We start from the raw sequence: 226,073 nt of genomic DNA on the forward strand, positions 1-226,073 counted from the left end.
CAGTTCGACATCTTTGCTGTCAGGACTGTCGGTTGTCGATGGCGGCTTAGGCATGTTACTAACTTACCGCCCCAAGGGATTGTTTGGCAAGCTGACCTGAACAGTTACAAACTGATTTCGCGCAATTTAGAATTCACTGAGATCCGGGAGGCCAGTCTACCGGCCCTCGCTTTGCTCTTCTTGGCAGGTAGAGATGGATTGGGAAACAGGTATAGACAGCACTTGTTCTATGAGGCTCAGTTGAACGATGGCCCGCCTTCCCCAAGCGACTCTCTCGTTATTGTTACAAAGCTCGGGTAGCTGAGACCTTGCTCCAGCCCCATTATGCTTTGCTCAATACATACCTTAGTAACGATTCACTAACAAGTAACGCATTTTATCTCAGGCGTTTTCTATAAAAAGAGCGTTACCGACTTGAAAAGGAGCCGACCTGCTGCGAGCATCGCTCCCGACGATCCGAACGGGAGTGGTCGCTCTATGAACGAATTTCCGGGCTACGGCGCAGCGCACGAGGAGACGATGCGGATGTTCTCGCGCACCTTGGACGAGGACCATCGCCGCCGCTATGCGGCGATCGAGGCGCTGAAGATCGGTTTCGGCGGCATCGCCTACGTGGCGCGCGTGCTGGGGATGAGTCGACGCACGCTCTACACCGGGATTCGCGAGTTGGAACAGTTGCGCGAGGACGACCCGGACCATCCGCAGCGCCCGAGCGGCGATGCCAAGCGGGTACGCCGCCGCGGCGGCGGCCGTCCGCCGATCACCGAACGCAACCCGCAGCTGGAATCGACGCTGCATGAGGTGCTCGATGCCCACAGTGCCGGCAGTCCAACCGACGAGCGGGTGCGTTGGACCGATCTCAAACCGCTGCAGTTGGCGCATCGCCTGGTCGAGCGCGGGTTCGAGATCAGTCGCAACACGGCCGCCGCGTTGCTGGATCGGGCCGGTTTTCGCCGCCGTGCGCTGCGCAAGGAGTTGATCACCGGCGTGGTCGACCCGACGGCGCGCGAGGAGCAGTTCCGCCACATCGCCGCGCTGCGCCGCCTGGCGCGGCGGCGCGGCATTCCGGTGTTCAGTATCGACACCAAGAAGAAGGAGCTGCTCGGCACCCTGTCGCGGCCCGGCCAGTGTTACACCACCGCACCGCAAACGGTCTTCGATCACGACTTCCGCCACCTCGCCGACGGCATCCTGGTGCCGCACGGGGTCTACGACGTGCGCGCCAACGTCGGCTTCATCACGCTCGGGACCTCGCGCGAAACCAGCGCCTTCGTCTGCGACGCGATCGCCTTGGCCTGGACGGTGCTGTTCCGGGCGATGTATCCCAACGCGACCGAGGTGGTGTTGCTGTGCGACTGCGGCGGTGCCAATGCCGCACGCTCGCTGCGCTTCAAGGAAGACCTGATCGAGCTGGCCACGCGCTTGGGGGTGCGTCTGCGCATCGCGCACTATCCCCCTTACACCTCCAAGTGGAACCCCATCGAACACCGCCTGTTCAGCCAGGTCGAGCGCGCCTGGAGCGGCGTCATGCTGGACAGTCCCGAGACGGCGCTGCGCACCGTCGAGCAGACACGCACCCAGACGGGACTGAGCGTGACCGCGCGTATTCTCGATGCGACCTACGAGATCGGCCGCACGTGCTCCGATACCTTCCGCGACGTCAAGGATCGCTTCATTCGCCATGATCGCGTGAACGGACAATGGAACTACCTCGTCGATCCGAATGGGTTCGCTTATTAAAATGTTTAACTTGTTTTTGAACCGTTACTTATCCCCTTCTTCGCCTCTACCACAGTAGAACGTGAGTGGTATGTCGGAGGCCCAAGTCGACCTTCGCTCGCGATGTAACTGTTGGACATTTACTTGGTCTACCATCATCTGTGCTGCATCGTCCAGATCGTGTTCACAAATACCTATTACCCAGCACGAAATTCTGATCTCTTCTGCGGTTTTACCATCGTCCGAAAACGCTACTTCTACAGTGCCTCCTTTAACTTTCTCACAGCTCATCGATGTTCCGCCGGCGCTGCACTTAAACCCGCGATTCTCCAGTTCTGCTTGGATCTCTTCCCGGGACATGGTGATGTCTATACCGATAACTGAGATCGGAGAACCATATACACAAAAACTGACAGCAATACTGGCAACAATCCACATTGCGATAATTGGCGCCTTGAGGCTGCTCTTCGGATTCATTTGGCCTACCTCTGTTGCGTAGAGTGAGTTGATCGATCCACTAATACAGGACCCTGATAGGGCAGATGAGCGAATCTTGGAAATCTGTAACGCGATAACGTCGGAGAGAACACCGCGCCGTCGGCGAGACCGCCGTGCTCGATGACCGGCAAGGGAACCTCGACCTCGCGTCAAATGGCAGCGAAAAGAAACCAACACCCGGCAACAGCCGCGACGACCGCAACCAGGTCAGCCGTCAGCGCTGCCGCCAGGGTGTGGCGAATCCGCCGGATCCGTACGGCGCCGAAATAGACCGCGAGCACGTAGAAGGTGGTCTCGGTCGAGCCCTGTAGGGTCGAGACGAGATAGCCGACATAGCTGTCCGGGCCGATGGCGGGGTCGTTGATGATGGAGGCCATGACGCCATAGGCGCCGGAGCCCGATAGCGGGCGGAGCAGGGCCATCGGCAGGGCCTCGGCAGGCAGGCCGACCCTTGAGGTTAGGCCTCCGATCAGGTTGACCAGGACGTCCATTGCACCGCTCGCGCGGAACATGGCGACCGCGACCAGGATCGCGACCAGATAGGGAATGATCCGCAGCGCGACCTGAAAGCCCTCTTGCGCCCCTTCCACGAAGACCTCGTAGACACGCACGCCGCGCAGCACGCCGAACAGTAGGAATCCCAGCATCAGCGAGGGCACGATCCAGGGCGAGACGCGGTCGCCCCAGAGGATCGCCGCCGGGATGAGCGCAACTACGCCGCCTAAGGCCAGGATCGAGACCCAGACGGGATAGGCGCCGGAGTCCGCGGGTAGATCGGCGGGCGGATCGGTGTCGGCCGGGGTGTTCTCGACCCTTGTGCTTGCCAAGCTCGGTGCGCTCGCCTCGGGCGGTCCGAGCGGGGCGAAGCGCTGATAGAAGCGGGCCGCGATAATGGCGGCGATGGTCGCGCACAGGGTTGCGAAGAGTGTCGTCGGCAGGATCCCGGCCGGATCGCTCGACCCCGCGGCGGCACGTAGCGCGATCACGCCGGTCGGCAGCAGGGTGACGCTCGAGGTGTTGATGGCGAGGAAGAGCGCCATCGAGTTGGTTGCCGTGCCGGGTCGCGTATTGAGTTTGTCGAGCTCCTGCATCGCGCGGATGCCGAAGGGCGTCGCGGCGTTGCCGAGCCCGAGCGCGTTGGCCGACATGTTCAGGATCATGGCGCCCATCGCCGGATGGTCGGGCGGGACCTCCGGAAAGAGCCGCGTCATCAGCGGGCGGATCAGGCGCGCAATGACGACGAGCATCCCGCCGGCCTCCGCGACCTTCATCAGCCCGAGAAAGAGCGTCATCACCCCGACCAGGCCGATGGCCAACTCCACTGCGCCGCTCGCCGCCGCCAGCATCTCGCTCGACAGCACCGCCATCGGCGTCTGTGCGCCCTCCACCACGGGCAGGGTCAGCTCGCGCCAGGCGGTGGCGAGAAAGCCGATCAGGACGATGCCGAAGAAGATTCCGTTCATGTGAACCGCGTCATGTGCGACATGTGTTGGTTTGGGGTTGGGATTGATGTCGCCGCATCCTGCAACCTCGCTCGGTGACGCGGTTTAGAGATTTCGGGTTCTTTAGGCGATTTCCGGGAATCAACATCCCACTGCGAAGGCGATTCGGCCGGAAGTGCCGCCAACGGTCGTCACGAAGCGGCGACACCCCCCGGGATAGACGACTTGCAGTCGTCCTCTTCGGCCGGCCCGACAGCCCTAGAGCGTCGGGTAGAGTTCGACCCGCCGGCATTCACGACGCCTGGAAAAGGACGACTGCAAGTCGTCTATCCCAGGGAGCGCTGCTTCTACGAAACGCGTTTCGGATGGTACCTCGCAGGCGGCGACGGGGCGTGCAGGAATTGCCGAAATCAGCGGGCGGTTCGGAATCGAAGGGAGGGGCGAGTCGTCGAAATCCCAATATTTTGCATTGTGAAAACAAATATCGACGACTATTCGCCGAGCGATCCTATCTCAATTTACTGTTTTTATTATCATATTTCTCGCGCGCGAGAAACATTCCGTATTGTGAAATCGATTACCTATTGCGGAATCTCCCCCTCGTTTCTAGTTTGCACCCAGCGCCGCGGCGCATGTCATCCCGGCCGACGCGACAACCGACCAGAAACGACGAGAAACGAGGAGAGACACCATGACCGCATCTGCGACGACGACACCCGACTTCTGCAACGGCGTGCTGCACTTTTCCAACCTGCCGCCCGACTTCGAGCGCCTCGGCGCGCGCCCGGCGATCGCCGAAGGCGCCCACCGGATCGAGGAGGTCGACGCGGCGGCGGTCTATCAGACCCGGTTGATGGCCGATGCCCTGCGCTACACCACGCTTCAGCTCTGTGCCTCGAAAGAGTCCGGGCATCCGGGCGGCTTCGCCAGCTCGGCCGATGCCTACGCCGCACTGGTGATGCTCGGGCACACCAACATCCTCACCGAGGTCGGTCACCACGCGCCGGGCTTCTACAGCGCCATGTTCCTGGACGGCTCGCTGGAGGCGATGGGCATCAGCGACATGCATCAGCTCCAGACGCGCTTCCGCGAGCGCGACGGGCTGCTCGGTCACCTTTCGGGTGCCATCCCCGGTCTGCTCGCCCCGGCCGGTCCGCTGGGCCAAGGTCAGCACTTCGCGATGGCCGCGGCCTATCTGCATCGCGAGACGCTATTCCCCGTGACGATCGGCGACGGTGGCCTGGGCGAGCCCTACATCCTCTCGGCCTTCAAGCACTTCCATACCGCTTATCCGGAGGTCACGAACTTCCTGCCGGTGCTGGTGTGGAACGGGTTCAGTCAGGAGCATCACTCGATGGTCTCGTTGATGGACAACGAGAGGATGCTCGCTTACTGGCGTGCGCACGACTTCGGACGGGTGATCCTGATCGATGCGAAGGACTACGACGATGCCGGGCAGGAGGGCGATTACGTGGACAGCACGCTCTTCGGCGATCCCGCCCGTTCGGCCTTTACCCGCGCCGTGCTCGACGGCATGCGCGAGGCCGAGGCGTCCGCGCTCGGCGGCACCATGACCTGCTTCATCGTCAAGCAGCTCAAGGGCGCGGGCGTCCATGCCACGGGTGCGAAGTCGCACAATCTCTATCCGGGCGACAACGCGACCAAGCCGAACATCGCCGCAGCACTGGAGCGCGGCGCGCTGGCCCCCGAGGCCTGGGCCTTGGTGCGGACCAACATGCAGCGCGCCGGCGGCGGGCCGGCCGGCGAGACCGCGGTGACCGAGTCGGAGCGCGTGCCGAGCGACATCGGGACCTTGCCGACCCGCGCATTCGCGGTCGGTGAAAAGGCGGTGCCGGCCAGCGCCATGGCCGAGATGGTGGCCGAGCTGGGTCGGCGCGATCCGCTCTTCGTGGTGACCAACGCCGACGGCAACGAGGCGTCCAACATGAAGGCGATCAACGAAGCGCTGAAGATCCGCCATCCCACCGAGGACGGTCTCTACAACCAGTCCCCGACCGGTCAGGTTTACGAGCCGTTGAGCGAGGACGCCTGCGCCGGCTTCGCTGCGGGGCTGGCGCTGTTCGGCGGGCGCTCGCTCTGGTTGTCCTACGAGAGCTTCGCGATCAACGGCTGGCCGATCGTGCAGACGGTGGGCCAGGCGATGGCAGAGTTGCGTCGCAAGACGCCGGCCCTCGTGACCATGTTCACGGCCGGTGCGCTGGAGCAGGGTCGCAACGGTTGGACCCATCAGCGCCCGGAGATCGAGAACTACATCGGCGGTCAGATGCGCAACGGCAACGTCTATCTGCTCTATCCGGCGGACGCCAACCAGATGCAGGCGGCCTATGGCTGGGCGACCGAGCAGTTCAACAAGTGCATCAGCATCGTCGCATCCAAGTCGGCACTGCCGGTCTACTCGACCCCGGACCAGGCGCGCGAGGCGATCGAGCAGGGTGCCGTCTGTCTCGCCGATTCAGGGCAAGGCGCGTCCGGCACGGTGGTCTTCGCGCTGACCGGCGACATGGTCGCGCTGCCGGTCTTTGCCGCAAAGGAGACCTTGGAGGCTGCGGGCTATCGGGTGCGCGTTGTCGCCGTGGTCAACCCGCGTCGGCTCTACCGTCCGGGTGATGTGGCCTGGCGCCATTCGGCCGAGCCGGACGATCGATTCATGTCCGATGCCGATTTCCAGACGCTCTTCGATGGCGACGCCCTGATCGGCGTGAGCGGCGGCGGGACGGTGGCCCTGGAGCCGGTGCTCCTGCGCAGTCGAGCCGCCGCGCGCGATCTGTTCGGTTGGCAGCGCGGCGAAACCACGGCAAGCCCGGCCGAGATCATGGCCTTCAACGGCATCACCGCCGAGTCGCTCGACCGTCGTGCCCGCGACCTGATCGCCGGCGCGGCCTGAGCGAACCGCGACGAGTCGAACCGCAAAGGCGCGAAGGGCGCAAAGAGACAGTTCGTGAGGGCGCGTCGACACTGAACCGGCTGTCGGCATCCTCCCGAAAGGGCGATTCCAATCACCCAAACCCTTCGCGCCCTTTGCGCCTCCGCGGTTCAAAATATTTCTTTTAATCTCTTAAACCGCGCCAATAGCGACAGTCATCGGTACCGCCGAAGTCGATCCAATCCTAAAGACATCACATACCGCGCCGGGCGCGGTTTAATTCGAGTGCCCCCGTGTCATGCGCCACCAACCCAACACCAAGATCATCGTCATCGACGACGACCCGACCGGGTCCCAAACCGTCCACGGCTGTCTGCTGCTCACGCGCTGGGATCCGGACACCCTGATCGAGGCGTTCAACGATGCCTCGCCACTCTTTTTCGTCCTGAGCAACACCCGCGGCATGGACGCCGCGGAGGCGGCGCGGGTGACGCGCGAGATCTGTGTGAACCTGCGCTCGGCGATGGATCGGCTCGCCGGGGACGGCCGGGCGATCCAGCCGCTGATCGTCAGCCGCTCCGACTCCACGCTGCGGGGTCATTATCCGGTGGAGACCGATGTGATCGCCGAGGAGCTTGGCCCCTTCGATGCCCACTTCCTGGTGCCTGCCTTTTTCGAGGGCGGGCGGATCACCCGCGACGGGGTCCACTATCTGATGGTCGACGGGGTGCCGGTGCCGGTCAACGAGACCGAGTTCGCGCGTGACTCGGTGTTCGGGTTCAGCCACGCCTTTCTGCCCGATTATGTGGAGGAGAAGACCGGCGGGCGCATCGCGGCGCAGGCCGTCGAGCGTTTCGGTCTGGAGGATGTCCGTGGCGACTTGGGCCCGCGGCTGCGTGACTTGACCGGGAACGTCTGCGGCGTGGTGGACGCCGAGCGCCAGTCGGATCTCGACAGCTTCGCCCGTCAAGTCTTGACCGCGGCGGGCGAGGGCAAGCGCTTTCTGTTTCGCAGCGCGGCGAGCGTGCTCACCGCGCTGGCCGAGCTCCCGCCCCAGCCGGTTGCCCCGTCGGCCATGTCGACCTATGTCCGAGACGGGCGACCGGGCGTGGTCCTGATGGGATCTCATGTCGAGAAGTCGACCCGACAGCTTCGGCATCTCATCGATCACACGGATGTCATCCCAATCGAGATTGATCTGGACCGTTTGTTCGCCGACGAGGATGCACTGCTGAGGGATCTCCTCGGTCGGCTCGAGACCGCGCAGCAGGAGGGGCGCGGCGTCGTCCTCTTTACCAGCAGGGGCGAGAGACAATTCCCGAGCACGGCCGAGCGGCTCGCCTTCGGAGAGCGGGTCTCCGGCTTTCTGGTCAAGATCGTGTGGAATCTGCCGCCGGGGATCGGCTTCCTCATCAGCAAGGGCGGCATCACCTCCAACGACACCCTGAGCCGGGGGCTGGCACTGCGCACCGCACGCGTCCTCGGACAGATCCGTCCCGGCTGCTCGGTGGTGCGCTGTCCGGAGGATCATCCGCGCTATCCGGATCTGCCGGTGGTGATCTTTCCGGGCAATGTGGGCGGGGACGAGGCGCTGGCGGAGGCGTACCGGATCCTCGCCCACTCTAAACCGCGTCCGGCGTGACCCGCGATGGGTTCGCAGGATTGCGTTCTCGCAGCGGTTTCCGGACCCCGGCGCCGACGCGGTTTAGAGGATTAAGACGGCATTTGTGTTGGTTTGACGGGCTGTTTCGGTGCCGACCATACTCATTGGTGTCATCAAGATGATCCGGGGTCAACCGATGTCGAGACCGCAACCCTCTGTGCCGGACGATGATCGCGCGTCCTATCCTGCCTACGACGACGACCTGGTCGGGTGGGCTGCGGCGAATGCCGCCTTACTTCGGGCAGGTCGTCTTGCGCAGGTGGATGCCCTGCACCTTGCCGAGGAGCTGGAGGATTTGGGAAAGAGCGAGCGTCGGTCCCTGACGAGCCATCTGGGCGATCTGATGCTGCATCTTCTGAAATGGCAGTTTCAGCCCGGGTTACGTGGCCCAAGTTGGCGGCTCTCGGTCAACACTGCCCGAGCGGCGGCTGCCGAGATCCTCGACGATAGCCCGAGTCTACGCCCGGCCTTGCAGGCTCTCGTCGACAAGGCTTACCCGCTCGCACGTCGCAACGCGATCGCCGAAACGGGGCTTCCCGAGGCGACATTTCCGAACGACTGTCCCTACGCGATCGACAACTTGCTTGACGATGGCTTTTGGCCGGAGACCTAAATCTCCGGGTTCAATAGCACGGTCACCTCAATCCGGCGTCCGCGAGGCCTCGACAAGCTTGATGTGCCAGAGGCTCGGCCAATTCTTTCCGGTCACCAAAAGCGTGCCCGGCTCGCCGGTGTAGGCCACGCCGTTGAGAACGTGCGGGTAGACGAGTCGCGTCGGGTTTGGATTCAGCCCGGAGAGATCGACCCAGCCGTTGACGGCACCCGTCTCGGCTGAAAAGCGCACCAGGTAGTCGGTTTGCCAGACATTGGCAACGATATCGCCGTCGATGTATTCGAGCTCATTGAGAAAGCCGACCTCGCCATAGCCATCTCGCACCACGATGCGGCGTTCGGCCTCGAATGTCTCCGGATCAAGGAATTCCACGCCTGCCGAGCCGTCGCTGACGATCAGATGCTCGCCGTCCGTGGTCATGCCCCATCCCTGGCGCGGATAATGGAAACGTTCGATCGGCGAAAGGTCGTGGGGACGGTAGACGAAGCCCGTGTTTGAGATGTAGGTGAGTTGATAGAGCCGGTCCTTCAGGGCTACGGCGCCCTCGCCGAAGTAACGTGCTTCGAGCTCGCGGACGCTCTTCACTTCGCCGGTGGCCAGGTCCCATTTCTTGAGCCGAGAGCGACCGTACTTGCCGGTGCCCTCGTACAAGAAGCCGTTATGCACGAACAAGGCCTCGGTGTAGTCGGCGGTGTCGTGCGAATAGGTCTGTTGGATCTCGTAGCGATAGACGGGAATCCCGGATTGCCCATAGATCCGCGCATGGCCGACCTGGGGTGCCTCGCCATCGTGCAAGATGGGCAACGGATCAGCGGCGCCCACGGACATCCACAGCAACGTCGCCGTGGCAAGCAGCAGGACGGGGTGACTCGACTTCATCGGTCTTGACTCCTGATGGATGTTACATTCGTTCGCGATAGCCCTGGTCATTACCGGCATGGCGATCGGCCGTTCGACAAGAACCGGCGCGAGCGATACCGGGGGAGCCCGCACTATAACCGCACCGTCGAATTCACAGCGAAGTACGATGAGGTCTCTTTCAACCCCGACTATCCATGCGAGCGGTTGTCCACCTTCGAGCCGATGGTGCGACGTCTCTTGATGAAACAATGGTCTCCTCCGGCGGCGGCGCTCAAGTCGCCGAGCGTCTGAGGGCCGGCCGCGGACACCTGGAGATGGTCTCGGCCCGTGCCGTGTCTCCCGAGTTGGCGGGGGTCCGTCCAGCGTGCCCGCGGCGGCTGCCGAGATCCTCGAAGATCGTCCGAGCCCGCGCCTGCCTGTCCGCCCTCGTCGGCAACGCTTACCGTCATAGAATCCCTTGCAGAATCCCCCGCATTCGTTATATTGCTGCGCAGCAGCATAGACGCGAGCCGATCTCGCCCCGTTTCCTTGGCCGCTTCGCCGGCCGCTCCAGAGGCAAACCGATGCTTCGAAAGATCCTGATCGCCAATCGCGGCGAGATCGCGGTGCGTGTGATTCGTGCCTGTGCCGAGATGGGCATCCGCTCGGCGGCTATCTACTCGGACGCCGACCGCCATTCGCTCCATGTAAAGAAGGCCGACGAGGCCTACTGCCTGGGCAGCGATCCGCTGGCCGGCTATCTCAACGTCCACAATATCGTGAACCTCGCGGTCGCGACCGGTTGCGACGCCGTCCATCCGGGCTACGGATTTTTGTCTGAAAACCCGGAGCTGGCGCGTGCCTGCGTGCGACGTGGTCTGACCTTCATCGGTCCGACCGCAGAGGTCATCGCCCGCATGGGCGACAAGACCGAGGCGCGGATGGCGATGCAGAAGGCCGGCGTCCCGGTGACGCCAGGCAGCCCCGGCAATCTCGAAAACCTGGACGCCGCGCTGCGCTGTGCCGAGGAGATCGGCTATCCGGTGATGCTCAAGGCAACCTCGGGCGGCGGCGGGCGCGGCATCCGTCGTTGCGACGATGCCCGGGCGCTCCGCCAGAACTACGAACGCGTCATCTCGGAGGCCACCAAGGCATTCGGACGTGCCGAGGTCTTTCTCGAGCGCTGCGTGGTCAACCCGCGCCACATCGAGGTGCAGATCCTGGGGGATCACCACGGCAACTGCGTGCACTTGTTCGAGCGCGACTGCTCCATCCAGCGGCGCAACCAGAAGCTGATCGAGATCGCACCCTCGCCGCAGCTCGACGAGGCGCAGCGCCAATACGTGAACGGGCTGGCCGTACTCGCGGCGCGGGCCGTGGGCTACACCAATGCGGGCACCGTCGAATTCTTGCTGGACGACGACGGGCGTTTCTATTTCATGGAGATGAACACCCGCATCCAGGTCGAGCACACCATCACCGAAACCATCACGGGCGTGGACTTGGTCGAGGAGCAGATCCGCGTCGCGGCAGGCTTTCCGTTGCGCTTCAAGCAGCATGAGATCGGTCGTCGCGGTTACGCGATTCAGTTTCGCGTCAACGCGGAAGACCCGAAAAACAACTTCCTGCCCAGCTTCGGGCGCATCTCGCGCTATTACGCCCCGGGCGGTCCGGGCGTGCGCACCGACGGCGCCATCTATACCGGCTACACCGTCCCGCCGCATTATGATTCGATGTTGGCCAAGGTCATCGTCTGGGCGCTGAATTGGGACGACGTGGTGAACCGCAGTCACCGGGCGCTGCGCGACATGGGGCTCTATGGCGTGAAGACAACGATCCCGTTCTATCAAGAGATCCTGCGGCATCCGGATTTTCGCTCCGGACATTTCAATACCGGATTCTTGGAGGCGCATCCGGAGCTTCTGAACTACTCGACCAAGCGCCGCCGCGAAGACATCGCCGCCGCCCTCGCCGCCGCCGTCGCGGCGCATGCGGGTCTCTAGCCCGGGCCGGTCCCGAACAGCATCCAAACCCGAGAGCACCGACATCATGCAATGGTCAGAGATCGTCGCGGATCCCACGCTCAAGGATTTGCCGTACAAGATCGAGACGAACGAATACGGGCAGATCGTCATGTCGCCGCACAAACGCATCCATGCCATTTGGCAAGGCGAGATCGAATGGAGATTGCGCCACTGTCTACCGAACGGGCGCGCCGCGCCGGAGTTTGCGATCGACACCCCTTCGGGGACCAAGGCACCGGATGTCGTCTGGTATTCGAAGGACCGTGAAGCGGACTTGTTGGCGGATCAGCGCCTGGCGCCGGAGATCTGTGTCGAGGTGCTCTCGGGCAGCAATACCGATGGGGAGCTGGCGATCAAGCGTGCGCTCTACTTCGAGGCAGGCGCCCTGGAGGTCTGGCTGTGCAACGACACAGGCGCACTGCGCTTCTATACACCTGGTGGAGAGCAGGCGCATTCCGGACTGGCGCCGGATTTTCCGCGACAGTTGGCCTGACGGGTCTCCATTGCCCGCTTCAATGATTGCCTCGATTGACGAGACCTAAAACCATGCCAAAGATCAACATCACGGATGTCATTCTGCGCGATGCCCATCAGTCCCTCATCGCGACGCGTATGCGCACCGAGGACATGCTGCCGATCTGTCCGAAGCTGGACGCGATCGGCTACTGGTCGCTGGAATGCTGGGGCGGCGCGACCTTCGATGCCTGCGTGCGCTTCCTCAAGGAAGATCCCTGGGAGCGTCTGCGCAAGCTCCGCGAGGCGCTGCCGAAGACCCGCTTGCAGATGCTGCTGCGGGGTCAGAATCTGCTCGGTTACCGGCATTACTCGGACGACGTGGTGCGCGCCTTCGTCAAGCGCTCGGCCGAGAACGGCATGGATGTCTTTCGCATCTTCGACGCCTTGAACGATCTGCGTAATCTCAAGACGGCAATCGAGGCGACCAAGGCCGCCGGCAAGCATGCGCAGGGCACGATCTGCTATACGGTCAGTCCGGTTCACGACGTCCCCGGTTTCGTCCGGATGGGCAAGGAGCTGGCTGCAATGGGGTGCGACTCCATCGCCGTCAAGGATATGGCCGGATTGCTCACGCCTTTTGTCACCGCCGACCTGGTCAAGGCCCTGAAGGACAGCGTCGATCTGCCGCTGCACCTTCACTCGCACGCGACCTCGGGCCTGGCCGACATGTGCCATCTGAAGGCAATCGAGAACGGCTGCGACACCATCGATACCGCCATCTCGTCGATGGCCGGCGGGACCTCCCATCCGCCGACCGAGAGCATGGTCGCCGCGCTGCGAGGCACCCCGTACGACACCGGCCTGGATCTCGAAGCGATCCAGGAGGTCGGCATGTATTTCTATCAGGTGCGCAAGAAGTACCACCAGTTCGAGAGCGACTACACGGGTGTGGACACCCGGGTCCAGGTCAATCAGGTGCCGGGCGGCATGATCTCCAACCTGGCCAACCAGTTGAAGGAGCAGAACGCACTGGACCGGATGAGTGCGGTGCTCGAGGAGATCCCGTGCGTGCGCGAGGACCTGGGCTATCCTCCGCTGGTCACTCCGACCTCTCAGATCGTCGGGACGCAAGCGGTGCTCAACGTCCTGACCGAGAAGCGCTACCAGACCATCACCAACGAGGTGAAACTGTATCTTCAGGGTCGCTACGGTCGTGCCCCGGCGGCTGTCAATCCGACGCTGCAACAGCAGGCGATCGGCGGAGAGGAGTTGGTCGAGTGTCGACCCGCCGACCTGCTGAAACCCGAGCTCAAACGTCTCGTCGATGAGATCGGCGCGGTGGCGACATCCGAGGAAGATACTCTTACCTACGCCATGTTCCCGGAGATCGGTCGCGCCTTCCTCGAGCACCGTGCCGCCGGGACACTGCATCCGGAGCCGCTGGAGCCGCCGCCGAGCGCCGCCGGTGCTCAGGCCGCACCGACCGAGTTCAATATCGCCGTGCATGGCGAGACCTATCACGTCAAGGTGACGGGCGCGGGTCACAAGGGTCTCGCCGAGCGCCACTTCTATCTCGACATCGACGGAATCCCCGAAGAGGTGCTTGTCGAGACGCTCGACGAGGTCGTCCTGACCGGCGGTGCGGAAGGTGCCGTGAAGAAGGCGATCGCGGGTAAACGGCCGAAGCCGACCCAGCCCGGTCATGTGACCACCTCGATGCCGGGCAACATCGTCGATGTGCTGGTCAAGGAGGGCGAGACGGTGACGGCCGGTCAGTCGGTTTTGGTCACCGAGGCGATGAAGATGGAGACCGAGATCCAGGCGCCGATCGGCGGAATCGTGACGGGGATCTTCGTCAGCAAGGGCGATGCGGTGAATCCCGACGAGGTCTTGCTCGAGATCAGCGGGGCTTAAACCGCGTCCGTCAGGGTATGCCGCGTCGGGAGGAATCGGTCGGGTTGGCTGATTCCATGTTTGTCGGAGTCGACGCGGTTTAAGGTGATCTTGAAAATGATTCACCCGGGAAATGATTTACCGGCGTGTGGAGCCGAATCTATTCGCCCTGACTGTCTCTACAGGTGTTGCGGGCATGCGCAGTCGGGATGCCGACTCATTGAAAGCGCCTAAGTGCTTTTGGTCGTGGGTCTACCAGACCAACTCGCCGGCGTCGTGGGCCGAAGCAACCGCACGTCCGCGAGGCTCGTCGATGCCCAATGCGACAACCAGAGCGATAGCGAACAACACCACACAAAACAGGATCGCAGTCTGCAGGCCCACAAGGACCTGCAGGAGTCCGATCGCAAGCAGGCCGAACATCCCGGCCAGTTTCATGGACAGGCCCCAGAAGCCGAAAAGCTCGCCCGCGCGCGATAGCGGCGAAAAGAGTCCGACCAAGGTTCGGGTGGCGGACTGACAGGCGCCTAGGCTTAGCCCCGCGACACAACCGACCACCAGAAAGATGTATTGCGCCGGCCAATCGCGCCCCAGGACGTCGTGCGCCAATTCGCTCAGGAGCGGCGTGAGATAGATGAGTGCGATCGCCAGCATCCACATCACCAAGGTGATCACATAGGTCCGCAGTGCCCCGAGCCGGTCTTGGATGAATCCGAATCCGAGCGCGCCCACGGCCGCGGTGATCTGCACCAGGACGAACATCAGCGTGCGGACCGACTCGTCCCAGCCGATCACCTGAGCCCCGTAGATAAAGGCGTAGGCGATGATGATGTAGATGCCGCTCATCGAGAAGAAGACCGACACGAAGAGCACGCCCAGGTCGCGATGGGTGCGCAGACGGGTCAGCGTCTGGCGGACCCTTGCGATGCCCATTCGCATGAGGCCGGTTCCGGGCGGCAGGGCGCGCGCCCGACCGCGTTCCTGAACCCAGAGAAAGGTCGGAATGGCCGCGATCAGGAAGAAGGCGGCGGCCCAAGGACCGACCCAACGAATACGCTCGAAATTCTCGGCGCTGACATCGCCGAGGACGAGGAGCACGAAGACCGCCGAGACCATGCCGCCGACATAGCCCAACGCCCAGCCGAATCCGGAGATCTTGCCTAGATCCTCGGGCGGACCCAATCCGGGCAGAAAACTCGCGATGAAGGCCTCGCCGATCGAGTAGGCGAAGTTGGAGACGATCAGAAGCGCCACGCCGAGCAGGGCATAGCCGGGCGCGACGAAATACAGCGCAGCCGTCGCGACCACGGTCAGCAGATAGCTTGCAAAGAGAAAGCGCTTCTTGCTCGCCGTGTAATCCATGATGGCGCCGGCCACCGGGGAGCAGACCACCACCAACAGATAGCTCGTGGAGAGCGCCAGGCTCCAAAGCAGATTGCCGAGGCGATAATCCGGCGCATCGCCGACGATGATCCGCGTGAAGAGGTCGCCGAAGACGACCGTGATGATGAGCAAGGTATAGGCCTGGTTGGCGAAGTCGAACATCGCCCAACCGAAGATCTCGCGTTTGGGTGCGCGGATGCGTGTCGTCATGTCGGCCCTTGATGGATTGGTGTTCTCGGGGGCGCATGCGGTGCGAGCCGGGTCATGAGTTGTAGACAAACGAGCCCTACCACCATCAACCCGGCCACGACCAGCAGTGATCCGTCGAAGGTCCCGCTGATCTCGGCGACCTCGCCGGCGAGCACGGGACCGAGAATCTGGGCGATCCCGTAACCGAGGGTCAAGCGCGCCATGATCTGTGCCGGATGCGCGGGATAGCGTACCCCGACCATGGTCAGGACCAAGGAGACGATCCCGATGAAGGTGAAGCCGAACAGGACGGCGCTGATGATCGCGGCGAGGAGTGATCCGCTCGCGACCGGCAGGACGATCCCGACGATCTGCAAACCGTAGGCGATCTGGAGCGTGCGCAAATATCCCAAACGACGGGCGATACGGTCCCAGAGGATCGGCGCCGGGATCGCGGCCACGCCGACCATGAGCCACATCCAATCGCCCATGCCCTGCAGGAGCGGCTGCTGCTCGGTGATCAACACGGTGAAGGTTGCGTTGATGACATAGCCGAAACCCGCGCAGACATAGGCGCCCTGGAGCAGCCACAACCAGGATGCGCGGGGTTCGGGCGAGGCGTCGAGGTGTCGGGGCGTGAGCTGTTGCCCGCGATCGGGCGTCGGCAAACCCATCCAAGCCGGTATCAAGAGCGCGGCTCCGACCAGGGTTAGGGCGAGCCACTGACCTTGCCAGGACCAGACGAGACCCGCGCCCGCAACCACCAGCACCCCGACCACGATACCCAAACCGATCCCGCTGAAATGCACCCCGAGCTCGCTGCGATGATCATGTCGGATCAGCCAGTTGAGGATCAGGCCGGACCCCAGCATCAACCCCGCTGCGCTGCTCAGCCCGGCCAGATAGCGGCTGACGCCCCAGAGGATCGGCGACTCCCCCATTGCCATCATCAGGGTCGTGATCACGGCCAAGAGCAGGCCGGCGCGATAGAGCCTGTCCTTGATCCGAAGATCCTTGAGTCGACTCACGATCAAGACCCCCGACAGATAGCCGAGATAGTTCCAGCCGGCCAACCAGCCGGCGAGTGCCTCGCCCATCCCCGTCTCGGTTTGCAGAACCGCGATCATCGGCGTGTAGGCGAAGCGTGCGACCCCCAAGGTCAGGATCAGGGCGCAGACCCCGGATGCCAGAACGCTCCAGTGGCTTGGTTGATGATCGGGACGGTTCACGCGTCGTGGCGCCCCGGACAGTCCCGAACGACATCCGCGACGAGGCGCGAGCGCCAGAGGTAAACCGCGACCGTCAGACTCAGCATCAGCGAGACCAAAAGCGGCTCGTCGATCGCATCGCGCAGCGGCAGGCTCGCGTCCGTCAGACGCAGGAGCAGAATGCCGACATACATGAGGATCGACAGAGTGAGGATTTCGCGTGCACGCCGCCAGATTCGGCGCACCCAGTCCGGACAGGGCCGGCGCCGTCGGAACCCCGCGACCATGACGAGCGCTGCGGGGACATCGGCCAAGGTGAACTCAGGCTTCACGAGAGTGCGCAGCACTTCGATCTCCTCCCCGGTCGTCGGCAAGAAGGTGATCCCGAGGAGTAGCAGATGTCGCACCAGGAAGACCAGCGTCAGCCACAGCAGGACCGGGGTCTTCAGGAGCAGGTCGTCGTCGTAGCGAAAGCTGGCGTAGCCCGGTCGACCCCGGAGAGGCGACACGCTCATCGCGCCTCCGCGGAGACGACGGATCGCGCTCCCCCGGGAACGCCATAGGACGCGGGCCGGCAGGGGGATGCGCTCAAGGCGACGGCGCCTGGTCGAGCTGTGCGTAGATACAGTTCAATGCGGGCGTATTCTTGTCGGTCGGGAAGAATCCGTTGATGTCGGTTGCATAGGTCGTTCGGTCGATCCGGCCGTAATACAGCTTGCTGGTCTCGTCGAGGAAATAGTCGTTGTCGTCGCCATTGCTGACGTTGATGACGTAGTTCAGGGGCTGATTGCCGAGTGACAGATGTCCGCAGGCACTGGCGATCTGATTGTAGAACCCCTCGACACCCGGCTTCTCGATCAGGCTATCCGGTGCAACCAGGTCACCGCCGCAGCCCGATAGCGCCAGCATGACGACGCCGGTCACGGCCAGTGTGGTCGGCATGCGTTTGTGCTCGAGTGTTTGCATCATTCGTTCTCCTCGGGTTGACACGGATTCATTTATCGACTCCAGCGTGGGTCGAACACATCGGGCTGAAACGCGCGATATTGCGCGACACCGTACGCCAAGTGATGCACGGATTGAAGAAAATTCAGCTCGGCCCAGGCGTCGAGGGGCCAGCCGGTACGGTCTCCGCGTTTGTCGAGCATGAGATCGGAGAATGTCTCGTCAAACGCGTCGGGGTCTCCCCAAACGAGATGTAGGCGTTTGATGACATGTGGGAACCTCTCCTCCAAAACGCAGAGCATGGCGGTCGCTCCTCAATGATGCGGATCGCTCGCGGGGAGCGACTTCCGTAGCTTCGATCCAAGACCCGGGCGCCGCCCCGAGCTCCGGCCATCCGAGTTGAAGATCCGGTGTCCGAATCTTCTGCCTATGCCGCCGGTCGTCGTGTTCGTACGAGCGGTGGTCTCGACTCCGATGAAGCATTCTGCGAGCCAAACCAAAACTCGCGTCTAACTGGCCGAACCCGCAAAGAATACCCCCTCGCTGTCGAGTCGCGAGACAAGCTCGCCGGACAAGGACCGTGCCAATGTGACCCGAATGGTCAAGCGCGTGCGCCGCGCCCGAGATCCGGCTCGGGCGCCCCGACGGTGTCCCGGATGTCTCACTCGTCGGCGATCGAGACGTTCTTACCGGCCGCCGTGAGCTCGGCGGTTTTCACGTCGATATAGTCGAACGGGCTGTCGGGGTAACGCTCGTAGTGGCGGCCGGCGACATACTCCAAGACGCCGCCGAAATGGTAGCGGTAGAGCATGCTTTCGATGCGGGCGATCTCGCGTCCCCGGTCGAAGAGCACGATGCTCGGCGTGTATTGGATACCCAAAGACTCCGCGAGTGCCTTGGGTGTGGTCGCATTGCCCATGGGGTCGATGATGGCTGTCTCCGATCGCGTGTCGAGACGCACGAGGGTCAGACCCTTCAGGATTTCGCGGATCTCGGGATCGGCCAAATGGCCGTCGTGCAGCGCATCGCAGGCCACGCAGGCAACATCCTCGAACAAGAGCGCGAGGGGGCGGTCTGCGACCGCGGCGAGATCGTCGATCGACTGAATCTGCGGATGCTCTCGGAAGCTGTAGACCTCGGTCGGGCGTTTGGCGGCGGCATAATCGTTCAGGGTCTGCTCGAGGTAGGCGCGCTCGTGCACATAGTCGAGGACGACCTTGAAATCATCGAGGTTGCGATAGCCGCTGACGCGCGCGACCGGTCGGTTGGATGCGTCCAGAAAGACGACGGTCGGGGTGAAGCGCACCTGATAGAGCTCCGCGAGCTCCTTTTCCGACATCGACATCTCCTCGGTCACCGCGACTTCGCGATCGCCCTTCGTGTTCAGGGCGATGACGTCGAAATGCTCCTGGATGAAGTCGCGATAGGGCGCCGTGGCGAAGTTCTCCTGAATCATCTTGTAGCAGTAGGGGCAGCCGTTCATCTCCATGACGAGGATGACGTGCTTGCCGGATTCGGCGGCCTCGCCGACGTCCTCGGGAAGGTCGAGAAAACTCTCTTTGAACCAGCTCGGATGGCCGAGCATCTTGGCGCCCGTGACCTGGCCGGGCGGGGTCTGGTCCTGCGCGATTGCGGGGATTGCGCAGAGGGCCGCAAGCAGCGCGCAAAGAGGCAGAAGCCTTGTCGGGGATTGCGGTGTCGTGCCGAACATCGAAAGCGTCTCCTGTAGGGTGCGGTCGGTTGTGGATCCTAACCGGGAGGGTGTTGCCGGGAAAGGCTCGTTCAAGGCGTGTGCTCGGGATATTTCCCGCGACGGTGTCGGTGCGCAAGCGCCGTTGACAGCGCTGCGGCAGCTCGCTAAATTCGCGGCCTCTTGAGGGGAGTAGTCGCCCTTGCCTCGTGACCTTCGTCATGGGCAAGGGGCGCGTGTCAACACACTTGGCGGTGACGCCATGGCACGCGCGGCCGGTCGGCTTGACGAGACCTTGGGTGCGGTGTCATGTCCGGCGAGGGGTCGGGCGTGTGGTGCCGTGTCCTCGGTTTTCTCGCCCGACCCCTAGAGACACGACCTCATGCGTCACATTCCCACGCCGTTTTCCCGCCCGAGCCGTCTCGTCGCCGCGTTCCGAACCCTTTGCGCCGCAGCCATGCCTTTGGCCGCGCATCGACCGGTGTGCGGCGAGAGTCGCTGCATGCGAGGGGCATCGCGATGAGCGATCTTGCCCTGTCCGGGCTCGCCGGGTGGCTTTGGGCCGCGGTCACGACCTTCGGCGTGATCTTTCTGGCCGAGTTGGGCGACAAATCCCAGTTGGTCTGTATGACCTTGGCGGCCCGTCATCGTCGATGGCCCGTCTTGATCGGGGCGGTGGCGGCCTTCGTCGTTTTGAACAGCCTCGCCGTCGTTTTCGGCGTGGGGCTCGCACAGTGGATCCCCGAGCGCGCACTGGCGGGCGTCGTCGCTATCTTGTTCGCCGTCTTCGGGGTGCTCGCGTTGCGCGCCGAAGAGGCCGACGAGGACGCGCCGGAGCGCAGCTGGAGCCACAACGGCATTGTCATGGCGACCTTCTCGATGATCTTTCTTGCCGAGATGGGCGACAAGACCCAACTGGCGGTCGCCGGCTTGGCGGTCACCTTGCCGCCCGTTGCGGTTTGGACCGGCGCCACGCTGGCTTTGGCATTGACCTCCGCTCTGGGTGTTTGGGTCGGATGCCGCCTGTTGCAGGTCATGCCGCTGCATCGACTCCATCAGCTGAGCGGTGTGGTGTTTTTGATTCTCGCAGGGATCGCGCTGACACGGGTGTTCTGATTTAGCCTCCAGCCGCCGTCCAGCGGCGCGAAGCGGCGCTCCCCCGGGATCGACGACTTGCAGTCGTCTTCTTCAGACGACCCGACGACCCGGGCGCGTCGGGTGGAGCGCGATCCCGCCGGCACCCGGGGCGCTTGGAAGAAGACGACTAAAAGTCGTCTATCCTGGGGCGTGTCGGGAGATCCTTTCCGGAAATCACCACAAAAGAGGACCGATCGAGGTTCCGAGCAGCAATACGGACGATGCCGCGACCGTGATCAGAATGTTGTCGTCGATCGGGCCGATCTCGTAGCGCTCGATCCAGGTCGCCACGATCGCCGAGATCAGGCCCCAGACCGGGATGGCGGGCTCGGCGAGTCCTCCGATGATCCAGCCCATGGGCGCGCAGACGATCAGCATGAAGAGATTGCCGATCGGACTCTTGGAGCGACGGCGTACCAGCAGATTGCGCGCGATCCCCGTGACCCCGTCGCCGAAGGCCATATAGAGCGCGGGGAGGATGGCGAGCCAGGGATTGTCGAGCAGCCACCACAGCAGCGCGACCGACAGGGCCCACATCAGGGCAAACTTCACGTCGTTGCGGTTCTCGTCGGTTTGGAACCAGTAGAACCGAAGACCGGTGGCATGGGCCCCAAGCGTCAGCAGTGTCAGCAGGAGTCCGCAGATCAACGGATACCAGGGGCTGTCGAAGACCAAGGGGACCATCAAGGACCCGACGCCCCCGGCCAGCATATGTACGATCTTGCGGTTGTAATAGACGGCCCGTATCGGCTCCATGCCCCTGGCGACCATGGCCCGGTAAGGGATGCGGGTCGCGAAAAGGACCGCGAGGACGTAGAGGCTGAGGCCGGCGGCCCAAAGTAATTGGTCAAGCTCGACAACAGGGCTCATGGCAGGCGTCTTTCCGTCGACCGATCATACCGAGAGTGTATCCGAGGTCGGTCCGTAGGCGTGAGGCGCCGAGTCGCCGTATCGAGTCTCTGCGCCGATCCTCTGGCAAGGCGGTACGAGACGTTATATTGTATCCAACGGCTTGACGATGGCCGATCCAACGAGGGCAATTCGCCGATGCTGCGCCGCCTCCTTTTCGTTCTGCTCATGTTTCCCTTCTTCTCCCTCGCCCGCGCGGCCGACGGCCTGCCGGTCTTCGTCACCGTGGCCCCGCTGGAGACCTTCGTGTCGCGCATCGGCGGCGAGCATGTCCGCGTCGATGCCCTGGTGCGGCCCGGCCAAGACCCGCATGCCTACGAACCGACCGCGCGCCAGATCGCGGCCCTGGCTGATGCCGAGCTCTACGTGCGTGTCGGTCTCGGTTTCGAGGATGCCTGGGTGCCGCGCCTGCTGGCGGCAAATCCCGGCATGCGGGTGCTCGATGCCCGAGACGGCCTCGAGGTGCGTCCCGCGGACAAGGCGCACGACCACGGCGATCGGGGTCACGACCATGATCACGGCGACGTCGACCCTCACGTCTGGACGAGCCCCGCGCGCGTGAAGATCATGGGCGCGCGGATCCGCGATGCGCTGGCCGATCTGGCCCCGGAATACGCCGCGGACTTCGCCGCCAACTACGATCGATTCGCCGCCGACCTGGATACGCTCGACGCCGAGATTCGCGCCCGACTTGCCGGGATGGAGAACCGCCGATTCATGGTCTATCACCCGGCCTGGGGCTACTTCGCCGAGGACTACGCTCTGGAGCAGGTCGCGATCGAGCACGAAGGTAAGGAGCCCGGCGCACGTGCCTTGACCGCCATGATCGAGCAGGCTCGGCGGGAGGGTATTCGGGTCATCTTCGTGCAGCCTCAACTCAACCCGGCGTCCGCCGAGCAGGTTGCGCGGTCGATCGACGGGCAGGTCGCGGCGATCGACCCCTTGTCGGGCGACTATTTCGAAAACCTGCGACAGGTTGCCGCTCTCATTGCCGGGGACGGCGCGCCATGAGCGCAGGCTGCGCCGAGACGCGTGTGGATTCGCGGAAACAACCCGTCATCGCGATCCGCGATCTCGGCTTCTCCTACGGCGAGTCGCCTGTCCTCGAGGATGTGGATCTGGAGATCCTCGACGGCGAGTTCGTCGGTCTGGTCGGCCCGAATGCCGGCGGCAAGAGCACGCTCCTTCGGCTGGTGCTCGGACTCCTGGAGCCGCAGCGGGGGAGCATTCAGGTTCTCGGGCAGGCGCCGCGCCAGGCGGTACGACGCGTCGGCTACGTGCCGCAATTTCCCACCTTTCCACGGGACTTTCCGATCTCGGTGGAGCAGGTGGTCCTGACCGGACGGCTCGGATTCGGACCGATGCTCGGTTGGTACCGCGCGAGCGACCGCGCCGCGGCGCGTCACGCGCTTGCCGAGGTCGAGGCGTTGGATCTGGCGAATCGGCGCATCGGTACCCTCTCGGGCGGTCAGCTGCAACGCGTTCTGCTGGCCCGCGCATTGGTCGCCGAACCGCTGATCTTGATCCTCGACGAGCCCACGGCGAACATCGACCAACGGATGGAGGGCGATATCTTCGACTTGCTCGCACGGCTCAACGCGCGGCTGACCATCCTGGTCGTCTCGCACGATATCGCCTTCATCTCGGGCTACGTGGGTCGGGTCGCCTGTCTCAACCGCACCCTGGTCTGCCATACGACGAAACGCGTGGACGGGAACCTGATCCATCAGCTCTACGGCGACAACGTCCGACAGGTCGCACACGCGGGATCCGGGCATGGACACGCCCACCACCTTGGTCACCAGGGGCACTGATCCGATGCAGGAGTTCTTTCAGGCGCTCGGCCAATACACCTTCCTGCAGACCGCCCTGCTGGCCGGGCTGTTTGCAAGCCTCGGATGCGGCGTGATCGGCACCTTCGTGGTGGTCAAGCGCATCGCCTTCATGGCCGGCGGGATCGCCCACTCGGTCCTGGGCGGCATGGGCGCGGCGCTCTATTTCGGTGTCGATCCGCTGCTCGGCGCGCTCGCCGCCGCCGTGCTCTCGGCCTTGCTGATCGGTTTGGTGCGGCTTGCCTGGAACGCGCAAGAGGACACCCTGATCGGCGCGCTCTGGGCGATCGGCATGGCCATCGGGATCCTCTTTATCGCGAAGACAACGGGTTACACGACCGATCTCATGAGCTTTCTGTTCGGCAACATCCTGCTGGTGCCCCGCCGCGAGCTTTGGTTCATGGCCGGCCTCGATCTGGTTCTTCTGGTCACGGTCATGCTCTTCTACCGACAGTTGCTTGCCGTGACCTTCGACGAAGAGTTCGCCCGATTGCGCGGCGTGCCGGTCGCCTTCTTTTATCTTCTGCTGCTCTGCTTGGTGGCGGTGACCGTGGTCTTGCTGATCCAGGTCGTCGGCCTGATCCTGGTGATCGCGTTGCTGACACTTCCTGCGGCCATCGCCGGGCATTACGTCCATTCGCTCGGCGGTATGATGCTGATCGCGACGCTGCTCGGAGGGTTCTTCACCTCTGCGGGCTTGGCGCTCTCCTATGGGCCGGACCTGCCCGCGGGGGCGACGATGATCCTGCTGGCCGGGAGCGTCTATGTGGTTTCCGCCGTTCTCAGCCGCGTCCTTGCGCGGCGCCGAGTGCGGCGACGTGCACTGGTGGCGAGGGAGGCGGGAGGATAAGCGGATGACGTCGATTGCCGAGAAAACAGTGCTCGATCGCGCCGATTCCCTCTGTCGGGCCCGCGGTGTGAGGCTCACCGCCCAGCGCCGCCGAGTCCTCGCGATCCTGTGCGCGTCGGCCCGTCCCTTGGGTGCTTACGAGATCCTCGACGCCATGCGCGAAGGTTCCCGTGCGCTGGCGCCGCCGACGGTCTATCGCGCGCTCGACTTTCTGCTCGAGCAGGGTTTGGTGCACAAGCTCGAAAGCCTGCATGCCTTCGTCGGATGCAATCACCCGGAGCACCCGCATTCGAGTCAGTTTCTCATCTGCAACAGCTGCGGCGAGGTCACCGAGCTCGAGGACGAGGCGATCGCACGCAGCCTCGGCTCCGCGGCCAGCATGAGCGGTTTTCAACCGCAGCGGCGGGTTGTGGAAGTGATCGGGACCTGTGCGGGGTGCGCCCAAAAAGGGCGTTGAGTGAGGAGTCGTAAACCCATCGAACGACGACAACGACGACAGCGCTAAACGTGTTGGCCTCGCTCGTAAGGCGGCCATCCAAACCATTCGTCGCTCGTGACATCCGCTCTGCGGTGTCACGCACGCCCCTGGCGCTCTGCGGCACGTGCCACGATGGCCGGAGTTTCGGGAAAGCCAACGTGTCGATGGACGCGTTTAACGCTTTGGTGAACTGTTCCTAGCCATAGAGCAGACAATATGAATCGAAACCACACCACCTATGTCGCCTCCTTGGCCGCAGTCATGATGTGTCTCGCCGTCGCGAGTGCCCCGGCCGAAGACACCGGACAGCGTCGTCAGGGCGCCCATGTCCACGGGATGGCCCACATGACGCTTGCCGCCGAGGGCGACGAGGTCCTCGTCGAGCTGACCAGTCCAGCGGCCAGCCTGATCGGTTTCGAACGTGCACCGCGAACCGACGACGAACGTGCCATCATCGCGATGGCCAAGAAAAACCTAGAGGCCGGCGATGCCATGATCCGCCTCAACATCGAGGCCGGTTGCCGGCTGGAGAGTGCCGAGATCGATGCCGCGTTCGCCGATCCCGGCTACAGCGCCGGGGCGGAGCACGATCACGACTCCGATCACGGGAAGGACGGGCACGCGGACTTCCATGTCGTCTACAGCTTCGCCTGCGACAGACCCGAAGCGCTTGGCTCGGCCGCGCTCGGACTCTTCTCCGGCTTTCCGGCCCTGGAGCGCGTCCTGTTTCAGTACGTGACCGCGGAGGGGCAGGGTGGGGCGGAGCTGACCCCGCGTAACCCCGTCGTGACCTTCGTGCCGCTCTAAACCGCGCCCGGTGTTGCGCCGGACGGTTTCAGGTGCGGCGAGACGCTGCGCGACAAACGCTGCTGGAGTCGGCGCGGTTTAGGTGAGAGAGATTCTTAATCATCGAGCGAAGCGTTTTGTGCTGCGTCGGCTCCGGGATTTCGGCGTTGGTTCGTCTGTCCTTTCGGGCAAAAGGAAAGCTCCGACCCCGCGTGCCGCGTATCCTCTCCAACGGCTCCAGATAGCTGGTCACAGCCTTGCGCGTACGCTCGGCGAGGCGTTTGCCGGAAAGCGCCTTCAAGTCGCGCTCCCCATGACGGACATTCCATCGCACGGCGGTGTCCTGGCCCTGGACCCCCTTTTTTCGAGCTAGATCAATGAGCCGCTCCCGAAAACGATCGACTGCGCTCGCGGTTGTTGTGTGCGCGTCTCCCATCTGCTAGCGTCTTCCCGCCGGGTGCCGTGTATGAGGAGGGTGTATACGAATCGCGATGCTGTGCGAGTCGGCCGGGCATCGGCTAGGCAGAATCTGTCCCGACTGAGATAGACAGATTCTGCCTAATCAACTCTTGACCTACAAACTACTGCATGAAGCTAGAACCACAAGTCACCGGCAACATAGGAATGTACTACGCATGCTACATGCTGTCCCGGATGGGTTGGAACGTGATGCCCACCGCGAGAAATGCTAGAGGCATCGATATCATCGCTTACAACAAAACAGGAACCGAATTTATTGGTGTCCAGGTTAAGACCCTTACCAAAAGAAATCCGGTACCGCTCGGGACTAGCCTCGAAAAGGTCATGGGAGATTACTGGCTGATAATCAATAACGTATCCGCCGAGCCTGTTTCGTTTGTTCTCGTGCCAGAAGAAGTCAAGAGTCTTGCCCATCGAGGCGAGAAGGATGGTCGCGTATCATTTTGGCTTCAGCCGTCCGCTTACGACACCCCGGATTTCAAGGAGGCTTGGCATAGGATCGGTTTCGGCCATGGGGCATCTTAATAAACAACCATTTGCTCGGCGAGCGAGCCTCATCTACCCATGGCAAGATTTCAATGGAGCGCCCTGAACAAGCAACAAGTCGGCGCATTTGCTGAGTATTTTGTGAAAATGGAATTCACGATGTACGGATTCCAGGTCTACGGTACGGAAGTTGACGACCGCGGAATCGATTTCGTCGCAAGGTACGATTCAGGGCCGTTCATCGAAATACAAGTCAAGTCTTTGCGTCAATCCGGTTACGTGTTCATGCGCAAGGACAAGTTTCTATTGAGGGAAGAGCTTCATCTCGCACTCGCGCTTCTTAACGACGGACTTGAGCCAGCACTGTACCTTATACCCTCAGAGACGTGGAATCAGGAAAATGGGATTTTCGTCAATCGAGTGTACGAGAACAAAAAGTCCAAACCAGAATGGGGAATCAATGTGTCCGCGAAGAATCTCTCATCACTGGAAGCGTACAGGTTTGAACATGCAATTCAGCGTCTCGTCCAGCAAACGGCTAACTAGCGCGCCAGCCCGACGCCTCGGAGCAGCCTTCGCTTCGCTCAGGCTGCTCCGAGGCGCGGGCTGCGCTCAACGTTAGACGCCTTCCACTGATGCGCGAATCGGTTTGTTCGGAGGAAAAATGAAAATCGTTCATATTCTATTTCTGTCTTGGGTCACGTTTTTATTTTCAACTTTCCCGCAATTATCTTTAGCCTCCCCTTCCGGGCAGAAGATTGTTACGGCAGCTCAAGTCAACGGAACTTGGCGAGATAGGAGCAGCACCTTCAAAGTCTGGGCACTAGGAAAGCAGCGGCTTCAGGTAGAATTTTTTGGAATATATGAATACAGGACAGCGGCAGGACCAGACGCCAACACGGGATACGGTAGCGGAATAGCATTCATAGAGGAGGATACAGCCGTCTTTAAGCCGGAGGAAGGCGAAGAGGATTGCACGATTATAATGACATTTGGAGAGGAGAAACTGGTAGTGAGGCAAGAGGGAACTTGTCCATTTGGGCACAACGTAACAGCGACTGGTAAATACAAAAAGGTAAGTAGCCAGAGGCCGAAGTTCGGGGAAGGATGAAGCGGAGCAAATGGGAGATAGAAGATGGTCGAGTTTCGGGGACAAAGTTCGCAGAGTTCCAGAGTTCAGAGTTCCGTGGACAGTGTATCTAACTCCGGAAGCTCGCACGGATAAATGAAGAGGAAGAAATCGCCTAACACGCCCATCAAGCCGAGGCCATACTGCGCATCGAACTCAGAGCAATCCTGTAGTGTTGTCAGAGCGCAGTATGGCCCGTCTTATGGGTGACGTTCGGCAACAAGATCCATGGCATCTCCCGAAAAGAAACATCTTGAAGGCATTCTCAAGCCTGTCCTGAAGAATCATGGTTTCAGGAAGTCTGGGGCCACATGGCATCGTGATGTGGGGAATTGCATTCAAGCGCGTAGGGTGCGGTGAGGGACGAACCGCACCTTCCATCGGAGGAGCCGTGACGCCATCGATCGGTGGCGCGAGGGGATGCCTTTCGGAGCAGGATCACGACGGCGGTGGCGACCGCGATCTGCTGCGCGAGCATTGACGTTGGGTCTGACTGGGATGCGGGCGATCGGATCGCGATCGCCGGGTCTCGGTCGGGTCCAAAAGCGGCCTGTCCAAAAGGAGAAAAACAAGGATGGATCTGTACCTCGACCACCGGGCCGTGGAGCGTCTCGGTCAGCGATACTGGCTTTGACCGCCGGCCTGAGCCGGCTTCTCAGGTACGTGATCTCGGCGAGACCCGCGTCCTTGGCTCGGAGAGGAACGACCTTCGAGAAGGTGTCCTCTGCGATGACGCTAAAACGTCTAAACGTCTTAGTGGCATCTATGAACAGTCCGTCCGTTCGCTCGACACTTTATCGGGAGCCTGCGCGACATCAGGTACTCCGGCTCAAGGCCGCGAGCGCCCGTCGCAGTCTGTCGGAGATCGTCAACGACGCCATTCGTAAGGCTTTGCGCGAGGAGCAGGAGAACCCGGCGGCCTTTGCCGAACGCGTCGGCGCGGGGTTCGGCGGAGGAGCGGTGCGGACCATCCCGTTATCTTTGTATCAACAGCCGGAATATGAACAACGCCCTGAGCGCTCGACACGGCGCCGTGAACGCTCCGCCGTTGCGAGCGACTTTTCAGAGTAATTTCACGAGCGCGGCGATGGCCGCGACCTGGGCGAGCATCAGCGGGACGATCCACTTGAGCAGATCGAGTTTGGTGCGGGTGATTTCGCCACGGACCTGCTCGATCTCCTTGAGCAGACGCAACTCGGTTGTTTGTAGATCGGCACGGATTTGCTCGATGTCCGCCTTGAGCTCGGCGCGTAATTGCTCGATGTCCGCCTTAAGCTCGGCGCGTAATTGTTCGATGTCTTTCTTTAATCGGAGCTCGGTCTCGCGCAGCCCAGCCCGGACTTGCTCGATTTCCTTTTGCAGCCGCAACTCAGACTCGCGCACATGTCCCTGCGTGGCGAGGTCCGGGAGATGGGGATAACGCTCTTCGAGACGTTCGAACGCCTCGGCGATGACGCGCGCGCGGGCGCGATCGTCGGGTGCGCTGGTCAGTGCGTCATAGAGGGCGACACTTGAGCTCATGGGATGATTCTGTTGATCCGCTTGCCATGACTATGCCACCCGGTGTACGTGCCGGCAAGGCGGCGGTTTAACGGATTCGACACTTGTTTGGCCGTTCGCGCTCAGATGGCGCCGGCGCGCCACAGAACACGGCCGATGACCCGTACTTGCCTCTGCCGAGGAGATCATCCGCGGGCTTCGGGTCGGGGTTCAGGGTCTGGTCTTGCCTCTTGCCAAGACCAGACCCTGTTCCCTCCTAATGGGTATTTCTGAGCGGTAGCAGTCGTGCCATTCGAGCCTGGTCCGTTTTTTCACGTTTCTCGCTTCGACGCCGTCTTCCTTTCTCGTCCTTAGTTTCCAAGCGGAGCTTGGTCACTCGGTTCGAGAAGCTCTGCTTTCCTGGTCCCTCTTTAGCCAGAAGTCAGGCTCGGTCCTTCGCGGGCTGTGGCTCCCGAACAGGATCGATTGGAGGCGGTTCAGCGGAGATCCCGACCGCGTTTGCCATCAAGGCCGCCCGCATCCGCCGATCAAGCGATGGATGGCGCTTTTTGAGGAAATAGCTCGAGATGTCCGTATCGATGAGGTAACGGATCATGTCGACCAGTCTTCCAGCGGGTTGCGTGGCACCTCGACCGGATTCCACCGTTCCGACAGAAAATCTGCGGGCAGGGGCGCCTCGTCCAGCAGGCTGAACAGCGATTGCAGCCCGTCGGAATTGGGGCCAGCCGCCTTGGGGGTCAGGATGATCTCGCCGGTTGTCTCATCCTTGCGGATCCATACCTCGGCCGCGGCGAGCTCGAACCCCGGAGGAAGCTGCACTGTCTGTCGGTGTTTTGTGGAGCGGATCTTGGCGGTTGCAATCATTGAGCCTTGAAGCCGTGATCGAGCACTGCCGCGTGATTCCGGTGAAGGCGTCAACTGAAACATCCCCACTCCGAGTATCCTTGACCCAGACATCCAAGGACCGCTCTGTAAAATTCGTCTGGGGAGTTGGCACATGACCCTCTCGGTTGGGACGTTGGGATCCCGGGGGAACCTTGGGGAACCCGGGGGGAACCCGTCTCCGGTCATCGCGATCCGTGATCTGGCCTTCCGATGGCGACGCGGGGCGCCGGTCGTTCTTGGTATCGAGCGCCTCGAGATCGCGCGGGGCGAGCGTGTCTTCATCGAGGGACCGAGCGGCAGCGGCAAGACCACGCTGTTGAGTCTTCTGGCCGGCGTGGTCAAGGCCGAGCAGGGGAGCCTGCGCATCCTCGGGCAGCCGCTGGAGCGCATGGGTGCCGTTAAGCGCGATCATTTCCGGGCCGACCATGTCGGCTATGTCTTTCAGATGTTCAATCTGATCCCTTATCTGTCGCTGGTCGAGAACGTGACCTTGCCGTGTCGCTTTTCGCGGCTACGTCGCGCGCGTGTGCTCGAGCGCATCGACTGCGGCGGGCGTCCTACGCGGTGTCTGGAGGAGGAGGCGTTGCGCCTGCTCGACCATCTCGACATGGCCGAGCCCGCGCGCTCGAAGCGGTCCGTGACCGAGCTCTCGGTCGGGCAGCAGCAGCGTGTCGCCGCGGCGCGTGCGCTCATGGGCTCCCCCGAGATCCTGATCGCCGACGAGCCGACCTCCGCGCTCGATTCGGACCGCCGCGAAGCCTTTATCCGATTGTTGTTTCGGGAATGTGCCGAGACCCGGATGACCTTGATCTTCGTGAGTCACGATGCGGCGCTCGAGCCCTTGTTCGATCGCACCGTGCGTCTCGCCGAGATCAATCGCGCCCTTGGCTCGAAGCCGTTCGGCGACTGAGCGATCCGAGCCTCGGGTTGGGCTTGGGGCCCGTCGCCAAGCCTGTCCGCTCACGGGTAGGGTGCGGTGACGAAGGAACCGCACCGTGCGACGACGGGACCGCACATCGGTGCGGGTCCTTCGTCACCACACCCTACATCGCTAAAGCTTGAGGCCCATCACCAAGCCTGCCGTGAAGGATGCCGCACTCGTCAGGTTGCCGCCGATGAAGTCGAAGAAGGCGCCTGCATTGACCCCGAGCCAGTCGACCCAGCCGTCGTAGTGGACCTCGAGGCCGGACCAGTTCACGTCCAGGATGCCGACATACTGCAAGGCAAAGACCCCGAGCAGGAGCAGCCCGACGACAAACAGCACGAGCTTGAAGGCCATCTTCAGCGCGAATCCGAGCGCCAGCCCGACCATGAAGGAGAACCCGAGCTTCAGGAAGAAGGTCTCGTTGAAGAGTCCGGCGGAGTCCGCCGGTGCGGTGTCTACTGCGAGATGATCCATCGGGTCTGTCGGCAACGAGGCGGAAGAAGGTCGGGTCGGCGCGCGTCGGCAAGCCGCTATTGCAGCACGGCAGACGAGTCGAGACCCCTCGTTGTCGCCATCGAGTATCGATACGACAACGACGACAACGTGCTCGGAATCTCTGCACCGCTCCGCTAGTGTATACCGAGCGCCCGCGGATGTTTCGGCGCATTGCACGCCCCGCGCCCGCGGGGCCGCGGTGGGCCTGACCTGCCCCGATGCGGGCGGCGGGTGCGCTTCGGCCGTCCTTCGCGCACAATGAGCGCCGTTCACACTAGGTTCACCGTTGCATGGAGCTCGACGTGACCACAAGCGCCCTCACACCCGGCCTGATGCTTGTCCACGGCAACCGCCCCGAAGATCTGCGCGATCTTCTGGTGGAATGGATGGCGCGGTATCCGTTGGCCCCGCTCGAGAACGAGATCGTTCTGGTGCAGAGCAACGGCATTGCGCAGTGGCTGAAGCTTGCGCTCGCTGCCGATGCCGATCCGGGCTCGGGGGCGTGTGCCGCGGGCGAGCGGGGCCTCGGGATCGCCGCGGCACTCGAGATCTCGCTGCCGGCGCGTTTCCTCTGGCGTGTCTACCGGGCGGTGCTCGGCGCCGACGCGGTCCCGGAGATCTCGCCCTTCGATAAGTCCCGTCTGGTCTGGCGCCTGATGCGGCTCCTGCCCGAGCTGTTGGCGCAGCCGGAGTACCTGCCGCTGCGGCGCTTTCTGCAGACAGATGCCGACCTGCGCAAACGCTTTCAGCTTGCCGAACGTCTGGCGGATCTCTACGACCAGTATCAGGTCTACCGCGCCGACTGGCTTGCCGCCTGGGGCAACGGCGAGGACGTGCTGATCGAGGCACGCGGAGCCCGCGTCCCTCTGCCCGAAGAGCAGCGCTGGCAGTCGGGACTCTGGCGTGCCTTGCGGGCGGATGTGACGGCCGAGGCCGTGAAGGCGGGCGGCGAGGGCAGGGCGCAGTGGGCCGGGATCGGTCGCGCGGGCGTCCACGAGGCATTCCTGCGCCGAGTATCCGACTTCCCGGAAGATGTGCACCCGCTCGGCCTGCCGCGTCGGGTCATGGTCTTCGGGATCTCCAGTCTGCCGCGTCAATCCCTGGAGGTTCTGGCCGGGATGGCGCGCTGGAGCCAGGTCCTCATGTGCGTCCACAACCCCTGCGAGCACCACTGGGCCGACATCGTCGCCGACAAGGATCTGCTGCGCGCCGAGCGCAGCCGTCAGCGCCGCCGCGGCGGCATGCCGAGGGATCTCTCCGAGGAGGACATGCATCTGCACGCACAGCCGCTGCTTGCGGCCTGGGGCAAGCAAGGCCGCGACTTCATCGGCTTGCTCGACGAGCACGACGACGAGGCGGCTCGGGAGGGCTATTTCGCGCGATTCAAGGCCATCGGCCAGCGGATCGACCTGTTCGATTCATCGGGAGAGGCCGGCTCGCTGCTCGCACAGCTCCAGGACGACATCCGCGATCTGCGTCCGCTCAAGGAGACACGTACGCATTGGCCTGAGGTGCCTTCGTCGGGCGATAACTCGATCCGCTTTCACATCGCCCACAGTCCCCAGCGTGAGGTCGAGATCCTGCACGACGTCCTGCTCGCGGCCTTCAATACCGATGCGACCCTGACCCCGCGCGACATCATCGTCATGGTGCCGGACATCGACACCTACGCGCCGCACATCCAGGCCGTGTTCGGTCTGATCGATCGCGACGACCCGCGCTACATCCCCTACAGCGTCGCGGATCAGGGACAGCGTGCGACCGAGCCCTTGATCGCTGCTCTGGAGAAGCTGCTGGAGCTGCCTCGATCGCGTCTTGCGGTCAGCGACGTGCTCGATCTGCTCGAAGCCCCGGCCCTGCGCCGGCGTTTCGGCGTCGCGGAGGCCGACCTTCCGAGGCTCCACCGCTGGATCCGTGGCGCCAACATCCGCTGGGGCCTGCACGCCGAGCAACGCGCGAGCCTGGATCTGCCGACCCGGCCCGACGCGCAGGCCCAACACACCTGGCTGTTCGGTCTGCGCCGGATGCTGCTCGGCTATGCGGTCGGCACCGCCGACGACGACGGCGCATGGCAGGGGATCGAGCCGTTCGAGGAGATCGGCGGTCTCGATGCGGTCCTTCTCGGTCCGCTCGTGCAACTGGTCGATCGTCTGGATGCGACCTGGCGGACCCTCTGCGAGCCCGCGACCGTCGCCGACTGGTGCACGCGTCTGCGCACGCTGATGGCGGATTTCTTCGACGCCGCCGACAACGGCGAGGCCTTCACCCTCATGCAGCTCGACACCGCCCTGCAAGGCTGGCAGGAGGCGTGCGACGAGGCCGCGCTTGCCGAGGAGCTGCCCCTCTCGGTCGTCGGCGACTATTGGCTCTCGCAGCTCGACGACGGCGGTCTGTCGCAACGCTTCTTCGCCGGCGCGGTCACCTTCGCGACACTGATGCCGATGCGGGCCATTCCCTTCCGCCACGTCTGCCTGCTCGGCATGAACGACGGTGACTACCCGCGCACCCGAATCCCGATGGACTTCGACCTCATGGGGCGCGACTACAGACCCGGCGATCGCTCGCGGCGCGAGGACGACCGCTATCTCTTTCTCGAAGCGTTGCTCTCGGCGCGGGACCATCTGCATATCTCCTGGGTCGGGCGCAGCATTACCGACAACGGCGTGCGGCCGCCCTCGGTGCTGGTCGCCCAGCTGCGCGATCACCTTGCCGCGGGTTGGCGGCTGGCGCGCGACACCGCGGAGCCCGAGGATGCCTCGTCGATCGATCCGGGTCAGGCCCTCTTGAACGCGCTCACGCTCGAGCATCCGCTTCAGCCGTTCAGCCCGGACTATTTCCCGCAGAACCCGGAGCGCGCACCCTTCTTCACCTATGCCCGCGAGTGGCGCCCCCTCGATGCCGCGCAACCGCGTCGCCCGGATGCCGCGACGCAAGTGCCGGCGACCGCATTGCCGCCGCTGACACGCGACGAGCCGCTCGCGCTTCGCGATCTCGTCGACCTCCTCAAATCCCCGGTGAAGGCATTCTTCCGTCAGCGGCTCGGCGTCCTCTTCGAATCCGACGATCCGACGAGCGAGGATCAGGAGCCCTTCACGCTCGAGCCGCTCGCCCGCTGGCAGCTGCAAGACGAGCTGATCCGGATCCAAGCGCAGGCACTGGCGCGCGGCGAGCCGATCGTCGCGGCGCGCGAGACCCGGCTCGAGCGGGTCCGCCGACGTGGGGATCTCGCGCCCGGTGGCTTCGGCGAGGCCGTCGCAGCGGATCTGGTCGCACCGATGGACGATCTCTTCGTGCGCTACCAAACCGCCCTTGACCGATGGCCAAACCCGAGCGAGGACGAAGAAGAGATCCGGGTTCAAGCCGATCTCTCGGAGCCCGTGCCCGAGCTGGCGGACTGGATCGGCGGCATTCGCACCGACGCCGAGGGCCTTCGAGGACGTGTGCTCATCGAGGCGAGCGACCTGGTCAAGAACGGCCACTACCGCGGCGAGAAGCTCATCCGTCACTGGGTCGCGCATCTGGCCCTGCATCTGGCCGGAGGACCCCTCACCACGCTGGTTCTGAGCAAGGTTCGCGACGTCGAGCTCAAGCCACTGCCGGTCGAGCATGCGAAGGCGCATCTGACCGCACTCCTGGCGGCCTGGCAGGAGGGCATGTGCCGCCCGCTCCCGCTGGCGGCGAAGACCGCGCTCGAGTGGCTCAAGGCCGGCGACGCGTCGAAGGCCCGTACGACCTACGAGGGTGGCTACATGAATACGGGTGAGGTCGCGACCGATCCCTATCTCGCGCGCGCCTACCCGGACTTCGACGCACTCTGCGCGAGCGGTGAATTCACCCGGCTGGCCGAGCGCCTGCTGCGCCCGCTCTATACCGCGATGCATGCCGACGACAAGAAGAAGCCGGACCGGCCCGCCGTACCGCAAGCGACCGGAGCCGCCGCATGAGTCACGCAAACGGCCGAACAACAACGACGGTGATGTCCGATCAGGCGAAGATCGAACCGATCTCTCGTCGGGCCGAGGCTCGACCCACATGGTCAGATTCGCTGGATCCGCTGCGCTTTCCGCTCTGCGGCAGCCGCCTGATCGAGGCCAGTGCCGGCACCGGCAAGACCTTCACCATCGCGACACTCTATGTCCGCTTGGTGCTCGGCCACGGGGTGCCGCACGACACATCGGATGGCGCGCCCCGAGCCGCACCGGAGACAGAACCCCGAGCCTTTACCCCGCCCGAGATCCTGGTCGTCACCTTTACCGATGCCGCTACGCGCGAGCTGCGCGACCGCATCCGCGCGCGCCTGGCCGAGGCCGCGACGGTCTTCCGTGCCGAGCCGGAGGGCATCGCCGCGCGCCCCGCGGGGGAGGATCCGCTGCACGACCTGCGCGCCGACTATCGGCCCGAACAGTGGCCGGCCTGCGCACGCAAGCTCCAGCTGGCCGCCGAATGGATGGACGAGGCCGCCGTCTCGACGATCCACGGCTGGTGCAATCGGATGCTGCGCGAGCACGCCTTCGACAGCGACAGCCACTTCACCCAGACCTTGGAGACCGATCAGAGCGATCTGCTCGCCGAGGTGGTGCGCGACTATTGGCGGACCTTCATGATCCCGCTCGATGCCGAGTCGGTCGCCGAGATGCGTCAGTGGTGGTCGGGTCCGGAGGCGCTGCAAGGGTCCATCCGACCGCTCGTGGAGCATGCCGATCGACTCGACCCCGCGGCGGAGCCGGCCGTCGCACTCGAGACCGTCCGCAAGGAAAAGGCGGATCGTCTCGCCGAGCTCAAGGCACCTTGGGCGAGCTGGGCGGACGAGCTTGAGGCGCTTCTGGATGACGCGGTCGACAACAAGCGCGCCAAGCTGCAAAAACGTTTCTACAGCAGCTGGTTGAATGCGCTACGGGACTGGGCTGCCGACCCCGCCGCCGAGTCGCTCGATCTCAAGGCCGGCTGGGAGCGTCTCACGCCCGCGGGTCTTGCCGATGCCTGGGCGAAGGGCGAACAGCCTCCCGCTCATCCCGGACTTCAGGCGATCGCCGACCTCAAACCCGCACTGGCCGATCTGCCCATCCCACGCTCGGCCCTCCTGCGCCACGCGGCACGCTGGGTCGCCGAACGCTTTGCCGCCGAGCAAACCCGCCGCGCCCAAATGGGCTTCAACGACCTGCTGACGCGCCTCGATGCCGCCCTGCAAGGCCCCAACGGCGAGCGCCTTGCCGAGATCATCCGGCGCCAGTTCCCCGTCGCCTTGATCGACGAGTTCCAAGACACCGACCCGGTGCAGTACCGCATCTTCGATGCCGTTTACCGGGTCGCGGCGAACGACCCCGCGACCGCGCTCGTCCTCATCGGCGACCCCAAGCAGGCGATCTATGCCTTTCGCGGGGCGGACATCTACACCTATCTCGCCGCCCGCCGGGACTGCGCGGGCCGCCTTTACACCCTGAAGCGCAACTACCGCTCCACCCCGGAGATGGTCGCCGCGACCAACCGCTGCTTCGAGGTGGCGGAGAACCGCGAGACCGGGGCCGGCGCATTCCTCTTCCGAAGCGACAACGACAACGACAACGACAACGATACGATTGCAGGGACCCGGGCGGACAATCCGGTGCCCTTTATCACGGCGGACGCGAAAGGGCGCAAGGACACGCTGCAGATCGACGGCGAACCGCTGCCGGCGCTCACCGCCTGCTGGCTGCCGCCGAATGTCCCCGGCAAGGCGCTGAGCAAGGACGCCTATCGCACTCGGATCGCCGAGGTGTGTGCCGCCGAAATGGTGCGGCTGCTCAACCTCGGGCAGACCGGGCACGCGGCCTTCGTCGGCGACGGTGCACCCAAGCCGCTGCGCCCGGCGCATCTGGCCGTGTTGGTCAACACCGGCAACGAAGCGACGATCATCCGCCGCGCCCTGGCCCGACGCGGCGTGCGCAGCGTCTATCTCTCCGATCGGGACTCGGTCTACCAAAGCCCGCAGGCCGGCGAGCTGCAACAGTGGCTGGCCGCCTGTGCCGAGCCCGACGACGCGGGCCTGCTGCGCGCCGCGCTGGCGACCGCCACGCTCGGCCTGAGCTGGTCGGAGCTCGATCGTCTCAATCACGACGAGATCGCCTGGGAGTCGCGCGTGCTCCAGTTCCGCGCCTATCGCGACACCTGGCGCCGGCAAGGCGTCCTGCCGATGCTGCGTCGCCTGCTCAACGATTTCGAGGTCCCGGCGCGGCTGCTTGCATCCGAGTCGAGGCCGGGGTCGGACTCGGGGTTCGACGGCGAGCGCATCCTCACCGATCTGCTCCATCTGGCCGAGCTGCTGCAACAGGCCAGTGTCCTGCTCGACGGCGAGCATGCGCTGATCCGCCATCTCGCCGAGCAGTGCCGGGATGCGGGCCGCGGCGCGGGTGGCGATGCCCGCCAGATCCGTCTCGAGAGCGATGCCGATTTGGTGCAGGTGGTGACGGTGCACAAATCCAAGGGGCTTGAGTACCCGTTGGTCTTCCTGCCGTTCGCGGCCGATCATCGGCAGGCCAGCAAAGACGACCTCCCGCTCAAATGGCACGACGCGCAGGGCCGGCTGCAGCTCGGCCTCTGTGCAGATGAGGAGATCCTGAAACGGGCCGACCACGAGCGTCTGGGCGAGGATCTGCGCAAGCTCTATGTCGCCCTGACCCGTGCCCGCCATGCCACTTGGGTGGGCCTTGCGCCGCTGGCGGATCTCGAGCGCGGTGCCTTCGGGTATCTGCTGGGCGGCGACGCCGTCCTTGCGCCCGATGGCCTGGCGCAGGCACTCGAGGACCTGCGCGGCGACTGTGCGTCGATTGCCGTGGTCGAGGCGTTCGAGCCTTCTCCCGATGCCCCGGCCGATGCATCACGGGACCGCTTCGTCCCGGCCGGTCCGCCGCGCGGTCTCGGGCCGGCGCGCACATCGGCCCGGGTCGTGCGCGAGCCCTGGTGGATCGCCAGCTATTCGGCCCTGCGCACCGCCGCCGACGATGCCCCGGAGCGGCCCGTGATCCCTGCCGATGGGCCTCCCCATACGCCCGCCGATACCCCGACAGAGGATCGATTTCGGGAGATGCAGGCCACGCAGACGGCCGCCACGGGCGCCGAGCTGTCCGCTTCGATATCGAGCAAGGACACAAGCGATCGACTGCCCGCCGCCGGAACCATCCACGCCTTCCCCCGCGGGCCGGAGGCCGGCACCTTCCTCCACGATCTCCTGGAATGGGCCGCCGCCCCGAGCTTCGCCGAGACCGCCGCCGATCCGGTGCGACTGCGCGACACCGTCGCTCGCCGGTGCCAGGTGCGCGGCTGGTCCCGATGGATCGATCCGCTCACGCACTGGCTGGAGTCCTTCCTGAAAACGCCGTTGCCGGTGCCCGCGATGGGCGCGCTTCCGGCCACCGCCTTGCGTCTCGTCGACCTGACCGGCGCCGTGCCCGAGATGGAGTTCTGGCTCGCCGCACACCGCGCCGACACGCGCGAGATCGACCGGCTGGTCTGCATCTACACCCTCGATGGCGCGCCCCGTCCGACGCTCCAAGCCAATATCCTCAACGGCATGCTCAAGGGTTTCATGGACCTGGTCTTCGAGCACGAGGGCCGTTACTACATGGCCGATTACAAATCCAACTGGCTCGGCCCGGACGCCGCCGCCTACACCCCGGAGGCCATGCGCGCCGAGATCCTGCATGCGCGCTACGAGCTCCAATACGTTCTCTATCTCTTCGCGCTGCATCGGCTGCTGAAGGCCCGCTTGCCGGACTATGACTACGACCGCCATGTCGGCGGTGCCGTCTATCTCTTCCTGCGCGGCATCGAGTCGCCGAGCAGGGGGCTGCACACCGAGCGTCCGCCGCGCGAGCTGATCGAGGCATTGGATCGTTGCTTTGCGCGCAAGGCGGAGGAGGGAAGCGCATGAGCAAGGATCCGAGCATGCGAGCCGCAAAGGCTGAAGTGCAGCAAATGGACACACTCCTCGCACGCTGGGCAGAGCACGACTGGCTGCGTGCGCTCGATGTCGCCTTCGCCGATTTTCTCCGCCGCGAGGTGCCGGATGCGCCCTCGTTGCTGATCCTTGCCGCGGCGCTGGCCAGCCATCAGCTCGGTCGCGGCCACGCCTGTCTCGATCTGGAGGCGACGCTGAAGGATCCGACCTTCGCACTGTCCTTGCCCCCCGAGGGTGCCGACACCGCGGAGACGGACACCCCGCCGCACCCCGCAGAAGTGCTGGGCGGACTGACACTGCACGACTGGCAGGCAGCGCTCGACCATCTCGATCTGGTCGGTCGAGGCGTCGGCGACACACCGCTGGTCCTGAACGGCCCGCGCCTCTATCTGCGCCGCTATTGGCGCTACGAGCAGGCCGTGCGGGCCGGTATAGACGACCGCTCGGCGCGTTCGCAAGCGCTTCAGAGTGCCCTGCCGATTGCGGTGATGCGCCCGGTGCTCGAGCGTCTCTTCCCGCCCGCCCGGACATCGGACCAAACGGCGGACTGGCAGAAGCTCGCCTGCGCGCTCGCCGCCCGCAGCGCCTTCAGTATCATCACCGGTGGTCCCGGTACCGGAAAGACCACGACGGTGGTCCGACTCCTGGCACTGCTGCAGGCCCTTGCGCTCGTCGAGCCGCCACCGGACCAGGCCGGTGTTCGACGGCCGCAGCGCGCACTGCGTATCCGCCTGGCGGCACCCACCGGCAAGGCCGCGGCCCGCCTGAACGAGTCCATCGCAGCCGCGGTCGCAAACCTGCCGCTCGCCGACCTGACGAACGGCGAGGCCGTGCGCGCCGCTATCCCCGTCACCGTGAGCACGCTCCACCGCCTGCTCGGCAGTCGCCCCGACACCCGCCGCCTGCGCCACCATGCCGGCAACCCGCTGGCGCTCGATGTGCTGGTCATCGACGAGGCATCCATGGTCGATCTGGAGATGATGGCCGCCGTCCTCGACGCCCTGCCGGCGAATGCACGTCTCATCCTGCTCGGCGACAAGGACCAGCTCGCCTCGGTCGAGGCCGGTGCCGTACTGGGGGAGTTGTGCGGTCGTGCACGCGAAGGCCACTACACCCCGAGCACCCGGGACTGGCTGGAGCGCGCGACCGGCGAGCATATCCCCTCGGGCCTCGTCGATCCCGAAGGCACTGCGCTTGATCAGTCGGTCGTCATGCTTCGACATAGCCACCGGTTCTCGGCCGACAGCGGTATCGGTCAACTCGCCGAAGCGGTCAATGCAGGCGATCCGGACAAGGTCCGCGCCATCTGGACGCGCGGCTATGCCGACCTCGCCATGGTCGCGCTTAACGGCACCGAGGATGCGGCCTTCCGGTCCCTGGTGATCGAGGGTGCCGCGGCCTCGTCGGTCGATCCGCAGGGCCGCGATGCAGGGCAGTGCTCGCAGGCCGACGCCCGAACCCCCCGACAGGGTTACCGCCACTACCTCGAGACCGTGCGGGCAGGCCAACCCGCATGCGACGCCGACCCATCCGCCTACGATGCCTGGGCCCGCGCCGTCCTGAAGGCTCACGGCGCCTTCCAATGTCTCTGCGCAGTGCGGCGCGGACCTTGGGGTGTCGAGGGGCTCAATCAGCGCATTGCCGATCTGCTGCACGACGCGGGGCTCATCCCGGCCAGCAGCGGCTGGTATCTCGGCCGCCCCGTCTTGATCACCCGCAACGACTACGGCCTAGGGCTCATGAACGGCGACATCGGTATCACCTTGACCCGCCCCGCACCCGGCGAGCGAGACCGGACGCTCCGCGTCGCCTTCCCCGCCGGCGACGGCCAGGACGGCATCAAATGGATCCTCCCCAGTCGCCTCCAGGCGGTCGAGACCGTCTACGCGCTCACCGTCCACAAATCCCAGGGATCCGAATTCAGCCATGCCGCGCTTGTTCTGCCCGAGACACTCAGCCCCATCCTCACGCGCGAGCTGCTCTACACCGGCATCACCCGCGCACGTGCCCACCTGACCTTGGTGCAGCCAGGCGGGGATCAGGCGCTGGAACAGGCCGTGCTGAGGCGGGTGCTGCGGGCGAGCGGGTTGATGGGGCAGGGATGATCACAGTCCCGATGTGACATATTCACCCTAAAAGTCCCAGAAACGGACTAGGCTTATACGCAACGGGCACTGAACAGGACCGTCGATTCGGGTCATTGAAGCACCCGGATCGGCGCTGGACGCAACGGCTTCACCCTGGAAGGCGCCCGGATTCGGAGCGAGCGCCCACTCGGCACCACAACGACAACGACAACGCTGCATGCGCCCGCATTGGCCAAGGGCCACGACCACGGACTCGTTCCGTGTCGAGGCCGATCCAACCAATCGGAGCCGATGACCATGAAGCGAACCCACCTCATCAGCGCCGGCGCGCTGATGCATTCACTGCTCGGAGTCTGTTGCCTCGCGCCCGTGACGGGTGCAGCGGTCGACGTGTCCGAGATCGAGCTACGACGCCTCTTTGATCCGACCGAGACCGAGCTTGCGGCCGAGTCCAGCGGACGGATCTATATCTACGAAGGATTACGTGACATCGACGTGCGGCGCGCAATGGACGAAGAGTTCGATCGTGTCGAGCACATGATGTTCATCCGGACCCGGAAGACGGAAGACACCGGCGCGCTTGTAAAAGACCCGGAGACCGGCGTGGTTGCAACGGAAGACGACGGCTGCTGAGCAGGGCCGAATCACCGATCTCTTGCCAGCTCGAGGCGCTGCGATGCAACGACGAAACCTGATCAAAGGCGGTCTGGCGACCGCCCCCTGGGTCGCCATGACCGCCATCGGTTTGCAACCCGAAGCGGTCATGGCGGCTTGGCCGAAGGCCGCCTTTTACCTCGAGGACCTCTCCGAGGCCGAGCGGCTGCTTTTTGCCGATACCCCCGTCGAGGATTCGGATCGGATCGCCGTGACCGCGCCGGACATCGCCGAGAACGGCCGCGTGGTTCCGGTTCAGGTCGTGATCGATCTCCCCGATCCGAAGACCCTGACATTGCTTTCCGACGGCAATCCGTTCCCCTTGTTGGCGCGCGCTCGATTCACGCCTGATGTCGAGCCCACCCTATCGGTTCGAGTCAAGATGGGCCAGAGCGCCACTCTCATCGCGCTGGTCGAGTCCGATGGCAGGCTCTATCGAGCCACGCGGGCCGTCAAAGTCACCGCGGGCGGATGTGGCGGGTAGGGCAAACGCCAAACTCGGCGAATGCGATACAGAGCGATGGAGGTAGGCAGTCATGCGTGCTGATCTCGGTAGGATTCGAGCAAAACTCAAGGACGGCGCGATCCTGGTCAAGGTGATCTTGAATCACCCCATGGAGACCGGAAGCCGCAAGGATCCCGCCACCGGCGAGCTCATCCCGCGCCATTTCATCCGTGAGGTGGTCTGCGAGCACAACGGCAAGCCGGTGCTGACCCTCGACTGGGGCTGGGGCATCTCGACGAATCCCTTCCTGTCATTCGTCGTCAAACAGGGGGAGACGGGCGATACCTTGACCGTTCGCTGGACGGACAACCAGCAGATCACGGGCGCGCTCGAGACCGTCGTCAATTGATCTCGATCGACCTGCCCGGAAGCTGTCATCTCATGGCAACCCGGGCGAGGACGCCGGAGGATAGTATCTACGCTCAAGGTTTCATCCATTCTCGGAGGTCTCCATGCGTAGCCCGTTCCTCGTCTTTACACTCGCGTCGATCGTCGCTGCACCGGTGTCGGGCGCCTGCCCCGACGGATCCTCGGTCCCGACAAGGGTCGACTTCATCGGGATGCCGCCGCCGGTCACCGCCGCGGAGAAGGCCGACGTCTACACGCGTGCGACCATGCGGATGACCTGCTCCGATGGCGTCAGCAGCGAGCACCCGCTGGTCTATCGCTCGATCTTCGCCACCACCGACCGGGTCGGCGACTCGGTGGTGGGCGGCCTCTGGAACGCGGCCGGCGAGCCGATCACCGACCGGGACGGACCCTTGGCCTCCGACAGCCCGGACGGAACCTCTCTGATGCAGATCGAGGGGTTAGTTGTTCCCGGCTCCAGCGGCAATCCGCTGGCGATGGTGACCCAGTTCGAGTATCGCGGGCTCCCGCCGAACGACGGCATCAGCAGCGGATCCTTTTGGTCCAAATTACCCGCCGCCATGGGCCTCACTCTGCTCGATCAGGACAAGGAGACGGGACTGCTGGCGGCGAAAGCGTATCGAACGATCGATTTCTCCGACGTGAAAGGGGGATGGATCCACTGCGGTTCCACGCTCTCCGCTTGGAACACCCATGTCGGATCGGAAGAGTACGAGCCGGACGCCAAGGTCCGCGGCGGAGGGAACAAGGCCGAGGGCTCGGACGACAAGACCGACATTGCGAGCTTCAGCCGCGAGTACTTCGGCGACCCGGATACGGCCAACCCGTATCATTACGGGCTGGTTCCCGAGGTGAGCGTGGCGCCGGACGGGTCCGCCGCCGTCGTCAAGCACTATGCCCCGGGGCGCTACGCCCGGGAAATGCTGATGCTGGCCGAAGACGATCGAACCGCGATCGGCGGCGACGACGGCAAGAACACAGGGCTCTTCATGTTCGTGGCCGACCGGGCGGGTGATCTGTCCGCGGGGACCCTCTATGCCGCCAAGGTCACCGCGGCCGGCGATGCCGACGGCGACCGCTTCAACCTGGACTGGGTCCGGCTCGGCCATGCCGCCGATGCCGAGATCAAGGCGCTGGTGGATGCCGGCATCCGGTTCACCGACATCTTCGATGTCGCCGAGTCCGACCCGGGCGACCCGAGTTATACCAAGGTCGTCACCTACACGGGCAACGAATGGCTCAAGCTCAAGCAAAGCGGCAAATTCGATACCGAGAAGGCTGCTGCCTTCCTGGAGACCCGTCGCTATGCCGCCCTGATGGGCGCCACGACTGAATTCTCCAAGATGGAATACATCGCCTACAACAAGGCGGACAAGACCTTCTACATCGTCATCTCCCGTGTCGAGGCGGGTATGGCCGACGATCTGGGGGATCTTCGGATGGCCCGGAACGACGGCGGCATGATCCTCGAGATGCCCACGGCCCGTGCTCGCCGAGATGTCGGCGGAAGCCCGGTCGAGAGTGATTTCGTCGGCGTCGGTCTGGCCCCGATCCCCGAGCTTGTGGGCGGCTGGCTCGGCAAGGACGTCACGGACGCCGAGGGCAACGCCTGCAGCCAAGACAAGATCTGCGGTCCGGACAACATCGTCTATGTCGATTCCATCCGCACCCTCTTGATCGGTGAGGACACGGGTCGGCGCAACAACAACTACCTCTGGGCCTTTAACCTCGACACGCGTGCGCTCTCGCGCATCCTCTCGGTGCCGATGGCCGCCGAGGTGACCGGCCTGACCGTGCCCGACTACAACGGCCATGCCTATATCATGGCCAACTTCCAGCACCCGGGCGATGACGACATCAAGGACTATACCGGGGCCGACAAGGCCGAGGTCCTCCGCCAGATCGACGACAAGTGGGGCCAACGCAAGAAGGCGGCGATCGGCTATATCGGCACGGCCGACGGCGCTCTACCCCGTCTTCCGTCTGGCGACTGACGAGGCAAGCGCTCGACGCATTTCACTCTGGACGCGGTTTAATCGACGATCGCGACCCGACGTTCGACCGGCCGATCCGGGAGTCGACTCCACTCGGCCATCGATCCGTCGTAGAGCCGCACGTGCGGATTCCCCAGAATCTCGCTGAGGACGAACCAGCCGAGGCTCGAGTTGTGGCCGGTGTTGCAGAAGGCGATCTGCGGGGCATCCGGGTCGACCTCGGCCAAGGCCATCAGCTCGCGCAACGCCTCGGGCGAGCGCAAGTTGCCGCCGTTGTCGACGGTCAGCCACTCCAAGGGCAGATTGCGGGCCCCCGTCAGCGTACCCGGCTGCGTCGTTTTGCCGTTCCTGGTGATGCCGAGAAACTCGTCGGTTCGGCGATAGTCGACCAGGGAAATACCATCGGCCGCGGCCTTTGCGACGTCGGCGTGGTCCGGAAGCATTTCGGGGCGCAGCCGGGCGTCGAAGTCCTTCGCCACGGGCGTTACGGCGCCCGTTTGCAGGGCGCGGGAGTCTTCCTTCGCGTAGCCGAGGGTGCCGCCATCCAGGATCGAGACCCGATCCTGGCCCAAGAGTTTGAAGGTCCAATAGATCCGGGTGGCGGCCGCCATGCTTTTTGCATCCTCGCCCAAGGGAGCGATGACCACATGGGTGGCCCGGTCGATCCCGAGCCCGCCGACGAGCCGCTCGAGCTGCTCGATGCTCGGCAGCATCCCGGGCACGCCGGCCTTCTTGATCCGCCAGCCAGCCTCGACATAGTCGGTATGGACCGCGCAGGGGATGTGACCCTGCGAATACTCCGACCGTGACTCGCCGTCGATCTTCAGACTGCGGATGTCCAGAACGCGCACATCCTCCCGACAGGCGTTCTCGGCCGTCCAGGCCGCATCGACCAGAGCCCCGGGGGTTGTTGCCGAGGCCGACCCCAGCCAAGACGCCAGGAAAACCAGAGTGAAGACATGTTTCATCATCCTATCCTCCGCGACTGTTTGAACAAGCCGTCCGAGCGGGATGCTCGGGCTTACATGTTCAATAGCAGCCTGGCGGACACGACGGGCGACCATGAGGCGACGATTCGACGATGAATTGACGACGCCGGATCAATTCGAGCAGGTCGAGTCTATACTGCTTTGAAACCAATGACTTCGGACAGAGACGATGATCGACATCATGCCCCGCCACGCGCTTTCCGTCATGATCCTCTGGCTCGCCACCGTCACGGCGGGCTCGGCCGGCGACTTCGAGGACGCGGCCCTGAGGCACATCGACTATCCGGATTGGTTCAAGGAGAGTTTCCTGGATCTGCGCGACGATCTCGGCGAGGCCCGCACTGACGGGAAACTCGGACTGATGGTGCTGTTCACGACCGAAGGCTGTTCGTACTGCGCGGAATTCATCCGCAGGAGTTTGGGAGACGATGCGATTGCCGAAACCCTGAGATCCGGCTTCGACGCCGTCGGTCTGGAAATCTTCAGCGACGCGGAGATGATCGCCCCGGACGGCATCGAGATGCGGGTCAAGGCGTTCGCCGAGCGCGAGGGTGCAGGCTTTGCACCGACCTTGCTCTTCTATGGAGAGGGCGGCGAGCGCTTGTACCGAGCGGTGGGCTATCAGGACCCCGAGCGATTCCGGATGCTGCTGGACTATCTGATCGGCGGCCGATATCGGCAAGAGTCCTTTCGCGACTATCTCGCGGTTAGAGCGACGTCGTCCGAGGCGGCGCCATCGTCCTACCGACTCAAGCCCGATCCGCTTTTCGCCTCGCCCCCTTACGCACTGGATCGCAGCCGTATCCCGGCCCAGCACCCCTTGTTGGTGATCTTCGAAAGCGACGATTGTGCCGGTTGCGCCTCCTTTCATCGCGAGGTCTTGGCGCTGCCCGAGGTTCGCGCGCCGATGGCGGATTTCGAGGTGGTGCGGCTCGATGCCGGGGACGATACAACACCGGTCCTCAGGCCCGACGGCATACGGACGACGCCGATGGATTGGTATGCCGAAACCGGGATGTCGGACCTACCGGCCCTGCTTTTTTTCGACGAGAACGGTCGGGAGGTCCTGCGCACCGATGCCCTGGTCCTGCGCCAGCGCATGATGAACTCGCTCATGTATACCTTGGAGCGCGCCTACGAGAAGCAGTGGAGCTATCAGCGGTTTGCACGCTCGAAGGCGCTCGAGCGGATGCAGCCGTGAGGCGGCCCTCTGGGAGGGGGATAGCTCGGAGGGCTCCTCTTCCGTCGCACCGAGCAAGAATCCGCACGCGGCTAAACCGCGCCCAGCGCGGTATGTGATGTTGTTGGATGGGATCGGTCTCGGCAGACGCGACGATCGTCGGAGCTGGCGCGGTTTAGGATGCCTGCAGGGCATCGCGACGTCGCGATGAGGTCGATCGGCGGACTTGCCGTCAGCGCCTCGTCCTTCTCATTCCCGGCCGGGGGTATCTCATTCCTGACAGGAATATCCGAGCGCGAGCAATCCTTCCTCGAGATCGTCCGAGACCATCGGGTGCGCGAGCAGATAGGCGGCGGCCCTCACGGAGTAGTCGCCGATCGCATCGTCCACGGCCGTCTCCCATTCCTCGACGTCGTAGTCTCCGCGACCGACCCACATGAGTGCGACCAGCTCGGCGCGCTGGCGCTGGCTCATCTCGCCGATGGCCTCGGTCATCGCCTGCACGCTGTAGTCATCGCTGTGGTCGGCCAGGACCTGCAAGGCCCAGTCCTCCGTCGGGCTGGACGGGGTATCCGGAAGGACCACCTCCTCCTTTGATTGGAACTCCCGCGCCATCTCGATGATGGCGCAGATCGCGTCCAAGGGGATGTGCAGCACGATTCGGTTTCTCCGCCTGAAGGCCACCCGTCGAATGGCCGAGAGGCTCAGCGCATGGCGAGACTCGGTTTCTCTCGGGCGGCGATCCAATGGTCCCGCATGATCCAGTAGTCCGGCGGGATATCCCGACACGAGAGTACACCCAGGACACGATTCTCGGCCAGCACGGGCAAATGGCGAAACCCGTTCTCGGACATAATGCCGAGACCCTCGACCAGCGACACCCCGGGCTCGACGGAGATCGGCCGTTCGGTCATTACGGCCGACAGAAGGACATCAACCGGCTGAAGTCGCTTGGCTACCACGCGGTTGAGTAGATCGCGCTCGGTGAAGAGCCCGACCAGTTTCCCCGCGTCCACGACGGGGATTGCGCCGACGCGATGTGCAGCCATCAGCTCGGCGGCTTCCTGGACCGAGGACTGCGGACCGAGACTGATCGTCTCCTGAGACCTCACGAGCTCTCCGACGTTCAGATAACGCATGATCGATCTCCTCGCTTCTTGGTGTCTTCTTGTTGGCCGAGGTCCGGTAGCGATGCGCTCCGGCAGAGCTTACGATTGGCGACGCGAGCGTTTGAGCCAGGCATCGCCCCCCGGGAGACGCGTCTTTAAACCGAGCGTCTTGCTAAAGTATAGATGGTCATCGAAAGGTAACAAGTTGTCGCGGGCGAAGCATGAGGCGACGGGTTTGTCGAGCGCGGCGGAGGAGTCCATCATGAAAACGATTCGAGAATCCGATTGGAAGGTCTTCAAGCAGGTTCGAGAAACCGCCCTGCAGCGGTTCTGTCAGCATGTTCTCGACGACGTCGACGCCATCAACCGCGACGCGGGACTGACCGCGCACGAGCGCTACCTCAAGGTCTACGAGCTGATCCATGCGCGTGACCGCAAGCTGGGCGCGGCCTTCGACGGACTTTCGCGATCGGACGCCGCTTTCCGGCTGATGCTCATACGCACCCTCGGGCTTGTCAGCGAGGAGGATCTGGCCCGGTTCAGTCCAGAGCTTCAACAAAGCAGCATCCCGATGGAATGATGAGGATCAGGTAGGTTCGGAAACGTCCGGTTGGGCGTCGAGTCTGAGTCGCCCATTCAGGGCTTGAAACGGTTGGGGATCCTTATCCCGGGGCGTTGCCCCGGGCTGGCGCCAATCGCACCGTCGGCGCTCCGGGCGAACCGCTGCGCGAGGGATTGCGGCCGTTGCGGACCGCCGGACTGATACTCCGCATGCGGCATCACTCCCGACGCGATGCGTTCACAATGTCCTGCGCGATGGCCTCCCCGCTGGACCACGCGGCCTCGACCCGCGGGCCGAGGCACCAGTCTCCGCCCGCGTAGAGGGTGCCGGATGTGTCGCGGGCGAAGGGGCGATCAAGCGGCACGCAGACGCGGGCATGGCGCCAGCGGTGGGCGACGGCGTATCGAACGGCGGCCGGATCCGTGCCGAGGCGGTCGCACAGCATAGGCAGCATGAGCGTGACGAGTGCGTCGGAGGTCAGCTCCAGATTTGCAGTGCTCCAGGCCGTGCTCGCCTGGGCGACCCAGCACGCCGGCGCGTGCCGCCCCGGTTTGCTGCTGTCCTGCGCGATCCAGGCCAGCGGGTGTTCGGGATCGGTGCGGGTGATGAAGGGTCGCGGGGCAGCGTGGTCGAAGGCGGCCATCAAGGTCAGGCACGGATCCAGGCGCACCGCGGCGACCTCGCGGGAGATCGGGTGATCGCTTCCGAGGAGGTCGGCCAATTGCGGCGCAGGAACGGTGACGACGACCCGGTCGAAGTCCGCCTCCTCCTCGGGAAGGCTCACCGTCCAGCCGCGACCTGCTCGGCGCAGTGCCGTCACTTGGATGCCCCGGCGGATATCCAAGCCCCGACCGAGATGTTTGGCCAGTCCGGTCATGCCCGGCGTCCCCACGACATGCGGCCGGTCCGTTCGTTGCGCACCGTCGTTCCAGAGTGCCGCGGCACCGTCGCCCCGAGCCTGTTTCAACACCGCCTGGAAATCCGTGGAGCTCGCGGTGACGTATTGCGCGCCGTGATCGAATTGCAGACCATCCGGGGTCCGCCGGGTCGCCAGTCGCCCGCCGATCCCTCGGCCCTTGTCGAAGACCACCGGCGCGCAGCCCGCATCGGCGAGGCGCCGCGCACAGGCCAGACCCGCCATGCCGGCACCGACGACTGCGATGCGCTCTGTCCGTGCCATCATCCTGGATCCCCGTTGTCCGCGCGACGCACAACGCCCCGCAATTTCCGAGGCCTTTCGAGCTTAAACCGCGCCGGCTCGGACAGTTGTCGGAGCCGGCGCGGCCAAGCCAATCCAACAAACAACGCATACCGCGCCGGGCGCGGTTTAAAAGAGTGCGGTGAGATCGAGCGTCCGCCGGACATCGGGAACAAGCGGCAAGGCGATCGCGGACAGGTCGTCTGCAGTGCGGATCTCCGAGTACCCGTCCGCGGTCGGCTGCCGATAGATCGCAAGCCGGCGGCCTGCGAGATCGACGAGCCAGACCTCCGGGATCCCGGCACGCGCATAGCGGGGGAGCTTGACCTCGCGATCATAGGCCAGGCTGCTGTCGGCGACCTCGACCAACAAGAGCACGTCGGCCGGTCCCGGGTGTCCGTTGCGATAATAGTCCGCGCGCGGGCGCAGCAAGGCGATGTCGGGCAGCGGCTCGCTGTGATCGTCGAGCCACACGGGATCCTGCACCGCGACGATCGCATCCCGACCGAGGTTTTCTTTCATGAGGTTAGCCAGGAGCTTCACGGTACCGGCGTGCGGATGTCCAATCGGCGGCATCTCGACAATCTCCCCGTCGATCAATTCGGTGCGCAGATCCGGTCCGAGGATGCCGGTTTCGCCCATGCGGTGGTAGTCCGTGACCGAGACGCGAAAGACGCGAGCAAGCGAGGATGCCCGGCGGGGTGCGGTTGCGCTCGTGATCATATCGGGACCTCGCGTCTTCGCATGTCAAGGGTCGTCATGTGGTCAACATAGCGGCCCGGAAAGACCGCTGCAAGGCGAGCTCGGATCTCCTCCGGGGGCGTTCCGACGCCTCAGGCGCTGCGCAGCCGCGTCACCTTGACCAGCGCCACCGCGGTCAGCGGAAGAACGAAGCCGATGATCAGGGCGGCGATCATCAAGTCTCCCAACTGGCTGTAATCCTCGGGCACGCTCACGACGCCGCTGATCGGATCCTTGACCTCGCGGGTGACGAGGAAGATCTCGTTGAGATACTTGGTGCCCAACTGGCTCGCCGACAGCGCCAGATTGCTGAAGGAGGCCATGACGGCGAAGAAGGTGGCCTTGAGGTTATCCGGGGCCGAGTTGGCGATCCAGGCGAGCATGGGCACCATGGCGACCTGGCCCAGGGGCGACTCCAGCGCCGTGTCCACGATGGCGATGAATCGGGCATCGACGATGCCGCCGGTGACGGCGGCCGTCCAGTGATGCAGCCCGAAGTACATGCCGACGATGGGCAGGTAGAAGACGCTGGTGAGCAGGGTCAGGAAGACCACGACATGGGCGATGGAGTGCTCGGCCATGAAGCGCCGGAAGATGAAGAGACCCGCCAGTGCCAGCGTGCTGCCGATCAGCGAGAGCACGGACAGGAACTGCTGGTCGAAGGCGAGCTCGTCGATCATCCACCAGGTCTGGCCGGCACCCGGTCCGGGCATGGCGCGGAAGACGAAGATGATGATGGCCGTACCCAAGAGATAGAGCCGCGCCTCGGCGTCCAGGACCCGCATCAATCGGGTCATCAGGAAGACGACAATCGCCATGGAGCCGACGAAGATGATCTCCTGGTTGAAGGGCACATCCGTGAGTCCCATGCCCAGCGTGAAGACCACGAAGGCCAGGCTACCCCCGAGGATCCACCAGTTCGGCTTGGTGATCTGGGCGGGTCGTTCCAGTCTTGCTCTGGCGTCGGTTTCGTCCAAGCCTTTGGCGACGAGCCGACGCAGGTCGCGGCGTTTGATGACGCTCGCCAGGGCGACGCCGAGTACCGAGATCACCGGAATCGCCAAGGCCATCTCGTAGATCAGGATATAGGTCGCGACCTTCTCGGCCTCCGACATGGCCTCGACCCCCGCAAAGAGGTAGATGTTGGCCAGCGACACGAGCACCCCGCCGCCGATGATGGCGATCCGTCCCAGCGTCTGCATCGTGGTATGCATCAGCTTGAGCCGCGCACGATCGATCGGGTGGCCGTCGGCGTCGACCCGCGGGACCGCCTCCACCGTCATGGCATCCGCAACCACGTCCTGAATGACGTAGCCCGTGGGCGCAAGCAGCGCGGCAAGCACATACCAGGCTTCGACCGGCATGACGGCGTCCATCGCCGCGCGTTCCGCCAGCAGGCCGATCATGATCAGCAAGCTCGCCGAAAGCATGGCGGCGCCGAGATAGACTAACCCGGCCTTATGGCGCCAGATCAGATCCACCAGATGCCCCAGGGGCATCTTGAGCACCCAGGGGATCCCCGCCCAGAAGGCCAGTGCCGCCAGGAAGGAGGCGGGTAGACCGAGATAGTCCTTGACGAAGAAGGTGCCGACGATCGCGGTCAGGCCCTGGATGCCGTAGGCCACGTAGATCATCAAGGGGGGCAGATACGAGAGCCGCATCTCGCGCCCGATCTCGAGAATGTTGCGGTCGAGCCAATGGCCGATTGCGGCGATGAATCCGCGTTGATCCCGGCCTCCGGTATGCCGGCTGCGAATGGCGGTCACGTGTGCGCTCTCATGGTCGACAAAGGCCCGAAGGGTACGCCATCGTCTGCGCCGAGGCGAGCGACCGGCCGCAATGTGCCGCCCTCGCGTATCGAGGGTACGGCGGCCTGTCGGGCCCTTGTCGCGGCACGTCCCCGGCCCTACTCGTTACTCGAGCGGTCGGGGCGCGGGGCGCAGTGCGCCGCGGCGTACGGGTGAGACTGCGGAGCGGTTGTCACGAGTCTCTCCGACCTCGGTGGCCGATGCGTTGAACGAGGCCGCCCGTCGAGGCGGATCGCTTCGTCCGGAACGGATGTTCGAGGCTACACTCGGATCGCGGCACAGGGGCCGCGCATCCGTCGACATGACGACGCTATTCGGGGATCGGTGCGAGCCGGATCTCTTCCGGCGGACCCTGATCGCCACGGGCAGAGCAAAGGAGCATGAACATGCTGATCGGGGTCACGCGCGAGATCAAAGCCCATGAGCATCGTGTCGGCATGACGCCCGAAGCCGTCGCCGAGGCGGTCCATCGGGGCCATCAGGTGCTTGTCGAGACCGCCGCGGGGGACGGGATGGGCGCGTCCGACGACGTCTACCGGGCCGCGGGTGCGCAGATCTGCGCGACGGCCGAGGAGGTCTTTGCCGGGGCCGAGTTGTTGGTCAAGGTGAAGGAGCCCCAACCGCAAGAGCGGGCCTGGCTGCGTCCGGGGCAGGTTTTGTTCTCGTATCTGCATCTCGCGCCGGATGCCGATCAGACGCGCGATCTGGTCGCCTCCGGTGCGGTCTGTATCGCCTACGAGACGGTCACCGATGCACTCGGTGGCCTGCCGCTCCTGCGGCCGATGAGCCAGGTCGCTGGAAGACTCGCGATCCAGGCCGGCGCGACGGCTCTGGAGGCCGTGCACGGCGGGCGCGGTGTGCTGCTCGGCGGCGTCCCCGGCGTAGCGCCCGGTCGGGTGCTGATCCTGGGTGGCGGGGTCGTCGGCTTCAACGCTGCTCAGATGGCCGTAGGCTTGCAGGCGGACGTGACTATCATGGATCGCAATCCGGCCGTGCTGGACCGCTTGGCGGCACACTTCGAGTCGCGCGCTCGGGTTGTTTACTCCAATCGGGCGACCCTTGGCAGTGCGCTCCGAGAGGCGGACTTGGTGGTCGGTGCGGTCTTGATTCCGGGTGCGACGGCGCCGCACCTCGTCACCCGGGCGATGCTCGGGGAGATGCGCCGCGGGGCCGTCATGGTCGATGTCTCGATCGATCAAGGGGGTTGCTTCGAGACCTCGCGTGCGACGACGCATGCTCAGCCGACCTATGTCGTCGACGGCATCCTTCACTACTGTGTCGCGAACATCCCGGGCGCGGTGCCGCACACCTCGACCTACGCCTTGAACAACGCCACGTTGCCCTACGTACTGGCGTTGGCCGACAAGGGTTGGCGTGCGGCCCTGAGGGACGATCCGCATCTTCTCGACGGACTCAATGTGTGCGAGGGGCAGGTCACCCACGCCGCGGTGGCCGAGGCACTCGGCTATCGCGTCGTGCCGGCTTCGCAGGTGCTGTGACCCCCAACGGCCGGCATCGGTCCGACGGGTACCGAGCAGACCGATGCCGGCGTCTTGCGGAGCTGTGGCGCCCTGAGTATTGTCTTGCAGCAGAGCGCTTTGCGAGACCCGTCGCGCAGATCTTTGCCCGGCGCGCGGCCCGATCGGCTAGCTGCCGGATCGGGCGACGGGCCGGAGCATCGAATCGGCACGCCGCGTCGGACGCCCGACGCGAACGTATGCTCAAGCGATCCCTTCAGGCCCTAGCCGTGCTCACGCGCTTGGACAGGATGGCGCCGCGCATTCCGATCAGGACCAGGGTGCTGGCCAGGAAGGCAGCCACGGCGGTGCCGATCATCATGGCCATCGGTTTGTCTTGCGCGTTGGCGATGCCGAAGGTCTCCCCGATCGGGGCGAGGATGGCGACATTCTCCGGCGCGGCCAGGATGTAGGTGCAGAAGGCCAGGAAGGCACCGAAGAAGATGAATTTCCAATCCATGTGCAGGCCGGCGAGCAGGGTCGCGAGGCCGAGCAGGTAGAGCAGCACCAGCAGGTACTTCTGATCGTCGAGTGCGGCGCGCACGCCGTTAGTGTGCAGCAACCACAGTAGGCCGATCACGATCCCCCAGTGCAGGACCTGCTTCAAGGTATAGAAGAGATAGGACTGATCGCGGACATAGGCCTGTCCGAAACCCGAGAGCAAGGAGATGAAGGCGACGACCGGGACGAAGGTCTCCCAGTAAGGTATGGTTCCGGCTGCATCGTCTCGGGTCAGTGCAATCAAAACGACCGCGGCGACATAGAGGATGACCGACGGCAAGAGTGCCATCATCAACGAGCCTTGGTCGGTGCTTTTGGTTTTTTTCGCTGTCTCCGTCGAGACAGCGTCTTTGGATTTGAACATGGCGAACCCTCCTTTCGGGTCAGTGTGCGAGTGATCGACGCATCCCCCGGTCAGGAGGTTCGTCGAATTTGTCAAGCAACCGGATATTAACCCTTACTTTCGATGAGTGTTAAGGGAATTTCAGCAGGATTTTTCGACGCCGCCGGACGATTTCGGCCTTCTCCGAGCGCGCCTGTCGGACGAATCGATCCCGGCGGGCCGGCTCCGCGCGGGTGTACGAGTCGGCGAGACAGGCGGCTTGGCCGAGCCGAGAGATTACGCCCGAATCCCGCCATCTCGCGGCTCGCGACGGCCGTCGTGGTTGTGTCTGACCTGGCGACGACCGCGGCTCGCGTCGCTGATTCGGCCGCGCCGCATCGGGCGCGATCGAGCATTCTCGGCCTCCTCGGTCTCGTGGTCCTGCTCGCCGGCGGCTGTGCTTCCGCGCCGTCCCCCCCGTCGAAGCCGCTCGATGCCTGCGCCATCTTCAAAGAGCGCCCGAGCTGGTACAAGGCGACGAAAAAGGCGGAGCGCAAGTGGGGGACACCGATTGCGGTCCAGTTGGCGATCATCCAGGCCGAGTCGAGCTTCCGGCACGACGCGCGGCCGCCGGGACGCGTCTCCAGCGCCTACGGCTACTCGCAGGCAATCGACGGGACCTGGGACTGGTACCGTGAGCAGACCGGTCATCGGCGTGCGAAGCGGACCAATTTCGATCATGCCGTGGACTTCGTCGGCTGGTATACGAACGTCAGCCATCGCACGTTGGGGATTCCCAAGTCGGACGGTTATCGTCAGTACCTCGCCTATCACGAGGGTCATCGCGGCTTCCAGCGCGGGACCTATCGAAAGAAGGACTGGCTGGTGCGCGTTGCGCGCCGTGTGGATCAGCAAGCAAAGACCTACGGGGCTCAGCTGCGCTCCTGTCGTCGGTGAGCCGTATCGCCCCGCATGTGGGTCGGACTTGAGTCCGAAACCGCCAAGTCCGACGGCTGCGCGACCCTGTCGGGCTGAAGCCTGCCACCCGTTCCCTCCCCCCGGGGTCCCCCGGTCCCCCAAACCCCCAGCCGCGAGAGCCGGGGCACTTTACCTCCGGCCGCCTGCGCACTAGAGTTGCCCGGACACGCCGTCGTCGTTGACCACAGGAGCGTTGTCATGCTCGGTTCTACCCCTCGCGTCTTTACGGGTCTCGTCGCGGGTCTGTTGGCCGCGTTCTTGTGGACGGGCTGGCCGACGCCGAACGAAGCGGCCGAAGGCGGCGAGCGCAGCATCCTCCTGACCCCGGGCATGGACTATTTCGGGGGGGATTACGAGACGCTGAAAGGGGTCGATCTCGAAGCCTGTCGCGACGCCTGTCTCGACGACACCCGCTGCCGTGCCTTCACCTTCAACAGCAAGGCGGGGTGGTGTTTCCTGAAGGAATCCGCCTCCGACGCGCGCCCCTTCCCGGACGCCGTTTCAGGTCGTGTGCGGATCGGCCAGGCGACCCTGCCGCCCGAGGATCTCGCCGCGACGCGCAGTGCGGAGCTGCGTTTCCTCCCGCGCGGCGAGCTGGATGCCGCCCGCAAGCTCGCGGCCCGCATCGCCGAGGCCCCGCCCCGCGATCAGGCGCCCGCGTCATTGGCCGCCGAGGCCGGGCGGGTTGCCGAGAACAATCCCCAGCGTGCGGCGGACCTCTACGCCGCGGCCCTTCGCCTCGCGCCCGACGAGCGAGCCCTCTGGCTCGATCTCGCGCGCGCGGCGAAGGCGGCCGAACCCTCCGACTGGCAGGCGCGGCAAGCCCTCGAGAGGGATGCCACCGCGGCGGCCGTCAACGCCTATTGGCGATCCGCAGCGGTTTCCGAGCGCGCCGATGCCTTGGTGGTCCTCTCGCGAGCCCTCGCAGAGCGCGACGATTGGCGGCCCGCGATCCGTTCCTTGCGCGCCTCGCTCGCGCTGGTCGAGGACGCCTCCGTGCGCGCCGAATACGACCGTCTGATCGGCGAGCACGGTTTCCGCGTCACCGGACACGAGGTTGACTCGGACGCCGCGAGTCCCCGCATCTGTCTGCAATTCAGCGATCCGCTGGCACGCGACCGCGGCCGGCTCGCCGACTTCGTGCGGGTGACCGACCGGACCGATCTTCCCATCGAGGTCGAGGCCCGCCAGATCTGTATCGACGGCGTCGAGCACGGCGCGCGCTACGGTATCCAGGTCCGCGCCGGACTCCCGGCGGCGGATGGGGAGACGCTCGCCAAGACTTCGGATCTGGAGATCTTCGTGCGCGACCGCGCGCCCATGGTCCGCTTCCTCGGGCGTGCCTACGTGCTGCCCGCGGGCGGCGATCCGGCGATCCCGGTCGTCTCGGTGAACACGGATCGAGTCGACGCGGCGGTCTATCGTATCGGTGACCGCGCCCTGGGCTCGGCGGTCGCGAGCGGGCGGTTCCGCCAGCAGCTCTCCACCTGGGACGCGAACCAGATCGCCGATCGCTCCGGGGAGGCGATCTGGAGCGGCTACATCGAGGTCAAACCCCCGGTTGAGAGCAGGCTCAATCGCGAGGTGACCACCTCGGTGCCGGTCGGCGATCTGGTCGAGGATCTGCGGCCCGGCGTCTATGCCATGACCGCCACGCCACACAATGCCATGCAGGAGCCCGAGGCGCTCGCGACCCAGTGGTTCCTGGTCTCGGATCTCGGGCTTGCGACCTTCTCGGGCAACGATGGCCTGCACGCCCTGGTCCGCTCGCTCTCGAGCGCCGATGCGGTCGCCGGCACGACGCTGCGCCTGGTCGCGCTCAACGACGACATCCTGGGCGAGACGACCACCGACGCCGACGGCCATGCCCGCTTCGAGCCCGGTCTGCTGCGCGGCACCGGCGGCAATGCGCCCGCGGTTCTCATCGCCGAGGGTCCGGACGGGGACTATGGCTTTCTCGACCTGACCCAGACACCTTTTGATCTCAGCGACCGCGGCGTGACGGGTCGACCAGCTCCGCAGCCGTTGGATGTCTATCTGGTCACCGAGCGCGGCGCCTACCGTCCCGGCGAGACCGTTCAGCTCACCGCCCTGGTGCGCGATGCCAAGGCCGACGCCGTCTCGGATCTGCCGATCACCTTCATCTTCAAGCGCCCGGACGGGGTCGAACACGGCCGTCTCCTGGCGCAGGATCAGGGCCTCGGCGGCTATCGGGCGACCCTGGACTTAAGCCGCGTCGCCATGCGCGGCACCTGGCGCGCGGCGACCTACAGCGATCCCAAGGCCCCGCCCTTGGCCGAGGTCACCTTCCTGGTCGAGGACTTCGAGCCCGAGCGCCTCGCCTTCGAGCTGGAGAGCCCGGTCAAGACGCTGGATCCGGAAGACCTGCCCGTGATTGCCCTGGACGCCCGCTTCCTCTTCGGCGCACCCGCCGCGGGTGTCGCCGTCGAGGGCGAGGTTCAGGTCAAGCCCGCGCAGGGCCTCGCCGCGTTTCCCGGGTTCCGATTCGGCCTGGCGAGCGAGCCGGTCGAGCCGGTCGGCCAACCGCTTCCAACCACCCGGACCGACGACCAAGGCAAGGCCGAGATCGCCCTGCAACTGCCCGATCTTCCGCCGACCAGTCGACCGCTCGAAGCCGATCTGCGCGTGCGTCTCATCGAGGGCAGCGGGCGCCCGGTCGAGCGCAGCCTGACCCTGCCGATCGCGACCCGCCAGCCCCGCATCGGCGTGAAGCCCCTGTTCGAGGACGCGGTGGAGGAGGGCGGCAACGCCGGTTTCGAGATCATCCTGATCGATGCCGCCGGCGATTCCGGCGGCCAACGCCGGCCGACCGAAGGGTTACGCTGGACGCTCTCGCGCCTGACCACCGACTTCCAATGGTACGAGTCCGACGGCAGCTGGAAATACGAGCCGATCGTCTCGACCCAACGCGTCGCCTCCGGCACCCTGGAGCCGAGCCAGGTCGACGCCGCGACCGGTGTCGCGCGCATCGAGGCGCGGGTGGAATGGGGCGGCTATCGTCTGCGTGTCGAAGGCCCGGACGGGACGGCCATGCCCGTGGATCTCGACTTCGAGGCCGGCTGGTACGTCGCCCCGCGCGCCGTCGACACCCCGGATCTGCTCAAGGTCTCGCTCGATAAGGCCGAGTATCGGATCGGCGAGACGCTCAAGGCCCGCATCGAGCCACGCTTCCCGGGCGTCGCCCTGGTGATGGTCATCGACGACCGGCTGATTGACATGCGCACCGTTGAGGTCCCCGAGAGTGGTACGACGGTCGAGCTGCCCGTCACTCGCGCCTGGGGTCCGGGCGCCTATGTGACGGCCGCGCTCTACCGCCCCATGGATCTGAAGGCCCGGCGCATGCCCGGACGTGCGATCGGGCTGACCTGGGCCGGTGTGGATCCAGGTGACCGCCGACTTCATGTAAAGCTCGGCCTTGATCCGGCCGCGGGCGTCATCCGCCCGCGCCAACCGCTCGAGATCCCGATCCAGGTCGCCAACGCCCCGGCCGGCGAGCCGGTCTACGTGACCCTGGCCGCGGTCGATCTCGGGATCCTGAACCTCACGCGCTATCAATCGCCCGCGCCGGACCGTTGGTACTTCGGTCAGCGCCGTCTCGGGATGGAGGTCCGCGACCTCTACGGCCAGCTCATCGACCGTATGCAGGGTGTGCCCGGCACGGTGCGCTCCGGCGGCGACGGCGCCATGATCCGGCTCGAAGGTCCGCCGCCCACCGAGGATCTGGTCGCCTTCCAATCCGAGATCATCCGTCTCGACGCCCAAGGCCGGGCCACCGTCGCCTTCGACATCCCGGACTTCAACGGCACCCTGCGGGTCATGGCGATGGCCTGGTCCAAGCAAGGCGTCGGACATGCGGTCGAGGATGTCCTGGTGCGCGATCCGGTCGTGATGATGGCGAGCCTGCCGCGCTTCCTCGCGCCCGAGGACCGCTCGCGCCTGCTGCTCGAGCTGACCCATGTCGACGGTCCGGCGGGCGAGGTCACACTGTCGGTCGCGACCGAAGGCGGACATGTCCGCATCCCCGCCGATCAGACCGAGCGGACATTGAGCTTGGCGCAGGGCGGACGTGCCGCCGTGCAGATCCCCATCGAAGCCATCTCGGTCGGCGACGAGACCCTGAATCTGGTCCTGCGCACCCCCGACGGCCCAGTCTCCACACGGGCATTGACCAAGACCCTGCGGATCCCGGTCCGCTCCAACGCTCCCTTGGTCTCGCGCAACGCGGTCGTGGATCTGGCCCCGGGCGGGGAGCTGCGTCTCGACGCCTCGGCCTGGTCAGAGATGCTGCCCGGCACCGGAGCGCTCGCCGTCTCCATCACGGGCGCCGGACCGCTCGACGTCGCCGGCCTGGTCACGGGCCTGGATCGCTACCCTTACGGCTGCACAGAGCAGCTCACCAGCCGCGCACTGCCCATGCTCTATCTCAACGAGGTGGCGACCGCCATCGGTCTCGGGACCGACACCGAGATCAAGGAACGCGTGCGCGAGGCGATCGGCGAGGTGCTGGCCAACCAGGCCTCGAACGGGAGCTTCGGGCTCTGGGGCACGGGCGGCGACGACGGCTGGCTCGATGCCTATGTCGCGGACTTCCTCACCCGTGCCCGCGAGCAAGGCTACGCCGTGCCGGATCGCGCCTTCGACATGGCGCTGGACAACCTGCGCAACCGGCTCGCCTATGTGCCGGACTTCAGCAGCGGCGGCGAGGACATCGCCTACGCGCTCTACGTCCTCGCCCGCAACGGCCGCGCCGCCATCGGCGACCTGCGCTATTACGCCGAGACCAAGCTCGACGCCTTCTCCACACCCATGGCCAAGGCCCAGCTTGCCGCGGCACTGGCCCTCATGGGCGACCGCCCGCGTGCCGATACCGTCTTCCGCGCTGCGGTCGCGATGCTGGAGACGGGCGACGACGAGGGGGCCTGGCGGTCCGACTACGGCTCGGACCTGCGCGACGGCGCGGCGGTGCTGACCCTCGCCGCCGAGAGCGCGACCGGCGCGGTCGACCTACAGGCCCTCGCCAGACGCCTGGAACAAGGCTGGGTCGATGCGGCGGACACCAGCACGCAGGACGACGCCTGGCTGCTGCTCGCCGCACGCGCCCTCATGCAGGGTGCCGACAAACCGCAACTGACCCTGTCGGGCGAGCCCTGGAGCGGCCCCTGGTTCAGCCGACTCGACGCCGACACCGCCGCCGCCTTGCCGCTGATTGTCGGGAACGCGGGCCAACGCCCGCTCGATGCCTTGGTCAGCGTCGGCGGCGTGCCGCTCACACCCGAGCCCGCGGGCGGCGACGGCTACCGGATCGAGCGCGCCTACTACGACCTGGACGGCCGCCGCATCGACCCCTCCGCCGTCACCCAAGGCGATCGCATGGTCGCCGTCATCACCGTCAGCGCCGACGCCCAGCGTCAGGCCCGACTCATCGTCGACGACCCCCTCCCCGCCGGCTTCGAGATCGACAACCCCAGCCTCATCAAGGCCGGCGACATCGCCGACATCGCCTGGCTGGGCCTCGAAGAAACCGCCGAGCATCTCGAATTCCGCGCCGACCGTTTCGTCGCCGCCGTCGACCGAGGCCCGAAGGCCCCGACCCGATTCCAGCTCGCCTACCGGCTGCGCGCCGTCTCGCCGGGCGTCTTCGCCCACCCCGCCGCCACGGTCGAGGATATGTACCGCCCGCAACGGCGGGCTTGGACGGAGACGGGGAGGGTAGAGGTTGCGCTGCCGGTGCGCTGAGCGAGCGATGCGCCCTTGATCAGAAGATCGCTCCAGGCCCGTAGGGTGGACGAGCGAGAGCGAAGTCCACCAAACTCACCGCCGGCGCTGGTGGACTGCGCTACGCTTGTCCACCCTACAGCGCTTGTCCACTCTGGAGCTTTTTCCATGAGCGATTACCAAGCATACGAAGACGCATGCGAAAAGATCCGCGCCGAGAACGCAATTCTGTTGACGGAGTTCGTGGCTTGGCTCGAGGCGTCCGGCCTGTCCGAGAGGGTCGTCAAGAAGCATCGTGAAAATATCGCTTTCTATATCAATGATTACCTGCTTTACGATGACGCGCTCGAGGCCAGAGACGGCGTGGACGCTATCAGTTGGTTTCTCGGCGACTGGTTTATCAGGAAGGCCATGTGGTCAAGCCAAGCCAGCATTAAGGAGAATGCAGCAAGCCTCAAAAAGTTCTACGCCTTCATGCATGAGAAAGGCTTGGTCAGTGCGGACGATCTGGTCGAGTTGAAGCAGATCGTCAAGGAAGGGATGCCGGATTGGTTGGACGCCATGAGGGACTACAACAACGCCGGGATCGATGATTCTTGGTGAGCTCGACGTCAGCCTGCGGGCGGCTTGAACTGCCCTGAGAGTGCGCCCCGCGTGGCGGGTCGGGACGCTTGCAAGCCCGCCGATTGCCGCGACGCGGCGGCCCCCGGATAGACGACTTGCAGTCGTCCTCTTCCGTCGCCCTAGCGGCCGGTATGGTCGCTACGCATCGAATGCATCGTGTCGGACGTTTTCTTTCGGTGAATGCTGGTTGGGCCTATGTAAAATAGCGTGACACTGACCGATAGGGCGCTGTTGTTACGTTTGCGGATCGTCCGCCCGACGGTCGCTTGCAGCCGTTGGGGAAACGCGCCGGACCGGACATCGACATGGACGCCGATCGGCTACTCGGGCGGGTTTGCCCGTCCGACAAGGCCGATCTTCCGGCCAACGCCGCCATCGATGCAGCGCGCGCCGAATGCATGACGGAACGCGTTCTTTGCGGCGTCTCCCGTGCAGTGGGTCGGTACCACGTGGGCGACGTCGAGGGCCTGCATCGCGCGAATCGCCCGGTCGATCCCCGCTGCGTCCGAGTACATCAGGTGAAACCCCCCGATGGCCCAATCGATCTTCTTCCCCAACAGGTGCGAGGCGTGCTCGACGATCCGCTCCATCCCGGGATGCGCGCAGCCGCTGATGGCTGCCGTGACCCCGTCGGCCTCGATCACCATCGCGTGCTCGGGCGGGTCGCTGTCGAGCATGCCGGTTGAAAAGACGCCGGGCGCAAGCTCGGCAGGATCCGCCCCGACGACAAGCAGCTCGCCGCAGAGGCCATGAAGATCCTTGATCAGATGCTTGGAAAAGCCTTCGTGTACGACGACGGTCGCCCGTGGATTCACCTCCAAGACGGAGTCCAACCCACCCATGTGGTCCCAATGCGGATGTGAGAGAAAGAGCAGATCGACTGATTCCGGGGCGATGTCGAGCGCGGCCATGTTCGCCAGCAAGACGCGGCCGTTGCTGCCTGTATCGAACAGGATCGTCCGGTCTGCGACCTGAATCAGGGCTGCGAAGCCCCAAAGGCTCGTCAGGCCCGGGACGCCGGGATAATTATCGAACAGGATCGTCATGCAAGAAGGGTCGGTCATCGGTCGTTTCCTCGGGTCTCCCGAGCCCTGGCTCGGTTCGCCCGTGCTGGTGCGGGTCGATGTTGCGAGAAAGCCGGCGGGTCAAGGCCCCGGAGAGCGGTGCAAGACCGACACTCGGCATCGAGGGGCGCTGATGTCGACTTCGCCGCACTTTAGTGCCCGACTCACCCGCTACACATTGATGATTGGCCATCTCCGGCAAATAATCAGCCGACAACGACCAAGGGTGTGCGCGATGTGCGAACCGCGGCGATTCGAAGGCGTCGCCCGGCGCCCGTGCGTTGTTCGAGAGTCTCGGTTGATTCATGCGTGCCGCACGCGATGCTGCCGAGCGTGACGACGCTTCGATCGGCGTCTTCGGCGTATAACGGTGTCTCGCATCGACCAAGCAGAAGGAAAGCCCGTGGTCTCAGGACAATCCGATCCCCGCAATCCGCCCCTCTCGGTCATGGCGTTGTTCCCGTTTCTCCTGATCACCTTCGGGCTGACATGGGGGATTCTGGCGCTGTTCATCTTCCTGCCGCAGCCCATGACGAGGCTCTTCGGTGCGCTGACCGGCCAGCATCCGCTGTTCTTCTTGGCGGTCTATGCCCCGGCGATCGCGGCCTTCGTCCTCGTCACGCACGCCGGTGGCCTTGCGGGACTCAAGCGTTTTCTCTCCCGTTTTCTGCTGTGGCGCACATCCTTTGGCTGGTACGGTTTTCTCCTGGTCGGCATTCCGCTGGTCTTCTATGCCGGTGCGGCGGTGCAGGGTAGGCCCTTGACAGGCGCCTTGTCGTTCGATTCGCCGGGCGCGCTTTCAACGGCGATCTTGCTCATGGCCGTGAAGGGGCCGGTCGAGGAATTCGGCTGGCGCGGGTTGGCGCTGCCGCTCCTGCAGCGCAAGCTCGCCCCGCTCTGGGCCGCGCTGATCCTCGGGGTCATTTGGGGATTCTGGCACCTGCCGGCGTTCCTCTTGAGCGGGACACCGCAAGGGGACTGGGCGTTCGCACCCTTCTTCCTGGGTGCGGTGGCCATCAGCGTCATCGTGACGCCGATGTTCAATGCATCGGCCGGCAGCATCCTTCTGCCGGCGGTGTTTCACTTCCAGCTGATCAATCCCGTTTGGCCGGACGCGCAGCCCTACGATACCGTCTTCCTCCTCGTGGTTGCGGTCCTTGTGGTCTGGGTGTACCGCAAGGAGATGCTGCGTCGGGATGCGGCCGTGACCGACGTGATCCCCGGTTCGCGCGGCGCCGAGACGGTCCGGTCGCTCGGATGATCCCGAGCGACGCATTCCGGTTCGCCTGAAGGTGTGGTCCAGCCTGCGGAAGGGCCGACGAGCGGATGACGCTTCGTTCGTCTGCGCGGTATCGGCGCTCGGGAGGGCCTGTCGGGAGGGAAGGGCCGCGCAGCAGGTCCTATGCGCGACGCCGCCATGAGCGAGCCCGAGCAGACGATGACACCTTTGACTTCGGCGTCCATGCAGTCCCAAACCCGACGGATGCCGAGGCTCGGGCGGGACCGAAATCGCCGGATCGGGATTTGGTTTGCGCTCTTGCTGCTGCTCCCGAGTCCCTCGACGGCATGGACCGTATCATCCGTGCCGATCGCGTTCAGCGTCCTGCCCGAGCATGTGCAAAGCTGGGAGGCGGCCGCTGCCTTGATCGGGAGCGATCATCTGCCGCCGGCCCGCGTCGACATTCATCTCGGCCATCAGCCAGGTGCACGCTGGTTCGTCGCGGCGCCGCTCGGCCGCGACCTCGTCCCGCCGCTTGCCTCGTCGGGGCCGATCCTGAGCCTGAATGTCGCCAACTTGGATCTGGTGGAACTGGCCTATGTCGCCTCCGACGGTCGGCTGGCATCGCCGCGCCTTCGCACGGGCGACACCCTGGCCCTGGGGCAGCGCGACGTGATCGGCGCAACCTTGGCCTTCCGACTCGACCCCGATCTGGTCTCCGATCACGCGTTGCTGCTGCGGGTGCTGACGATCGGACAACTCAGCCTCGTGCCGCGTCTAACGGATGCTGCGAGCTTCCAGCTTGCTCAAGCCCGAAGCCTGCTGACGGGTGGAATGTTGGCGGCGTTGGCCTGGCTGTTTGCGCTGCTGATGTTGTTCGCGGGAGTGGCGACCGGCGACCGGCGTTTTCTTGCCTTCGTGATGCTCAGCGTGCCGTTCGGCGTGACCGGGCTTGCGAGCATCGGTCAATTGGCCTATTTCCTGCCGTCTGTTCCGGCTTGGATAACCGGCCGCGTTTCCAGCGCCTTGGGGTATTTGGTGACCGCGGCACTGATCTTCTCGTTTTATCTCATCGTCCGGCCGCCGCCGTCACCCTGGGGATTGCGCCGCTTCTGGTTCACCGTGGCTTGGTTCGCCCTGCTGTTGTCGCCGATCGGTTTGACCGATCTGCACCCCTCGATCGCCTGGCTCAACAACAGCGCGCAACTCGCCTTCATCGCCTTCGTCCTGATCTATGGGCCGTTGCAGTGGCGAGGAACCTCGGCACTCGGGCGCATCGCCTTGGCGTATCTGCTCGCGACCTGCGCGACAGGCATCGCGGTGGTGGCCAGAACCTGGTTCCCGGGGCTGGCAAGCCTTGCGGTGGCTTATTTCTGGCCGATCAACCTCGTGATGCAGTCATTGATGCTGATCGCGGTCCTGACGGTCAGCGGTCGTCTGCTGGCCGAGGTGCCGGAGCAGACGCGACGCTTGGAAGGGGCGCGGCAGGCTCGGTTGCGCCTCGCTGCCTTGGCGCGAAAGTTCAGCGGCTTGTTGAAAGTGGTGTCGCACGAGATTCGCAACCCGGCATCCTCGGTGCGCTTCGTTGCCACGAATCTGCGCCGCGGCGTGCTCAGTCCCGAAGATGCAGCGGCCGATCTGATCCGGATCTCCAATCAGCTCTCCGACATCGTGCGAGGTATCCAGCGGCAGCGCGACGCCTTTACGGACGGCACCGCAGCGGATTACACCTACGACCTGCACGAGAAGGTGGCCCAGGTGCAGGGCGCCTTGGCCGGGCGCATCGACCCCGCCAGGCTGGACCTCGAGGTGCGCGCCGAATCGGGCGCGGTGACCCATCTCGTTGATGCCTCGCGGCTGGTGCTGGTGCTGACCAACCTGCTCGACAATGCCTTCAAATACGGCGGCCGGGGGCGCGTGCGCATGAGCCTGTCGAGCACGCCCGAGCGGCTGGAGCTGGAGGTCGTGGACCAGGGGCAGGGCATCGCCCCGTCGGATGCCGAGCGGATCTTCGATCAGTTCTGGCGCGATCCGCGGCACGGCCACATCCCAGGGTGGGGCTTGGGGCTCTGGGCGAGTCGCAGCGCAGTAGAGTCGCTCGGCGGCAGCATGGAGTATTTCCCCCGGAGTCCGCAGGGTGCCGGGTTTCGGGTGCTGGTGACGCGTCTTCGCGGCGCCGATTCGCGCGCCTTGGCTTAACAGAGGGACTCATGTCGCGACAACCCGATGCACCGGAACCAATCGATCCGCCCAAGCGCGTCCTCGTGGTGGAGGACGATGCCGTCGGCGGTCCTCAGTTGGCGCGTTTTCTGGAGAGTTTCGGGTATCGGGTCGATTTGGTCACCGGCGAGGACGCGGCGCGCGCGCGCATGGCGGCTTGCCGATTCGATGCGGTCGTCCTGGACCTGACGCTGGCCGACGGCGACGGCTATTCACTGCTCGAGGCATTACGTGCCGGCGATCCGCTGTTGCCCATCGTCTGCACGTCCGGTCGTTGCGATCTCGACGCCCGCGTAAAAGGGTTGCGCTCGGGCTTCGATCATTATCTCACCAAGCCCTTCGAGCCCGAGGAGTTGGAGGCGTTGCTGGCGCGGGAGCTGTGCCGTTACGCCCATCGCGCGAGGGCGGCGGAGGAGGGCCTGTCCGCGCCGATGGACAATCGCTGGGCCATCCACGAGGAGGCACGCACCCTGGTTCTCGACGATCGGCTCGTCATCCCCTTGACCGAGACGGAGCTGAGGTTCGTCTGCCTGCTCCGCGGTCAGGCGCCCGAGGCCGTGAGCCGCGCCGCGGTCATCGCCGGACTCGGGCATCGCGAAAGCTATTATTCGAGCGCCCGTCTGCACACCAGTGTCTCGCGCCTGAGGCGGAAGATTGCTCAAGCGACCGACCAGCCCGCACCGTTCGACAGTGTCTACGGCGCCGGCTATGTCTGGGGGCGATCCCGCTGAAGGGCGACGCCCCGGCCATCACGCCCGGCCGTCAATTGTCAGAATGTTGTTAGAAGTCGCGGCCGACGGGCTCCGTATAATCCGCAGGTGTTGCAGGGTTTGCGGTTCGCCTTCGGTGAAACGGCGCTGGATTGCCGGTGCGGCGTTCGAGTATCCCTTCTCGTCGCTGGCCGTCATTCCGCCCCCACGGCGCATCGATCCGCTTGTCCGTCTCGCCCCGCAGCATGACCCCGCGGCAGGCGCGGCTCTGCGTTCCCCCACTGTTTGAGCCTCGTCTGCCTCGGCCTTCGGTCCGCGGCCCCGTCGTCCGGCCGACTACACGATCTCAAGAGGATGCGGGAGAGCCCTATGGCCAAGCACGCAGCACGATCAGTCCCCCGACAATCAGCGCTCGGGGGCGCCGACCCGACGAATACGTTCAAACGGAACCCTCCGCAACGCCTGCGGCCGTCACTGCCTCTGGCGCTGACCCTGGCCTTCCTCTTGCCGATGCTGTTGACCTCATGCAAGGACGGGGACGGGTCGTCGTCGGATCCGAGCAATCCGACCAATCCGAGCGACCCCGACCCGCGCCTTCCGGCGGAGCCGGGCGCGCGACGGGCGATCAGCCTGAGAGGCTTCACCCCGCGCTTTCCGGCGGACTGCGAGCAAACCTCGGCGTTGCCGTCCGAGCAGGGCGGTCTGTGCCTGTTGGTCAGCACCAAACCGGGAGGCAGTGGTGAGTTCTACGTCCGTCCGGTCAAGGAAAGGGGCACCGGCGCGCCCCAGAGCGGCATCCTGGTTTCGCCCAACCTGGTGCTTAGCCTAGCGCCCGGCGCCTATGAGATCTTCAAGTCCACCGGGATCGACGCCCAGAATCCGGCCAAGGTGACCGTGCGCGACGGGCGGGTGACGCGGGTCAAGACCATGACCTTGTCCGTCCCCTCCAAACCGGATTGGCCGTACACCACGCGCACCTCGACCCGGACCTATAAGATTCAGCGCTTCCAAGCGTTGCCCGGCACCAACAACGGCGGATGCGCGGCGGAATTCATTAAAGCTGGTTTTCATTCCTACCTGCCGGGCAATTTCGTCGTCGTTCCCACCACGGATAGCGAGCAGTCGAGCCCGACCTGCGAAATCGGCGGCACCACCTTCAATGCGGTCTCCGGTCAGGGCTATACGATCGGCACCCAAGACATCGGCGCGCAGTTCCTGAGCGAGTTGGAGACCTACGTTCATCGCAATGGCGTCAGCGCGCTGACGGCGATGTCACCGGCCATGCACGGCATTACCCGGATGGGCTGGCTCGATCTGTGGAGGTTGCATCAAGGGATCGCCAACCCGGATGAGACCGCGCATCCGGCGCTGGCCTTCTACGGACCCGGCAATTACACCTACATCGTCCCCTTCAGGTTTCGCTACAACGGAAAGGTCTGCGGTGTTTCGCTGGCGCAGGGCGGACTTCCCGAGTCAGACCTGTTGACCGACTGTACCTTCGCAAAAAGTCGGCTGACCGGTTTCAAGGTCAACAAGGGCACCTATTTCACCTACCACAACCTCTACGGAATGTCGGGCATTTCCGCCAATGCGATCGGCCACGGTTTCGAGGTCGAGAACGTCAACTTCAAGTTGCCACGAGGGTATTGACATGAAACGCCAACTTCTGATTTGCCTCGCGGCATCTTCGCTATGCGGATTGAGCACCTCTTCAAGCGCCGCGGGTTTCGCGACCTGGAATGCCAACAGTGGTGGTTTCTCCTACTCGATCGTCAACCTCAGCGGGACGACCTGCTATCTGACCGCCTATGGCGCGACGCCGAACCCGGACGCGCCTTCCGAATCTCCGGCCTATTCCACAGGATGGAACGGTGCGAGCAGCGAAGACAATTCGTACGGCTTCTTCAATAACGGATTCTCAGACAAAACCAGTGCGTACGGCAGTGTGGTTTTCTACGGCAGCGACTCGCCGATGCAGAAGATCTACCAAGTCACGGGTAATGCCGACGATCCAACGTCTTGGACTGCAAAATCCCCGATGAACTATCCCTACTCACCGGAACCCTTAGCAATTGGCCAGAGTCTTTCTGTTTTTGAACCCACGATCCAAATGGGAAGCCAGCCGAACCCCGCCGCAGCCGGCGATAGTTGGTCGATCTGCTGTGGTGAGTTTGCTGCCTGCAGTGGTCCCAATCCCCACAATACCATCGTGATGGCTAACCTGGCCTCGGCCGGCGACAGTCTGGGCTCCGGGTTGCTGTACGATGCCGACGATTACTTCGTGTCCAATGCCCTGATCAACCCGCCTGCGCCTGGTTCCTGCGATCCGGCCGATACCGAGGGCAATGCCTGCGGCATGGGCTTTGTCAGCAGCGAGGAGAAGGTCTTCAACCTGAATCAGAATTCGGCCGAAGGGAATTATCAGGCGACCGGCGGACTCTGGTGGGGCGTAGAGAATCCGAATACACAGGCCAGTTTAAGTCTGGTGCCGGCCATGTTTCCGGTCAATCTGGCCGCCTACACTCAGGCTCAGGAGGAGAACAACAACGGCAATACCCAGTACCAGTCCTTCATCTATGGCGGCCATTTGACGTTTGCCATTGGGGATCCCTTCGTCATCAGCAGTTTTGCCGCGAAGACCCTCTGGTATCTCGCCACGACGGCGACCTTTTCTCTGAATGACAATACCTTCAGCGAGGCTGGCATCGGCATCAATCAGTTCAGCGAAGCCGTTAACGGCGGTCTGTTTCCGCCAACCAGCTACGCTGCCGCTTTTACCAATGGATTGATGACCTCGACGGCGCAGGCGGGCTATGCCGTCAACCAGGCGATCGAGGCCGCCAGCCAAGCCAATGAACATGAGTCCTTCTGGGGCAAAGTCTTTTCAGCGCTGTTCAATGTGACCATGACGGCGATCGACATCGGGACCACGGTGGCGACCGGAGGGGCAAGCGAAGCGGCCCAGGTCGGGATTCAGACCGCCGTCACTACCGCTACCGGTGGATTGCAACAGCCGGTGGATAATGCGATTACCAACGCCTTCACCAGCAACACCACCCCGGGTCAGCCGACGACCCAGAACGCGCCTCTGGCCTACAACAGCACCTTTGCCTCGTCGAATCTGCTCGGTTTGATGTTGGCCGATTTCTATGTGCAGTACCAAGTCAACGCCTTTGCCGGCACGACCGCCTCCAACCCGTATCCCCTGTGGTCCAATGCGGCGATGTACACTGCAAGGCCTAACGCTGCCGGATCCTGCAATACCTTGTCAGTGTCATACAACTTGTTTGCACAAAACGTCGAGTGTTGGGATGCCACCTCTGAAACTTATGTTGAACAGCCAACGACGGCAACGTACACCAACGTTTGCGGGAACGTGAGTAACGGCAGTTGCGGCAGTGTTACGGATAGTCAATTGAACATCTGGGACGCTGTTATGACCGGATCCACTGTCGGCGCCGACGCTAACGGCATGCTACAGATTCAGAATCCTTCAACCTGGAGCTTCCAGCCGCCGACTTTGATCAGTGATTCGTCGGTCTTTTCGATAACGACCAACTTCAATCTGAATACCGGAACGCTGACACTCGCGGAATGGATCTCGGCCTCTCCTGTTCCGACTACCCAACCCACTATTCTGCCGTGGACAGGCCCCTTTTACTTTCCCCAATGTTCTGAACGCCCGACCTACACACCTATTGTCTCCTACGATCCGACAACGGGGATTCTATCGACGACGGACTGGGTCGCCGGTTGTGCTGAAAACCCGGAAGTTCAGACTGGAACAGCCTCCGCATCATTGAATATGGCAAGCTGCGCGAAGGGTTCAGCAGTGCAATTCACTGGTTACGGAATGGAGTCTGGCCCGCCCCCTGTGGGACCTTATACCGTGTCCTTGGATTGCGTCGACCCGAATCCGACGGTATCGACTGAAGTCGTCTTGAACTACAACCAGTGCGTCAGCGACCAGAACGCGACCGGCGGTGTCGTGGCAATGAACATGGGTGTCGAGCCAGCCCTGGCCTGTGTCTGCATGCCGAGCTATTTGATTTCGGGCTCGACGACGGAAGGACTCGTCACGGGTTACTACTCGACCGGTAACAAGACCGAGGGCAGCGCTTGCTTCTCGACGAGCGCATCCGCTAATGGAGCCATCGCCGCGATGATGGCGGGCGATTAAGCCCGGTCCGTCGCCCCTTGAGTGGCACCGGCATCGGTACGGCGGAGGAAAGCGACCGGCGCTGTCGGAGCCGCATCCTACACCGTGATCCTTCGGAAGAGTCGAGCCGGCGCTCCGCCGGCTCACGCGTTCCGAGTGCCGAGAATGGTGTACGTAGACCGCGCCGGCTCCGACAGTTGTCGGAGCCGGCACGGTTAAGCCAATCCAATAAACAACGCATATAGCACCGGGCGCGGTTTAAACATTGACTGGTGCCGAGCCAAGACATCAATCGTTTTGATCCGGACGTTCGCGTTCGGCGTTAATCGTTTCGCAGCTCAGGTCCGTCCTCGCGGCTGATCGTGTCCGACCCGGATACGCTCCAACTGCGTCCATGCATCCAGGATACAGGCGACCGACCAGGCTTGCGCCGGACAGGCGCGCGGGTGGTGCGGCGGGTCGCCGTCGAAGATCTCGCTCACGGTACCTAGTGCGTAGGGTGCGGTGAGGAACGAACCGCACCTCGACTGGACCGTCCATCGGTGCGGTTCGTTCCTCACCACACCCTACGACATGTCGTCTTCATCGAGGCACCCGACCGCGCCCTCGATGAGCGACGGCCTCGCCGTGCCCTGGCCGGACCGTACATCGGTGCGGTTCGTTCCTCACCACACCCTACGTCGCTTTTTCCTTCAGGTGTCGTCGTCATTTCCGAATCAATGACTTCTCGCTGATGGATTGAACGCGAAAAAACAATAAAGGTTCGGCCGGGAGTGCCCATACGCTCTTGCGTAGGCGTTCGGCGGTTTGCCGATGCTCGACAGAGGAGTGAAACCTTGGAAGCATTGCTGGAATTCCTTACCCGGTTCTTGACGCAGTTTCAATCGCCGACCCTGGCGTTCCTGATCGGCGGCATATTGATCGCCGCGCTCGGCACCAAGCTCGAAATCCCCGATGCCATCTACAAGTTCGTTGTTTTCATGCTGCTGATGCGTGTCGGGCTCGACGGCGGCATGTCGATCCGCGAGGCAAACCTCGCCGATATGCTGCTGCCGGCCTTCTTTGCGATCCTGATCGGCATCGTCATCGTCCTCATCGGTCGCTTCACGCTGGCCCTCTTGCCGAGCGTCCGGACGGAAGACGGTATCGCAACAGCGGGCCTGTTCGGTGCCGTGAGTGGATCGACCCTGGCTGCGGCCATCGTCGTGATGGAGAGCGAGGGCATTGCCTACGAGCATTGGGCGCCTGCGCTCTATCCCTTTATGGATATCCCCGCGTTGGTGATGGCAATCGTTCTTGCGAACCTCTATTTGAGACGAAGAGACGGCTCATCGGAAAAGGTGAGGATCTGGCCGATCGTTAAAGAAAGCCTGCAGGGATCGGCGCTTTCCGCACTCTTGCTCGGTATCGCGATCGGCTTATTTACCCGACCCGAGAATGTCTTTGAAGGCTTCTACGATCCCTTGTTCAAAGGTCTGCTCTCGGTGCTGATGTTGGTGATGGGTATGGAAGCCTATACCCGGCTCAATGAGTTGCGCCGCGTCGCACATTGGTACGCGGTCTATGCCGCGGTCGCGCCGTTGGTGCACGGCCTGATTGCGTTCGGGCTTGGCTATATCGCCCATGTCCTGACGGGCTTCAGTCCCGGCGGCGTGGTGCTGCTGGCCGTCATCGCCGGCTCCAGCTCGGACATCTCCGGGCCGCCGACCTTACGCGCCGGCATCCCGACCGCGAACCCGTCCGCCTATGTCGGTGCCTCGACGAGTGTCGGCACGCCGGTTGCCATCGCCATCGGCATACCGCTCTACATCGGTCTAGCCCAGGCGGTATTCGGAATCTAAACGTCCCGGCGCAGGCCCGCCGGCGGTGGGCCGCCAAGCGCAAAAGCGTTCGTGCCGCCGGGATGTCGCACGAATTGTCGGCCCTGAACCCACGCCAAAAACGACTGGAGGTCATCCGTCATGGCACAGCAAGCGACCAAGCTCGTGGTCATCACCGAAAAGGTGCTCCTGAGAGACATCGTCAAGATCGTCGAGACGAGCGCCGCGACCGGCTATACGGTCATGGCTGCCGGCGGCAAGGGCAGCCGCAACACGCGCTCCTCGGGTCAACCGGCCGTCTCCGACACCTTCTCCAACGTCAAGCTCGAGATCATCACCGCGAGCGAAGAGGTTGCGCGCGAGATCGCCGCCAAGATCGCCGAGAAATACTTCGACAACTTCTCCGGCATCGCCTATCTCGACGAGATCGAGGTTCTCTACGCGCACCAACTCTAATCGTCACGTCACCGGCCGGCAGCGGCCGTCGATCGAGGCAAGGATGCCCCACGTCACCGTTGAGGCGAGCTCGACGGTCGGGTCTTCACGCTCTGTCCGGATTCGAGGAGCGAGCGCATCGGCCACTCCCATGACGGGCATGTGTCGGCGACTCGCGTCCTTTGCAGGCTGCTAGTGGAGGGCGTTGGCTGGCCACCTTTCCATGTGCCTGCGCATCACGTCTTTGACCGCATCCGGTACGTTTTGGAAGGCCGCTTGGCGCATGCCGTCGGCTAGGAAACCCGGCATGTCGTACGGCAGCCGCCGGCTCATTTTCTCGAACGTTCGCTCCATAAGCTCGGGGTCGAGCGAGCGGGTTGCGGCAATGCCGGCGTTGAGATTGATGACGCGCCAAGGACGCCATGCGTCACCACGGTCCTCGTCCAGTTGTAACCTCGTCGATGCTGCCTCGATCACCTCTTCCATGAGGCCGCACAACGATCGTAGGTCATCGGCCGCGCTCGTGGCGTTTACGATCATGCCGAAGCCGTCGGCGGTGCCCTCGAGGTTGTCGATGGTCGCGCCGCGGCGAGCAACCCAACCCCCCATCGAGGCAAACATGCGCGCAACCGTGTCTCTTCTGTCCATGATCTCGACCTTCCGTACCAGAAAGGCGAGACGGTCAAGCAGATTCAGCCCGTAGTCGCAGAACTCCTGCAGTTGTTCCTGATCCAGGTGCGCCGCTCCGCTTTCCAAGGCACCGGCGACCGGGAAGAAGTCCGCCAAGGCCCGCGCTAAATTGATCGGGCCGGACGGATCCTCCATGATGACCTGTGCCTCCTCGCTCCTGGCAAGCACCGCCTGCGTGACGTCCAACGCGAGGTCGGAGATGACATCGTTCTCGATCACAAGGGGTTTCGTCGACAAGAGGGATCACCTGCTGGCTTGAGTGGACCGGAATGCAGTGTCTACAGCCCGTTGGAGCGAGACATTTTTACTGGCTTTACGCAGTTCGGGATGACTGGGCGCTCCTTCAACCTAAACTGCGCCCAGAGCGAACTGCTGACTTTCGGGTCGGTTCGACGTTCGGCGCATCCACAGCCCTTTGCAGTGACGCGGTTGAGATCCGGCCGTTGAACGCTTCGTGCTTCATGCAGGGTCTCGGCGGACTTCACGATCGCGCTCGAGTCCGCCTCTTGCCCGGGCAGATGGTCCGAAGCGAGCAGCTAAGTCTGCTCCGTCCCCGAGGCACCTATCGACAATCAGCTATCCCAAGGACGCGTATCATCGATTGGTCCAACGGCCGACACGCCGTTAACCTAACATTTCGCTGACCCTTCGCACACACCGAGCGAGCGTGTGTTCGTTCTTCATATCAGACGGACGAGTCGTCATGATGGAACGCCTGCATCCTGTCCTGCCCTTCCTGCGCTGGTTCCCGATGACTCGGGAGGGCCTGCGCGACGACCTGATTGCCGGAATCACGGTGGCGTTGGTGTTGCTGCCGCAGTCGATGGCCTATGCCCAGTTGGCGGGTTTGCCTGTCGTGTATGGGCTCTACGCCTCCTTTGTGCCCGTCATCATCGCCTCGATGTGGGGCTCGTCGAGTCAACTGCATACCGGCCCGGTCGCGATGCTCTCGCTGATGTCGGCGGCGGCGATTATTCCCTTCGCGACGCCGGGAAGCGCGAGCTTCGTCGAGCTCTCGATCATGCTGGCCTTCATGGTCGGAGTGCTGCGTCTCGCACTGGGTCTGTTTAAGCTCGGGTCCATCGTCAATCTGCTCTCGAGCCCCGTTGTCGTGGGCTTCACGAATGCCGCGGCACTCATCATCGGACTCTCGCAGCTCAGCAAGATCATCGGCGTGCCTTTTCCTCGGTCGGACCTCTATCTCGCGGATCTCTGGCGCGTTGTGCAGCAGATCGGCGAGACACACTGGCCGACACTCGTGTTCGCGCTGGCGGCCTTTCTGCTGATCAATGCGCTCAAACGGGTCTCTCCCCGCCTCCCCGGTGTCTTGATCGCCGTGCTCGCAACGACGGCCGTCTCTGCGATGATCGGCTTCGAGCACAAGGCCACCGTCGGGATCGAGCAGATCCAAGACGTGCGGGCAGTGGAGACGATCGAGGCTTACAGCCAGACCGAGATGCGCATCACGGCCCTCACTGCCTTGATCGCGGAGCGCAGCCGCGAGGCCGCCCGACTCGAGCAGGAGGGCGGGATGGACGCCATCAAGCGCGCCGCGGAGCTCTCGGCGTCGGTGCGTCTCTTCCACTACGAGCTGGATCAGTCGCGGTCACACAACAATGCGCGCCGCATCGCTCTGCATGCGATCCGTTTGGAAGGCTCGCCGATCCCGGATGGGCCGATGCTCCTCTTCGCCAAAGGCCAGGTCCCCGAGGGACTCGCGCGTGACGGTCGGGTCTGGCATTTCGTCGAGACCCACGACGGAACAGTGACGCTGTCCTCGGGCGGGGCCGTGGTCGGTGCCATTCCCGAGGGGCTACCGCAATTCGCCGTGCCGGAGGTGCACTGGGACCTGATCCTCGCGCTGCTTCCGGCGGCGATCGTGATGGCCCTGATCGGTTTCATGGAGGCAACCTCCATCTCCAAGGCCATCGCCACCACGACAGGCGAGCGGATCAACGCCAGCAAAGAGCTCGTCGGGCAGGGTCTGGCGAACATCGTCGGGAGCTTCTTCAGCTCCTACACGGTTAGCGGATCCTTCTCGCGATCGGCCGTCGCGGCCAAGACAGGGGCCAAGACCGGCCTCTTCGCCGTGATCAGCGCCCTGGCGGTGATGGTCGTTCTGCTCTTCTTCACCTCCTACCTCTACAGCCTGCCGCAGTCCGTGCTGGCGGTCATCGTGATGATGGCTGTCTTCGGCCTGATCCGAGTCGCGCCCCTGGTCCACGCCTGGAAGGTCGACCGCGGCGGCGCGATCGTCGGCATCGTGACCTTCGCGGCAACCCTCGTCATGGCCCCGGCGATCGCCAACGGCATCCTCCTCGGCATCGTCCTGACGGTGCTGCTCTACCTCATCAAGAGCATGCGTCCGCGTGCGGAGATCGTCGCACGCAAACCCGACGGAACCCTCGGCGGCATCAAGGCGCACAATCTCGTTCCGGTCAGCGAGACGGTGGTGCCGGTCCGCTTCGACGGCTCGTTGACCTTCTCGACCGTTGCGTACTTCGAGGATATCGTGCTGGAGGCCATCGCCGATTTTCCGAAGACCAAGGTGATCCTGATCATCGGCAGCGGAATCAACGAGATCGATGCATCCGGCGAGGAAAAGGTCAACGAAGTCGCAAAGCAGCTGCGGGACGCCGGTATCGGGCTCTACTTCAGCGGGCTGAAGCATCAGGTGATGTCGGTCTTCGAGAAAACCGGAATCGTCGAGGGGGTCGGACGGGATCACTTCTTCCCGAACAAGGAGCACGCGCTGAAGGTCTTGCTCGAGAGATATGAGAACCCCTCGGAACCGCAAAGCACGTGACGGCACACATGGGGCCGCGGGCATTTCTTGAGCACCTGACGGAAATTTTTCGGCGAGAGGCGTTCGACGACGCCCTCTAGGATGGTCTCGGACGCCAGTTCCGTGCGCTGAGCTGCCGCGTTGAAAAAGCGCGGGGTCTCGGCGGCGCTGAACAGAGTGTCAACATCACCGCGGAAGGCGAACGGGTCATCATCACGCCGATCCGCGACGAACGACCGACCCTTGAACAACGCCTGGCCTGCTTCGATCCCGAGCGCCACGGCGGCGAAGCCATGTCCGCCGAGACGGCCCTCGGTGCCGAACAGTGTTGAACCTAAACCGCGTCCAGAGCGAGATGCTCACTTTCGAGTGAGCTCGACGTTTGGTGCATCAACGGCCCTTAACGTGGACGCGGTTTAAAATGATTTATTTTTTAATCTCTTAAACCGCGCCGTCTCCAGCGGTCGTCAAAAACTGCCGGGGCCGATTCCATCCAAAAACATCGCATACCGCACTGGGCGCGGTTTAGATCCGGCAGTTGACCGCTTCGTGCTTCATGCAAGGTCTTGACGACCATGACAATCGCATGCGTCTGACGGCTCGCCGGCCGGGTGAAGGCCGCTACGACCCCTGGAGCACGCCCCGCGCGGCGCCCGACTGTGTTGCAACGCGTTGTCGTAGAAACACTACGACGCCTCGTCGCGCCTTGTCGGACACCGCGCGGGACGCACTCCAGGGGCCGTTCAACTGCCGGATCTAGGTTGAAAGCCGCCAAAGCCCGGGCGCCGAACCGCCAGGACGCCATCTGGATCGACTGCAACCCCCGGCGTGGACAGGAGCTGCGGGATGTTCACCCCTTGCTGGTGCTCTCGCCCAAGGTCTTCAACGAACGGACCTCGCTGGTCATCGGCCTGCCCATGACCACCGCCGCCTATAACGCCGACAACCCTTTTGCCGTAGCGGTCGGGGGGCGCAAGGCCGGCCAAACCAGTTACGTTCTCTGCCACCAGCCCAAATCCTTCGACTGGCGTCTGCGCAGCGGCGCACCGCATCCGATGAAACGCATCCCGGATGCCCGCTTTGCCGAGGTGCTGGCCGTTCTCAACCAGATCGTGCAACTGGCTTGAATACGCACACGCGATCCGCGAGACCCATGTGCTTCTTGTCGTCGGCGTAACCCAAGGAGATCGAATTCTCCGCGAATCGTCTTGGCCGTCACGCAATCTCGTCGATCGGCGCGGCCTCGGTTCCCTGATCCAACCCGCTCCAGGGCGTGACGTCTTTGCGATAGCGGCGCATCACCAGATTCGCGATCAAACCCGTCCAGCCGGTTTGGTGTGCGGCACCCAGACCCTCGCCGGTCTCGCCGTGGAAATACTCGTAAAAGCTCAGCAGGTCGCGCCAGTGGACATCGTCGTGCAGGTGTCCCTCGCGCACCAGGGCCGGGGGCGGGGTGCCGTTCGGCGGGCGGTAGAGATCGACCAGGCGCTCGGCGATCAGGGTGGCGATCTCGGCGAGGTTGAGTCGTTGGCCGTCCTTGCAGGCGACCGGGACCTGAAAACCGGGCCCGAGAAAGCGGTGGTACTTCTCCAGTGCCTGCACGAGCGAGTAGTTGGTCGGCAGCCAGATCGGACCGCGCCAGTTGGAATTGCCGCCGAACAGGGGTGAGTTCGACTCGCCGGGCACGTATTCCATCAGCGCATCGCCGATGCCCGGGATGCGGCCCAGATGGGTCCGGGTTGCGTGGATTCGGCTGACACTGCGGATTCCGAAGGGCGAGAGGAACTGCTCCTCGTCGAGCAGGCGCTCCAGGATCCGCGGCAGCATGGTGTGATCGACCAAGGCGAGCAGGTGCTCGCCCCGATCGTTTTCCCAATCCGGACAGAGACAGACGGTGCTCCCCCGGAAGAGTCCGCCTTTGTGGGCGCTCAGCAGGTCGGCGAAGCGCGGCGCGTTGGCGAGGAGCCGCCGGTCGACGATCTCGGTGGCGAAGAGCGGGATGAGGCCGACCCAGGAGTAGACCTCGATGCGGTGACCGACCCCGTCCGGGGTGACCAGCAGATCCATGAAGAAGCCTTTCTCCTCGTCCCAGAGCGAGGGCATCCCGGTCTCCGGATTGCCGGCGATCGCCTCGCCGATGGCGAGGAACTGCTTGTAGCAGTGGATCGCCATCGGTTCGTAGTTGCGGTCCTTGGCGCAGAGCTCGAGGGCGATCACGGTCATGTCGAGACTGAACATGGCCATCCAGCCGGTCGCATCCGCCTGCTTGAGGCTATGGCCGGGCGGCAACGTCCGCGAGCGGTCGTAAACGGAGATGTTGTCCAGCCCGAGGAAGCCGCCTTCGAAGAGATTGTGTCCGTCGGCGTCCTTGCGGTTGATCCACCAGGCGAGGTTGAGCAGGAGCTTGTGGAAGACGCGTTCGAGAAAATCCAGGTCGCCCGTGCCGCGCTGGACCCGCTCGGCGCGGAACACCTTGAGCGCGCCTTGGGCATGAACGGGCGGGTTGGCGTCGTCGAACCCCCACTCGTAGGCCGGGATCTGACCGTTCGGGTGCAGATAGCGATCCGAGAGCATCAGCTCGATCTGATGCTTGGCGAAGTCGACGTCCAGCAGGGCCAGGGCCGGGCAGTGATAGGCCAGATCCCAGGCGGCGAACCAGGGATACTCCCAGGCATCGGGCATGGAGATGATGTCGTGCGCCTTGAGATGTCGCCAATGGCGGTTGCGGCCCTGCCGTCGGGACTCGGGCGGCGGGAGCTGATCGCCGTCGAGCCAGCGTTCGACGTCGTAGTGATAGAACTGCTGGGTCCAGACCATGCCGGCGAGCGCTTGGCGGAGGATGCGGTGGTCCGTCGCGCTCGCCTCGGGAAGGAGATCGTCGTAGAAGACGGTGGTTTCGGATTGGCGGATGGAGAGCGTGCGCTCGCTGCGCGCGAACGGTGCGTCGAGCGGCTCGGCGCTGAGCACCAGATCGACCATGGCGTGCTGTTGCGGACCGACGCTCCAGTGGCCCCAGGGGGCGCACTTGGTGCCCGTGAGCGCAGGGTTGACTGCTGCCGTGTCGCCTTGAATCACGCGACGGTGAAAGGCGTCCTTGACGTAGGGTGAAGGGTTGGGACTGCCCCAGAGCAGCTCGGCGTTGGAGAGGTTCTCGGTGAAGAGCCGCTCGGCGGGATGGGTGCCGTAGAGGTGGTAGGTGCCGAGCGTCGGGTGCTGCGCCTCGACCGCCCAAGCGGCGCCGTTCGGGGCGGTTGCCGCCCGCAGAACGGGAGGCTCCGTTCCCTCGTCCCATGACCAGGTGTTGCGAAACCAGAGGGTCGGCAAGAGATGGATCTCGGCGACATCCGGGCCGCGATTCTTGAGATAGATGCGGATATGGATCTCGCGCGGCCCGGCCTTCGAATAGAAGACATCGACGTCCCAATACCGCTGCTCGTCGAAACAGCCGGTGTCGGTGAGCAGGTAGGGCGGATCCTCGCGGGAGCGTCGGGCGTTCTCCTCGATCAGCTCGCGGTAGGGGAATGGCGCCTGCGGATACTTGTAGAGATAGCGCAGGTAGCTCGCCGTGGGCAGCGCATCGCGATAGAACCAGCACTCCTTCACGTCCTCGCCGCGATTGCCCTGCGGTCCGGTGAGCCCGAAGGCGCGTTCCTTCAGAAAGGGGTCGCGCCCGTTCCAGAGGGCGATGGCAAAGCAGAGTCGCTGCTCGCGATCGCAGATGCCGCCGAGCCCGTCCTCGCTCCATCGGTAGGCGCGCGAGCGGGCCTGCTCGTGGGTGAAGTCGTCCCAGGCGGTGCCGTTCGGGCTATAGTCCTCGCGCACCGTTCCCCAAGCGCGCTCGGCGAGATACGGCCCCCAGAGGCGCCAGTCGGCACTCCCGCGGCGCGTGGCTTCCAGACGTTCGCGCTCGGCGTTGATCGGCGTGTCGCTCACGAGAATCTCCTTAAACCGCGTCCAGAGTGAAATGCGTGGTGTTCATGTTGTGTCGGGCTCCGGGACGTTGACGACCTTTGTGGTGACGCGGCTAAAAATTTAATATTTTTTAAGACTTTAAAGCGCGCCGGCTCCCACGCTTGTCGGAGCTGGCGCGGCCATGCCGATCCAACAAACGACGCATACCGCACCGTGCGCGGTTTAAGTTGCGGTTGACCCTTTCCCGACGCGGATGCGCTCCAGCCGCGTCCAGGCATCCAGGATACAGGCGACCGACCAGGCTTGCGCCGGACAGCCGCGCGGCCGGTGAGGCGGGTCGCCGTCGAAGATCTCGGCGACGGTGCCGACCCCGCCGTCCCGAAGGTGATCGGGGATCGGGTCGAGCCGTGCTTGCGCCGCCGCCGCATCGCCGGTTACCCGATATTCCGCGAGGGCATAGTGCCCCAGCAGCCAGGCCCAGACCGTGCCTTGATGGTAGGCCGCATCGCGATGCCGGACATCCCCTTCGTAACGACCCCGATACTCCGGGTCTTCTTGCGCCAAGGAGCGCAGGCCGAAGGGACAGAGTAGATGGCGTGCGCAGACCTCGACCACAGAGGCCCGGGCGGGCGGGTCGAGCGACGAGTGGGTCAGGCTGACCGCGAAGATCTGATTCGGGCGAATTCTCGAGTCGTTGCCGTCCGGGCCATCGATGACATCGTAGAGGCCCGTGCCGTCCGGACGCAGGAATCGGGTGAAGCCGGTCTGCGCTCGATCCGCCGCCCTGCGATAGGGCTGTGGATCGCGCCCGAGGCGCTCGGCGAAGTCGGCCATGACCCGCAGCCCGTGATACCAGAGTGCATTGATCTCCACCGGTTTGCCGATCCTCGGGGTCACCACCCAATCGTCGACCTTCGCATCCATCCAGGTGAGCTGCACACCCGGCTCGCCGGCGCGGATCAGGCCGTCGCTCGGATCCATGCCGATCCCGTAGCGCGTTCCCTCGCGGTAGTGTGCGACGATCGACTCCAGGATCGGGAACACCCGGGCGAGTGCGGCGAGATCGTCGGATGCCTCGATGTAGGCGCGCCAGGCGTCGATGGACCAGAGTGCGGCATCGACCGTATTGTAGACGGGGGTCTCGCCTGCGCCGGGGAAGCGATTCGGCAGCATGCCGCGATCGACGAAACCCGCGAAGGTCTCGAGGATCCGCCTGGCGATCTCGGGTCGGCCGGTCGCGAGCGTCAGCCCGGGCAGGGCGATCATGGTGTCGCGACCCCAATCCCCGAACCAGGGGTAGCCGGCCACGACGGACATCCCGGCGGGCCGCGGCTGGCGAGCGGACGCGGTGCCGATCGGCCGCTCGATCAGGAAGCTGTCGGCGGCGAGGATGAGCTGCTCGATCCAGGCGGGGACGTCCGGGATCTGGTTGAGATGTGTCCGTGCGGTCCGAACGAGCGCGCGATCCTGCTGGCGGAATCGCTCGAATGCCTGCTCGGGATCCGGCGCGACGCCGGTCTCGGTCTCGGGTGCGACCGTCGCCGACACACCGCGCCATGCCGTCGTGCTCAGTGACAGCTCGGCGAAACCGACACGCAACAGGTCTTGTCGATCCGGCAGACCGCGTTCGCGCTCGATCGGCAAGTCGAAGCGCTCGATCCAGGCGCGGTCGATCCGCATGCGTGCGCCGAAGGCCATCAGGTGGATGTCGTGTCCGTCGGCGCATCGGGCCGTCAAGCGCGCGTCGCCGTCGAGGGTCAGGATCGGATCGAAATCGCCCCTGTGCCCGATGTGGTGATGGTCGCGATCGGCGAGGAGCAGGGCGATGCGCAGGCGCGGTGCCGCGTCCGTGCGGCCTTGGACGAGCCGATAGACCGACCAGACGCTGTCCTCGCCCGGCGGCATCCAGATGCGTTGCTCGACCAAGAGATCGCCGCAAGCCCAGCTCCAAACCGGCATACGCCCGTCGAGCCGAAAGGAGTCGATCAGCGAATGACCGTCCGGCTCGACGCAACCGTCGGCCCAGCGGTTGGTGAAGAGGGGCCAATGTCGCTCCCCGTCGATCAGGGTCGCGTCCAGCTTCGCGACCTGCAGCCGACGACCGAGCGGCGGATCGATCGTTGCGGTCAGGAGCCCGTGGTAGCCGCGGGTCAGGCTGCCGGCAACGGTGCCTGCGGCATAGCCGCCGCGGCCGTTGGTGATCCACCACTCATGGTGCTCGGCTCGGTCCAGTTCGGCTGAGGGTTTGGTCATGGGAGAACGCTCGGTTTGTTCGACAGGGTGTCGGAAGGGTTGCAAATCCGGCACTCTAGTCCAGAATTGCAAAAATGATTCCCCGCCATCTTGCGACACCTCTCGAGCATCGACTCAGCCGGTTTCCGGCTGTCGCCTTGCTCGGTCCTCGCCAGGTCGGCAAGACGACCTTGGCGATGTCGTGCCGCGCGGCCGACGATGCACTCTACCTGGATCTGGAGAATCCGGCCGATCTCGACAAGCTTTCGGATCCTCGGGGCTACCTCGAGGGGCGTCGCGGCCGTTTGACGATCATCGACGAGCGAACGTCAAGAAGCGCCTCGTCAAATCGCCCAAGGTGTACGTGCGCGACAGCGGGCTGGTCCACACCCTGTTGCGATTGGACACGCTCGACGACCTGCTCGGACACCCGGTCGCCGGCATGAGCTGGGAGGGGTTCGTCATCGAAACCCTGTTGAGGGCCGCGCCCGAACGAACCCAAGCGAGCTTCTACAGAACCGCAACCGGGGTGGAAATGGACCTGGTGCTCGAACTGCCGGGTAACCGGCTCTGGGCCGTCGAGATCAAACGCGGCCTAGCGCCCAAGACCGAGCCGGGCACGCGTACGGCCCTCGAAGACCTGAAGCCCGACCGAGCCTTTCTGGTCTACTCCGGTGATGAACGCTACCCGAGAGGTGGCGGAATCGAGACGATCGGGTTACGCCAATTGGCGCAAGAGCTGGCAATGCTGGACGCGGCGTGAGGCGCGATGGTCATTCGGTGTTGCCGAGCATCGCGCTCGATGTCCGGAGGCGTTCACTCCCGGCTAAACAGCGTCACCCGCGTGGGTCAAAGATATAGCGCTCGGAGCGCATCGGAATCGACGATGTGCAGATGTATTCGGTCGTCGCCGTCGTCGCACGCGGCGGCAAAGGCATCTCTGATTCCACCCGCATCCCCGGTCGAGAGTCCGTCCAAGCCGATCACCAGCCTGAACCGATTCATGCGTGCGTCATCGCGGTCGATCCGTCCCGACAGTGTCCACGCGTGAATGCCGCGATTCACGTCCTCGACGGACACGCCTTCGACCACATGGATCAGCAGTCGCCCTCCGATCGCGATCCGCCGAACGCTGCCGCCGCACGGCAGCGCCGGCCCCTCTCGCATCTCGACCCGCTCGAAGACCGCGTCCGGGCAGGTGCAGCCGAGCGTTCCGCGAACGAAACGCTCGAGCTCCGCACGTGCCGGACCCGACCCATCAGGGACGGATGTAGACATAACCCTGCGATTGCAGCTCCCCGATCCGGGTCACCCCACCCTGACTCACCTCGACGAATCCGGGCAGCAGCTCGTCGAGCTCCAGGTTGAACCCCTTGAGCGTGTTGCCGCACATCTCGAAGGCGACGCCCTGCTCTTGCAGCGACGCCACGCCGGAGCTCACCCTCTCCGTCGCTTCGATCTCGTTCAAGGCGTTGATCGCCGGCCCGTGCACGACCAGAACCATGTTGACGTTCTCGGGCCCACCGACCCCGTCGATATGATTCTGCATGTTGTTCAGCACGAAAGCCGCGCGATCCGGCTCCGAGAGGTGGTAGACGACATTAAGCTTTTCCGCCGCAACAGCAGCAGACGAGATGCCGATCAGTGCAACCAGCAAGGCAACAATCCGGACAGTCTTCATCATGCAATCCTCCTCTGTATCATTGTTATTCGAGTCGTGACGGCCAAGTCTCTCGGCTGTCGCGTCACCGCTCGATCAGGGTCGAGTCCTGTTTAGTCACGGTTTAGAAACCACTTAGCCATTCCGGTTCATTCTCCACTCTCCCCGACCCCTCTCCCGCGAGAGGCGAGGGGCTAAGATGGATCGCTTTTTATTGAACGGTTGCTTGCTTTTTCTCCTCTACACCTCGATCGCGTCAACGCCGTCGTCTCGGAGATCTCAAGGCGTCCGGTTCTCCACTCAACCGCACAGCAACCCCCGAGACGCGATCGAGTCTTAAAGCTCCTGCGACGCAAAATCCGCCAACCGCGACCGCTCCCCGCGCATCAGCGTGATGTGTCCGCTGTGCGGCCACTGCTTGAAACGGTCCACCACGTAGGTCAGGCCGGAGGTGGTCTCGGTCAAGTATGGCGTATCGATCTGGCTGATGTTTCCGAGACACACGAACTTGGTGCCCGGGCCGGAGCGGGTGATGAGGGTCTTCATCTGCTTGGCGGTGAGGTTCTGCGCCTCGTCCAGGATGATGTATTTGTTCAGGAAGGTACGCCCGCGCATGAAGTTGAGCGAGGAGATGCGGATCCGGTTGCGGATCAGATCGTTGGTCGCCGCGCGGCCCCATTCGCCGCCCTCGGGCTTGGTGAGCACCTCGAGGTTGTCCATGAGCGCACCCATCCAGGGCGTCATCTTCTCCTCCTCGGTGCCGGGCAGGAACCCGATGTCCTCGCCGACCGGGACCGTCACCCGTGTCATGATGATCTCGCGGTAGAGGTTACGGTCCAGCACCTGGGCGAGACCCGCGGCCAGTGCAAGGAGCGTCTTGCCGGTCCCTGCGGCCCCGAGCAGGGTGACGAAATCCAGGTCCGGATCCATCAGCATGTTGAGCGCGAAGTTCTGCTCGCGGTTGCGCGCCGTGATGCCCCAGACCCCGTGGCGTTGCAGTCGATAGTCGTCGACCAGCTCGATGACGGCCTCGGTCTCGCTGGGCTTCTCGCGTACGATCGCCTCGAAGGCGCCGTCCTCGCCCAGAGCGAGACATTCGGCGGGATACCAGTCCGCGATGTCCGGCCCGGAGACGCGATAGAGCGTGCGACCCTCCTCCTTCCAGGCAGCGAGCGACTTCTCGTGGTGCTCCCAGAAATCCTCCGGGAGTGCCTCCAATCCCGTGTAGAGCAGGTTGACGTCGTCGAGGACCTGGTCGTTGGAGTAGTCCTCCGCCGGGATGCCGAGCACCGCCGCCTTGATGCGCAGGTTGATGTCTTTGGAGACGATAATGACCTGACGATCGGTCCGTCGCTTGCTCAACGCCTGTGCGGTGCCCAGGATGTTGTTGTCCGCTCCGCTGCCCGGCAGCGAGGCCGGCAGCTTCAGATCGAGCGGCTCGGTTTGAAAGAAAAGCCGTCCGGTGGACGGCTGCGCGATGCCGCCGCCGGCCGAGACCGGGCCGATCAGAAGGCCCGCGTCGATCTCGTCCTTGTCCGCGTCGGACATGAGCTGATCGAGAAACCGACTGACCTGGCGGACGTTGCGCGCGACCTCGGACAAGCCCTTCTTTCCGTGATCGAGCTCTTCGAGCACGATCATGGGCAGGAAGATGTCGTGCTCCTGGAAACGAAAGATCGCAGTGGGGTCGTGCATCAGCACGTTGGTGTCCAGAACGAAGAGGCAGGTCTTGTCGTTTTCGCGTTTGATCATGGGCATCGGCTACCGGAGCGCCGCACCGGAGCACTCGGCAGCGGCGATCGATCGGGTGGAGGAGGGGATTTGCGTCTCTCGGCGGGGCCGATCGAGAGGGGATCGACACAGACGCGTGCGTCGATCCCGTCTCGCTCCGGGGTGCCGCGACCTCCGCGCGGGTGGACGCGGCACCGCGAAGCGCGACCTAGCCGGCCTTGAGTCGTTGCGCCGCGGTGAGCACGGCGGCCACGTGGTCCTTGACCTTGACCCCGCGCCATTCCTCGCGCAGCACGCCTTCGGCATCGATCAGGAAGGTACTGCGCTCGACCCCGAGGCTCTCTTTGCCGTACATCTTCTTCATCTTGATGACATCGAATGCCTTACAGAGCGTTTCGTCCTTGTCCGAGAGCAGATCGAAGGGGAAGGATTGCTTGGCCTTGAAGTTGTCCTGGGCCTTGATGCCGTCGCGCGAGGCGCCGAGGATCTGCGTATCGGCCGCCGCGAAGGCGTCCGCCGCATCGCGAAAATCCTGGCCTTCCTGCGTACAGCCGGGCGTGCTGGCCTTGGGGTAGAAATAGAGGACGAGGTTCTTGCCGCGGTAGTCCGAGAGCTTCACGCTCTTCTCGCCCGTGGCGGGCAGCTCGATATCCGGAATGGTTTCGCCGATCGCGACGCTCATGCTGGGTACCTCCACTCTCGAGTGATGATGGTGTGCGGTGGATTTGGTGGCGGCCCGCGGCGTTTTATACCGGCCTCGATCCTGGAACCCGCCGAATTCTGCGCCGGCGCTGGTGGACTGCGCTGCGCTTGTCCACCCTACAGCGCTTGTCCACCCTCGCGCACGGCCCTTCGTACCGCCCGGCGCACCTTTTCAGCCGGTCGGACTCAGCCCTTGATCGGCTCGAGCACCGCGTCGAGGTTCAGCCCGTCGCAGTAATCCATGAACTCCTCGCGCAGACCGGCGATGTGCATGTCCGACGGGATACCGACCGTCATGTGTACCGCGAACATGGTGGTCCCGGTGTGGGCCGCGGCGTAGGTGGAGGTCGACATATCCTCAATGTTGATCTTGCGCTCGGAAAAGAAGCCGGCGAGGTTGTTGACGATCCCGGGATGGTCCATCGAGATCACGTCGACCGCGTACGGAAGCAGATTTCGGCCGGTGGCGCGTTCGCCGGTGCGCTTGGAGATGATCGTCATCCCGAGCTGGCGCTCGAGCTCCGGGAGGGCATTTTCGATCTTGGCCAACGTGTTCCATTTGCCTTCGACCAAGAGGATCGCCGCAAACTCGCCGCCGAGGACCGTCATGCGGCTGTCCTCGATATTGCAACCGTGCTCGAGCACGGTTTTGGAAATCTGGTTGACGATACCCGGGTGGTCTTCGCCGAGTGCCGAGATCACGAGGTAGGTCTTCTGCTTGGTCATATCCTTGCCGAGGTTTGCGGGTTACGAGTACCGCTCGGAGTGTAGCATGGGCCATCGGACCCCTGCATAGGGCTGGCGGGCGGCGCGCCGGCGCGGTTTGCGGGCCGGCGCGCAATGGCGCCCGATCTCATGTCCGTGGAGGGCATTCCCTTCGATGCGCCGCGCCAATAGGAGATCTCCCGCCTCGAGCGCGCCGATCGCTCGGGATGCGTTTGGAGCGAGAATCGCGGCCGGCGCGTGTCGTCAGGACGGCGACCCGCTCCGCGAATCGTCCGAAGGTGCCTGCAGGGGGTACCAGGTATCGTCGCGCGCGGCCGGCAAGAGATCGCGTCTCAGCTGCTTGAGTGCCTCCGAGGTCCGCGCGGCCCCGCCTGCGCCGAAGGGGTCCTCGGAGTCGAGCACGTCGCCGAGCTCCGCGTCGATCTGATCCGGATCCTCGCCCGCCTCCATGCGACGGATCGCCTCCGCCATCCCGTCGCCGAGCTTCAGACCCGTCGCCTCGAACAGCTTGCGCATGGTCTGCGCCGCCTGCTTCGGGTCGTCCTGATCGAGATTCTCCAGCTCCCCGGCCATCGAGGCGAAGGCGTTCATCAACTTCGCCTCGTCCAGACCGGCGGGCAGATCGTCCGCCTCCGCGTCCTCGCCGTCTTGCCCACGCTGGCGGCTGATCGCAAACAGGCTCGCCTGCCGACCCAGCTCCGGCCGCCCGCAGCGCGGACATGCTGGGCGCGTCTCGGTATCGACCCGGCGCGAGAAGAAGTTGAAGATGGCATGGCAGTCGGGGCAGTAAAACTCGTAGACCGGCATGGTGTTGTCTCCGTCGAATGGCTCGGCGCATTCTATACCGAGCGCGCTTGTGTTTTACGCCGCATTGCGCGCCCCGCGCACGCCGGAGGGGCCGGCGCAGCGCCCGAATCCTCGCGTCCCGAAGCGACGCACGCGATCCCGGTGTATCGGGACTTTTATCGGAGAGAATCGAAGCCCCGATGTCCATCGTCGAGAAGAGTGACAGGTTGTATTCCCTGCTGATTGCGCTGACGCTATGCCTTTCGGCCGCAGTCGCGACATCAACGTCCGCCGCTCCCCAAGCCGTGCATCTCGGCGAGCGCGCCAACTTCGATTACCCCAAGGTGCCCAACGACCATCGACATCTGCGGCGTTTGGTGAACAACGCCTTCAGCTACCTCGATCCGGCACACCGGATCATCGACCCGGTATCCGGTTATCCGGTCGAGGGTTGGAATCAGGAGCCGGCTAAAGGGCTCTTTCTTCGCTCGTTCACCCAGCTCACGGCGATCGGCGCCTGGATCGAGCTGCTGGCCAACATCGCGGCAGGCCAGGCCGACAATCCCTACATCTCGCGCGACGCCGCCTTGGACGGGCTCGCGCTCGCGGTGGCGACACTCGGCGCCGATCAGCGCGATCCCGACCTTGCCGCGAAGGGGTTGCTTTCGAATTTCATGGGGTTCGACGGCGGGCAGCGCCGTGGCCCACTGCTGGAATCCATCGAGCGACGCCGCTTCACCGACACCTTCGGCGAGCGCGACGGGCAGGCGATCTGGCAGGCCCTCCTGGAGAAGGGGTGGCTGCACGAGGAAGACAACGGCCGAAACGGCAGGATCCTCCGTCGCGAAGGCTACGGGGCGCTCCATTTCGACGGGGCGCTTGAACCCTATGCCGATCCGGCTCGGCAAGCCGCCATCATGGGGCTCCTCGATCAACGCGTCGTCACCATCATCTTCGGCGACAACGCCAACCTGACGGCCGCCTTGGCGAGAGCGATCGGCGCGCTCCTGCAGCCCGAGATCCGAGACGTGCCGCAGGTCGTCGCCCTACGGGATGCGATGGAGCGTTTCATCGAGGCCCAAAAAGAAGGCTATGCCCATCTGTTCGACCCGCAGACCGGGACCTTCATGTTCGGCTGGGACGCGACGTCGGATCGGTTCGTCGGTTGGGAGGACGGTCGGGGGAACCGGGTCACCGGGCAGATGAACTATTTCATCAACGAGTTCCGCGGACCCTTGATATTCACCGTGCTGCGCTACGGACTGCCGGTCGCGGCGATCCGCAACGCCGGATTCAAGATCAAACCCTACCGACTGTCCGACGGACGCGACACCTATGCTCTGGCCGCCTGGGACGGGTCGGCCTTCCAATTGCTCGGGCTCTCGCTCTTCATGCAGGAGCTCCGCAACCCGGCCTGGCGGAGCGCTCTGGAAACACTCGTCGACATCGAGCTTGATTTCTCGACCCGGCATAAGCTGCCCGGACTCCTCTCGGAGGCCTACAGCGGCCGCGGGACCGAATACACCGGTCTGATCGGGATCGGCGACCTCGCGGTGACCGAATCTCCGCTCGACACGCAGGCCCCATCGCTCTACAGCCTCGGCGTTGCCTACGGGATCGCACCCGAGCAGGTGAATGGGTTTCTGCAGACCGAGTGGGCGCGCATCTCGAGCCTCTTCACCGATCACGGTCCGTGGGAAGGTTGGAACACGGCCACCGACACAGTGATCCCCTACCAGACGACCGTCCACACCCTGTCGCTGATTCTCGGGGGAATCAACACCGCACACGAGAACATGCGTCGCTATCTCGACGCGAAGAACCTCTCCGGCCCGCTCGAAGCGCTCTACACGCCCGGGCAGAGGATCGACCTCCTGGCCGCCGAGAACCGGATCATCCCCTGGACCGCGCAGGAGGAGCCGATCGCCTTCGCGCGCGAGGCGGGGACACCCCGTTTCGCGTCGACGATCAAGGGCAGCGGAGGGCTCGCGTTCGTTCTCCCGGCAGGCCAAGGGGTGAGCCTCTCGAACGGCACGCTGTCGATCCGGCTCACCTCCGAGACCGAGATCGAGGATGCCGTCATCGCCTTCAAGCGCGCGACCGACGACACCCATCCGCCGCCTGCGATTCCCATCGAGATCTTCGCACGCGTTCCAAAGGCCGAAGACAGCACGATCGAGGTCGTCCTCCCTGCAACGCCGGCCCTGCAGGGGATCTCGGAGGTCTCGCTGACCTTCCGCAGCCACGAGCAACCGGCACGGGTTGATCTTGCGATTAGAGCGTTCGATTTTGTGCCTTTCGAGGTTGCGCTGGAGCCCTGATCGCGCGGGGGGTCTCGCTCGTGAGGCCGGCCACCCGAAACTTCGGTCGCTCGTGACACCCGCTCTGCGGTGTCACGCATGCCCCTGGCGCTCCGCGCCACGTGCCAGGATGGCCGGAGTTACGAGCAAGGCCTGCGCGGGGCTCACCATGGCCTGTTTGGGTTGTTGGTCGATTTCTTCCCTTCAATGAGGCCCGGCGAACTCGCCGGGGAAATGCCTCGCTGGCTTGCGCGGCCTCGGCCTGGACCTTGGCGCTTCAATGAGGCCCCGGCAGATTCGCCGGGGAAATCGTTTGCCAGGCTCGGGATCTTCTGCGGATCGTCGTAGGCTTCAACGAGGCCCCGGCAAATTCGCCGGGGAAATTCGGCGTCTCGGGCGTCGGCTACGCGGTAAGTGTCAAGGTAGTTGTCGCATCAATCATGTCATGTTTGCGTCGGCCTTCTCCTGGTCGCGAGGGGGTTTTCCCGGGTTGAGCAAGACCGAAGCGGGCGGCGTCCAATTGCGGGTGGATCCGGACCAGCGCGTCGGGTTGTCGTCTCTGGCGGCTCGATAGAGCGCGTCGCGCCGTGCCAGCAGGTCGCCATCCTCGCCGCGATGGCGCTGTGCCGGGGTGACGAACTTCAGCGCGCTGTGCAGGTGGATGGTGTTGTACCAGGCGGTGAATGTCGTCATCCAGCGTCGTGCCGCCTCGACGTCGTCGAAGGGATCGGAGGGGAAGTCCGGGCGGCCCTTGACGGTGTTGAACAGCGACTCCGAATAGGGGTTGTCGTTGCTCACGGCCGGGCGACTGAAGGACGGTACGACCCCGAGGCGTTGGAGCATCACCAGCATGGTGGCGCCTTTCATCGGCGAGCCGTTGTCCGAGTGCAGGACCAGTGTGCCCGGGTGCACGCCTTCACGCAGGTAAGCCTTCTGGAAGACGCCGGCGGCGTGCGCGGCGGACTCCTGCGGGTAGACCTCCCAGCCGACGATCTTGCGGCTGTAGACATCCATGATCAGGTACAGATAGAAGAACATCCCCTGCACGGTACTGGCCAGGTAGGTGATGTCCCAGCTCCAAACCCGATTCGGCCCGGTCGCCTCCAACGGCTGCGGGCGCACCCGTGCCGGCGCCTTGACGCGACCGCGGCGGGCGAGCTGCCCGGCGGCGCGCAGTACGCGGTAGAAGGTCGACTCGGATCCCAGGTAGCAGCCCTCGTCGGCCAGCGCCGGGACGATCTGATGCGGGCTCAAGCTCGCGAACCGGGGCGCGTTGGCGGCCGTCAGGACGGCTTCTCGCTCGTGGGGCGAGAGCCGATTGGCCGGGGTGCGCACCGCGCCTTCGGTCCGGTGCTCGCGCGTGCGCCCATCGCCGCCGATCGCGCCGTCGCGACGCCAGCGCTGCAGGGTGCGCTCGGACAGCCCCACGGCGGCGCAGGCGCGACTCAGGCGGGCGCCCTCGGCACAGGCTTGCTCGATGTACTCGCTCACTTGTACGCGCCGCTCATAGGTGAGCGAGCGTCCTCTGGCTCCTCCCAGATCGCCCGGACTTTTTTTTGGAGTACCAGCAACGTGGCGGCTTCGGCCAAGGCCCGGTCCTTGCGCTGCAACTCCCGACCCAGGCGCAGGATCTCCGCCTGCTCGGCGCGCCGCTCGGCCCGCTCGGTCTTGCTCGCCAAGGGCGCATTGGCGTGCTGGCAGGTCGCGCGCCACGCGCTGATCTGCTCGGCGAACAGACCCTTGCGTCGACAGTACGCGCCCAGCTCCAACTCGTTGAGGGTGGCGGTCTCCACCACCACGGCAAACTTCTCCTCGCTGTCGAGCGTGGCGTCAGGTACCGTCGATGCCCGCGGTCGACGGGCCCGACCCAGCGCCTCGCGCCGCCAGCCGTAGAGGGTGTCGCGCGGGATGCCGGTTTGCGCGGCCAACTGCGGCACGCCGACGTTGTTGGGCGGCAGCAGCTTCGTCAGGATGCTGTCTTTCAGCTCACTCGAATAGGTCGTCTTGTCGGTCGCCTTGTCATGCCTCGGGGCGCTTGCGTCGCGCCCTCCGGGGTCAGCCGTTCAGTCGCCCTACGGGCTCCTTCCCGGCTGACCCCGGAGGGCGCAAAGCCCCGGGTCGGTGATGCCCCATCCTCCCACACACTCTCCCAAAGGGAGGCGACATCTATCCTGACACCTGGGGTACGAGGGCGTCGTCTGGCTTCAATGAGGCCCCGGCAAATTCGCCGGGGAAATCAATTGATTCTGATCCGATAGCGATAGCCGCAAACCCTGCTTCAATGAGGCCCCGGCAAATTCGCCGGGGAAATCCAAAAAATCCAGGGCGAATTGGCGCTCGCCCAAGAGGGCTTCAATGAGGCCCCGGCAAATTCGCCGGGGAAATCATCACCGGGAAACCCTGGGGCGCGCCAACGAAGCCGCGCTTCAATGAGGCCCCGGCAGATTCGCCGGGGAAATTAGCGCGCCCTCGGCGAGACTCTGCCGGGTACATGCCTGCTTCAATGAGGCCCCGGCAGATTCGCCGAGGAAATCGAGCCAGGTATAGGCGAAAATCATCAGCGCCGAAATGCTTCAATGAGGCCCCGGCAGATTCGCCGGGGAAATGAATGGTAGGCTGGAGGCTACGACACCATCTCAGCAGCTTCAATGAGGCCCCGGCAGATTCGCCGGGGAAATGCGAGCTGTCGTTCACCCCGATGGGCGCGGACCACCGCTTCAATGAGGCCCCGGCAGATTCGCCGGGGAAATAATCGCCGACGATCAACCGCCGACCAGAGGTCGTCGGCTTCAATGAGGCCCCGGCAGATTCGCCGGGGAAATCTCTCTCTCAAAACCGCACAGCAATAGGGATCCCACTGCTTCAATGAGGCCCCGGCAGATTCGCCGGGGAAATGACGGTCACGCTGTTGCGCAGCAGCGTCATGGCATCGTCGCTTCAATGAGGCCCCGGCAGATTCGCCGGGGAAATGACACCAAGCTCGCTTTGGTCCTGCACGCCGAGGAGCTTCAATGAGGCCCCGGCAGATTCGCCGGGGAAATGTGTTGTCTGCGCGATCCGGCGCCTCGGCGCCTTCCGCAGCTTCAATGAGGCCCCGGCAGATTCGCCGGGGAAATGGTTTCGATCGCCTCCGGAACGGCCTACATCAGCGGGCTTCAATGAGGCCCCGGCAGATTCGCCGGGGAAATGGTTTCGATCGCCTCCGGAACGGCCTACATCAGCGGGCTTCAATGAGGCCCCGGCAGATTCGCCGGGGAAATGTCGATAGCCTGTCGTCTTTGGAGCCGATTATCTGGGCTTCAATGAGGCCCCGGCAGATTCGCCGGGGAAATTCCGCGACTGGGGCGCGCATGAATTTATCCGCAAGGCTTCAATGAGGCCCCGGCAGATTCGCCGGGGAAATCGGCTTTCTCGACGGCTCAATTCGCGTACTGGTCTCGCTTCAATGAGGCCCCGGCAGATTCGCCGGGGAAATTCTATGACGAGGCGATGGCCGATACCGACCTGGACGTGCTTCAATGAGGCCCCGGCAGATTCGCCGGGGAAATCTCGCCGCGCTACGCAACGCCGACCGACCCCTGTCCGCGCTTCAATGAGGCCCCGGCAGATTCGCCGGGGAAATCGCGCTGCGACAGGCCGAGAGGCTGGCGGAGCAGGAGGTGCTTCAATGAGGCCCCGGCAGATTCGCCGGGGAAATACGACGGCGTTTGGGATACGGATTGCGGCAACCGCTTCGCTTCAATGAGGCCCCGGCAGATTCGCCGGGGAAATCCGGTGGTGCGTGTGCTCTCGATGCAGATGGTCTATCCGCTTCAATGAGGCCCCGGCAGATTCGCCGGGGAAATGGCACCGCCGGCAGCCCGTTTCCTGGGCGGGCTGCGGGGGATTTTGCGAGCAGTGATGCTGCTCCGGTAGCCTGCCAACATCAGAGGTGATACTTCGAGTCAGCATTGTAGTCGATCACACTGGTTTTTAAAGAGCTATGTTCTGCGAGCGCTGCCGGGATTTTAGGTGCTATCGGAGCGCTCTCGTGCTCGCGGCAGGATCTCCGTCGAAGTCAGGGCTCGCGGTCTGCCGATGCGTTTCCCTGTATCCGTGCCGTGTCGCCCGATATGCTCAGACAATGACTGGCTCATGCTCGATCGGCGTGAAGCTGGTCTTGCCGAGGCTAACAACCCTGGGTGAGACATTCTCCGCGTGACCGAAGTCGAGGAGTAATATGTGGTCTTCGGTGTGGTGGATGATGCCATCGAGCAAAGCGACCAGCTCCGCGTGCTGTTTGGGTGTCAACCGACACTGGAAGACCGACAGTTGCATCCATTCGCCGAAACCTTTCATGAGCTTAAAGACGCGTCTCCAGCGTTTCTGGTCCGAGATGTCGTAGGCGACGATGTAGAGCCGTTGGTCCATGTTATGCGGACTCCGTCAACGTGGCGTGAAGTTGGGGTAATCATCGAGCTCGCCGAGAATATGCCGTGCGAGCAGTCGGGCTTGGACCTCCAGCAGACGTCGGTAGCTGAGCCGGTAGCCTAAGACCGGATGGGTAACCTCCTGAGCAAGCCGGCGCTCGAACGTCCCGATGAATCGCTTTCGGCCATCGTTTGTCAACGAAACGCTGCCTGCTGCTTGGATGAAATCCGTGGGCCGGACTTCGCCGTTGTTGATCGCCTGGATCACCGCGGAATCGGCGAGCAGCGGTCGAAAGGGTTCCATCAGATCCAATGCCAATGTAGGGCGGCCGTAGCGTGGTTGGTGATAAAACCCAAGGTAAGGATCGAAGCCGACCGCAGACAAGGTGACGGTCCAAGTGCGTGCCAGCAATCCGTAAGCGTATGAGAGCAAAGCATTGACGGGATCCGTCGGTGGTCGACGGTTGCGGGTCCGGAAGTCGAAGGTGAGTACCGAGGCATCGCCGGGCGGTCTGATGAGATTCGAAAGCGCCCCGAAATAACGGGCCGCACCGCTGCCCTCGACGCCCAACAACTCGGAGAGGTCTGCCGCGCGACGTGTCCTCTTGACGTCCCCGTTGAGCGATTCCAGCAGTGCTTCCGGGGCTCCGCCTTCGGTCTTCCAGTTGCGGCGCAGCATGGTTCGCGCGTTTCGTAGCTTTCCTTCGACAAGTCCCTTGGCGAATCGAAGACAAAAGGACTCATCGTCGGCCGACCTGAATTGGGCGCGGCGAAGCTCGACGTTTTTGTGCCCGGTCCCGATCGTGTGGCCCATGAACCAACCGCCGTGGCTGTGCCAAGTGATCGGGACGTTGCGGCGCATCAGCTCCTGCATCGTTGGCGTGGTCACGTAGACGTTTCCGAAGAGTGCGAGCTGAGAGACGTCCATCAGACGCACGCTCTGGACCTTCTTGTCGTCGATAGAGACCTCCAGTTGCTCTCCGGATTTCGAAACCTTGGCGTGGAACGCCTGGACGTAAAGCGGCATCGCGGTGTCCAGGCCGACGGCCAGTGGTCGCGGGGCAATGTCGATACCCCGGAAGAAGTTGATCTCGTCCGGCAGACAGATGCCAACAAGAGAACATCGAGGACACTTCGGGCTGTCTTCCAACGGCAGGGGGATCCGGCCGCCGGCCGCGACGAAGCGCAACCCGTCGATGGTCCGCTTGGTCAAGGCGCGCAACTCTTCGTCCAGCGCGATCCGGACACGCTCGCGGCTCGCGGCGTAATAGAGGATGCCTTCTTCGCAGGTGTAGCCGTGCTCCTCCAGGATCATGCCCTGGACGCAGATCTGAACACGCTCGGGGTCGTAGGCGCCGTGGCTCACATGCGGGCGCTTGCCGCGCTTGTAGTCGACCGGCGTAACGACCCTGCCTTCGCCCTCGATCAGGTCCATACGCGCGATCAGCCCGAGGCGGTTGGACGACAAGGTAATGGAGCGGGCGTGGATTTTTTCGTCCGGCTCGGCCTGGTCCGCTTCCGGGAGTGTGCCGCTGCCCTTGTCGACCTTGCGATGGACGTAGCGCCCTTCGACCGTGTCGGCGGAGTCGTCCCACTCGCCCTGGACCCACTCCAGATAGGCCAAGCGCGGGCAGTAGCAAAATTCGTTGATCATTCGCGCTGGTAATAGCGGGACATCTCGGACCATCTCCGGGAAAGGCAGCTCAAGCTCTCCTTGCTGGGGGATCGAATCATTCGACATGGCATGGTCCCTCCATCCTCGATCGTCATCTCGGCGAATGTGTCGGCCAACGCAAGCGTGGCCAACGACCCTCGGAGTGTTGCATACGATGCGTGGCGTGCTACGCTTTGTGATACGAAATGTAACCCGGAACGAAAGACATGGGCGCACTCAGTCTGCGTCTCCCCGACGATCTTGAGCAAAGGCTCAACCGCGAAGCGGAGTTGGCGGGACGGCCGCGTTCGGAGGTGATCCGAGAAGCCGTCATGCAGTTCATCGCACAGCGCGAGCGCGAGCGCTTCATGGCCGAGTACGTGGCGGAGGCCAAAGCCGGATACAGCGATCCGGCGCTGCGCCTCGAGGCGCTTGAGATAGTCGAAGAAGCCATGCCGCTGGACAACGAGGCCCTCGACCGCGCGGAGGGGCCGAAGCCGGACGATGCGTCGTCGAACGGCGACTCCGGCGAGCCCTGGTGGCGATGATGCGCCGCGGTGAGGTCTGGGTCGCGAACCTTAACCCGCCACGCGGGCGAGAGATCGGGAAGATCAGGCCCGTCCTCGTCATGCAGAGCGACGAGCTGAATGCCGCGACAACCCCGATGGTCGTGTGTCTGCCGCTGACCAGCCAGGTTTACCCCGGCTTTCGGCGTTGGCGCGTCACCCTCCCGGCCCGCGACCGGCTCTTGAAACCCTGCCAAGTCATCACGGATCAGCCCCGCACGATCGACCGCGAGCGCTTCGGCGACGGGCCGCTGACTGCGCTGACCGATGAGGAGATGGCGGAGGTGGAGCGCGGGTTGCGGGCTGTTTTGGGGATGTGGTGAACCTCTGGGCATCCCTCGGCGCTCCGATGGTTAGGTTTCCGCCTGAAAGAGTCCAAGCCCGAAATGACTGCCGTATCCAATGCAGAGTGGACCTCGCACAGGCACGGCGAAACGCAAGCTGAGCGCGAAGCCGCAGTCGACCGGTGGCGCAGGGCCGTTGCGACGGGTGCGGACGAAATGCCGGAAGAACGCCCATCGAGGGCTAGCCACTTCTGGCTCGATCCCCGAACCTTGTTCGTCGTCGGAAAGCATCCGGATGACGGGTCTGCCACGACTCCAGGGGTCCATGCGCTCGATCTCGACCTGTTGTTTGATGCCTCGGGACAGCAGCTCCGACCGAATTTGTTCTTCCAGGCTGTTTCTTCCGCTCCGTTTGGTGAAACGAGGTGCGACGAAGGGCGTCAGGCTCACCCATTGCGTCGCACCTCCCGCCGGGCCGATCACATGCTCCATTCGCTCGCCGTATTCGCCTGTCAGCCCGCGGAGATCCGCGAGATTGCCAGCGGCTGCCAGTGCGATCTTGAGCCGGCCTACACCGCCTTTCATGTCGGTGTTGCGAACCCCGCGAATCGCGGACTGCGCGATCCAGTCAAGCCCCATGGGTGCCCAGATGAGGATGTGCTCCAGGTGTTGATCACCGTCCAGATCGAGCGGCAGGATGTGTGCGTGCCGATGAGCGCCCCTGAGCGGCCGACCCTCGGCATCGCAGCCTGAGATGACCGGAGAGTAGCCGGCAATACGCTTGATCCGTCCGCCAAGTGCTCGGTGCAGCAACTCTGCCTGCGGGAGCACCCGCGTGACGGCTGGCAGCGCATGATCGTTGCCGCTGTCGGTGGCGAGGGATAAGAGCATGGCCTCGACCGACGGTGCTTCGCGAGCGGATTGGCGGGGGCCGGGCGCACCCGATTCGAGCATGTCCGAGAGCCGCCAGTAGAAGACCCGTTGGCTTCCCGGCGGCTGACTCCAGCCGTGACTTCGCAGCCAATTCGTATCGGCTTGAAGACACGCGATGAGGTCGGCGGGGTAGGGCAAGGTGGCCCTTGCCTGCTTGGTCAGCAGTGCCTTGGTCGGCTTCTTCCCGGCTGGCGGCTGAAGAGGCTCCAGGAGGCGAGCGGTGACTTCAGCGCGCCAACGATCGAATTCCGACGATCTCTGGGCCGCCATCACCGGCACTTGTTCCCAGCCGATCCCCGGATTGGACAGGGCGTCTGTCGGAAGGCAATTGGGTAAAGGACAGGCATCCTCGACCCTGGCGAGCTTGGCTTCAGTCCAACTTTCGGATCGGCCGAGATATCCGAGTCGTTCGGTAAGCGCTGCTAGCAGGGTCGACTCCTCGTCGGTCAGGTCGACATCCCAGGTGACCGCGACTGTCTGGTCTCCGAGCTGCGCCCAGGTATCGAAGACCAATGCCGTCTTCTCGCGTCCCTTGTCGATGGTGGCCAACGGCATGTAGTGCCGGGAGTGCGCCCCGACGGCTCGTGGGATGGCATAGCTGGGAAGAACATCGGCGAGCTTGAGAATCAGCGAACGCGCCAGCGGCGGTGGCTGGCTCTCCATCGGCTTGCAGAGATCGCCTTCCCAACCGAGTGAGTTGTAGCCGCAAGCCAACAAGGCTCGAAGCAGCCGCCACGGCGATGGAGGCCATTCGATCTGGCCTTCGTTGACATGATGGCCGCTCGGTGTGGTGTGATAACGCCCGCCGGGGAAGCGGATCAGCAGCGTGGGCATTCCATGCTCCTTTAGTCTTCAGTTTCTGCCTCGGTTTGCGCGTCGCGCTTCGGCACGATCTCATCGCCGTAGCTGGCTTTGGTTACTTCCATCGGTGGACTGCAGGCCGCAATCGCCTCTTTAAGCTCGGGCTCGATCTCGGCCAGCTTGGGCAACACGAAGTTCACCGGATTGATCGCAACGACGTGCTCGGTTGCGATGGTGAGATCGCAGGCGGTTCGCAGACGCAGCCCGGCGTCCAGGAGCGCTCTGAGTTTGTAGAGTGCCAGCAGGATCAAAAGTCTCTGAGCTGTGCCCTCGAGTCCGAAACCACGAATCTGAGCGAGGTCGAGGTTGACGTACAGGGTGAGCCGATCGGCAGTGAATTCGTCTCGTGCGAACGGGACGTTTCCAAATCCGACTTTGGTATCGCCTTGAGGGTTGACGTGATCGTTCTTCACTCCGCCCGATGCGGCGATCTGCACGCCATCGGCCTCGATGAAGGCGGAGAGGCTGCGCGCGACGCGCAGGCGTCCTCCTGCCAAGTCCTTCTTGGCCAGGAACACGCCATGGAGGAGGCAGCCGACGTCGAACTGAAGCAGCACGCCGGCGAGCTTTCGCCGGTTGACTGGGCCGGTTTCCATGACGCCGAGCGCCTCTTTCAACATCGACAAGAATGTCTTGCTCGACTCCTCCAGCAGGTAAGGGCTGTTGAGTCGATGCGACTCCAGAATCGTATCGGTCAGGAAGCTGCCATCGGATCGTTCGATCCGGACGTGGGATAGACCGCGGAGCGCTTGCTTGACGTCTTGCTCCGCCTCGTCCCAGGCCATCATCTCCAGGCGGTTCGCCATGCTCTGGGCGCTTTCAACCAGGAGCGAATCACCCTTCGATGTCCGGAACGTCGAGGCACCTAACCCCGGGAACCCGGTTGGCTGGAAGCGGTGGCCAAGTAACGGTTTGAGTGGAATCGCGAACAATAGGCGGTGGCTGTTATTGAGAGCGGCGAGATCGATTGCCATGGGTCAGTCCTCCTTGGTCGAGTCAATCGTCGGGTCGAGCCGACACAGATAACGGGTTGCGGTTGATGGCGAGATCGGGAAGGCGAGTGCGGCGGCCCAGCGCCGAGCCGTCGCGGCCGGGATGCTGGTCGAGCGGACCGCCGCTCTGATCCCGACCGAATGGAGCCGACGCAGTGCGAGCTGCAGTGCAGTCGCTGCATCACCATTGGCGAGCCGACGGAAGATCGCGGGATCGGTCCGGATTTCGATCTTAGTTGTCCCTCCGCTCACCCGGAGCGGCTCAGGCAACAGGGCGAGCCGCAGGACGAGCCAAGCGTCGTCGGGGATATCGTCGCTGATCGAATCGGAGGCGGGTCGGGAAAGGCCGACGGGTTCGCGCTGCCACTGCACTGGATTCAGGGCCATCAGCGCGCGAGCGAGGGCCATGGTTCGGTCGAGATCAATCGCGTCGCTACAGATTGCCGCCAGGTCGGGACTCAGTGCCGCAGCACGATAAGCCGCGCGCAGCGGCAATCGGCGCTGACCGTGCCGGGCTGCTTCGATCAGGCGACGTTCGACCAGTGCGAGCGCATCGTCGATGCCGATTCGCCCCCGCATAACCCGCTCCGGTCCCGCCAGCAGGTGCGTCTGTCCGCCGCTGCCGGCTTGGGCGAAGCGCTGCGGATTCCTTTGATCCAGCGGAAGCCAATGCCGGCGGACGCTGTTCCACCAAGGCGCGTCCGCTCCCTCGAAGCCGCCCTGTTGCAGCGCGAGTGCAACCGCGAGCCGAATCTCAGGCCGGCCGTCATCGGCGGCGGCGACCCAAGCCGGCCGCAGCCTGGGGATCGGACCGGCCTTGAAGCCACTCCCGTTGATTTGAACCGCTTCGATTCCAACCAGCGCCAAGAGTACACGCTGCCAGCGCATTGCCTCGGTCGGGTGCTGCGTGACGGCGAGTAGAGCGTCGCCGAGTTGGCGCTCGGCCTGCTTGAGTTGGCCGCTCGCGTTCTTGGAGCGCGCCTCCCGGCGAATCCGGACGAGCCATCCGTCCAGGTCGTCGAGGCATTCGATCCGTGACTCGGCATGCTCGGGGACACTGAAGCGACCCAACGGGACGGCGAGGTTTGATTGTCCATTTCGCTCGATATAACCGTACCGTTGGAAGCTGCTGATGCCTCTGGCGGTGCCAAGCCGCGCGATCGCGCGGGCAAGGTCCAACGGGGCGTTTGACGCGTGCGCGCCGATCTGGGAGCGGCCCTCTGCGAGCACTCGCTGCAACTCAGGCAATCGGAACGGTTGGCACCAGAGCGGCATCCATTGCTCTCCGCGGGCGCTCTCGTCGGATCCGGAGGCGCTCGCGTAGCCTGCGGCTTGAGCATCGACGGCAAAAGGTGCGGCGGCGCGGATCCCCTTCTTTGAGCCGAGCCTCCGAGTGGCATGCGCAGTGAAGAGGATCGAACCCTCCAGCATCAACAAAAAGTCGAGCGGATTGAGGAGGCTATTCCCGTCCGGCCCGTTGTCGTTGTTTGCGCCTCCGGCCGTTCCCGGCAGGTATTGTCCGACCGCGCAACCGGTTTGCGAGCCGGTTACTGGTTCCCCCCAAAGGGCACCGCGAATCCATTGTTCCGTTCCTTCTCGGTGTGTTCCCCGTGTTGAAGTGAGGTCGAAGATGTCACCAAGCCGTTGGAGAAAATTGTTTGTAAAATCCAAGCGTCCGTCGTTTCCGCCTGTTCCCAACAGCGAAGGAAACATGGCGCTGTCATCGTCAGAGAGAACCATCGCGGCGTCGATCCAGTCCCGGTGTGGACCACGCCAGGATCGACGGATGGCGGGAATAAGCTCGGCCTTGCATCGCTTGAAACGTCGCTCTGCCGCCGCAAGACGTTGCTTGTAATCAGCCGACGATCTGAGAGCTTCTCTCGCCGTCCGGCCGAGGCCCTTGGCCTTTGATTCAGCTTTGATTAGGCGGACGGATTGATCTGCATCGATCAGATCGTCTAGCAGATCTCTTGCGGCCTTGATGCCATCGCGCAGCTTGGAGAGACGCGGCGCTGTTGATTGTTCTACGGGGTGCAGACCGGCATCCTTCACGGAGTAGAACCCGGAACCTTTGTTCCAGGGCGAGAGCATCGGGGTTGGCTCGTAACCGGTCAGAAAGAAGCTGTTCAGCTCTTCCGCATCCAGCGTCGTCGACAATCTGAAGGTATCCCCATCCCACCATCCACGAGCCGACGCATCAGCCTGCTCCGCAACCAACCGCAGGATCCCAATCGCCTTCAGATAGTGGGCCAGCGGCGTGGGGGCGCAGCCGCCCAATCGGTGGATGTGGATCATGACTGCCTCTCCTTGGCGAAGCGCCCGAGCCAAACCTGAATCAGCGGTTGCCAGCTTGCCCGATCGGCTTCCTTGAGCGCAGCGAGATAGGCTCGGGTCTCGTCGCCCGGGTCCGGTGTTGGATCCATCGCGGGCAGTTCCAGTCTCCGCAGCAACTCGGCGATCAGCACGCGTGTGGTTCTGCCGTTGAAGTCTTCAAAGGGATGGATGGAGAGTAGCCTGCCCTCGGCGAACGCGAGCAGCTCCGGAATGCGGTCGTCCGATGGACCGGTCAGTGCAGAGAAGCGGGCCTGGAGATCCTGACAGTAATCGCGCATCAAAATTGGAACTTGGGGGAAACTCGGGGCCTGGTGGTCGCTGACCCGAACGTCGACGCGTCGCCAGCGTCCGGCGATCTCCGGGGTGAGATCCATGCAGATGCCGGCGTGCAGATCACGCAAAAAGTCCTCGTCGAGCGATCGTTCGGCGAGGTCGTCCTCCGCGATCGATTCCTCCATGCGCTCGACATTTCGGGCGAGATATGGCGCAAGCTGGGTGTAGCTCAGAACGCCCAGGGTCGTGTTCACATAGCGCGTTGCTCCATGAGGCGCTGTAGTTCTTCCTCCAGCATCTTCTCGTCCACCGGTTCGCCCTCGAAGGCCATGCTGCGGGCGACTTTCCGCGGGATTCGGCTCAGCCGAATCCGACGTCTCTCCTCCGGCGCCAGCTTCCGCCAGTCGGCGACGATCTGTTTCCAGTCGGTCTCTCCCATGAGGTTTCTCCAGCAAGGGGTCTTGTGTGGATAGTTGTGATGCGCGCTGGTCCGCCGCCCTAAGGATGGCCTCCAACCAGGCGAGTGTGAAGGGGCCGTGTCGGTCGAGAAGTCCGAGTACCCGGTCGGTCCAAGCCGCGCCGGTCGTGGGGCTGATGCCGGCCGCGGATGGAGCCAGATCAATGATGGTCTCCGGCAGCTCATGGGGTGTTCCGTCCATCGCGCAGAGCGGGACGGCCGGCAGGCGCTCGCCGTGACGGATACCGCGGATGCGCAGCACCGAATCGTTCGCGCTTTGGTCGGACTTCGCCGCATGCCAGGCCATACGTAGCTTGCCGTGGTGAGCGCAGACCAGATAGGCGAGGAGGTCGAAGTCCTGTGCGTCGAGTGCCAGGATCTCGTCTTCCAACGGCGTAGAGGGTGGCGGCTGCTGGCGCTGCAGCGATTGCCGCGGCGCACGCAAAACGGCCTGCTCGATCAGCTCGGTCCAGGGCCCGAGCAGGGCAGGATGTGTCGGGTTACGACGCTGCAGCACGCCGAACAGCGCGAGCGTGCTGGCTAGCTCGTGGCGGAATCCGGGTCTTCGCGAGCCGTCCGGCATCCGGTAAAGATTGGACCTCTTAAGCCAGGCCGCTTGGGGCGCTTTTGCGAGGTCGTCACGGCCTGCCTGCGGCGGGTCACCCTGAATCGAGCCGCGAAACGCGAGATGGACCTTGCCTCCGTCGTGCCAGCGGCCCGCAAGGCCAATGATGTCGGCGATCATGGGGGCAAGGATTCGAGCGATCGATCGCGCAAGCTCGCCTGTCTCGCGGCCATGGGTGGCAATGGTTTTCCAGTCGTAGGCGGACAAAGACTCGTCGTCTTGAGTCTCATCGGCCTGTTCGTCCAATGGTGCTGGATCGGATGAAACCGGCATCACCGGTCCGCTGTCGGGCCAAAAGCCTCGTGTTGGTTCATAACCGCCGCTGTCGGCCGCGACCAGTAGTGTCTGTCCGGGGTAGAGGTCGTTGCGCTTGGCGATGCGCCAGGCGCCGTCTTGGAAATCCCAAACCCATGCGCGTTTACCCGGCAAAAATGCGTCCGATTTGGGTTTAAGCAGCCAGTCGCGGGCCTTCAGAAAAGGCACTGCGCAAAGTGCATCTCGACCTGGTCTGATGTCGGCGGACGGTGCCCGTGTTTTCGGGTCGATCTCGGCCCAGAAGACATGCAGATCGCGCTCGTCTCCGGAGCGGATGAATCGGCTGATATCAATGTCGGCGCCGGATAGGTCTGGTGTCGTATCGAATAACTCGTCCAGCTCATGTCGCAGCAGAAGATGGGTGGGTTCGTAAGGGTAAAGTTCCGGAAGCAGATCGGGGTGGGTTTCTTCGAAACGCTCCAACGAGAGCGGCGAGACCTGGGGCGACCCATCGCTGCTTCCGGCGGCGAGCTGTCGCAGCGCATCTTCGGCGGCGGTGACGGCCGGCTCGTCGTAAGGTAGGGTCGTCTTCAGGGATTCGATCTTGACGATGAGAACCTGCCCGGTCCCGCCCCAGCGAGCGCAGCGGCCGAAGCGCTGAATGAGATTGGGCCAAGGCGCCGACTCGGTGACCAACAAACCGGACGAGATATCCACGCCGGCCTCTATCACTTGAGTTGTCACGATGATGCGATCGTTGTGTGGACCGCAGGCTGCACGGTTGAGGAAGTCAGTCTTCCAAACGCTGCGCTCATGAGCTCTGAAGCGGCTGTGGATCAGGCGTCGGTCGGTTCCCTCGAGCGAAGGGTCTTTCGTCAGCGCCTCCCAGACCTCGACGGCGCGGTCGACGGTGTTCATGACGACCAGGGTTGGCCCTGCCTCGCCGCCTCCGCTTTCCATATGGCGGTCGCGGATCTTTCCAGCCAGCGCCTTTACATTTGAGACCGTCTCTTGCGCGAAGGGCTTGAAGACGTCGTCCCAAAGGCTGCCCGTGCGGGCCTCGGCAGGTATCGCCGTGGCTCCGATGTCCCTCATCAGGACTTGTGTATCCGGACTCTTGGCCAACCACTCCGGCTGAAGCGTAGCGCTCATCCACCAGGTCCGGCAGGGGCGGATGGATTTTCCCGCAGCAAAGTCGGTGTCGCGGAATGCTTGAAGCTGCGCGGATGTGGCCAACCCGACGTCCATCAACTGAGCCTCGTCCATGACCCAGAGCGTATCTTGACCCAGAAGCCCGAACTCCATGGGCCAGCGTGCACGGGGGGCACCGTACCCGCGGTTTAGCGCTCGCGAAAGCAACATGTCCTGGGTGCCGATAATGACCGCAAAATGCTCCGGATACAGATGCCAGGCCCCGGGATCGCTGCCGCCCATGAGTGTGTGGACGCCGACCTTGCCGACGTGACCACTGCTGCCATCCCAGAGTAAGTCGAGTCGTTGAAGTGCGGCGCGGATTTCGTCCCCGGTCTGCTCGACGAGAACGCGCATCGGTAAGCACCAAACGAGACGTCGGGGCCACTCGTCGGCGTTGTGATGAACACGATGCCAGAGCCAGCAGCCGACAACTCCGTAGGTCTTACCGAATCCGGTCGGAACCCGCAATGTCTGGTTGCTGCATTGGTGTTCCTTTGCCAGTCGCTGCTGCCAATCCCAAGGCATACAGTCGCCTGTCAGCTCCTGAAAAAAAGCGTCATAGCTCATGCGCAGGGCTCCATTTCGCATGAATTGTCGATGTCGAGTCCTGAAACCGGTCGCCGGCCGTTACCGGATCGTGCTCAGGCTTGCCAAGCATAACCCCGTTCTCGCTGAAACCCGTCATGGTGCGCGTTGTCCATTTTCGATTGTCTTCCTTGCCGGACGGCGGAGCACTGCTCCGCGACAGACCCGATGGCCGCGGTGACTACGCTGTGTCCTCGGGAATAGTCACTGGTTGCGGCACTGCGACACCTTACCCCGCGCGGTGACTCACTACGTGAGCCTGTCGCGATCAACTTTTCGTCGACGCGAAAGGCATCCGGTCGAGGCTCCCTGAGACGGTAATTTGCCTTCCTCCGGAGCGGATCGATCCAAGTGAGAACCGACTCACCCTCTGGCGGGCCGACGCGCCCTGCTCAGACCTTTTGTTCTGTCCGGCGCCGAGCTTGTCTTCAGGGGCATAGGCCATGTTGTGCAGCTGGTGTCGAGCGGCGCGGATTAGGGTCGCCGGGCGGGAGCCTTAACCTGTCGTTGTCCGAAAGGTCCGTGAACAGCCTCCAGCAAGGGTGAACCCATGCATAGGGCCGGATGCCTCCGGTCATGGCAGACATCGTGTCCGGTGCTCGGAATTCGTGCGGCGCCTTGAACCGCGTAGACTTGAGCGAGCGATCATTCATCCGTCCCCGGAGGCATCGATGCTCGGAGCGTTGCTGGAGCCGCTGAAAGGCGAGGGGGTCTGCCTGAGGCCGTTTGTGTCCGCCGACGCGGAGGCATTCGTCGGGGCGGCGCGCGAGTCCGCGCGCTCGGTCGGGCGCTGGATGTCCTGGTGCCACGAGGATTTCAGCGTCGACGAGGCGCGTGCCTGGTTTGCGATCTGCGCGGCGGAGCTTGCCGCCGGCTCGGCGGTGGAGCTGGGGATCTTCGCGGCGGATGGCGACGAGGTGCTCGGGGGCATCGGGCTGAATCATCTCATCGTCGAGCATAAGCTGTGCAACCTGGGGTATTGGGTGCGTGCTTCGCGGCAGCGTGAGGGGGTTGCGACACGCGCCGTGCGCACGTTGGCGAGGTTCGGCTTTGCGGAGCTGGGGCTGATGCGGATCGAGATCGTCGTTGCCGAGGGGAATCTGTCGAGTGCCGGTGTCGCGCGCAAAGCGGGGGCGTTGTGCGAGGGGTTGATACGCAACCGGCTGGTCGTCGGTGGTGTCTCGGTGCCGGCCTGGATGTTTTCGATGGTGCCTGAAGCCTTTGGTCCTCCGCAATGATCGATCGGGTCCGCCGCGCGTCGGTTGCGGCTCTGACGCTCTTGTTGGCCGTCTCGGCGCTGTCGGTGCCGGCGGCTCAGGATGTCGTTCCGATCCGTGCGGGCGATAGTCTCTGGAAGATCGCGGATCGGATCGCGACCGAGGCGGGGTTCAGTCGCGATCAGGTGATGCTGGCCCTGTTGGAGTCGAATCCGGATGCCTTCTCGCCCGCGTGCAACGTCAACGGGGTTCTGCGCGTCGGTGCGGTGCTCGAGGTGCCTTCGGCGGAGCGCATCGGTGCGGTGGATGCGGCGACGGCGCGTCGGAGCATCGAGCGTCAGGCGCGTGAATGGGAGGAGCATCGCCGTCGCGGGCGCGCGCTCGAGTGTCCGGCGGTCGTCCAGCCTTTCGCGCAGGGGTCGCCTGCACCTGTGCCCGCCGAGGGGACGCGATATGCGGATGGGGCGGCGCAGGGGGATGCGCCCGGCGCGCCGGATCGGTCTTCCGCGCCGTCACCGTCGCCCTTGCCGACGGAATCAGCACTCTCCGCGGCGGGTCCGGACCCAACCCAGGCACAGGATGGCGTTGCGGCGGGGCCCGCGTCCACGACAGAAACGGCACCATCGATCGAACCCGCTCAAACCCGCGACGACATCTGCCCTTGTCCGCCGGATCCGGACGGGGCCGCGCCGCCGGATGAGGCTGGATCGGCGCTATCGCCTCTTGGCGAGTCCGCCCGCGTCGTCGGCGAGGAGGCGCCGTCGCACTTGCCCGAGGGCCCGCAAGCGCCGTTCTGGCTCCTGGCCCCGCTGGTGCTCGCCCTCTTGGCGATGTCGCTGGTCCGGCGCAGGCCGCGCGCTGCAGCGCCGCTGCTCGCCCCATCCGGCGCGGCGGCCGTCGCGGGTGCCGGCCCGCCCCGGGATGCCGCGGCCTTGCCGCCCCGGCGTGTACCCTTTCTGTTCGCCTTGAAGGACGGCGATCTCGTCTTTTTGGTCCTGGCGGCGCTGGCCGGACTCCTCGGCGCGCTGGTCACGGTGGTGTTTCGCGAGGGGATCCATGGTCTGGAATGGCTTCTCGTGGACCACAGCGGCAGCCTGGTCGTCATGGCGCTGGGTCTTCCGCCTTGGCAGCGTTTGCTTCTGCCGGCGGTCGGGGGCTTGGTGGCCGGCTTGATCCTGGAGCAGATCGGCGGGCGGCTGCGCGGGCGGACGACCACCGATTATATGGAGGCGGTCGCGGTCGGCGACGGCTGGATCAGTGTCCGTCAAAGCCTGGTGAAGTCGGCCTCGTCGCTGGTCACTGTGGCCTCGGGTGGCTCGATCGGGCGCGAGGGTGCGATGGTGCAGCTCTCCGCGATGGTTGCCTCGACCATCGGGCGGGTGGCGCACTTCCCGCGGGATCGTCTGCGTCTGCTGGTGGCGGCCGGGGCGGCGGCGGGTCTGGCCGCGGCCTACAACGCGCCGATTGCGGCGACCTTGTTCGTCGCGGAGATCGTGCTGGGCTCCATCGCGATTCAGCACATCGGTCCGCTGATCGTCGCCGCGGTGATTGCGAGCGTGACGGTCCACGACATTATGGGGTACGCGCCCATTTACGAGATCCCGGCGTTTACCCTGGTGAGCGACTGGGAGCTCGGTCTGTATCTGCTGCTGGGTCTCGTCGCGGGCCATATGGCGCCGATCTTTCTGGGTCTGTTGGGGCATTCCCATCGGGTCTTCGCCCGCCTGCCGATGCCGCTGTCCGCTCGGATGGCGCTCGGCGGGCTCATTGTCGGGGCCATCTCGATGTACGAGCCCGCGGTTTGGGGCAACGGCTACAGCGTCGTCAACACGGTGCTCCACGAGCCCTGGGTCTGGCAGGCGCTTTTGACCGTCATGGTGCTGAAGATGATCGCGACCGCGGCGACGCACGGCTCGGGTGCGGTCGGCGGGGCCTTCACGCCGACGCTCTTCGTCGGTGCGTTGCTCGGTGTGCTCTTCGGCACTGCCGTGCACGCCGTCCTGCCGGTCGGCACCGGACCGCCGAGCGCCTACGCGGTGGTCGGCATGGGGGCGATGCTCGCGGCGACGACGCATGCCCCTTTGATGTCTATCCTGATGGTCTTCGAGATGACGATGGACTACGAGATCGTCCTGCCGCTGATGCTCGCCGTGGTGACCGCCCATTACACCGTGCGGCGGTACGTGGATGTGGCGCCGATGTATGCCGAGTCGTTGCTGCCGCGCGAAGCGGATGGGGGTAGTCGATGAGGTGGCCCGCCGTGTCGGCCCGGGTTTCGGATGACGCGGCGCTCATCTCGCTGACGCACTGCCGGGCCTCTGGGCGCGGAGCGCCAATCGATGCGTGACACCGCCGGAGGGGTGTCACGAGTATCTTGATGAATTGAATTCGATCACCTAAACCGCGTCGACTCCAAGGCGTGTTGATTGGCGCGAGCCCGACGCTGGCCAAAAACCCCGCAGATTAAGCCGGACGCGGTTTAGAGCAGGTCACCACCAAGGACCCCAGCCGCCCCAAGAGTCCCAATCCATCGAGGCCATTTCGTTTTCCTCGGCGATCTCCTGCTGGATGCCGAGCTTGCGATAGCGGTCGTAGGCCGACTCGGTGCCCACATACAGGCACTGGCAGTCGGTCGCGTCGGCCCAAACGAAGCGCAGCGCGCCGTCCGGACCCGTGGTGCGGGTGAGCGTGCGTTGGGGCAGCGCCGTGACCTTTGCCATCTGGTCCGGCGTCTTGGCAAACTGCATTTGAAACCCGGCGGCGGCCAACATCCGCTCCGTGCTCTGGGCCTCCGATTGCTGGATCGCGGTGCATCCGCTCAAGGTGAGCAGTGCGGAGATTGCCAGAACCCCGCTTGTCGCAACGATGCTGGTTCTTAAGAAACCGCTTCTGTATGTTTTCATTCTCTGACCAATGCTCCTTGTCGATGACACGTGAGCTCCCCGGCGGCGGGGAGACGGCGAGCCGTTGTCCGCAACGAAGAGAACAACGATGCTTTGAATACCGCCGATGCCTGGATGGGAAGGGCTTCGGCAGGCCATCGACGCTAGTCCTGGAGGTCGCTTCTTGTCAATCGCGATGAAGACCCGGCGAATTGACGAGATGCAGCTTCGGCTTGCTGTCGGTGAGACTGATGGAGACGCTGAAGGGTTGTATGACTGCGGACAGCTCGCCGTTGAGCAGCGAGTCCCGCATCTCGAGATCCGCGAAGAGGACGAGCGGACCGGCGCTGAGGCGTGCATTCCAGAGATGGATGCTCTCGTCGCGCAGCCGGACCCGGGCCGTGCCCTCGACGTCGGGGACGGTGAGCAGGCGTGCGAGCCAGTCACGCTCGCGGGCCCCGGCGATGAAGAGTCGGGCCAGCAGGCCGGTGTCGCGCATGCCGAGCGTCAAGCGGGATTCGAGCGCGAGCGGCTCGGTCCAGACCAAGCGGGCCTCGTCGAGCTGCAGCTGCGCCCACCAGTCGGCGGTCTCGCTGCCGTCGGGCTCGGTGAGCGTCATCCCGTCGAGCCGGATGCGCGAGCCGGACGCATCGAAGGTCATGGACGCGATGTCGCCCTCGCGCAGCCGGGCCTCCAGCACGAGGTTCCCGCCGAGCTCTTGGGTGTCCATGCGGATGCGTGTGTCGTGGCTTTGCAGGTTGATCTCGCCGTCGGCGTCTTGACCCTCGAGATTGAACACCATACTCAGGTCTGCGCTGCCGGAGAGCAGCGCGAGGCCGGCGTCTTTCGGAAGGTAGCGGTTGTAGACGGAGAGGTCTCCCAGCTTGGCCTCCGGCAGGCTGATGCGGGTGGTGACGTTGCGGGCCGGCTGGGCGCCGGTGGCCCGCTTCAGGCTGGGCGTGCGGCTCTCGAGGCTGAGGCCCTGTCCCTCGATATAGCTCTCGGAGCCATCTTGGAGACCCAGCGAGAAAGCGGGCAATGTGAGACTCAGCGCGGCGCCGGGATCGCGGGCACGGCCGTCGGTCTCGAGGCTCAGCCGGCCGTTGCCCTGCGCGCGATAATCCAGGAAGTCGACCTGGAGTGGACTGGCGTCGATCCGCACTCGGCTGCCGGGCGCAAGCGTCTCCTGGCCAAAGATCAGGTCGGCATCGATCCGCCCTGCACCGCGCATCCGCACGCCGTGCTCGCGCGGCAGAAAGTTGTCCAGAAAGCCGAGCTGGGTGACGTGCCCGTCGAGCGTGATCCGGCCCTGCAGGGCTCGGTTGGGCTTGGACGTCGCGTCGAGCCAGTCGGTGAAGCGGGCTTGCTCTAGGTTCAGAATGGTGCGCAGTCGCTCGTTGCCGATATCGCCGCCGGCCTGCAGCTCGAGGCGCGAGCCGGAGAGGTCGAGCGTGCTGCCGTTCAGATCTGCGCCCTTCAGCGCGAGGTCGAGGCGCAATCCGCCCTCCACGGGCTTCTCGAAGAGCTCGCCTCGGATGTCCTCCCCGGTGAGCTGCAGCGCCCCGCTGGCCCGCTGGGCGTCGAGCCGAACCGAGCCCTCGCTCGTGGCGCGGCCGCCGCGTAATCGAAAGGGTGCCTGTTCCGGGAGATAGCGGTTGAGTACGCCGACATCGGGCATCCGGGCGCCGTCCCAGCGCACGTCCACGCGGGCGGCATCGGCCGAGATGTCCGTCAAGGCGTGGCCGGACGGCGCGGGTGTTTCGATGTCCAGTGCGATGCGTGCCGAATCGAGCAAAGGGCGGGGCTCGTCCCGGTGCCGCAGACTGGCCTCGGTGAAGCGGGTCTCCAGCATCAGCGTCTCGCCCGCGTCGCTGTCCTGCCACCGGGCATCGAGCGCCCCGGCACCGCCGATCTGGAAGTCCAGAAGGCCGACGCTCAGCGCGCCGGCCTCCACCGCGAGGCGGCTGCCGCTCGCCGGGGTGCCGTCGAGGATGTTCAGCTCGGTGAGGAGGGTGCCGCTGCCGTCGAGTCGAATGCCGCGGCCGCCCAGGGTATTGCCGAGGAAGGCGTCGAAGAAACCCAGGTGGTTGATCTCGCCGGAGACCAGGAGCCGCCCGTCGACGGGAAGTGGCTCGGGGCGACGGACCATGGCCCGCAACTCGGCGATGGGTCGGGTGAGCCGGAAGGTGGCCTCGTCGAGACTGAATCGGGTGATCAAGGGTGCGGACGTTTGCGCTCGGGCATCGGCGAGCGCTTCCAGGCGCAGCCGGGTGCCCGAAAGGTCGAGTGTCTGCTCGGCCGGGTTCAGGGCGTTGATCCGCAGGTCGAGGTTGAGCTTGCCCTCGACGTCGGTGTCCAGCAGGGTGAGTCGGACGTCGTCGCCATACAGGTCGAGCGCGCCGTGGAGCCGGTCGTCCTCCCACGTGAGGACGGCATCGAGTCCAGCCAGTCCGCCGCGCAGGGCCACCGGGGTGCCGGGCGGGAGATAGCGCGAGAACACGGCGATATCCGGGACGACGGCGGATGTCCACGTCAGCGTGGTCTGCTCGGGGAGGTCCGGAGGTTGGAGCAGATCGGCCCCGGCGATGCGAGACTCCAGGCGAAAGGCGCGGCTGTCGAGGAATCGGGCGTCCTCGTCCGGGTCGCGCATCTCCACGTCGGTGAGATCGACGCCGAGGACGGTCTCGGTTTGTCCCGCCGCGTTGGAGACGACCTGAAGCTCGACGCGGCCGGCGCCGGCGAGTCGGTAGAGGCTGTCGTCGCCGATCCGGCTCGATGCGCCGTTGGCAGCGGCTTCCGAGTCCGCGCCGGGATCCAAGCCGACACCGAGCGAGGGCGAGTCGAGCCGCACTCGGCTGCCGGGTTCCAGGTGGCCCCGATCGATCGACAGCTCGGCGGTGAGGTCGCCATGCCCGGACAGGCTCAACCAGGGGATGTCTTGCAGATAGTCGTTGAAGAGATCCCAGGCATCGGCCTTCGCCGAGAGATCCAGATCGCCGGAGATGAAGCGCAGGATTTGCGCGCCGGGATTGTCGGCGAGGGAGAGCGGTAAGAGCTGCATGCGTGCACCGATCGCCAGATCGCGCGATAAGGTCGCCTCGTCGCGCAGCACGCTGGCCTTGTTCAGGTCGAAACGCAGGCTCTCGATGCCGATGTGATCGTGGCGCAACCCGGCACCTTCAATCGCCAGGTTGCCGTCGCCCTCCAGCCGGTAAGCGCCGAAGCGCAGCGAGCGGATGCCTTCGGCATCGAGGCGCAGGACCCGAAGCTCTCGGTGCAGGAGCGCGGGCAGCTCCAGTTGCACGGCCGCTTGATGCAGGGCGAGGGCGACGGGCCAGTGAGGGTCGTCGCGCGCGATGCGCAAGTCCCGGAGCCCGAGCTGTCCGCTCGGGCGAAGGCGTGCCGACTCCCAGGCGATGCTCAGGCCGATGTAATCGGAAAGGCGCTCCTGAAACCAACGGCTGTTCAGCAGTGGATGGACCGAGAGCGCTAGCGCCGCCGTCAACCCGAGGATGATCGCCGAGACGAGGAGCGCCCTGCGTCTTGTCGATCGGGGCGAGCCCACGCGCTGGTTCTTTGCTGCGGACAATCGATTAGGGCTCGGGGAAGAACGTCTCGTCGATCAGCAGCTCGCGATCGATCTCGTCGAAACGACCCTCGCGCATGAGGTCGGTGGTGTGCTCCAACCATTGGTAGAAGTCCTTTTCGTAGAGTGGCATCGACATGGGCGGATCATCGGCAGAGCGAGACAAGCCCCGAGTTTAACCTAAGAACCGGCGGTTGAACGGCCCTTGGAATGCGTCGCGCGCTTGACGCCGCTCGATCACACCGCCTAGCCTTGGCCTAAACCGCGTCCAGAGCGAGATGCTCGCTTTCGCGCGATCTCGACCTTTGGTGTATCGACGGCCATCAGCGGGGGCGCGGTTTATAATTTTATATTTTTTAATACCTTAAACCGCGCAGGCTCCGGCAATAATCGGAGCCGGCGCGGCCAAGCCAGTCCGACACACGACGCATACCGCACTGGGCGCGGTTTAGCTCCGATGTCCGCCGATGACCGAGGTCGAGACCTTGACGAAAGCCGTGCCGCTTGTCTTTTTTGCGCCGCGCCACATCCGACACGAGGTCGGCCGATGAGCATCGTCGCCGTCGTCGGCAACAAAGGCGGCACGGGCAAGACCACCTTGTCCTTGAATCTTGCGGCGGGTCTGGCGCGGCGGGGATCGGTCGTCATCGTCGATGCCGATCCGCAGCAGTCCGCCTATCAATGGCGCCTGACCGGGAACGAGAACGCCGCGCTGCCCGCCGTAGTGGCTGCGGCCTTCGGGCTCGAGAAGACGGTCCGGGCCCTGCGCGATGTCCATGACCATGTGGTCATCGACTGTCCTCCGTCCATCAAGGCACCGCAGACCGAGCACGCACTGCGCCTCGCCGACCATGCGCTGATCCCGCTCCAGCCTTCGCCGATGGACCTCTGGGCAACCAGCCATCTCGCCCGCGTCATCGAAAAGCTGCGCCCCGAGAACCCGCGACTGCGCGCCTTGATCGTGATGAGCCAGATGGAGCCGCGCACGACCCTCTCGCGCCTGATGCCCGAGGCTGTCGCCGAGCTGGACCTGCCGGTCGCCCGAACGTCCCTGCAGCGCCGCTCCATCCATCGTCTCTGCGTGCTCGAGGGGCGCAGCGTCTTCCAAGCCGGCCGTCGCGGTGCCGCCGCGGCGACCGAGATCAACGACCTGATTGCGGAGATCTTCGACCATGACGACCCCGACCAAAACCACCCGTAACACCGCCCGCACCGAGCGCCGCTTGGTGGATTCCATCCGTAAGGCCAAGAGCGACACGGGCCAGCCGGGCGATGCCGAGCCGGCGAGCACGCAAGCCTCCGGGGCTGCGACGGCATCGGCCCCGGCGAGGCGTGCAAAGGCCACCGGGGCGGGTGCCGCCGCGCGGCCGGTTGCGCCCAAGCCTGCGGCTTCCGCGGCTGCCGCTGAATCATCGGTGGGGGGGTATCAGAGTCGGCGGAGGGTTTGGCCGGATTGAATCGGGGCCTTTTACGCGGGGGACGGGTTTCTTTGCGCTCCGTCCGAAACGGTTCGGCGTTCTCGGAGCGCTGAGAATGGGTTTTGCTGCGCTTACCCATCCGTCCCGCGGTGCTCGGCGCTCGAAGAGCGCAACCGACGTGAATGGCCGTCGGGATCGATGAAGAGGACGACTGCAAGTCGTCGGTCCGGGGTGCGGCCGCTTCGCGCCGATTGCCCGCGGTGGACGACGGGCTCCCGAAAAGCAAAAACATCCTGAACCGCGTCTCGCCGTCGTGATCGAGTGAGCGCGAGGCTCCGCCCGACGCCAACCGACACATCAACCGCCGGACGCGGTTCAGTAGCGGACGCGGTTCAGTGGACCGTGCAGACCATACAGGGGTCGAAGGAGCGCACGATGTGTTGCACGGCGATCGGTGTGGTCTCGCCCGGTCGGACCTCGGCCCCGACGAGTGCTTGCTCAAGCGCGCCCGGGACACCGGCGGTGTCGCGCGGGGAGAAGTTCCAGGTAGTAGGGGCGATGATCTGGTAGTTGAGGATGCGACCGCGACGGATCGCGAGCCAGTGGCCCAGGCTGCCGCGGGCCGCCTCGACCAGCCCCACGCCGCTCGCCTCGTCCGGGATCGCGGTCTGCCCGCAGAACGGCTCGCCCGGCACGATCGCCTTGACCCAGTCCTCCATCGCCATCAGGACACGCGCGATCTCGAGCAGTCGCGCGATGACGCGGTTGCTCACGTTCCCGCCGGACTCGGCGACCAGGTCGCGGATCAGCGGATGGCCGTCGATGAGCTGACGGGCCAATGCGCCGACCTCGAGCACCTCGCCGGCGAGTCGGGGGGCCTTGCACCAGCTGTAGGCGCGCGCTTTTTCGGCATCCGGGATGGTCACGCCGTCGGCGGGATGCAGCGCATCCACGCCGACCATCCAACTGTGGCTCATGTCTTCTGCGATCGTGGCGAGGTCCAGCGGCTGCGGGCCATTGTCGGACCAGAGCCCGGATCGGAAGAGTCGGGTGCCCCCGCCCGGGTAAGCCCCGTAGCTCATGAAGCGATCGGTCGCGCGCCCCAGTTCAGCCAAGCCCAGGTCGTCCGCTATCCGCAGGAAGCGGCGCAGATCGCCTCGGCCCGGGTCGCGTGCTGACCAGGCGTCGAGCGCGCGCGCACTGTCCATGGCGACAACGCTCTCCAAGGGATCGCCGAAGGTCTCGCGCTCCAGGAAATGTCTGAAGGCGGCGAGGATGGCGAGCAGGCGGATGCGCTCCTGCGCTTGGACCGGCTTGGCCGTGCCGCCGGGTTGCAGACTCAAGCTGTGCGGCCATTTGCCGGCGAGCAGACCCATGATGTGCATGAAGTGCGCGCGCGCAGGCAGGACCACTCCCGCTGCCGAGCCGCTTAGGGCGCGGAAGCGCGCCTCGGTGTCCGCATACCAAGGGCGGTCGGCATAGACGGGACGCGCAAAGTCCGGCATGAAGAACAGATAGAAGTGGGTCAGATGGTCGGCCAGGTTCTCGCAGGCGAGGACCAGATTGGTGGCGAGCTCGCCGTTCGGCGGCATGGCAACACCGGCCGCGTCCGCCAGCGCATAGGCCGCGGCCATCGACTGAGAGACCGAGCAGATCCCGCAGATCCGCGGCGTGATCACCAGGGTGTCGCGCGGGTCCTTGCCCTGGAGGATCTGCTCGAATCCGCGATAGAGGGGCGAGTTGACGCGGGCCTCCCGCACACGCCCGTCGGCGACCTCGAGCTGAACCTCCAGGTCGCCCTCGACGCGGTTGAACGGGCCCAAGGTGAGTGTGCTCATTCGGGGGAGTACCGCGGGCGTCCAGCCTCCCGACTCCGGCCTCCGGCCCACAGGCTCGAGCCCCGAGTGTCCGACCATGGGCCGGTTGGCTGGTGCGGGGCATGGGAGCCGCACGACTGCAAAGGGAAAGAGTCTGTTTCGATCGTCATACTGGCTTCCCTTGCGGATGAGTGTCGAGGCGGATCCAGGCTGCGGAGATGTCTTGCGTTGGAAAAGTCGGTGGCTAATGGCTAATGGCTAATGGCTGGGGGCTGGGGGCTGGTGACTCCTCCGGTCACCGCAACTTTGTCGGCCGAATCGTCGGCGGCACCGCGATATGGTCCGACACGGCGTTCTTGCGCAGTCGCTCCGGTGTTGCGGCCTTGGCCAGCGAGGAGAGCGCGACGAACCAGGCCTTGGGCATGTCGGTCGGCAGGCCGATCGGGATGCCGGCCAGGCTGGGTGTCTCCGCAAAGGCATGGCCCGGCTCTTCGAACTCGGGCGAGGTGCAGTTGATGCAGGCATAGCCGCCGCGCGTGCAGGAGCCCGAGCCGTTCCAGAGCCGGGTGTTGCAGTCGGCGTGGGCCTGGGTGCCGAGACAGCCCAGATGCTCCATGAGACAGCCGAGATCCGACGGTGTGCGGGCGCTCGCTTTGTATTCGTAGAATTCGTTGCGCGGGCAGCCGTGATGGACCAGTTGGTCCGCGTACATCCGGGGGCGGGCGTAGGCATCCAGGTCTTGGGTCGTCAGTCCCTCCAAGGCGATCGCCATGAGGGTCTCGGTGACCCAGTCGGGATGGGTCGGACAGCCGGCGACATTGATCACCGGGAGACCGGCCCCGGAGCGATAGTCGGAACCGAGCAGACCGCCGGGGTAGGTCCCTTCGAACTGGAGCCCGCAGGCATCCGTGGGGTTCGAGCCGCCGGCGGTCACGCCCCCGAAAGCGGCGCAGGTGCCGATCGCGAGGCAGTAGTGCGCTCGCGCGGCCAGACGCCTCACCCAGTCGATCATGGGTGTCCGGGTGCCGGCGAAACGGTGAAAGGCGCCGGTGCCGTTCGGTCCGCGCAGGAGCGCGCCTTCGATGCAGAGCAGGTCCAGCGCCGTTTCGCCCGCCTCGACGCGGGCGAGCAGATCGAGTACCTCGCCGCCGCTTGCCTCGCTCAGCGATGGATGCCAGAGGATCCGGATCCCGGCGCCGGCGAGTGTCTCGAACAGCCCCGGGGCCTCGGCGGCGAGCAGCGAGAGGGTGCAGCCGCCGCAGCCTCCGGATTGGAGCCATAGCAGGTTCATCGTGAACCGCGTCCGGTGTTGCGCATGAAGACGTTGGGGCTTGCGTCGCGTCGCGGATTCGGGACGCCTCGGCGGTGACGCGGTTCAGTGAATTTACGGGGCATCTTGGCTGGGGCCTGTTTCGGGCAGCACGTCGCGACTCAGCGGCAGTTCCAGGCGGAATTCGGCACCGCCATCCGGGTGGTTTTCGGCGGTCAGGTTGCCCCGGTGGTCGGCGATGATGCTGTAGCTGATGGAGAGTCCCAGGCCGGTCCCTTGACCGACGGGTTTGGTCGTGAAGAAGGGGTCGAAGATGCGGCTCAGATCCTGCTCGTCGATGCCGGGGCCGTTGTCCCGGACGCTCAGCCACGCGTTTGTCTCCTCCTGTCCGGCGCTGATGGTCAGTCGCGGTGTCTGCGTGTTGTCCCGCATCGCGTCGAGTGCGTTTTGGACCAGGTTCATGAGGACTTGATGGATCTGCCCCGGATGTCCCTGGATCGTCAAGGTGTCGGGGAGGTCGAGCGTCGTCTCGATCTCCCTGCGTTCGCCCTTGGTCACCCAATGCACCGCCGTGCGGATCAGGTGGACGAGATCGAACCGGGTGGATTCGCCCTGCTGGCCGGATGAGAAACAGCGCAGATCCTGCACCAGGTCGCGGACGCGCTCCGCGCCCTCGAGCGTGCCCTTGATCAGCGGATCGAGATCCGCCAGCAGCCTCTCGATACGCAGCTCCGCCTTGAGTGCCTGCAGCTCGGTGGAGGGTCCGGAGGCGTCGACCGCCGCGCAATAGCGCAGCAGCCGCTCGCGATAACGCGAGAGGGCATGCACGTTGCCGTAGACGAAGCTGATGGGGTTGTTCAGCTCGTGCGCGACGCCGGCGACGAGCCGGCCGAGCGAGGCCATCTTCTCGGCATTGACCAAGCGGCCTTGGGCGCGCTTGAGGTCGTCGTGCGCCTGGGCCAGGTCGCGATAGGCGCGGCGCAGCTCGCCGACCGGACGACCGATCAGGACCATGCCGACCAGACGTCCGCGGTGGTCGTACCGCGAGGTGCAGTTGACCGCGAGCGGGATCTCCTCGTCGACGCCCTTGAGCGCGAGCTCGCAGTCGTGGATGGCCTCGGCGCGGATCTGTTGGGCGAAGCTGCTGGCCATGGCCAGACAGTGCTCGGCGAGCAGCGCCAGGAAGGGGCGCCCGCGCAGGTCGGCCTCGCTCCAACCCGTCAATGTTTCCAATGCGCGGTTGACCTGTTGGATGCGACCCTGGACGTCGCAGACGATCAGGACATCCGTCATGGAGGCCAGCACGCTCGCGATGAAGTGCTGGGCATCCTCCAGCGCGCTGTTCTTCTCTTCGAGCGCGCTTTGATGCCGGATCAGGTCCGCGTAGGTCTCGTCCATCTTGCGGATGACGTGGATCCAGGTCGCCTCCGCCGTCGGCTCGGGGCAATCGCCGTGCTGTGCGATGCCCGCGGGACGAGGGTCGGCGGGGCGGTGGTCGGCTTGGGTGGATGCGCGCGTCATGTCGTGCTGTCCGCTGCGAGGTCGAGGACAAGCATAGGCGATTTCGGGCGGCGGATTTCACGGAAACGGCAAGGGTTGCCGGACGGCGCAGACCTGGCGGCTGGGGCCGATGCCACGGGCGGGTCCTCGGCCTCAGCGGATCGGTCTCGGCTTGGTCGCACACGGACGAGCGATGTGCGAGCCCGCCGAGCCTAAAACGGTTGGTGATCGGCGCGCCGTCGGACGGGTCCGACGGCGCGTTTCGGTCAGGCGTAGGCCGGTGCGAAAGCGGCGGCCGGATCGGACACGGGTCCCGTGTCGGACCAATAGGGCGAGAGCTTGCGCAGCTTGGCGACGATCGGCGGCACGGCCTCGATGACGCGGTCGATCTCCTCCATGCGGTTGTAGCGCGAGAGCGAGAAGCGCGTCGTGCCGTGGGCGGCGGTGAAGGGGATGCCCATGGCACGCATTACATGCGAGGGCTCGAGCGAGCCGGAGGTGCAGGCGGAGCCGCTCGAGGCGGCGATGCCGAGCTTGTTGAGCAGCAGCAGGATTGCCTCGCCCTCGATGTATTCAAAGGCGATGTTGCTGGTGTTGGGCAGGCGGTTGGTCGGGTCGCCCGTCACGAAGCAATTGGGGACAGCCGCGAGGATGCCGCGCTCGAGCCGGTCGCGCATGGCCCGGACGGTGGTCTTCTCGTCGTCCATATGCTCCATCGCCATCTCGCACGCCTTGCCGAGCCCGACGATCGAGGCGCTGTTCTCGGTGCCGGCACGCCGGCCGCGTTCCTGATGCCCGCCGCGCAGCAAGGGGCGAAAGCGCGTGTTGCGCCTCAGATAGAGGACACCGATACCCTTGGGCGCATGCAGCTTGTGTCCGGAGAGCGAGAGCATGTCGATCGCGGTGTCCTTCAGATCGATGGGGAGCTTGCCGACCGCCTGGACCGCATCCGTATGAAAGAGCACTCCGGCCGATTTCGCCAGTTCCGCCATCTCCTGCACCGGGAAGAGTGTGCCGGATTCGTTGTTTGCCCACATCACCGAGACGATCGCGACGCGATCCGAAAGCAGGTCCATGTACTGCTGGATATCGAGCCGACCTTTGCCGTCGACCGGAAGGTAATGGACCTTGTAGCCCTCGGTCTCCAGGTGCTGACAGAGCGCGAGGATCGCCGGATGCTCCACGACCGTGGTGATGATCTCCTTGCGCTCCGGCTGGGCCTTGAGGGCGGAGAGGATCGCGGTGGAATCCGACTCGGTCCCGCAGGAGGTGAAGACGATTTCGGAGTCCTGCGCGGCGCCGAGCAAGGCCTGGACCTGCTGCCGAGCCTGCTTGATGGCGTGACCGACCCGGTTGCCGTAGGCATGGATCGAGGAGGCATTGCCGAACTGCTCGGTGAAGAAGGGCAGCATGGCCTCGACCACCTCGGGCGCGACCATGGTGGTGGCGTTGTTGTCGAGATAGATGCCTTGGGTGTCGGGTGGAGTGGTCATGGGATGATGGCCTCTTTAAAAGGCTAAGGGCTAAGGGCTAAGGGCTAAAAGCTAAAAGCTAAAAGCACTTAGGCGCTTTTGCGCATCGCTTTGGCAGGCAGCACCCGCACGAACTCGCCGAGATCCTCGACGATGCGCTGTTGGATCCCGTCGAGCGTGGTCGATGCCATCTGGCACCCCACGCAGGCGCCGGTCATGTTCACGTAGACGTTCTTGCCGTCGATATCGATCAGCTCCACATCGCCGTGGTCGCGCTGCAGATTCGGTCGGATCGCCTCGATGGAGCGCTCGATGCGGCGGATCCGCTCCAGGTTGCCCAGCTTGCGCCCGCCTTCGGGCGATGCCGCCTCGGGTGCCTTGGCGTAAGGGTCGAACGCCTTGCCCTGCTCGGCGAGGACGCGGCTCAGGATGGCCTCGACACCCTCGTGACAGGCCGAGCAGCCGCCGCCCGCCTTGGTGTAGTTCGCCACCTCTTCGACGGTGGAGAGACCGTTGGAGCGGATGGTGTTTTCGATCAGGACCGCATCGACCGCGAAACACTTGCACACCAAGGCGCCTTCCTCGTGATCGTCCTTCCACTCCTCGCCGCGATAGTTGGCGATCGCCGCCTGCAGCGCCTCGCGACCCATCACGGAGCAGTGCATCTTCTCGGCCGGCAGTCCGTCGAGATAGTCGGCAATGTCCTGATTCGTGACCTCGAGTGCCTCGTTGAGCGTCATGCCCTTGATGATCTCGGTCAGCGCCGAGCTCGAGGCGATGGCCGAGCCGCAGCCGAAGGTCTGGAAGCCGGCATCGAGGATCACCTCGCTCTGCGGATCGACCTTGAGGGTCAGGCGCAGGGCATCGCCGCAGGACAGGGAGCCGACGTCACCCGTCGCATTGGCATCCGCGACCGCGCCCGCATTGCGGGGATTGAAGAAGTGCTCCTGAACCTTTTCCGAGTAATCCCACATGGCGTGTCTCCGGTTAGCGTTGCGATGAGCGAGTGAATCGGGACGCAGGCTCAGGCCGTGGCTTGAGTCTTGCGTCTGTGTTGGCGACTCATTCAGCAAACCGTGTGCCACGCTGGAAATTTCAGCTATCTTATTGATTTGCTGATTTTTGAGAGGGTTCCGTTGCCCTTCGATGTCGGCTCTCGAACGACATCCGCGTGCGGCGGGTCGTGAATCCCACAACATATGTCAGCAACAGGAGTCTTTGATGGATCTCAGTGAACTGGAGCTTGGTCAGTTGGGCCCGGGCGACCTGGTCTACGCCGCCGCGGACATCTACAACGACGGCGGTATCCCGGATCTCGCCGAGGATGCCTTGATCGCGGCGGCCGGGACCCGCGGCGTTATTCTCAACATCGGACACCTCGAAGAGGACCCCGAGCGGGAGCTCTATCTGGTGCGGTTCGAAGGGGCGGATGCCGAGCTCGGGCCGCCGGCGGGCTGTTGGCCCGAGGAGCTCGGCACGGTGTCGCAGCGCGTGCCGGCCGAGGCGGGCTGAGCGCGGCGGGGTCTTGGGCGCGGTTGGTGCGAGCTCAGCCCTCGAGCTCGACCGCTGTGACGAATCCGGGCGGCTTGATTGCAAGCACGGAACAGTCCACCTGCTGCAGGATGGCCTCGGCCGTGTTGCCCATCAGCAAGCCGGGGATCCCGCCGCGACCGACCGTGCCCATCACGACAAGATCGGCGCCGAGCTTGCGCGCGAGCGTCGGGATCTTGCGTCTTGCCTCTCCGCGTAGAAGGTGTGTTTTCGGTTTCAGAAAGTCCATCTCGGACTCCTGTTCGGCTCATGGTGCGGTGCGGCACCTTGGACGGTTGAATCATCCCGGGTAAGTGGGAGTGCGCAGATCGACCAGCGTCGTGGTATCCCCCGGGAGGTCGCGGATGACAGGCTCAAGCGTAGTCTGTTGCGTGTCGGGGCTGGGGCGACTGTAGGGGCAACTTAAGTCGCCCCTTGTGCCCATGCAGGTCCATGGACTTCAAGATGTTTCGGCCGTCACCGGCTCGAGTCGATGATAGCCCTTCTCAAGCGGACGGCGAGATCCGGGTGGTCGGTAAAGGCCCCGTCGACGCGCTGGTCGACGAGGGCGAAGTGCAGCAGCGCCTCGAAGTCCCGGAAGCCCTCGGGGAGTGCGTCGCGGCGAAGGGTGTAGGGGTGGACCAGGAGTCCGGCGGCATGGGCGTCGGCGACCAGAGGCGTGGTGCGATGGGCGCCGGTGTCGTCCAGGCCCTGATGGATCTGTCCGATCCAGGGGCCGATGCCGCGGGCATACTCGGCGACGGCTGCCAGCCCCTCGGGGGTGCGCATCCGCTCGAAGTCGACCGGCAGATCCGGCGACCAGTCGTTCTCGCCGATCAGTTGGATCAAGGGGATCCGCGTGCCGATCTCCGCGTGCAGGCGTTTGAGCGTGTCGGGCTCGAAACACTGGATGTAGATGTCATCCTCCGGGCCACGATAGCCGGCTCGATCCAGCGTGCGCATCAGGACGGGCACTGGATCCTGTCCCTCGGCGATGTGCCATGCCGGGTGTTTCAACTCCACGTAGATTCCCGCGATCCGCCCGGTCGATCGGTTCAGACCGTGGATCAGGCTCAGCTCCTCCTCGAGGGTGTGGATTCGGAACAGGTCGGCCTCGGGCGGAAACCGCGCGGGAAAGACCGGTTGGCCGGTGGCGGGATCCAGCCGTTCGTGCAGGCGCAGACTGCGGATCTCGGCCAGGCTGAAATCGATCGCATACCAGCGCCCGTCGGCACGCGCGCGGTCGGGGAAGCGCCGAGCGACATCGGTAACACCTTCCAGATACAGATCATGAAGGACGATCGCCTGACCATCGCGGGTGAGAACCACATCCTGCTCCAGAAAGTCCGCACCCATCGCGTGCGCCATCGCTTTGGCCGCCAGGGTGTGCTCGGGCAGGTATGCGGAGGCGCCGCGGTGGGCGATGATGATCGGCGCACGTGCCGGGCCCGGCTCGGTGTTGAACGTGGCGGCTGGGGTCGGTGTCATCGCGATGGCCATCGGCAAGAGGAAACGGAGGATTCGGCGCAGCATCGGGTTGGTCTCCGACAGTGGCGCGTGCCGGCGAGACTCGGCGTCTTGACCGTCGCGGAAGGTGGCGGCTAACCTCGTTTCGGCAGGCATTCTTCGCAACCGCGGCCTTCTTGGTGCGTGGCGCAGAGCGCCACGGTGCATGCGTGACACTGCGGAGCGGGCGTCACGGTGCCTTCGCCCTTCAGGATTGCCTTTCCGATGGTCGTCACGCCCTATGGGATCGCCGGCGTGGTGGCCTTGGCGCTGCCCATCCTGTTGGTCGGGTGGCGGGATCTCGGGTTTGGGGTCGATCAACACGGATAATACGGGAGGGCCGCCGATCAGTGTGGTTCGATGAATCCATCGGCATCCCTCGGGATTGCGCCAAGAGGCTTCAGCAATGAGTGGTTGTTGCGACAACAGTTGTTCCATCGACGCCTTGCGTGAACGGCAACGCGGAACGCTGTACATGGTGCTCGGCATCAATGCCGTCATGTTCTTCGTCATCGCGGCGGGTGCGCTTTACGGCAACTCGACTGCGCTGCTGGCTGACAGCCTCGACAATCTCGGCGACGCCTTGACCTATGGTCTGAGCCTATACGCCGTTTCCAGGGGCGCGGTCGTCAAGGCGAAGGTCGCGCTCTTCAAGGGCGCTCTGATCCTCCTGGCCGCGTGCGTCGTGGCAGCCCAGATTGCCTACAAGCTGGTGGTGCCGAGCGTCCCTCTCTTCGAGGTGATGGGCCTGTTTAGTCTTCTCGGCCTCGCTGCAAACTCGCTCTGTCTGTACCTGCTTTGGCGGCATCGCCACGACGACGTGAATATGAGCTCCGTGTGGGAGTGCTCGCGAAACGACATCGCATCGAATCTGTCCGTGTTTGTCGCGGCCGGTGTTGTCTGTGTGACCGGTTCGGGCTGGGCCGATCTCGTCGTCGCACTCGGACTCGTCTGGCTTTTGTTTCGCTCCGCGATTCGAGTCATCTCGTCGGCCATGGCAGAGCTGCGCGGGGCAGCCTAAACCGCGCCCGCCACGGTATGCGATCTACTCGGCGTTTGCGACAAAGCTCAGGACATTGCCGTTGATGCAGTAGCGCTTGCCCGAGGGCGGCGGGCCGTCGTCGAAGACATGGCCCAGGTGGATGCCCGAGCTTGCACTGCGGACCTCGACCCTGCGCATACCGTGCGTAGTGTCCTCGTGCAGTGTGATCGCGCCTTCGACCGGGTTGAAGAAGCTCGGCCAGCCGGTGCCGCTCTCGAACTTGGTGTCGCTGCGGAAGAGGGGGGCGCCGGTGATGGGATCCACGAACACGCCCGGACGTTTTTCGTCGAGATGCGAACCCGTGAATGCCGGTTCGGTGCCCTGCTCGAAGGCGATGCGCTGTTGCTCGGGGGTGAGGATCTGAAAGCCGAGCCATGTCCAGAAACGCTCCTCGTCGCCCTTGTAGCCCGTGTATCGCGAGACCTCCTTGCCCTTCTCGAAGAGCACGATGGTCGGCGTGGCGAACAGGGTCTTCTCCAACGTCCAGCCCTCGGGAGGGTTGGGATTGAAGGTGGCTGCGATGGGCACCTCGGCCTGCCAGTCGTCCAGCACCTCGGCGCGGAAGCGCTCGCAGAACGGGCAGTCCGGCGCCTCGAACATGATCAGCTGCCGATCGAAATCGAGTTGATCCGCGGCTAGCGGAGTCGGTTTCGCCTTGGCGGGTTCGCCGGGAAAGGCCACGCCCGTGCCGCCGAGGCCGCAATAGCCATTCGGGTTCTTCTTCAGATAGTCCTGGTGATACTCCTCTCCGCGATTGTAGTTGCGCAGCGGAGCGATCTCCGTGGTGATGGGGCCGTAGCCGGCCGCGGTCAGGGCCTGCTGATAGCGTGCGCGGGTGCTCTGCGCCACCGCGTCCTGGGTGTCGCTGACCGTGTAGATGGCGCTGCGATAGTTGCTTCCGACGTCATTGCCCTGACGGTCACCCTGCGTGGGGTCGTGATTCTCCCAGAAGCGCTTCAGGACGGTCTCGAGGCTCACCCGGTCGGGGTCGAAGCTCACCTTGATGACCTCCGCATGATTGCGCAGATCGCTCTTGCCGCGCAGGCGCGTCGTCTCCAACCCGAGCACGTCCTCGTAGCCCGCGATCTCGACGTCGCCGCCGGCATAGCCTGCCTCGACGTCGACGACGCCGGGGATCTCGGACATCCGCTTCTCCGCACCCCAAAAGCAGCCCATGCCGAGCACGATCGACTCCGTGCCCGCCAGCGCGGTCAATGGTGCGGTCATCAGGATGCCGGCCAAGAGGATGCGTGTGACTGACCTCATTCTATAACTCTCGATGGTTTGTCTGGTTTGGTAGTTAGACCGGGGTCGACACGGAAATCCTTCATGAACGAGCCATCGCCCTTCAAAACGGCGTGTGCGGTGTCGCCGGTCGCGAATGCAATGAGGTGCGGGCTCCGGCGCGGGCGAAGACGATCTGCGGGCGGGGCCCTACAACAAAAAGGTACAACAAAAAGGGGTCGGGCTCGGGGCTAAGCTCAATCGGTGTCGCGTGCGGAGGATCATCCAAGTGGCGGCCACTTTGTCATAATGGGGCTTCGCCACCGGAGCGCCGTTGAGGGACAGCCCAAGGGGCGGGCCGGCCAAAGTGATAACCCTGGGCGTAGTCCACGCCGAGCATGCGCAGGCGTGCAACCACGGCCTCGCTGTGGGCGTATTCCGCGACGGTGGAGATGCCCAGGGTGTGGCCCATGCGGTTGATCGCCTCCACCAGGATCCGGTCGCTGGCGTTCTCGGCGATGTTGCGGACGAAGCCGCCGTCGATCTTCAGATAATCCACCGGCAGCAGGCGCAGATAGTGAAAGGACGACAGCCCACTGCCGAAATCGTCCAGTGCCAGCTGGCAGCCGCGCGCTTTCAGCGCGGTCATCAGATCGAGCGCGCGGTCGAGGTTCTGGATGCCGGCGGTCTCGGTGATCTCGAAGCAGATGCGCTCCGGGGCCATGCCGGATGCATCGATCTGCCCTTCGATGTAGGCCAGCAGGGTTTCGTCGCTCAGTGAGCTACCCGAGAGATTGATCGCGATGCGCGCCCCCGGGGCTTCCGGTTCCGAGCCATGATCATGCAGGGCCCGGGCGATGACCCAGCGGTCGATCTCGTCCATCAGACCGAAGCGCTCGGCGGCGCCGATGAACCCGGGGGCTAGCACCGGTTCGCCCTCTCCATCCTCGGGTACGACGCGCAACAGCGCCTCGTAGTGCACCGGGGGTGTTTCGGGCGAGCCGAGGCTTACAATGGGCTGGTAGTAGAGCCTCAAGCGGCCCTGCTCCAGGGCATTGCGCACGCCGGCGGCATTCAGCATGTCATTGTGGTGGGACGCGGTCTGTCCGTTCTCGCTGCGATACAGGTGGTAGCGGTTGCGACCCGTCTGCTTGGCGATGTAGCAGGCGATGTCGGCCTCCGCGAGGATGGTGGCTGTGTCGGCGGTCTTGGGATGGATCTCGGCAACGCCCATGCTCAGGCCCGTTCGGTAGCTGCGCCCGCCCCACTGGAAGCGAAGCGCGCGCACCCGCTCGACGATCCGTCGGGCGATCGGTTCGGCGAGGGTCAGTGGGCAGTCGAAGAGCAGGAGCCCCAACTCGTCTCCGCCGATTCGGGCCAAGCTGTCGCGCTCGCGAATCATGGTCGAAAGCAACCGGGCGATCTGCTTGAGCAGCTCGTCCCCCGCCGCGTGCCCGGCGGTGTCGTTGATCACCTTGAACTGATCCAGGTCCATGTAGCAGAAGGAGTGATACAGGCTGCCCGCCTTCGACTCGGCCAACGCCGCCTGCAGGCGGCGCTCCAGCTCCGCTCGGTTGTGCAGGCCGGTCAGGGGATCGTGGCTGGCGTCCTAGGCCAGCCGATCGGTGAGGTGCCGCCGCTCGGTGATGTCCTGAATGGTCCCGATCATGGCGACGGGGCACCCGTCGTCGTCCAACTCCAGCTCCCCGCGGCCGAGTACCCAGCGTTCCGTCCCGTCTATGGGCCGGACGATCCGGTACTCGCGGGCGAAGGGCTGACGCGCGGCCATGACGGCGTCACTCAGATAGCGCGCCATCTCCACGCGCTGTTCGGGGTGGACGAGCGCGAGCCAGCCTTCGGTGTCTCTGGGGTAGCCGTCATCGATCCCGAAGATCCGATCGAGCTGTGCGGAGCTCATCCACCGATCGGCACGGGGGTCGAAACGGTAGGATCCCAGGCCGGCCACCTCCTGGGATTTGCGCAGGAAATACTCGCTCTCGCGCAGGGCCTGCTCGACCCGTCGCCGATCCGTCACGTCGACGCCGATAGACTGGTACTCGCAAGGGCGGCCCGCGTCATCGAACAGCGCGAAGTCGTGCCATAGATGCCATCGCGGCTCGCCGTCGAACCCGCGGGTCTCATGCTCGTACTGGCACTCGGGGGTCGCCGGGGCCATCGTTGACAGCTGATCCATGACCCGGGTCCGATCCTCGGCAGCGAGGAAATCGATGAAGCGCCGGCCGATCAGGTCTTCGGGGAGGGCCCCGAAAAAACGGGCATAAGCCGCGTTCACGTAGGTGAGGGTCGTGTCGGGCAGGAATCCGCAGATCAGGTCCGGCTGATTCTGCACCAACCGCCGGAACCAGGTCGCGGGGAGGTCGGGTTGATGGCTGGCGCGGAGACGGGCATCGAGGTCCGAGCTGGCCGGATGATCCGCGCTTAAGTTCGCCTCCGAGCGTGACGAGGAGGTCGGAGGTTGCGTGGGTGCAGCCACCTCTTCCTGCAGGACCCGGCCCGCGGAGCTGGCTGAAGGCGCGCCCGGTCCCCGGATCGTGGCTTCGGGCGTGCTCGGGTCCCCCGCGTCTTGCGAGCGTTGTTCTTGCGAAGGCCGCGTCTCCGCGGTCAACGCCTTCTCGACGCCGTTGCGCATGGTCCCTGCGTCCTCGACTCTGGTGAAAGAGCGGTCATTCCCGCAGTCTAGTCCCGAGCGACTGGATCACCCGACGCCCTTGCACCGGTCATGCGTCGAACCAGCGTCGACGGTATGCCGGCCCGCGGGTGCAGGCCGGGTGTGGCTCGGTGCATGGCGCGCGACGGAAAGGAAAATTCGAACGGGCCTCGCGGCGCCGTGCGGCGTCCTACAGCGACCTCAGTCGGCAGGCTAGACAGGTACTAAATCCCTGTCAAGGCTCGCGGAGAGCGCGATGCGGGGTTGCACCGGGAGTCAATCCCGTTTCCGCCGCTGGCGTCTCGTCCGATCGGCACTCAGGGTGCTTCGGCGCCGTCGGCCGTGAATCGCACTTGGACGTCACGAGGCTTCGCGAAGTGCGGAGCAGAGGTGACCAGGAGCCTTGCTCCGGCGCGGACATAGTCCTCGGCGCTGCCGGCATGAACCCCGCCGGCAGCGGCGACTAGGGCCGCCGAACCCGCGGCGGCCAGTGCCGCGACGACCTCGGCAACCCCGTCAGGCGTGAACTTCTCCAGCTGCAGGACATCGCAATCGGCCCAGGCGAGGGCCTCCGCGTGCGTGCTCACCTCGACCACGACGCGCTTCTCAGGACACATTCGACGCAGCCGCGCGAGCGTTTCCTTCGGGTCTTCCCGATCGAGGAACAACCGATGCTCGGCAAAGACCAGAAGCGTTTCCGAGAGGCCGAGCCGATGCATCACCGCGCCGCCGGCGCGGAACGCCTTGGTCGTCAGTCGGCGGGTGCCGGGGGTGTTCTTGCGCGTTCCGGCCACCAGGGCGTGCGGGTCCGCGCGCCGGGCGCTTGCGACGATCTCGGCTGCACTGCTCGCCACCCCGGAGGACCATTCCATGAGGGTCTGTGCGGTCTTCCAGGCGCGGTGGAGGGCGCCGGCCGTCCCGGTTGCCTCCAGCAAGAGCGTGCCCGTTTCCGCCGGAGTACCGGACGGGGTCCGGACCTTGGCCTCCGCTCCGCAGAGGGTGAGGAGGCGTGCGGCCTCCTCGCTGCAGCAGACTGTCATCGGGTCACGCGCGAAGAATCGGATCGTCCCCGGTTGGTTCTCGATCCCCAGAGACTCGGTGGTGAGATCGCCGAAGCGCACATCCTCGTCGAGCAGTTGTTGCAGGGCGTGATCGTCGAGCGCGCACGGCAGGGTGTTTGTCATGATGGTCTTCCTTCTGATCGACCCATGGTTTGTTTCGGTGTGTCGCGCTGTTGCGGACCCCGATGTGACGTCCGGCTTAAACCGCGCCCCGCGCGGTATGCCTCGTGTGTTGAATTGGCTTGGCCGCGCCGGCTCCGATCGTTGTTGGAGGCGGTGCGGTTTAAGGTATTCAAAAATATAAAATTCTAAACCGCGTCTCCGCTAAGAGCCCTGGATGCACTCAACATCGAGCTAACGCTGACGTGAGCATCCCGCTCTGGACGCGGTTTAGTCACCCAGCAGGGCCACGGCCTTGATCTGCGCCCACATCGCCTTGCCGCGGGCGACGCCCAGATGATCCAGCGAGCGGCGGGTAATGCGCGCGATCAGCGGCGTGCCGCCGGCATCCAGACGCACCAGACAATGGCCCGGGGTGTCGGCGTCGGCGATCTCGACCACGGTGGCGGGCAGGAGGTTGGCGATGCTGGTACCGGTGGCGCGCTCGAGGGCGAGGCTGACGTCGCGGGCATGCACACGCAGACGCAGACGGTGGCCGACGGGCTCCTTGCGCTGAGCGACGACGACGTTGCCGCCGGGGAAGTCCAGGCGCGACAGGTGATAGTTCTCGTCGTGGGATGCTACGACGGCCTCGATGACGACGCCGGCATCCTCGGAGAAGGCGGTCGGCAGATCCAGCCGTGCGAGGGTCTCCTTGAGCGGGCCGCTCGCGAGGACGCGACCGCCGTCCATGACCACCAGATGATCGGCCAGGCGCGCGACCTCGTCCGGGGCATGGCTGACGTAGAGCACCGGGATAGCCAGCTCGTCGTGCAGACGCTCCAGGTAGGGAAGGATCTCCTGCTTGCGTGCGATGTCCAGGGCGGCAAGCGGCTCGTCCATGAGGAGCACCCGCGGACTGACCGCCAAGGCACGCGCGATGGCGACCCGTTGGCGTTCGCCGCCCGAGAGGCGATCCGGCTTGCGGGTCAAGAGATGATCGATGCCCAAGAGCGCGATCGCCTGGTCGAGACTCACCCGATCCTCGGCCCCGACCGACGAAGGGGCGCGCTTCTGCCCGTACCGCAGGTTCCCCATCACCGTGAGATGCGGGAAGAGGCTGGCCTCCTGGAAGACATAGCCGAGCGAGCGGCGGTGTGTCGGCACCCAGGTGTTCGCGTCTTGCCAGATCTCGCCGCGGAAGACGAGCCGACCCTCGGGGGCTCGGACCAGGCCGGCGATACAGCGCAGAAGGGTCGTCTTGCCGGAGCCCGAGTGCCCGAACAGACCGGTGACCCCGCGACCGGGGAGCTCCAAGTCCACCGTCAGGTTGAAGCCCGGCCATTCGATGGCGAAGCGTGCGTTGATCGGTTCCATGGTGTTCTCAGGTGTTCTTCTGGTTCGGGCGCCACAGATAAAGCGCGAGCAGGACCAGGAAGGAGAAGATCAGCATGATGGCGGCGAGCCGGTGAGCGTCGCCGTATTCCATCGCCTCGACGTGGTCGTAGATCTGGACCGAGGCCACCCGGGTGACGCCGGGGATGTTGCCGCCGATCATCAGCACCACGCCGAACTCGCCGACCGTGTGGGCAAAGGTCAGGATCCCGGCGGTGACGAAGCCGGGTGCCGCCAGCGGCAAGGCGACGGTGAAGAAGGTGTCCAGCGGCGAGGCGCGCAAGGTGGCCGCCACCTCCAACGGCCGGTTGCCGATCGCCTCGAAGGCGTTCTGCACCGGCTGCACCATGAAGGGTAGGGAATAGAAGACCGAGGCGACCACCAGCCCCCAGAAGGTGAAGGGCAGCACGCCGAGGCCCAGCGCCTGGGTCAACTGGCCGACCGGCCCGTTCGGCCCCATCGTCACCAAGAGATAGAAGCCCAGCACGGACGGCGGCAGGACCAAGGGCAGGGCGACCACGGCCCCGACCGGTCCCTTCAGGCGCGAGCGGGTGCGGGCCAGCCACCACGCCACGGGCGTGCCCACAATGAAGAGGATCAAGGTGACCACGCCCGCGAGGCGCAGGGTGAGCCAGATCGATTGCAGGTCGGTTTCACTTAACAGCATTGCATGATCCGATCAGAGAAGATGACCGCCTCCAAGGTGCGGAGGCGAAATAGTCCGACCCGCACCGGGAGGCGGAGCTCGGCCCCGCCAAGGCCGATCAAGCCGTCCGGGGCTGCGGATCAGGGATCCGGCGACGAACCCCTGACCGGCGCGCGTGCTCAGATCTCGTAGCCGAACGACTTGATGATGGCGCGCGCCTCGTCCTCCTTGAGGTACTCCATCAGTGCGCCGACCGCTGGCTTGTCTTTCCCCGGCGACAGAACGACCGCATCCTGGCGGATCGGCTTATGCAGTGTGCCCGGAATCATCCAGGCGGATCCGCCAGTGATCTTGCCCTTCTCCATGACCTGGGAGAGCGCGACGAACCCCAAATCGGCATTGCCGGTGCTGACGAACTGGTAGGTTTGTGCGATGTTCTCGCCGGTCACGAGCTTCGGTTCCACCTGCTCCAGCAACCCCAGCCCGGTCAAGACCTCGATCGCTGCGGCACCGTAGGGCGCGGTCTTGGGGTTCGCGATGGCCACCTTGTTGAAGTCTCCCGACTTCAGCACGGTGCCGTCGCTGTCGACAAACTCGGGCTTCGACGACCAGAGCACCAGCGACCCGACGGCATAGGTGAACTGGGTCCCCGAGATCGCGGCCCCCTCGTCGACCAGTTTGGTCGGGGTGGTGTCGTCGGCGGCGATGAACGCCTCGAAGGGTGCACCGTTTTTGATCTGCGCGTAAAACTTGCCTGTCGAGCCATAGGCGGCCTTGACCACATGGCCGGTCTCCTTCTCGAATGCAGCGGCGATTTCCTTCATCGGCGCGGTGAAGTTGGCGGCCACCGCGACTTGGATGTCGTCGGCGAGCGCGGGAACGCAGGCGGCGGCCAGCAGCACGCCGGCGAGGATGGATCGAATCGTCTTCATCAAGGGTCTCCGGATTCTAAAGTGCGTGTCCTGCGTCATATCCGCTTGGATATAACGCAGAACCCGTTCAACATGCGCTTCGGCGGCTGCTCAGTCCTTGACGGCCAGGATGACGTGAGGTGCCTTCACGAGCGCGCAGGCACGCCCTCCCTCGGCGATTCCGAGATCCTTGGCGCTTTCCATGGTGATGATGGCGGCCAGGCGGGCGCCGCCGTCGAGGGCGAGGACCACCTCGGTGTTGACGGCCCCGTCGATCACGCGCTCGACCGTTCCGCACAACCGATTGCGGGCCGATGTCTTCAGCCCGCCGTCCTCGGTCGCCAGGATCACGAACGACGCCTTGATCAAGGCGTAGGCCTCGACGCCGGGGGCGAGCCCGAGCGACTGGACGCTGTCGTTGGTGATGATGGCGACCAGCGGCGTGCCCCCGACGTCGAGTGTCACCTCCGCATTCACTGCGCCCGGCGTGACGGCGGTGACGACTCCGCGCAGGTTGTTTCTGGCACTGACCTTCATATTCAAAGCTCCGATCAAGGTGTGAAAGCGATCGAAATCGCGGATGCCCTCGCGCAGTCGCGCAAGGAATCTTTTGTGCTCCCGCTCGGCCGTCTCGTAGACGGCGATCAAACGTCGGCCCTCGTCCGTGAGTGCCGTGCCCCCGCCGTGGCGTCCGCCGGTGCGTCGTTGCACCAGCGGCTGCGGAGACAGGTTGTTCATCGCATCCACTGCGTCCCAGGCGTGTTTGTATGACATGCCCATCCCCTTGGCCGCCTGCGAGATCGACCCCGTTACACCGATTCGGCGCAGCAGCTCGATACGCCCCCGACCGACGAAACCTTGGTCGTTGCGGTCGAGCCAGAGCGAGGCTGCGGTGTCGATACGGTCGTCGGGCGTCTTTGTCATGGTCTTTGCGGAACCGTCCGGCTAATGTCGTTATATTCACTTCAGTATAACGACTAGCGGAAGAGCACAAAGCATGCCGAAGTTGCGCGAGGTCGGTCTGCGGGGGTTGCCCTTGTCGCTGCCTCGTATCCAAGCCGGGCTCGCCGTCGGATCGATTTCAGCGCGGCATCCGCTCGTCGATGCTCAGTGCGCAGGTTGCCGCGTCCTCCTCACCGAGCGGCTCGAGACGACGATAAACAAGCCAGCGCCCGTCATGTAGACGCCAGGCACTGAGAGACTCGCTGTAGGCGACGGCGAGGTAGTAGTCCTCGTCGTCGTCGGAGCGAACATCAAGCCTCCTGTAATCAAAGGCTTGGAAGCATGGGATGTCGTTCCCGTCATGGCCGACGACCCTCCGAGCGGCGATCTCGTGATCTCGGAACACCCGGAAAGAGCGGGGCGCTACGACAAGATCGAGCCAAACCGGGCACAAGTCTTCTCGCCAGGATGGCCGGCACTCGCGCGCCGACCCGCGTTCGCCGGAGGCGGGTCGATGTCCATAGATACAAGGCGCATTCGTCATGGTGCTGGCTCCTTCCGTTCAGTGAATCGCCATTTGAAACCGGGGTCCTTTTCGCGGTCTTTGCGTCCGCGCTCTGTTGTGGTTGCGACAATCGGCCCGCTCTGGGTGCAAACCCTACATGCGAAGCGGTATTGTGCCTCGGCGACTCGGATACGAAGCGGGGAGAGCCGCCGCGCCATCACCCGAGACAGGATTTCGTCTTGCCCGCGGGTCGCCGGCCCCTCGGTCAGCCCAAGATCCGTTCGTAGCTGCGTCGCAGCAGGTCAAGCTCGACCGGCGGAAGGCCTCTCGCTTGGGTCAGATCGATAAAGCTGCCGCCGCTTGCATCTGCCGTCTCGAACGGAGGATCGATACTCGTAAACCGGGCGAGAAAGACCTGTGTGCGCTCGTCCCCGGCGGTCACCTCGCAACGAAACCCCGGCTCCATCTCCAGACTGCCGCTCGGAAGGCCGAGGCGGGCCTCGGCGTCGCGCAGGACCAGCGCCGGGTGTGTCACGACCTTCGGCGGGATGGCGCCGCTCTCCTCGACGACGGCCTCGTCCGGCAGGGCTTCGAAACCGCAGACGCCGCCGTAGGGCAGTCTCAGGAAGCGGGTTCGCGCGCTGGTGGACTGTTTGTGATACATGATCAGACGCGGAGTCATCACGGATCCCCATTTACGTTGAGTTCGGCGAGGCGCCGGGGGTCGGTCGTGCAACAGGTCACGCTGCCCTAGCAAACACCGCGCCGTATCGCCTCGACGCCGGTGCGTGTGGCAGACAAGCCGTTTCCGTTCGCTCGGGAGGGCGATGATCCGAAATCCGCAAGATGCGGGTGGCGGTTTCGGTCCCGTCACAATTCCTTCATCACGCCGAGCGCACGCGTCACGCATACTCTCGCCGCACGCTGTCCCACTCCCGTTGCTGATCTGATCTTGCAGGATCGTGTTCTTCGCTCCCCGCCCTTTGGTTTCTTCCGCCGCGACCGTCGTCAATGACGGCCAATCGCGGTCATGGGCAATCGCCGGCGTTGTTCTTCTGCTCCTGGTCGCCGGTTTACGGTTGATCGGTCTGGACCATCTGCCGGTCTGGCACGACGAGGTGTTCACGCTGGTCCGGGTCTTCGGTCACCCTGCGGGGCTCTGGGAGACCCTGTTCAGTGGCCGGCTATTGACTCCCGACGAGGTCTTGGTGTTTCAGCGGCCCGATCTCTCGAAGGGCTGGGGAGACACACTGCGCGCACTGGCAGAGCATCCCGAGCACGCGCCTCTGTACTACCTGCTGGGTCGCGTGACCGCCATGCTGCCGCTCGATCCGGTGACGGCGCTGCGCGGGACCTCCGCCGTGTTCGGAATTCTGCTGCCGTTCGGGGCATTCTGGTTGATGCGCGAGCTCTTCGGGCGTGGGCCGGTGCCCTGGGTAGCGGCTGCCCTTGTCGCGTTCTCGCCGCTGCACTTCCTCTACGCCCAGGAAGCCCGTCAGTACGCGCTCTGGACACTCCTGGTGCTGGCCTCCAGCGCGTCTCTACAGCGCGCCTTGGATCGAAACCGGGCTCGCGACTGGTGGCTTTACGGGCTGATGATCACACTCGGTCTCTACAGTCATCTGTTGTTCGTGCTCATGCTCCCGGTCCATGCGGCCTACATCTGGCTCGGGGGCGCGCGATCTTCCGATTTGCGCGGGCGCATGCAGGATCTTCCGGTCCGATCCTGGCTCTTGGCTGTCGGCGTGGCCGCGTTTTTGTTCCTGCCCTGGATCATCGTTTTGGTCGCGGGCTTCGGGGCCACGGTCGGTCATACCGAGTGGATGGACCGAGCGGTGGGTGCGCAACGCAACCTGCTCGCATGGGGCGGCCACATCGTGCGTGCCTTCCTGGATGTGAGCCCGCAGCCGCAACCGCCGCTTGTCTCGATGGTGTTGATTGTTCCGGTCATCGCGGGCTTGGTCGTCTACCTGGTCCGCGCGCCGCGTCCCCGACTCTGGCTGCTCGTGCTGATCGCTCTGGCGTATCTCGGCGTTGTTCTCGGCCCGGACCTGCTGCTGGGCGGAAGCCGTTCGCTGCACGTGCGCTACGGCTTGCCGGCAGTGCTTGCCGTGCAGTTGATGATGGCCTGGGTCGTCGGCTCGGCGCTGGCCCGCACCGACATGCTTCGACCCCTTGCCGCGGCCGTTCTGGCGGTCGCGATGGTCTTCGGGAGCTACTCCCAGTGGCGAATCCTGAGCGCCGAGACCTGGTGGAGCAAGCACTTCAGCGCCTGGAATCCGGAGGTTGCGCGGACGGTGAACGCACTCGAGAGGCCGCTGGTTGTGGTCAGTCCGAGCGGTGTCGCTGCCGGTGAGCTGATCTCGCTGGCGTATCGGCTCGGGGACCATGTCCGGATTCGAGGGCATGATTCCGACGGTAAAGCCGTGACGCGTCTCGACGGATTCGGTGGTCTGGTTCTGCTGCTGCCGAGCGAGGAGCTGAGGGCGTCCGTCGGGCCCGATGCCCTGCCGGAGCCGATCGCGGGGACATGGCAATGGTTTTTGGTGCGTCCGTCCGGCAAGCGCTGATGGACGTCGACGAAGACCTGGATTGATCCCGACGCATGCCTCGCGAGCCGGTGGCGTCGGTGCGCTCGGGCATGCATCTCGTAGGCTCCAGCTCCGTTGCGGCGGTCGCGCGTGGCGTGCAGTGGTCTATTGCCGGCAAGTGCGCCATGAGTGCGTCACGGCGCCCGAGCGGCAACAAAAAAGGGGCTAGGCTTTTGGCCTAACCCCTTGTTTTTATTTGGTACCGAGGGCCGGACTCGAACCGGCATGGGATCGCTCCCGTCAGATTTTGAGTCTGATGCGTCTACCAATTTCGCCACCCCGGCAACGCAGCTGTGCAGTATACCCGCTGTCCGTGATCATGGGTACCCCGGCAGCGATGCGCGTGGAGGCTCCCGGGTCGGGTATGCTCGCGGCGGCGCCGAGCGGGTCGATCCTCGCGGCGCGGATCAGCGTTCGTCGAAACCGGCAAGCCGATAGAGCCGATTGGCCTCGTCGAGATCCTTCTCCACCCCGTGGCCTTGCTCGTACATCATGGCGAGCGTGGTCAAGGAGCCGACCAGACCCTGCTCGGCGGCCTTCTTGAACCAATGCACGGCCTTTTCGGGATTCTTGTCGGTGCACTCGCCCTCCATATACATGAAGGCGAGTCCGTGCTGGGCGAGGGCGAGGCCGGCCTCCGCGGCGCGCTTCATGGACGTGTAGGCGAGCAGCGGGTTGGGCAGCATGCCGAGCCCGTTTTGGGCCATGATGGCGACGCGATACTGGGCGTCCGGGATGCCCTGTTCGGCGAGCGGGGAGAGGAGGCCTGCCGCGCGCGAGAATTGTTTGTATTCGAAGGCGGTAATGCCGCTCGACAGGGCCATGTCAAGGTCGCTGATCTCTTCGGTCATGGAGGGTTCCTCGTCGTGATGGTGTCGGTAAATGCGGGGGCGGCTCCGCGACGGTGTGTCCTTCTCAGGCCGGGTGCATCGGCAGGCCGACGAAGTCGATCCAGCGCCGGAGCAGCGCCTCGTCGGACGCGGCGACGGCGAGTCTGGGAGACAGGCTGAGGTCGGTCGCCTGCGCGGCGCCCCGATCGGCGTAGAGCCGCGACGCGGCGCCCGCCTCGGAGGCGATCAGATGCCCCGCGGCATAGTCCCAGAGCTTTTGACCCCCGTGCAGATAGAGTTGGTAGCGGCCGGCGGCCAACCAGCACCAGTCGAGCGCGACCGACCCCAGGTTTCTTTGAGAACGAAAGCCGCCGGGCCGAAAGAGTGCGGGAATGCGCTCGGGCGGGAGACGTTTCATGTCGATCATCGCCAGGCAATCGCCGAGGTTCGGGCCCGGGGCGAAGGGGCGGATGGGCTCGCCGTTCAGCGTTGCACCGCCTCCGCGCACGGCGCAGAAACACTCGTCGCGGACCGGGTCGAAGATGACGCCCAGCATCGCTTGCCCGCGCTCGACGAAGGCCAACGAGATCGAAAAGCCCGGGAAGCCGCTGGCGTAGTTGCCGGTACCGTCGAGCGGATCCAGGATCCAGACGCCCGTGTCGGCCTCGGCGAGGAGGCGGCGTTGATCCTCCGCGGTCATCTCCTCGCCCAACAGCGGCGTGTCCGGAAACACCCGTGCGATGGCCTCGGCGATCCGTGCCTGGGTGGCGAAATCCGCCGCGGTAACCAGGCTGCCGTCGGCCTTGCGCTCGGCGAGGATGCTGTGAAAGCGAGGCATAATCTCGGTCGCTGCGGCTTCGCGCAGGATCTCGCCGATCAGAATCGGGTCGGGTGTCATCTTGGATCTCTGGTTGGATCTCTGGTTGGATCGGTGGTCATCCGATTGTTCCGGGCCGTCGCCCGATACAGTCCTTGAGGGCACAGGTGAGGCGGCGGCGGGGAAGATGCAACCGCACGCGCTGCTGTCCGGCCGCCGCGACACGGCGCTCGCTGAACGTTGCGAGCGCGCGGCGACACCATGCACCGGTCGGATGATTGCAGTCGCGCACGTTGCTGCGGAGGTCGAATCGGCCGAATTGAGTTAATCTTGGGGGCTTGTAAACAATCCGGAATCCTGGACCAGGAGTGCGTCGATGCCACTACAACCCGTCATCCTTTCCGGCGGCTCGGGAACGCGGCTTTGGCCGCTCTCGCGCGAGGCGTATCCGAAGCAGTTTTTGGCGCTCACCAGCGAGCACACCATGCTTCAGGAAACGGTGCGTCGGCTCGACGGTCTCGACGAGGAGCATCCGCGTCAGGCGGTCGGCCAGATCGATCCCATCGTGGTCTGCAACGAGTCGCACCGATTCCTGGTCGCCGAGCAACTTCGCGTGATGGGGCGACGTCCGGCCGAGATCATCCTCGAACCGAAGGGCCGCAATACCGCACCGGCGCTCACCCTCGCGGCGCTCGCGGCGATCCGCGGCGGGAGCGATCCGGTTTTGCTGGTGATGCCGGCCGACCATACCATTCGCAACGAGGTCGGATTCCGGTCTGCCGTGGCCGATGCCTGCGTGATCGCGCGCGAAGGCGCCGTGGTGACCTTCGGGATCGTTCCGAGCAAACCCGAGACGGGTTACGGCTATATCCGACAGGGTCGGAATTTTGAGGTCGAGGGGCTGTCCGGAAGCGCTTTCCTGCTCAACGGATTCGTCGAAAAGCCGGATGTCGAGACCGCCGAGGACTATCTGGAGTCCGGCCAATACCTCTGGAACAGCGGTATTTTCGTCCTGCGCGCATCGCTCTGGTTGGGGTTGATCGAGCGATTCCGCCCGGACATCGCCCTGGCGGTGGCGAACGCCTTCGATGCGGCCGCGCACGACGGAGACTTTCTCCGTCTGGATGCCGAGCACTTCGGCGCCTGTCCCGGCGACTCCATCGATTACGCCGTGATGGAGCCCCTCGCCCGGGACACCGGGGGTGCCAATCCGCCCGCCGTCGTCGTGCCTTTGGATGTCGGCTGGTCCGACGTCGGCGCCTGGTCGGCGCTCTGGGAGGTGCGCGATCAGGACGCGGCCGGCAATGTGCTCGACGGCGATGCCTTCGTCCACGACGCCCGCAACAATCTCCTGATCGCCCACCACCGGATGCTGGCCGCCGTGGGGGTGGAAGACTTGATCGTGGTCGAGACCCCGGATGCGGTCCTGGTCGTGTCCAAAGAGCACGCGCAGGACGTCAAGGCGGTGACACAGTTCCTGCAGCATGAGCAGCGCAACGAGTACCGCCACCACCAGCGGGTCCATCGCCCCTGGGGCTCCTACGAGGCGATCGGGCAGGGGCCGCGCTATCAGGTGAAGCGGCTGATCGTAAAACCGGGCGAATCGCTGTCGCTGCAGATGCACCATCACCGTGCCGAGCATTGGATCGTCGTCTCCGGGACCGCGCGTGTGACCTGCGAGGAGAAGTCGTTTCTGCTCACCGAGAATCAGTCGACCTACATCCCGGTCGGATCCTCGCACCGGCTGGAGAATCCGGGCACCATCATGCTTGAGCTGATCGAGGTCCAGTCCGGGGGCTATCTCGGCGAGGACGACATCGTGCGTTTCGAGGATCGCTACAACCGCGGGGCGAAGGAGACGCACTGATTGTCGGCAGGAGGGCCGGAGGGCTCTCGATCGGAGAGCCGTCCGACCCGCGTGCCTCCGAGATAGTCGACTCGAGAACACGTGTCTTGAAAACCGGGGCGAGGACGCCCCGGCTCCTGTAGAATCGCGGGTTTTTCCGAGCGGACCTTCACAGCCATGGGATTCAAATGCGGGATCGTCGGCCTGCCCAACGTCGGCAAGTCGACCCTCTTCAATGCCCTGACCAAGGCGACGATCGCGGCGGAGAATTACCCCTTCTGCACGATCGATCCGAACGTGGGCGTGGTGCCCCTGCCGGATCCTCGCCTCGATGTCCTTGCCGCCATCGTCAAGCCCCAGCGGGTGATTCCGACAACCATGCAGTTCGTGGACATCGCCGGCTTGGTCGCCGGTGCGTCCAAGGGCGAGGGGCTCGGCAACAAGTTCCTCGCCAACATTCGCGAGACCGATGCCATCGCCCATGTGGTGCGCTGTTTCGAGAACGACGACGTGGTGCATGTGGCCGGACGTGTCGATCCGCTGGACGACATCGAGGTCATCAACACCGAGCTCGCCCTCGCGGATCTGGAGTCGGTGACCAAGGCGCTGGATCGCGCCGAGCGCATGGTCAAGACGGGCGACAAGAAGATCCTGGCACGCAAGGCCGTGCTCGAGCAGATCCGCGATCAGCTCGACGCGGGCAAGCCGGTCCGCGCGATGGGTTTGGATGCGGAGGCGTTGCGCGAGGTCCGCGATCTCTTCCTGCTCACGGCCAAGCCGACCCTCTACATCGCCAACGTCGCCGAAGACGGCTTCGTCGACAATCCGATCCTGGATAAGGTCGTCGCGCTCGCGGGGGAGGAGGGGGCCGAGGTCGTACCCGTCTGCGCCGCCATCGAGGCCGAGATCTTCGATCTGGAGGATCAGGAGCGCGACGAGTTCCTCGCCGAGCTCGGACTGACCGAGCCGGGTCTGAACCGCGTCGTGCGCGCCGGCTATCGCTTGCTGGGTCTCGAAACCTATTTCACCGCCGGCGAGAAAGAGGTCCGCGCCTGGACCATCCCGGCCGGCGTGCGCGCCCCGCAGGCCGCTGCCGTCATCCACACCGATTTCGAGCGCGGCTTCATCCGCGCCGAGGTCATCGCCTACGACGACTTCGTTGCCTGCAAGGGCGAGCAGGGCGCCAAAGAGGCGGGGAAGCTGCGTTCCGAAGGCAAGGAGTACATCGTCAAGGACGGCGACGTCGTCCACTTCAGATTCAACGTGTAGCGAGGCTTTGCGTCAGGCCGACGGGTCATTCCGAGAGGGTACACCAACTGCTTAAGGGCATCGCCTCTCTCGAGGTTGACGGAAGCGAGCCCGGAACGTATGATTCTGCGTCTTGTTTGGCTACGTAGCTCAGTTGGTTAGAGCATCGCACTCATAATGCGAGGGTCCCCTGTTCGAGTCAGGGCGTAGCCACCAGATTCTCGAAAGGACAAGAGCAACCGGCCTTGAGCCGGTTTTTGCCTGTCTGACCTCCGCCCATGTCTGGGCTAGCGGCGATTCAGGAACACCCTGAACACCTTTTGCCGTTGCCGGTCGATCACCCGTCAACAGCGACCGCCGATGCGGTCGACAGGCAGCGATTCCCTTGCTTCGAGTCAACCACGTGCGCCAACCAGCCCTCATCGCCAAGACTCCACCGTACGCCTCCGGCGTCTCGTGGTCGGCGTGCGCGTCGGTCGGCGGCTGCCTGTTCCGCATACACCGCAAACCCGACCCAACGCGCGCAGCGAATAGGTCCTCCGACAGCGGTCATCGCCGTTTCGGAATGCCCACAACGCGCGGATTCTGATCGACTGACCGGCCTTACCCCGTCAGTCGATCCGGCGGGGAGCAGCAAGACCGGACACCCAAAGTCCCTTTCCAGCACGTCCTCCCCGCCAGTGTCCGGCATGGCCGCCGTCGGCCGTGTCATCGTGCGCCGCCCAACGCGCGGCAGGAGGAGCCATGACGATCAAGCAGGTCATCACCGAGGGCGACAAGCCGGTCAAGGTCTGGACCGAGGAGCTGGACGAGCGTTCGCGCACGCAGCTGGTCAACCTCTCCAAGCTGCCCTTCATCCATCGTCACGTCGCGGCCATGCCGGACGTGCACGCCGGCATTGGCGCGACCATCGGCAGCGTCATCGCCACCGACCGGGCGATCATCCCGGCTGCCGTGGGTGTCGATATCGGCTGCGGCATGGCCGCCGCGCGCACCTCGCTCGGCGCCGAACAGATCGACGAGCGGGCGCTGAAGAAGGTCTTCGACCAGATCAGCCGCGACGTGCCGGTGGGGCGTTCCCAGCACCGTGACGAGCGCGCGCTGACAGAGGCGGCCACCCCCTTCGCCGCGCCGCTCGACGCGCTGACCGAGAAGCACCCGCAGCTGCTCAAGGCCTTCGGGCGCTTCTCCAACTGGGTCAACCAGATCGGCACCCTGGGCGGCGGCAATCATTTCATCGAGGTCTGCCTCGACGAGTCCGGGCGCGTCTGGGTCATGCTGCACTCGGGCAGCCGCGGCATCGGCAATGCCATCGGCCATTACTTCATCGAGCTGGCGCGGCGCGACATGGAGCGCTGGATGATCCAGCTCCCCGATCGGGATCTCGCCTACCTGCCGGAGGGCTCCGAGCACTTCGACGACTACGTGGCCGCGGTCTCCTGGGCGCAGGCCTATGCGCGGGAGAATCGCGAGCAGATGATGGCTCTGGTGCTGGCGGCGCTCGCCCGGCATCTGCCGGCTTTCTCGGTCACCGAGGCGGTGGTGAACTGTCATCACAACTACGTCGAGCGCGAGCACCACTTCGGGTCGAACGTCTGGGTCACCCGCAAGGGCGCGATTCGGGCGCGGGAAGGCGATCTCGGCATCATCCCCGGCAGCATGGGCGCGCGCAGCTACATCGTACGCGGCAAGGGCAATCCCGAGAGTTTCTCCTCCTGTGCCCATGGCGCCGGGCGCCGGATGAGCCGCACCGCGGCCGAGAAACTGTTCACACCGGCGGATCTGGCGGCTCAGACCCAAGGGGTGATCTGTCGCAAGGACAAAGGTGTGCTCGACGAGATTCCGGGTGCCTACAAGGACATCGACCAGGTCATGGCCAACCAGGCGGACCTGGTCGAGGTGGTGCATACGCTCAAACAGGTCGTGTGCGTGAAGGGCTGAGAGCAGCATGACGATCGAGGCCGACTAAACCGGAATCGACCCGCGACGGTGCACCGAGAGCGCGGCACACCTCTCGGCGGCGACGCGCGTAATCAGTCATGCCGCGAGCGACGGGAGTACCCAGGTGGGCCGTACCGGCAACCGCCCCGTCTCACGCCCAGGCGCCAGCCCGGTGCCGACCAGCACGGCGTCGAGGCCCGCACCCAGGGCGCCCGCGATGTCGGTCGCAAGCTGATCTCCGAGCATAACCGGCCGGGACGCACCGAGCCGCCGACAGGCCACATCGAAGATCGCGCGGCTCGGCTTGCCCAGGCGCGTGAAGCCGATGCCCCGCTCGGGCCAGCGCTCGCGGATAACCGCTTCCAGCATCGCGGCCAACGCCCCTGCCGTGAGCGCGACCCGCCCGGGGCGCACCGGATACATCAGATCGGGGTTGCAGAGCAGCAACCGCAGCGGCGCGCCGGCATCGAGGCGGCGCACCAGCAGACTCAGCGCGAGATCCAGGTGATCGGGCCAGCACAGGTCCTGCTGATCGGCGACGATGAGGGCCTCGGCGTCGACATCCCCCTCGAAGGGCACGACGATGGCGCCCGCCCGCTCGGCATAGCGGCGCGATCCCTCCGGCCCCAGCACCAGGGCGCGCACCCCGCGGAGATTGCCGGCCACGCCGGGATCGGCCAACAGCGCACCCGAGGTCAGGATGCGCTCGGGCGGGATCGCCAACCCCACCGCGGCGAATCCTCGGCTCAGCGTCTCGGGGAGCCGGCTGGCGGCGTTGGTAACCACCAACCACGGGCAACCGTCGCGGTCCAGGTCAGCGAGCAGCGCGGCCGCCCCCGGCAAGGCGCGCTCCCCATCGAGCAGCACCCCGTAGGCATCGAGCAGGAAGCCATCGTAGCGACGACGCAGCGCCGCCAGGTCGGTCAGCAGAGCGTCCGGCGTCATCTGGACTCCTCGGGGAAGGGGGTTTGTACTGCATCACAAACCTGCGAGGAACGCCACGCTGCGACGGCCTCGCCTGTTGCCGTCATGCGGACGAAGGACGTCGATGCCGTGCCTCGGAATCGAGACAGGACAGCGCGACCAGGCGGACCGAGGTGTCTTCAGGATCGAGGCGTTCTACGGCCTCGCGCAACCCATGCGAAGACTCCGAGGGACTCATTGCGATCCTCCAAACTCGGCAGCGAACGGCCCGAAGAACGCCCGCTCCGATGACCCGTCGGTGACGGCGAACACGACCTCGGCGAAGGCACCTGCGTGCTCGCGCAGTGCCGCGTGGAAGATCGCCGCGATCCGCGCCGGGTCGTTGCCGTAGGTACCGCATCCCCACGCCCCCAGAACCACGGCCTCGTATCCGAAGGCACGCGCGACGGCCAACACCCGACGGATCCGGCTCTCCATCATCCTCGCCGAGACATCGACCCCCAGAGTGGGCGCATAGGGCGCCGCGCAGGTGATGACGCTCAGGAGCCAAGGACGCTCCAGCGGCGTACCGTCATCCGTGCGGAACACCGGCACGTCCGGGGAGAGGATCGCCCAATCGGTGGAATCCGGCAGTGGGCGAGCCTGGTGGTGCGCATACATCGGATCCCCCTGCAGGGTGGCGTAGAGGGCGCTGGAGCGGCACAGCACGCTCTCCTGTCCGCGGTTGCCCTGGAGAAAGCCGCCGCCCGGCTCGATGCCGTTGGCGAAGTTCAGCGCCAGCACCCGCCGCCCCTGCTCGTTCAGCCGCCGGGCCGCGGCCAACGTGGTCTCGTTGGCGACCTGGATCCGCGTGGTCGGAAAGACCGGCGATTGCGGTCCCGGCAAGACCGCATCCGGCGGCAGGCTGCGCTTGGCGGCGACGGCCGCTTGGACGGCAACCCGCCAATCGACCGCGCGACCGGCCGCATCCGTATAGAGACCGGTGTCGAGTGCCGTCACGGTTGCCTTGCCCCACGCCGCGGTCTGCTGACGGGAGATCGCCCGTAAGCGCGCGCTCGTCTCGGCGTGTTCCCGGCTATCCAGGGCCGGCAGCACCTGAAGGCGCGGTGCCGGGCGCGACGGCTCGTCACGGTGCCTGTCGCCGTCTTCGGTACGGCCGGACTGCATGTTTCTGTCGCGATAGAGGCGCTCCTTCAAGTCGCGCGGGGTCTGGCGCGTGCGATGCTGCTCGCACTCCCTATCGAGGTCCTCGGCCAGCGCTCGAAGCGCGGGATGATCGGGCCCGTAGGCGCGAATCGCCGCGGCGCCTTCGCGCAGATGCGCTCGCGCTTGCTTGAGATCGCCCGCGCGGTTGGCGGCGGTTGCTGCAAGGCGGGCCCGGCTCGCGAGCATCTCCCCGACCCGTTGCTCGACGGCACGATCATGCGGCTGTGCCTTGCGTCGGGCGCTGTCGACCCAGGTCCAATCGAAGCCGCTCTGCGCCAAGGACGCATCCCCGTCGCTCACCCGGACCTGCATCGTGCAGTCGGAGTCTTGCGCGCCGGCCGGGAAACGCACCGCCACCAGCAGATCGAGCACCTGGCCGCTCACCAGATCGCCGGGCTGAATGGTCAGGCTCCGCTCCCCGAGCGTGCTCGACCAGGGCCCGAGCACCTCCACCTGCAGATCGGACGCCCACTCGAGCTGGATCCGCGGCGCGGCGTAGACGACCTCGAGCGCATCGCCCAACTCGCGATCCAGGACGGCCGCAATCGAATCGGCCCGGGCAATGTCGTGGAAGGCGCCGCCCCCGGCATCGGCCAAGGCACCGAGCAGGACCTCGTCGTAGTCGTCGCCGACCCCGAAGGTGCCGGTGACGACACCAAGCCGACGCAGCTCGGCGGCGTGGTGCGCCAGGATCGCGGGATCGACGATGCCGTGGTTCGCCTGGCCATCACTCAGCAGAAAGCACCGATGCAGGCGCTCGTCCCCGTCCGCGCGCCCGATCAGCCCGCATCCGGTCAACCAACCCCCGGCCAGATCGGTTTGGCCGCGCGGCCCGACCCCGTTCAAGACCCGCGCCGCAGCAGCTTGCGCCTCGTGCGCCGGACACAACGGCAGCAGAGTGTCGACCTGCTCGTCGAACACCACCAGCGCAACACGGTCTTCGGACCCGAGACGCGCGATGGACGCCTGCGCCGCACTCCGGGCATGCGCCAATTTCACCCCGCCCATGGATCCGGAGCGATCGAGCACCAGCGCCAGATCGATCGGCAGACGTGCGTCGACCGCACGCGGGACGCGCAGTCGCAGATGCAGATACCGCCGACTGCTCCCGAGGCGCCGGATCAAGCGCCGGTCGGTGGCCAACTCCAGACCGAGTCGTCCCGAACGCGCGGCACCTGTGCCCGGCTCGGCCATCTGGTCGTCCTCGCGGGCCACGGCAAAGACACACAGATGCACCGGATGCCCGTCCTTGACCAGCGCACCGCCCGCCAGACCGGGACCGAAGAGCCGCCAGTCCTCGCCCTCCCCGAGGGCCGCGAAGCGCTCGACATCGGCAGCGCCGACGGCATCGAGCCACGCCCGCGGGTCCGTCACGGCGGTGCCGATGCCGCCTGCATCGTCGGCATCCAGCGCATCGAGCGCATAGCTCTCCACAAGCGTGCCCAGAACCGCGGCAAGGGTCACGGGACTGTCGAACAGGTCGAGACCCACCACGCGGCCATTCACCGCAAACAGCGCCCCGCATTGGCTCGGCTGCGGCGTAAAAGCGTTGCGATAGGCGTCGAGCAATCCGCGCCGAGACGCATAGATGTCCGCCGCCGCCCCGGTGGCAGAGGCGACCCCGAAGCGCCGCGACTTCTCGGCGATGTCGCGCCAGACCGCCCCCTGATCGCTCTCGCGCGATCCACGCCGACGCAGCGAGCTGGTCACGTCGGTCGCCTTGCGCGCACGTCCGGTCGCAAAGTGCGCGCGGCGTGCACTGGCGAACGCGGTCGATTGGGCATGCCAGCGACCCTGTTCGACACAGGAGACCGGAATCGTGATGGTGAGGTGTGCGGGGGCGAGGATCGTGAGATTGAGGATGCGGTTCTGCTTGGCGCCGATCAGCTCCTCGCCATCGAGCAGCAGCACGGGACGATCCCCGTCGTTGACGAAGCACAGCTCCGGCACCGACCCCGACGCGGAAACCTCGGTCACGCGAGCCGTCCCGTCGGCCAGGGCCGCATCGAGCAATCGGTAGTCCGGCTCGGCTACGCCGTCGGCCAAGAGCGGGAACAGGGTCAGCTGACCGTGCTGCATCGGCGATCCGATGGTCACGCGGGACAAGCATTCGGCGATGACGGACATCCTGTGGTCTCCTTGAAGTGTCGCGGCCGGCGCACGCCGTTGATCGCGCGCCGGTGTCCTGGTGTCCCGGTTCAGACCTCGCCGATGAACAGCCGCTTGGCCTGTTCCAGCAATGCGTCGAGCCGGCGTTGATCGGCGCGGGCCAAGGGCCGGCGCACATGTAATTCGATATCCGGATGCACGGTGATCCTCTCCCAGGTGCTGCGGGTCGGCGTCTTGGGAGCGGCCGCCGAATCGGTCCCTTGCGTGGGTGGCGTCTCCGGAATCGCCTCGACCTGTCTCGCTTGGGCCATCACCCGGCGGACATAATCGGCGGCCGAACGCGGTTCGCCTTGAACCTCGCCCTCCAACTCGGCGAGTGCTCGCGCGACGCCGGCCGCATCGAGTCCGGCCAGCCGCGTCTTGATCAGGGCCAGCGGCTGGTGGGCATCCTGCAGGCCGCGGATCAGTCGAAGCCGATCCAGGTGCTCCCGGCTGTAGCTCGACGCCGGACCCCGGCCATTGGGCGACGGCAGCAGCCCTTCCGCGAGGTAGTAGCGGATCGTCCGCACGGGGACGTCGGCGGCGCGGCTCAGGCTGTTGATGTCCAGGGTCTCGTTCATGCGAGCTAATATAGACAGTGACAGTGTTACTGTCAAAATAGCCATGCCGAGATATCGAGAAGCCAAGCCATGCAGGTTGAAGAATCCGCAGACCCCTCGATACAAGGATGAGCGCTGCCATCGCGCCTGTTGAAACCCGAAGCACGACGACCTGTCTGAGCCTGCTCCGATCCGTGCCTGACGAACGGCCGGCGTGATTCGATCGCGTCGTCCAGCCGGTCTGCGTCATCCCGCTATCACATCTAAACCGCGCCGACTCCAGCGCTCGTCGAGTCTGCCGGGGCCGATCCCATTCAAAAACATCGCATACCGCGCTGGGCGCGGTTTAGGAGAATGCTCCCCATGAAACCCTGGAATCCGCGTTTGCTGCTGGTCGCCGGCTTGTGCCTGCTCGCAGCCCTCCCCGCGCTTGCGGAGTCCGAACCCGCCGCCGACAGCCTCTACAGCTTCCATGCACCCAGCCGCGACGGGATCGGCAAGACCTATTTCGGCCGCGAGATCTCACAGGTCATGGGTCACCAGGGCGCCGCTTGGCTAGAGCGAAGGACCCGTGTCGTCGAGGAGCAGCCCGACCGGGTGGTCGCGGGCATGGGGCTCGCGCCCGATGCGCAGGTCGCCGACATCGGCGCCGGGACCGGCTATTTCACTTTCCGCATCGCCGAGGCCGTCCCCACCGGTCGCGTCTACGCGGTTGACGTGCAACCGGAGATGCTTGATGTCCTGCACAAGCGTATCGAGCGACGCGCGATCACCAACGTGACCCCAGTTCTCGGCACGGAGGATGATCCCAAGCTACCGGCGGATAGCGTCGATGCCGTGCTGCTCGTGGATGCCTACCATGAGTTCGCCCATCCCTTCGAGATGATGCAGGGCATCCGCAGCGCACTGCGACCGGGCGGCCGGGTGTTCCTGATCGAGTACCGTGGCGAGGATCCTAGGATCCCGATCAAGCCGCTGCACAAGATGACCCAAGCACAGGCGATCACCGAGCTCGAAGCGGTCGGGCTGCGCTGGATCGAGACCCTCGACATCCTGCCCACGCAGCATTTCATGGTGTTCGAGAAACCTGCCGAGGGCTGATCCCGTGCATCAGGTCGACCGCATCATCGAAGCCCCCGCCGGCGTCGCCTGGCGGATCTTGACCGACACGCGTGAATGGCCGTGCTGGGGGCCCGACCTCTGGAGCAAGCCACACGCGGCATCCTATTGCGTTGCAACGTCTTGCCGTAGAACCGCGTCCCCTCAAAGGTTGGAAACATCCTCGCGCCCGAGACAACATGAAAATGGCTCATTTCGCTCTGGACGCGGTTTAGGGCCGCTGTCCGATGATGTGTATTCCGTTCCTTGATCCGTCCTTCTCGACCGTCGAAAGCCGCATCGCGGAGTGTAGGTCTCTCGACCGACGCGATGGACTCGGCGCCCGCCGGGTTCATTGCGGTCTCGTCGCCCCGGCCCACAGCCGCGACGGACGCCGTTGCCACGTTTCGATGTAACGAAACGTTATCGGAGCCGAAGTCTCGTAACGGGCTTGCGGGTACGGACGCGTCGCTCGGCCTGCCCTGAGATGTCGTAAGTTTCTGAATAAAAAATCGTTTATCTGTCCTTCAGTGAGTTGGCACGGTGGCTGCATTATGAGGGTCAAGCCGGTGCAGATGACTGCGCGGCTCCCGAGTCAGCAATCCACAATCCGGAGACAAACCATGACCAAGTCGACCCTCGCCATCGCCGCCTCCTTCTTCGCGACCATTGCCTTTGCGTCCACAGCCATCGCCGATGACGTCTATCACGGCTTGGCCCTGGACAACGCCGACCTGTTCGACGGCCACCGGGCCGGGGGGAACGTCCTCGGGGTGCAGCCCGGCGTCGGGGACCGCCACGACATCTATGCCGGACTCGCCGACGGCAACAGTGACCTTTTCAGCCGTATCGACGCGACTCCGGGCAGCGGTTCACGCCCGGACATCTACCAAGGCTTCGAGGGCAGCGCCGACCTGAGCTACTGATGCCGGAGCAGGACAGCCGGCCCCGGATCCCGACGCGCTCCGGGCGCCCGGCGCCAACGATCCTCAATCCATGTACATCCTGAAATTCGACATCTTGGAGGTCATCCATGACAACCGCTTCGCATACCTACGGCACCGAACACGCGCGCACAACATCGCTGGATCTCACGGCCAACAGTCACTGGCTTTTGCGAATCGGGTTCGCCTCCGTGTTTCTCTTCCACGGGGTCGGCAAGCTCGTTGCCCCGGCGGCCTTTGCCGCGATGATGGGACTGCCTTATCTGGTTGCCGTCCTGGTCGCGCTGGCCGAGGTCGGCGGCGGTCTCGCCGTGCTCGTCGGCGGGCTGGTGCGACGTGACTGGCTGACACGCCTCGGCGCAGGCGTGACGATCCCGGTCCTGATCGGGGCCATCGCGATGGTCCATTGGGGGCAGTGGAGTTTCGCCCCTTCGGAAACACATCCGATGGGCGGGATGGAGTTCCAGGTCGTGCTCCTGCTGATGGCGATCTGGTTCGTGGCGACCGGGAACAGCCGCAGCCGTTGAGGCGGCGCGCTCTGCGAGCACGGATGCTGGTTGCGGTCGATCGGCAGCGCGGTGAAGCAGCCGGGTTTGAGGAGGCCCCACCTCGTCCCCGCGGGTGCGCGGCGTGGAGGCCCCGGCGGATCTGATCAGCCCCGGCATGCGCGGGCGGATCCAGACCCGGGTCGGCCTCTGGCGGCCCTTCGAGATCACCCTGTGGGAGCCCGAGAACGTCTGGGCCTGGCCTGTCGCCGCCGTCAAGGCAACGGGTGCATCGCGTCGACCCGCTGGGTCCCGGACGCTGTCGCGTGACTTTCGAGATCCCGCGCTGGGCACCCTTCTACGGGTTGGCCGGACACCCAAAGTCCCTTTCCAGCACGTCCTCCTCGCCGGTGTCCGGCATGGCCGCCGTCAGCCGAGCCATCGTGCGCCGCCCAATGCGCCGCAGGAGGAGCCATGACGATCAAGCAGGTCATCACCGAGGGCGACAAGCCGGTCAAGGTCTGGACCGAGAAACACCCGCAGCTGCTCAAGGCCTTCGGACGCTTCTCCAACTGGATCAACCAGATCGGCACCTTGGGCGGCGGCAATCATTTCATCGAGGTCTGCCTCGACGAGTCCGGGCGCGTGTGGGTCATGCTGCACTCGGGCAGCCGCGGCATCGGCAATGCCATCGGCCATGACTTCATCGATCACAACTACGTCGAACGCGAGCACCATTTCGGGTCGAACGTCTGGGTGACCCGCAAGGGTGCGATCCGGGCGCGGGAAGGGGATCTCGGCATCATCCCGGGCAGTATGGGCGCGCGCAGCTACATCGTGCGCGGCAAGGGCAATCCCGAGAGTTTCTCCTCCTGTGCCCATGGCGCCGGGCGCTGGATGAGCCGCACCGCGGCCGAGAAGCAGTTCACGCCGGCGGATCTGGCGGCTCAGACCCAAGGGGTGATCTGTCGCAAGGACAAAGGTGTGCTCGACGAGATTCCGGGTGCCTACAAGGACATCGACCAGGTCATGGCCAACCAGGCGGATCTGGTCGAGGTGGTGCATACGCTCAATCAGTTCGTGTGCGTGAAGGGTTGAGCGCGTAATCGAGGTCGCTTCTGTAGCGGGAGAATCGGTTTACTCCAGAACGACCCGCGCATTCAGCGGCTGGATCGGCCGGTTGTTCGGGTGGCCCATCGCCCGCGCGAACTTGACGAGCTGCCCGTGCGATGCGCTCACCGGATGTTTCATGACCAGCCAGGTCACGCCCTCGCTGCAGGGCGGCGTGGTCAGGGAGCCGTCGAAGCGGTAGTAGGCTCGATCGGCGGGAAGCAGCGCCTCGGCGGAGGCCTTGCTCGCGAGGTGAGCCGTATGGCCCTGCGCCCGGGGCATGGCGGCCCACGGCGTGGCGAGGGCGAGGTTCTCGGGGCCTTCTTCGAACATGACTGCGATGACCGCGAGATTGCCCTCGGCGTCCGCGTGCACCAGATGCGCCTCCATCGGGAACTCGTGGCCGTCGATGTGGTTTTCGCTCGGGGTGTGGAAGTGGAACTGCTTCAGGGTGAACTCGCGCCCGTCCAGCGTGATGGTGCTGCCGGCGTCGTAGTCCACCTGGATGGTGTGTCCGTTGTTGACCTCGTCATGCCCGCCCGGCTTGTAGTGGAAGCCGATCCGAGGCAGATCGGCCTCGACACGGTCCGTAATGTCGATCGGAGTCTGGGCACGGCCTGTCTTGCAGGCCGTGAAATGCGGGTCGATCTCGCCCCAATGCTCCGGACCGTGGGTGCCCGAGTAGCCCCAGTGCGTGCCTTCGTCCGCAGAGGTCAACCCGGCTCCGATGAGCCCGCTGCCGAGGACTAAGGTCAAGGTCGCAAAAGTCGTGCGCTTCATCGTCTGTCTCGTTTGCAAGAATGAATCGGGTACCGGACGGTTCTCCGAGGGCCGGCTTGGAGGGCGTCGGCACTGATCGGCTCGACGATGTTGCAGAGCATAACGGTCTAGCCACCCGAAAAGCGATGCTCGGCTGAGGCTTGGAGGTGCCTGAGCAGGTGGTGGCGGGGCCTTGGCGCCGGCTGTCTTGATCTAGGTCAAGGATACGGCGATGCGCCCTCGCCAGACTTGCGGCGCCTTGTTCGACCCCAACGATCGTTACGGTTCCATCGGGATCGACAAGGGCACCTTGATCCCGATTCGATTCAGAGGCTCCCATGCACTGCAACCAATGCGAACAGACCTACCGTAAGACCGGCTGCGTCACCTCCCCCGGGATGTGCGGCAAAGACGCCGACGTCCAGTCCCTGCAGGAGATGCTGCTCTACGGTCTGAAGGGGATGGCCGCTTATGCCCATCACGCGCGGCGTTTGGGGAAGTCCGACGAGAGCGTTTCCGCTTTCATCGAGGAGGCGCTCTTTGCGACCATGACCAACGTGAATTTCGACGTGCAGAGCCTGCTCGAATTCTGTCTGGAATGCGGACGGATGAATCTGCGGGTGATGCAGATGCTCGACGAGGGTCATGTCGAGGCCTTCGGCAAACCGGCGCCGACCAAGGTGATGGAAGGCACGCAGGCCGGGCGCGGGATCCTCGTCACGGGCCATGATCTGGCCGACCTGCGGGACCTGCTCATGCAGATCGAAGGCACCGACATCAAGGTCTATACGCACGGCGAGATGCTGCCTGCGCACATGTATCCATTCTTTCAAAATCATCCGAACCTGGTCGGTCATTACGGCGGTGCCTGGCAGAATCAGAAGCGCGAGTTTGCGGCCTTTCCCGGCCCGGTGGTGGCGACCACCAACTGCGTCCTGATCCCGCCCCAGAGCTACAAGGGCCGACTGTTCACGACCCGCGGCACGGCTGTGCCCGGCGGTCAGTGCATCCGCGACGGCGACTACACTGCGGTTCTTGCCGAGGCGCTGCGATGCGAGCCCTGCGAGGAGCAAATCTCCGGCGAGTCGACCGTCGGGTTTCACCGCACGGTGCTGCTCGATCACGCGCAGACGATCGTCGATGCCGTAAAGGCCGGACAGATCAGCCGCTTCTTCGTGATCGGCGGATGCGACGGGGCGGATCCGGGCCGCAACTATTTCAGCGACTACGCGCAGGGCACGCCCGATGATTCGTTCATCCTGACCCTGGGTTGCGGCAAGTATCGGATCCGCGACCATGAGTACGGCGAGCACCTAGGCTTCCCGCGTCTGATGGACATGGGTCAGTGCAACGACGCCTACGGGGCCATTGCGGTGGCGTCCGCCCTGGCCGAGGCGTTCGAGTGCAGCGTCAACGAGCTGCCGCTGACCTTGGTGATTAGTTGGTTCGAGCAGAAGGCCGTCGCCGTTCTGCTCACCCTGCTCAGCCTCGGGGTCAAGGGCATCACGCTGGGTCCGAACGCGCCCGCATTCGTCTCGCCGAACGTCTTCGCAATCCTGCAGGAGCGGTTCGATCTGCGCTTGAGCGGGAACGATGCCGCAGGGGATCTGCGGCTCGCGATGAGCGCTTAAGCCGCTTTCGGAGCGATCGAGCGCATTCGAGGTCGCGCTCGCTCGCAGGACCGCGGCCGCGTCGGTCTCGACGCGGTTTGAAGCGACGTGCGGTGTCCTCGGCGGTCTCGGACCCTCGGGGGCACCGCGTCTCGCTTGGCCGGGCGGCGGAGCCCGGGTATCCGCACATCGGATCGGTGAAGGTCCGGCGATGGTTTATCCTGTCTTGATTGCGGTGCTCGCACTCGTCGAGGGAGGGTAGGAACATGGATCTCGGGCGGCGATCTCGGCGCTTCTTCAAGGTCCCTTCGTTGAATACGCTGCGGCTTCGTCCTTACGGCGACAGCCTTGTCACGCCGGCCGTTGCCGTCTGGCTCGGTTTCGCCTGGACCATCATTCTTCTGATGGCCAGCATCGAAGGCATCGTCTGGGGCTTCGTCGGGGCCTCGATCGTGCCGCAGGCCGCGGCCTGGCTCCGGCCGGTCGCCGGTCTCTTCATGTTCGTGCTCATGTTCGCGATCATCTGGATCGTCGACGCCTCCCTGATCATGTCGGAGCGTCCGAGCCGTGCCCGGGGAGCACTCGGGGGCGCTGTTCGGGACGAGCCGGCCGGGGGTGCACGCTGGTTCTTCGGGCTGCTGGTCCGGGTGCTGATCGTGGCGGTCTCTCTCTATGTGACCGCGCCCTTTCTGGCCAAGCTGATCCGTGCCGACGACATCGAGAGCTATCACCAGCGCCTGGTCGAGCAGTATTACGCCCGCCGGGATGCGGCCTTTCAGGCGCAGGTCGCCGTGCGTGCCCAAGAGATCGAGGCCCGTTACGGTGGACTGATCGCTCCTTTGGAGGAGGAGATCGAGCGTCTGAGTCGTTCGCTCGATGCCGAGCGGCAACGCCGCGACGGCATCACAGCCGAGTACACCCCCGAGATCACGGTGCTGCGCACCGAGCTGGCCGCCGCACAGGAGCGCCTCGGCGACGAGATCCACGGACGCGGCGACCGTCCGGAGGGCTATGGTCCGGAGGCGCGCAAATGGGATGCGCGGGTGAAGACGCTGGTCGCCGAGTTGGCCGAGAAGCAGGCCGAGATCGATCGGCGCATCGCCGAGGTCGCGCAGACGATCGCGGACCAGGAAGGGCGCCTGCGTGCGCGCACGGACGAGCTCCAACGTCTGCGCTTCGAGCAGCAGGAGCGCATGGATCGCATCCGGGCCGAGGTGGCCGCCGCGCAGCCCGAGGAGCTGCCGCCGCGGTTGACCTTCGCGGCGCGCTCCAAGGCCTTGCAGGCACTGCGCGAGAGCCCGGACGAGGCGGGCGTGCCGCATTTCGAGACGGTCGATGGTTTCGCTCAGGCGGCGCTGGCGATCCTCTTCTTCTCGCTGATCGCGCTGAAGTTGTTCGAGCCGGCCGCGGTGCGGGCCTATTTCAGCGAAGCCCTGCAGTTCCAGTATCGAAAATACCTCGACGGCGCACTGTCCGGGATCCCCGGCTTCGCCTGTCCGGAGGATCCGGCGCAGCGTCTGAGTCCGGTCGACTTCGCGCGTCTGTGGCGGGCCTACGAGCGCGATCCGGAGGGTCACTTCGCCGAGCAGGAGGCGCGATTGGCGGCCGCCGAGCCGATGCGCATGCGGCTGGCCGAGGAGTCGTTCGCCGAGACGCTTGTCGCGCGTCGTCGCGAGAATCTCGATGAGGAGCTGGATCTAGCGCGCCGCCGCCGCGAGGTCGAGGTGGCGGCCTACGAGAACGAGCAGCGTCTGCGTGCCGGAGAGCTGCGTGCCCAGTTGGCCGACGAGACACGCGCCAAACATCACCATCGGCGCGCCGAGCTCGAGCACGAGCTGCAACAGGCGCGCGAGTCCTGGACATTGCAGAAGGCCCACGACGAGGAGGACCTGCGCGAGCGCATGGCCGCCTTCGAGCGCTCCATCGAGCTGGCCCGCGAGGACCGACGGCTGCGCGAGAAGGAGATGGAGATCCGCCGCGCTCAGCGCGAGGAGGAGCTGCGTCAGGCCGATGTGCAGCGGCTTCATCGTCATCGCGTCGAGGTCGCGGAGCTCGAGGCCCGGCGCCGCCGCGAGGACCGTTCGGCGCGACTTGCGGGGATGCGCGACGAGCTGACTCGTCTGCGCGAGCTGGAGACGCGCGACACCAACGAGGCCGCGACCCTGCGCGAGGCCGGCTATCGGCTGAAGGATGTAATCGAGACATTGGGCGGGAAGATGACCGCGGCCGAGAGCGCGCTGGCATCCGCCCGCACGCGGACGGCCGAGTTGACCCGGATCGCGGATGGCCGCAACGAGGCCGTCGCAGAGAGCGCTCGGTCCTCCGGCGGTGGCTTCTGGTCGCGCACGGCGCGGCCCGATGACGGGAAGAGTCCTCGCGAGGCGAGGCGGGAGATGAAGTCGCTCGAGAAGTGGCTGCGTGAAGAGGGCGAGCGCCTCGCCGGCATGCGTGACGAGCGACGTGCCTTGGAGTTGCGTCGGATCACGCACGAGGATCAACTCCGCGCCGTCGAGGAGCGGCTTTCGGGGATCCGCTCGCGCATCCTTTTCCACGAGGACGCGATCGGCGCACTGCTGACCCGGGAGTCGTCGGCGCCGGAGCATGTCTTACCGAGCGATCAGCCGAGCCACTAAACCGCGTCCGGAGCGACATGCGTCTATCTCATGTGGTGTCGGGGTCAAGGATTCTTCCGACCTTTTTGGAGGCGCGGTTTAAAATCGAATATTTTTTAATACCTTAAACCGCGCCGGTTGGGACGACCGTCGGAGCCGGCGCGGTCGATCCACTCCAACACATTGCACCTACCGCATCGGGCGCGGTTCAACCACACGAGATCCCCGTTTCGACATCCATGACGACCCTCGACAGCTACGACCAGATCCCCTACGAGAGCTTCGCGATCCCGGAGACGCATCCGGACTATCTGGCGACGCTCGGTCGGTTGCTCGGTCTCACCACGGCCGATCCGGAGCGTTGCCGGGTGTTGGAGCTGGGCGCGGCGAGCGGCGGGAATCTGATCCCCATGGCCTTTCATCTGCCCTGGAGCGAATTCGTCGGGGTCGAGCTCTCCGCCGAGCAGGCCCGGCGCGGTCAGGCCATGATCGCCGAGTTGGGGCTCTCCAATCTGCGTCTGCTTCATCAAGATATCCTCGATGTCGACGAAACGCAGGCCCCGTTCGACTTCATCCTGGTCCACGGTGTCTATTCCTGGGTCCCGGATGCGGTGAAGGAGCACATCCTGCACCTCTGCGGTCGGCTCCTGAGCGCGCGCGGGATCGCCTATGTCAGCTACAACGTGCTGCCGGGTTGGCGTCAGCGCGGCATGTTGCGCGACATGCTCCTGTTTCACTGCCGCGGCGCGAGCGCGCCGGGCGAGCGTTTGAGCCGCGCGCGCGATCTGCTCGACCGGCTCGCGCGCGGTGTCTCGGCCAAGCACCCGGACGGGCAGCCGCGGCCCGAGGCGGAGACACTGAGACGCGAGGTCGAGTATCTGCGCACCGCCCGCCCGAGCTACCTCTACCACGAGTATCTGGAGGAGACCAACAGCCCGGAGCTGTTCAGCGACGTGATGGCGCGGGCGCGCCGACACGGGCTCGCCTTTCTTGCCGAGTCCAAGCTGCATACCATGTTCGCCTCCACCCTCGGGCCGGCGGCCGAGGCTGCGCTCGACGGGCTCGGCGATCAGGTCGTGCAGGAGCAGTACATGGATTTCCTGCGACTGCGGGCCTTTCGGCAGACCCTCTTCGTGCGCGCAGACGCGCGGCCCTGTCTGGAGATCGATCTGGAGCGACTCTACGACTTCTCGGTCCATGCCGATCTAACCCCCTTGCAGCGGGTCCATCTGAATCGCGTGAAGCGTCAGGACTACGCCACGGCGGACGGCGCCCGTCTGCAGGTCGAGCATCCATTGACCAAGGCCCTTTTGGAAGGCCTGGCGATGGTGTATCCGAATGCCGTCCCCTTAGGTCCGCTCTTGGATGCGGCCGCGAAAGAGGTCGCCGGGGCCGGCGGACGGCGCTACGCGGATGAGCGGGATGCCTGTTTGGGCGAGCTCTTCAACCTCTACATCTCACAGGGGATCGGCCTGACCGGACGCGCGGCGCGCTGGCCGCACGAGGTCGGCGCATGGCCTCGGGCCACGCCCTTGGCACGCGCTCAGGCGGCATCCGGGGAGGGGCATGTCGCGAGCGTGCGCCACCGCAGTCTCGGGCTCGACGCCTTGTCTGCCCGGCTGCTCATGCTGCTCGACGGCACGCGTGATCTGAACGCCTTGTCGACGGATCTCGCGGCCGAGATCCGAACCGACCCTGCGTTGGCCACGGCGTCCGGATCGCCGGGCGCGGCCGAGGGCCGATCCGAGCAGATCGCACCGGCCAGTCTCGAGCGTCTGCTCGGCATCTTCGCGCGGGCGGGACTGCTTGTTGCGGACGCGCAGCCCCGCGATTCCGAGCCCGGCGTGATGAATGGCAATGACTGCTCCACTGGCCCGTCCGAGTAAGACCGGTTTGCCGATCCGCGGCGTCGCGGTGCTCGCCGTCATCCTGCTTGTGTCGGCGGGTGGTCGAGCGGGATGGGATGCCCTGATCGAGACCGCGCCGCCGCTGCTTGTCAATCCGACCTGTAGGGTGGACGAGCGGGAGCGAAGTCCACCGAACCCCGCGCCGGCGTTGGTGGACTGCGCTGCGCTTGTCCACCCTACGGCGCTTGTCCACCCTACGGGTCTTGTCCACCCGACGGCGCTTGGTCGCCCGGCCGAGCCGATCGGCGACGTGGCCGGGGGTGCGAGCAACACCGACATCCGGATCTCCGCCTCGACCCTGATGCTGGATCGCGACGGGCGTCTGCTGCGCGCCTTCACGGTCGCCGATGGACGCTGGCGTCTGCCGGTCGATCTGGATACGGTCGATCCGACCTATCTGGCGATGCTCCTGGCCTACGAGGATCGCCGGTTCGCGTCGCATCCCGGTGTCGATGCGCTCGCCCTGGTGCGCGCCGGCTGGCAGCTCCTGAGCCAGGGAGGTATCCGCTCGGGCGGCTCGACCCTGACCATGCAACTGGCGCGTCTGCTGGAGACGCGCTCGACGCGCAATGCTGGCGGCAAGCTCAGGCAGATCCGCACCGCGCTCTGGCTGGAGCGACGGCTCGATAAAGACGCCATCCTGGAGACCTACCTGACCCTCGCCCCCTACGGCGGCAATCTCGAAGGTGTGCGCTCGGCCTCGCTCGCATGGCTCGGCAAGGAGCCGCGCCGTCTCACGCCCGCCGAGGCCGCGTTGCTCGTCGCCTTGCCCCAATCGCCCGAGACACGCCGGCCGGATCGCCACCCCGAGGCTGCACGTCGGGCGCGCGATCGGGTGCTCGAGCATGTGCGGCTGGCCGGGGTCATCGACGCGGAACAGGCCGCGAGGGCCCGTGCCGAGCTCGTCCCGACCGCCCGCTTGGACGCACCGATGCTGGCGGCGCATCTCACGGACCGCCTCCGGCGCGCGCACCCCGAGCGCCCTGTCCATCGCCTGACCTTGGATGCCGGGTTGCAGGAGCGGCTCGAGCCGCTCGCGAGCGCACGCGCCGCAGCGCTGGGGCCGCGGGTCTCGGTGGGGATCCTGGTCGCCGATCACGGGCGCGGGGAGATCCTGGCCAGCGTGGGTTCAGCGGGTCTTTTCGAGACGGCACGTCAGGGTCATGTCGACATGACCCGTGCGGTGCGTTCCCCGGGCTCGGCGCTCAAGCCGCTCATCTACGGGCTGGCCTTCGAGGACGGTCGGGCCCATCCCGAGAGTCTCATCGAGGACCGCCCGAGCGCCTTCGGCGGCTATGTCCCGGCGAACTTCGATCTGGGTTTTCAGGGGACCGTCACGGTGCGGCGAGCGTTGCAGCTCTCGCTCAACATCCCGGCGGTGAAGCTGCTCGATGCGGTCGGACCGGCCCGTCTGGTCGCACGCATGCGCCGAGCCGGTGCGCATCCGGTGCTTCCCGATCTCTCGCCGCCCGGGCTCGCGGTCGGGCTGGGCGGCGTCGGCGTGACCTTGACGGATCTCGTCGGCATCTATGCGGCGATCGCGCGGGGCGGTCGTGCGGTGATCTTGCGCGATACCCTCGAGGAGGCGGGCGCGGATCCCGGATGGGTCGGTGCCGCCGGCAGCCCCGCGGAGACCCGGGCGCCCGTGCTCGAGGGGCGTGCGGCCTGGTATGTCGCCTCGATCCTTGCAGGTGCACCGGCACCGACCAACAGCGCGCCGGGTGCGCTCGCCTTCAAGACCGGGACATCCTACGGTTACCGCGATGCCTGGGCGATCGGGTTCGACGGGCGCCATGTGGCCGGCGTTTGGGTCGGTCGTCCCGACGGCGCGCCCGTGCCGGGACTCGCCGGGATCGATGCCGCCGCTCCCGTGCTGGTCGAGGTCTTCGCGCGTCTCGGGCCGATGACCCCGCTGCCTCCGGCGCCACGCGGGATCCTGAGCACGACCTCGGCGGAGCTACCGCCGCCGCTGCGCCGCGTTCAGGATCCGCGCGCGGCCTCGCGCGGTGGTGCCGACGCGCCGCAGATCGCCTATCCGCCCGAGGGTGCGCGTGTGGAGCTGGGTCTCGACCAAGATCGGGTCGCCGATCTGGTCTTGCGGGTCCGCGACGGTGTGCCGCCCTTCACCTGGTTCGTCGACGGTGCCCCTGTCGTGCGCGAGCCTTACGCCCGAACCGCCCGTTGGATGCCCGACGGTCCGGGGTACGTCACCATCTCGGTCGTCGATGCCCGCGGCGGTTCATCGAGGGTGAACGTCTTTATACAATGATCGGATATCCCTTTTTCGCGGATGAGCATCGCCCTTGCGGGGTGCTGGCGTTCAGCACGATTCACCATCACACTTCCAGACGCGTGCAGGACGGAAAATGTGTCGAGACCGTTCGTTGTCGTTGTCGTGTTCGTCATCGAGCATCGATACGATCACGATCACGATCACGACAACGACAGCCCAATTGATATCGGACGGTCTAGAAATCTCTGCACTGCAATCACTCGTCGAGGTTGGCGCCAATCCCGGAGCCCGTCATCATGTCTCAAACGCTTTACGATCAGGATTTGTACGACTGGTCCATGCAGACCGCCCGCCTGTTGCGAGAAGGGCGCTATGCCGAGATCGACACGCTGCATCTCGCGGAGGAAGTGGAGTCGATGGGCAAGAGTGAGCGCCGAGCCTTGGAGCATCGTCTCGTGGTGTTGCTCGTTCATCTCCTGAAATGGGAGTACCAACCGGAACAACGCTCGAAGAGCTGGCAGCGGACCCTGACCGAGCAGCGCAAGCAGGTCGCCAAGCTCCTGGACGACAGCCCGAGCCTGAAGCCCCGGCTGACGGATCTGCTCGTCGATGCCTACGACAGCGCCGTTCGCTGGGCCGCCGATGAAACGGGGAAGGACGAGAGCGATTTCCCGCGGGATTGTCCCTATGGCGTGGCGCAGGTCCTCGATCCTGCATTCTTCTCGGGCTCCGACACAACCGATGCGCGCCGACGTGTCTGACGCCTCCGCGCCACGACGCACCACGGCCCTGCTCTGGGTCATCGCCGGCCTGCTGCTCGTCGGCGTTGTCGCGGTGGCCGTCTACAAGGCCTGGCCTCTGCTGAACCCGACGCTGGTCGAGGTTGCACCGCTTGATCCGAGCTGCGACCTGCGCGCCGGACCCTGCGATGCGCGGCTTGCCGGCGGGGGCAGGGTGCGCTTCGGGATCGAGCCACGGAGCATCCCGGTTGTCACGCCGCTGCGGCTCGCGGTGGAGACGACCGGCTTGAATGTCCGCGCGGTGGAGGTCGATTTCGCGGGTGTCGACATGAACATGGGGTACAACCGGACCGCTCTGGCGTCGGTCGGTCCGGGCGTCTACGAAGGGCAGGGGACCTTGCCGGTGTGCGTGCGGGCGCGCATGGACTGGGAGGCGCGGGTGCTGGTCCACACGCCCGAGGGGATCTTGGCGGCGCCGTTTCGCTTCGAGACGCGTAGGGATTGAATCGCGTTCGGGGTGTCATGAGTCGTTCGCGTGCGGGACTGGCCTGGTCGCCATCACAGGCGGTTGGAGACGCGATTCAAGCGTTTTTTCGTTTTTTCGTTTTTTGGATCGGCACGGTCAAAATAAGACGGTGTCCGGACGACTCGATACCCGTCGGTTGTGCCGACGATAGAAAGCACAACTTGCGACGACGGTTGGCTGTGCCTTGCACGGCTCGGCAAGACCTGCATCGCCGGGGTGAGATTGCGAACCCTGGCAGGGCGCCGACGCCGGGGATGCCGGGGATGCCGGGGTTCGCTCTGCTCACCTCAGCCTACCCGTAGATCACGGTGTTCACCTTGTTTCTTGATCGTTACGACCGGTCTCGATAGCGGCGGGTCAGGTCTCCGTAGGCGTCGATGCGGCGGTCGCGCAGGAAGGGCCAGAGTCGGCGGACTTGCTCGGTGCGCGCCGGGTCGATCTGCGCAAGCAGGATCTGCGGATTCTGATCGCCGGCCTGTGCGAGCACCTCGCCTTGGGGGCCGCAGACGAAGGAATGACCCCAAAACCGCGCGCCGGCCGTCGCGCCACTCGGGTCGGGCTCGAATCCGACACGATTGCAGGCCGCGACGGGCAGTGCGTTCGCGATCGCATGGCTGCGCTGGATTCCGACCCATGCCTCGCACTGGCGCACCTGCTCGTCCGGTCCGTCGTTGGGGTCCCAGCCGATCGCGGTCGGATAGAGCAGGATTTCCGCCCCTGCCAACGCCATCAGACGGGCGGCCTCCGGATACCATTGATCCCAACACACCAAGACGCCCAAGCGCCCGACCGAGGTGTCGATCGGCTCGAAGCCGAGGTCGCCGGGCGTGAAATAAAACTTCTCGTAGTAGCCCGGATCCTCCGGGATGTGCATCTTGCGATAGACGCCGGCGAGCCGTCCGTCGCTGTCCAAAACCACGGCGGTGTTGTGATAGAGCCCCGGGGCGCGACGCTCGAAGAGCGAGGCGACGATGACCACGCCGAGCTCGCCCGCCAGCGTGCCGAGGCGTGCGGTGCTCGGGCCGGGAATCGGCTCGGCGAGATCGAATCTGGCCGGGTCTTCGGTCTGGCAGAAATAAGCGCTGTTGTGCAGCTCCTGGAGCAGGACGAGGCGCGCACCGCCCGCGACGGCCTCGATGATTGCGCGCTCGCAGGCGTCGAGATTTGCCGCGGCGCTTCCGTGATCGGTTTCCTGCACGAGTGCGATGGTAAAAGGGGACCCCGACATGACGCGAACCTCCGAGAATGATGGATCCAGGTGTTTGGGAACGATTCAGAAAACGAAACATGTCGGCCGGGGTGAGCTGATTGATCGCGGCGAGCCCTGCTTGGATCAATCGAGCGGCTGCACGGATGCAAAGGTCGCGGCCTGCCCGAGATATCGCCCCTCTTCATCGATCAGGTTCCACACGACGGCCCCATCGATGCGAAATCGGCGGCCGCTCGAGGACACCCGTACCCCGCTGTAATCGTCGATAAAGCCGTGGGCGGTGACCCGCGCGAGCAGGCGTGCACGCTCCTCCCGATCCGGTGCCTCTGCGGTCAGGCGCGAGGGCATCCGTGTCAGCTGCTCCCAGTCGAGCTCGAACAGATCCAGGACCCTTCGGTTGCCGTAGGTCAGGATCGGATCCGGGTCGGCCGTGTGCGACAGAAGCGCGAAGGGCGCCTCGAACAGGCGCCGAGCGGCCTCGCGCTCGTCCAGGCCGGGGTCGATGAGATCGCGCCCCGTGAGGTGTCGATAGCTCGTGCGCAGCAGCCGGGAATGGTCGCGGAGGAAGTCATTGGACCGGTCGGGGTAGGGGAAGGACATGACCTGATCATCCTGTCGTCATTCGAAGGGGCAGGCTCACCTTTTGAGCCTCCGCCCTGTTAGTCTCTGCGGGATTCGGGGCCGGCAATCGGACCCCTCTGTTTTCGGACCTGCGATCGCGCATGGCCAATTTCCAGACCCATCTCAACGGCGGCATCTTCGTGAGCGTCGCGACGGTGCTCGGTTTACACGGCGCCGGACTGGTCGAGCAGGGTGCAACGCTCGGCTATTTTGCACTGGGTGTCGCCGGGAGTCTCCTTCCGGACATCGATGCCGATGCCTCCAAGCCGGTGCGTGCCTTCTTCAATGTGCTCGGGGTTGCGGTCGCCTTCGCCATGACGCTCCCGCTGATCGGCAAGTTTCTTCCGCTGGAGGTCGCGCTGATCTGGGTCGGCGTCTTTCTCTGCGTGCGCTACCTGATCATCGAGATCTTCACCCGTGCGACGGTCCACCGCGGTATCTGGCATTCCTGGCTCGGGATCGCCGCGGCGGCGCTGGCGACCGTCAACATCGCCCATTGGACGATGGACCGGTCCGCGGAGTCGGCCTGGATCGCCGGCCTCATGGTCGGGATCGGCTACCTCACCCATCTTGTCCTGGACGAACTTTACAGCGTCGATCTCCTGAACAGTCGGGTCAAGCGTTCTTTCGGGACCGCGCTCAAACCTTTCAGTCTGACCGATCCTCGGAGCAGTCTCGGGATGCTGGCCGTCGTCGTCGCGCTGGCGTGGTTTTCACCCGCGCTCGATTGGGGATTGCTTTGGGCCGACGGTCTGCCCGGGGTGGCTGTCGACGCTGCCGATCGTTTGGTGGAGGCGTTCGGGGAGATGGTCGACGGCACCGGTCTGCTGCTGCAGTCCCTGATCGATTGGATCCGCACGGGGGCGGCACACCTTTGAGCGTCGCGCGATCATCGGGTGGTTCGCATCGGCTTGTTGGCTCCCGTGCTCGCGAGTAGCATCTCCCGGGGCTCGGCAAGGTGTCGAGACCTCTGTCCTTGACCGACGATCGAGGTGTCTCAGCGATGAAATATTATCTCGGAGCCGTGTGTGTCCTGATGGGGGCCTGGTTGGTTTATCAGGCGCTGGCCCACCGACGCGCAGTGATCGGGGCACGCGAGCGCGCCGCCGCGCGGAACCAGGAGCCGAAAATGCACCGGCACCTGGACGGCATGCGGCTCGCGTTGGCGCCCCTCTACGTCATGAGCATCCTGCTCACCGGCATCGTGTTGGCCGGCATCTGGTTCGTGGTCGACCGGGAGCGGGTCTTCTCGGTCCTCGACATCCTCGGTTTTCTGTTGGCTCTCGGGGCCTACGCCTTTTGGATGTCCATGCGAATCCAATACAGCCCGATCGGGCTCGAGTCGAAGCAGACCGAATGAGCGCCCTCTGATGTGTGTTGCGGTTCGGGTCTCGGGCGCGCCGCAGTCCGTCCGAGATCGACCCGCCGACGGCTCTTGCCGGGATGTCCGCGATGAAGAAGATCCTGATTCCGATCCTCGTTCTTGCCCTCGCCGTCGGCGGTTATCTCCTGTACCGCGGCGAGCGCACCCCTGAGCACGACCCGGGTCGTCTCACGCTGTACGGCAATATCGACGTGCGCCTGGTCAACCTGGCCTTCGAGGTCAGCGGACGGATCAACGCCATGCCGATTGCCGAGGGTGCTCGGGTGGAGGCCGGACAGGTGTTGGCGGCGCTGGATGCTCGGCGCCTCGAGCTGGCCCGCGAGATCGCGCGCGCGCAGGTCGCGGCGCAGCGTTCCGAGCTCGAGAAGCTCATCGCGGGTCCGCGTCCAGAAGAGATCGAGAAGCTGCGTGCCGACGCGGAGGCCGCGCGGACCGAGGCCGCCAACGCCGAACGGCATGCCGAACGGACCAAGGGGTTGGCCGATCGCAAGATGGCCTCGCCGCAGGAGTACGATGACGCGCGCACCGCCGCGGAGGCCGCGCAAGCGCGGGCCGGCGCCGCACGGGCCGCCTTGGATCTGGCGCTGGCGGGCAGCCGCGCCGAGGATATTGCACGGGCCCGGGCCAACCTGGCCGCGCTGGAGGGCGACCTCGCCGAGGCCGAGCTGAACCTGGCCTACGCGCGGCTCGTCGCGCCGGCCACGGGGGTGGTCCAGAACAGGATCCTCGAGCCCGGCGACATGGCCTCGCCCGAGCGCCCGGTCTACACCATCGCCATGAACGAGCCGCTGTGGGCGCGGGTCTATCTCGCCGAGCCCGATCTGGGGCGCGTGCGACAGGGTCAGCCCGCACAGGTCTTCAGCGACAGCTTCCCGGGGAAGGCCTATTCGGGATGGCTCGGGTACATCTCGCCGAGCGCCGAGTTCACGCCCAAGACGGTCCAGACCACCGAGCTGCGCGCCGATCTGGTCTATCAGGCCCGCGTCTATGTCTGCAATCCGGCGGGCGAGCTGCGCCAGGGGATGCCTGTGACGGTCGAGATCGACCTGACGCGCGCGCCGCTGCCCTCGCCCGGTTGCCCGCCCGCGACGGATTCCGCGACGTCCGACGGTGCGGCCGCCGAGGGGGCCGCACCCGCCGCGCCGCCGGCTGCCGAGCCGTCTACGTCCGAGCCAGGGTCCGTGTCGGGCCATGCCGAGTCGTCGGGGGCGCCGGACGCACCGGATGCGTCGATCCGATCGGACCGGCCCTGAGCGCCGGCCGCCGCGGACACCCGCCATGCCCGTCTGCCCGCTGCGTGCCCTCGACGTTCACAAGAGCTTCAGCGCGGGTGCCCGCAGCCTGTGCGCGCTGGACGGCGTCAGCCTCGAATTGAGGCCCGGTGTGGTCACCGGGCTGATCGGTCCGGACGGCGCGGGCAAGACCACCTTCATGCGCCTGGCGGCGGGTCTGCTCGTGCCCGACGCGGGTCGCATCCAGGTCTTGGGTCTGGATGCGAGCGCCGATTCGCTCGCGGTCCAGTCCAGGATCGGGTACATGCCGCAACGCTTCGGGCTCTACGAGGACCTGAGTGTCCGCGAGAACCTCGACCTCTACGCCGACCTACAAGGCGTGTCCGTCGCCGAGCGTCCTGCCCGGCACGAACGCCTGATGGAGATGACGGGGCTCGGCCCGTTCGGGACCCGTCTGGCCGGACAGCTCTCGGGCGGGATGAAGCAGAAGCTGGGCCTGGCCTGCACGCTCGTGAATCCGCCCCACCTGCTCCTGCTCGACGAGCCGACGGTGGGGGTCGATCCGGTCTCGCGCCGGGAGCTGTGGGCGATCGTCGATCGACTGGTGGCCGAGGAGGGGATGAGCCTGCTGCTCTCCACCGCTTATCTCGACGAGGCGCAACGCTGTGCCGATGTCGTCCTCATCCATCAGGGGCGCGTCATCGATCAGGGGCCGCCGGCCCGGTTCAGCGCACCGCTGCGCGGGCGGACCTTCCATGTCACGGGCGCGCCCGACGGGCGGCGGCGTCTTCAGGCGCGCCTGGCCGCACGCCCCGGGGTGCTGGATGCCGTCCTGCAGGGCGATGCGGTGCGCGTGGTCATGGCCGAAGGCATCCAGCCCGCGGCCGACGCCTCCGAGGAGTCGGTCCGATGGGAACCGGTGGAGCCGCGCTTCGCGGATGGCTTCGTCGCCTTGCTGAGCCAGGGTCGCGACCGGATCGCGCTGCCCGAGATTGCGGCGGTGTCCCGGGCATCGGGCGATGCGATCGTCACGGAGGGGCTCACCCGTCGGTTCGGCGACTTCGTCGCGGTGGATCGCCTGAGCGTGGCGGTGCATGCCGGGGAGGTGTTCGGCCTGCTCGGCGCCAACGGCGCGGGAAAGACGACGACCTTTCGGATGCTCTGCGGCCTGCTGCCGCCGAGCGAAGGACGGGCGCGGGTGGCCGGGGTGGATCTGCGGCATGCGCCGGCCGAGGCGCGCGCGCGCATCGGCTACATGTCGCAGCGCTTCTCGCTCTATACCAATCTCTCGGCCACGCAGAATCTCGATTTCTTCGCTCGGGCCTATGGACTGCGCGGCGCGCGTGCTCGCGATCGGGTCGCCTGGGCGCTGGATGCCTTCGGGCTCGCGCAGCTCGCCGGGGCGGAGAGCGGATCCCTGCCGTTGGGTTACAAACAGCGACTGGCGATGGCTGCCGCACTCATGCACGAGCCGGACATCCTCTTCCTCGACGAGCCGACCTCCGGTGTGGATCCGCTCGCCCGTCGGGAGTTCTGGTCGCGGATCAACGCCCTCGCCGAGGGCGGCGTCACCGTCCTGGTGACCACGCACTTCATGGAAGAGGCCGAGTATTGCGATCGTCTGGCCGTCATGGCCGCGGGCGAGGTCTTGGCGCTGGGCACCCCGGCCGAGATCAAGGCCCGGGCGGCGACGCCCGAGGTGCCGCGACCGGACCTCGAGCAGGCCTTCATCACCCTGATCGAGGCGCATGCCTGACATGCGCACCCGGCCACGAACCCTGCGTCTGCGCGGCTTGCTGCGCAAGGAGTCGTTGCAGATCCTGCGCGATCCATCCAGTCTCGCGATCGCCTTCGTATTGCCGGTCTTCTTGCTGCTGCTCTTCGGCTACGGGGTGTCTTTGGACTCCAAGCATGTCCCGATCGGTCTGGTGATCGAGCAGCCGAGTGCCGAGGCCGCATCCTTCGTCGGGGCCTTTCGGCAGTCGGTCTACTTCGTGCCCCGTCTCTATCCGTCACTTCAGGACGGGCGTGCCGCCTTGCGAAACCATGACGTGAACGGGATCGTCGTGCTCGACGGGGATTTCGCCCAACGGCTCAAAGGCGATCGCGACGCGCCGATCCAGGTCGTCGTCAGCGGCACGGACGCCAACTCGGCGCGACTGCTCGAGGGCTATGTGCAAGGGGTCTGGTCGAGCTGGCTGCAACGCGAGGCGCAGGCGCGCCGGATCCCGCTGCCGGTGGCCGTCGAGCCGGTGATCCGTATTTGGTTCAATCCGGAGCTGGCCAGTCGCAACTATCTCGTCCCGGGGTTGCTGGTGGTCAACATGACCCTGGTCGGCGCCTTGTTGACCGCCCTGGTCTTCGCGCGCGAATGGGAGCGCGGCACCTTGGAGGCGCTGATGGTCACGCCCGTGACCATCGAGGAGATCCTGATCGGGAAGTTGCTGCCCTATTTCGTCCTGGGGATGGGCGGGATGGTGCTGTCCGTGATCATGGCCCTGTTTCTCTTCGAGGTGCCGATGCGCGGGTCCTTCTGGGTCCTGGCGGTCTGCTCGACCCTCTTCCTGCTGGCCGCGCTGGGCATGGGCCTGCTGATCTCGATCGTGACGCGCAATCAATTCGTCGCCGGGATGATCGCCATCCTGGCGACCTTCCTGCCGGCCTTTCTGCTCTCGGGTTTCCTCTTCGATATCGGCAGCATGCCGCCCCTGGTGCAGGCGATCACCCACATCGTCGCCGCGCGCTATTTCGTGGCCATCCTGCAGAGCCTCTTCCTCGCCGGGGATATCTGGACGCTGATCCTGCCCAACGCCGCGGCGCTCGCCCTGATGGCGGCCTTCTTCCTCGGGCTGAGCCGCCGTCTGCTGCGCAAGCGGCTCGAGTAGTCGCCATGCTCGCCCGGATCCTCGCGCTGGCCGTCAAGGAGTTTCTTGTTCTGTTCAAGGACAAGCGCAGCCGTCTGGTGGTCGTGGTACCGCCGCTGATCCAGTTGCTGGTGTTCGGCTATGCGGCGTCCTTCGATCTGAACGATATTGCCTATGCGCTCTACGATCGCGACGGGGGCTATGCGGCGCGTGATCTGGCGGCGCGCTTCGAGGGCTCGCCGAGCTTTCGCTCGGTCGGTCGCATCACGCGGCAAGGGCAGATCGCCGAGTGGATCGATGCGCGCAAGGTGTTGCTGGTCATCCAGATCGGGCCGCGCTTCACGGCCGATCTGCTGGCGGGCACGCCCGCCCCGGTGCAGATCCTGATCGACGGGCGCAACTCCAACAGCGCGCAGATCGTTCAGAACGACGTGAGCCGGATCATCGCGGACTTCAATCGGGATTGGACGGCCGCCCGAGGCCTGCAGGGCATGCCCGTGAATCTGATCACGCGGGCCTGGTACAACCCCAACCTCGAGAGTCGCTGGTTCTTCGTCTCCGGGTTGGTCGGACTCCTGACGCTGGTCGTGACCATGATGGTGACGGCCCTTTCGGTGGCGCGCGAGCGCGAGCAAGGCACCTTCGATCAACTGCTGGTGACGCCCTTGCGGCCGCTCGAGATCCTCATCGGCAAGGCGACGCCGGGCCTGGTGATCGGTGTCCTGGAGGCGTCCTTGGTCGTGACCATTGCGGTGTTCTGGTTCGGCGTGCCCTTGGTCGGCGGTCTCGGCGTGCTCTATACCGGGATTCTGCTGTTCGTGCTGGCGGCCGTCGGGGTCGGGCTCATGATCTCCTCCTTGGCGGCGACACTCCAGCAGGCGCTGCTGGGCGCCTTCCTCTTTTTGGTCCCGGCGGTGATCCTCTCGGGTTTCGCCACGCCCATCGCGAACATGCCCGAGGCGGTGCAGATCCTCACCCTCGGCGACCCGCTGCGGTATTACCTGGTCATCCTGCGCAGCGTCTTTCTCGAAGGGGCCGGGTTCGAGCTCCTGATCGACCAGATGTGGCCGTTGGCGGTGATCGCCGTTCTAACGCTCGCCGCGGCCGGGTGGTTGTTCAGACATCGCATGACCTGAGGATGCCCGCGAGCTGTCCGGCGGCGGGCCATGCGGCTCGAGCGGTCCGATCGCGCCCTTGTGCAGACGATACTGATGGCTGGTGACCCGGCGTCTGAAACGGGCGTCGTGCGAGATCAGGATCAGCGCCTGCGGGAGGGTGTCCAGGATCGTCGCCAGGCGTTCCCCGGTCGCCTCGTCCAACCCGTTCCCGGGTTCGTCGAGCAAGAGGACATCCGGCTCCATCGCCAGGACGGTCGCGAGGCTCACCAGACGTTTCTCGCCGCCGGAGAGCTTGTGCGTCACGCGATCACGCAGGTGCGACAAGCCCAGGCGTACAAGCGTGCGATCCACGATCTCCAGGACCTCGGCCTTGGACTTGCCCTGGTTGAGCGGTCCGAAGGCGATGTCCTCGGCCACCGTCGGACAAAAGAGTTGGTCGTCCGGATCTTGGAAGACCAGCCCGGCGCGCCGTCGAACCTCATGGAAATCACGCTCGTGTCTGCGCGGCGTGCCGAATGCGACAACCGTACCGGCTTGCGGGTGCAGCAGTCCGACCATGATGTGCAGGAGCGTGCTCTTGCCGGCGCCGTTGGGACCGGTCAAGGCGATGCGCTCGCCCGCGTCGAGCGTCAGGCTCAGTCCGTCCAGGACCGGCGGCCGGCCGGGATAGGCGAAGCGGATCCCGGTCAGCTCAAACAGCGGCGGCATAGGTCAGATCCATGATCAGCAGTCCCGTGCAGGCGACGGCGGTAAGCCCGGCAAAGAGCGCGTCGGATCGGCCGTAGGCAAAGTCGTCGAGCAGATGAAAACGACCCTCGAACCCGCGGCAGCGCATCGCCGCAAGGATGCGCTCGGAGCGCTCGAGGCTGCGCACCAGTAGCATTCCCACGAGATAGCCGATGCTGCGGTAGGTGTGCAGGCTGTTCGCCGGCCGAAAACCGCGCGCCCGCATGGCGGTGCGCAGGCGGGCATATTCCTCGCCGATGACGCCGATGTAACGCACCGTAAAGAAGAGCAGCTGGACCAGGTTTGACGGCATCCGCAGGCGCGCCAAGGCGTGTCCGAGCGTGACCGCATCCAGGCTGCCGACCAGGGCCAAGAGGACGAGGACGACGGCGTTGGCCTTGAGCAGGATCTCGACGGCCTTGATCAGTCCCTCGGCGCTTGCGGTGAATCCGCCCCATTCGAGGATCGGCGTGCCCGGCACGGTCAAGGGCAGCAGCACGAGGATCATCAGCATGAAGCCGTCCATCGCGGCTATCCGTTGCAGGGTCGGGCGGGCCGGCAGGCGCGCCGCGAGCATCACCGAGAGGGCCAGACCCAGCGCAGTGAAGAGTGTCGCGAGACCGGATAGCGAGACCACGACCAAGGCGAACAGGGCGGCTGCGATGATGCGCAGACGCGGGTCGAGCGTTCGGAGCGAGCCGTGCCCGGCCCGATCCGACAAGGCGTCGAGGATGTGCATGTTGACCTCGGCGGGGACGCCCGTCTCGGTGGTTGCGGTTCGGCCGAAGACGGATCGGGCTGCGCCGTCGTGGCGCGCGCCGGAGCCGCGTTCCGGGCGAGCAGTCTAATTGAACCGCCCCGGCACCATCAATGTCGTCCGCTTGTGCGCTTGCACAAAACCTACCCCGCTGGCAGATTGGCGCGATGACTGCTCATCGCTTGCCAACTGCCGGACCGCTCGCTTTGAACCCGCCGCCTCTGGAGCACGGCGGGCGTCTGCGCGAGGCCGCCGCGCGTTACCGCATCCCCTTTCAGGATTGGTTGGATCTCTCGACCGGCATCAATCCCGATGGCTGGCCCGTACCCGAGGTGCCCGGTGCCGCATGGGCGCGGCTGCCCGAAGAGGATGACGGATTGGAAGAGACCGCCGCGCGGTGTTACGGCGTGCCTGCGCTTCTCCCGGTTGCCGGCTCTCAGGCTGCGATCCAGACCTTGCCCGAGCTGCGAGTGCCCGGACGTGTCGGGGTGCCGGCGGTCGGCTATCAAGAGCATGCGCAAGCATGGCAACGCGCCGGGCACACCTTGGCCCCCCTGGCCGACGGAGTGCCGGGCGGGGACCGCGGCGCGGGTCTCGACGACCTCGATGTCCTGGTCGTGATCAATCCGAACAATCCGACGGGCAGACGCTGGCCGGTGAGCACCTTGCTCGATTGGCACGCGCGGCTCGCCGCACGCGGCGGCTGGCTTCTCGTGGACGAGGCATTCATGGATACGACCCCGCGGCACAGCCTCGCCCCTTACACCGACCGACAGGGTTTGATCGTCCTGCGGTCGTTGGGCAAATTCTACGGGCTCGCCGGGGTGCGTGTCGGGTTCGTGCTCGGCACGGCCGATCTGCGCGAGGCGCTGCGTTCGCGCCTCGGACCCTGGGCACTGAGCGGCCCGGCCCGCCATGTCGCGCGGCTTGCCTTGAGCGATTCGCCATGGCAGGAGGCGACCCGCGCCTCGTTGCGCCGGGCCTCGGTCCGGCTTGCCGCTCTGCTGTCCGATTATGGCCTCGTGCCGACGGGCGGAACCGATCTGTTTCAATGGATCTGCACGGCGGAAGCTCCGGCCATCCAGGATCGACTGGCACGGCAGGGCATCTGGGTGCGGCGATTCGACGCACCCGCGAGTCTTCGTTTCGGACTGCCGGGTGCCGAGGCGGGTTGGGCGCGGCTCGAGTCGGGGCTGCGGTGTCTGGCTTCGGATGTGCCGGGGGATGGGCCGGGGGATGTGCTCCGGCAAACAGCCGGCGCGACCGCCGGCATTCGGCCCTTCTCGTCGGTTGCCCCGCCGCTCGCCCCGGCTCCCGTCCCCGTCCCCGGAGATCCGAGATGACCGCGGCGACCCTCATGGTCCAAGGCACGACCTCGGACGCGGGCAAGAGTGTCCTGGTGGCCGGCCTCTGCCGCTGCTTCAGCCGGAGCGGTATGAAGGTCGCTCCGTTCAAGCCGCAGAACATGGCCCTGAACAGTGCCGTGACCGCGGACGGCGGCGAGATCGGCCGGGCCCAGGCGGTACAGGCGCAGGCCTGCGGGCTTGCGCCGAGCGTCGATATGAATCCGGTGCTGCTCAAGCCCAATTCGGACCGCGGTGCTCAGGTCATCATCCAGGGCCGGGCCGTCGGCAACATGGACGCCGTCGCCTATCACGACTACAAGCGTATCGCCCGCGCGGCCGTGCTGGAGTCACATGCCCGGCTCGGCGCGTCCTTCGAACGGATCGTCGTGGAGGGCGCGGGCAGTCCGGCCGAGATCAATCTGCGCGAGCACGACATCGCGAACATGGGGTTCGCCGAGGCGGTGGACTGTCCGGTCATCCTGATCGCGGACATCGATCGCGGCGGGGTCTTTGCGCACCTGGTCGGCACGCTGGCGTTGCTCGCGCCGAGCGAGCGGGCGAGGGTGGTCGGATTCGTCATCAATCGCTTCCGAGGCGATCCTGCGCTCCTGAAGCCGGGTCTGGACTGGCTCGAGCACGAGACCGGCAAGCCGGTGCTCGGCGTCTTGCCCTACCTGCACGGGCTTCATCTGGAGGCCGAGGACGCCGTCGCCGTGCGCCAGACGGATAAACCGAGCGACGCCCTGCGGGTGATCGTCCCGCGGCTGCCGCGCATCAGCAACCACACCGACCTCGACCCACTGCGGCTCCATCCTCGGGTCGACCTGCGCTATGTCTTCGCCGGGGAGGTTCCGCCGCCCGCGGATCTCATCATCCTGCCCGGATCAAAGTCGGTGCGCTCGGATCTGGATTGGTTGCGCCGCGAGGGCTGGGAGCCCGTGATCGCGCGGCATCTGCGCTATGGCGGCCGGGTGATCGGGATCTGCGGCGGCTTTCAGATGCTCGGCACTCGGATCCTGGATCCGTCCGGTCTCGAAGGGGATCCGGGCGAGGGGCCGGGTCTTGGTTTGTTGGATGTGGAGACCCGGCTTGCGCCCGAGAAGACGCTGGCCAACGTCTGCGGTCGGCTCCGGATGGAGGACGCCGCCGTGACGGGATACGAGATCCATGCCGGCCGGACGACCGGTCCGGCGCTTGAGCATCCGGCCGTGCTCCTGGACGACGTGAAGGGCGAGCGTCCGGACGGTGCGATTTCGGATGACGGACGGATCTTGGGGACCTATCTGCACGGACTCTTCGAGTCGCCTCCCGCGGCTGCGGCCCTCCTGCGTTGGGCCGGTCTAACCGTGCACGAGACCCCGGACTATCGTGCCGTCCGCGAGGCGGCCCTGGAGCGTTTGGCCGACAGCATCGAGCAGCATCTCGACCTCCGACACCTCGAGCAGATCCTTTGCGGCTGGGTGCCGGGCAGAGGGACTGGAGCCCCTTGAAACCGGGCTGGCTGAGCGTTCCCGCGGCGCGTCGCAATCACCCATGGGGGCAGCACACATCCGGTGACACTTGCGGCCATTACGAACGGTCAGGCCCGATCGGCGACGTCGGTTCAGGTCGGCTCGGTGCAGCACGAATGGATATTGCGCTGCCTGTCGATCCGGTGATCGCGATCGCGCGGGGCACCCGTGTCGTGCTCGTCGAGATCGATTCGGAAGGCGGTGCACTTGCCGTCCCGGGAGAGGGAGAGGGAGCGGCACAGGACGTGGAACGCAACCTACACGCTGTCGCGCAGTGCCTGAAGGACCTCGAAGACGACATCGACCTTCAATTGGAGATCCTGCGACTGCGGGGTTCTGCTTCCCGGACAGGTTCGAACGGTCTCGCCCCGGGGAGCCGACGGATCTGCGGCGAGGATACGTCGTGCGGGTTCATCCATCAACTCGACAAGCACGGCCTGGACATCGCATTGAGCGCCGGCCGCCACGCGGCCGAGCGTGCCAAGCTTGCAGGGGTCGGGCGTCTCATTGCCATGGCCCCGTCGTTGTGCACGGCGGCCGCCTGGCAGCTCCCGAGAGCGGGTGCGGATGCAGGGTATGCGGCGCTCCGCTTGCCCTGTCCCGATCGGTCTCTCCCAGATGCCCTCGCACACGTTGACTTCTATGACGCCTTGCGTTGCCGCGGTCGATCCGAGATCGCTGCATTGGTCGGCGTTGCGATTGCGGCGGCCCAGATGGGCATCCCGTTCTGTCTACCCGATTCTGCGGGCGGTGTCGCGGCGGAGGCGGCGGTCGGATTGAACCCCGGCGTGCGCGCTTGGCTCGGGTGAACGCGGCGACGGCCGCTTCGCACGTGACCTCGCCGCGATACGATCGGCGATCGGGAACGGCAGGTAATAGACGAAGCTCGACACCAGCGCCAGTCCGGCCAGGCTCAGGATGTACCAAGGCCACGGGCCGAGAAGATCCATCAGGGAGGCTTGCTCGGGCTTGCTGCAGAGGAAGAGATAGTTCGTCCCCAACCAGAGATTGATCGGGGCAACAACGGCCACGACGAGCAGCAAGGCAGCGAGCGATTTGAAGATGGACGAGAGTCTCGGTCTAAAGCGATAGACCAAGGTGGCATAAAGGACGCCGACGATGACGAGTCCATGCCCGATGAAAAAAGCAATGAAGGTCGGGTCCGGAAATCCCCTCTCCAGATCCGGCGTCAAGAGTGCCTGCAGGGTCCCGCCCCACGCCCAGAAATAGACGATCTCGTAGGCGGAATACGACCGCGCCGCGAGGGTCCATGCCGTCAGCAGAACCGACAGTCCGCAAAGATGCAGCGGCAGCAGGCTGCTCAGGAGCCGATCGTAGTGGTTCGCCAGTAGCCAGATATGGACGCCTTCCTGCAGGATCAAAAGGGCTGCAATCGCGAGCCCGATTCCATATCGAGTCCTGGTGCGGGTTGCTCTGCGCACCGACAGCGGCAGCCCGATCCCGGCCGCGGCGATCAACAGTATGCCGATCACGTGCGCCGAACCGAAAAGGACGAGTGGGTCCGTCGTGCTCATCGATCTTCTCCTGCTCTGTCGCCGTACCCGTTCGCGGGCCGGCCGATACTTGGATCTCCGGGCGTCTCTCTTCGTTCGTGATCCGTCGGTTTCGGATAATAGCCCACCGATTGAATCAATCTGACGCTTTTGATCGACGAAAAACACCGGACGAATGCGGTGAGCTTTACGCGCAAAAGCGTATTCGTCTCGATCCCCCTGGCGACTCTTCGAGCACCGACACTCGAATAACCCCGTCCGGACCGATGAATTCGCGTCTCCACGAATTGAAACGGATTCATTTTCAACAGATCCACCGTATTCGATTTTACTAATATGGTGGAATAACAAAATGAAAAATCTTGATAAAATTATTTTGTCGGACTCTTGACACCATTCCTGTCGACACTACATCCTAATCCTGTCAATAATGACGATAGGTAACAACGACTAAAACGATCGATATTTCCACTCGGTTGATCGCGGGTCGGACCCCTGCGTAATCGCCTCGCTAGGTCAGAAGCCGTTCTTTGCCCTGTCGATGCGTTGAATACATCTTGGACACGTGACAAAAACACTATCGGCGCTGTTCAGAAGACGCCAATAACGAGGTGGAGACAACAATGTCTGACATTGTAGATCACAGCAGAAGGCAGTTTCTGTCGTTCGCAGGTAAAGCCGGCTTAACGACCTTCGTCGCGCAAGCGGTCGGAATCAATCTCGGGATGGTCGATATCGTTCGGGCGCAGACGGGTAAGCGCGGTGTCGAGCCTTTCCGGTTTGCGATCATCAGCGACTCGCATCTGTATAGCATGCCGGATCATAAATTCGACCAGCAGCTCGCCGATGCGGTTGCGCAGGTCAATGCGATGACGCCACTGCCGGACTTCGTGCTTTACGGCGGCGACGTTGCCCAAAACGGAACTGAAGATCAATTGGTCAAGGGGAGCAAGATCCTCAAAGATCTGAAGATGCCCTTGAAGATCATTCCGGGCGAGCACGACTGGTATCTCGACATGGGCGACGCTTGGCGCGGCCTCTTCGGCGACGAGACCTGGTCGTTCAATCACAAAGGTGTGCATTTTATCGGCCTCAACTCAATCCTGGTTCGCGATTTCTGGACCGGAGCGGGAATGACGCCCCTCGAGCGTATGACCGTCATGGAGATGCTCGAAAGCCCGATCCCGGGTCCATGGGGTGTGCATGAGAAGCAGCTCGAGTGGCTGGCCAACGACGTGAAGGACCTTGCTCCGGATACGCCGATCGTGGTCTTCACCCACTCCCCGCTTTGGGATTACTACCCTCGCTGGAACTTCCAAACCTCCGACGCTCCGGAGATCCGCGAGATCCTCTCGAAGTTCGACAACGTCATGTCCTACCACGGTCATGTCCATCAAACCCTATTCAATCGGATCGGGAACATGAGCTCGGTTGCCGCATTGAGCACCTCTTGGCCGTGGCCCTATCCGCCGGTCGAGCTGGCTTTCCCCGAGACGCGTATGAACCGAGCGGATCCCTCGATCGCGACCGACGGTATGGGCACGCAGATCATCGATCTCAGCGGATCTTTCGAGGGTCTGGTGCAGTACCAACCGTTCGAGGACTCGCTGACGCCGTTCATGAGAGACGGATTCAAGGTCTAAGGGGGAGCGATGATGACGAACAAGATGCTGAAGATCGAACGACTCTTGGCCGTGTCGGCCCTCGCCGGGGTTATCGCTGCCGGGACCAGTTGGGCCCGTGCGCCGTTCACCGATGAAGAGCTCGCGGAGCAAAAGGCCGCTTTGGTGGAATCGATTGCTCTCGGGTATGACCTCTGGCACGGCAGCCGGGCCGATATGACGACCAACGGGCTGGCCTGCGGTAATTGCCACCCGGATACGGCCGCGTCCAATCCCCAGACCTTTCCGAAATACATGACCATGTACGGCAAGGTCATTCCTTTCCGTGAAATGGTGAATTGGTGTATCGAGAATCCGCAAGCAGGGACGCGGCTCGACGTCGATGGCGACGATATGACCGCGATGGAGGCCTACGCCTTCTATCTGCATCGCGGTAAGGAAATCACCCCCGGTCTGGCAAGCGAGCAAACCACGCCTATCGTCGTGGAATACGGCACCGGTTTCGCGCGAACACCGACCGGTATCGGCGTCGATACCAAGCCGTAACGCTTTTCGAAGCAAGGGCTCACCGGCAGGCTCCCTTTGCGGGGCGCCTGCCAATGGATTACGGGCACTGTCGACAATTTTAAATCGGTTGTCGGCAGATCGTCGGTCGCGAGGCTTCGAGGCTGTCATCGATGATGCTGGGTAGAGCGGCATTCCTTTTCCTGATTCTCCAGGGAGTCTTCGTTGGCCCGGGCCTTGCCGAACAGCGCTGCGACACCGGCCGCTATCCGCTGTCGTCACCGACGGAACGGTTCAGCGACAACGGCGACGGCACCGTCACGGATGCCGCCGCCCAGTTGATGTGGATGCGGTGCGCCGCGGGACAAACCTGGTCCGGCGGGACCTGCGTCGGTGAAGCGGCCGCCTACGACTGGCAGGGAGCGCAGGAGCATGCAGTCGCGACGAGCGCGAGCGGAGGACAGTTCTTCAACGACTGGCGCGTGCCGAAGCTGCGCGAGCTGGCGATGATTGCGGAGAGACAGTGCGAGAACCCTCGCATCAATCTGACGATTTTTCCCGAAACACCGCCGATCGTCTTCTGGACCGAGTCGTTGCGTCCGGGCGAGGGCTTCGAGACGTTCGCCTACGCACTGAGCTTCGGGCCGGAGGGCGTCCTGCATACGGCCAAAAGCGAGCGGCATGCGGTGCGGCTCGTGCGGACGGCACCATGATCGCCCTGGTGGTCCATCGAGCCTGGAGTACCGCGGTGAGGAGGGTGCGGTCCGGAGACCTGTTTTCCCCGTGGGGGCGGACGTGAGCGGAAAAGATGCCGGTGTCGATCGGCATCGCCGGGGCTTCGTAGCGGCCGGCGGGGTCTTGTTGGCGTTGTCGCATGTCGGATTACTCGCCTCTGCGCGGGCGTCGATCCGGCAGCTTCCCGACCTGTTCTCCGCCACGACGATCGACGACGCTCTCGCCATTCTGGGCAGCGTCGGGGCCGACGAGCATGCCGTCGAGTTGACCTTGCCCGGCGTTGTCGAGGACGGGGCGGTGGTTCCCGTAAGGGTGTCGAGCACGCTCGAGGGCGTCGAGGAGATCTATCTGCTGGTCGCGAGCAATCCGTATCCGGTCGCGGTTCGCTTCGAGATCCCGAGCGGGACCGAGCCGTTCGTCTCGGTACGCCTGAAGTTGGCGCAGACCGGTTCGGTCTACGCCGTCGTCAGAACCCGCGACGGGCTCTATTCCAGGGTCGCGGAGACTCGGGTCACGGTCGGCGGATGCGTTTGATGATGCCTTTGATCGGGGGCTGCTCCGCGAGAGGACAGTCTTTCGGGTTACGGGACCAGAGTGAAACAGGCCATGGCAGATCCGATACGAATCCGCGCGAAGAGCAACGACGGTATCACCGAGGTCATGCTCTTGATGCTGCACCCGATGGAGACGGGACTGGGAGTGGACGCATCGGGTCGAGGGCGTCGCGCGCATTACATCCGCGACGTCGAGGTCAATCTCGGCGATCGGACGCTGTTGCGGGCACGTTTGAGTATCGCCGTTTCGAGGGATCCCTTGATCGCGTTTCGATTCAAGGGGGGCTCGAAGGGCGATCGCATCAACGTTCTTTGGACCGACAACCTTGGCGAGCGAGGAGCAGGATCGGCCTCGATCGCTTGACCGTCGCTACCGGATCGTAGCGCCGGGCGAATATCCGATCGCCTGTGTGTCCGTGTCTGCGATCGGTAGAAGACCAGGCGCGAAGGGCTCTGCGGCAAAGAGAACCCTTTGCAGCCTTCATTAGACCACCAAGCCTTAAATTAACCATCAAACGAGGATACGCACGATGAGCCAATGCAATCGCCGGACGTTTATCGTTCAACTTGTTGCGGGTAGCTCGGCGCTCGCTTTCGGACGCTTGAGCGTTGCCGACGAGGCGAAGAAGATCCTGACCGAAGACGACGCCTACGCGAAGTCGATGGGCTTCCGATTGGATACGACGCAGGTCGACCAGGCCAAATACCCAAAGCATACGGTCGAGCAGAAATGCAGCGAGTGTCAGTTGTTCTCGGGAGAGCCGGGTGAGCCGCTCGGACCCTGCTCCTTTTTCGGAAAACGCTTGGTTCCGGTCGATGGCTGGTGCCGAAACTTCAAACCGAACGGTGCCGCCTAGTCCGGCAAGTCGGCGGACGAGCACGACGACGGGGCGGCGCAACGACACCGATCCCGTCGCAGCGGACTGGATCGGCGCGACAGGTCCGCACACCGCATCCAGCGCCGAGAGCGATTGGATCGGAGCCAGGAGTCAGGTGCCGGGGCAATGACCGCGCAACCACGCCACTAAAACAAAGCCGGTCGTCCGGTGCGCCGGACGCAGGGCACGAGCATTGGAGGTCACAGCGATGAGGTGTCCCGCAGGCACTTCGGAGCAAGCGCGAGTGCATGTCGTGCACCGGCGCATGCAACGGATCGACCGGCAAAAGGCCATCGGCGCTTTGCCGTCCTCAACCCTCGGCAGTCATATTCAGTCGCATCGAGACTCGGGCCGCAGAGGCGCGACATGGATGATGGCGGGTCTGATGTTGTTCGGCTCCCTCGGTCTCGTCGGTTGCGATCGCACCGAGAGCGTGCAGTGGGGCCCACGCGGAACCTCGGCGATTCACATCGACAGACCAAGTCGATTGCAGGCGGAGGCCGACCTCCACGGCATCCCCGCGCCGGAGCCGCGCGATCCGCCGGACCCGGCGATACCGCTCGCGACGGAGGTCAACGAGAACGTTCAGGTGCTCACCGACCTGGACGCGCTCGAGTTCGCACGTCTGATGCAGGCCATGTCGACCTGGATCGCCCCGGAGCAGGGCTGCGAATACTGCCACAACACCGAGAACCTGGCCTCGGACGAAAAATACACGAAGGTGGTCTCGCGTCAGATGCTGCGCATGACCCGGGACATCAATTCAAATTGGAAGTCGCATGTGGCGGGAACGGGAGTCACCTGTTGGACCTGTCATCGCGGCCAGGCGGTCCCGTCCGAGATCTGGTTTACCAACCTCGGGCCGACCACGCCTTCAGCCGGCATCTCCGGCAACAAGGCGGGTCAGAATACGGCAGGCGTGCAGGCGATCGGCAACGCATCGCTCCCGTTCGATCCCTTGACACCCTTTCTGGAAGGCGACACGCAGGTCTCCGTCCAAGGCACGACGGCACTGCCGTCGGACAATCGAAATTCGATCAAGAAGGCCGAGTGGACCTACGCCCTGATGATGTACATGTCCAACTCGTTGGGCGTGAACTGTACCTATTGTCACCAAACCCGAGCGATGGGGGTTTGGGAGCAGAGCACGCCCCAGCGGGTGACTGCATGGCACGGCATTCGGATGGTGCGCGATCTCAATGGAGACTACCTCAATCCACTGAAGACATTGTATCCCCCCGAGCGACTGGGTGCGACCGGCGATGCTCCCAAGGTGGCTTGCGACACCTGCCATAAGGGAGCGTTCAAACCGCTTCTCGGCGTCAGCATGCTCGGAGACTATCCCGAGTTGGCCGGATATCGGACGCAACGACCGGGAGTCGTGCCGGAGGACGATTTAGCGCCGGCGTTTGCGGAACAGGGTGTGGAAAGTTCGCTGGTTGCGGCACTGGAGGACACGCAGCCGGAGGCGCAGGAGGGTGTGGCGGAGGTTGCGACGGAATCCGTCTCCACGGCGGTATCACCGATTGCCGATGTCGAAATTTTTTTGCGGCGGCGAGCACCTCGAAGTCTTGGCTCCGAGGCGGTATCGCCGATTGCCGATGTCGAAACGGTCGCGGACGCGGACGCGGAATCAGGTCACGAGGTTGATACCCTATCAGCGCCGATACCGGAAGTCGCGGCCCTACAGGCCGACGAGCCGGAGGTGATCGATACGCCAACGTCCGCAGGGGACGCCGGACTTGCCGAAGCGGAACGCTCCGCGTTGCTCCAAGAACTGGAGACCGTTCGCGCGCAGCGCGACGCCGCTACGACCGATGCCGAGGCGCGGATTGCCGCGTTGCAGCAACAGCTCGCGGTGGTGCGCGCCCAACGTGATGCCGTTTCAGCCGAGGCCGAGGGGCAGATCGCCAAGCTGTCCGATGAACGGTCCGCGGCTCTGCGGGCCGCCGGGGCGAGGCTCGACCAAGAGCGCACCGCGTTGCAGCAACAGCTCGCGGTGGTGCGCGCCCAGCGTGATGCCGTTTCAGCCGAGGCCGAGGGGCAGATCGCCAAGCTATCCGATGAACGGGCCGCGGCGCTGCGGGCCGCCGGGGCGAGGCTCGACCAAGAGCGGACCGCGCTGCAGCAACAGCTCGCGGTGGTGCGCGACCAGCGCGATGCCGTTTCAGCCGAGGCCGAGGGGCAGATCGCCAAGCTGTCCGATGAACGTGTTGCGGCGCTGCGGGCCGCCGGGGCGAGGCTCGATCAGGAGCGCACCGCCTTGCAACAACAGCTCGCGGTGGTTCGCGGTCAGCGCGATGCGGTCGCGGTCGATGCCGAGGCGATGGTCGCAGAGCTGTCCGATGAACGGGCCGCGACTCTGCGGGCCGCCGGGGCGAGGCTCGATCAGGAGCGGACCGCCTTGCAACAACAGCTTGCGGTGGTTCGCGGGCAGCGCGATGCGGTTGCAGCCGATGCCGAGGCGCAGATCGCCGATCTGGCCGAAGATCACGCGAGGATGCTGCAGGCGGCCGGTGCGAGACTCGATCAGGAGCGCATTGCCCTGCGGCAGCAGCTCGGCGTGGTCCGCGGGCAGCGCGACGCCGCCTTGGCGGACACCGAATCCGAGTCGCAGATCGCTGCGTTGACGCAGGAATTGGATGCCTTGCGGGCGACGCTGACCGAGGCGGATGCCGCCGCCGCGGATCTGCGTGCACAGATGCAGGCTGCAGTGGCCGCGCATGTGCGAGAGCTGGCTGAAGCCGAGGGGTCGATCGCGCGGATACGGACGCTGTACGAGGGTGCGGCCGAGGTCGGCGGACGAATCACCCCGGAGGGAATTCTAGTCAATCTCGGTGGGGAGGAGCTTCGGTTCCCGAGCGGCAGCGCCATCCTGCCGGCCGGCGCTCTGCCGATGCTCGACCGAATCGCCGAGATGCTTGCGGCGAGATCCGACCTGAAGGCAAAGATCGCCGGGCACACCGACAGCCAGGGCAATCCCGAGATCAATCAGACCTTGTCTCGGCAGCGTGCGGAATCGGTCATGCAGGCCCTGATCGATCGCGGGGTCGACCCGGGCCGACTCAGTACCGAGGGCTATGGTGCCGAGCGACCGATCGCCGACAACGCGACCGATCGGGGGCGTCGCGAGAATCGTCGCGTCGAGATCGTGATGATCGAGCAGACCGAAGGTGGATCGGTCAGCAACCCCACCGAAAGCTGAGCGGATCTGTCGGCGGGCGCGGACGTTATACCGAGCACCGCCGCGGTGAAACCGCGCCCAGCGCGGTATGCGATGTTTTTGGATGGGATCGGCCCCGGCAGACGTGACGACCGTTGGAGCCGGCGCGGTTTTAAGCAGGCTTGGTGATCCGCCAACATTGGTGGATCCGTGGGTTGCGGGCAAAGTCGCGAGGGATGGTCTCGCGGCTGATGTCCTGGATCTCGAGATCCGCCAGATCGTCGGCGTACAACCGAAACCGGCGCAAGTTGTTCGAGAATATCAGCAGACCACCCGGCTCGAGCAGCCGGGTGGTCGCTCGAATCAGGCCGACATGGTCGCGCTGAATGTCGAGTGTGTCCGTCATCCGCTTGGAGGTCGAGAAGCTGGGCGGGTCCAGAAAGATCAGATCGAATCGGCGCCTGCCGGCGGCCTCGTCCAGCCATTGCAGACAGTCCGCCTGCACCAGCTCCTGGCGCTGCATCGGGACATCGTTCAGCGCGAGATTGTCGCGCGCCCAGTCCAGATAGGTCCGAGACATGTCTACCGTCGTGGTGCGCGTCGCGCCGCCTTTCGCGGCATAGACGGTTGCCGTTCCCGTGTAGGCAAAGAGGTTCAGAAAGCTCCGGCCCTCGGCCAGCTCGCCGATCATGCGGCGAATGTCGCGATGGTCCAGGAAGAGCCCGGTGTCCAGATAGTCCTCGAAATTGACCAGGAATCTGAACCCCCCCTCCTTGACCGCGTGAAAGCGGCGCGTTTCGGCGAGCCGCTCGTACTGGGCGGTGCCCTTCTGAGGCCGGCGGATCTTGAAGAACATCCGCGACTCGGGGACCTCGAGCACCTCCGGGATCACGCTCAAGGCCTCGCGCAACCTGTGTCGGGCGCGTTTGGGGTCGACGCTCGTCGGCGCGGCATACTCCTGCACATGCACCCAGCGTTGCGGCGCGTCGCCTTCGGGCTCGCCTTCGTAGATATCGACGGCGACCGCGTACTCGGGCAGATCCGCGTCGTAGGCCCGAAAGCAGTCGATCTGCTCCTTGCGGCGCCATTTCCCGAGCGCCTTGAGATTCTTCGTCAGCCGGTTGGCGAGCATGGTCGCGCCGTCGCTACGCTCGGTCGGCGCGAGCGTGCGCGGCCGATTGGCCACGAAATCGCTCGACTCGATGCGAAAATGCAGCAGCTGACACTCGATCGGGCCGTTGTAGAGATGGTGGATCCGGTGTGCGCGCAGGCCCATGTGCTTGCCGAGGTCCGGGCTGCCGGTAAAAAGCGCGGCGCGCCAGCCCTCGAAGCGTTCCTTGAGCACCGAGCCGAGGCGTGCATGCAGAGCCGGCAGCTCGGCCTCGGAGCCGAGCCGCTCGCCGTAGGGCGGGTTGACCACCACGAGACCGCGGTCGTCGTCGCGACCCGGCCGGCAGTCGGCCAGCTCGCGGCGCTCGAAGTGCGCAAGCCCTGCCAGTCCGGCCCGCGCCAGGTCTTCGATCGCGATGCGGATGGCGCGCGGATCCTGATCGTAGCCGCGCAGCGAGCCGAGACGTTGCAGGCCGGCGCTGCGCCGGATCTCGGCCTCGTCGAGCAGTCGCTGCCAGGCGGCCGCGTCGTGCTGCAACCAACCCATAAACCCGAAGCGCTCGCGCAATAGCCCCGGCGCGATGTCGGCCGCGATCAATGCGCCTTCGATGACGAGTGTCCCGGAGCCGCACATGGGATCGAGCAAGGCGCCGCCCTCGGCCGCGATGTCCGGCCAACCCGCGCGCAGCAGGATGGCCGCCGCGAGATTCTCCTTCAGCGGCGCCGAGGTCCCCTCGCTGCGGTAGCCGCGCCGGTGCAGGGACGTTCCGGACAGATCGATGCTGACCGATGCCTGATCCTGATGGACATAGACATGGATCCGAAGGTCCGGTGACTCGGGATCGACGCTCGGTCGATAACCCAGAAGACGGGTGAACCGATCGGCGATCGCATCCTTCACGCGCAAGGCGGCGAACTGCCCGTGGCTGACGCCGTTCACGACACCGTCGAGCTGGATGGCGAAGGTGCTTTCGGGCGAGAGATGCTCCTCCCAATGGATCCTCTCCGCCCCGGCGTAGAGTTCGTCCGGTCCGGTGGCCGGAAACTGTGCGAGCGGCAGCAGGATGCGATTGGCGACGCGCGACCAGAGACATGCCCGATAGGCGTCCTGAATCTCGCCGACGAACCGTGCCCCCCCGCGTGCCTCGACCGCCCCTTGCAGGCCGAGTCTGGCCAGCTCCTCCGCGAGTAGACTCCCCATGTGCTTGGGCGCGGAGGCGAAGAAGGTGTGCTGGGGCATCTTGGGCGGTGGGTCGTCAGGGGATCGGGCCACGCAGTATATACCGGTCGCCCGGCAGTCCCGCTTCGGTTCTCCCGAGCATCCGTGAGCCTGAATCCGGCATTCAGAACCGCAAAGGCGCAAAGGGTGCAAAGTAAAACAAGAATTTGCAATCGGAATGACGTTTATCCCTCGGGTGAATAGTGTCATTCAAGCGCGGCATTGAACGCCTTTGCGACCTTTGCGCCTTTGCGTTTCAACTCTTTTTACGGTGAGAGGTCTTTAGCCCCCGGCTCGGCGGGGGCGACGCACACCCGCGACGGGTGTCGCCCGCGTCGGATCCTCCGGCCAGGCGTGTTTGGGATAGCGTCCGCGCAGCTCCTTGCGGACCTCGGCGTAACCCCGCGCCCAGAAGCCGGCGAGGTCTTGGGTCACCTGGATCGGGCGACGTGCGGGCGAGAGCAGGTGCAGCAGCAGCGGGACGCGTCCGCGAGCGATGCGCGGGGTCTCGGCGAGGCCGAAGAGCTCCTGCAGTTGGACCGCGAGGACCGGGGTCTCGCCGGAACAATAGTCGATCGCGCGCTCGCGTCCTGCCGGCGTCTCGATCCGGGTCGGTGCCTCGGCATCGAGGCGTTGTCGCTGACCCCAGTCCAGTTGCGCGGCGAGGATCGGCATGAGGTCGAGCTTTTGGGTCTGGGCGAGTCGCGACATCCCGCTCAGATAGGGTGCCAGCCAAGCGTGGAGATCCGCACGCAGCCTCTCGGGCGAAAGATCCGGCCAGCCGCCGTCGGGCTCGAGTCGACGCATCAGGTCGACTCGAGCGCTGAATTGAAGCGCGGCATCGCTCCACGTCAGGGCTTGATCGAATCGCGCGGCGATCTGCTCGAGCAGGAGGCCGGCGACATCGTCCGTCGCCTCCAAGGGTACAGGCTGCGCACGCAGGGTGATCGACTCCAGACGCTCGACGGCTCGGGCGGCCACAGCCTCGCGCTGGGCGTCCCAGGACAGGCGACGGCTCACCTCGATCCGATCTGCGAAACGCTCGCGGATCTCGGGCTCGGCGATGGGCAGTGCGGACTGGATCCGGCCGTCCGCGCCTGCGGCGTCGAGGCTGGCGATGACCAGAAAGGGATGGATCGCCAAGGCGTCGTCCTGCGGCAAGAGCGCGCCCGATCCGCCGGCCAGACGATAGCGTCCGTCGGTGCCCTCGCGCCGCTGTGCGATGCGCTCGGGGTAGGCGAGGGCCAACAGCTGCGCGGCCGAGCGGGCGGATCCGGGGCTGGCGGATCCGGTTCGGGCGTTGCGCGTCAGCCGCTGTAGCTGTTGCGAGACCCGATCGACAGCGGCGAGCCGACGCGCGTCCGCGCCGGGCACCGGGCGCCGCTCCCGCCAGGCATGCAGGGCTTGCAGACGCAGCCCCAGATCGACGGGCCGGCGTTGTCCGGGCGTGTCGAGCAGCGGGTCGCGCTCGGTGATCAGCGCGCACAGATCGGCGGCCTCGCCACGACTCGACTCGGCGGCGCCCAGCAGCATGACGGCCAGTCGCGGATGGACCGGCAGCTCCGCCATCCGTCGGCCGAGCGGGGTGATGACGCCGCGTGCATCCAGGGCGCCGAGGCGTGTCAGGAGTGCGGCGGCGGACTCCCATGCCGGGCAGGTCGGCGGATCGACCCAGCGCAGCTCGGCGGGATCCGCCACGCCCCAGAGGCGCAGCTCCAGGACGAGCGCGGCCAGATCGGCCTGGAGGATCTCGGGCGTGCGGCGCTCGGGTCGCCCTTGCTCCTGCGCGCGGGTCCAGAGCCGATAACAGACACCCGGACCCAGCCGTCCGGCGCGCCCGGTGCGCTGCTCGGCGGAGGCGCGCGCGATGGGCTCGGTCACCAGACGCGTCAGCCCGGAGCCCGGGTCGAAGCGCGGCTTGCGGGTCAGGCCGCTGTCGATCACCACCTGGATCCCCGGGATGGTCAGGCTGGTCTCGGCGATATCGGTGGCGACCAGCACGCGGCGGTCCGATCCCCTGTTCGGGATCAGCGCCTTCTCCTGCTCCTCGCTCGGCAGGCTGCCGTGCAGCGGCAGGATCCGGGTTCGCCCGTCCACCCGCTCGCGTAGCCGGGCAACACAGCGATTGATCTCGCCCGTGCCGGGGAGGAATGCCAGAATGTCGCCCGAATGCCCGGCCAGTGCGGCGCTCACGGCGGAGACCACCGATGCGACGGCATCCGGACCGGGTGCGCGATCGGCATAATGGACCTCGACGGGGAAGCTGCGTCCCTCGCCGCGGATGACGGCGGCACCGCCCAGGACCTCGGCCAGCGGCTCGGCCTCGAGGGTCGCGGACATCAGCAGCAGGCGCAGATCCGGGCGAAGACCCGCGACGAGATCCAACGCGAGTGCGAGACCCAGGTCCGATTGCAGGCTGCGCTCGTGAAACTCGTCGAACACCAGGAGTCCGACCCCTTCGAGCGTCGGATCGGACTGGATGCGTCGGGTCAGGATGCCCTCGGTGATGACCTCGATGCGGCTGCGCGGGCCGATTCGGCGCTCGAAGCGGATCTGATAGCCGACCCGCTCGCCGAGCGGCTCGTCCAGGAGCGCGGCCATGCGCGCGGCGATCATGCGTGCCGCCGGCCGGCGGGGTTGAAGCATGAGGATGCGGCCGGCGCCGAGCCAGTCGTCGTCGAGCAACGCGAGCGGGACGCGCGTGGATTTACCCGAGCCGGTCGGTGCTTGGAGGACCGCGTGGCCGATCCGCAGCGCCGCACGCAGATCCTCCAGAACAGGCTCGATGGGCAGCGTCGGCATCGGTGGGTTCGGGTCCCGAGTCGGGTTCGGAGTCATTGGCCTCGTCGGGTGGATCCAGTAGGGTCGAGAAGGCAGGGCCGAGAAGGCCCGACCTTTGCTTTTTATGCGTTCAACTGGTCCGTTTAGAAAAAACTGCGGACGTGTCGCTGTCGATCTGCGGCGCACGGCGCCGAGCGGGCGTCGGCGTCGCCGAGCCGCACACGCAGCCGAGTGACATTTTCGACCTTATCGGACCCTGAGCGAAACAACACCGGAGAGGATCGACGTGCCGATCACATGCCTGCTTGAATCGGCCTTCAAATGGCTCTTCCTCGGCAGTCTCGTGCTGCTCGCGGTGAGCTATTGGCAGAAGGACGACCTTCCCGCGCCCGAGACCTTCGATCGCGGCAGGCTCCAGGCCCCGATTCAGACGCCGACGGATCGCGAGCCCTTCACCGTGCGGGTGCGCGATCAGGAGTACAGGATCGAGCCGAAAGCGGAGTACGTGCTCGACGGGGTCGTGGTCAGCTACAGCAATGCCGACGCGATCAAGAACATCTGGCATCACAAGAGCTGGAAGGATTTCCTCAACCTGCGGGATCTCTGCGTCGTTTGGGGCGAGAATGTGGCGTCGGGTGTCTATCGCGACATGCGCTTTCGCAACGATAGCTGGACCTGTTGGGCCTCCTGGTCGGATCCCGCCGTCACCGCCAGGTTCAAGTCGAACGCGCTCTCCAACAATCATCTGCTCACGGATGACCGTTCCGTCAAGGCGGCCCTGATGTCCGCCGAGCCGGGGGATCAGATCCGATTCAAGGGCGTCCTGGCCGAGTATGTGAATGCCGGAAACGGCTATGCACGCGGGACCAGTCTGACACGCGAGGATACCGGCAACGGCGCCTGCGAGACCATCTATCTCGATGAGTTCGAGGTGCTCCACAAGGCCAATCTGAGTGTCCGCCGGCTCTTCGGGTTTGCGACCTGGATGGCCGTCATCACGGGCATCGGTTTCTTGATCATGCTGCCGATCGCACCCGTGCGGGTGCGGCGACGGATCTAAAGCCGAAACCCGGTCTCGCGCCCGCAGGCGTGGCTGATCGGTGCGGTCGGGTGGACAAGCGCCGTAGGGTGGACAAGCGTAGCGCAGTCCACCAACGCCGGCGCGAAACTCGGTGGACTTCGCTCTCGCTCGTCCACCCTACGCTTCGGTGCCGTTCGGGTTACTCGGCGGCGGCAGTCTCTTCGGCCGCTTCGGGTGCCGGCGGCGCCTTGGGGCGCGGGCGCGTGATCAGCTGCTCGTCGAGCAGGATCTTTTCCTTGTCTTCGCCGTGGAGCCATTGCTTTCCCTTGGCCTGCACGGCATAGCGACCGGATTTCTTCTGATAGATCCGATACTCGGCGGTCTTCTTGACTTCGTTCATCATGGTTCTCTTCTGTTGTCTGGCGGGTGTTTCGGGCAGGGCCATCACGCAAAGGCGCTGTGGGCCGTTCCTGTCGGACGTGCTAAACCGCGCCCCCGTGCGGAATGTGTCATGTCTCGAAGCTGGCGCGGTATAAACCATTAAAAAATTAAATCTTAAACCGCGTCTCACCGAGATCGAGGCGATCTCCGAAGGCATACACAAAATGAAAATGACGCATGTCGCTCTGGACGCGGTTTAATCGTCCTGCTCGATGTCGCGCGGGTTGCCGAACCGCTCCGGGGGGTCGCGCTGGATCTCGACGCGGAATTGGGCGATCAAGGCGGCCATGGCGGCAAGCGCCGCGAGCACGGGCGCGAGGAAGGTCAGGAGCGCGGCGACGCCCACGCCCGCCGTCAAGGGGATCTCCACCAACGCCTCTCCACTCGGGCGGCGGATGATGAGCCGGCGGACGTTGCCCTCCTGGATCAGCTCCTTCACCTTCTCGACCAGTGCGCTGCCCATCACGGTAATCTCCTCGGTCGTGCCGCGTCCGCTTCGGTTGCCGGTCTTGTCGTTTCGCATGGTCGAGATCCTGCGGGCCTGTTTGGCCCGGCATCCTAGCGGGTTCGGACCGGTTCGTCACTTCTTGAATCGTTGCTCAAGGTGTGGGTCCGGGTGCGGGCGGCTGCCGGCGATACCAGTCGGCGAGCTCGCTCCCCGTCATGGGTTTGCCCAGATAGAACCCCTGGGCCTGGTCGCAGCCGAGGTCGCGTACGCAGGTCAGCTCCGCTTCGGTCTCGATGCCGATGGCGGTGACCTTGATCTGCATGGCGCGGCCGAGACGCACGATGGTTTCCATCATGGCGGGGGCGTGCGGTCTGTCGTCCAGGCGGTGCAGCAGGGTCCGGTTGATCTCCAGACTGTCCAGCGACAGGTCCTCGATCTCGCCGAGGCAGGAGGGCCCGAGTCCGAAGTCGTCCAGCACGACATGCACCCCCAGCGCATGCAGCTTCGCCAAGAGTTGGCGCGATGCGGACCTGTCCCGCAACAGCGTGGCCTCGCCCACGGCAAGCGACATCAGGGACGGATCCACCCCGCCGCTCAAAAGGGCGTCGGTGAGCTGGCGGAGAAAGGATCGATGGCGGAACTGACGTGCCGAGACGTTCACCGTCACGGCGATCGGCGGTAATCCCGCGTCCAGCCAGGCGCGGTGTTGGCGACAGGCCTCGCGCAGAACCCAGGCACCGACGTCGTGGATGAGTCCGATCGATTCGGCGATCGGCAGGAAGACCGAGGGTGCGATCTCGCCGCCGCCGGGTTGCGGCCATCGCAACAAGGCCTCGACCCCGACGACGGCGCCGCTGCCCAGATCGAGAACCGGCTGGTAGAGGAGTCGAAACCCGTTGCCGGACACGGCATCCCGCAGCCCGTCTTGCAGGACCGTGACCGCTCGCGACTGGCGGTCGAGTGCTGCGGAGAAGAATTGAAACTGCCCCGGACTGACCTGCTTGGCATGGTACATGGCCAGATCCGCGCCCTTGATCAGGGCGTCGATCGTCGCGCCGTCGTCCGGGTAGAGACTGATCCCGATGCTGGGCGGACAGGTCACCTCCCGATCCGCGATCGGGTAGGGGCGCGAGAGCGCGTCGATGGCCGTTCGGGCGGCGGTCGCCGCGTCGTCGTCGTCGAGGATGTTGTCCAAGACGATCAGGAACTCGTCTCCGCCGAGTCGGGTGATCAAGTCCCCGGCGCGGAAGCACGCGCGCAGCCGTTGGGCGGTTTGCCGCAGCACCTCGTCGCCGACGCTATGTCCGAATTCATCGTTGACCGCCTTGAACGCATCCAGGTCCACGAACAAGACCGCGAGGCGTCGGCCCGAACGCCCGGCGCCGGCAAGCATCTGCGTGGCCATCGGGTCGAGCAAGCTGCGCGTCGGCAGCTCGGTCAGCGGATCGAGCTGGGCCCGTCGGATCGCCTTGTCCTCGGATTCCTTGCGTCGGGTGATGTCCTGGTGAACGATCAGGATCCGGTCGAACCGGCCTTCGGTATCCGGGATCGGCTCCAGACGGCAGGCAAACCAGCGGTAGTCGTCCTTCTTGCTCCGTCGGCGGTAGTGGACCTCCCGCGGCGTGACCCCGCCGGCGGCGAAGCGGGCGAAATCGGCGCGGACACGCTCGCGGTCGTCCGGATGCAATCGGGCCAGCCAAGCGTCCAGGCTCCGCGGCGACGCGGAAACCTCGGCCTTTCCCGGCGGCGCTTGCTCGGCCGGCGGGGTGACGATGGCACCGGTGCGCGGATTCCACTCCAGAAAGCCGACCTCGGCGATCCCCGCGACCCAACTCAAACGGGCCCGTGTGTCGCGCAGGCTCTGCTCGCCCTCCTTGGTCGCCGTGATGTCGCTCAGGGTGGCCCGCCAGTGGCCTTGATGGCCCGTCCGATGCGGCTCGAGACAGACGTCGAGCCGGACCCAGCAGGGTGGACCCTGCGCCCGTTGGAGCCGCAGCTCGCAGGTTTGCGGCTCGCGTGTGGTCGTGAGCCGATGGCGGCACCGGTAGAGGATGTCTTGATCCTTCGGGAGGATGAATCGGGTCAGGGGACGGCCGGCCAGATTGACGCGCGGGGTCTCGAGCAGCGTGGCGGCCGCGAGGTTGGCCTCTTGGATCGTGCCCGTGTCGGTCAGGGTGATGTAGCCGATCGGCGCCAGGTCGTAGAGATCGAAGTAGCGTGACCGGCTGATCTCCAACGCCTCTTGGGTGCGCAGCAGCTCGTCGTTCTGCAGCTCGAGCTCGATCTGATGGACGCGAAGCTCCTGGATCAGGCGTTCGGCCTCGACGGGCGCGAGTGCGCCGGGCGCTTGGCCGTCCGACGCGGACAGGCGCTCCTCGGCGCGTCGACGCAAGCGCGCAAAGGTCTCCGGCGGCGTGGAGGCGGATTTGTTCGACGGCATGTCGGTCTCGCCGCTGTCTTCGGGATCATGCGGGTCGGTCATCGGCCGGGCCTCGGGTCTACGGCGGAGGATTCAGTCGGCTCGGCGTCCGCGGGGGGGGGGGGGGGCTGTCGTGACGTCCTCCAAGGCGAGCAGGATCATGCCGGGCCGATCTGCGCCTGAGTCGATTCTCCGGGCGTTGAGCCGCAGCGAGCGCGGCCCGATCTCCGGAAAATCCTGCTCCAAGGCAAAGTCCTCGAAGCTGCCGCCGCGGGTCTGGATTGTCCGCAGCAGATCGCGCAGTGCCGGGATGTCCCAGCGCCCGTGGCTCAGCGCGAACAGGTGCCGGTGTCGTGTGTCCGCCTCCTCCAGACGGAAGTGGCGGTAGAAGGCGCGGTTGGCCGAGAAGACCCGCAGGTCCCCATCCAGAACGAGCATGGGCTCGCGGACCGCATCGACGATTGCCTCCGCGAACACACCGGCCGCACGGACCTCGTCTTCGCTGCGTTTGCGATCGGAGATATCGACGAATGTGATCACCGCGCCCTCGATGACGTTCTCCAGGGTGCGATAGGGTCCCATCCGCATCAGGAACCAGCCTCCTTGCCGGGTTTGAACCTCATGCTCGCGGAGCATCAAGTCGCTCAGAACGGCCCGCAGATCTTCCGTGAGATCCGTGTAGTCGACCAGGTTGGAGACGATGTCGCCGACCGGTCGGCCGACGTCGCTCTGGATGAGCTTGATCAGCCGGGTCGCCGTCGGGGTGAAGCGGGTGATCCGCAGCTGATGGTCGACGAACAGGGTCGCCACCCCCGTTCCGGCGAGCAGGTTGTTCATGTCGTTGTTGGCGCGCGAGAGATCGGCGACCTTGGTCTGGAGCTCGGCGTTCACGGTGGCGAGCTCCTCGTTGACCGATTGCAGCTCCTCTTTGGAAGTCTCGAGCTCCTCGTTGGTCGATTGGATCTCCTCGTTGACCGACTGCATCTCCTCGTTGGTGGATTTCAGCTCTTCGTTGGAGGTCTCCATCTCTTCGAGGGTGGATTGCAGGTATTCCTCCTTCGCGCGCAGCTCGATCTCCAACTCGGCGATGCGCGGGTTCTCGTCGTCCGCATTGCCGGTGCCGCGGGCGGTCGGCGCGGTCGTCGTCGGCGCCGCGGCCGGCTTGGCCGCTTCGATGACGACCAGATAGACATCCGAGAGCAGGCTCCCCTCGCCAAGCCCCGTCTCCGGACGGACCGTCAGATCGATGCTCTGGAAGTCGCCGTTGGTCTTGACCCGGACCCCGGGGCGACGGACCGGCTCGCGGTGCGTCACGGCGCGGTGCAGCGCGGTCGTCAGATCGCGTTGCAAGCCATCGCGTGCCATTGCGAGGATGTTCATGGCGGCATCGCCCGCGGCGGGCTCCAGGTACATCCCGGTGCGTCCGTAGATGTGGAGGATATCGCCGCGGCCGTTGACGAGGATGCCCGCCGCTGCGCAGTGGCGCAGCAGGGCCTGTTCAGTGAGTGCGCGCAGATCGAGCTTGCCCTGCTGCGGGTCAGGCGACGTCGGCGGCTCGTTCGGCGCGCGGCGCGTCTGAAGCCGGGCGGGAAGCCAGTCGCCGGGCATGCCCGTGCGCAACAAGGTGCCGCGCGGTCGCTCTTGACGCGTGTAGATCTTCCATTTGCGGTTGAGCGGGGTGAACAGGGTCGGAAGCTCGCCGGTGGTCTCCGAGGTGCCCAGAAAGAGCACGCCGTCCGGATTCAGAGCGGTGTGAAAGAGCGTGATGAGGCGCGCTTGCAGACCGGCGTTGAGATAGATCAACAGGTTGCGACAACTGATGAGATCCATCTTGGAGAAGGGTGGATCCTGCACCAGGTTCTGCTCGGAGAACACCAACAGATCACGGACCGTCTTTCGAATGCGGTAGCCCCCCTGCTCGTCCTCCGAGAAGAATCGCGCCAGCCGTGCGGCCGGGACATCGGCCGCGATGCTGGCCGGATAGAGCCCGGTACGGGCCCGCTCGATGGCGCGCGGATCGATGTCGGTCGCGAAGATCTGCACCTTGAAATTCTGTTTGAGGATGTCCATGCGCTCGCACAGCAGGATGGCGATGGAGTAGGCCTCCTCGCCGGTGGAGCAACCGCAGACCCAGATTCGGATCGCCGCATCCGGTGTCTTGCGGGCAAATAGATCCGGAATGGCCTCGTGCTCGAGGGCGGCGAAGGCTTCGGGGTCGCGGAAAAAGCCGGTGACGCCGATCAGCAGATCCCCGAACAAGGCGTCGAGCTCCGTGGGATCCCGCCGCAGGTAGCCGACATAATCCTCGTGTCGATCGATCCGATGCAGCGCCATGCGCCGCTCGATCCGGCGCAGCAGGGTCGTCTCCTTGTACTCCGAGAAGTCATGGTGGATTCGGTCGCGCAGCAGGACGCAGATCTTCGCCAGACTGTTCGTCCCCGGCTCCGCCGACGGGGCAACCGGCCCGGCGGGCTTTGCGTATGCGCGCGCCGCATAGGCTATGAGGTGCGCCGGCATCTCGGCCGGAGGCAGGACGTAATCGGCCTGTCCGCTGGCGATCAGGCTGCGCGGCATGCCGTCGTACGCCGCTGTAGCGGGGGCCTGCGCAATGACCAGGCCGCCTTCGCCCTTGATCGCCCGCGCGCCCAGCGTGCCGTCGCTGCCGGTCCCCGAGAGGACGACGCAGATCGCGCGCTCGTGCTGGTCCTGCGCAAGGGAGCGGAAGAAGAAATCGATCGGCAGGCGCAGCCCGCGCGGCGCCGTGGGCTCGAGCAAGCGCAGGGTGCCGTTGAGCAGTGCCATGTCGTGGCTGGGCGGGATGATGTAGGCGCAGTCCGGCTCGACCTGCATGCCGTCCTGGACCTCTTGGACCCGCATCCGGGTATAGCGCTTGACCAGCTCGGTCAGGATGCTCTTGTGATCCGGCGCGAGATGCTGCACCAGCACGAAGGCCATCCCGGTCTCGACATCGCGCGGAATCGCCGAGAAGAAGGTTTCGAACGCGGCCAAGCCGCCGGCGGAGGCGCCGATGCCGACGATGGGGAAGGCCGGCGGAGCTGCCCCATCGGGCCTTGGCCCTCCGGTAGACATCTCTTCGGTTGCATCGGCGGTATCGGCCGGCATCGGTGTCGCTGGCGCCGGCAGAAGACCCGCGGGCTCGGTTGGGTCGATCGTCGCAGATGTCTCATCCATGGTCTGCGTCGGCACGACGGGCGCAGCCGTGGTGTCCTCGTCGTGGTTCCGCGTCGTCGTTTCGGCCATTGCGTGTCTCCGCCCGCTATGACTGCCCGGCGAATCCCTCTGCCGAAAGCTGGTGCGTCGTTCTATGTCGCCGGGCGGCATGACCCCGTATCCACCGCGATGGATCAAGCCGTTTGCCGGCGTTGCCCGGGGATTCGGCCGCAGCTGCGTGCCGGTCACGGTTTGCGTCAGCCTGTCCGCGGGGGCCGGCGCCGCCGGCCGATCTGTTGCCTCTCTACTACGGAACCGCGTCCGGAGCGAGATGCTCGCTTTCGAGTGAGCTCGATCTTTGATCCATCCTTGGCCTTTCGCGGGGGCGCGGTTTAAGTATAGGGCAAACCGCCGGCGGATCCGCGGTGATTAAAGAGAGGCGCCGCGCCGAAGGCGAGCTGCCGACAATCGACTCGGGTGACGTTTCTCGGGGTCCGTTCAGGGCGGGCTCGCCCACAAGGGCCCTTCCTCCATCGCCGCGATCTGCTCGCGCAGCTGAAGGATGTGATCCTCCCAAAAACGCGGTGCGCCGAACCACGGAAAGGCGGCGGGGAAGGCCGGATCCTCCCAGCGCCGGGCGAGCCAGGCGGCGTAGTGGATGATGCGCAGGGTCCGCAGCGCCTCGATCAGATGAAGCTCGCGGTAGTCGAGCTCGAAGAAGTCCTCGTAGCCGGCCAGAACGTCGGCGAGTTGTCCGCTCATCTCCTCGCGATCGCCCGAGAGCAGCATCCAGAGATCCTGGATGGCCGGGCCCATGCGCGCGTCGTCGAAGTCGACGAAGTGCGGGCCGGCGTCGGTCCAGAGCATGTTGCCGCGATGACAGTCGCCGTGCAGTCGGATCAAGGCCGGCGAGCCGGCGCGATCGTAGCAGGCGCGCACGCCGTCGAGTGCCTGCGCGACGACGCTCGTGTAGGCGGGAAGCAGGTCCTTCGGGATCCAGTCGTGCTCCAACAGAAAGGCCCGCGGCTCCTCGCCGAAGGTGTCGATGTCGAGCGTCGGACGGTGCGCGAAGGGCTCCAGTGCGCCGATGGCATGGATGCGCCCGAGCAGACGGCCGAGCCACTCGAGGACGCTCGGGTCGTCGAGCTCGGGCGTGCGACCGCCGCGCCGAGGCGTGAGCGAGAAGCGGTGGCCGCCATAGTCGTGCAGCGTGCGGCCGTCGATGATCGACGGCGGCACCGCCGGGATCTCGTGCTCGGCCAGCGTTCGGGTAAAGCTGTGCTCCTCCAAGATGGCCGCGTCGCTCCAACGTCCCGGACGGTAGAACTTCGCGATGAGCGGCTGCGCATCCTCGATTCCGATCTGATAGACACGATTCTCGTAACTGTTGAGTGCGAGCATGCGCCCGTCGGTCGGCAGCCCGAGGCTCTCGATCGCGGTCAGTACGAGATCCGGGCTGAGATCGGCGTAAGGGGTGGGATTGGGGGTTACCATGCTTCGATTCTAACCCGTCCGGGCATGCGCAGTCCGGATGCCTCCTCTCGGCAATCGCCTCAGTGAGACGCGGGAGCACCATCATCATGAATCGACATCCGACACGGCTCGGCTTCTGGCCTGCCGCTCTGCTCATCCTGCTGAGCGCATCCTCCGTCCGGGCCGAGACGTTGCGCTTCTTCGCGGCGGGCGATCTGCCGTATTTCGACGCAGAGACCGAGCAGCTTCGCGATCTTTTCGACTCCGCGGAGGCCGAAGGGACGCCCTTCCTGATCCATGTGGGCGATATCAAGTCCGGCAGCGCCCCCTGCACGGACGACAACCTCGAGGCGGTTGCCGATCTGTTCAGGTCCGAGGCCGTGCCCGTCGTTTACACCCCGGGAGACAACGAATGGACCGATTGTCATCGCGAGCGCGCCGGCGCAGCCGATCCGCGGGAGCGGCTGGCGCGGGTGCGCGAGGTCTTCTACGGGGATCCGAGCGTGCTGCGGCTCGATCGACTGGATGTCGTCCGCGGCGAGGGTGCCGACGCGAGCGCGTATCCGGAGAACTACGCCTTCATGCGCGACGGTGTCCTCTTCGTCACGGTCCATGTCGTCGGCAGCAACAACGGTTATGCGCCCGATGACCCGGCCGCGGTCGCCGAATTCGAGGCGCGCGATGCGGCGAACCTGCGTTTTCTGCGCCGGGCCACCGCGCTGGCACGCGAGCGCGACGCGACCGCGATGGTCATCGTCTTTCACGCGAATCCGCAATTGGAGAAGGCCCGGCCGGCGCGCGGATTCGTTCGCTTGCGGCGCGCGCTCGTCGAGCTGATGGGTGCCTATCCCGGACCCGTGCTCGCGATCCACGGCGACACCCATCGCTTCAAGCACGATCGACCCCTGATCGACCCCGCGACGGGCGTGCCCTTCGAGCGCTTCGTGCGTGCCGAGGTCCCGGGCTCGCCCGTGGTCGGCGGGCTCTGGATCAGCGTCGACCCGCAGGCCGAGGAGCCGTTCGGGGTCAGCGAGATGTACCCGATTTCGCGGGATTCGTTGATGCAGTAGCGCGGCGCCCCCGTGATCGGTAAAGCAGGCGATGGACAGGAATGGATCGGGATTTCTGCGATCGTTGAACCTACTCTTGCTCGAGGGTCGGGTTTAGAGTGTTGTCGTCCTCGGTCAAGCCGATACAAGAGGAGGTTTGCGATGAATACCATCAGGATCGAGTTGCCCGATAGCCTGTTGCTGGCCACCGGCCAGTCGCGAGCGGAGTTTGTTCGTGAGGCGACGCTGACGCTTGCGGCAAACCTGTTCGAGCAGGGTCGTATCTCGTCCGGCAAGGGGGCGGAGATCTGTGGGCTTTCACGTGCGGATTTCATGCTTGAGATGGGCAAGCGTGGCATCCCGATTGTTCAGTTGGACGAGGGGGACTTGAGTCGCGAGTTCGAAGATGTCTGATCCGCGACCTGTTGTCGCGGATGCCGGGCCTCTGATCGTTCTCGCAGCGATCGGGCAGATCGGCTTGTTAGGCGAACTTTATGGCCGGGTGCTGGTGCCGGAGGCGGTCTTTACGGAGGTCACGATCGCCGGATTCGATCGGCCCGGGTCGGCCGAGCTGGGGGCAGCGTCTTGGGTCGTGCGAACGCCGGTCGCTCCTCAGCCGGACCTCCTTCTTCGGCGGGGTCTGGGTTTGGGTGAAAGCGAAGCGATCACGCTTGCTTTCCGCAATGATGCTCGGCTCCTGCTTCTCGACGACCGGAGAGCCAGGCAGATTGCGGAGCTGGCTTACGGGTTGAGGGTCAAGGGCGCGGCAGGGATCTTGGTGGAGTCCAAGAAACGCGGATTGATCGCGTCGATCGCGACACCGCTGGAACAGATGCGAATCGCCGGATATTTCTTGGGCCAGCCCGTCATCGACCGAGCTCTTCTTGAAGCCGGCGAGGGGGGGTCTTCGTGACTCAACCGGCGTGGCACGATCGAGGGCCGTGATTCGGCACCATGCTGCGCCGCCGCAATTGAGTTTGATCAGCCCGGCGTTTATCCTTCGCGATTCGTTTTTGTTTCGAGGCCGGAGCCATGGGTGCCAAGACCCTCTACGCTAAACTTTGGGACGAGCATGTCGTCCATCTCGACGAGAACGGCACGGCCCTGCTTTACATCGACCGCCAGCTCGTGCATGAGGTGACCTCGCCGCAGGCCTTCGAAGGCTTGCGTCTGGCGGGTCGGCGTCCGTGGCGGGTTGCGGCGAATCTGGCCGTGCCGGATCACAACGTCCCCACGCGCGATCTCGCGGCCGGCATCACGGATCCGGTCTCCAAGATCCAGGTCGAGACGCTCGACAGCAACTGCGCCGAGTTCGGGATCACCGAGTTTCGGATGTCCGATCCGCGCCAAGGCGTGGTGCACGTGATCGGCCCGGAGCAGGGCTTTACCCTGCCGGGCACGACCGTCGTCTGCGGCGACTCCCACACCTCGACCCACGGCGCCTTCGGTGCGCTCGCGTTCGGGATCGGCACCTCCGAGGTCGAGCATGTGCTCGCGACCCAGTGCCTGATCCAACGCAAGTCCAAGACGCTCCTGATCAGCATCGACGGACAGGTCGGTCCGGGCGTGACCGCCAAGGATATCGTGCTTGCCATCATCGGCGAGATCGGTACGGCCGGCGGGACGGGCTCGGTGATCGAGTTCGCCGGCGACGCCATCCGCGCGCTCTCGATGGAAGGGCGCATGACCGTCTGCAATATGGCCATCGAGGCCGGCGCGCGGGCGGGACTGATCGGGGTCGACGAGAAGACGGTCGAGTACCTGCGCGGCCGTCCCTATGCCCCGACGGGCGAGCTCTTCGAGCAGGGCGCCGCCCATTGGCGCACCCTGGTCAGCGATGCGGATGCCCATTTCGATCGCGTGGTCCGGATGGATGCGGCGAAGATCCAGCCGCAGGTCACCTGGGGGACCTCGCCCGAGATGGTGGTCCCGATCGGCGGCGCCGTTCCTGATCCGCAGGACGAGCAGGACCCGGTGCGGGCCGAGGGGATCCGCCGCGCGCTCGACTACATGGGGCTCGAGCCCGGCACCGCGATTCGGGACATCCGCCCGGACAAGGTCTTCATCGGCTCCTGCACCAATTCGCGAATCGAGGATCTGCGCGCAGCCGCCGAGGTCGTCAAGGGCCGCAAGGTCGCCGACGGGATTCAACTGGCGCTGGTCGTGCCCGGTTCCGGCCTGGTCAAGGCGCAGGCCGAGTCCGAGGGCCTGGACCGCATCTTCACCGAGGCCGGTTTCGAGTGGCGCGAGCCCGGCTGCTCCATGTGTCTGGCCATGAACGCCGATCGGCTCGAGCCGGGCGAGCGCTGTGCCTCCACATCCAACCGCAACTTCGAGGGCCGGCAAGGTCAAGGGGGTCGGACCCATCTGGTCAGCCCCGCGATGGCCGCCGCCGCGGCGGTGACCGGTCACTTCGTCGACGTGAGGGAGCTTTGATGGAACCCTTCCAAAATTTCACCGGCATCGTCGCGCCGCTCGATCGCTCGAACGTGGATACCGACGCCATCATCCCGAAGCAATTCCTGAAGAGCATCGCGCGCACCGGCTTCGGGCCCTACCTCTTCGACGAGCTGCGCTATCTGGATCATGGCGAGCCGGGGATGGACTGCACGCACCGGCCGCTGAATCCGACCTTCGTGCTGAACGACCCGCGATACGCGAACGCGCAGATCCTGCTGGCGCGCGAGAACTTCGGCTGCGGCTCCTCGCGTGAGCATGCGCCCTGGGCGATCGCCGATTTCGGGCTGCGCGTCATCATTGCCCCGAGCTTTGCGGACATCTTCCACAACAACTGCTTCAAGAATGGTCTTCTGCCGATCGTTCTGGCGCCGACGATCGTCGACGACCTCTTCGCCCGCGCGGGCGGTCCGCAGGCGCTGCGGGTCGAGGTCGATCTGTCCGGGCAGGTGCTCGTGCTGGACGACGGCACCCGCATTGCCTTCGAGGTCGAAGCAGGCAACAAGGAACGCCTGCTCAAGGGCCTGGACGACATCGGCGTGACCCTGGAGCAGGCCGAGGCCATCCGTGCCTACGAAGAGCGCCGTCGGCGCGAGGCGCCCTGGCTCTTTGTCGCGCCGCCGCCCGGATTGGGCGTTTGATTCTCTGCCATCTTGGGATGGTTATGTGAGACCTTGGTGCTTGGAGGATGGGTTTCGCTGCGCTCTACCCATCCTACGTCTTTCGGTGGTTTTGAATCGTTAAACCGCGCCGGCTCCGACAGTCGTCGGAGCCGGCGCGGTCAAGCCACACCAACAAACGACGCAGACCGCACCGGGCGCGGTTTAAGAGCGGCACATCACGAGACTTCATCGAGCGAGAAACCATTGAGCAAGAAGCCATTGAGCAAGACGATATTGGTGCTGGCGGGTGACGGGATCGGCACGGAGATCGTGGCCGAGGCCGTCAAGGTTCTGAACGTCCTGCAAGCGGAAGGGGCCATCGATGTCACTCTGACGGACGGCCTGGTCGGCGGCGCGGCCTACGACGCCGCGGGCGATCCGCTGCCCGAGGAGACGCTGGAGGCTGCGCGCGCATCCGATGCCGTCCTGCTCGGCGCGGTCGGCGGACCCAAGTGGGAGCCGCTGCATATCTCCAAGCGGCCCGAGAAGGGGCTGCTCGGCCTGCGCGCGGGTCTCGGTCTCTTCGCGAACCTGCGCCCGGCGATCCTCTATCCGCAGCTGGCCGATGCCTCCACGCTCAAGCCCGAGGTGGTCTCCGGGCTCGACATCATGATCGTGCGCGAGCTCACCGGCGACATCTATTTCGGCCAACCGCGCGGGGTCGAGACCCTGCCGTCGGGCGAGCGTCGCGGCTTCAACACCATGGTCTATACCGAGTCCGAGGTGGAGCGCATCTGTCGCGTCGCCTTCGACATCGCCATGAAGCGCGGCAAGAAGGTCTGCTCGGTGGACAAGGCGAACGTGCTCGAATGCACCGAGATGTGGCGCGAGGTCGCGATCAAGACGGCCGCCGACTATCCGGAGATCCAGCTCTCGCACATGTACGTCGACAATGCCGCCATGCAGCTGGTGCGCGCGCCCAAGCAGTTCGACGTGATGGTCACAGGCAACATCTTCGGCGACATCCTCTCCGACTGCGCGGCCATGCTGACCGGTTCCATCGGCATGCTGCCCTCGGCGTCGCTGAACGAGAAAGGGCAGGGCATGTACGAGCCGATCCACGGCTCCGCGCCGGACATCGCCGGCAAGGGTGTCGCCAATCCGCTCGCGACCATCCTCTCGGTCGCCATGATGCTGCGCTATTCGCTCGACGCCGCACCGGCCGCCGAGCGCATCGAGGCCGCGGTCTCCAAGGTCCTCGATCAGGGCCTACGCACCGCCGACATCATGTCCGGCGGCATGCGCCAGGTCGGCACCGCCGAGATGGGCGACGCGGTGGTGGCAGCGCTTTAGGAGCCGGACGCTTGTAGGTTGTGCTGACGATAGGAAGCGCAACGCACGCCGACGTTCGGTTGTGCCTCGCAGGGCTCCGCACAACTACGTGCCGGGTCGTAGGAAGCACCGGGCGGCAGAAATCCCAACAACAGACAAAACGATCCACGATAGCGGAGTACCTCAATGAAGCGTGTCGGATTCATCGGCTGGCGTGGCATGGTCGGCTCGGTCTTGATGGACCGCATGCGGGCGGAGGGGGATTTCGACCTGATCCCGGAGGCGGTCTTCTTCACCACCTCGCAGGTCGGTCAGCCGGGTCCGGACGTCGGGCACGGCGCACGGCCGCTGCAGGACGCCGAGTCCATCGACGCACTGCGCGAGATGGACCTCATCCTGACCTGTCAAGGCGGTGACTATACCAAGGCGATCTACCCCAAGCTGCGCGCCACGGGCTGGGACGGCTATTGGATCGACGCGGCCTCGGCGCTGCGCATGGATCCCAATGCGACCATCATCCTGGATCCGGTCAATCAGCCCGTGATCGATGGGGCACTGGAGCAGGGCAAGCGCGACTTCATCGGCGGCAACTGCACCGTCAGCCTCATGCTGATGGCGATCGGCGGGCTGTTCCGCGAGGGTCTGGTCGAATGGGTCAGCGCCATGACCTATCAGGCGGCCTCCGGTGCGGGTGCCAAGAACATGCGCGAGCTGCTCTCCCAGATGGGCGCGCTGCACGGTGCGGTGTCGCCGCTCCTGGGTGATCCGGCCTCCGCGATTCTGGAGATCGATCGGCGCGTCACCGAGACCATGCGCAGCCCCGGTTTTCCGGTCGAGAACTTCGGTGCTCCCTTGGCCGGCAGTCTGATCCCCTGGATCGATACCGCCCTGCCGAACGGTCAGAGCCGCGAAGAATGGAAGGGTATGGCCGAGACCAACAAGATCCTCGGTCGCGAGGCGGACCCGGTGCCGATCGACGGCCTGTGCGTGCGCGTCGGTGCCATGCGCTGCCATAGCCAGGGACTGACCATCAAGCTTGCGCGCGACTGCTCGATTTCGCAGATCGAGCAGATCATCGCGGCCTCCAACGACTGGGTGCGGCTCGTCCCGAACGATCGGCAAGAAACGGTGCAGGGCCTGTCTCCGGCCGCCGTGACCGGTACCCTGACGGTCCCGGTGGGTCGACTGCGCAAGATGAATCTCGGCGAGCGCTATCTCGCGGCCTTCACGGTCGGGGATCAGCTGCTCTGGGGTGCAGCCGAACCCCTGCGACGCATGTTGCGTATCCTGCTCGCCCGCTGATCCGGTCGCTTTTCGACGCGCGGAGACCGAGTACCCCGTTCCACCCTATTTTGCTGAGCACGCAAAATAGGGTGGAATGGGGTACTAGACCGCGTCCAGAGTGAGATGCGTCGTTTCCATGTCGTTTCGGGCTTGAGGTTTTTTCGCCCTTTGTCGTGACGTGGTTTGGAATTTTATATTTTTTAATAGGATAAACCGCGCCAGCTCCGACAGTTTTCGGAGCTGGCGCGGCCAAGCCAATCCAACAAACAACGCATGCCGCACCGGGCGCGGTTCATGCCGTTCTTGGTGTGGGCCGACGCGTTCGGATATAGTCCGCTTGCTTCAAGGGAAATTCGGGCCGGACGAGCCATCGGCCGCCGGCTCTCCCAATCCCGGCGGTCCGATGTCGCCAGCGCACGAGGGAGGCGGATGTCTCGTCAGGTCATTCAGGTGTCGATCGTCATCCTTGCCTTGATCGGCACCGATGCTTCAGCCCTAGGCCTCGGAGGATTGCGCACCGAGTCCGCCCTCAATCAGCCTTTCGTCGGCGAGATCGATCTCTTCGACGTCAAATCCGACGAGCTCGATACGATCAAGGCGACTCTCGCAGGCCCGGATGCCTTTGCGAAATCCGGGATCGAGCGTTACCACTTTCTGACCGGCCTCGTCTTCAAGCCGGAGGTGTCGGCGCGCGGCGGCGAGGTGATCCGTGTGACGAGTCGCGAGCCGATTCGCGAGCCCTTCATGGATTTCCTCGTCGAGGTCGTCTGGCCGGCCGGTCAGATGGTCAAGGAATTCACGGTCCTCTTGGATCCGCCGTCGATGTCCGAGCGGCGCGCACCGCCGGTGCAGCCGCCCGCCATCGCGGATCGTCGAGCGGCTGCGCCTCCCCCGAGATCGCGATCGGCAGCGGGCTCCGCACCCCCTGCGCAGCGCACCGAGTCCGCCGATCCTGCCCCGTCGCAGCCGGCCCGGCGGATCCCGAGCGGGCCGGATGGGTTTCCTGCCTATTTCGGCCCCGTGCCGTCGGGAGCGGGTCTGTTGCGTCTGGCGCGCGGTGGTCAGCCGGCGGATGCGACGACGGCCCAGACCGCACTGGCGCTGTATCGCAACAATCAGGACGCCTTCATCAACGGCGACATCGACCGTTTGATCGCCGGCAAGACGTTGGTGATCCCGACGCGAGCCGAACTGTTTGCGCTCGACGCGGCTGCGGCGGCGACGGAGCTTCAGGCGGCACTGAGCGGCGATGCGGTGCGTCGCTCGCCCATCACCGAGGTCGCGCGGATCGACGACGCCGCAGCGTCGCAGAGCGCGCGTCTGCGTATCGCGGGCGCGGCCGCCGGTGCGCTCCCCGGCACTCCGGATGTGCCGACGGTGCCCGCCGCCGACGACGCCGCAACGGACTCGGGTGCGCTGCCGTCACCGAATGCCGATCTGGAGCAGGATCTCCTGTTGGTGATCGAGGCGAGCGAGTCCGCCCGTCAGGAGACCGAAGAGCTTCGCGAACGGGTCCACGAGCTCGAGACCCAGCTCGCGGATATCCAAACCCTGCTGCAACTGCGAAACGCCGAGCTGGCACGCCTTCAAGGGGACGCCTCGGGCGAATCGATCGGGATCGAGATCGATTCCGAAGGTTCGGAGCAGGCGCCCGATCCGGTGCTCGTCGAGGCGGAGATCGCCGCAGACGGTGCCGAGGAGATGACCTCGGAGCCTGCTTCGGAAACGGTCGCGGAGGAGGTCGTGGCCGCCCCCGACGAGCCATCGGCGGGCGACGACGCGCAGGTCGAGCCGAGCGTCGCCGGGGGCGAAACCGACACCGTCGCGGGCAGCGGCGATGCCTCCCCCGCGGCGGCCGACGTCGAGGAGATTGTGGTTGCGGAGGAGATCGACCCGGCGGACACCACCGCGTGGCATAGCTATCTGGTCCCGCTGGCCGGTTTCGCCGGGGTGACGGCCATCGGCGTTCTCGTGCTCTCGTTGCTGTCCGCGCGTCGTCGGCGCGAGCACGGGGAGGACGAAGACGAATGGAGCATCGACTCCGCCGTGCTGGATTTCCCGGAGAATGAACCGCCGCCCGAGTCCGCCGCGTCCGAGCCTGACGCGCCGCAACCGGCTGCCGCCGAGCGGCGGCCGGCCGATGCCGTCGCCGGATCCGCGACCGACGCCGGCCCGACGCCGCCGAGCAAGCCCGGTCTCTCTGCACCCGAGCCGACGGCGCGAGAGCCGCAGATCGACTCCGGATTGCTGACGCCGTCCTCCCAGCTGACCTCGTTCGGGCATTTCGAAACTGAAACCGACGAGGCCGACGCGCTCTCCGAGGCCGACATCTACATCGCTTACGGTCGTTACAAGGAGGCCGAGGACCTGCTCAAGCGCGAGCTCAAACGCTCGCCCGATCGTCTCGACGTGCGATTCAAGCTGGCGGAGGTCTATGCCGGAGCCGAGAATCCCGATGCCTTGCGCAAGCTCATGCAGCACCTGAAGGCCGCCGGTGCGGACACCGCGGACCCTGCACGCTGGAAGCGCCTGAGCGCGATCGCCGCGGTGGTCGAGCAAGGCGGAACCTGGGACCCCGGGGCGACCATGCCGATCACCGAGGCGACCGGCATCCCGGCACCCGAGACGGGTCCGGATCTCGCTGCCTTGGAAGGCGACGCGGATGCGTTCTCCGGCGAGGCTCGCGAGGACGAAAACGACTTCTTCCGGCTCGACCTCGGCGAGCTCGAGCCGGAACCCCGTCCCGTCACGGCGGCACCGTCCCCGCAGGCCGAGACCCCGTCCGCGTCGACGGAGGACGGGGATCTGCCGCTGTTGTTCGACGATTCCGCGTTGAACGGTTCGCCCGATTTGCCGGAGCTGTCCGATCTGCAGGAGCTCTCCGTACCGTCGGGCGTCGAGGAGCTGGATCGTCCGGGCGGGATTTCCCGAGAGTCCGACTTGGTCCTGACGCTGGACGATCTTCGCGACTCTCGCGACTTGGACCTCGACGCCTTCCTGGACGCCGGATCGCCGTCGGCGGCCACGTCGAAGGCGCAGCCCGAGGAGCGGTTGCCGAGCCTGACGCTCCCGACGAACGAGACCGCTCCCGCGCCGGAGAAGGCGCCCCGCGGCGGGCCCTCGCAGGATGTGCCCGAGCCCCCGGACGACGCGCTCTCCGATCAATGGGCGATGGATTCCGGGATCTGGGACGAGAATGCCACCAAGCTCGACCTCGCGCGTGCCTACATCGAGATGGACGACGCCGCCTCCGCGCGGGAGATCCTCGAGGAAGTGATCGCGGACGGTCGCGAGGAGCAACGCAGCGAGGCGCAGGACATGCTGAGGACACTCGTCTGAATGCCGAGATGGGGCCTCTGCCGAGGAGGATGCCGAGAAGGGTGTCGGCAGCGCGCTCGACATCCGAGCCGAGTCTCGAGTCCACGCCCGAGCCGGACGGATCGGGGTCGGTCGCCGCGGCGAACCTGCACCGGATCGCCATGGGGATCGAGTACGACGGCTCGGCCTTTCGCGGTTGGCAGATCCAGGTCGGGGTTCGCAGCGTACAGGCGACGCTCGAAGAGGCGATCGGCCAGGTCGCCGATCATCCCATCCGCGTGCAGTGTGCCGGGCGCACGGATGCCGGTGTGCATGCCGACGAGCAGGTCGTGCATTTCGACACCTCCGCGCGTCGAACCGAGCGTGCCTGGGTGCTCGGGACCAACGTCAATCTGCCGCCGGATGTCGCCGTGCGCTGGGCCTGTCCGGTCGACCCGCAGTTTCATGCCCGTTTCGACGCGCAGGCCCGTCACTACCGCTACCTGATCATGGTCCGCGCGACCCGCTCGCCCCTGCAGCGCGACCGCGCCGTCTGGAGCCACCGCCCCTTGGATATCGAACGCATGCGCGAGGCCGGACAGGCGCTCGTCGGCGTGCATGATTTCTCGAGCTTTCGCGCGGTCGCCTGTCAGGCGAAGAGTCCGATCCGCCATCTGCACTATCTGGAGCTGAGCGAGACGGATGACCTCATTGAATTGCGGGTTGGTGCCAACGGGTTTTTGCACCATATGGTTCGCAACATCGCCGGCGTGTTGATGACGATCGGCCGCGGCGAGGCGCCGCTCGACTGGACGCGCGAGCTCCTCGAGCTGCGCGACCGCCGCCTCGGCGGCGTGACCGCCCCACCCCAAGGGCTCTATTTCGTCCGCGCCGACTACCCGGAAGCGTTTCAACTGCCGTCCGGTCCGGCGCCGGCACCATCGACGGATCAGCACAATGTCCCACGCTCTTGCTTGTAATCACCTGAACCGCGTCGACTCGACCCTCGCATGTCGCCCCGACGCGCGATGCTCCGCCCCCCGTTGGTCTGTCGTGCAAGGACGCGGTTCAGTAGGCATTCGCCAATCATGAGAACCCGCGTTAAGATTTGCGGCCTGACGCGTCGGGCCGACGTGGACGCGGCGGTTGCCGCGGGGGTCGACGCGGTCGGCTTCGTCTTCCATCCGCCGAGTCCGCGCGCGGTATCGCCGCACGATGCCCGTGACCTCTGCGCCGGGTTGCCGCCCTTCGTGACGGCGGTCGGGCTCTTCGTCGATGCCTCTCCGGAGTACATCCGCTCGACCCTGGATCAGGTTCCGCTCGAGCTGCTGCAATTCCACGGGGAGGAGGCCCCGGAGCTCTGCGCATCCTTCGGCCGGCGATGGATCAAGGCGATCCGGATGCGTCCGGGTGTGGACCTCGCCGAGGAGCAGAGGCGTTACGGGCACGCCGCCGGGCTCTTGCTCGACACCTTCGATCCGGCTCGCCCCGGCGGGACCGGACAACGCTTCGATTGGGATCGGATCCCGACGGCGCTCGCGCGCTCGATCGTCCTCGCAGGCGGCCTGGACGGCGAGAATGTCGGGGAGGCGATCCGCAGGGTCCGTCCGTTCGGCGTCGACGTGAGCGGCGGCGTGGAGGCATCGAAGGGCATCAAGGACCATGACAAGATTCGTGATTTTATGCAGAGGGTGAACGATGTCGACTTCTCCTGATCATCTCGGCTTGGCCGGTACCGGTTCGGCCGGCGCAACGCTCGCATCGTCCGGTGCGTACAACTGGCCGGACGCAGGTGGTCATTTCGGAACCTACGGCGGGATGTTCGTCCCCGAGACCCTCATGCATCCGCTCGAAGAGCTGCGCACGGCCTACGAGCGCTACATGGCCGATCCCGAGTTTCTGGCCGAGCTCGATGCCGACCTTCAAGACTACGTCGGCCGGCCCTCGCCCCTCTATCACGCCGAGCGTTGGAGCCGCGAGCTGGGCGGCGCACAGATCTTTTTGAAGCGCGAGGATCTCAATCACACCGGCGCGCACAAGGTCAACAACACGATCGGTCAGGCACTGCTCGCCCGGCGCATGGGCAAGACCCGCATCATCGCCGAGACCGGCGCAGGTCAGCATGGCGTGGCGAGCGCGACCGTCGCCGCCCGTCTGGGGCTCGAGTGCGTCGTCTATATGGGCGAGGTCGACATTGCCCGCCAAGAGGCGAACGTCTACCGCATGCGCCTGCTCGGGGCGCGCGTGGTCTCGGTCACCTCCGGCTCGCGCACCCTCAAGGATGCGCTCAACGAGGCGATGCGCGATTGGGTGACCAACATCGACGACACCTTCTACATCATCGGCACGGTCGCCGGCCCGCATCCCTACCCGGCGATGGTCCGGGATTTTCAGGCGGTCATCGGTCGCGAGGCCCGCGCCCAGATGCTCGCGCGCAGCGGGCGGCTGCCCGATGCCCTGGTCGCCTGCGTGGGTGGCGGCTCCAACGCCATCGGACTCTTCTATCCCTTCATCCCGGATGAAGGCGTGGCCATCTACGGGGTGGAGGCCGCCGGCGACGGTCTGCAGACCGGTCGTCATGCCGCGCCGCTCTGCGCGGGCCGCCCGGGCGTGCTGCACGGCAACCGCACCTATCTGATGGAAGACAACCATGGTCAGATCGTCGAGACCCACTCCATCTCCGCCGGGCTGGACTATCCGGGCGTCGGTCCGGAGCATGCCTGGCTGAAAGACAGCGGGCGCGCGCACTACGACTCGGTCACCGACGACGAGGCCCTGCGCGCCTTCCATCATCTGACCCGAACCGAGGGCATCATCCCCGCGCTCGAGTCCAGTCACGCCTTGGCCTTCGTGCACAAGCTTGCGCCGACTATGCGCCGGGATCAGACGATCATCGTCAATCTCTCGGGCCGCGGGGACAAGGATATGCACACGGTCGCCAGTCACGACGGGTTGGTGTTATGAGTCGAATCGCCGCACGTTTCGAGCAGCTCAGCGACCGGGGTCGCACGGCGCTCATCCCCTTCGTCACCGCCGGTGATCCGTCGCCCGCGGTGACCGTGCCACTGATGCACGCGATGGTCGCCGCGGGCGTGGATCTCATCGAGCTGGGCGTGCCCTTCTCCGATCCGATCGCCGACGGTCCGGTCATCCAGCGGGCGACCGAGCGCGCCCTGGCCCAAGGGGTCTCGCTGGACGACGTGCTCGACATGGTCCGGCGCTTTCGCGAGCAGGACACCGAGACGCCCGTCATCCTCATGGGTTATCTCAACCCGATCGAGGTGATGGGGTACGAGACCTTCGCGGTCGCGGCGAAGTCGGCCGGCCTGGACGGCGCCTTGATCGTCGACGTGCCGCCCGAGGAAGGCCACGCGCTGGTCGAGATGCTGAAGGCGCAGGGGCTGGACTTGGTCTATCTCCTGGCGCCGACCTCGACCGAGTCGCGCATCGCGCGGATCGGCGAGGTCGCCTCCGGCTTCGTCTATTACGTCTCGGTGAAGGGCGTGACCGGAGCGGGCAATCTGGACACCGCCGCCGTTGCCGAAAAGGTGGGTCTCATCAAGTCGCTGATCCGGCTCCCGGTCGGGGTCGGATTCGGCATCAACAACCCCGAAACGGCCGCTTCGGTCGCCCGGGTCGCCGATGCGGTCATCGTCGGCAGCGCTATCGTGAGTCGGATCGAGGCGCTCGCCGCGACCCCGGAGCGTATCCCCGAGGCCGTCGCCGAGTTTCTCGCCGGTCTACGCCACGCCATCGACGAGGTGGATGCCCATGTCGCCTAAGCCCCCCGGCCGAGTGCGCCACGCGCTCACGCGTTTGGATCAACCCAACTCGCCCGCCGCGACCGCCTCCGGGAAAGCGGCGCCCGGCCAAACCGCGCCCGCTCAGAACGGGCAGGGCCAGGCCGCATCGCGTCAGGCGACCGATGACTTCAAAGGCGATCGCGCGGCGACCCTCAAACAGGCAATGGACAAGAGTATGAGCTGGTTCGAGAAGCTGATCCCGAGCCGCATCCGTACCGATGCCAGCACCAAGCGAGCCGTGCCCGAAGGCGTTTGGGCCAAATGTCCGGGCTGCCAGGCCATCCTCTACCGCGCGGAGCTCGAGAGAAACCTCGAGGTCTGCCCCAAGTGCAGTCACCACAGCCGTTTGAGCGGGCGGCGCCGGCTCGAGACCTTTCTCGATCCGGAAGGTCGCGAGGAGATCGGGGTCGACCTCGAGTCTCTGGATCCGCTCAAATTCAAGGATCTGAAGAAATACAAAGACCGTCTCGTGCAGGCCCAGAAGCAGTCCTCCGAGAAGGAGGCGATGATCGTCATGCGCGGGCGGTTGAAGGGTCAGCCGATCGTTGCCTCGGCCTTCGAGTTCGGTTTCATGGGCGGTTCCATGGGCTCGGTCGTCGGCGAGCGGTTCGTGCGAGGTGTCGAGGCCGCGCTCGAGCAGAATTCGCCCTACGTCTGTTTCTCGGCGAGCGGCGGTGCGCGCATGCAGGAGAGCCTCTTCTCGCTGATGCAGATGGCCAAGACCAGCGCGGCCCTGGGGCGCATGCGCGAGCACGCGCTTCCCTTCGTCTCCGTGATGACGGATCCGACCATGGGCGGCGTCTCGGCGAGTCTCGCGATGCTCGGCGATCTCAATATCGCCGAGCCCAACGCACTGATCGGTTTTGCCGGTCCGCGCGTGATCGAGCAGACGGTTCACGAAAAGCTGCCTGAGGGCTTCCAGCGCAGCGAGTTCCTGATCGAAAAAGGCGCACTCGATATGATTATCGACCGGCGCGACCTGCGCGAACGGATTGCCGATCTGCTCGCGATCTTGACGCATCGGCCGCGGTATGTCCGTACCGTGGTGCCTGTCTGAATCGCGTCGTTTTGCGATTTGGACGGAGCGCGTTTTGGGGCGGGTTTGCATGTGTTTGCGGGCCTTGGAGCGGACGCGATTCAGGACATCGAATGCGCTTGAAGGTGTGGGTGTGTCGTGTCGTGCGAGGTGCGGGATGGCGGTCGGCGTGGCTGGGTGAGGCGGGGGCGTTGTGGCCGACATGACGCGTTTCGACAACCTCGATGCCTGGTTGAGCTGGCAGATGCAGCTGCATCCGAAGGCCATTGCGCTCGGGCTCGAACGGGTGGCGGCTGTTTGGGAGCGCTTGGGGCCGGCCTCCTTGCCGTTTCCGCTCGTCACGGTCGGCGGGACCAACGGCAAGGGCTCCTGTGTCGCGATGGCGGAGGCGATCTGTCGTGCCGCCGGATATCGCACCGGGGTCTACAGCTCCCCGCATCTGCTGCGGTACAACGAGCGTGTGCGGATCGACGGGGAGGACGTCTCCGATGCGCTCCTCTGCGAGTCGTTCGAGCGCATCGACCGGGCGCGCGGGGAGACGGCGCTGACCTATTTCGAGTTCGGCACCCTCGCTGCGCTCGATCTCTTCGTGCGTAGCGCGCCCGATGTCGTGATCCTCGAGGTGGGGCTCGGCGGGCGGCTCGACGCGGTGAATCTGTGGGACGCCGATGTCTCTGTGGTGACCTCGATCGGGCTGGATCACACGGCCTGGCTGGGCGACTCGCCGGATGAGATTGCCTTTGAGAAGGCGGGGATCTTTCGCCCGGATCGTCCGGCCGTGATCGGGCAGCGCGATGCGCCGGCGCGCCTGCGCGCCGAGGCGCTCCGGCGCGGGAGTCTGCCCGTGCAGCTCGGTCGCGAGATCGACTGGACCATCGGCGACGGGGGTGGCTGGATTTGGAGCGCCCCCCCGGGCGAGCGTTTGGCCCTTCCCGAGCCGGCGATGCGTGGCCCGTTCCAATACGACAACGCTTCGGCCGCGATCGCCGCACTCCGCGCCCTGCACGAGCGCTTGCCGATCTCGGTCAACGCGATCCGGGCCGGCTTGCAGCGCGCGCGGCTGCCGGGGCGGTTTCAGGTCTTCCCCGGGACGCTGACCTATATTCTGGACGTCGCGCACAACGGCGAGGCGGCGCAGGCACTGGCCGCGAATCTGCGGGCCTTCGCCTGCCGAGGTCGGCTTCGCGCCGTCCTCGCCGTGCTGGGGGACAAGTCGCCGGTTTCGATCGTCGAGCCGCTCCTGCCGTTCGTGAGCGATTGGTACCTCACCCAGAGTCGGGATCCGCGAGCCATGCCCGTGGAGATGCTGAGCGAGCGTCTCGCGGCGGTCTTGCCTAAGCCTGCGGCGGCGACGTCCTCGGATCTCGATGCGGCGCTCGGGGCTGCGGAGGCCGCATCCGAGCCGGGCGACGCCCTGTTGGTGGTCGGCTCCTTTACGAGTGTCGGCGCTGTGCTGCGACATTTCGAAGGGAGCCGAGCCGAGCGCGAGGGCGGCTAGGGGGTGCCGCGAGCCGACCGCGCGGCGCGTCGATCCGAATTATCCGATTGAAATCAATAGCGAACTTTCTGCTGCATCGGTAGCGCTGCGGCAGCGGCGTGCTATACTCCCGGCCTTTCGGGGGCCCATCGAGGGTCATACCGAGCAGGCGTGTCGTTTTCAGGAGCGCAGGGTGCCTCCCATACGCGTCGGGGCAAGGGAGCCGACGAGGCGAGGCGGCCCTAGCGGCGAGGAGGTGCAACGCAGTCCGTGCGCGCGGGGTTTGCAAGGCGGCGGAACGGTCGTATGTGCTCGGTATGTTCATCAGGGTCTGACGGCGTCGGCGATGCGCGCGGCGCCCGGCGTGCGGGTGGAGACTTATGCAAGAAGGCGCAAAGAAGCGGTTGGTCGGGGCGATCGTCATCGTCTCGCTGGCGGTGATCTTCGTTCCGATGTTGTTCGAGGAGGAGTCCATGACGGCGTTGCCGCCGTTGCCCTCGGTCGTCCCGGAGGAGCCGCTCGTCGATGAGCGATTCAGAGCGGAATCATTCCTGACACCTGCGGATTCGGGCGTCGGCGGGTTTGCGCAAGAGGCATGGGTCGAGCCAGGCGGCTCGGACGTTCCCGGCGAGGAGGTCGCGGAGCCTGTTTACGAGTCACCCGCCGGGGAGCCGGTGGCCGATTCGGAAGACGTGCTGCCGCCCGCGCCGCCGGCGGAGGAGGCTATCCCCATTGCGCCTCCTCCGATGGCGCGGGACGACGGCATGCCGTCCTATGTCACCCAGGTCGCGAGCTTGGGGACCGCGGCAAGCGCTCAGGAATTGGCCGCGAAGCTCCAGGGCGAGGGTTATTCCGCCTTCGTCGAGCCCGCCGAGGTCGGGGGGCGCACCTACTACCGCGTGCGTGTCGGCCCGGAGGTCGATCGTGCGCGTGCCGACAAAACGGCCGCGGAGCTCGGCCGCAAATACAAGGGCCCGTTCGTGCAGCGCTATCCCTGAGCGTGTGCCGGTTCAAGCCGCCTTTTTCTCAGTGACGGTGCGTCGGAGTGACGATGAATTGGGTCGACTATGCCATCCTCGGAGTGATCTTGTTGTCCGCCTTGGTCGGGATCGGGCGAGGCCTGATCCGCGAGGTCCTGTCGCTGGGGGTCTGGATTGCGGCGATTCTGATCGCCTGGCTGTTTCACCGTGAGGCGGCGGAGCTGCTGGTGCCGTATCTCTCGCAGCCCTCGGTTCGGTTGGCGGCTGCCTTCGTCGGTCTGATCCTGGTGACCCTCGTGCTCGGCGCCGTCTTGGGTGCCGTCCTGACGGCCCTGATCGAGACGACGGGGCTCGGCGTCGTCGATCGCGTCCTCGGCTTGTTTTTCGGGGCCGCCCGCGGCGTCGTGATTGTCGCCATGGCCGTCTTTCTGGCGTCCTTCACGCCCATGCCGGAGGATTCCTGGTGGCAGGAATCACGATTGGTGAGCCAGTTCCAGGGCGTCGCCGGCTGGTTGATCGGATTCGTGCCGGAAGAGGTGCAGGCGCAGGTCAAGAGCCTTTAGGTCTCGCGCGTCGCCGGTCGGCTTTTCCTTGCGGGCGACATCGGGAGACGGGTTCGGCGCAGGCCGACCGAACGCCGCGTCGGCGTTCCATGTTGTCCGGGGCCAAGCGCGCGGGGTATAGTTCCCCGTTCCCATTCAGCAGCATCCGTCTCGGTCTCCGGGGCTGGGAGCGGGCGAGGAAGTCATGTGCGGCATCGTCGGCATTGTCGGAAAAAGTCCAGTCAACCAAGCGCTCTACGATTCGCTGCTCGTGCTCCAACATCGGGGACAGGATGCCGCGGGTATCGTCACCTGTCAGGGCGATAAGCTCCATTTACGCAAGGACAACGGGCTGGCGCGGGATGTCTTTCGTACGCGCCACATGATCCAGTTGGGCGGCAACATGGGCGTCGGACATGTCCGCTATCCCACCGCCGGCGCGGCCAGCTCGGCCGAGGCTCAGCCCTTCTACGTCAACTCGCCCTACGGCATCGTGCTTGCCCACAACGGCAACCTCACCAATGCCGAAGACCTCAAGCGCGACCTCTTCGTCGAGGATCTCCGCCATCTCAACACCGAGTCGGATTCCGAGATCCTGCTCAACGTGTTTGCCCATGAGCTCCAACTCCAGGGCAAGCTGCGGATCGACGAGCAGGATGTCTTCCGCGCGGTCGCCGGCGTGCATCGACGTTGCCGCGGCGGTTATGCGGCCGTCGCGATGATCCCGGGATTCGGGGTCTTCGGTTTTCGCGATCCGCACGGCATTCGGCCTTTGGTCTACGGTCGGCGCGAGACCGATCTGGGCACCGAGTACATGATCGCGTCCGAGAGCGTGGCGCTCGATACCATCGGTTTTAGCCTGATCGCGGATGTCGCGCCGGGCGAAGCTGTCTTCATCAGCGTCGACGGGCAGATTCACACCCGCCAATGCGCCGCGCAACCGATTCTCTCGCCCTGCATCTTCGAGTTCGTCTACTTCGCCCGGCCGGACTCCATCATCGACAACATCTCGGTGCACAAGGCGCGCTCGCGCATGGGCAAGAAGCTTGCCGCCAAGATCAAGCGCGAGTGGTCCAATCACGACATCGACGTCGTGATCCCGATCCCGGATACCAGCCGCACCGCTGCACTCCAACTGGCCAATCAGCTCGGCGTGCCGTACTCGGAAGGTTTCATCAAGAATCGCTACATCGGGCGGACCTTCATCATGCCCGGCCAGCAGGTCCGCAAGAAGTCGGTGCGTCAGAAGCTCAACGCCATCGATCTTGAGTTCCGTAAGAAGAACGTCCTCTTGGTCGACGACTCCATCGTGCGCGGGACGACCTCGCAGCAGATCATTCAGATGGCGCGCGATGCCGGCGCGCATCGGGTCTATTTCGCCTCCGCGGCGCCGCCGGTGCGGTTCCCCAACGTCTACGGGATCGACATGCCCGCGGCCAGCGAGCTCATCGCCCACGGTCGTACAGAGGACGAGGTTGCACGGGAGCTGGGCGCGGATCGACTCATTTTTCAAGAGCTCGGCGATCTGATCGACGCGGTTCAGAAGAAGGGCAAGAGCCATGTGGACCGCTTCGACACCTCCGTCTTCGACGGCCTCTACGTGACCGGAGACGTCACCCCGGAATATCTTCAGGCGCTCGAGGCCAATCGGAACGACGGCGCCAAGACCGCCTACGGCTCTTTCAGCGAGAACGTCATTGACCTCTACAACTCCGCCTGACGGGCGAGCGAGCGCGCACGAGCAGACTGCAACGCGGTCTGCGGCTGCGCCCGGGTTCGCGACACGCGCCGTACGTACCGGCCATCACCGAACCCCGGAAGGCGAGCACGGCGAGCCGATCTTCACGACATCCAGCTTCGTCTTCGAAAGCGCCGCCGAGGCCGCCGCGCGTTTTTCGGGCGATCAAGCGGGCAACATCTATTCGCGTTTCACGAACCCGACGGTCTCGGCCTTCGAGGAACGTCTGGCCAGCCTCGAAGGCGGCGAACGCTGCGTGGCGACCGCCTCCGGGATGTCCGCCATCCTGGCCGTGTGCATGGGTCTGCTGGAGGCGGGGGACCACATCGTCGCCTCGCGCAGCCTGTTCGGCAGCACGACGCTCCTCTTCAATAAATACCTCTCGCGGTTCGGCATCGCGACCAGCTATGTGCCGCTCGGAGACCCGGGGGCATGGGACGCGGCGATTCGCCCCGAGACCCGGCTTCTATTCTGCGAGACGCCGTCCAATCCCTTGACCGAGATGGTCGACATCCGCGGTTTGGCGGAGGTTGCACATCGCCGAGGCTGTCTCCTGGCGGTCGACAATTGCTTCTGCACCCCGGCCCTGCAACGCCCGCTCGAGCTCGGCGCCGACCTGGTGATCCACTCCGCCACCAAGTACTTGGACGGGCAGGGGCGTTGCGTCGGCGGCGCCGTCGTCGGCGATCGCAAGCTGGTCGGCGAGGGTGTCTTCGGCGTGTTGAGAACGGCCGGCCCGACCATGAGCCCCTTCAACGCCTGGGTCTTTCTCAAAGGGCTCGAGACGCTTGAGCTGCGGATGCTCGCGCATTCGCGATCCGCGGCCACACTCGCCGAATGGCTCCTCGCGCAGCCGGGCATCGAGCGGGTCTATTATCCCGGACTCTCGGATCACCCCCAGCACCATCTGGTCGGTTCCCAGCAGCGCACCGGCGGCGGCATCGTCGCCTTCGACGTGCGCGGCGGTCGCGACGCTACCTGGCACCTGATCGACTCGACCCGCCTGCTGTCCATTACCGCCAATCTCGGCGATGTAAAGACCACCATTATCCATCCGGCGACGACCACCCACGGCCGCCTGACCCCGGAAGAGCGCGCAGCCGTCGGGATCGGCGAGTGCCTCGTGCGTATCGCAGTCGGCTTGGAAGACATCGCCGACATCCAGTCCGATTTAGCGCCAGGTCTAGAATCCCTACCCCGTAGGGTGCGGTGAGCGCAGCGAACCGCACCGACCCCCGCCGACACCGCCGCACCGCCCAAAACCGCCCCCTCCGGTGCGGTTCGCTACGCTCACCACACCCTACAGCCCCCCCACCGCCGCCGAAGACCCAACCCCGTAGGGTGCGGCATTATGTAGCAAGCGCACATGAATTTCGCATCAACAACTTAGGGCGCAGGCTCACGTTTTGAGCCACCCCCGGGAGCACACTGGCACGATCGATCCAGCCCCCGGAGCATGCGATGTCCCAGCACTTCCTCTTGTCGGCCGCCGCCCGGACGCTTTCCGTGCGCGAAGTGTTCGCGATGAGCGACGCGCAAGCCTTCGAGCGCTTCCGCGCGATGCGCTGGGGTCCGGAGGGCGAAGCGGTGTGTCCGGCCTGCGGTGTCGCGGAGCAGCCCTGGTTCCTGCCGAGCCGCCGGCAGTGGCGTTGCCGCGCCTGCGGGCACACCTTCTCGGTGACCTCGGGGACGATTTTTGCTCACCACAAGTTGCCGTTGCAGGTCTATCTCGGCGCCATCGCGATCTACAGCAATGCTGCGAAGGGGCTGTCGGCACTGCAACTGAGCCGTGACCTGGACGTGCAGTACAAAAGCGCCTTCGTCATGATGCACAAGATCCGCGAGAGTCTCATGGTGCAGCGCGACGAGACCGCGCTGAGCGGGCAGGTGCAGCTCGACGGGGCCTATACGAACGGCTCGGTCCGCCCCGAGAACCGGGCCGAGGATCGCGTGGATCGGCGCCTCGCCGAGAACCAAAACCCGGACAAGCGCTGTGTGCTGGTGATGCGCGAGACCCACCCGGCGGACGATCCGCTCGGGCAGGTCGGCGGCAAGCGCACGCTCACCTTCATCATCGGGCGGGAGAACCAGACCGACGTCGGCGCGCTGGCGGCGCGCTTCATCGCCCCCGGGGCCACGCTCTCAGCCGATGAGTCCGATGCCTACGATCTGCTGCACGGGCGCTATGTCATGCGTCGGGTCAACCATCAACACGCCTACCGCGCCGCGGACGGGACGACCGACAATCAGGCCGAATCGTATTTCTCGCGGTTTCGGCGCATGCAGATCGGCCAACACCACAAGTTCGGCTTGTCCCACCTCGCGCGCTACGCCAACGAAGCCGCCTACCGAGAAGACACCCGGCGCTGGTCCAACGGGGCCATCTTCGAGGACACCCTCGCCAAATGTCCCCGCACCCGCCCGCATCGGGACTGGTGCCGTGACTGGCAGGGCAATACCGCCCGCCCGGAGCTGCTGGCCGCCTGAGCGGCTCAACCACGCGTCCAGACCTGCGTCTGCCCGTCCAGCGCCACAACCCGCGCCGCGCCCTTGGCCGCGAGGCGGCGCAGCACCGCCTGGACCGTCTTCTGCACGCCCGCGCGCACCTCGGGATCCTCGGGGAGCGCCTTGCGCGCGGCCACCAGCTGCATCACCGCGCGCGCCGACAACGGCTCGAGCGCATCGCGCAAGGCCTCCAGGACCAGACGCTGGCATTCGCCCGAGGCGAACCACTGTTGCCGGTGGCGTGGCCCCTTCGACTGAACGGCGCCGACGTCGTAGTCCGGATCGAACAGACGAGTCGTGGCGTCCAGGTGGGTCAATTCCTCCGCCAGCCGCTGCAATTCACGACGACACTGCTCCACGTGCCCGGCCAGCTCGCCCCGCTTCGCGACCAACCCGCCCAGGACCTGCGTATCGGACATGATGCCAACTCCTCTGCCTAAGATTGAGGGTCGGATTCTCGCCCGGCGGCCGGGTCCGGTCATGTGCGCTTGCTACATAATGCCGGTAGGGTGCGGTGAGCGCAGCGAACCGCACCGGCCCCGCCGACACCGCCGCACCGCCCAAAACCGCCCCCTCCGGAGCGGCTCCTCCCTCACCACACCCGACAGTCTCCCCACCGCCGCCGAAGACCCTACCCCCCCCAGGTGTCAGGATAGATGTCGCCTCCCTTTGGGAGGATGTGTGGGAGGATGGGGCATCACCGACCCGGGGCTTTGCGCCCTCCGGGGTCAGCCGGGAAGGAGCCCGTAGGGCGACTGAACGGCTGACCCCGGAGGGCGCGACGCAAGCGCCCCGAGGCATGACAAGGCGACCGACATGACGACCTATTCGAGTGAGCTGAAAGACAGCATCCTGACTGTTACCGCCGACGTCATTCTGTAGCCAAACAGCCGATTTGAAATTGTGGCGGGCAAATGAGGCGCCGTCGCCCTGCGGAGGGGAACGGCGCGCTGTGCTTAGGACTCGATGCGGTCCTTCATGCGATAGCTCTGGCCTTCGATCACGATCGTCTCGGCATGGTGCAGGAGGCGATCGAGGAGTGCCGAGGTGAGGGTGGCATCGTTGTTGAAGATCTCCGCCCAGTGTTTGTACACCCGATTGGAGGTGATGACGGTCGCGCCATGCTCGTAGCGCTGGCTGATGATCTGAAACAGCAGATCGGCGCCGGTTTTGTCGATCGGCAGATAGCCGAGTTCGTCAAGAATGAGCAGGGCCGGCTTGCGGTAGCTGTCGAGGCCCTGCTTCAGGCGCCCGCCGCGTTGTGCGGCGGCGAGCGTGTTGATGACCTCCACGGCGGTGGCGAAGCGCACGCTATGGCCCTTCAGGCAGGCGGCATAGCCGAGCGCGGTGGCCAGATGAGTCTTACCGAGGCCGACGGTGCCGAGGATGATCACATTGTGTTGGTCGGCGACGAACTGCAGGCGGAAGAGGTTTTGCACCTGCAGGCGATTGATCGCCTTCGGCCAGCTCCACTGGAACTGCTCCAGGGTCTTGATGACCGGGAAGCGTGCCTGGTGGATACGCCGTTGCACGCTGCGCTCGCGACGCAGGGCCGCCTCGCCCGCGGCCAGGCGGGCCAGATAGGCGACATGATCCCAGTGCGCCTGCGCCGCCTCCCCGGCCAGCGGCGCATGGTGCTCCAGCATGAAGGGCAGCTTCAGATACGCCAGCTGTTCGCTCAACGGCTCGGCGCTCGGGGTTGTCGTGGTGGTGTTCATGGCCTCTCCTCGGCGGTCTGCGCCTGCGCTTGGTACAGGCTCAAATCCGGCGCCGGCATGTCCAACTCCAGCAGATCGGCGCGGCGGGTCAGCTGCAACGCCGTCGGCTCGGGCAACAGGCGCGTGCGACTCTCCAGCACATTGGCGATGTACTCGCAGCTGAACGCCTGATAGTCGAAGGCATCGGCCATCGCACGCGCGGTGGCCTCCACGCCGTAGATCTCGCTCAGCGCCACGATCTTCTGCACGTGATGGGCACCATTGAGGCGACGCTCGACCAGCGCCGTGTAGTACGCCTCGGCTCGGGGTGAGAGGGACAAGAACCGCCCGAGCAGCTTCTGCTCGCGGGCATTGCGGCGTTGCTCGAGCAAGGCCTTCGGGTGATCCGGCAGCTCGAAATCTTGGTGCCGATCCCAACAGCGGGGGTGACGGGCGATGAGCGCCTGCCCGTCATAGATGCACAGCCGATCCGGATACACCTTCAACGCCAACAACCGCCCGGCGTACTCGGCCGGCACCGAGTAGCGGTTGGTGTCCCAACGGATGCGAAAGCTCGGCGAGGCGCGCACCGCCACCACGTTGGCCACGTCATAGGGCTGATCCGGTCCCGCGCGCAGCGCCGAGCGCTCCTCGGCAAAGCGATCCACCGGGCGCCGGTGCGTCTCGCCATGCACGCGCACGTTGGCGATGCTGTCCATCCACACCCGTGCGGCCGGATTCAGGGCACTGAAGTCGGAGATGTCCAACCCATTGAGGAAGTTCTTTTTGACGTAACCGACACCCGACTCCACGCGCCCCTTCTCGTTGCCCTTGCCCGGGTTGCAGGCAACGATGCGAAAGCCGCAGTGCCGGGCGAAGTCCAGATAGCGCGGATTAAACACCGGCGCCTCGCCGCTGCTGCGCCGCAGCACGGCGGATTTCAGATTGTCCACCATGACCTTTTCCGGCACGCGGTTGCCGAAAAAGGCGAAGGCGTTCTGATGGCAAGCGAGGAACTGCTCCATGCTCTGGCTCAGGGTGAACTCGACATAGAGCATGCGGCTGTAGCAGAGCACCATCACGAACAGCGACAGGCGCCGGCGCGTCTCGCCCACCGTTACCGCATCCCACGAGCCCCAGTCGACCTGGGCGCATTCGCCGGGGCCAAACGACAAGGTCAGAAACGCCGGTGTCCGCGGTGGGCGTACCTGGCGCACGTAGTCCTTGACGATGCTGATGCCGCCGCCGTAGCCCTGCTCATCGCGCAGGCGCTGAAACACCTGCTGGGCACTGTAGCGGTGCGCCTCCAGCCAACGGCGGATGGTCGGTTTGTGCGCGTCGAGCTTGCTCGCCCGCGCGGTTGCCTGACGCGGGCGAAAGCGCGGCTCGGCTAACCACATGGCCACCGTGCGCGGGTCCAGGTGCAAGGCCTCGGCGATCTGCGCCGCGTTCAGGCCGCGCTGGTTGTGATGGTCATGGATGGCGCAGTAGGTCTGGTAGTCGATCATGTTCGCCCCTCCATCGTCTGCTGCAGGATCGTGCGCAGTGAGCGCAGCTCGCCGGCGGCACGTGCCGCGGGGCGGGGATGTTGGGCCGGCGGCGTCGGGGCCGTTGTCGGCGCATCCAGCGACAACACCTGATACAGAGGCGCCTGGAAGGCGACCAAGCCGGCATGCACCAGCCCGGCGCGTGCCGCGCGCACCTGCGCCTCGGGCCACCCGAGTCGCTCGGCAATGGAGCCGTCGGCATAGAAGCTCAGCCCCTCGGCATCGGCCACCGTGACCAAGAACAGATACAGCGCCAGCGCCTCGGCCGAGCAGCGGCCGATGTGGCGTTCACGCACCAGGCGTTGGTCGACCCAACTGAACTGACGCGGTACCCGGCGGCGCCGGGCTGGAACCAAGAGGGTTTTGTGCATCGCGTGCTCCTCCAACAACCGGCGTCCCGCCGCTGAGAATGTCCTGCCCTAATTGTTGGAACCGTCGTGCGCTGCGCGCGATGTCGTCTTGTAACGCAGAACCGGTTAAGTTCGCGATAAGCCCAATCAGAACAATCGCTTGCGCACCGAAGAGATCTTGTAATGCAGTCCGCGCCAAAGCCGCTGATTCCGTATCCGTTTCAATGTCCTGCGTCGAGAAGACCTCTTGTAACGCAGGGCTCGTTTGCGCCTCGCCTCGGCGCCAGTAGCCGGGATGCTCGGCGCGCCAGGCCCGGACCCGCTCGACATTCGCCGCGCCGCGGAAGTACTCCCGATTGGCCGTCTTGCCCAGCCAACGGCGCTGACTGGCGGCCTTGCTCGCACTCCGGCAAGCCGGCTCACCGCAGTAGCGCTGGTGGTGCGCATTGCGCGCATCGGGATGGAACAATTCACCGCAGTGCAAACACTTGCGTCGTCTTCGCTGTTTCACTTGGGCAGCCCTCCGAGCTACTCCAAGCATCGCCGACGACAGCGCTCCTCGCCGCCGCCGCGCGGCAGCGAAGACGACCCAAAACAAGATCCAAAGGCGGAAGAAGAGACTGAAAAGATAGGGGGAGGAAGAACACGCAGAAGAAACTGCGTATTCCACGCCCATTCGGCCACCCATTCCACGGGCATTCGGCCACTGATTCCACGCTGATTCGGCCACCCGTTCCACGGCGATCCGGCCACTGATTCCACGGCCATTCGGCCACCCCCGGGGCAGGGGGCGACGCAGGACCACGATCCACTAGTGAGTACGGCCACCTTCCCTGATGTTTCTTCCCCCTTAAATCGTCATCTTTCATGAGGGAGAGCGGTGTGCCTCCCTCGGGGTGCTTGAACAACAGCACCCGTCGGGAGAGTCTCTTGTTTGCGAAGACAAAGAGACTCCATCAGTGTGCCACGCCGTCCTTGAAAGCCCCACGTTTTTCGCCGTGTTGATGCAC

General features: G+C 65.1%; 184 protein-coding genes, 2 tRNA genes, 2 pseudogenes, 1 CRISPR repeat array and 1 riboswitch. Of the genes and pseudogenes, 105 read left to right on the plus strand and 83 right to left on the minus strand.

What is annotated here, in order from left to right; translation table 11 throughout:
* Positions 1-477 precede the first annotated feature (477 nt).
* Positions 478-1,740 (plus strand): ISAzo13 family transposase, encoded by a 1,263-nt coding sequence (locus THIMADRAFT_RS17280; RefSeq protein WP_007194372.1) that lies wholly within the window; start codon positions 478-480, stop codon positions 1,738-1,740.
* Between the two features lie 24 nt (positions 1,741-1,764).
* On the opposite strand, the gene THIMADRAFT_RS17285 is transcribed toward THIMADRAFT_RS17280, so the two are convergent.
* The gene (locus tag THIMADRAFT_RS17285) at positions 1,765-2,196 is read right to left on the minus strand and encodes a hypothetical protein (RefSeq protein WP_040732116.1); all 432 of its coding nucleotides are present in this window, start codon (positions 2,194-2,196) and stop codon (positions 1,765-1,767) included.
* Positions 2,197-2,366: 170 nt separating this feature from the next.
* A complete protein-coding gene (locus THIMADRAFT_RS17290) occupies positions 2,367-3,680 on the minus strand; it encodes a nucleoside recognition domain-containing protein (RefSeq protein ID WP_007194373.1) in 1,314 nt (437 codons plus the stop codon).
* 670 nt (positions 3,681-4,350) lie between these two features.
* Between THIMADRAFT_RS17290 and THIMADRAFT_RS17295 the strand changes: the two genes are divergently transcribed.
* The 3 genes from THIMADRAFT_RS17295 (at position 4,351) to THIMADRAFT_RS17305 (ending at position 8,819) form a co-directional block, all read left to right on the plus strand.
* Entirely contained in the window at positions 4,351-6,564 is a 2,214-nt protein-coding gene (locus THIMADRAFT_RS17295; protein ID WP_007194374.1) for a phosphoketolase family protein, read from the plus strand.
* Positions 6,565-6,841: 277 nt separating this feature from the next.
* Entirely contained in the window at positions 6,842-8,185 is a 1,344-nt protein-coding gene (locus THIMADRAFT_RS17300; RefSeq protein ID WP_007194375.1) for a four-carbon acid sugar kinase family protein, read from the plus strand.
* Between the two features lie 157 nt (positions 8,186-8,342).
* The gene (locus THIMADRAFT_RS17305; RefSeq protein WP_007194376.1) at positions 8,343-8,819 is read left to right on the plus strand and encodes a DUF29 domain-containing protein; all 477 of its coding nucleotides are present in this window, start codon (positions 8,343-8,345) and stop codon (positions 8,817-8,819) included.
* Between the two features lie 27 nt (positions 8,820-8,846).
* Here THIMADRAFT_RS17305 and THIMADRAFT_RS17310 read toward each other — a convergent pair whose 3' ends face one another.
* Complete coding sequence (locus tag THIMADRAFT_RS17310) at positions 8,847-9,698, minus strand: glutaminyl-peptide cyclotransferase (RefSeq protein ID WP_007194377.1); 852 nt, start codon at positions 9,696-9,698, stop codon at positions 8,847-8,849.
* A 545-nt stretch (positions 9,699-10,243) separates the two neighbouring features.
* Here THIMADRAFT_RS17310 and THIMADRAFT_RS17320 point away from each other — a divergent pair.
* The 3 genes from THIMADRAFT_RS17320 to oadA are packed head-to-tail and all read left to right on the plus strand — an operon-like array spanning position 10,244 to position 14,053.
* Entirely contained in the window at positions 10,244-11,662 is a 1,419-nt protein-coding gene (locus tag THIMADRAFT_RS17320; protein ID WP_007194379.1) for an acetyl-CoA carboxylase biotin carboxylase subunit, read from the plus strand.
* A 46-nt stretch (positions 11,663-11,708) separates the two neighbouring features.
* Positions 11,709-12,176, plus strand: coding sequence for a Uma2 family endonuclease (locus THIMADRAFT_RS17325; RefSeq protein ID WP_007194380.1), 468 nt, complete (start codon positions 11,709-11,711; stop codon positions 12,174-12,176).
* A 53-nt stretch (positions 12,177-12,229) separates the two neighbouring features.
* Positions 12,230-14,053, plus strand: a complete 1,824-nt coding sequence (gene oadA / locus THIMADRAFT_RS17330; RefSeq protein WP_007194381.1) for a sodium-extruding oxaloacetate decarboxylase subunit alpha — start codon at positions 12,230-12,232, stop codon at positions 14,051-14,053.
* A gap of 231 nt (positions 14,054-14,284) precedes the next feature.
* Here the strand turns inward: oadA and THIMADRAFT_RS17335 are convergent, their stop codons facing one another.
* The 6 genes from THIMADRAFT_RS17335 to THIMADRAFT_RS17360 form a co-directional block, all read right to left on the minus strand.
* A complete protein-coding gene (locus tag THIMADRAFT_RS17335; RefSeq protein WP_007194382.1) occupies positions 14,285-15,625 on the minus strand; it encodes an MFS transporter in 1,341 nt (446 codons plus the stop codon).
* The gene (locus tag THIMADRAFT_RS17340) at positions 15,622-16,833 is read right to left on the minus strand and encodes a YbfB/YjiJ family MFS transporter (protein WP_007194383.1); all 1,212 of its coding nucleotides are present in this window, start codon (positions 16,831-16,833) and stop codon (positions 15,622-15,624) included. The genes THIMADRAFT_RS17335 and THIMADRAFT_RS17340 overlap by 4 nt, the downstream gene beginning before the upstream one ends.
* Positions 16,830-17,327 (minus strand): DUF2919 family protein, encoded by a 498-nt coding sequence (locus tag THIMADRAFT_RS17345; protein ID WP_007194384.1) that lies wholly within the window; start codon positions 17,325-17,327, stop codon positions 16,830-16,832. The genes THIMADRAFT_RS17340 and THIMADRAFT_RS17345 overlap by 4 nt, the downstream gene beginning before the upstream one ends.
* Before the next feature lie 73 nt (positions 17,328-17,400).
* Positions 17,401-17,781 carry a hypothetical protein gene (locus tag THIMADRAFT_RS17350; RefSeq protein ID WP_139052886.1) on the minus strand — a complete coding sequence of 127 codons (381 nt, stop codon included), beginning with the start codon at positions 17,779-17,781 and terminating at the stop codon, positions 17,401-17,403.
* 29 nt (positions 17,782-17,810) lie between these two features.
* On the minus strand, positions 17,811-18,059 hold the full coding sequence (locus THIMADRAFT_RS28015; protein WP_007194386.1) for a hypothetical protein: 249 nt from the start codon (positions 18,057-18,059) through the stop codon (positions 17,811-17,813).
* Positions 18,060-18,418: 359 nt separating this feature from the next.
* The gene (locus THIMADRAFT_RS17360) at positions 18,419-19,468 is read right to left on the minus strand and encodes a thioredoxin family protein (protein ID WP_007194387.1); all 1,050 of its coding nucleotides are present in this window, start codon (positions 19,466-19,468) and stop codon (positions 18,419-18,421) included.
* Between the two features lie 158 nt (positions 19,469-19,626).
* Positions 19,627-19,733: riboswitch (yybP-ykoY riboswitch) on the plus strand.
* Between the two features lie 233 nt (positions 19,734-19,966).
* On the opposite strand from THIMADRAFT_RS17360, the gene THIMADRAFT_RS17365 reads away from it, so the two are divergent.
* The gene (locus THIMADRAFT_RS17365) at positions 19,967-20,563 is read left to right on the plus strand and encodes a TMEM165/GDT1 family protein (protein WP_007194388.1); all 597 of its coding nucleotides are present in this window, start codon (positions 19,967-19,969) and stop codon (positions 20,561-20,563) included.
* Positions 20,564-20,758: 195 nt separating this feature from the next.
* On the opposite strand, the gene THIMADRAFT_RS17370 is transcribed toward THIMADRAFT_RS17365, so the two are convergent.
* Positions 20,759-21,454: a hypothetical protein gene (locus tag THIMADRAFT_RS17370; protein WP_007194389.1), complete on the minus strand. Its 696-nt coding sequence runs from the start codon at positions 21,452-21,454 to the stop codon at positions 20,759-20,761.
* 177 nt (positions 21,455-21,631) lie between these two features.
* Here THIMADRAFT_RS17370 and THIMADRAFT_RS17375 point away from each other — a divergent pair, with 177 nt between their 5' ends.
* From THIMADRAFT_RS17375 to THIMADRAFT_RS28020, 10 genes are all read left to right on the plus strand, one after another.
* Positions 21,632-22,504 (plus strand): metal ABC transporter solute-binding protein, Zn/Mn family, encoded by an 873-nt coding sequence (locus THIMADRAFT_RS17375; protein WP_007194390.1) that lies wholly within the window; start codon positions 21,632-21,634, stop codon positions 22,502-22,504.
* Complete coding sequence (locus THIMADRAFT_RS17380) at positions 22,501-23,307, plus strand: metal ABC transporter ATP-binding protein (RefSeq protein ID WP_007194391.1); 807 nt, start codon at positions 22,501-22,503, stop codon at positions 23,305-23,307. Before THIMADRAFT_RS17375 ends, THIMADRAFT_RS17380 begins: the two co-directional genes overlap by 4 nt.
* Positions 23,308-23,311: 4 nt before the next feature.
* The gene (locus tag THIMADRAFT_RS17385; protein ID WP_040732119.1) at positions 23,312-24,175 is read left to right on the plus strand and encodes a metal ABC transporter permease; all 864 of its coding nucleotides are present in this window, start codon (positions 23,312-23,314) and stop codon (positions 24,173-24,175) included.
* A gap of 4 nt (positions 24,176-24,179) precedes the next feature.
* Positions 24,180-24,632: a transcriptional repressor gene (locus THIMADRAFT_RS17390; protein WP_007194393.1), complete on the plus strand. Its 453-nt coding sequence runs from the start codon at positions 24,180-24,182 to the stop codon at positions 24,630-24,632.
* Positions 24,633-24,869: 237 nt separating this feature from the next.
* Positions 24,870-25,460 (plus strand): DUF2796 domain-containing protein, encoded by a 591-nt coding sequence (locus THIMADRAFT_RS17395; RefSeq protein ID WP_007194394.1) that lies wholly within the window; start codon positions 24,870-24,872, stop codon positions 25,458-25,460.
* Between the two features lie 567 nt (positions 25,461-26,027).
* Entirely contained in the window at positions 26,028-26,444 is a 417-nt protein-coding gene (locus tag THIMADRAFT_RS17400) for a hypothetical protein (RefSeq protein WP_007194396.1), read from the plus strand.
* A gap of 39 nt (positions 26,445-26,483) precedes the next feature.
* Complete coding sequence (locus THIMADRAFT_RS17405) at positions 26,484-26,951, plus strand: hypothetical protein (RefSeq protein WP_007194397.1); 468 nt, start codon at positions 26,484-26,486, stop codon at positions 26,949-26,951.
* 118 nt (positions 26,952-27,069) lie between these two features.
* Positions 27,070-27,516, plus strand: coding sequence for a hypothetical protein (locus THIMADRAFT_RS26760; RefSeq protein WP_139052887.1), 447 nt, complete (start codon positions 27,070-27,072; stop codon positions 27,514-27,516).
* A gap of 246 nt (positions 27,517-27,762) precedes the next feature.
* Entirely contained in the window at positions 27,763-27,894 is a 132-nt protein-coding gene (locus THIMADRAFT_RS28620) for a DUF4304 domain-containing protein (protein ID WP_407635154.1), read from the plus strand.
* A 369-nt stretch (positions 27,895-28,263) separates the two neighbouring features.
* Positions 28,264-28,605 (plus strand): hypothetical protein, encoded by a 342-nt coding sequence (locus THIMADRAFT_RS28020; protein WP_007194398.1) that lies wholly within the window; start codon positions 28,264-28,266, stop codon positions 28,603-28,605.
* Here THIMADRAFT_RS28020 and THIMADRAFT_RS17415 read toward each other — a convergent pair.
* Positions 28,597-29,055, minus strand: a complete 459-nt coding sequence (locus tag THIMADRAFT_RS17415; RefSeq protein ID WP_007194399.1) for a coiled-coil domain-containing protein — start codon at positions 29,053-29,055, stop codon at positions 28,597-28,599. The two genes, THIMADRAFT_RS28020 and THIMADRAFT_RS17415, sit on opposite strands and share 9 nt — an antisense overlap.
* 570 nt (positions 29,056-29,625) lie before the next feature.
* Positions 29,626-29,961, minus strand: a complete 336-nt coding sequence (locus THIMADRAFT_RS17420) for an antitoxin (protein ID WP_233490283.1) — start codon at positions 29,959-29,961, stop codon at positions 29,626-29,628.
* A 70-nt stretch (positions 29,962-30,031) separates the two neighbouring features.
* Between THIMADRAFT_RS17420 and THIMADRAFT_RS17425 the strand changes: the two genes are divergently transcribed.
* On the plus strand, positions 30,032-30,829 hold the full coding sequence (locus THIMADRAFT_RS17425) for an ABC transporter ATP-binding protein (RefSeq protein WP_007194402.1): 798 nt from the start codon (positions 30,032-30,034) through the stop codon (positions 30,827-30,829).
* Between the two features lie 141 nt (positions 30,830-30,970).
* On the opposite strand, the gene THIMADRAFT_RS17430 is transcribed toward THIMADRAFT_RS17425, so the two are convergent.
* On the minus strand, positions 30,971-31,318 hold the full coding sequence (locus tag THIMADRAFT_RS17430; protein ID WP_007194403.1) for an FUN14 domain-containing protein: 348 nt from the start codon (positions 31,316-31,318) through the stop codon (positions 30,971-30,973).
* Between the two features lie 323 nt (positions 31,319-31,641).
* On the opposite strand from THIMADRAFT_RS17430, the gene recC reads away from it, so the two are divergent.
* The 7 genes from recC to THIMADRAFT_RS17465 all read left to right on the plus strand — a co-directional run bounded on the left by recC (position 31,642) and on the right by THIMADRAFT_RS17465 (position 44,881).
* Entirely contained in the window at positions 31,642-35,283 is a 3,642-nt protein-coding gene (recC, locus tag THIMADRAFT_RS17435; protein WP_233490284.1) for an exodeoxyribonuclease V subunit gamma, read from the plus strand.
* Between the two features lie 32 nt (positions 35,284-35,315).
* Positions 35,316-39,245, plus strand: a complete 3,930-nt coding sequence (recB, locus tag THIMADRAFT_RS17440; RefSeq protein WP_139052900.1) for an exodeoxyribonuclease V subunit beta — start codon at positions 35,316-35,318, stop codon at positions 39,243-39,245.
* Positions 39,242-41,377, plus strand: a complete 2,136-nt coding sequence (gene recD, locus THIMADRAFT_RS17445) for an exodeoxyribonuclease V subunit alpha (RefSeq protein WP_007194406.1) — start codon at positions 39,242-39,244, stop codon at positions 41,375-41,377. Before recB ends, recD begins: the two co-directional genes overlap by 4 nt.
* Positions 41,378-41,656: 279 nt before the next feature.
* Complete coding sequence (locus THIMADRAFT_RS17450) at positions 41,657-41,992, plus strand: hypothetical protein (RefSeq protein ID WP_007194407.1); 336 nt, start codon at positions 41,657-41,659, stop codon at positions 41,990-41,992.
* Positions 41,993-42,035: 43 nt separating this feature from the next.
* Positions 42,036-42,497 (plus strand): thiosulfate oxidation carrier protein SoxY, encoded by a 462-nt coding sequence (gene soxY, locus THIMADRAFT_RS17455; protein ID WP_007194408.1) that lies wholly within the window; start codon positions 42,036-42,038, stop codon positions 42,495-42,497.
* A gap of 52 nt (positions 42,498-42,549) precedes the next feature.
* Positions 42,550-42,867 (plus strand): thiosulfate oxidation carrier complex protein SoxZ, encoded by a 318-nt coding sequence (gene soxZ, locus THIMADRAFT_RS17460; RefSeq protein WP_007194409.1) that lies wholly within the window; start codon positions 42,550-42,552, stop codon positions 42,865-42,867.
* Between the two features lie 103 nt (positions 42,868-42,970).
* On the plus strand, positions 42,971-44,881 hold the full coding sequence (locus tag THIMADRAFT_RS17465) for a PhoX family protein (RefSeq protein ID WP_007194410.1): 1,911 nt from the start codon (positions 42,971-42,973) through the stop codon (positions 44,879-44,881).
* A 38-nt stretch (positions 44,882-44,919) separates the two neighbouring features.
* Here the strand turns inward: THIMADRAFT_RS17465 and THIMADRAFT_RS17470 are convergent, their stop codons facing one another.
* Positions 44,920-45,852 (minus strand): sulfurtransferase, encoded by a 933-nt coding sequence (locus THIMADRAFT_RS17470; protein ID WP_007194411.1) that lies wholly within the window; start codon positions 45,850-45,852, stop codon positions 44,920-44,922.
* A gap of 187 nt (positions 45,853-46,039) precedes the next feature.
* Here THIMADRAFT_RS17470 and THIMADRAFT_RS17475 point away from each other — a divergent pair, with 187 nt between their 5' ends.
* Entirely contained in the window at positions 46,040-47,071 is a 1,032-nt protein-coding gene (locus THIMADRAFT_RS17475) for a thioredoxin family protein (protein WP_007194412.1), read from the plus strand.
* Between the two features lie 249 nt (positions 47,072-47,320).
* Here THIMADRAFT_RS17475 and THIMADRAFT_RS17480 read toward each other — a convergent pair whose 3' ends face one another.
* Positions 47,321-47,707, minus strand: a complete 387-nt coding sequence (locus THIMADRAFT_RS17480) for a DUF3775 domain-containing protein (protein WP_007194413.1) — start codon at positions 47,705-47,707, stop codon at positions 47,321-47,323.
* A gap of 47 nt (positions 47,708-47,754) precedes the next feature.
* Entirely contained in the window at positions 47,755-48,189 is a 435-nt protein-coding gene (locus THIMADRAFT_RS17485) for a CBS domain-containing protein (RefSeq protein WP_007194414.1), read from the minus strand.
* Between the two features lie 232 nt (positions 48,190-48,421).
* Here THIMADRAFT_RS17485 and THIMADRAFT_RS17490 point away from each other — a divergent pair, with 232 nt between their 5' ends.
* Positions 48,422-48,739: a hypothetical protein gene (locus tag THIMADRAFT_RS17490; protein ID WP_139052888.1), complete on the plus strand. Its 318-nt coding sequence runs from the start codon at positions 48,422-48,424 to the stop codon at positions 48,737-48,739.
* A gap of 199 nt (positions 48,740-48,938) precedes the next feature.
* Here THIMADRAFT_RS17490 and THIMADRAFT_RS17495 read toward each other — a convergent pair whose 3' ends face one another.
* The 3 genes from THIMADRAFT_RS17495 to THIMADRAFT_RS17505 form a co-directional block, all read right to left on the minus strand.
* Positions 48,939-49,904: an NAD(P)/FAD-dependent oxidoreductase gene (locus THIMADRAFT_RS17495; protein ID WP_139052889.1), complete on the minus strand. Its 966-nt coding sequence runs from the start codon at positions 49,902-49,904 to the stop codon at positions 48,939-48,941.
* Positions 49,905-50,048: 144 nt separating this feature from the next.
* Positions 50,049-50,642, minus strand: a complete 594-nt coding sequence (locus THIMADRAFT_RS17500) for a Uma2 family endonuclease (RefSeq protein ID WP_007194418.1) — start codon at positions 50,640-50,642, stop codon at positions 50,049-50,051.
* A gap of 110 nt (positions 50,643-50,752) precedes the next feature.
* Positions 50,753-52,426, minus strand: a complete 1,674-nt coding sequence (locus tag THIMADRAFT_RS17505; protein ID WP_007194419.1) for an MFS transporter — start codon at positions 52,424-52,426, stop codon at positions 50,753-50,755.
* 428 nt (positions 52,427-52,854) lie between these two features.
* On the opposite strand from THIMADRAFT_RS17505, the gene ald reads away from it, so the two are divergent.
* Positions 52,855-53,967 (plus strand): alanine dehydrogenase, encoded by a 1,113-nt coding sequence (ald, locus tag THIMADRAFT_RS17510; protein WP_007194420.1) that lies wholly within the window; start codon positions 52,855-52,857, stop codon positions 53,965-53,967.
* Positions 53,968-54,202: 235 nt separating this feature from the next.
* Here the strand turns inward: ald and THIMADRAFT_RS17515 are convergent, their stop codons facing one another.
* Positions 54,203-54,850 carry a hypothetical protein gene (locus THIMADRAFT_RS17515; RefSeq protein ID WP_007194421.1) on the minus strand — a complete coding sequence of 216 codons (648 nt, stop codon included), beginning with the start codon at positions 54,848-54,850 and terminating at the stop codon, positions 54,203-54,205.
* Between the two features lie 297 nt (positions 54,851-55,147).
* Between THIMADRAFT_RS17515 and THIMADRAFT_RS17520 the strand changes: the two genes are divergently transcribed.
* The 3 genes from THIMADRAFT_RS17520 (at position 55,148) to THIMADRAFT_RS17530 (ending at position 62,125) form a co-directional block, all read left to right on the plus strand.
* On the plus strand, positions 55,148-55,765 hold the full coding sequence (locus THIMADRAFT_RS17520) for a transglycosylase SLT domain-containing protein (protein ID WP_233490285.1): 618 nt from the start codon (positions 55,148-55,150) through the stop codon (positions 55,763-55,765).
* 219 nt (positions 55,766-55,984) lie between these two features.
* Entirely contained in the window at positions 55,985-61,543 is a 5,559-nt protein-coding gene (locus THIMADRAFT_RS17525; protein WP_007194423.1) for an alpha-2-macroglobulin family protein, read from the plus strand.
* Positions 61,544-61,690: 147 nt separating this feature from the next.
* Positions 61,691-62,125 carry a hypothetical protein gene (locus THIMADRAFT_RS17530; protein WP_007194424.1) on the plus strand — a complete coding sequence of 145 codons (435 nt, stop codon included), beginning with the start codon at positions 61,691-61,693 and terminating at the stop codon, positions 62,123-62,125.
* A gap of 341 nt (positions 62,126-62,466) precedes the next feature.
* Here THIMADRAFT_RS17530 and THIMADRAFT_RS17535 read toward each other — a convergent pair whose 3' ends face one another.
* Positions 62,467-63,210 carry an MBL fold metallo-hydrolase gene (locus THIMADRAFT_RS17535; protein ID WP_007194425.1) on the minus strand — a complete coding sequence of 248 codons (744 nt, stop codon included), beginning with the start codon at positions 63,208-63,210 and terminating at the stop codon, positions 62,467-62,469.
* 403 nt (positions 63,211-63,613) lie between these two features.
* On the opposite strand from THIMADRAFT_RS17535, the gene THIMADRAFT_RS17540 reads away from it, so the two are divergent.
* From THIMADRAFT_RS17540 to THIMADRAFT_RS17565, 5 genes are all read left to right on the plus strand, one after another.
* Positions 63,614-64,471, plus strand: a complete 858-nt coding sequence (locus THIMADRAFT_RS17540) for a type II CAAX endopeptidase family protein (RefSeq protein WP_007194426.1) — start codon at positions 63,614-63,616, stop codon at positions 64,469-64,471.
* Positions 64,472-64,648: 177 nt separating this feature from the next.
* Positions 64,649-66,628, plus strand: coding sequence for an ATP-binding protein (locus tag THIMADRAFT_RS17545; RefSeq protein ID WP_158308395.1), 1,980 nt, complete (start codon positions 64,649-64,651; stop codon positions 66,626-66,628).
* Between the two features lie 11 nt (positions 66,629-66,639).
* Positions 66,640-67,380: a response regulator transcription factor gene (locus tag THIMADRAFT_RS17550; protein WP_007194428.1), complete on the plus strand. Its 741-nt coding sequence runs from the start codon at positions 66,640-66,642 to the stop codon at positions 67,378-67,380.
* A 660-nt stretch (positions 67,381-68,040) separates the two neighbouring features.
* The gene (locus THIMADRAFT_RS17555) at positions 68,041-69,009 is read left to right on the plus strand and encodes a hypothetical protein (RefSeq protein ID WP_139052890.1); all 969 of its coding nucleotides are present in this window, start codon (positions 68,041-68,043) and stop codon (positions 69,007-69,009) included.
* A 1-nt stretch (position 69,010) separates the two neighbouring features.
* Positions 69,011-71,539, plus strand: a complete 2,529-nt coding sequence (locus THIMADRAFT_RS17565) for a hypothetical protein (protein ID WP_007194430.1) — start codon at positions 69,011-69,013, stop codon at positions 71,537-71,539.
* A 317-nt stretch (positions 71,540-71,856) separates the two neighbouring features.
* Here THIMADRAFT_RS17565 and THIMADRAFT_RS27510 read toward each other — a convergent pair whose 3' ends face one another.
* A complete protein-coding gene (locus THIMADRAFT_RS27510) occupies positions 71,857-72,000 on the minus strand; it encodes an amylo-alpha-1,6-glucosidase (RefSeq protein WP_199484258.1) in 144 nt (47 codons plus the stop codon).
* Between the two features lie 354 nt (positions 72,001-72,354).
* Between THIMADRAFT_RS27510 and THIMADRAFT_RS17570 the strand changes: the two genes are divergently transcribed.
* Complete coding sequence (locus tag THIMADRAFT_RS17570; protein WP_007194431.1) at positions 72,355-73,359, plus strand: sodium-dependent bicarbonate transport family permease; 1,005 nt, start codon at positions 72,355-72,357, stop codon at positions 73,357-73,359.
* Positions 73,360-73,479: 120 nt separating this feature from the next.
* Positions 73,480-73,794: a P-II family nitrogen regulator gene (locus tag THIMADRAFT_RS17575; protein WP_007194432.1), complete on the plus strand. Its 315-nt coding sequence runs from the start codon at positions 73,480-73,482 to the stop codon at positions 73,792-73,794.
* A 171-nt stretch (positions 73,795-73,965) separates the two neighbouring features.
* On the opposite strand, the gene THIMADRAFT_RS24930 is transcribed toward THIMADRAFT_RS17575, so the two are convergent.
* Positions 73,966-74,700, minus strand: a complete 735-nt coding sequence (locus THIMADRAFT_RS24930; RefSeq protein ID WP_007194434.1) for a hypothetical protein — start codon at positions 74,698-74,700, stop codon at positions 73,966-73,968.
* Positions 74,701-75,166: 466 nt separating this feature from the next.
* On the opposite strand from THIMADRAFT_RS24930, the gene THIMADRAFT_RS17585 reads away from it, so the two are divergent.
* Together THIMADRAFT_RS17585 and THIMADRAFT_RS17590 are read left to right on the plus strand one after the other, a co-directional pair.
* On the plus strand, positions 75,167-77,269 hold the full coding sequence (locus THIMADRAFT_RS17585) for a SulP family inorganic anion transporter (protein ID WP_007194435.1): 2,103 nt from the start codon (positions 75,167-75,169) through the stop codon (positions 77,267-77,269).
* Between the two features lie 740 nt (positions 77,270-78,009).
* On the plus strand, positions 78,010-78,375 hold the full coding sequence (locus tag THIMADRAFT_RS17590) for a type II toxin-antitoxin system PemK/MazF family toxin (protein WP_007194437.1): 366 nt from the start codon (positions 78,010-78,012) through the stop codon (positions 78,373-78,375).
* 88 nt (positions 78,376-78,463) lie between these two features.
* On the opposite strand, the gene THIMADRAFT_RS17595 is transcribed toward THIMADRAFT_RS17590, so the two are convergent.
* Both THIMADRAFT_RS17595 and THIMADRAFT_RS17600 read right to left on the minus strand, forming a co-directional pair.
* A complete protein-coding gene (locus tag THIMADRAFT_RS17595) occupies positions 78,464-81,181 on the minus strand; it encodes an MGH1-like glycoside hydrolase domain-containing protein (protein WP_007194438.1) in 2,718 nt (905 codons plus the stop codon).
* A 201-nt stretch (positions 81,182-81,382) separates the two neighbouring features.
* A complete protein-coding gene (locus THIMADRAFT_RS17600) occupies positions 81,383-83,413 on the minus strand; it encodes an amylo-alpha-1,6-glucosidase (RefSeq protein WP_007194439.1) in 2,031 nt (676 codons plus the stop codon).
* 74 nt (positions 83,414-83,487) lie between these two features.
* On the opposite strand from THIMADRAFT_RS17600, the pseudogene THIMADRAFT_RS28625 reads away from it, so the two are divergent.
* Together THIMADRAFT_RS28625 and THIMADRAFT_RS28025 are read left to right on the plus strand one after the other, a co-directional pair.
* Positions 83,488-83,655: pseudogene (locus tag THIMADRAFT_RS28625) on the plus strand (AAA family ATPase); the annotation flags it as partial.
* On the plus strand, positions 83,595-84,155 hold the full coding sequence (locus tag THIMADRAFT_RS28025; RefSeq protein WP_407635155.1) for a DUF4143 domain-containing protein: 561 nt from the start codon (positions 83,595-83,597) through the stop codon (positions 84,153-84,155). The pseudogene THIMADRAFT_RS28625 and the gene THIMADRAFT_RS28025, both read left to right, overlap by 61 nt.
* Positions 84,156-84,241: 86 nt before the next feature.
* Here THIMADRAFT_RS28025 and THIMADRAFT_RS17610 read toward each other — a convergent pair whose 3' ends face one another.
* The 6 genes from THIMADRAFT_RS17610 to THIMADRAFT_RS17635 all read right to left on the minus strand — a co-directional run bounded on the left by THIMADRAFT_RS17610 (position 84,242) and on the right by THIMADRAFT_RS17635 (position 89,018).
* Complete coding sequence (locus THIMADRAFT_RS17610; RefSeq protein ID WP_007194441.1) at positions 84,242-84,670, minus strand: hypothetical protein; 429 nt, start codon at positions 84,668-84,670, stop codon at positions 84,242-84,244.
* On the minus strand, positions 84,651-85,076 hold the full coding sequence (locus THIMADRAFT_RS17615; RefSeq protein ID WP_007194442.1) for a DsrE family protein: 426 nt from the start codon (positions 85,074-85,076) through the stop codon (positions 84,651-84,653). Before THIMADRAFT_RS17615 ends, THIMADRAFT_RS17610 begins: the two co-directional genes overlap by 20 nt.
* Before the next feature lie 312 nt (positions 85,077-85,388).
* On the minus strand, positions 85,389-86,804 hold the full coding sequence (locus THIMADRAFT_RS17620; protein ID WP_007194443.1) for a PhoH family protein: 1,416 nt from the start codon (positions 86,802-86,804) through the stop codon (positions 85,389-85,391).
* Between the two features lie 187 nt (positions 86,805-86,991).
* Positions 86,992-87,465 carry a peroxiredoxin gene (locus tag THIMADRAFT_RS17625; protein ID WP_007194444.1) on the minus strand — a complete coding sequence of 158 codons (474 nt, stop codon included), beginning with the start codon at positions 87,463-87,465 and terminating at the stop codon, positions 86,992-86,994.
* Between the two features lie 206 nt (positions 87,466-87,671).
* Entirely contained in the window at positions 87,672-88,211 is a 540-nt protein-coding gene (locus THIMADRAFT_RS17630; RefSeq protein WP_007194445.1) for a glycine cleavage system protein R, read from the minus strand.
* Between the two features lie 243 nt (positions 88,212-88,454).
* Positions 88,455-89,018: an FmdB family zinc ribbon protein gene (locus THIMADRAFT_RS17635; RefSeq protein WP_007194446.1), complete on the minus strand. Its 564-nt coding sequence runs from the start codon at positions 89,016-89,018 to the stop codon at positions 88,455-88,457.
* A 179-nt stretch (positions 89,019-89,197) separates the two neighbouring features.
* On the opposite strand from THIMADRAFT_RS17635, the gene THIMADRAFT_RS17640 reads away from it, so the two are divergent.
* A complete protein-coding gene (locus THIMADRAFT_RS17640; RefSeq protein WP_007194447.1) occupies positions 89,198-91,318 on the plus strand; it encodes a hypothetical protein in 2,121 nt (706 codons plus the stop codon).
* Between the two features lie 417 nt (positions 91,319-91,735).
* Here THIMADRAFT_RS17640 and THIMADRAFT_RS17645 read toward each other — a convergent pair.
* From THIMADRAFT_RS17645 to THIMADRAFT_RS17660, 3 genes are all read right to left on the minus strand, one after another.
* Positions 91,736-93,282, minus strand: a protein-coding gene (locus THIMADRAFT_RS17645; RefSeq protein ID WP_233490293.1) for an IS3 family transposase whose coding sequence is annotated in 2 segments (ribosomal slippage) — positions 91,736-92,847 and positions 92,847-93,282 — 1,548 coding nt in all. Because the reading frame shifts where the segments join, the coding sequence is not laid out codon by codon here.
* Between the two features lie 216 nt (positions 93,283-93,498).
* Positions 93,499-95,142: a CRISPR direct-repeat array (repeat unit 36 nt; unit sequence GCTTCAATGAGGCCCCGGCAGATTCGCCGGGGAAAT).
* Between the two features lie 271 nt (positions 95,143-95,413).
* Complete coding sequence (cas2, locus tag THIMADRAFT_RS17655) at positions 95,414-95,707, minus strand: CRISPR-associated endonuclease Cas2 (protein ID WP_007194450.1); 294 nt, start codon at positions 95,705-95,707, stop codon at positions 95,414-95,416.
* A gap of 15 nt (positions 95,708-95,722) precedes the next feature.
* Positions 95,723-97,447, minus strand: coding sequence for a CRISPR-associated endonuclease Cas4/Cas1 (locus THIMADRAFT_RS17660; RefSeq protein WP_007194451.1), 1,725 nt, complete (start codon positions 97,445-97,447; stop codon positions 95,723-95,725).
* A 140-nt stretch (positions 97,448-97,587) separates the two neighbouring features.
* On the opposite strand from THIMADRAFT_RS17660, the gene THIMADRAFT_RS17665 reads away from it, so the two are divergent.
* Both THIMADRAFT_RS17665 and THIMADRAFT_RS17670 read left to right on the plus strand, forming a co-directional pair.
* Positions 97,588-97,908, plus strand: coding sequence for a ribbon-helix-helix protein, CopG family (locus THIMADRAFT_RS17665; RefSeq protein WP_007194452.1), 321 nt, complete (start codon positions 97,588-97,590; stop codon positions 97,906-97,908).
* Positions 97,905-98,249 (plus strand): type II toxin-antitoxin system PemK/MazF family toxin, encoded by a 345-nt coding sequence (locus tag THIMADRAFT_RS17670; protein ID WP_007194453.1) that lies wholly within the window; start codon positions 97,905-97,907, stop codon positions 98,247-98,249. Before THIMADRAFT_RS17665 ends, THIMADRAFT_RS17670 begins: the two co-directional genes overlap by 4 nt.
* Before the next feature lie 30 nt (positions 98,250-98,279).
* Here THIMADRAFT_RS17670 and csb2 read toward each other — a convergent pair whose 3' ends face one another.
* Genes csb2 through cas3g form a run of 4 tightly spaced genes read right to left on the minus strand, consistent with a single transcriptional unit; the run spans position 98,280 to position 106,701 of the window.
* Positions 98,280-99,977, minus strand: a complete 1,698-nt coding sequence (csb2, locus tag THIMADRAFT_RS17675) for a type I-G CRISPR-associated protein Csb2 (protein ID WP_007194454.1) — start codon at positions 99,975-99,977, stop codon at positions 98,280-98,282.
* 11 nt (positions 99,978-99,988) lie between these two features.
* Complete coding sequence (gene cas7g, locus THIMADRAFT_RS17680) at positions 99,989-100,978, minus strand: type I-G CRISPR-associated RAMP protein Csb1/Cas7g (protein WP_007194455.1); 990 nt, start codon at positions 100,976-100,978, stop codon at positions 99,989-99,991.
* Between the two features lie 3 nt (positions 100,979-100,981).
* Positions 100,982-103,291: a type I-G CRISPR-associated protein Cas8g1/Csx17 gene (gene cas8g1 / locus THIMADRAFT_RS17685; protein WP_007194456.1), complete on the minus strand. Its 2,310-nt coding sequence runs from the start codon at positions 103,289-103,291 to the stop codon at positions 100,982-100,984.
* Complete coding sequence (gene cas3g, locus THIMADRAFT_RS17690) at positions 103,288-106,701, minus strand: type I-G CRISPR-associated helicase/endonuclease Cas3g (protein ID WP_007194457.1); 3,414 nt, start codon at positions 106,699-106,701, stop codon at positions 103,288-103,290. The genes cas8g1 and cas3g overlap by 4 nt, the downstream gene beginning before the upstream one ends.
* Before the next feature lie 689 nt (positions 106,702-107,390).
* Here cas3g and THIMADRAFT_RS17695 point away from each other — a divergent pair.
* Together THIMADRAFT_RS17695 and THIMADRAFT_RS17700 are read left to right on the plus strand one after the other, a co-directional pair.
* Entirely contained in the window at positions 107,391-107,957 is a 567-nt protein-coding gene (locus THIMADRAFT_RS17695; RefSeq protein ID WP_007194458.1) for a GNAT family N-acetyltransferase, read from the plus strand.
* Positions 107,954-110,185: a ClcB-like voltage-gated chloride channel protein gene (locus tag THIMADRAFT_RS17700; RefSeq protein ID WP_007194459.1), complete on the plus strand. Its 2,232-nt coding sequence runs from the start codon at positions 107,954-107,956 to the stop codon at positions 110,183-110,185. The genes THIMADRAFT_RS17695 and THIMADRAFT_RS17700 overlap by 4 nt, the downstream gene beginning before the upstream one ends.
* Positions 110,186-110,425: 240 nt before the next feature.
* On the opposite strand, the gene THIMADRAFT_RS17705 is transcribed toward THIMADRAFT_RS17700, so the two are convergent.
* The 3 genes from THIMADRAFT_RS17705 to THIMADRAFT_RS25870 form a co-directional block, all read right to left on the minus strand.
* Positions 110,426-110,839, minus strand: coding sequence for a hypothetical protein (locus THIMADRAFT_RS17705; protein ID WP_007194460.1), 414 nt, complete (start codon positions 110,837-110,839; stop codon positions 110,426-110,428).
* A gap of 166 nt (positions 110,840-111,005) precedes the next feature.
* Complete coding sequence (locus THIMADRAFT_RS17710; RefSeq protein WP_007194461.1) at positions 111,006-114,407, minus strand: hypothetical protein; 3,402 nt, start codon at positions 114,405-114,407, stop codon at positions 111,006-111,008.
* Positions 114,408-114,411: 4 nt separating this feature from the next.
* Positions 114,412-114,543, minus strand: a complete 132-nt coding sequence (locus THIMADRAFT_RS25870) for a DUF29 family protein (protein WP_007194462.1) — start codon at positions 114,541-114,543, stop codon at positions 114,412-114,414.
* A gap of 408 nt (positions 114,544-114,951) precedes the next feature.
* On the opposite strand from THIMADRAFT_RS25870, the gene parA reads away from it, so the two are divergent.
* Both parA and THIMADRAFT_RS26770 read left to right on the plus strand, forming a co-directional pair.
* Positions 114,952-115,605: a ParA family partition ATPase gene (gene parA / locus THIMADRAFT_RS17715; RefSeq protein WP_007194463.1), complete on the plus strand. Its 654-nt coding sequence runs from the start codon at positions 114,952-114,954 to the stop codon at positions 115,603-115,605.
* Positions 115,577-115,861 (plus strand): hypothetical protein, encoded by a 285-nt coding sequence (locus THIMADRAFT_RS26770; RefSeq protein ID WP_007194464.1) that lies wholly within the window; start codon positions 115,577-115,579, stop codon positions 115,859-115,861. Before parA ends, THIMADRAFT_RS26770 begins: the two co-directional genes overlap by 29 nt.
* Positions 115,862-116,214: 353 nt before the next feature.
* Here THIMADRAFT_RS26770 and THIMADRAFT_RS17720 read toward each other — a convergent pair whose 3' ends face one another.
* From THIMADRAFT_RS17720 to nifU, 5 genes are all read right to left on the minus strand, one after another.
* A complete protein-coding gene (locus THIMADRAFT_RS17720; RefSeq protein ID WP_040732144.1) occupies positions 116,215-117,660 on the minus strand; it encodes a nickel-dependent hydrogenase large subunit in 1,446 nt (481 codons plus the stop codon).
* Between the two features lie 274 nt (positions 117,661-117,934).
* Entirely contained in the window at positions 117,935-118,930 is a 996-nt protein-coding gene (locus tag THIMADRAFT_RS17725; protein ID WP_007194466.1) for an NADH-quinone oxidoreductase subunit B family protein, read from the minus strand.
* A 93-nt stretch (positions 118,931-119,023) separates the two neighbouring features.
* Positions 119,024-120,430, minus strand: a complete 1,407-nt coding sequence (locus THIMADRAFT_RS17730) for a sensor histidine kinase (protein ID WP_007194467.1) — start codon at positions 120,428-120,430, stop codon at positions 119,024-119,026.
* Between the two features lie 245 nt (positions 120,431-120,675).
* Positions 120,676-121,902 carry a cysteine desulfurase NifS gene (gene nifS, locus THIMADRAFT_RS17735; RefSeq protein WP_007194468.1) on the minus strand — a complete coding sequence of 409 codons (1,227 nt, stop codon included), beginning with the start codon at positions 121,900-121,902 and terminating at the stop codon, positions 120,676-120,678.
* Between the two features lie 68 nt (positions 121,903-121,970).
* Positions 121,971-122,855 (minus strand): Fe-S cluster assembly protein NifU, encoded by an 885-nt coding sequence (nifU, locus tag THIMADRAFT_RS17740; RefSeq protein ID WP_007194469.1) that lies wholly within the window; start codon positions 122,853-122,855, stop codon positions 121,971-121,973.
* 247 nt (positions 122,856-123,102) lie between these two features.
* Between nifU and THIMADRAFT_RS17745 the strand changes: the two genes are divergently transcribed.
* The gene (locus tag THIMADRAFT_RS17745) at positions 123,103-123,393 is read left to right on the plus strand and encodes a nitrogen fixation protein NifZ (protein WP_007194470.1); all 291 of its coding nucleotides are present in this window, start codon (positions 123,103-123,105) and stop codon (positions 123,391-123,393) included.
* A 34-nt stretch (positions 123,394-123,427) separates the two neighbouring features.
* Here the strand turns inward: THIMADRAFT_RS17745 and THIMADRAFT_RS17750 are convergent, their stop codons facing one another.
* Entirely contained in the window at positions 123,428-123,661 is a 234-nt protein-coding gene (locus THIMADRAFT_RS17750) for a universal stress protein (protein WP_007194471.1), read from the minus strand.
* A gap of 227 nt (positions 123,662-123,888) precedes the next feature.
* Entirely contained in the window at positions 123,889-124,944 is a 1,056-nt protein-coding gene (gene glpQ, locus THIMADRAFT_RS17755; RefSeq protein WP_007194473.1) for a glycerophosphodiester phosphodiesterase, read from the minus strand.
* Between the two features lie 168 nt (positions 124,945-125,112).
* Between glpQ and THIMADRAFT_RS28280 the strand changes: the two genes are divergently transcribed.
* The gene (locus THIMADRAFT_RS28280) at positions 125,113-125,247 is read left to right on the plus strand and encodes a hypothetical protein (protein ID WP_267878408.1); all 135 of its coding nucleotides are present in this window, start codon (positions 125,113-125,115) and stop codon (positions 125,245-125,247) included.
* Positions 125,248-125,323: 76 nt separating this feature from the next.
* On the plus strand, positions 125,324-125,938 hold the full coding sequence (locus THIMADRAFT_RS17760; RefSeq protein WP_007194475.1) for a cation transporter: 615 nt from the start codon (positions 125,324-125,326) through the stop codon (positions 125,936-125,938).
* 24 nt (positions 125,939-125,962) lie between these two features.
* Here the strand turns inward: THIMADRAFT_RS17760 and msrA are convergent, their stop codons facing one another.
* From msrA to THIMADRAFT_RS17805, 11 genes and pseudogenes are all read right to left on the minus strand, one after another.
* The gene (gene msrA, locus THIMADRAFT_RS17765) at positions 125,963-127,225 is read right to left on the minus strand and encodes a peptide-methionine (S)-S-oxide reductase MsrA (RefSeq protein WP_007194476.1); all 1,263 of its coding nucleotides are present in this window, start codon (positions 127,223-127,225) and stop codon (positions 125,963-125,965) included.
* Positions 127,226-127,487: 262 nt separating this feature from the next.
* Positions 127,488-128,264 (minus strand): EAL domain-containing protein, encoded by a 777-nt coding sequence (locus THIMADRAFT_RS28285; protein ID WP_267878409.1) that lies wholly within the window; start codon positions 128,262-128,264, stop codon positions 127,488-127,490.
* Between the two features lie 54 nt (positions 128,265-128,318).
* A pseudogene (locus THIMADRAFT_RS28290) lies at positions 128,319-128,777 on the minus strand (GGDEF domain-containing protein); the annotation flags it as partial.
* Positions 128,778-128,792: 15 nt separating this feature from the next.
* Positions 128,793-129,833, minus strand: a complete 1,041-nt coding sequence (locus tag THIMADRAFT_RS24935; protein ID WP_007194478.1) for a PAS domain-containing protein — start codon at positions 129,831-129,833, stop codon at positions 128,793-128,795.
* A gap of 335 nt (positions 129,834-130,168) precedes the next feature.
* Entirely contained in the window at positions 130,169-131,035 is an 867-nt protein-coding gene (modD, locus tag THIMADRAFT_RS17775; protein ID WP_007194479.1) for a ModD protein, read from the minus strand.
* 267 nt (positions 131,036-131,302) lie between these two features.
* Complete coding sequence (gene modC / locus THIMADRAFT_RS17780; protein WP_007194480.1) at positions 131,303-132,388, minus strand: molybdenum ABC transporter ATP-binding protein; 1,086 nt, start codon at positions 132,386-132,388, stop codon at positions 131,303-131,305.
* Positions 132,389-132,395: 7 nt separating this feature from the next.
* Positions 132,396-133,073 carry a molybdate ABC transporter permease subunit gene (gene modB / locus THIMADRAFT_RS17785; RefSeq protein ID WP_007194481.1) on the minus strand — a complete coding sequence of 226 codons (678 nt, stop codon included), beginning with the start codon at positions 133,071-133,073 and terminating at the stop codon, positions 132,396-132,398.
* 158 nt (positions 133,074-133,231) lie between these two features.
* Positions 133,232-133,984 (minus strand): molybdate ABC transporter substrate-binding protein, encoded by a 753-nt coding sequence (modA, locus tag THIMADRAFT_RS17790; RefSeq protein WP_007194482.1) that lies wholly within the window; start codon positions 133,982-133,984, stop codon positions 133,232-133,234.
* Positions 133,985-134,074: 90 nt separating this feature from the next.
* The gene (locus tag THIMADRAFT_RS17795) at positions 134,075-134,887 is read right to left on the minus strand and encodes a TOBE domain-containing protein (protein WP_007194483.1); all 813 of its coding nucleotides are present in this window, start codon (positions 134,885-134,887) and stop codon (positions 134,075-134,077) included.
* 157 nt (positions 134,888-135,044) lie between these two features.
* Positions 135,045-135,311, minus strand: a complete 267-nt coding sequence (locus THIMADRAFT_RS17800) for a hypothetical protein (RefSeq protein WP_233490288.1) — start codon at positions 135,309-135,311, stop codon at positions 135,045-135,047.
* A gap of 364 nt (positions 135,312-135,675) precedes the next feature.
* Positions 135,676-136,092 (minus strand): hypothetical protein, encoded by a 417-nt coding sequence (locus THIMADRAFT_RS17805; protein ID WP_007194485.1) that lies wholly within the window; start codon positions 136,090-136,092, stop codon positions 135,676-135,678.
* Between the two features lie 280 nt (positions 136,093-136,372).
* Here THIMADRAFT_RS17805 and THIMADRAFT_RS17810 point away from each other — a divergent pair, with 280 nt between their 5' ends.
* Positions 136,373-137,980, plus strand: coding sequence for a glycosyltransferase family 39 protein (locus tag THIMADRAFT_RS17810; protein ID WP_007194486.1), 1,608 nt, complete (start codon positions 136,373-136,375; stop codon positions 137,978-137,980).
* Positions 137,981-138,198: 218 nt separating this feature from the next.
* Here the strand turns inward: THIMADRAFT_RS17810 and THIMADRAFT_RS17815 are convergent.
* The 3 genes from THIMADRAFT_RS17815 to THIMADRAFT_RS17825 form a co-directional block, all read right to left on the minus strand.
* Positions 138,199-138,285, minus strand: a tRNA-Leu gene (locus tag THIMADRAFT_RS17815).
* Between the two features lie 123 nt (positions 138,286-138,408).
* The gene (locus THIMADRAFT_RS17820) at positions 138,409-138,852 is read right to left on the minus strand and encodes a tetratricopeptide repeat protein (RefSeq protein ID WP_007194487.1); all 444 of its coding nucleotides are present in this window, start codon (positions 138,850-138,852) and stop codon (positions 138,409-138,411) included.
* 64 nt (positions 138,853-138,916) lie between these two features.
* Positions 138,917-139,729, minus strand: a complete 813-nt coding sequence (locus THIMADRAFT_RS17825; RefSeq protein ID WP_007194488.1) for an inositol monophosphatase family protein — start codon at positions 139,727-139,729, stop codon at positions 138,917-138,919.
* Between the two features lie 295 nt (positions 139,730-140,024).
* On the opposite strand from THIMADRAFT_RS17825, the gene THIMADRAFT_RS17835 reads away from it, so the two are divergent.
* The 4 genes from THIMADRAFT_RS17835 (at position 140,025) to THIMADRAFT_RS17850 (ending at position 144,683) form a co-directional block, all read left to right on the plus strand.
* Positions 140,025-141,515, plus strand: coding sequence for a mannose-1-phosphate guanylyltransferase/mannose-6-phosphate isomerase (locus THIMADRAFT_RS17835; RefSeq protein ID WP_007194489.1), 1,491 nt, complete (start codon positions 140,025-140,027; stop codon positions 141,513-141,515).
* Between the two features lie 156 nt (positions 141,516-141,671).
* Positions 141,672-142,763 carry a redox-regulated ATPase YchF gene (ychF, locus tag THIMADRAFT_RS17840; RefSeq protein ID WP_007194490.1) on the plus strand — a complete coding sequence of 364 codons (1,092 nt, stop codon included), beginning with the start codon at positions 141,672-141,674 and terminating at the stop codon, positions 142,761-142,763.
* Between the two features lie 118 nt (positions 142,764-142,881).
* Positions 142,882-142,958, plus strand: a tRNA-Met gene (locus THIMADRAFT_RS17845).
* Positions 142,959-143,486: 528 nt separating this feature from the next.
* Positions 143,487-144,683 (plus strand): RtcB family protein, encoded by a 1,197-nt coding sequence (locus THIMADRAFT_RS17850; protein ID WP_007194491.1) that lies wholly within the window; start codon positions 143,487-143,489, stop codon positions 144,681-144,683.
* A gap of 96 nt (positions 144,684-144,779) precedes the next feature.
* Here THIMADRAFT_RS17850 and THIMADRAFT_RS17855 read toward each other — a convergent pair whose 3' ends face one another.
* From THIMADRAFT_RS17855 to THIMADRAFT_RS17865, 3 genes are all read right to left on the minus strand, one after another.
* On the minus strand, positions 144,780-145,628 hold the full coding sequence (locus THIMADRAFT_RS17855) for an HAD-IIA family hydrolase (RefSeq protein ID WP_007194492.1): 849 nt from the start codon (positions 145,626-145,628) through the stop codon (positions 144,780-144,782).
* 213 nt (positions 145,629-145,841) lie between these two features.
* The gene (locus tag THIMADRAFT_RS17860) at positions 145,842-148,940 is read right to left on the minus strand and encodes a TIGR02452 family protein (RefSeq protein WP_007194493.1); all 3,099 of its coding nucleotides are present in this window, start codon (positions 148,938-148,940) and stop codon (positions 145,842-145,844) included.
* A 71-nt stretch (positions 148,941-149,011) separates the two neighbouring features.
* The gene (locus tag THIMADRAFT_RS17865) at positions 149,012-149,587 is read right to left on the minus strand and encodes a MerR family transcriptional regulator (protein ID WP_233490289.1); all 576 of its coding nucleotides are present in this window, start codon (positions 149,585-149,587) and stop codon (positions 149,012-149,014) included.
* Positions 149,588-149,884: 297 nt separating this feature from the next.
* Between THIMADRAFT_RS17865 and THIMADRAFT_RS17870 the strand changes: the two genes are divergently transcribed.
* The 5 genes from THIMADRAFT_RS17870 (at position 149,885) to THIMADRAFT_RS17890 (ending at position 153,146) form a co-directional block, all read left to right on the plus strand.
* A complete protein-coding gene (locus tag THIMADRAFT_RS17870; protein WP_007194495.1) occupies positions 149,885-150,622 on the plus strand; it encodes a class I SAM-dependent methyltransferase in 738 nt (245 codons plus the stop codon).
* A 620-nt stretch (positions 150,623-151,242) separates the two neighbouring features.
* The gene (locus THIMADRAFT_RS17875) at positions 151,243-151,545 is read left to right on the plus strand and encodes a hypothetical protein (RefSeq protein ID WP_007194496.1); all 303 of its coding nucleotides are present in this window, start codon (positions 151,243-151,245) and stop codon (positions 151,543-151,545) included.
* A 107-nt stretch (positions 151,546-151,652) separates the two neighbouring features.
* The gene (locus THIMADRAFT_RS17880; protein ID WP_007194497.1) at positions 151,653-152,090 is read left to right on the plus strand and encodes a DoxX family protein; all 438 of its coding nucleotides are present in this window, start codon (positions 151,653-151,655) and stop codon (positions 152,088-152,090) included.
* Positions 152,091-152,193: 103 nt separating this feature from the next.
* Positions 152,194-152,526 carry a hypothetical protein gene (locus tag THIMADRAFT_RS17885; RefSeq protein WP_139052894.1) on the plus strand — a complete coding sequence of 111 codons (333 nt, stop codon included), beginning with the start codon at positions 152,194-152,196 and terminating at the stop codon, positions 152,524-152,526.
* Positions 152,523-153,146: an RtcB family protein gene (locus THIMADRAFT_RS17890; protein ID WP_007194498.1), complete on the plus strand. Its 624-nt coding sequence runs from the start codon at positions 152,523-152,525 to the stop codon at positions 153,144-153,146. Before THIMADRAFT_RS17885 ends, THIMADRAFT_RS17890 begins: the two co-directional genes overlap by 4 nt.
* Before the next feature lie 39 nt (positions 153,147-153,185).
* Here THIMADRAFT_RS17890 and THIMADRAFT_RS17895 read toward each other — a convergent pair whose 3' ends face one another.
* On the minus strand, positions 153,186-153,938 hold the full coding sequence (locus tag THIMADRAFT_RS17895) for a carbonic anhydrase (RefSeq protein ID WP_007194499.1): 753 nt from the start codon (positions 153,936-153,938) through the stop codon (positions 153,186-153,188).
* A gap of 317 nt (positions 153,939-154,255) precedes the next feature.
* Here THIMADRAFT_RS17895 and hcp point away from each other — a divergent pair, with 317 nt between their 5' ends.
* The 6 genes from hcp to THIMADRAFT_RS17925 all read left to right on the plus strand — a co-directional run bounded on the left by hcp (position 154,256) and on the right by THIMADRAFT_RS17925 (position 163,524).
* Positions 154,256-155,548 carry a hydroxylamine reductase gene (hcp, locus tag THIMADRAFT_RS17900; RefSeq protein ID WP_007194500.1) on the plus strand — a complete coding sequence of 431 codons (1,293 nt, stop codon included), beginning with the start codon at positions 154,256-154,258 and terminating at the stop codon, positions 155,546-155,548.
* Positions 155,549-155,793: 245 nt separating this feature from the next.
* On the plus strand, positions 155,794-158,160 hold the full coding sequence (locus THIMADRAFT_RS17905) for a DUF4407 domain-containing protein (RefSeq protein ID WP_007194501.1): 2,367 nt from the start codon (positions 155,794-155,796) through the stop codon (positions 158,158-158,160).
* A gap of 218 nt (positions 158,161-158,378) precedes the next feature.
* Positions 158,379-160,025 (plus strand): methyltransferase regulatory domain-containing protein, encoded by a 1,647-nt coding sequence (locus THIMADRAFT_RS17910; protein WP_007194502.1) that lies wholly within the window; start codon positions 158,379-158,381, stop codon positions 160,023-160,025.
* Positions 159,991-162,315, plus strand: coding sequence for a penicillin-binding protein 1C (pbpC, locus tag THIMADRAFT_RS17915; protein WP_233490290.1), 2,325 nt, complete (start codon positions 159,991-159,993; stop codon positions 162,313-162,315). Before THIMADRAFT_RS17910 ends, pbpC begins: the two co-directional genes overlap by 35 nt.
* A gap of 260 nt (positions 162,316-162,575) precedes the next feature.
* Complete coding sequence (locus tag THIMADRAFT_RS17920) at positions 162,576-163,040, plus strand: DUF29 domain-containing protein (RefSeq protein ID WP_007194504.1); 465 nt, start codon at positions 162,576-162,578, stop codon at positions 163,038-163,040.
* On the plus strand, positions 163,033-163,524 hold the full coding sequence (locus THIMADRAFT_RS17925; RefSeq protein ID WP_233490291.1) for a hypothetical protein: 492 nt from the start codon (positions 163,033-163,035) through the stop codon (positions 163,522-163,524). The genes THIMADRAFT_RS17920 and THIMADRAFT_RS17925 overlap by 8 nt, the downstream gene beginning before the upstream one ends.
* Positions 163,525-163,876: 352 nt before the next feature.
* On the opposite strand, the gene THIMADRAFT_RS17935 is transcribed toward THIMADRAFT_RS17925, so the two are convergent.
* Together THIMADRAFT_RS17935 and THIMADRAFT_RS17940 are read right to left on the minus strand one after the other, a co-directional pair.
* Complete coding sequence (locus THIMADRAFT_RS17935) at positions 163,877-164,773, minus strand: carbon-nitrogen hydrolase (RefSeq protein ID WP_007194506.1); 897 nt, start codon at positions 164,771-164,773, stop codon at positions 163,877-163,879.
* Between the two features lie 105 nt (positions 164,774-164,878).
* Positions 164,879-165,355 carry an MEKHLA domain-containing protein gene (locus THIMADRAFT_RS17940; RefSeq protein ID WP_007194507.1) on the minus strand — a complete coding sequence of 159 codons (477 nt, stop codon included), beginning with the start codon at positions 165,353-165,355 and terminating at the stop codon, positions 164,879-164,881.
* A 122-nt stretch (positions 165,356-165,477) separates the two neighbouring features.
* Between THIMADRAFT_RS17940 and THIMADRAFT_RS17945 the strand changes: the two genes are divergently transcribed.
* The 6 genes from THIMADRAFT_RS17945 (at position 165,478) to THIMADRAFT_RS17970 (ending at position 171,992) form a co-directional block, all read left to right on the plus strand.
* Positions 165,478-166,254 carry a metal-dependent hydrolase gene (locus THIMADRAFT_RS17945; protein ID WP_007194508.1) on the plus strand — a complete coding sequence of 259 codons (777 nt, stop codon included), beginning with the start codon at positions 165,478-165,480 and terminating at the stop codon, positions 166,252-166,254.
* Between the two features lie 125 nt (positions 166,255-166,379).
* Positions 166,380-166,736 carry a hypothetical protein gene (locus THIMADRAFT_RS17950; RefSeq protein WP_007194509.1) on the plus strand — a complete coding sequence of 119 codons (357 nt, stop codon included), beginning with the start codon at positions 166,380-166,382 and terminating at the stop codon, positions 166,734-166,736.
* 92 nt (positions 166,737-166,828) lie between these two features.
* Complete coding sequence (locus THIMADRAFT_RS17955; RefSeq protein WP_007194510.1) at positions 166,829-168,013, plus strand: efflux RND transporter periplasmic adaptor subunit; 1,185 nt, start codon at positions 166,829-166,831, stop codon at positions 168,011-168,013.
* 25 nt (positions 168,014-168,038) lie between these two features.
* Positions 168,039-169,748, plus strand: a complete 1,710-nt coding sequence (locus THIMADRAFT_RS17960) for an ATP-binding cassette domain-containing protein (RefSeq protein WP_007194511.1) — start codon at positions 168,039-168,041, stop codon at positions 169,746-169,748.
* Complete coding sequence (locus THIMADRAFT_RS17965; RefSeq protein WP_199484259.1) at positions 169,741-170,877, plus strand: ABC transporter permease; 1,137 nt, start codon at positions 169,741-169,743, stop codon at positions 170,875-170,877. Before THIMADRAFT_RS17960 ends, THIMADRAFT_RS17965 begins: the two co-directional genes overlap by 8 nt.
* Before the next feature lie 5 nt (positions 170,878-170,882).
* Positions 170,883-171,992 (plus strand): ABC transporter permease, encoded by a 1,110-nt coding sequence (locus tag THIMADRAFT_RS17970; protein ID WP_007194513.1) that lies wholly within the window; start codon positions 170,883-170,885, stop codon positions 171,990-171,992.
* Here THIMADRAFT_RS17970 and THIMADRAFT_RS17975 read toward each other — a convergent pair.
* Complete coding sequence (locus THIMADRAFT_RS17975; protein ID WP_007194514.1) at positions 171,945-172,682, minus strand: energy-coupling factor ABC transporter ATP-binding protein; 738 nt, start codon at positions 172,680-172,682, stop codon at positions 171,945-171,947. The two genes, THIMADRAFT_RS17970 and THIMADRAFT_RS17975, sit on opposite strands and share 48 nt — an antisense overlap.
* Complete coding sequence (cbiQ, locus tag THIMADRAFT_RS17980) at positions 172,666-173,439, minus strand: cobalt ECF transporter T component CbiQ (protein ID WP_007194515.1); 774 nt, start codon at positions 173,437-173,439, stop codon at positions 172,666-172,668. Before cbiQ ends, THIMADRAFT_RS17975 begins: the two co-directional genes overlap by 17 nt.
* A 185-nt stretch (positions 173,440-173,624) precedes the next feature.
* On the opposite strand from cbiQ, the gene cobD reads away from it, so the two are divergent.
* The 3 genes from cobD (at position 173,625) to THIMADRAFT_RS17995 (ending at position 177,123) form a co-directional block, all read left to right on the plus strand.
* On the plus strand, positions 173,625-174,800 hold the full coding sequence (cobD, locus tag THIMADRAFT_RS17985; RefSeq protein ID WP_007194516.1) for a threonine-phosphate decarboxylase CobD: 1,176 nt from the start codon (positions 173,625-173,627) through the stop codon (positions 174,798-174,800).
* Positions 174,797-176,293 carry a cobyric acid synthase gene (locus THIMADRAFT_RS17990; protein WP_007194517.1) on the plus strand — a complete coding sequence of 499 codons (1,497 nt, stop codon included), beginning with the start codon at positions 174,797-174,799 and terminating at the stop codon, positions 176,291-176,293. Before cobD ends, THIMADRAFT_RS17990 begins: the two co-directional genes overlap by 4 nt.
* 137 nt (positions 176,294-176,430) lie before the next feature.
* The gene (locus tag THIMADRAFT_RS17995; protein ID WP_007194518.1) at positions 176,431-177,123 is read left to right on the plus strand and encodes a nicotinate-nucleotide--dimethylbenzimidazole phosphoribosyltransferase; all 693 of its coding nucleotides are present in this window, start codon (positions 176,431-176,433) and stop codon (positions 177,121-177,123) included.
* Here THIMADRAFT_RS17995 and THIMADRAFT_RS18000 read toward each other — a convergent pair.
* Complete coding sequence (locus THIMADRAFT_RS18000; protein ID WP_007194519.1) at positions 177,046-177,849, minus strand: YwaF family protein; 804 nt, start codon at positions 177,847-177,849, stop codon at positions 177,046-177,048. The two genes, THIMADRAFT_RS17995 and THIMADRAFT_RS18000, sit on opposite strands and share 78 nt — an antisense overlap.
* Before the next feature lie 602 nt (positions 177,850-178,451).
* Here THIMADRAFT_RS18000 and THIMADRAFT_RS18005 point away from each other — a divergent pair.
* The 7 genes from THIMADRAFT_RS18005 to pufC all read left to right on the plus strand — a co-directional run bounded on the left by THIMADRAFT_RS18005 (position 178,452) and on the right by pufC (position 185,326).
* Entirely contained in the window at positions 178,452-179,471 is a 1,020-nt protein-coding gene (locus THIMADRAFT_RS18005) for a metallophosphoesterase family protein (RefSeq protein WP_007194520.1), read from the plus strand.
* A 9-nt stretch (positions 179,472-179,480) separates the two neighbouring features.
* A complete protein-coding gene (locus THIMADRAFT_RS24940; RefSeq protein ID WP_050799611.1) occupies positions 179,481-179,996 on the plus strand; it encodes a c-type cytochrome in 516 nt (171 codons plus the stop codon).
* Between the two features lie 131 nt (positions 179,997-180,127).
* Positions 180,128-180,667: an Lcl C-terminal domain-containing protein gene (locus THIMADRAFT_RS18015; protein WP_007194522.1), complete on the plus strand. Its 540-nt coding sequence runs from the start codon at positions 180,128-180,130 to the stop codon at positions 180,665-180,667.
* Between the two features lie 82 nt (positions 180,668-180,749).
* The gene (locus THIMADRAFT_RS18020; RefSeq protein WP_007194523.1) at positions 180,750-181,223 is read left to right on the plus strand and encodes a thiosulfate oxidation carrier protein SoxY; all 474 of its coding nucleotides are present in this window, start codon (positions 180,750-180,752) and stop codon (positions 181,221-181,223) included.
* Positions 181,224-181,295: 72 nt separating this feature from the next.
* Positions 181,296-181,607, plus strand: coding sequence for a thiosulfate oxidation carrier complex protein SoxZ (gene soxZ, locus THIMADRAFT_RS18025; protein ID WP_007194524.1), 312 nt, complete (start codon positions 181,296-181,298; stop codon positions 181,605-181,607).
* A 166-nt stretch (positions 181,608-181,773) separates the two neighbouring features.
* Positions 181,774-182,100, plus strand: coding sequence for a high-potential iron-sulfur protein (locus THIMADRAFT_RS18030; RefSeq protein WP_007194525.1), 327 nt, complete (start codon positions 181,774-181,776; stop codon positions 182,098-182,100).
* A 406-nt stretch (positions 182,101-182,506) separates the two neighbouring features.
* Positions 182,507-185,326, plus strand: a complete 2,820-nt coding sequence (gene pufC, locus THIMADRAFT_RS26780) for a photosynthetic reaction center cytochrome PufC (protein ID WP_199484260.1) — start codon at positions 182,507-182,509, stop codon at positions 185,324-185,326.
* Between the two features lie 130 nt (positions 185,327-185,456).
* On the opposite strand, the gene rlmKL is transcribed toward pufC, so the two are convergent.
* Both rlmKL and hrpB read right to left on the minus strand, forming a co-directional pair.
* Positions 185,457-187,634, minus strand: coding sequence for a bifunctional 23S rRNA (guanine(2069)-N(7))-methyltransferase RlmK/23S rRNA (guanine(2445)-N(2))-methyltransferase RlmL (gene rlmKL, locus THIMADRAFT_RS18040; protein ID WP_007194527.1), 2,178 nt, complete (start codon positions 187,632-187,634; stop codon positions 185,457-185,459).
* Positions 187,635-187,895: 261 nt separating this feature from the next.
* Entirely contained in the window at positions 187,896-190,415 is a 2,520-nt protein-coding gene (hrpB, locus tag THIMADRAFT_RS18045) for an ATP-dependent helicase HrpB (protein ID WP_007194528.1), read from the minus strand.
* Between the two features lie 265 nt (positions 190,416-190,680).
* On the opposite strand from hrpB, the gene THIMADRAFT_RS18050 reads away from it, so the two are divergent.
* Positions 190,681-191,454 (plus strand): hypothetical protein, encoded by a 774-nt coding sequence (locus THIMADRAFT_RS18050; RefSeq protein WP_007194529.1) that lies wholly within the window; start codon positions 190,681-190,683, stop codon positions 191,452-191,454.
* Between the two features lie 160 nt (positions 191,455-191,614).
* On the opposite strand, the gene THIMADRAFT_RS18055 is transcribed toward THIMADRAFT_RS18050, so the two are convergent.
* The 5 genes from THIMADRAFT_RS18055 to THIMADRAFT_RS18075 all read right to left on the minus strand — a co-directional run bounded on the left by THIMADRAFT_RS18055 (position 191,615) and on the right by THIMADRAFT_RS18075 (position 199,388).
* Positions 191,615-191,818 carry a hypothetical protein gene (locus tag THIMADRAFT_RS18055; protein WP_233490292.1) on the minus strand — a complete coding sequence of 68 codons (204 nt, stop codon included), beginning with the start codon at positions 191,816-191,818 and terminating at the stop codon, positions 191,615-191,617.
* 234 nt (positions 191,819-192,052) lie between these two features.
* On the minus strand, positions 192,053-192,379 hold the full coding sequence (locus tag THIMADRAFT_RS18060) for a DUF4342 domain-containing protein (protein ID WP_007194531.1): 327 nt from the start codon (positions 192,377-192,379) through the stop codon (positions 192,053-192,055).
* A gap of 76 nt (positions 192,380-192,455) precedes the next feature.
* Positions 192,456-194,786: a putative bifunctional diguanylate cyclase/phosphodiesterase gene (locus THIMADRAFT_RS18065; RefSeq protein WP_007194532.1), complete on the minus strand. Its 2,331-nt coding sequence runs from the start codon at positions 194,784-194,786 to the stop codon at positions 192,456-192,458.
* A gap of 30 nt (positions 194,787-194,816) precedes the next feature.
* Positions 194,817-197,984 (minus strand): chemotaxis protein CheB, encoded by a 3,168-nt coding sequence (locus THIMADRAFT_RS18070; RefSeq protein ID WP_007194533.1) that lies wholly within the window; start codon positions 197,982-197,984, stop codon positions 194,817-194,819.
* A 408-nt stretch (positions 197,985-198,392) separates the two neighbouring features.
* Complete coding sequence (locus THIMADRAFT_RS18075; RefSeq protein ID WP_007194534.1) at positions 198,393-199,388, minus strand: serine/threonine protein kinase; 996 nt, start codon at positions 199,386-199,388, stop codon at positions 198,393-198,395.
* A gap of 86 nt (positions 199,389-199,474) precedes the next feature.
* Between THIMADRAFT_RS18075 and THIMADRAFT_RS18080 the strand changes: the two genes are divergently transcribed.
* The 19 genes from THIMADRAFT_RS18080 to THIMADRAFT_RS18170 all read left to right on the plus strand — a co-directional run bounded on the left by THIMADRAFT_RS18080 (position 199,475) and on the right by THIMADRAFT_RS18170 (position 221,451).
* Positions 199,475-200,437: a hypothetical protein gene (locus tag THIMADRAFT_RS18080; protein ID WP_007194535.1), complete on the plus strand. Its 963-nt coding sequence runs from the start codon at positions 199,475-199,477 to the stop codon at positions 200,435-200,437.
* Positions 200,438-200,578: 141 nt separating this feature from the next.
* Positions 200,579-200,830: a UPF0175 family protein gene (locus THIMADRAFT_RS18085; protein ID WP_007194536.1), complete on the plus strand. Its 252-nt coding sequence runs from the start codon at positions 200,579-200,581 to the stop codon at positions 200,828-200,830.
* Positions 200,823-201,329, plus strand: a complete 507-nt coding sequence (locus THIMADRAFT_RS18090; RefSeq protein ID WP_007194537.1) for a DUF3368 domain-containing protein — start codon at positions 200,823-200,825, stop codon at positions 201,327-201,329. Before THIMADRAFT_RS18085 ends, THIMADRAFT_RS18090 begins: the two co-directional genes overlap by 8 nt.
* 119 nt (positions 201,330-201,448) lie before the next feature.
* Positions 201,449-202,852: a 3-isopropylmalate dehydratase large subunit gene (leuC, locus tag THIMADRAFT_RS18095; protein WP_007194538.1), complete on the plus strand. Its 1,404-nt coding sequence runs from the start codon at positions 201,449-201,451 to the stop codon at positions 202,850-202,852.
* Positions 202,852-203,514, plus strand: a complete 663-nt coding sequence (gene leuD / locus THIMADRAFT_RS18100; RefSeq protein ID WP_007194539.1) for a 3-isopropylmalate dehydratase small subunit — start codon at positions 202,852-202,854, stop codon at positions 203,512-203,514. Before leuC ends, leuD begins: the two co-directional genes overlap by 1 nt.
* A 240-nt stretch (positions 203,515-203,754) precedes the next feature.
* Positions 203,755-204,828, plus strand: a complete 1,074-nt coding sequence (gene leuB, locus THIMADRAFT_RS18105; RefSeq protein ID WP_040732152.1) for a 3-isopropylmalate dehydrogenase — start codon at positions 203,755-203,757, stop codon at positions 204,826-204,828.
* A 165-nt stretch (positions 204,829-204,993) separates the two neighbouring features.
* Positions 204,994-206,109, plus strand: a complete 1,116-nt coding sequence (asd, locus tag THIMADRAFT_RS18110) for an aspartate-semialdehyde dehydrogenase (protein WP_007194541.1) — start codon at positions 204,994-204,996, stop codon at positions 206,107-206,109.
* Between the two features lie 411 nt (positions 206,110-206,520).
* The gene (locus tag THIMADRAFT_RS18115) at positions 206,521-209,430 is read left to right on the plus strand and encodes a FimV/HubP family polar landmark protein (RefSeq protein ID WP_007194542.1); all 2,910 of its coding nucleotides are present in this window, start codon (positions 206,521-206,523) and stop codon (positions 209,428-209,430) included.
* Between the two features lie 140 nt (positions 209,431-209,570).
* Positions 209,571-210,368, plus strand: a complete 798-nt coding sequence (truA, locus tag THIMADRAFT_RS18120) for a tRNA pseudouridine(38-40) synthase TruA (RefSeq protein ID WP_050799618.1) — start codon at positions 209,571-209,573, stop codon at positions 210,366-210,368.
* Between the two features lie 108 nt (positions 210,369-210,476).
* On the plus strand, positions 210,477-211,103 hold the full coding sequence (locus THIMADRAFT_RS18125) for a phosphoribosylanthranilate isomerase (RefSeq protein WP_007194544.1): 627 nt from the start codon (positions 210,477-210,479) through the stop codon (positions 211,101-211,103).
* Positions 211,087-212,352, plus strand: coding sequence for a tryptophan synthase subunit beta (gene trpB / locus THIMADRAFT_RS18130; RefSeq protein WP_007194545.1), 1,266 nt, complete (start codon positions 211,087-211,089; stop codon positions 212,350-212,352). Before THIMADRAFT_RS18125 ends, trpB begins: the two co-directional genes overlap by 17 nt.
* Positions 212,349-213,170: a tryptophan synthase subunit alpha gene (gene trpA, locus THIMADRAFT_RS18135; protein WP_007194546.1), complete on the plus strand. Its 822-nt coding sequence runs from the start codon at positions 212,349-212,351 to the stop codon at positions 213,168-213,170. Before trpB ends, trpA begins: the two co-directional genes overlap by 4 nt.
* A gap of 196 nt (positions 213,171-213,366) precedes the next feature.
* Positions 213,367-214,248 (plus strand): acetyl-CoA carboxylase, carboxyltransferase subunit beta, encoded by an 882-nt coding sequence (accD, locus tag THIMADRAFT_RS18140; RefSeq protein WP_040732235.1) that lies wholly within the window; start codon positions 213,367-213,369, stop codon positions 214,246-214,248.
* A 181-nt stretch (positions 214,249-214,429) separates the two neighbouring features.
* Positions 214,430-215,725, plus strand: coding sequence for a bifunctional tetrahydrofolate synthase/dihydrofolate synthase (gene folC, locus THIMADRAFT_RS18145; protein WP_040732237.1), 1,296 nt, complete (start codon positions 214,430-214,432; stop codon positions 215,723-215,725).
* Between the two features lie 359 nt (positions 215,726-216,084).
* Entirely contained in the window at positions 216,085-216,702 is a 618-nt protein-coding gene (locus THIMADRAFT_RS18150) for an SPOR domain-containing protein (protein WP_007194549.1), read from the plus strand.
* Between the two features lie 53 nt (positions 216,703-216,755).
* Positions 216,756-217,247: a CvpA family protein gene (locus THIMADRAFT_RS18155; protein ID WP_007194550.1), complete on the plus strand. Its 492-nt coding sequence runs from the start codon at positions 216,756-216,758 to the stop codon at positions 217,245-217,247.
* A 184-nt stretch (positions 217,248-217,431) separates the two neighbouring features.
* Complete coding sequence (purF, locus tag THIMADRAFT_RS18160) at positions 217,432-218,946, plus strand: amidophosphoribosyltransferase (RefSeq protein WP_007194552.1); 1,515 nt, start codon at positions 217,432-217,434, stop codon at positions 218,944-218,946.
* A complete protein-coding gene (locus tag THIMADRAFT_RS18165) occupies positions 218,924-220,177 on the plus strand; it encodes an O-succinylhomoserine sulfhydrylase (RefSeq protein WP_007194553.1) in 1,254 nt (417 codons plus the stop codon). Before purF ends, THIMADRAFT_RS18165 begins: the two co-directional genes overlap by 23 nt.
* A gap of 248 nt (positions 220,178-220,425) precedes the next feature.
* Positions 220,426-221,451, plus strand: a complete 1,026-nt coding sequence (locus THIMADRAFT_RS18170) for an IS1595 family transposase (protein ID WP_007194554.1) — start codon at positions 220,426-220,428, stop codon at positions 221,449-221,451.
* A gap of 5 nt (positions 221,452-221,456) precedes the next feature.
* Here the strand turns inward: THIMADRAFT_RS18170 and THIMADRAFT_RS18175 are convergent, their stop codons facing one another.
* The 5 genes from THIMADRAFT_RS18175 to THIMADRAFT_RS26790 all read right to left on the minus strand — a co-directional run bounded on the left by THIMADRAFT_RS18175 (position 221,457) and on the right by THIMADRAFT_RS26790 (position 225,574).
* On the minus strand, positions 221,457-221,888 hold the full coding sequence (locus THIMADRAFT_RS18175; RefSeq protein ID WP_007194555.1) for a hypothetical protein: 432 nt from the start codon (positions 221,886-221,888) through the stop codon (positions 221,457-221,459).
* Between the two features lie 537 nt (positions 221,889-222,425).
* The gene (gene istB, locus THIMADRAFT_RS18180) at positions 222,426-223,187 is read right to left on the minus strand and encodes an IS21-like element helper ATPase IstB (RefSeq protein WP_007194556.1); all 762 of its coding nucleotides are present in this window, start codon (positions 223,185-223,187) and stop codon (positions 222,426-222,428) included.
* Entirely contained in the window at positions 223,184-224,674 is a 1,491-nt protein-coding gene (gene istA / locus THIMADRAFT_RS18185; RefSeq protein WP_007194557.1) for an IS21 family transposase, read from the minus strand. Before istA ends, istB begins: the two co-directional genes overlap by 4 nt.
* Positions 224,671-225,009, minus strand: coding sequence for a helix-turn-helix domain-containing protein (locus THIMADRAFT_RS27515; RefSeq protein WP_199484261.1), 339 nt, complete (start codon positions 225,007-225,009; stop codon positions 224,671-224,673). The genes istA and THIMADRAFT_RS27515 overlap by 4 nt, the downstream gene beginning before the upstream one ends.
* Positions 225,002-225,574: a hypothetical protein gene (locus THIMADRAFT_RS26790; protein WP_040732242.1), complete on the minus strand. Its 573-nt coding sequence runs from the start codon at positions 225,572-225,574 to the stop codon at positions 225,002-225,004. The genes THIMADRAFT_RS27515 and THIMADRAFT_RS26790 overlap by 8 nt, the downstream gene beginning before the upstream one ends.
* Positions 225,575-226,073: the final 499 nt, after the last annotated feature.

It is taken from the genome of Thiocapsa marina 5811 (assembly GCF_000223985.1).
Lineage (GTDB): Bacteria > Pseudomonadota > Gammaproteobacteria > Chromatiales > Chromatiaceae > Thiocapsa > Thiocapsa marina.

Coding starts and splice junctions, on each gene's coding strand:
- THIMADRAFT_RS17465 (WP_007194410.1), top strand. CDS start 42,971: ATGCGTAGCCCGTTCCTCGTCTTTACACTCGCGTCGATCGTCGCTGCA.
- THIMADRAFT_RS17385 (WP_040732119.1), top strand. CDS start 23,312: ATGCAGGAGTTCTTTCAGGCGCTCGGCCAATACACCTTCCTGCAGACC.
- THIMADRAFT_RS28020 (WP_007194398.1), top strand. CDS start 28,264: ATGACGCTAAAACGTCTAAACGTCTTAGTGGCATCTATGAACAGTCCG.
- soxZ (WP_007194524.1), top strand. CDS start 181,296: ATGGCAGATCCGATACGAATCCGCGCGAAGAGCAACGACGGTATCACC.
- leuC (WP_007194538.1), top strand. CDS start 201,449: ATGGGTGCCAAGACCCTCTACGCTAAACTTTGGGACGAGCATGTCGTC.
- THIMADRAFT_RS17945 (WP_007194508.1), top strand. CDS start 165,478: ATGGCCAATTTCCAGACCCATCTCAACGGCGGCATCTTCGTGAGCGTC.
- hcp (WP_007194500.1), top strand. CDS start 154,256: ATGCACTGCAACCAATGCGAACAGACCTACCGTAAGACCGGCTGCGTC.
- THIMADRAFT_RS17535 (WP_007194425.1), bottom strand. CDS start 63,210: ATGACCGACCCTTCTTGCATGACGATCCTGTTCGATAATTATCCCGGC.
- THIMADRAFT_RS17390 (WP_007194393.1), top strand. CDS start 24,180: ATGACGTCGATTGCCGAGAAAACAGTGCTCGATCGCGCCGATTCCCTC.
- THIMADRAFT_RS17345 (WP_007194384.1), bottom strand. CDS start 17,327: ATGAGCGTGTCGCCTCTCCGGGGTCGACCGGGCTACGCCAGCTTTCGC.
- THIMADRAFT_RS17665 (WP_007194452.1), top strand. CDS start 97,588: ATGGGCGCACTCAGTCTGCGTCTCCCCGACGATCTTGAGCAAAGGCTC.
- THIMADRAFT_RS17705 (WP_007194460.1), bottom strand. CDS start 110,839: ATGAAAACATACAGAAGCGGTTTCTTAAGAACCAGCATCGTTGCGACA.
- THIMADRAFT_RS17875 (WP_007194496.1), top strand. CDS start 151,243: ATGACCAAGTCGACCCTCGCCATCGCCGCCTCCTTCTTCGCGACCATT.
- THIMADRAFT_RS17630 (WP_007194445.1), bottom strand. CDS start 88,211: ATGACCAAGCAGAAGACCTACCTCGTGATCTCGGCACTCGGCGAAGAC.
- THIMADRAFT_RS17805 (WP_007194485.1), bottom strand. CDS start 136,092: ATGACTCCGCGTCTGATCATGTATCACAAACAGTCCACCAGCGCGCGA.
- THIMADRAFT_RS18055 (WP_233490292.1), bottom strand. CDS start 191,818: ATGATGAACGAAGTCAAGAAGACCGCCGAGTATCGGATCTATCAGAAG.
- THIMADRAFT_RS17310 (WP_007194377.1), bottom strand. CDS start 9,698: ATGAAGTCGAGTCACCCCGTCCTGCTGCTTGCCACGGCGACGTTGCTG.
- purF (WP_007194552.1), top strand. CDS start 217,432: ATGTGCGGCATCGTCGGCATTGTCGGAAAAAGTCCAGTCAACCAAGCG.
- THIMADRAFT_RS17965 (WP_199484259.1), top strand. CDS start 169,741: ATGCCTGACATGCGCACCCGGCCACGAACCCTGCGTCTGCGCGGCTTG.
- THIMADRAFT_RS17670 (WP_007194453.1), top strand. CDS start 97,905: ATGATGCGCCGCGGTGAGGTCTGGGTCGCGAACCTTAACCCGCCACGC.
- THIMADRAFT_RS17975 (WP_007194514.1), bottom strand. CDS start 172,682: ATGCCGCCGCTGTTTGAGCTGACCGGGATCCGCTTCGCCTATCCCGGC.
- THIMADRAFT_RS17285 (WP_040732116.1), bottom strand. CDS start 2,196: ATGAATCCGAAGAGCAGCCTCAAGGCGCCAATTATCGCAATGTGGATT.
- THIMADRAFT_RS17905 (WP_007194501.1), top strand. CDS start 155,794: ATGGATCTCGGGCGGCGATCTCGGCGCTTCTTCAAGGTCCCTTCGTTG.
- THIMADRAFT_RS17470 (WP_007194411.1), bottom strand. CDS start 45,852: ATGATGAAACATGTCTTCACTCTGGTTTTCCTGGCGTCTTGGCTGGGG.
- THIMADRAFT_RS18125 (WP_007194544.1), top strand. CDS start 210,477: ATGAGAACCCGCGTTAAGATTTGCGGCCTGACGCGTCGGGCCGACGTG.
- THIMADRAFT_RS17335 (WP_007194382.1), bottom strand. CDS start 15,625: ATGACGACACGCATCCGCGCACCCAAACGCGAGATCTTCGGTTGGGCG.
- THIMADRAFT_RS17935 (WP_007194506.1), bottom strand. CDS start 164,773: ATGTCGGGGTCCCCTTTTACCATCGCACTCGTGCAGGAAACCGATCAC.
- THIMADRAFT_RS17400 (WP_007194396.1), top strand. CDS start 26,028: ATGAAGCTAGAACCACAAGTCACCGGCAACATAGGAATGTACTACGCA.
- THIMADRAFT_RS17635 (WP_007194446.1), bottom strand. CDS start 89,018: ATGCCGGTCTACGAGTTTTACTGCCCCGACTGCCATGCCATCTTCAAC.
- THIMADRAFT_RS18060 (WP_007194531.1), bottom strand. CDS start 192,379: ATGCGAAACGACAAGACCGGCAACCGAAGCGGACGCGGCACGACCGAG.
- THIMADRAFT_RS18085 (WP_007194536.1), top strand. CDS start 200,579: ATGAATACCATCAGGATCGAGTTGCCCGATAGCCTGTTGCTGGCCACC.
- THIMADRAFT_RS18070 (WP_007194533.1), bottom strand. CDS start 197,984: ATGGCCGAAACGACGACGCGGAACCACGACGAGGACACCACGGCTGCG.
- THIMADRAFT_RS17325 (WP_007194380.1), top strand. CDS start 11,709: ATGCAATGGTCAGAGATCGTCGCGGATCCCACGCTCAAGGATTTGCCG.
- THIMADRAFT_RS17575 (WP_007194432.1), top strand. CDS start 73,480: ATGGCACAGCAAGCGACCAAGCTCGTGGTCATCACCGAAAAGGTGCTC.
- THIMADRAFT_RS17365 (WP_007194388.1), top strand. CDS start 19,967: ATGAGCGATCTTGCCCTGTCCGGGCTCGCCGGGTGGCTTTGGGCCGCG.
- THIMADRAFT_RS26760 (WP_139052887.1), top strand. CDS start 27,070: ATGAAAATCGTTCATATTCTATTTCTGTCTTGGGTCACGTTTTTATTT.
- THIMADRAFT_RS25870 (WP_007194462.1), bottom strand. CDS start 114,543: ATGTCGATGCCACTCTACGAAAAGGACTTCTACCAATGGTTGGAGCAC.
- recD (WP_007194406.1), top strand. CDS start 39,242: ATGAGCAAGGATCCGAGCATGCGAGCCGCAAAGGCTGAAGTGCAGCAA.
- truA (WP_050799618.1), top strand. CDS start 209,571: ATGGGGATCGAGTACGACGGCTCGGCCTTTCGCGGTTGGCAGATCCAG.
- THIMADRAFT_RS17425 (WP_007194402.1), top strand. CDS start 30,032: ATGACCCTCTCGGTTGGGACGTTGGGATCCCGGGGGAACCTTGGGGAA.
- THIMADRAFT_RS17615 (WP_007194442.1), bottom strand. CDS start 85,076: ATGATGAAGACTGTCCGGATTGTTGCCTTGCTGGTTGCACTGATCGGC.
- THIMADRAFT_RS17545 (WP_158308395.1), top strand. CDS start 64,649: ATGACACCTTTGACTTCGGCGTCCATGCAGTCCCAAACCCGACGGATG.
- THIMADRAFT_RS18170 (WP_007194554.1), top strand. CDS start 220,426: ATGTCCCAGCACTTCCTCTTGTCGGCCGCCGCCCGGACGCTTTCCGTG.
- modC (WP_007194480.1), bottom strand. CDS start 132,388: ATGGAACCGATCAACGCACGCTTCGCCATCGAATGGCCGGGCTTCAAC.
- THIMADRAFT_RS17730 (WP_007194467.1), bottom strand. CDS start 120,430: ATGACGCGCGCATCCACCCAAGCCGACCACCGCCCCGCCGACCCTCGT.
- THIMADRAFT_RS17745 (WP_007194470.1), top strand. CDS start 123,103: ATGGATCTCAGTGAACTGGAGCTTGGTCAGTTGGGCCCGGGCGACCTG.
- THIMADRAFT_RS17475 (WP_007194412.1), top strand. CDS start 46,040: ATGATCGACATCATGCCCCGCCACGCGCTTTCCGTCATGATCCTCTGG.
- THIMADRAFT_RS17640 (WP_007194447.1), top strand. CDS start 89,198: ATGTCCATCGTCGAGAAGAGTGACAGGTTGTATTCCCTGCTGATTGCG.
- THIMADRAFT_RS17920 (WP_007194504.1), top strand. CDS start 162,576: ATGTCTCAAACGCTTTACGATCAGGATTTGTACGACTGGTCCATGCAG.
- THIMADRAFT_RS17660 (WP_007194451.1), bottom strand. CDS start 97,447: ATGTCGAATGATTCGATCCCCCAGCAAGGAGAGCTTGAGCTGCCTTTC.
- THIMADRAFT_RS17995 (WP_007194518.1), top strand. CDS start 176,431: ATGGATATTGCGCTGCCTGTCGATCCGGTGATCGCGATCGCGCGGGGC.
- pufC (WP_199484260.1), top strand. CDS start 182,507: ATGTTGTTCGGCTCCCTCGGTCTCGTCGGTTGCGATCGCACCGAGAGC.
- THIMADRAFT_RS17290 (WP_007194373.1), bottom strand. CDS start 3,680: ATGAACGGAATCTTCTTCGGCATCGTCCTGATCGGCTTTCTCGCCACC.
- THIMADRAFT_RS17820 (WP_007194487.1), bottom strand. CDS start 138,852: ATGACCGAAGAGATCAGCGACCTTGACATGGCCCTGTCGAGCGGCATT.
- THIMADRAFT_RS26770 (WP_007194464.1), top strand. CDS start 115,577: ATGACGACCCCGACCAAAACCACCCGTAACACCGCCCGCACCGAGCGC.
- THIMADRAFT_RS17955 (WP_007194510.1), top strand. CDS start 166,829: ATGAAGAAGATCCTGATTCCGATCCTCGTTCTTGCCCTCGCCGTCGGC.
- THIMADRAFT_RS17990 (WP_007194517.1), top strand. CDS start 174,797: ATGACCGCGGCGACCCTCATGGTCCAAGGCACGACCTCGGACGCGGGC.
- THIMADRAFT_RS17305 (WP_007194376.1), top strand. CDS start 8,343: ATGTCGAGACCGCAACCCTCTGTGCCGGACGATGATCGCGCGTCCTAT.
- THIMADRAFT_RS24935 (WP_007194478.1), bottom strand. CDS start 129,833: ATGCGCAACGGCGTCGAGAAGGCGTTGACCGCGGAGACGCGGCCTTCG.
- THIMADRAFT_RS28620 (WP_407635154.1), top strand. CDS start 27,763: ATGGCATCTCCCGAAAAGAAACATCTTGAAGGCATTCTCAAGCCTGTC.
- cas3g (WP_007194457.1), bottom strand. CDS start 106,701: ATGAGCTATGACGCTTTTTTTCAGGAGCTGACAGGCGACTGTATGCCT.
- THIMADRAFT_RS17295 (WP_007194374.1), top strand. CDS start 4,351: ATGACCGCATCTGCGACGACGACACCCGACTTCTGCAACGGCGTGCTG.
- THIMADRAFT_RS28285 (WP_267878409.1), bottom strand. CDS start 128,264: ATGCTGAATGCCGCCGGCGTGCGCAATGCCCTGGAGCAGGGCCGCTTG.
- nifU (WP_007194469.1), bottom strand. CDS start 122,855: ATGTGGGATTACTCGGAAAAGGTTCAGGAGCACTTCTTCAATCCCCGC.
- THIMADRAFT_RS17870 (WP_007194495.1), top strand. CDS start 149,885: ATGAAACCCTGGAATCCGCGTTTGCTGCTGGTCGCCGGCTTGTGCCTG.
- csb2 (WP_007194454.1), bottom strand. CDS start 99,977: ATGCCCACGCTGCTGATCCGCTTCCCCGGCGGGCGTTATCACACCACA.
- THIMADRAFT_RS17860 (WP_007194493.1), bottom strand. CDS start 148,940: ATGTCCGTCATCGCCGAATGCTTGTCCCGCGTGACCATCGGATCGCCG.
- THIMADRAFT_RS17320 (WP_007194379.1), top strand. CDS start 10,244: ATGCTTCGAAAGATCCTGATCGCCAATCGCGGCGAGATCGCGGTGCGT.
- THIMADRAFT_RS17825 (WP_007194488.1), bottom strand. CDS start 139,729: ATGACACCCGACCCGATTCTGATCGGCGAGATCCTGCGCGAAGCCGCA.
- THIMADRAFT_RS17835 (WP_007194489.1), top strand. CDS start 140,025: ATGCCACTACAACCCGTCATCCTTTCCGGCGGCTCGGGAACGCGGCTT.
- THIMADRAFT_RS17610 (WP_007194441.1), bottom strand. CDS start 84,670: ATGTCTACATCCGTCCCTGATGGGTCGGGTCCGGCACGTGCGGAGCTC.
- THIMADRAFT_RS17585 (WP_007194435.1), top strand. CDS start 75,167: ATGATGGAACGCCTGCATCCTGTCCTGCCCTTCCTGCGCTGGTTCCCG.
- folC (WP_040732237.1), top strand. CDS start 214,430: ATGACGCGTTTCGACAACCTCGATGCCTGGTTGAGCTGGCAGATGCAG.
- THIMADRAFT_RS17525 (WP_007194423.1), top strand. CDS start 55,985: ATGCTCGGTTCTACCCCTCGCGTCTTTACGGGTCTCGTCGCGGGTCTG.
- THIMADRAFT_RS17620 (WP_007194443.1), bottom strand. CDS start 86,804: ATGATCAAACGCGAAAACGACAAGACCTGCCTCTTCGTTCTGGACACC.
- THIMADRAFT_RS17795 (WP_007194483.1), bottom strand. CDS start 134,887: ATGACAAAGACGCCCGACGACCGTATCGACACCGCAGCCTCGCTCTGG.
- THIMADRAFT_RS17750 (WP_007194471.1), bottom strand. CDS start 123,661: ATGGACTTTCTGAAACCGAAAACACACCTTCTACGCGGAGAGGCAAGA.
- THIMADRAFT_RS18065 (WP_007194532.1), bottom strand. CDS start 194,786: ATGACCGACCCGCATGATCCCGAAGACAGCGGCGAGACCGACATGCCG.
- soxZ (WP_007194409.1), top strand. CDS start 42,550: ATGCGTGCTGATCTCGGTAGGATTCGAGCAAAACTCAAGGACGGCGCG.
- THIMADRAFT_RS18030 (WP_007194525.1), top strand. CDS start 181,774: ATGAGCCAATGCAATCGCCGGACGTTTATCGTTCAACTTGTTGCGGGT.
- istA (WP_007194557.1), bottom strand. CDS start 224,674: ATGATCGACTACCAGACCTACTGCGCCATCCATGACCATCACAACCAG.
- THIMADRAFT_RS17430 (WP_007194403.1), bottom strand. CDS start 31,318: ATGGATCATCTCGCAGTAGACACCGCACCGGCGGACTCCGCCGGACTC.
- THIMADRAFT_RS18090 (WP_007194537.1), top strand. CDS start 200,823: ATGTCTGATCCGCGACCTGTTGTCGCGGATGCCGGGCCTCTGATCGTT.
- THIMADRAFT_RS17395 (WP_007194394.1), top strand. CDS start 24,870: ATGAATCGAAACCACACCACCTATGTCGCCTCCTTGGCCGCAGTCATG.
- THIMADRAFT_RS17370 (WP_007194389.1), bottom strand. CDS start 21,454: ATGAGCCCTGTTGTCGAGCTTGACCAATTACTTTGGGCCGCCGGCCTC.
- THIMADRAFT_RS17960 (WP_007194511.1), top strand. CDS start 168,039: ATGCCCGTCTGCCCGCTGCGTGCCCTCGACGTTCACAAGAGCTTCAGC.
- THIMADRAFT_RS17530 (WP_007194424.1), top strand. CDS start 61,691: ATGAGCGATTACCAAGCATACGAAGACGCATGCGAAAAGATCCGCGCC.
- asd (WP_007194541.1), top strand. CDS start 204,994: ATGAAGCGTGTCGGATTCATCGGCTGGCGTGGCATGGTCGGCTCGGTC.
- cas8g1 (WP_007194456.1), bottom strand. CDS start 103,291: ATGATCCACATCCACCGATTGGGCGGCTGCGCCCCCACGCCGCTGGCC.
- modD (WP_007194479.1), bottom strand. CDS start 131,035: ATGACAAACACCCTGCCGTGCGCGCTCGACGATCACGCCCTGCAACAA.
- THIMADRAFT_RS17760 (WP_007194475.1), top strand. CDS start 125,324: ATGAGTGGTTGTTGCGACAACAGTTGTTCCATCGACGCCTTGCGTGAA.
- THIMADRAFT_RS17695 (WP_007194458.1), top strand. CDS start 107,391: ATGCTCGGAGCGTTGCTGGAGCCGCTGAAAGGCGAGGGGGTCTGCCTG.
- THIMADRAFT_RS18155 (WP_007194550.1), top strand. CDS start 216,756: ATGAATTGGGTCGACTATGCCATCCTCGGAGTGATCTTGTTGTCCGCC.
- THIMADRAFT_RS17890 (WP_007194498.1), top strand. CDS start 152,523: ATGACGATCAAGCAGGTCATCACCGAGGGCGACAAGCCGGTCAAGGTC.
- THIMADRAFT_RS18015 (WP_007194522.1), top strand. CDS start 180,128: ATGATGCTGGGTAGAGCGGCATTCCTTTTCCTGATTCTCCAGGGAGTC.
- modA (WP_007194482.1), bottom strand. CDS start 133,984: ATGAAGACGATTCGATCCATCCTCGCCGGCGTGCTGCTGGCCGCCGCC.
- leuD (WP_007194539.1), top strand. CDS start 202,852: ATGGAACCCTTCCAAAATTTCACCGGCATCGTCGCGCCGCTCGATCGC.
- pbpC (WP_233490290.1), top strand. CDS start 159,991: ATGGCAATGACTGCTCCACTGGCCCGTCCGAGTAAGACCGGTTTGCCG.
- THIMADRAFT_RS28015 (WP_007194386.1), bottom strand. CDS start 18,059: ATGCTCTGCGTTTTGGAGGAGAGGTTCCCACATGTCATCAAACGCCTA.
- THIMADRAFT_RS18000 (WP_007194519.1), bottom strand. CDS start 177,849: ATGAGCACGACGGACCCACTCGTCCTTTTCGGTTCGGCGCACGTGATC.
- modB (WP_007194481.1), bottom strand. CDS start 133,073: ATGCTGTTAAGTGAAACCGACCTGCAATCGATCTGGCTCACCCTGCGC.
- THIMADRAFT_RS17550 (WP_007194428.1), top strand. CDS start 66,640: ATGTCGCGACAACCCGATGCACCGGAACCAATCGATCCGCCCAAGCGC.
- THIMADRAFT_RS17490 (WP_139052888.1), top strand. CDS start 48,422: ATGAAAACGATTCGAGAATCCGATTGGAAGGTCTTCAAGCAGGTTCGA.
- trpB (WP_007194545.1), top strand. CDS start 211,087: ATGTCGACTTCTCCTGATCATCTCGGCTTGGCCGGTACCGGTTCGGCC.
- THIMADRAFT_RS17515 (WP_007194421.1), bottom strand. CDS start 54,850: ATGTTCAAATCCAAAGACGCTGTCTCGACGGAGACAGCGAAAAAAACC.
- THIMADRAFT_RS17450 (WP_007194407.1), top strand. CDS start 41,657: ATGAAGCGAACCCACCTCATCAGCGCCGGCGCGCTGATGCATTCACTG.
- THIMADRAFT_RS17565 (WP_007194430.1), top strand. CDS start 69,011: ATGAAACGCCAACTTCTGATTTGCCTCGCGGCATCTTCGCTATGCGGA.
- THIMADRAFT_RS17950 (WP_007194509.1), top strand. CDS start 166,380: ATGAAATATTATCTCGGAGCCGTGTGTGTCCTGATGGGGGCCTGGTTG.
- THIMADRAFT_RS17375 (WP_007194390.1), top strand. CDS start 21,632: ATGCTGCGCCGCCTCCTTTTCGTTCTGCTCATGTTTCCCTTCTTCTCC.
- cas2 (WP_007194450.1), bottom strand. CDS start 95,707: ATGGACCAACGGCTCTACATCGTCGCCTACGACATCTCGGACCAGAAA.
- THIMADRAFT_RS17500 (WP_007194418.1), bottom strand. CDS start 50,642: ATGATCACGAGCGCAACCGCACCCCGCCGGGCATCCTCGCTTGCTCGC.
- THIMADRAFT_RS17725 (WP_007194466.1), bottom strand. CDS start 118,930: ATGAACCTGCTATGGCTCCAATCCGGAGGCTGCGGCGGCTGCACCCTC.
- THIMADRAFT_RS17280 (WP_007194372.1), top strand. CDS start 478: ATGAACGAATTTCCGGGCTACGGCGCAGCGCACGAGGAGACGATGCGG.
- accD (WP_040732235.1), top strand. CDS start 213,367: ATGAGCTGGTTCGAGAAGCTGATCCCGAGCCGCATCCGTACCGATGCC.
- istB (WP_007194556.1), bottom strand. CDS start 223,187: ATGAACACCACCACGACAACCCCGAGCGCCGAGCCGTTGAGCGAACAG.
- THIMADRAFT_RS17600 (WP_007194439.1), bottom strand. CDS start 83,413: ATGACCAAACCCTCAGCCGAACTGGACCGAGCCGAGCACCATGAGTGG.
- THIMADRAFT_RS17940 (WP_007194507.1), bottom strand. CDS start 165,355: ATGTCCTTCCCCTACCCCGACCGGTCCAATGACTTCCTCCGCGACCAT.
- soxY (WP_007194408.1), top strand. CDS start 42,036: ATGCAACGACGAAACCTGATCAAAGGCGGTCTGGCGACCGCCCCCTGG.
- THIMADRAFT_RS17850 (WP_007194491.1), top strand. CDS start 143,487: ATGACGATCAAGCAGGTCATCACCGAGGGCGACAAGCCGGTCAAGGTC.
- THIMADRAFT_RS17485 (WP_007194414.1), bottom strand. CDS start 48,189: ATGCGTTATCTGAACGTCGGAGAGCTCGTGAGGTCTCAGGAGACGATC.
- THIMADRAFT_RS17415 (WP_007194399.1), bottom strand. CDS start 29,055: ATGAGCTCAAGTGTCGCCCTCTATGACGCACTGACCAGCGCACCCGAC.
- glpQ (WP_007194473.1), bottom strand. CDS start 124,944: ATGCTGCGCCGAATCCTCCGTTTCCTCTTGCCGATGGCCATCGCGATG.
- THIMADRAFT_RS17360 (WP_007194387.1), bottom strand. CDS start 19,468: ATGTTCGGCACGACACCGCAATCCCCGACAAGGCTTCTGCCTCTTTGC.
- THIMADRAFT_RS18115 (WP_007194542.1), top strand. CDS start 206,521: ATGTCTCGTCAGGTCATTCAGGTGTCGATCGTCATCCTTGCCTTGATC.
- hrpB (WP_007194528.1), bottom strand. CDS start 190,415: ATGCCGACGCTGCCCATCGAGCCTGTTCTGGAGGATCTGCGTGCGGCG.
- parA (WP_007194463.1), top strand. CDS start 114,952: ATGAGCATCGTCGCCGTCGTCGGCAACAAAGGCGGCACGGGCAAGACC.
- THIMADRAFT_RS18080 (WP_007194535.1), top strand. CDS start 199,475: ATGAATCGACATCCGACACGGCTCGGCTTCTGGCCTGCCGCTCTGCTC.
- THIMADRAFT_RS24940 (WP_050799611.1), top strand. CDS start 179,481: ATGATGACGAACAAGATGCTGAAGATCGAACGACTCTTGGCCGTGTCG.
- THIMADRAFT_RS17720 (WP_040732144.1), bottom strand. CDS start 117,660: ATGAGCACACTCACCTTGGGCCCGTTCAACCGCGTCGAGGGCGACCTG.
- THIMADRAFT_RS18150 (WP_007194549.1), top strand. CDS start 216,085: ATGCAAGAAGGCGCAAAGAAGCGGTTGGTCGGGGCGATCGTCATCGTC.
- oadA (WP_007194381.1), top strand. CDS start 12,230: ATGCCAAAGATCAACATCACGGATGTCATTCTGCGCGATGCCCATCAG.
- THIMADRAFT_RS17970 (WP_007194513.1), top strand. CDS start 170,883: ATGCTCGCCCGGATCCTCGCGCTGGCCGTCAAGGAGTTTCTTGTTCTG.
- THIMADRAFT_RS17865 (WP_233490289.1), bottom strand. CDS start 149,587: ATGGCTATTTTGACAGTAACACTGTCACTGTCTATATTAGCTCGCATG.
- THIMADRAFT_RS18175 (WP_007194555.1), bottom strand. CDS start 221,888: ATGTCCGATACGCAGGTCCTGGGCGGGTTGGTCGCGAAGCGGGGCGAG.
- cbiQ (WP_007194515.1), bottom strand. CDS start 173,439: ATGCACATCCTCGACGCCTTGTCGGATCGGGCCGGGCACGGCTCGCTC.
- THIMADRAFT_RS17420 (WP_233490283.1), bottom strand. CDS start 29,961: ATGTTTCAGTTGACGCCTTCACCGGAATCACGCGGCAGTGCTCGATCA.
- cas7g (WP_007194455.1), bottom strand. CDS start 100,978: ATGGCAATCGATCTCGCCGCTCTCAATAACAGCCACCGCCTATTGTTC.
- THIMADRAFT_RS17880 (WP_007194497.1), top strand. CDS start 151,653: ATGACAACCGCTTCGCATACCTACGGCACCGAACACGCGCGCACAACA.
- nifS (WP_007194468.1), bottom strand. CDS start 121,902: ATGACCACTCCACCCGACACCCAAGGCATCTATCTCGACAACAACGCC.
- THIMADRAFT_RS17350 (WP_139052886.1), bottom strand. CDS start 17,781: ATGATGCAAACACTCGAGCACAAACGCATGCCGACCACACTGGCCGTG.
- msrA (WP_007194476.1), bottom strand. CDS start 127,225: ATGAGGTCAGTCACACGCATCCTCTTGGCCGGCATCCTGATGACCGCA.
- THIMADRAFT_RS17380 (WP_007194391.1), top strand. CDS start 22,501: ATGAGCGCAGGCTGCGCCGAGACGCGTGTGGATTCGCGGAAACAACCC.
- rlmKL (WP_007194527.1), bottom strand. CDS start 187,634: ATGCCCCAGCACACCTTCTTCGCCTCCGCGCCCAAGCACATGGGGAGT.
- cobD (WP_007194516.1), top strand. CDS start 173,625: ATGACTGCTCATCGCTTGCCAACTGCCGGACCGCTCGCTTTGAACCCG.
- ald (WP_007194420.1), top strand. CDS start 52,855: ATGCTGATCGGGGTCACGCGCGAGATCAAAGCCCATGAGCATCGTGTC.
- THIMADRAFT_RS17495 (WP_139052889.1), bottom strand. CDS start 49,904: ATGATGGCACGGACAGAGCGCATCGCAGTCGTCGGTGCCGGCATGGCG.
- ychF (WP_007194490.1), top strand. CDS start 141,672: ATGGGATTCAAATGCGGGATCGTCGGCCTGCCCAACGTCGGCAAGTCG.
- THIMADRAFT_RS18075 (WP_007194534.1), bottom strand. CDS start 199,388: ATGGTAACCCCCAATCCCACCCCTTACGCCGATCTCAGCCCGGATCTC.
- THIMADRAFT_RS17625 (WP_007194444.1), bottom strand. CDS start 87,465: ATGAGCGTCGCGATCGGCGAAACCATTCCGGATATCGAGCTGCCCGCC.
- THIMADRAFT_RS17910 (WP_007194502.1), top strand. CDS start 158,379: ATGACGACCCTCGACAGCTACGACCAGATCCCCTACGAGAGCTTCGCG.
- trpA (WP_007194546.1), top strand. CDS start 212,349: ATGAGTCGAATCGCCGCACGTTTCGAGCAGCTCAGCGACCGGGGTCGC.
- recB (WP_139052900.1), top strand. CDS start 35,316: ATGTCCGATCAGGCGAAGATCGAACCGATCTCTCGTCGGGCCGAGGCT.
- THIMADRAFT_RS18005 (WP_007194520.1), top strand. CDS start 178,452: ATGTCTGACATTGTAGATCACAGCAGAAGGCAGTTTCTGTCGTTCGCA.
- THIMADRAFT_RS17700 (WP_007194459.1), top strand. CDS start 107,954: ATGATCGATCGGGTCCGCCGCGCGTCGGTTGCGGCTCTGACGCTCTTG.
- THIMADRAFT_RS17855 (WP_007194492.1), bottom strand. CDS start 145,628: ATGACGCCGGACGCTCTGCTGACCGACCTGGCGGCGCTGCGTCGTCGC.
- THIMADRAFT_RS17895 (WP_007194499.1), bottom strand. CDS start 153,938: ATGAAGCGCACGACTTTTGCGACCTTGACCTTAGTCCTCGGCAGCGGG.
- THIMADRAFT_RS17300 (WP_007194375.1), top strand. CDS start 6,842: ATGCGCCACCAACCCAACACCAAGATCATCGTCATCGACGACGACCCG.
- THIMADRAFT_RS17405 (WP_007194397.1), top strand. CDS start 26,484: ATGGCAAGATTTCAATGGAGCGCCCTGAACAAGCAACAAGTCGGCGCA.